Annotated in this window: 172 protein-coding genes and 3 pseudogenes (2 of these 175 cut by a window edge); 103 read left to right on the forward strand and 72 right to left on the reverse strand. The window is 71.5% G+C overall.

Annotated features, from left to right (window positions below; all coding sequences use genetic code 11):
- Both aceB and DMA15_RS31100 read right to left on the reverse strand, forming a co-directional pair.
- Positions 1-1,222, reverse strand: the 5' portion of a protein-coding gene (aceB, locus tag DMA15_RS31095; protein ID WP_125516023.1) for a malate synthase A. It extends 398 nt beyond the left edge of the window; only the first 1,222 of its 1,620 coding nucleotides appear in the window; its start codon is at positions 1,220-1,222; its stop codon lies beyond the left edge, outside the window.
- Positions 1,223-1,471: 249 nt separating this feature from the next.
- The gene (locus DMA15_RS31100; protein ID WP_240660042.1) at positions 1,472-2,095 is read right to left on the reverse strand and encodes a nucleotidyltransferase family protein; all 624 of its coding nucleotides are present in this window, start codon (positions 2,093-2,095) and stop codon (positions 1,472-1,474) included.
- Positions 2,096-2,315: 220 nt separating this feature from the next.
- On the opposite strand from DMA15_RS31100, the gene DMA15_RS31105 reads away from it, so the two are divergent.
- Positions 2,316-2,630: a DUF5955 family protein gene (locus DMA15_RS31105; RefSeq protein ID WP_125516024.1), complete on the forward strand. Its 315-nt coding sequence runs from the start codon at positions 2,316-2,318 to the stop codon at positions 2,628-2,630.
- Between the two features lie 36 nt (positions 2,631-2,666).
- Here the strand turns inward: DMA15_RS31105 and DMA15_RS31110 are convergent, their stop codons facing one another.
- Positions 2,667-4,136, reverse strand: coding sequence for a PLP-dependent aminotransferase family protein (locus DMA15_RS31110; RefSeq protein ID WP_125516025.1), 1,470 nt, complete (start codon positions 4,134-4,136; stop codon positions 2,667-2,669).
- 139 nt (positions 4,137-4,275) lie between these two features.
- Here DMA15_RS31110 and DMA15_RS31115 point away from each other — a divergent pair, with 139 nt between their 5' ends.
- The gene (locus DMA15_RS31115) at positions 4,276-4,806 is read left to right on the forward strand and encodes a universal stress protein (RefSeq protein ID WP_240660043.1); all 531 of its coding nucleotides are present in this window, start codon (positions 4,276-4,278) and stop codon (positions 4,804-4,806) included.
- Between the two features lie 70 nt (positions 4,807-4,876).
- Here DMA15_RS31115 and DMA15_RS31120 read toward each other — a convergent pair whose 3' ends face one another.
- The 4 genes and pseudogenes from DMA15_RS31120 to DMA15_RS31135 all read right to left on the reverse strand — a co-directional run bounded on the left by DMA15_RS31120 (position 4,877) and on the right by DMA15_RS31135 (position 8,019).
- Positions 4,877-5,224 carry a LuxR C-terminal-related transcriptional regulator gene (locus DMA15_RS31120; RefSeq protein ID WP_125518120.1) on the reverse strand — a complete coding sequence of 116 codons (348 nt, stop codon included), beginning with the start codon at positions 5,222-5,224 and terminating at the stop codon, positions 4,877-4,879.
- 5 nt (positions 5,225-5,229) lie between these two features.
- A pseudogene (locus DMA15_RS31125) lies at positions 5,230-6,310 on the reverse strand (sensor histidine kinase); the annotation flags it as partial.
- Between the two features lie 261 nt (positions 6,311-6,571).
- On the reverse strand, positions 6,572-7,444 hold the full coding sequence (locus tag DMA15_RS31130; RefSeq protein WP_125516027.1) for an RNA polymerase sigma-70 factor: 873 nt from the start codon (positions 7,442-7,444) through the stop codon (positions 6,572-6,574).
- Positions 7,441-8,019 carry a carboxymuconolactone decarboxylase family protein gene (locus tag DMA15_RS31135; protein WP_125516028.1) on the reverse strand — a complete coding sequence of 193 codons (579 nt, stop codon included), beginning with the start codon at positions 8,017-8,019 and terminating at the stop codon, positions 7,441-7,443. The genes DMA15_RS31130 and DMA15_RS31135 overlap by 4 nt, the downstream gene beginning before the upstream one ends.
- Positions 8,020-8,694: 675 nt before the next feature.
- On the opposite strand from DMA15_RS31135, the gene DMA15_RS31140 reads away from it, so the two are divergent.
- Positions 8,695-9,483, forward strand: a complete 789-nt coding sequence (locus tag DMA15_RS31140) for an IS5 family transposase (protein WP_240660305.1) — start codon at positions 8,695-8,697, stop codon at positions 9,481-9,483.
- Here the strand turns inward: DMA15_RS31140 and DMA15_RS31145 are convergent.
- The 4 genes and pseudogenes from DMA15_RS31145 to DMA15_RS31160 form a co-directional block, all read right to left on the reverse strand.
- On the reverse strand, positions 9,478-9,795 hold the full coding sequence (locus DMA15_RS31145) for a hypothetical protein (protein ID WP_240660044.1): 318 nt from the start codon (positions 9,793-9,795) through the stop codon (positions 9,478-9,480). The two genes, DMA15_RS31140 and DMA15_RS31145, sit on opposite strands and share 6 nt — an antisense overlap.
- Positions 9,796-10,316: 521 nt before the next feature.
- Positions 10,317-10,751 (reverse strand): hypothetical protein, encoded by a 435-nt coding sequence (locus tag DMA15_RS31150; protein ID WP_125516029.1) that lies wholly within the window; start codon positions 10,749-10,751, stop codon positions 10,317-10,319.
- A gap of 587 nt (positions 10,752-11,338) precedes the next feature.
- The gene (locus tag DMA15_RS31155) at positions 11,339-11,713 is read right to left on the reverse strand and encodes an endonuclease domain-containing protein (RefSeq protein ID WP_346428935.1); all 375 of its coding nucleotides are present in this window, start codon (positions 11,711-11,713) and stop codon (positions 11,339-11,341) included.
- Between the two features lie 89 nt (positions 11,714-11,802).
- Positions 11,803-12,003: pseudogene (locus DMA15_RS31160) on the reverse strand (IS21 family transposase); the annotation flags it as partial.
- Between the two features lie 376 nt (positions 12,004-12,379).
- Between DMA15_RS31160 and DMA15_RS31165 the strand changes: the two are divergent.
- The gene (locus DMA15_RS31165) at positions 12,380-13,465 is read left to right on the forward strand and encodes an ABC transporter permease (protein WP_125516030.1); all 1,086 of its coding nucleotides are present in this window, start codon (positions 12,380-12,382) and stop codon (positions 13,463-13,465) included.
- Positions 13,462-14,196, forward strand: a complete 735-nt coding sequence (locus tag DMA15_RS31170) for an ABC transporter ATP-binding protein (RefSeq protein ID WP_125516031.1) — start codon at positions 13,462-13,464, stop codon at positions 14,194-14,196. The genes DMA15_RS31165 and DMA15_RS31170 overlap by 4 nt, the downstream gene beginning before the upstream one ends.
- Before the next feature lie 346 nt (positions 14,197-14,542).
- Here DMA15_RS31170 and DMA15_RS31175 read toward each other — a convergent pair whose 3' ends face one another.
- Positions 14,543-16,717 (reverse strand): MMPL family transporter, encoded by a 2,175-nt coding sequence (locus DMA15_RS31175; RefSeq protein WP_125516032.1) that lies wholly within the window; start codon positions 16,715-16,717, stop codon positions 14,543-14,545.
- A 335-nt stretch (positions 16,718-17,052) separates the two neighbouring features.
- Between DMA15_RS31175 and DMA15_RS31180 the strand changes: the two genes are divergently transcribed.
- Positions 17,053-18,354 carry a sensor histidine kinase gene (locus tag DMA15_RS31180; protein ID WP_125516033.1) on the forward strand — a complete coding sequence of 434 codons (1,302 nt, stop codon included), beginning with the start codon at positions 17,053-17,055 and terminating at the stop codon, positions 18,352-18,354.
- The gene (locus DMA15_RS31185; protein WP_125516034.1) at positions 18,351-19,094 is read left to right on the forward strand and encodes a response regulator transcription factor; all 744 of its coding nucleotides are present in this window, start codon (positions 18,351-18,353) and stop codon (positions 19,092-19,094) included. The genes DMA15_RS31180 and DMA15_RS31185 overlap by 4 nt, the downstream gene beginning before the upstream one ends.
- A 94-nt stretch (positions 19,095-19,188) precedes the next feature.
- Here DMA15_RS31185 and DMA15_RS31190 read toward each other — a convergent pair whose 3' ends face one another.
- A complete protein-coding gene (locus DMA15_RS31190; protein ID WP_125516035.1) occupies positions 19,189-20,004 on the reverse strand; it encodes an IclR family transcriptional regulator in 816 nt (271 codons plus the stop codon).
- 348 nt (positions 20,005-20,352) lie between these two features.
- Here DMA15_RS31190 and allB point away from each other — a divergent pair, with 348 nt between their 5' ends.
- The gene (allB, locus tag DMA15_RS31195) at positions 20,353-21,726 is read left to right on the forward strand and encodes an allantoinase AllB (protein ID WP_240660045.1); all 1,374 of its coding nucleotides are present in this window, start codon (positions 20,353-20,355) and stop codon (positions 21,724-21,726) included.
- A 4-nt stretch (positions 21,727-21,730) separates the two neighbouring features.
- Positions 21,731-22,846: an allantoicase gene (alc, locus tag DMA15_RS31200; RefSeq protein ID WP_125516036.1), complete on the forward strand. Its 1,116-nt coding sequence runs from the start codon at positions 21,731-21,733 to the stop codon at positions 22,844-22,846.
- A 74-nt stretch (positions 22,847-22,920) separates the two neighbouring features.
- Here alc and DMA15_RS31205 read toward each other — a convergent pair whose 3' ends face one another.
- Positions 22,921-23,661, reverse strand: a complete 741-nt coding sequence (locus DMA15_RS31205) for an SDR family oxidoreductase (protein WP_125516037.1) — start codon at positions 23,659-23,661, stop codon at positions 22,921-22,923.
- Positions 23,662-23,895: 234 nt separating this feature from the next.
- Here DMA15_RS31205 and DMA15_RS31210 point away from each other — a divergent pair, with 234 nt between their 5' ends.
- Positions 23,896-24,504 (forward strand): dihydrofolate reductase family protein, encoded by a 609-nt coding sequence (locus tag DMA15_RS31210; protein ID WP_125516038.1) that lies wholly within the window; start codon positions 23,896-23,898, stop codon positions 24,502-24,504.
- Positions 24,505-24,547: 43 nt separating this feature from the next.
- Here the strand turns inward: DMA15_RS31210 and DMA15_RS31215 are convergent, their stop codons facing one another.
- Positions 24,548-24,754 (reverse strand): hypothetical protein, encoded by a 207-nt coding sequence (locus DMA15_RS31215; RefSeq protein ID WP_125516039.1) that lies wholly within the window; start codon positions 24,752-24,754, stop codon positions 24,548-24,550.
- Positions 24,755-24,912: 158 nt separating this feature from the next.
- On the opposite strand from DMA15_RS31215, the gene DMA15_RS31220 reads away from it, so the two are divergent.
- The 3 genes from DMA15_RS31220 to DMA15_RS31230 all read left to right on the forward strand — a co-directional run bounded on the left by DMA15_RS31220 (position 24,913) and on the right by DMA15_RS31230 (position 27,484).
- Complete coding sequence (locus tag DMA15_RS31220) at positions 24,913-26,253, forward strand: histidine kinase (protein ID WP_125516040.1); 1,341 nt, start codon at positions 24,913-24,915, stop codon at positions 26,251-26,253.
- Positions 26,250-26,921 (forward strand): response regulator transcription factor, encoded by a 672-nt coding sequence (locus DMA15_RS31225; protein ID WP_125516041.1) that lies wholly within the window; start codon positions 26,250-26,252, stop codon positions 26,919-26,921. The genes DMA15_RS31220 and DMA15_RS31225 overlap by 4 nt, the downstream gene beginning before the upstream one ends.
- A 107-nt stretch (positions 26,922-27,028) precedes the next feature.
- Entirely contained in the window at positions 27,029-27,484 is a 456-nt protein-coding gene (locus DMA15_RS31230; RefSeq protein ID WP_125516042.1) for a PaaI family thioesterase, read from the forward strand.
- 33 nt (positions 27,485-27,517) lie between these two features.
- Here the strand turns inward: DMA15_RS31230 and DMA15_RS31235 are convergent, their stop codons facing one another.
- The gene (locus DMA15_RS31235) at positions 27,518-28,522 is read right to left on the reverse strand and encodes a Gfo/Idh/MocA family oxidoreductase (protein ID WP_125516043.1); all 1,005 of its coding nucleotides are present in this window, start codon (positions 28,520-28,522) and stop codon (positions 27,518-27,520) included.
- A 222-nt stretch (positions 28,523-28,744) separates the two neighbouring features.
- Between DMA15_RS31235 and DMA15_RS31240 the strand changes: the two genes are divergently transcribed.
- The 7 genes from DMA15_RS31240 (at position 28,745) to DMA15_RS31270 (ending at position 35,512) form a co-directional block, all read left to right on the forward strand.
- Complete coding sequence (locus DMA15_RS31240) at positions 28,745-29,482, forward strand: GntR family transcriptional regulator (RefSeq protein ID WP_125518123.1); 738 nt, start codon at positions 28,745-28,747, stop codon at positions 29,480-29,482.
- Positions 29,483-29,598: 116 nt separating this feature from the next.
- Positions 29,599-30,585, forward strand: coding sequence for a sugar ABC transporter substrate-binding protein (locus DMA15_RS31245; protein WP_125516044.1), 987 nt, complete (start codon positions 29,599-29,601; stop codon positions 30,583-30,585).
- Between the two features lie 125 nt (positions 30,586-30,710).
- Positions 30,711-31,694, forward strand: a complete 984-nt coding sequence (locus tag DMA15_RS31250) for a sugar ABC transporter substrate-binding protein (protein ID WP_125518124.1) — start codon at positions 30,711-30,713, stop codon at positions 31,692-31,694.
- Positions 31,691-32,746: an ABC transporter permease gene (locus DMA15_RS31255; protein ID WP_125516045.1), complete on the forward strand. Its 1,056-nt coding sequence runs from the start codon at positions 31,691-31,693 to the stop codon at positions 32,744-32,746. The genes DMA15_RS31250 and DMA15_RS31255 overlap by 4 nt, the downstream gene beginning before the upstream one ends.
- The gene (locus DMA15_RS31260) at positions 32,743-33,552 is read left to right on the forward strand and encodes an ATP-binding cassette domain-containing protein (protein WP_125516046.1); all 810 of its coding nucleotides are present in this window, start codon (positions 32,743-32,745) and stop codon (positions 33,550-33,552) included. The genes DMA15_RS31255 and DMA15_RS31260 overlap by 4 nt, the downstream gene beginning before the upstream one ends.
- Positions 33,553-33,754: 202 nt before the next feature.
- The gene (locus DMA15_RS31265; RefSeq protein ID WP_125516047.1) at positions 33,755-34,912 is read left to right on the forward strand and encodes an ROK family glucokinase; all 1,158 of its coding nucleotides are present in this window, start codon (positions 33,755-33,757) and stop codon (positions 34,910-34,912) included.
- Complete coding sequence (locus tag DMA15_RS31270) at positions 34,913-35,512, forward strand: sugar kinase (protein WP_206302878.1); 600 nt, start codon at positions 34,913-34,915, stop codon at positions 35,510-35,512. It abuts the gene before it with no gap.
- Positions 35,513-35,535: 23 nt separating this feature from the next.
- Here DMA15_RS31270 and DMA15_RS31275 read toward each other — a convergent pair whose 3' ends face one another.
- Positions 35,536-36,513, reverse strand: a complete 978-nt coding sequence (locus DMA15_RS31275; RefSeq protein ID WP_125516048.1) for an ornithine cyclodeaminase family protein — start codon at positions 36,511-36,513, stop codon at positions 35,536-35,538.
- A 378-nt stretch (positions 36,514-36,891) separates the two neighbouring features.
- On the opposite strand from DMA15_RS31275, the gene DMA15_RS31280 reads away from it, so the two are divergent.
- The 18 genes from DMA15_RS31280 (at position 36,892) to DMA15_RS31365 (ending at position 52,317) form a co-directional block, all read left to right on the forward strand.
- Positions 36,892-37,662 (forward strand): ABC transporter ATP-binding protein, encoded by a 771-nt coding sequence (locus DMA15_RS31280; RefSeq protein WP_125516049.1) that lies wholly within the window; start codon positions 36,892-36,894, stop codon positions 37,660-37,662.
- Positions 37,662-40,205, forward strand: coding sequence for an FtsX-like permease family protein (locus DMA15_RS31285; protein ID WP_125516050.1), 2,544 nt, complete (start codon positions 37,662-37,664; stop codon positions 40,203-40,205). The genes DMA15_RS31280 and DMA15_RS31285 overlap by 1 nt, the downstream gene beginning before the upstream one ends.
- A gap of 250 nt (positions 40,206-40,455) precedes the next feature.
- A complete protein-coding gene (locus DMA15_RS31290; RefSeq protein ID WP_125516051.1) occupies positions 40,456-40,713 on the forward strand; it encodes a LysR family transcriptional regulator in 258 nt (85 codons plus the stop codon).
- Between the two features lie 247 nt (positions 40,714-40,960).
- A complete protein-coding gene (locus DMA15_RS31295) occupies positions 40,961-41,524 on the forward strand; it encodes a hypothetical protein (RefSeq protein WP_125516052.1) in 564 nt (187 codons plus the stop codon).
- A 313-nt stretch (positions 41,525-41,837) separates the two neighbouring features.
- Complete coding sequence (locus DMA15_RS31300; RefSeq protein WP_125516053.1) at positions 41,838-42,056, forward strand: MbtH family protein; 219 nt, start codon at positions 41,838-41,840, stop codon at positions 42,054-42,056.
- A gap of 56 nt (positions 42,057-42,112) precedes the next feature.
- Positions 42,113-42,364, forward strand: coding sequence for an acyl carrier protein (locus DMA15_RS31305; protein WP_125516054.1), 252 nt, complete (start codon positions 42,113-42,115; stop codon positions 42,362-42,364).
- Positions 42,365-42,418: 54 nt separating this feature from the next.
- On the forward strand, positions 42,419-43,675 hold the full coding sequence (locus DMA15_RS31310) for a beta-ketoacyl-[acyl-carrier-protein] synthase family protein (protein ID WP_125516055.1): 1,257 nt from the start codon (positions 42,419-42,421) through the stop codon (positions 43,673-43,675).
- A complete protein-coding gene (locus tag DMA15_RS31315) occupies positions 43,672-44,802 on the forward strand; it encodes a beta-ketoacyl synthase N-terminal-like domain-containing protein (RefSeq protein ID WP_125516056.1) in 1,131 nt (376 codons plus the stop codon). The genes DMA15_RS31310 and DMA15_RS31315 overlap by 4 nt, the downstream gene beginning before the upstream one ends.
- Positions 44,799-45,689 carry a beta-ketoacyl synthase N-terminal-like domain-containing protein gene (locus tag DMA15_RS31320; protein WP_125516057.1) on the forward strand — a complete coding sequence of 297 codons (891 nt, stop codon included), beginning with the start codon at positions 44,799-44,801 and terminating at the stop codon, positions 45,687-45,689. Before DMA15_RS31315 ends, DMA15_RS31320 begins: the two co-directional genes overlap by 4 nt.
- Complete coding sequence (locus tag DMA15_RS31325) at positions 45,686-46,441, forward strand: alpha/beta hydrolase (RefSeq protein WP_125516058.1); 756 nt, start codon at positions 45,686-45,688, stop codon at positions 46,439-46,441. The genes DMA15_RS31320 and DMA15_RS31325 overlap by 4 nt, the downstream gene beginning before the upstream one ends.
- 54 nt (positions 46,442-46,495) lie before the next feature.
- A complete protein-coding gene (locus tag DMA15_RS31330; protein WP_125516059.1) occupies positions 46,496-47,503 on the forward strand; it encodes a hypothetical protein in 1,008 nt (335 codons plus the stop codon).
- A complete protein-coding gene (locus tag DMA15_RS31335; RefSeq protein WP_125516060.1) occupies positions 47,500-48,606 on the forward strand; it encodes a beta-ketoacyl synthase N-terminal-like domain-containing protein in 1,107 nt (368 codons plus the stop codon). The genes DMA15_RS31330 and DMA15_RS31335 overlap by 4 nt, the downstream gene beginning before the upstream one ends.
- Positions 48,603-49,007, forward strand: a complete 405-nt coding sequence (locus tag DMA15_RS31340; protein WP_125516061.1) for a beta-hydroxyacyl-ACP dehydratase — start codon at positions 48,603-48,605, stop codon at positions 49,005-49,007. Before DMA15_RS31335 ends, DMA15_RS31340 begins: the two co-directional genes overlap by 4 nt.
- Positions 49,004-49,525, forward strand: a complete 522-nt coding sequence (locus DMA15_RS31345) for a beta-hydroxyacyl-ACP dehydratase (RefSeq protein ID WP_125516062.1) — start codon at positions 49,004-49,006, stop codon at positions 49,523-49,525. Before DMA15_RS31340 ends, DMA15_RS31345 begins: the two co-directional genes overlap by 4 nt.
- A complete protein-coding gene (fabG, locus tag DMA15_RS31350; protein ID WP_125516063.1) occupies positions 49,522-50,265 on the forward strand; it encodes a 3-oxoacyl-ACP reductase FabG in 744 nt (247 codons plus the stop codon). Before DMA15_RS31345 ends, fabG begins: the two co-directional genes overlap by 4 nt.
- Complete coding sequence (locus DMA15_RS31355) at positions 50,262-50,963, forward strand: DsbA family protein (protein ID WP_125516064.1); 702 nt, start codon at positions 50,262-50,264, stop codon at positions 50,961-50,963. The genes fabG and DMA15_RS31355 overlap by 4 nt, the downstream gene beginning before the upstream one ends.
- A gap of 57 nt (positions 50,964-51,020) precedes the next feature.
- Positions 51,021-51,515, forward strand: a complete 495-nt coding sequence (locus DMA15_RS31360) for a YbaK/EbsC family protein (protein WP_125516065.1) — start codon at positions 51,021-51,023, stop codon at positions 51,513-51,515.
- A gap of 19 nt (positions 51,516-51,534) precedes the next feature.
- Positions 51,535-52,317, forward strand: a complete 783-nt coding sequence (locus tag DMA15_RS31365) for an alpha/beta fold hydrolase (RefSeq protein ID WP_125516066.1) — start codon at positions 51,535-51,537, stop codon at positions 52,315-52,317.
- Between the two features lie 7 nt (positions 52,318-52,324).
- Here the strand turns inward: DMA15_RS31365 and DMA15_RS31370 are convergent, their stop codons facing one another.
- Positions 52,325-54,412, reverse strand: coding sequence for an AarF/UbiB family protein (locus DMA15_RS31370; RefSeq protein WP_125516067.1), 2,088 nt, complete (start codon positions 54,410-54,412; stop codon positions 52,325-52,327).
- 229 nt (positions 54,413-54,641) lie between these two features.
- Here DMA15_RS31370 and DMA15_RS31375 point away from each other — a divergent pair, with 229 nt between their 5' ends.
- Complete coding sequence (locus DMA15_RS31375; protein ID WP_125516068.1) at positions 54,642-54,881, forward strand: DUF6269 family protein; 240 nt, start codon at positions 54,642-54,644, stop codon at positions 54,879-54,881.
- 73 nt (positions 54,882-54,954) lie between these two features.
- Here DMA15_RS31375 and DMA15_RS31380 read toward each other — a convergent pair whose 3' ends face one another.
- The 3 genes from DMA15_RS31380 to DMA15_RS31390 all read right to left on the reverse strand — a co-directional run bounded on the left by DMA15_RS31380 (position 54,955) and on the right by DMA15_RS31390 (position 58,620).
- Entirely contained in the window at positions 54,955-56,751 is a 1,797-nt protein-coding gene (locus tag DMA15_RS31380; protein ID WP_125516069.1) for an AfsR/SARP family transcriptional regulator, read from the reverse strand.
- Between the two features lie 74 nt (positions 56,752-56,825).
- The gene (locus DMA15_RS31385; RefSeq protein WP_125516070.1) at positions 56,826-57,062 is read right to left on the reverse strand and encodes an acyl-CoA carboxylase epsilon subunit; all 237 of its coding nucleotides are present in this window, start codon (positions 57,060-57,062) and stop codon (positions 56,826-56,828) included.
- A gap of 10 nt (positions 57,063-57,072) precedes the next feature.
- A complete protein-coding gene (locus DMA15_RS31390) occupies positions 57,073-58,620 on the reverse strand; it encodes an acyl-CoA carboxylase subunit beta (protein ID WP_125516071.1) in 1,548 nt (515 codons plus the stop codon).
- Positions 58,621-58,838: 218 nt separating this feature from the next.
- Between DMA15_RS31390 and DMA15_RS31395 the strand changes: the two genes are divergently transcribed.
- Positions 58,839-59,510, forward strand: coding sequence for a hypothetical protein (locus DMA15_RS31395; protein WP_125516072.1), 672 nt, complete (start codon positions 58,839-58,841; stop codon positions 59,508-59,510).
- Between the two features lie 17 nt (positions 59,511-59,527).
- Here DMA15_RS31395 and DMA15_RS31400 read toward each other — a convergent pair whose 3' ends face one another.
- The 4 genes from DMA15_RS31400 to DMA15_RS31415 form a co-directional block, all read right to left on the reverse strand.
- Entirely contained in the window at positions 59,528-60,289 is a 762-nt protein-coding gene (locus DMA15_RS31400) for a helix-turn-helix domain-containing protein (protein WP_125516073.1), read from the reverse strand.
- Complete coding sequence (locus DMA15_RS31405; protein WP_125516074.1) at positions 60,286-61,230, reverse strand: ACP S-malonyltransferase; 945 nt, start codon at positions 61,228-61,230, stop codon at positions 60,286-60,288. Before DMA15_RS31405 ends, DMA15_RS31400 begins: the two co-directional genes overlap by 4 nt.
- 189 nt (positions 61,231-61,419) lie before the next feature.
- Positions 61,420-62,211: a TrmB family transcriptional regulator sugar-binding domain-containing protein gene (locus DMA15_RS31410; RefSeq protein ID WP_125516075.1), complete on the reverse strand. Its 792-nt coding sequence runs from the start codon at positions 62,209-62,211 to the stop codon at positions 61,420-61,422.
- A gap of 57 nt (positions 62,212-62,268) precedes the next feature.
- Positions 62,269-62,865 (reverse strand): LuxR C-terminal-related transcriptional regulator, encoded by a 597-nt coding sequence (locus tag DMA15_RS31415; protein WP_240660046.1) that lies wholly within the window; start codon positions 62,863-62,865, stop codon positions 62,269-62,271.
- Between the two features lie 843 nt (positions 62,866-63,708).
- On the opposite strand from DMA15_RS31415, the gene DMA15_RS31420 reads away from it, so the two are divergent.
- The 4 genes from DMA15_RS31420 to DMA15_RS31435 all read left to right on the forward strand — a co-directional run bounded on the left by DMA15_RS31420 (position 63,709) and on the right by DMA15_RS31435 (position 68,760).
- Positions 63,709-66,564 carry a non-ribosomal peptide synthetase gene (locus DMA15_RS31420; protein ID WP_125516077.1) on the forward strand — a complete coding sequence of 952 codons (2,856 nt, stop codon included), beginning with the start codon at positions 63,709-63,711 and terminating at the stop codon, positions 66,562-66,564.
- Positions 66,551-67,489: an NAD(P)-dependent oxidoreductase gene (locus DMA15_RS31425; RefSeq protein ID WP_125516078.1), complete on the forward strand. Its 939-nt coding sequence runs from the start codon at positions 66,551-66,553 to the stop codon at positions 67,487-67,489. The genes DMA15_RS31420 and DMA15_RS31425 overlap by 14 nt, the downstream gene beginning before the upstream one ends.
- A gap of 10 nt (positions 67,490-67,499) precedes the next feature.
- Positions 67,500-67,907 (forward strand): nuclear transport factor 2 family protein, encoded by a 408-nt coding sequence (locus DMA15_RS31430; RefSeq protein ID WP_125516079.1) that lies wholly within the window; start codon positions 67,500-67,502, stop codon positions 67,905-67,907.
- Between the two features lie 181 nt (positions 67,908-68,088).
- Entirely contained in the window at positions 68,089-68,760 is a 672-nt protein-coding gene (locus tag DMA15_RS31435) for an NAD(P)H-dependent oxidoreductase (RefSeq protein WP_125516080.1), read from the forward strand.
- Between the two features lie 37 nt (positions 68,761-68,797).
- Here DMA15_RS31435 and DMA15_RS31440 read toward each other — a convergent pair whose 3' ends face one another.
- From DMA15_RS31440 to DMA15_RS31465, 6 genes are all read right to left on the reverse strand, one after another.
- Positions 68,798-69,826, reverse strand: coding sequence for a polyprenyl synthetase family protein (locus DMA15_RS31440; protein WP_125516081.1), 1,029 nt, complete (start codon positions 69,824-69,826; stop codon positions 68,798-68,800).
- 205 nt (positions 69,827-70,031) lie between these two features.
- Positions 70,032-70,628, reverse strand: a complete 597-nt coding sequence (locus DMA15_RS31445) for a hypothetical protein (RefSeq protein ID WP_206302879.1) — start codon at positions 70,626-70,628, stop codon at positions 70,032-70,034.
- Between the two features lie 80 nt (positions 70,629-70,708).
- Positions 70,709-84,940: a non-ribosomal peptide synthetase gene (locus DMA15_RS31450; protein ID WP_164551865.1), complete on the reverse strand. Its 14,232-nt coding sequence runs from the start codon at positions 84,938-84,940 to the stop codon at positions 70,709-70,711.
- 167 nt (positions 84,941-85,107) lie between these two features.
- Complete coding sequence (locus DMA15_RS31455; RefSeq protein ID WP_125516083.1) at positions 85,108-86,370, reverse strand: cytochrome P450; 1,263 nt, start codon at positions 86,368-86,370, stop codon at positions 85,108-85,110.
- Entirely contained in the window at positions 86,367-98,108 is an 11,742-nt protein-coding gene (locus tag DMA15_RS31460; protein WP_125516084.1) for a non-ribosomal peptide synthetase, read from the reverse strand. The genes DMA15_RS31455 and DMA15_RS31460 overlap by 4 nt, the downstream gene beginning before the upstream one ends.
- A gap of 210 nt (positions 98,109-98,318) precedes the next feature.
- Entirely contained in the window at positions 98,319-109,325 is an 11,007-nt protein-coding gene (locus DMA15_RS31465) for a non-ribosomal peptide synthetase (protein ID WP_125516085.1), read from the reverse strand.
- Between the two features lie 219 nt (positions 109,326-109,544).
- Between DMA15_RS31465 and DMA15_RS31470 the strand changes: the two genes are divergently transcribed.
- Positions 109,545-110,774 (forward strand): cytochrome P450, encoded by a 1,230-nt coding sequence (locus DMA15_RS31470; protein ID WP_125516086.1) that lies wholly within the window; start codon positions 109,545-109,547, stop codon positions 110,772-110,774.
- A gap of 81 nt (positions 110,775-110,855) precedes the next feature.
- Here DMA15_RS31470 and DMA15_RS31475 read toward each other — a convergent pair whose 3' ends face one another.
- The 7 genes from DMA15_RS31475 to hppD form a co-directional block, all read right to left on the reverse strand.
- Positions 110,856-111,497: a hypothetical protein gene (locus DMA15_RS31475; protein ID WP_240660048.1), complete on the reverse strand. Its 642-nt coding sequence runs from the start codon at positions 111,495-111,497 to the stop codon at positions 110,856-110,858.
- A complete protein-coding gene (locus DMA15_RS31480) occupies positions 111,494-112,297 on the reverse strand; it encodes an ABC transporter permease (RefSeq protein WP_125516087.1) in 804 nt (267 codons plus the stop codon). The genes DMA15_RS31475 and DMA15_RS31480 overlap by 4 nt, the downstream gene beginning before the upstream one ends.
- Positions 112,294-113,307 (reverse strand): ATP-binding cassette domain-containing protein, encoded by a 1,014-nt coding sequence (locus DMA15_RS31485; protein WP_125516088.1) that lies wholly within the window; start codon positions 113,305-113,307, stop codon positions 112,294-112,296. The genes DMA15_RS31480 and DMA15_RS31485 overlap by 4 nt, the downstream gene beginning before the upstream one ends.
- Positions 113,308-113,457: 150 nt before the next feature.
- Entirely contained in the window at positions 113,458-114,696 is a 1,239-nt protein-coding gene (locus DMA15_RS31490; RefSeq protein WP_125516089.1) for a cytochrome P450, read from the reverse strand.
- 146 nt (positions 114,697-114,842) lie between these two features.
- On the reverse strand, positions 114,843-115,985 hold the full coding sequence (locus DMA15_RS31495) for a prephenate dehydrogenase (RefSeq protein ID WP_125516090.1): 1,143 nt from the start codon (positions 115,983-115,985) through the stop codon (positions 114,843-114,845).
- Positions 115,982-118,483, reverse strand: coding sequence for an aminotransferase class I/II-fold pyridoxal phosphate-dependent enzyme (locus tag DMA15_RS31500; RefSeq protein ID WP_125516091.1), 2,502 nt, complete (start codon positions 118,481-118,483; stop codon positions 115,982-115,984). Before DMA15_RS31500 ends, DMA15_RS31495 begins: the two co-directional genes overlap by 4 nt.
- Positions 118,480-119,523, reverse strand: coding sequence for a 4-hydroxyphenylpyruvate dioxygenase (hppD, locus tag DMA15_RS31505; RefSeq protein ID WP_125516092.1), 1,044 nt, complete (start codon positions 119,521-119,523; stop codon positions 118,480-118,482). The genes DMA15_RS31500 and hppD overlap by 4 nt, the downstream gene beginning before the upstream one ends.
- 277 nt (positions 119,524-119,800) lie before the next feature.
- Here hppD and pcaC point away from each other — a divergent pair, with 277 nt between their 5' ends.
- The 3 genes from pcaC (at position 119,801) to DMA15_RS31520 (ending at position 122,596) form a co-directional block, all read left to right on the forward strand.
- On the forward strand, positions 119,801-121,090 hold the full coding sequence (pcaC, locus tag DMA15_RS31510; RefSeq protein ID WP_125516093.1) for a 4-carboxymuconolactone decarboxylase: 1,290 nt from the start codon (positions 119,801-119,803) through the stop codon (positions 121,088-121,090).
- A 63-nt stretch (positions 121,091-121,153) separates the two neighbouring features.
- On the forward strand, positions 121,154-121,786 hold the full coding sequence (locus DMA15_RS31515) for an MBL fold metallo-hydrolase (RefSeq protein ID WP_125518127.1): 633 nt from the start codon (positions 121,154-121,156) through the stop codon (positions 121,784-121,786).
- Between the two features lie 30 nt (positions 121,787-121,816).
- A complete protein-coding gene (locus DMA15_RS31520) occupies positions 121,817-122,596 on the forward strand; it encodes an exodeoxyribonuclease III (RefSeq protein ID WP_125516094.1) in 780 nt (259 codons plus the stop codon).
- A gap of 20 nt (positions 122,597-122,616) precedes the next feature.
- Here the strand turns inward: DMA15_RS31520 and DMA15_RS31525 are convergent, their stop codons facing one another.
- Positions 122,617-124,419: an SGNH/GDSL hydrolase family protein gene (locus tag DMA15_RS31525; protein ID WP_125516095.1), complete on the reverse strand. Its 1,803-nt coding sequence runs from the start codon at positions 124,417-124,419 to the stop codon at positions 122,617-122,619.
- Between the two features lie 298 nt (positions 124,420-124,717).
- Here DMA15_RS31525 and DMA15_RS31530 point away from each other — a divergent pair, with 298 nt between their 5' ends.
- From DMA15_RS31530 to DMA15_RS31550, 5 genes are all read left to right on the forward strand, one after another.
- Complete coding sequence (locus tag DMA15_RS31530; RefSeq protein WP_125516096.1) at positions 124,718-125,161, forward strand: DUF6278 family protein; 444 nt, start codon at positions 124,718-124,720, stop codon at positions 125,159-125,161.
- A 114-nt stretch (positions 125,162-125,275) separates the two neighbouring features.
- Positions 125,276-126,019 carry an amino acid ABC transporter ATP-binding protein gene (locus DMA15_RS31535; protein ID WP_125516097.1) on the forward strand — a complete coding sequence of 248 codons (744 nt, stop codon included), beginning with the start codon at positions 125,276-125,278 and terminating at the stop codon, positions 126,017-126,019.
- Positions 126,020-126,050: 31 nt separating this feature from the next.
- Entirely contained in the window at positions 126,051-126,956 is a 906-nt protein-coding gene (locus tag DMA15_RS31540; protein ID WP_125516098.1) for a glutamate ABC transporter substrate-binding protein, read from the forward strand.
- Between the two features lie 9 nt (positions 126,957-126,965).
- Positions 126,966-127,610, forward strand: coding sequence for an amino acid ABC transporter permease (locus DMA15_RS31545; RefSeq protein ID WP_125516099.1), 645 nt, complete (start codon positions 126,966-126,968; stop codon positions 127,608-127,610).
- The gene (locus tag DMA15_RS31550; RefSeq protein WP_125516100.1) at positions 127,607-128,476 is read left to right on the forward strand and encodes an amino acid ABC transporter permease; all 870 of its coding nucleotides are present in this window, start codon (positions 127,607-127,609) and stop codon (positions 128,474-128,476) included. Before DMA15_RS31545 ends, DMA15_RS31550 begins: the two co-directional genes overlap by 4 nt.
- Positions 128,477-128,513: 37 nt before the next feature.
- Here DMA15_RS31550 and DMA15_RS31555 read toward each other — a convergent pair whose 3' ends face one another.
- The 3 genes from DMA15_RS31555 to DMA15_RS31565 form a co-directional block, all read right to left on the reverse strand.
- A complete protein-coding gene (locus DMA15_RS31555) occupies positions 128,514-130,115 on the reverse strand; it encodes an alpha/beta fold hydrolase (protein ID WP_125516101.1) in 1,602 nt (533 codons plus the stop codon).
- A gap of 116 nt (positions 130,116-130,231) precedes the next feature.
- Complete coding sequence (locus DMA15_RS31560) at positions 130,232-131,425, reverse strand: Ig-like domain-containing protein (protein ID WP_125516102.1); 1,194 nt, start codon at positions 131,423-131,425, stop codon at positions 130,232-130,234.
- 158 nt (positions 131,426-131,583) lie between these two features.
- Positions 131,584-132,339 (reverse strand): hypothetical protein, encoded by a 756-nt coding sequence (locus DMA15_RS31565; protein WP_206302880.1) that lies wholly within the window; start codon positions 132,337-132,339, stop codon positions 131,584-131,586.
- Positions 132,340-132,513: 174 nt separating this feature from the next.
- Between DMA15_RS31565 and ggt the strand changes: the two genes are divergently transcribed.
- Positions 132,514-134,328 carry a gamma-glutamyltransferase gene (gene ggt, locus DMA15_RS31570; protein WP_125516103.1) on the forward strand — a complete coding sequence of 605 codons (1,815 nt, stop codon included), beginning with the start codon at positions 132,514-132,516 and terminating at the stop codon, positions 134,326-134,328.
- 50 nt (positions 134,329-134,378) lie between these two features.
- Here ggt and DMA15_RS31575 read toward each other — a convergent pair whose 3' ends face one another.
- Complete coding sequence (locus tag DMA15_RS31575) at positions 134,379-136,259, reverse strand: hypothetical protein (protein WP_125516104.1); 1,881 nt, start codon at positions 136,257-136,259, stop codon at positions 134,379-134,381.
- A gap of 46 nt (positions 136,260-136,305) precedes the next feature.
- Positions 136,306-137,073 (reverse strand): type I methionyl aminopeptidase, encoded by a 768-nt coding sequence (gene map / locus DMA15_RS31580; RefSeq protein ID WP_125518129.1) that lies wholly within the window; start codon positions 137,071-137,073, stop codon positions 136,306-136,308.
- Between the two features lie 46 nt (positions 137,074-137,119).
- Between map and DMA15_RS31585 the strand changes: the two genes are divergently transcribed.
- The 5 genes from DMA15_RS31585 (at position 137,120) to hydA (ending at position 143,732) form a co-directional block, all read left to right on the forward strand.
- The gene (locus DMA15_RS31585) at positions 137,120-137,374 is read left to right on the forward strand and encodes a helix-turn-helix transcriptional regulator (protein ID WP_030778350.1); all 255 of its coding nucleotides are present in this window, start codon (positions 137,120-137,122) and stop codon (positions 137,372-137,374) included.
- 1,130 nt (positions 137,375-138,504) lie between these two features.
- Complete coding sequence (locus DMA15_RS31590) at positions 138,505-139,929, forward strand: hypothetical protein (protein WP_125516105.1); 1,425 nt, start codon at positions 138,505-138,507, stop codon at positions 139,927-139,929.
- A 194-nt stretch (positions 139,930-140,123) separates the two neighbouring features.
- The gene (locus DMA15_RS31595; protein ID WP_125516106.1) at positions 140,124-140,966 is read left to right on the forward strand and encodes a nitrilase-related carbon-nitrogen hydrolase; all 843 of its coding nucleotides are present in this window, start codon (positions 140,124-140,126) and stop codon (positions 140,964-140,966) included.
- A complete protein-coding gene (locus DMA15_RS31600) occupies positions 140,963-142,246 on the forward strand; it encodes an aspartate aminotransferase family protein (protein ID WP_125516107.1) in 1,284 nt (427 codons plus the stop codon). The genes DMA15_RS31595 and DMA15_RS31600 overlap by 4 nt, the downstream gene beginning before the upstream one ends.
- Positions 142,247-142,328: 82 nt before the next feature.
- Entirely contained in the window at positions 142,329-143,732 is a 1,404-nt protein-coding gene (gene hydA, locus DMA15_RS31605; protein ID WP_125516108.1) for a dihydropyrimidinase, read from the forward strand.
- A gap of 22 nt (positions 143,733-143,754) precedes the next feature.
- Here the strand turns inward: hydA and DMA15_RS31610 are convergent, their stop codons facing one another.
- Entirely contained in the window at positions 143,755-144,297 is a 543-nt protein-coding gene (locus DMA15_RS31610) for a choice-of-anchor K domain-containing protein (RefSeq protein ID WP_125516109.1), read from the reverse strand.
- 192 nt (positions 144,298-144,489) lie between these two features.
- Positions 144,490-145,035, reverse strand: a complete 546-nt coding sequence (locus tag DMA15_RS31615; RefSeq protein ID WP_125518130.1) for a GNAT family protein — start codon at positions 145,033-145,035, stop codon at positions 144,490-144,492.
- Between the two features lie 48 nt (positions 145,036-145,083).
- Between DMA15_RS31615 and DMA15_RS31620 the strand changes: the two genes are divergently transcribed.
- Together DMA15_RS31620 and DMA15_RS31625 are read left to right on the forward strand one after the other, a co-directional pair.
- Positions 145,084-145,701, forward strand: coding sequence for a TetR/AcrR family transcriptional regulator (locus DMA15_RS31620; protein ID WP_125516110.1), 618 nt, complete (start codon positions 145,084-145,086; stop codon positions 145,699-145,701).
- Positions 145,702-145,804: 103 nt separating this feature from the next.
- A complete protein-coding gene (locus tag DMA15_RS31625; protein ID WP_125516111.1) occupies positions 145,805-146,803 on the forward strand; it encodes a TIGR03842 family LLM class F420-dependent oxidoreductase in 999 nt (332 codons plus the stop codon).
- A gap of 31 nt (positions 146,804-146,834) precedes the next feature.
- Here the strand turns inward: DMA15_RS31625 and DMA15_RS31630 are convergent, their stop codons facing one another.
- The 5 genes from DMA15_RS31630 to DMA15_RS31650 are packed head-to-tail and all read right to left on the reverse strand — an operon-like array spanning position 146,835 to position 150,715.
- Entirely contained in the window at positions 146,835-147,629 is a 795-nt protein-coding gene (locus DMA15_RS31630) for an alpha/beta fold hydrolase (RefSeq protein WP_240660049.1), read from the reverse strand.
- Positions 147,630-147,673: 44 nt separating this feature from the next.
- Positions 147,674-148,537, reverse strand: coding sequence for a helix-turn-helix transcriptional regulator (locus DMA15_RS31635; protein ID WP_125516113.1), 864 nt, complete (start codon positions 148,535-148,537; stop codon positions 147,674-147,676).
- A gap of 10 nt (positions 148,538-148,547) precedes the next feature.
- Positions 148,548-149,129, reverse strand: a complete 582-nt coding sequence (locus tag DMA15_RS31640; protein ID WP_125516114.1) for a DUF2867 domain-containing protein — start codon at positions 149,127-149,129, stop codon at positions 148,548-148,550.
- Positions 149,126-149,782, reverse strand: coding sequence for a TetR/AcrR family transcriptional regulator (locus tag DMA15_RS31645; RefSeq protein ID WP_125516115.1), 657 nt, complete (start codon positions 149,780-149,782; stop codon positions 149,126-149,128). Before DMA15_RS31645 ends, DMA15_RS31640 begins: the two co-directional genes overlap by 4 nt.
- A 39-nt stretch (positions 149,783-149,821) precedes the next feature.
- On the reverse strand, positions 149,822-150,715 hold the full coding sequence (locus tag DMA15_RS31650) for a class I SAM-dependent methyltransferase (protein WP_240660050.1): 894 nt from the start codon (positions 150,713-150,715) through the stop codon (positions 149,822-149,824).
- 322 nt (positions 150,716-151,037) lie between these two features.
- Here DMA15_RS31650 and DMA15_RS31655 point away from each other — a divergent pair, with 322 nt between their 5' ends.
- The 3 genes from DMA15_RS31655 (at position 151,038) to DMA15_RS31665 (ending at position 153,650) form a co-directional block, all read left to right on the forward strand.
- Positions 151,038-152,195: a sensor histidine kinase gene (locus DMA15_RS31655; protein WP_240660307.1), complete on the forward strand. Its 1,158-nt coding sequence runs from the start codon at positions 151,038-151,040 to the stop codon at positions 152,193-152,195.
- On the forward strand, positions 152,192-152,860 hold the full coding sequence (locus DMA15_RS31660) for a response regulator transcription factor (protein WP_125516116.1): 669 nt from the start codon (positions 152,192-152,194) through the stop codon (positions 152,858-152,860). The genes DMA15_RS31655 and DMA15_RS31660 overlap by 4 nt, the downstream gene beginning before the upstream one ends.
- Positions 152,861-152,924: 64 nt before the next feature.
- The gene (locus tag DMA15_RS31665; protein ID WP_240660051.1) at positions 152,925-153,650 is read left to right on the forward strand and encodes a DUF4232 domain-containing protein; all 726 of its coding nucleotides are present in this window, start codon (positions 152,925-152,927) and stop codon (positions 153,648-153,650) included.
- A 61-nt stretch (positions 153,651-153,711) separates the two neighbouring features.
- On the opposite strand, the gene DMA15_RS31670 is transcribed toward DMA15_RS31665, so the two are convergent.
- Entirely contained in the window at positions 153,712-154,776 is a 1,065-nt protein-coding gene (locus tag DMA15_RS31670) for a biotin/lipoate A/B protein ligase family protein (RefSeq protein WP_125516117.1), read from the reverse strand.
- Between the two features lie 173 nt (positions 154,777-154,949).
- Between DMA15_RS31670 and DMA15_RS31675 the strand changes: the two genes are divergently transcribed.
- The 8 genes from DMA15_RS31675 to DMA15_RS31710 all read left to right on the forward strand — a co-directional run bounded on the left by DMA15_RS31675 (position 154,950) and on the right by DMA15_RS31710 (position 164,859).
- Positions 154,950-156,488: an SDR family oxidoreductase gene (locus DMA15_RS31675; protein ID WP_125516118.1), complete on the forward strand. Its 1,539-nt coding sequence runs from the start codon at positions 154,950-154,952 to the stop codon at positions 156,486-156,488.
- Between the two features lie 4 nt (positions 156,489-156,492).
- The gene (locus DMA15_RS31680) at positions 156,493-157,866 is read left to right on the forward strand and encodes a deoxyribodipyrimidine photo-lyase (RefSeq protein WP_125516119.1); all 1,374 of its coding nucleotides are present in this window, start codon (positions 156,493-156,495) and stop codon (positions 157,864-157,866) included.
- A 42-nt stretch (positions 157,867-157,908) separates the two neighbouring features.
- Positions 157,909-159,756, forward strand: a complete 1,848-nt coding sequence (locus DMA15_RS31685) for a gamma-glutamyltransferase (protein ID WP_125516120.1) — start codon at positions 157,909-157,911, stop codon at positions 159,754-159,756.
- A gap of 96 nt (positions 159,757-159,852) precedes the next feature.
- Positions 159,853-160,680, forward strand: coding sequence for an inositol monophosphatase family protein (locus DMA15_RS31690; protein ID WP_125516121.1), 828 nt, complete (start codon positions 159,853-159,855; stop codon positions 160,678-160,680).
- 62 nt (positions 160,681-160,742) lie between these two features.
- Positions 160,743-162,152 (forward strand): NAD(P)/FAD-dependent oxidoreductase, encoded by a 1,410-nt coding sequence (locus DMA15_RS31695; RefSeq protein ID WP_164551866.1) that lies wholly within the window; start codon positions 160,743-160,745, stop codon positions 162,150-162,152.
- A 10-nt stretch (positions 162,153-162,162) separates the two neighbouring features.
- Positions 162,163-162,693, forward strand: coding sequence for an O-acetyl-ADP-ribose deacetylase (locus DMA15_RS31700; RefSeq protein WP_125516123.1), 531 nt, complete (start codon positions 162,163-162,165; stop codon positions 162,691-162,693).
- Positions 162,694-162,773: 80 nt separating this feature from the next.
- Positions 162,774-164,318: an AlkA N-terminal domain-containing protein gene (locus DMA15_RS31705; protein WP_125516124.1), complete on the forward strand. Its 1,545-nt coding sequence runs from the start codon at positions 162,774-162,776 to the stop codon at positions 164,316-164,318.
- Positions 164,319-164,355: 37 nt separating this feature from the next.
- Positions 164,356-164,859, forward strand: coding sequence for a methylated-DNA--[protein]-cysteine S-methyltransferase (locus DMA15_RS31710; RefSeq protein ID WP_125516125.1), 504 nt, complete (start codon positions 164,356-164,358; stop codon positions 164,857-164,859).
- A 19-nt stretch (positions 164,860-164,878) separates the two neighbouring features.
- Here DMA15_RS31710 and DMA15_RS31715 read toward each other — a convergent pair whose 3' ends face one another.
- Positions 164,879-165,379, reverse strand: coding sequence for an NUDIX hydrolase (locus tag DMA15_RS31715; protein WP_125516126.1), 501 nt, complete (start codon positions 165,377-165,379; stop codon positions 164,879-164,881).
- A gap of 246 nt (positions 165,380-165,625) precedes the next feature.
- Here DMA15_RS31715 and DMA15_RS31720 point away from each other — a divergent pair, with 246 nt between their 5' ends.
- Positions 165,626-166,747, forward strand: coding sequence for a glycerate kinase (locus DMA15_RS31720; protein WP_125518134.1), 1,122 nt, complete (start codon positions 165,626-165,628; stop codon positions 166,745-166,747).
- Positions 166,748-166,876: 129 nt separating this feature from the next.
- On the opposite strand, the gene DMA15_RS31725 is transcribed toward DMA15_RS31720, so the two are convergent.
- Positions 166,877-168,076 carry a helix-turn-helix domain-containing protein gene (locus tag DMA15_RS31725; protein WP_125518135.1) on the reverse strand — a complete coding sequence of 400 codons (1,200 nt, stop codon included), beginning with the start codon at positions 168,074-168,076 and terminating at the stop codon, positions 166,877-166,879.
- A gap of 375 nt (positions 168,077-168,451) precedes the next feature.
- On the opposite strand from DMA15_RS31725, the gene DMA15_RS31730 reads away from it, so the two are divergent.
- From DMA15_RS31730 to DMA15_RS31750, 5 genes are read left to right on the forward strand one after another with little or no spacing between them, the layout of a single operon-like run.
- Positions 168,452-169,234, forward strand: a complete 783-nt coding sequence (locus tag DMA15_RS31730; RefSeq protein WP_125518136.1) for an ABC transporter ATP-binding protein — start codon at positions 168,452-168,454, stop codon at positions 169,232-169,234.
- Positions 169,231-170,055: an ABC transporter ATP-binding protein gene (locus tag DMA15_RS31735; protein ID WP_240660052.1), complete on the forward strand. Its 825-nt coding sequence runs from the start codon at positions 169,231-169,233 to the stop codon at positions 170,053-170,055. Before DMA15_RS31730 ends, DMA15_RS31735 begins: the two co-directional genes overlap by 4 nt.
- Positions 170,052-170,942, forward strand: coding sequence for a branched-chain amino acid ABC transporter permease (locus tag DMA15_RS31740; RefSeq protein ID WP_125516128.1), 891 nt, complete (start codon positions 170,052-170,054; stop codon positions 170,940-170,942). Before DMA15_RS31735 ends, DMA15_RS31740 begins: the two co-directional genes overlap by 4 nt.
- Positions 170,935-172,050, forward strand: a complete 1,116-nt coding sequence (locus DMA15_RS31745) for a branched-chain amino acid ABC transporter permease (RefSeq protein ID WP_206302881.1) — start codon at positions 170,935-170,937, stop codon at positions 172,048-172,050. Before DMA15_RS31740 ends, DMA15_RS31745 begins: the two co-directional genes overlap by 8 nt.
- Positions 172,047-173,321 (forward strand): ABC transporter substrate-binding protein, encoded by a 1,275-nt coding sequence (locus DMA15_RS31750; protein ID WP_125516129.1) that lies wholly within the window; start codon positions 172,047-172,049, stop codon positions 173,319-173,321. Before DMA15_RS31745 ends, DMA15_RS31750 begins: the two co-directional genes overlap by 4 nt.
- Before the next feature lie 83 nt (positions 173,322-173,404).
- Here DMA15_RS31750 and pssA read toward each other — a convergent pair whose 3' ends face one another.
- The 9 genes from pssA to DMA15_RS31795 form a co-directional block, all read right to left on the reverse strand.
- Positions 173,405-174,268 carry a CDP-diacylglycerol--serine O-phosphatidyltransferase gene (gene pssA / locus DMA15_RS31755; protein WP_125516130.1) on the reverse strand — a complete coding sequence of 288 codons (864 nt, stop codon included), beginning with the start codon at positions 174,266-174,268 and terminating at the stop codon, positions 173,405-173,407.
- Positions 174,255-174,911, reverse strand: coding sequence for a phosphatidylserine decarboxylase (locus tag DMA15_RS31760; RefSeq protein ID WP_078593758.1), 657 nt, complete (start codon positions 174,909-174,911; stop codon positions 174,255-174,257). Before DMA15_RS31760 ends, pssA begins: the two co-directional genes overlap by 14 nt.
- Positions 174,912-175,082: 171 nt before the next feature.
- Positions 175,083-176,288, reverse strand: coding sequence for an acyl-CoA dehydrogenase family protein (locus DMA15_RS31765; protein WP_125516131.1), 1,206 nt, complete (start codon positions 176,286-176,288; stop codon positions 175,083-175,085).
- Between the two features lie 2 nt (positions 176,289-176,290).
- On the reverse strand, positions 176,291-176,824 hold the full coding sequence (locus DMA15_RS31770) for a MaoC family dehydratase (RefSeq protein WP_125516132.1): 534 nt from the start codon (positions 176,822-176,824) through the stop codon (positions 176,291-176,293).
- A gap of 6 nt (positions 176,825-176,830) precedes the next feature.
- Positions 176,831-177,790, reverse strand: a complete 960-nt coding sequence (locus DMA15_RS31775) for a CoA ester lyase (RefSeq protein WP_125516133.1) — start codon at positions 177,788-177,790, stop codon at positions 176,831-176,833.
- The gene (locus DMA15_RS31780; protein ID WP_125516134.1) at positions 177,787-179,814 is read right to left on the reverse strand and encodes a protein meaA; all 2,028 of its coding nucleotides are present in this window, start codon (positions 179,812-179,814) and stop codon (positions 177,787-177,789) included. The genes DMA15_RS31775 and DMA15_RS31780 overlap by 4 nt, the downstream gene beginning before the upstream one ends.
- A 22-nt stretch (positions 179,815-179,836) precedes the next feature.
- Positions 179,837-181,174 carry a crotonyl-CoA carboxylase/reductase gene (gene ccrA / locus DMA15_RS31785; RefSeq protein WP_125516135.1) on the reverse strand — a complete coding sequence of 446 codons (1,338 nt, stop codon included), beginning with the start codon at positions 181,172-181,174 and terminating at the stop codon, positions 179,837-179,839.
- 392 nt (positions 181,175-181,566) lie between these two features.
- On the reverse strand, positions 181,567-182,379 hold the full coding sequence (locus DMA15_RS31790; RefSeq protein ID WP_240660053.1) for a TetR family transcriptional regulator: 813 nt from the start codon (positions 182,377-182,379) through the stop codon (positions 181,567-181,569).
- A gap of 112 nt (positions 182,380-182,491) precedes the next feature.
- Positions 182,492-184,273: a 3-hydroxyacyl-CoA dehydrogenase gene (locus tag DMA15_RS31795; RefSeq protein ID WP_125516137.1), complete on the reverse strand. Its 1,782-nt coding sequence runs from the start codon at positions 184,271-184,273 to the stop codon at positions 182,492-182,494.
- Between the two features lie 338 nt (positions 184,274-184,611).
- On the opposite strand from DMA15_RS31795, the gene DMA15_RS31800 reads away from it, so the two are divergent.
- Positions 184,612-185,181: an adenylosuccinate lyase gene (locus DMA15_RS31800; protein WP_125516138.1), complete on the forward strand. Its 570-nt coding sequence runs from the start codon at positions 184,612-184,614 to the stop codon at positions 185,179-185,181.
- Positions 185,182-185,244: 63 nt separating this feature from the next.
- Here DMA15_RS31800 and DMA15_RS31805 read toward each other — a convergent pair whose 3' ends face one another.
- The 3 genes from DMA15_RS31805 to DMA15_RS31815 all read right to left on the reverse strand — a co-directional run bounded on the left by DMA15_RS31805 (position 185,245) and on the right by DMA15_RS31815 (position 188,478).
- The gene (locus tag DMA15_RS31805) at positions 185,245-185,643 is read right to left on the reverse strand and encodes a RidA family protein (RefSeq protein WP_125516139.1); all 399 of its coding nucleotides are present in this window, start codon (positions 185,641-185,643) and stop codon (positions 185,245-185,247) included.
- Positions 185,640-187,268 carry an alpha/beta hydrolase gene (locus tag DMA15_RS31810; RefSeq protein ID WP_125516140.1) on the reverse strand — a complete coding sequence of 543 codons (1,629 nt, stop codon included), beginning with the start codon at positions 187,266-187,268 and terminating at the stop codon, positions 185,640-185,642. Before DMA15_RS31810 ends, DMA15_RS31805 begins: the two co-directional genes overlap by 4 nt.
- A 175-nt stretch (positions 187,269-187,443) precedes the next feature.
- On the reverse strand, positions 187,444-188,478 hold the full coding sequence (locus tag DMA15_RS31815; RefSeq protein ID WP_125516141.1) for an Rv2578c family radical SAM protein: 1,035 nt from the start codon (positions 188,476-188,478) through the stop codon (positions 187,444-187,446).
- Positions 188,479-188,742: 264 nt separating this feature from the next.
- Between DMA15_RS31815 and DMA15_RS31820 the strand changes: the two genes are divergently transcribed.
- The 16 genes from DMA15_RS31820 (at position 188,743) to DMA15_RS31900 (ending at position 210,619) form a co-directional block, all read left to right on the forward strand.
- Complete coding sequence (locus DMA15_RS31820; protein ID WP_240660054.1) at positions 188,743-189,321, forward strand: GNAT family N-acetyltransferase; 579 nt, start codon at positions 188,743-188,745, stop codon at positions 189,319-189,321.
- 157 nt (positions 189,322-189,478) lie between these two features.
- Positions 189,479-190,726, forward strand: coding sequence for an SLC13 family permease (locus DMA15_RS31825; RefSeq protein ID WP_125516143.1), 1,248 nt, complete (start codon positions 189,479-189,481; stop codon positions 190,724-190,726).
- Positions 190,727-190,823: 97 nt separating this feature from the next.
- On the forward strand, positions 190,824-191,267 hold the full coding sequence (locus tag DMA15_RS31830) for an SRPBCC family protein (protein ID WP_125516144.1): 444 nt from the start codon (positions 190,824-190,826) through the stop codon (positions 191,265-191,267).
- A 201-nt stretch (positions 191,268-191,468) separates the two neighbouring features.
- On the forward strand, positions 191,469-193,892 hold the full coding sequence (locus tag DMA15_RS31835; RefSeq protein ID WP_240660055.1) for an MFS transporter: 2,424 nt from the start codon (positions 191,469-191,471) through the stop codon (positions 193,890-193,892).
- 141 nt (positions 193,893-194,033) lie between these two features.
- Positions 194,034-196,523, forward strand: a complete 2,490-nt coding sequence (locus DMA15_RS31840; protein WP_125516145.1) for a SpoIIE family protein phosphatase — start codon at positions 194,034-194,036, stop codon at positions 196,521-196,523.
- A gap of 155 nt (positions 196,524-196,678) precedes the next feature.
- Positions 196,679-197,404, forward strand: a complete 726-nt coding sequence (locus tag DMA15_RS31845; protein ID WP_125516146.1) for a class I SAM-dependent methyltransferase — start codon at positions 196,679-196,681, stop codon at positions 197,402-197,404.
- 488 nt (positions 197,405-197,892) lie between these two features.
- Complete coding sequence (gene helR, locus DMA15_RS31850) at positions 197,893-200,055, forward strand: RNA polymerase recycling motor ATPase HelR (RefSeq protein WP_125516147.1); 2,163 nt, start codon at positions 197,893-197,895, stop codon at positions 200,053-200,055.
- Between the two features lie 128 nt (positions 200,056-200,183).
- Entirely contained in the window at positions 200,184-200,861 is a 678-nt protein-coding gene (locus DMA15_RS31855; RefSeq protein WP_125516148.1) for a GntR family transcriptional regulator, read from the forward strand.
- Complete coding sequence (locus DMA15_RS31860) at positions 200,858-201,760, forward strand: dihydrodipicolinate synthase family protein (protein WP_125516149.1); 903 nt, start codon at positions 200,858-200,860, stop codon at positions 201,758-201,760. The genes DMA15_RS31855 and DMA15_RS31860 overlap by 4 nt, the downstream gene beginning before the upstream one ends.
- A gap of 188 nt (positions 201,761-201,948) precedes the next feature.
- Positions 201,949-203,673 carry an L-arabinonate dehydratase gene (gene araD, locus DMA15_RS31870; RefSeq protein ID WP_125516150.1) on the forward strand — a complete coding sequence of 575 codons (1,725 nt, stop codon included), beginning with the start codon at positions 201,949-201,951 and terminating at the stop codon, positions 203,671-203,673.
- 129 nt (positions 203,674-203,802) lie between these two features.
- The gene (locus DMA15_RS31875; protein WP_125516151.1) at positions 203,803-204,774 is read left to right on the forward strand and encodes a sugar ABC transporter permease; all 972 of its coding nucleotides are present in this window, start codon (positions 203,803-203,805) and stop codon (positions 204,772-204,774) included.
- Positions 204,771-205,595, forward strand: a complete 825-nt coding sequence (locus DMA15_RS31880) for a carbohydrate ABC transporter permease (RefSeq protein WP_125516152.1) — start codon at positions 204,771-204,773, stop codon at positions 205,593-205,595. Before DMA15_RS31875 ends, DMA15_RS31880 begins: the two co-directional genes overlap by 4 nt.
- On the forward strand, positions 205,592-206,800 hold the full coding sequence (locus tag DMA15_RS31885; protein WP_125516153.1) for a Gfo/Idh/MocA family oxidoreductase: 1,209 nt from the start codon (positions 205,592-205,594) through the stop codon (positions 206,798-206,800). The genes DMA15_RS31880 and DMA15_RS31885 overlap by 4 nt, the downstream gene beginning before the upstream one ends.
- Positions 206,797-207,648 (forward strand): PmoA family protein, encoded by an 852-nt coding sequence (locus tag DMA15_RS31890; RefSeq protein WP_125516154.1) that lies wholly within the window; start codon positions 206,797-206,799, stop codon positions 207,646-207,648. The genes DMA15_RS31885 and DMA15_RS31890 overlap by 4 nt, the downstream gene beginning before the upstream one ends.
- Positions 207,645-209,276, forward strand: a complete 1,632-nt coding sequence (locus tag DMA15_RS31895; protein WP_125516155.1) for a glycoside hydrolase 43 family protein — start codon at positions 207,645-207,647, stop codon at positions 209,274-209,276. The genes DMA15_RS31890 and DMA15_RS31895 overlap by 4 nt, the downstream gene beginning before the upstream one ends.
- On the forward strand, positions 209,273-210,619 hold the full coding sequence (locus DMA15_RS31900; protein ID WP_125516156.1) for a sugar ABC transporter substrate-binding protein: 1,347 nt from the start codon (positions 209,273-209,275) through the stop codon (positions 210,617-210,619). The genes DMA15_RS31895 and DMA15_RS31900 overlap by 4 nt, the downstream gene beginning before the upstream one ends.
- A gap of 114 nt (positions 210,620-210,733) precedes the next feature.
- On the opposite strand, the gene DMA15_RS31905 is transcribed toward DMA15_RS31900, so the two are convergent.
- Complete coding sequence (locus DMA15_RS31905) at positions 210,734-213,058, reverse strand: exo-alpha-sialidase (protein WP_276314380.1); 2,325 nt, start codon at positions 213,056-213,058, stop codon at positions 210,734-210,736.
- 54 nt (positions 213,059-213,112) lie between these two features.
- Positions 213,113-214,996, reverse strand: a pseudogene (locus DMA15_RS31910) (glycoside hydrolase family 48 protein); the annotation flags it as partial.
- 353 nt (positions 214,997-215,349) lie between these two features.
- Between DMA15_RS31910 and DMA15_RS31915 the strand changes: the two are divergent.
- The 3 genes from DMA15_RS31915 to DMA15_RS31925 all read left to right on the forward strand — a co-directional run bounded on the left by DMA15_RS31915 (position 215,350) and on the right by DMA15_RS31925 (position 219,068).
- On the forward strand, positions 215,350-216,534 hold the full coding sequence (locus DMA15_RS31915) for a cellulase family glycosylhydrolase (RefSeq protein ID WP_125516158.1): 1,185 nt from the start codon (positions 215,350-215,352) through the stop codon (positions 216,532-216,534).
- Positions 216,531-217,916 (forward strand): glycoside hydrolase family 6 protein, encoded by a 1,386-nt coding sequence (locus DMA15_RS31920; protein WP_125516159.1) that lies wholly within the window; start codon positions 216,531-216,533, stop codon positions 217,914-217,916. The genes DMA15_RS31915 and DMA15_RS31920 overlap by 4 nt, the downstream gene beginning before the upstream one ends.
- A 144-nt stretch (positions 217,917-218,060) precedes the next feature.
- Positions 218,061-219,068 (forward strand): LacI family DNA-binding transcriptional regulator, encoded by a 1,008-nt coding sequence (locus DMA15_RS31925; RefSeq protein WP_125516160.1) that lies wholly within the window; start codon positions 218,061-218,063, stop codon positions 219,066-219,068.
- A gap of 104 nt (positions 219,069-219,172) precedes the next feature.
- Here DMA15_RS31925 and DMA15_RS31930 read toward each other — a convergent pair whose 3' ends face one another.
- Positions 219,173-219,568: a RidA family protein gene (locus DMA15_RS31930; protein WP_125516161.1), complete on the reverse strand. Its 396-nt coding sequence runs from the start codon at positions 219,566-219,568 to the stop codon at positions 219,173-219,175.
- Between the two features lie 94 nt (positions 219,569-219,662).
- Here DMA15_RS31930 and DMA15_RS31935 point away from each other — a divergent pair, with 94 nt between their 5' ends.
- Positions 219,663-220,637, forward strand: a complete 975-nt coding sequence (locus DMA15_RS31935; protein WP_125516162.1) for a WYL domain-containing protein — start codon at positions 219,663-219,665, stop codon at positions 220,635-220,637.
- A gap of 38 nt (positions 220,638-220,675) precedes the next feature.
- Here the strand turns inward: DMA15_RS31935 and DMA15_RS31940 are convergent, their stop codons facing one another.
- From DMA15_RS31940 to DMA15_RS31950, 3 genes are read right to left on the reverse strand one after another with little or no spacing between them, the layout of a single operon-like run.
- Complete coding sequence (locus DMA15_RS31940; RefSeq protein ID WP_125516163.1) at positions 220,676-221,602, reverse strand: carbohydrate ABC transporter permease; 927 nt, start codon at positions 221,600-221,602, stop codon at positions 220,676-220,678.
- Between the two features lie 19 nt (positions 221,603-221,621).
- Positions 221,622-222,545, reverse strand: coding sequence for an ABC transporter permease subunit (locus DMA15_RS31945; protein ID WP_125516164.1), 924 nt, complete (start codon positions 222,543-222,545; stop codon positions 221,622-221,624).
- A gap of 1 nt (position 222,546) precedes the next feature.
- Positions 222,547-224,265: an extracellular solute-binding protein gene (locus DMA15_RS31950; RefSeq protein ID WP_125516165.1), complete on the reverse strand. Its 1,719-nt coding sequence runs from the start codon at positions 224,263-224,265 to the stop codon at positions 222,547-222,549.
- A gap of 290 nt (positions 224,266-224,555) precedes the next feature.
- Between DMA15_RS31950 and DMA15_RS31955 the strand changes: the two genes are divergently transcribed.
- The 4 genes in view from DMA15_RS31955 to DMA15_RS31970 are tightly spaced (at most 1 nt apart) and all read left to right on the forward strand, a layout consistent with a single transcriptional unit that may run on beyond the window.
- Positions 224,556-227,474 carry a glycoside hydrolase family 3 C-terminal domain-containing protein gene (locus DMA15_RS31955; RefSeq protein WP_125516166.1) on the forward strand — a complete coding sequence of 973 codons (2,919 nt, stop codon included), beginning with the start codon at positions 224,556-224,558 and terminating at the stop codon, positions 227,472-227,474.
- Positions 227,471-229,783 carry an alpha-xylosidase gene (gene yicI / locus DMA15_RS31960; protein ID WP_125516167.1) on the forward strand — a complete coding sequence of 771 codons (2,313 nt, stop codon included), beginning with the start codon at positions 227,471-227,473 and terminating at the stop codon, positions 229,781-229,783. The genes DMA15_RS31955 and yicI overlap by 4 nt, the downstream gene beginning before the upstream one ends.
- 1 nt (position 229,784) lies before the next feature.
- Positions 229,785-230,354 (forward strand): SigE family RNA polymerase sigma factor, encoded by a 570-nt coding sequence (locus tag DMA15_RS31965; RefSeq protein WP_240660056.1) that lies wholly within the window; start codon positions 229,785-229,787, stop codon positions 230,352-230,354.
- A protein-coding gene (locus DMA15_RS31970; RefSeq protein WP_125516169.1) for a hypothetical protein crosses the window boundary here: on the forward strand, positions 230,351-230,686 show its start. It continues 519 nt past the right edge of the window; 336 of the gene's 855 nt are visible here — the first part of the coding sequence; the start codon lies at positions 230,351-230,353; the stop codon falls past the right edge of the window. The genes DMA15_RS31965 and DMA15_RS31970 overlap by 4 nt, the downstream gene beginning before the upstream one ends.

Genomic DNA, 230,686 nt, shown 5'->3' on the forward strand with positions numbered 1-230,686 from the left:
CCGCCGCCGAGACGTGCACGTCCTCGCGCAGGCGGTCCTTCTGGTTCGGCTTGTCGCCGAGCACCGCGTCGAAGGACTTCATGGCGATCGGGACCAGGTCCGGGTGCGCCACCCACGAGCCGTCGAAGCCGTCGCCCGCCTCGCGGTCCTTGTCGTTCTTGACCTTCTCGAACGCGACCTTGTTGACCTCCGCGTCCTTGCGGGACGGGATGAACGCCGCCATGCCGCCGATCGCGTGCGCGCCGCGCTTGTGGCAGGTGCGGACGAGGAGTTCGGTGTACGCCCGCATGAAGGGCGCGGTCATGGTCACCGCGTTGCGGTCCGGCAGGACGAACTTCTCGCCGCCGTCACGGAAGTTCTTGACGATGGAGAAGAGGTAGTCCCAGCGGCCCGCGTTCAGGCCCGAGGCGTGGTCGCGCAGCTCGTAGAGGATCTCCTCCATCTGGTACGCGGCGGTGATCGTCTCGATCAGGACGGTCGCGCGGACCGTGCCCTGCGGGATGCCGACGTAGTCCTGCGCGAAGACGAAGATGTCGTTCCACAGGCGCGCCTCCAGATACGACTCCGTCTTCGGGAGGTAGAAGTACGGGCCCTTGCCCAGCTCGATGAGGCGCTTGGCGTTGTGGAAGAAGTACAGGCCGAAGTCGACGAGCGCGCCGGGGACCGGGCGGCCCTCGACCTGGAGGTGGCGCTCGTCCAGGTGCCAGCCGCGCGGGCGCATGACGACCGTGGCCAGCTCGGCGGCGTCCTTGAGGGCGTACGACTTGCCGGTGCGCTCGTCGGTGAAGTCGATGCGGCGCTCATAGGCGTCGGTGAGGTTGAGCTGGCCGAGGACCACGTTCTCCCAGGTGGGCGCGGAGGCGTCCTCGAAGTCGGCGAGCCAGACCCGGGCGCCCGAGTTCAGGGCGTTGATGGTCATCTTGCGGTCGGTCGGGCCCGTGATCTCCACGCGCCGGTCGTTCAGCGCGGCCGGGGCCTCGGCGACCTTCCAGGAGTCGTCCGCGCGGACCGCGGCGGTCTCCGGCAGGAAGTCGAGCGTGGAGGTGGCGGCGATCTCGGCACGGCGCTCGGCGCGCCGGGCGAGTAGCTCGTCACGCCGGGGCGTGAACAGCCGGTGCAGCTCGGCCACAAAGGCGAGGGCCGCGTCGGTGAGCACCTCTTCCTGCCGGGGCAGGGGCTCTGCGTCGACGATGGCCAGCGGCGACGGCGCTAGTGCGGACATGAGCTGTCACTTCCTTCAGAGAGCTGCGCGGACGGTGCCGGGCGAGCCGCCGGGCAGACGCGGTGACACTGAGTGCCACGGGAGCCGAGGTACGGCTGCGGGGCCCCGTCCGAGGTAACGGGCCTTCTGGTCAGTGGATACTAGTTTCCTCATAGTGGAAGTTCAATCGTTTGTTGATGTCGAGATTCTTTTCGTCGACAGAACGTGTCGCTGAGTGCCACGCCGGTCACTCCAGGTGGATCACGCGTTTCACTCCAGGTGGATCAAGTCCTCGGCGGTGTCGATGTCGTACGCGTCGGCCACCTCGCCGCACTCGATCAGCGTGAGCGCTTCGGCGTGCGCCCGCAGATAATCGCGTGCCCCCCGGTCGCCGGTGGCAGTCGTCCCGATCCCCGCCCAGTGGTCGGAACCGAACAGGACCGGGTGGCCGCGCTCCCCCTCGTACGCGGCCGCCGCGAGCGTCGACGGCGACCGGTAGGCGGCTCGCACGCGCGCCGTCGCCGCCGCGCCGATGCCCGGCTGGTCCACGAGCGAGACCAGCGCGGCGCTCGCGCCCGTGCCGCGGAGCGAGGCGAGGCCGACCCTGAGCGAGGAGCCCATGCCCTGCTCCCAGTCCGGGTTGTCGACGAGCACGCAGCCGCGGAGCGAGGCACGCGCGCGCACGGCGTCGGAGGAGGCGCCGAGCACCACGTGCACCTGTGCGCACCCGGCCTCGCGCAGCACCCGCACCGCGTGCTCCACCAGGGGGCGGCCCCGGTGCTCCAGGAGCGCCTTCGGCCGGCCGCCGAGGCGCCGCCCGCCGCCCGCCGCGAGGAGCAGCCCGGCGACCTCGTTCCCCTCGCCGGGGCGCGCGTACATCGGTTCTGTCGTCATGACTCCTGGATACACCCGATCGGGCCGCCGTGTTCCGGCCGCGATCAAGGCCGGAAAGTGGCGCGTGCCGCGTCGGGAGCGGTTTACTGATCAGCGGCCCCCGGTGTCTGACCAGCACCACGCGGGGCCGTGAGACACACGAGAAGTCACGGCGGACGCACGGGAGATCGCGGCGGACGCACAGGAACGGGCGCACGAAGGCGTGCGCAGGGGGAGAACCGTGTTGCGGAGTGTGGAGCAGAGGCGAGTGACGGGCGGCGACGAGGATCCGCGGGTGGCGCGACTGCGCACCGCCGTGGCCCGGCTGCGCCGTGAACTGGCCGCGCATCCGGTCGAGTTCGCGGACCGTGGCATCGCCGAGGAAGAACTCGCCGCCCTCGCGGCGATGGCGTCCGGCGGCACCCCCGAGATCCCCCGGCTGCGCCGCTCCCTGCTGCTCGTCGCGGGCGCGATCGGCTCGGTCAGCGCGCTGGCGCCGGGGCTCGCGGGGGTGCGGGGCGCGGTGGAGACGTTCGGCGAGCCCGGGAGGCGCTGAGGGCCCTCGGGCGGGCCGGGGCCCCGGGAGGCGGTTTTACGCCACCCAGGGGCGGCGGCCCGTGTCGTCGCCCGTGAGGCGCAGGTCGCCCGCCGCGGCCGCCGCGAGGCGGACCGCCGCCTGCTCCGACAGTTCCGGAGGCAGCGTGAAGGGCACGCGGAGCCGGTGCTCATGCGTCCCCGGGTCCGCGCCGAAGCGGGCCCCGCCCTCGATCCGTACGCCGTGCGCGAGCGCCGCGCGGGCCAGCGAGGAGGCGACGGGCCGCCCCAGGTCCACCCAGAGCGAGAGGCCGCCCGGCGGCAACCGCCAGCGCCACTCCGGCAGATGGCGGGCCAGCGACGCCGCGAGGGCGTCCCGCTGCTCCCGCAGCCTCGGCAGCCGCTCGCGCAGCACCTCGTTCATGCCCCGCAGCAGATGGAGCGCCACCAGCTGCTCGATGACCGGCGTCGCCATGTCGACCGGCACCCGTGCCATCGCCAGCTCGGTGATCAGCCTCGACCCCGCCCGCACCCAGCCGATGCGCAGCCCGCCCCAGTGCGACTTGCTCAATGACCCCACGGTGACGACCTGTTCGCCCGCCCCGTGCGGCGCGAGCGAGGCGAACGGCGCGGGCGGCGGCCCGTCGAGCGCGATGTCCGCGATCGTCTCGTCGATCAGTAGCCAGGTGCCGGTGGCGCGCGCCGTCTCCAGGATGCGCACGCGCTGCTCGCGCGGCATCAGGCAGCCGGTCGGATTCTGGAAATCCGGTACGAGATACGCGATGCGGGGCGCCGCCTGCCGCAGCGACGACTCCACGAGCCCGCTGTCCCAGCCGTCGTCCGTGACCGGCACGGGCACCGCGCGCAGGCCCGCGCCGCGGATCGCGTCCAGGGCGTTGGGGTACGAGGGGTTCTCCACCAGGACCCGGTCACCCGGCCTGCCGAGGAGCGCCAGGGTCAGGGACAGCGCGTGCTGGGCGCCGGTGGTGACCAGGATCTGGTCGGGGAGCGTGGGCAGTCCGCGCCGCGTGAAGCGGTCGGCGACCGCGGCCCTCAACTCCGGTATGCCGTAAGGGTGGTAGCCGGGCGTCGGCGCGTGCTCGACGAGCAGCTCGGACGCCCCGGCGAGCGCTGCGGCCAGCTCGGCCTCCGGGGCGCCGGGCGCCGCCACCGCCAGGTCGAGCACATCGTCGCCCGCCGGGAACGCGGCCACGCTGGACGGCCGCCGGCCCTCCGGCAGCTCCGTCCAGGTGCCCGCGCCGCGGCGGCTGCGCGCGTATCCGCCCTCGCGCAGCACGTCGTACGCCGCCGTGACGGTGGCCCGGCTCACCGAGAGGGCGGCGGCCAGTTCGCGCTCGGCGGGCAGGCGGGTGTGCAGCGGGATGCGGCCGTCGAGCAGGAGGGTGCGGACGGCGTGGGCGAGTGCGCGGTAGCCGGGGCGCTCGCCCGCGGTGCCGGTCAGCAGAGCGGCCAGCTGACGGCTGCCCAGCCTTCTGTCCACGGTGTGGACGGCCCATGCCTCTGCCATGCCAACTCCCTGTGATTGGCCCTGCTCTCCGGGCCAATCAGCGTACAGACTCCGTTTCAGCGGGCTTCAGTCAGCCTGTTTTGGCCTGGAAGGGCCATGGAGGCCACGGAAGGCCATGGAGGGCCTGGGAGGGATACCGATGGCAGGGACGGAGAGCGGAAGAGGACCCGTCGGCGGACGCGGACGGGTGATCGTCGGGGTGAGCGGCTCGCTCGCGAGCCTCGCGGCGCTGCGGGTCGCGGCGGAGGAGGCGCGGCGCGGCCACCGGGTGCTGGTCGCGGTGATCGCCTGGGAGCCGCCGGAGGGCGAGAAGCTGTACCTGCGCCACCCCGACCGGGAGTGGGCCGGGCACTGGCAGGCGGAGGCGCGGGCCCGCCTCGACCGCGCCTTCGACGAGGTCTTCGGCGGCGCGCCGCCCGGCGTCGACTCCGAACGCCGCGTGATCCGGGCCCGCCCCGCCAGTGCCCTCAGCGGACTCGCCACCCGCCCCGACGACCTCCTGGTCCTCGGCACCCGCCCCGGCCGCCGCCGCCCACCCCGAACCCACCGCCAAGCCCGCTCCCGCACGACGTGCCCCATCCTCACGGTCCCGTCGCCCTCGATACCGAAGGGCCTGCGGAGGGCGCTGCGGAGGATGCGGGTGGAGGACTTCGGGCTGGTGGGGGAGTGAGGGGGCGGTTCACCACGGTCGCGGCGTCCGTAGCGCAGGGCGGCTTGTGGGGTCAGGGGGGTGTTGCGGATCAGGGGGCGTTTCGGATCAGGCCCCGGGACGTCGACGCGGCGACCGCCGCCGTACGGGAGTCCACGCCGAGTTTGGCGTAGATGTGGACCAGGTGTGATTTCACCGTGGCCTGGCTCAGGAAGAGTTCCCTGCTGATCCGCTGATTCGACAGGCCGTCCCTCACCAGGCGCAGCACCACATCGACCCCCGACGGCCCCACCACCGCGGCCCGTTCCACCGCCGCCTCCGCGGTCGCCGCCTCCGCGACGATCTCGAAGTCCGGCTCCGCGTCGAGCACCGCGCGCAGACCCGCCCGTACGACGGGATGGTCGTCGGCGAGCAGCAGCCGGACCGTCGCTCCGGCCACCCGCCTCACGCGGCCGCCCCCTTCGCCAGCGCGGACGGCGCCGACGCGGGCAGCGGCAGCGAGATCGCCACCGCCGTGCCCTGCCCCGGGCCCGACTCGACCGTGAACGTGCCGCCGAGCGCCCGCGCCCGCGCCCGCATCGCGGGAAGCCCGAAGCCCCCGTCACCCGAGCCCGCCCCACCCCGCGCCACCCCGGCCGCCGGGTCGAAGCCACGGCCGTCGTCCACCACGTCCAGCGTGACCGACGCATCCATGAACGTCAGCGTGATCTCCGCACGGGCCGCCTCCGCGTGCCGCACCGTGTTCGCGAGCGCCGACTGCGCGACACGCAACAACGCCACCTCGTACGGGGTCGGGAGCCGGGCCGGCGTACCACTCAGGGAGAACCGCACACGCGGGCCCGCGCTCGACGCGCTCAGCCGCTCCAGAGCCCCGGCGAGCGAACCGTGCTCCAGGCCGGGCGGCGAGAGCGCCCGCACGAAACGCCGCGCCTCGGCGAGGTTGTCCTGCGCGGCCGCCCGCGCCCGCTCGATGTGCGGGGCGGCCGGGGCCCCCTCCGGCAGCGCGCGCTGCGCGGCCCGCAGCAGCAACTGGATCGACGACAGGCCCTGCGCCAGCGTGTCGTGGATCTCCCGCGCGAGCCGCTCGCGCTCGGCCAGCGTCCCCGCGGTCCGCTCGGCGGCGGCGAGTTCCGCCCGCGCCGCCATCAGCTCGTCGATCAGCTCGCGGCGGTGCTCGCTCTCGCGGTACAGCGCCTCGTACCCGAGGACCGTGGCCACCGCCACGGCCGCGCCCAGCAGCGGCCCGATGAAGCTGCCCGGCGTGACCTGCGCACTGTGCACTGTGCACCAGGAAGCTTCCGATGGCGGCCCCCGCCGTGGCGAGAACCGTGGGCAGCGCCCAGCGGAACGGCAGCAGGCGCAGTTGCAGGAAGTACAGCGGGAACGCGGCCCACAGGCCGTCCGGCGAGAGGACCAGCAGCACCAGCCAGGCCCCGCCCAGCGCCACGAGCCACCACGCCGCCGCGTGCCGGGACCGCGCCACGGCCGGGCTGAGCGTGCCCGCCGCGTACACGGCGGCGGTCAGTGCCTGTTTCCGAACCCCGGAGCGTGGGTCGGTCCGTCAGGACTCGTGCGTCCGGTCTGGCCTGGCCCGGCGGGGTCTCACGCATCTCGAGTGGTAGGGCCTTTCGAGGGTCAGGGAACATCTATGTCGGATCGTGGGCCCATCCCGCGTCCGTCCTGCATCCTCGGTCCTGGCGGCCGTCGGGTTCCGGCCCGGTTTGTGGTGGTGAGTGTTCCGGGCGGTTTCGCCCGGAACACTCACCACGCCGGAGCGGGAGTTGGCTTACCTGGCGAGTTCAACCGGTTTGTCCAGTCTCGTCAGCTTCCGCGGGTTTCTCACCAAGTAGACCCGGGTGATCTGCCCGTTCTCCACCACGAGACTCACCGCTGTGGCCAGTTCGCCGTCGATCTCGATCCGGCCCGCAGGTGCCCCGTTGAGCCACACGGCCGTCGTCGCGAGCGGGGTCGCTTCCGCCCGGTTCGTGCGCGCGAGCACCCGCGCCACGAGCTCGACCCCGTGGATCGGAGCCAGGGCAGCGGCCGCAAGCCCGCCACCATCGGCGATCAGGACCACGTCCGGCGCCATGACCTCCACAAGCTCCTGCAACTGCCCGGTACGCAACGCGAGCAGGAACCGCTCCACCACGGCCTGCTGCTCCGACCGGCTCACCCGCACCCGCGGCTGCCGGGCCGCCACATGCTCGCGCGCTCGCCGCGCGATCTGCCGCACCGCGGCCGCGGACTTCCCGATGGCCTCGGCGATCTCGCCGTACGGCAGCTCGAAGACCTCGCGGAGCACGAACACCGCCCGCTCGGTGGGCCCGAGCGTTTCCAGGACGGTCAGCATCGCGATCGAGACGCTCTCCGCGAGCTCTACGTCCTCGGCGACATCTGGGGTGGTCAGCAGCGGGTCCGGCAGCCATTCGCCGACATAGTCCTCGCGGCTGCGCGCCAACGTCCGCAGCCGGTTGAGCGCCTGCCGCGTGACGGTCCTGACGAGGTACGCCCGCGCGTCGCGCACCCGCGACGGGTCGACCTGGGCCCACCGCAGCCAGGACTCCTGCAGCACGTCCTCCGCGTCGGCCGCGGAACCGAGCATCTCGTAGGCGACCGTGAACAGCAGGCTGCGATGGGCGACGAACGGGTCCTCGGTCATGATGCCGACGCTACGCCGGACGTCTGAGGACGCCCGGCCAGCGGGATCTCGCAGGCATCGGAGTAGCCCTGCGAGGTGATCCCATGCGCCGTGTTGCACCTGGCCGCCAGGTTGGCGAAGCCGATGAACACGGTGAGTTCGACCAGCGCCGCCGGGCCGAGCCGGCCGAGCAGACTCGCCGAGAGCTCATCGGTGACGGTCGTCGGCGTGTTCGTCATGGCCTCGGCGTACTCCATTACCTCCCGCTCCAACGGGGTGAACACCTCCGACTCCCGCCAGCGCGGCACCTGGCTCGCCTTGGCCAGGTCCAGGTTCTGGTTCAGCGCCGCGAAGTAGTTGATGTCGAGGCACCAGCTGCAGCCGACCTGTGCCGCGACGGCCATGTGCGCGAACGTCTTGAGGCTCGCGTCGGCCGCGTCCCAGGTGGCCACCTTGGCTGCGAACTCCTGGTTGTCCTCGGCGAGCTTGGGGTTGTTCCACAGCACCTCGTTGGGTTCGGGCACGGAACCGAGCTGCTTGATCAGGTTTTCGCGGAGCCCGGCGGGGAGCTCGGCCTTCGGGATGCGTGGCGCCATGGTGTTCTCCTTGGACGTTTGCCTGTTTGGCATGAAGACACCGCCGTGCCCACGAATGTGACAACCGCCATCGCCACTGCGCGTGGATCGCCGGCGCGCACAGACCGACCCTCGGCCGCGCTCAGACAGCAGTGACCGGAAGGTCATTCCTCCGTGCCGGCGCGTCCGGGTCAGTGGCCGCCTCGCCCCTGGACGCGGTCAAACCCGACGGCGGAGCCAGACCGATCACCTGAGACAACACCCGCCATCCCGACCCCCGGGACCGGATCACCTGAGATTCCCGGCCCCCCGGCGTCTCAAATGAACTGGTCGCCGCAGGTCACAGCACTGTCCACGGACCAGACCAACTGAGACGGGACACCGACGGCTTTTGACCTGCCGATTCGGGGTTCAGAAACAGGCACTCAAAGAGCGTTTTATCCCGTCCAGGGTGTTTGGCGGTCTTCTGGGTAGCAGGCCGGGCTGGGACTGCCGAGGTCAGGGTCGCTATCCGTGACGTGAGGGGCGGCTGACGCCATTACCGGGCACGTTTCCGCCCTTTCGCTCCTGTCTGATCCCAAGACGCCCCCACTCACTCCCGTTTGCGCCCTGTGGCGGGATGTCGCTCGGCGGAACTCTCGAAACATGTCTCGACAGCGCCCGTATCCGAGTGACCTGTCCAATGCCTGATGGGAACTGCTCGAGCCCATTGTGTCGGCCTGGCGGGCCGACCGGCGAGGGAAGGGCCTGGATATCGGGCGGCCGCCCGAGCACGACCTGCGCCGGATCATGGACGCGGTGTTGTATGTGGACCGGACCGGGATCCCCTGGCGCTACGTTCCCCACGACTTCGCTCCGTGGGAAACCGTCTATGGATACTTCGCCGCCTGGCAGAAGGACGGCGTGTTCGACCAGCTCAACGGCCTGCTCCGCCGACTTGTCCGGGAGGCTGCAGGCCGGGACGCCGAACCGAGCGCATGCGTCCTGGACGCCCAGAGCATCAAGACGTCCGCCAACGTCCCGGCCACTGGCCAGGGCATCGACGCGGGTAAGAAGATCGCGGGCCGCAAGCGCCATATCGGCGTCGACACCCTCGGCCTCCTTATCGCGGTCTGGGTCACCGCGGCCAGCGTCTCCGACAACGCCGGCGGTATCCATCTGCTCTCGCACATCGCCAAGGCCCACCCCAGAATCACCAAGGCATGGGCCGACAGCGGTTATCGAACCAAGGCCATCGACCACGGCGCCACCCTCGGCATCGACGTCGAGGTCACCCGCCGCGACCCGGGCCAGAAGGGCTTCAAGGTCATCCCGCGGCGCTGGGTCGTCGAGCGGACGTTCGGCTGGCTTATGAATCACCGCCGCCTCGCCCGCGACTACGAAACCCACCCGCACCGCTCCGAAGCCATGATCCGCCTCGCGATGATCGACCTGATGAGCCGCAGGCTCACACGAGAGTCGACTCCGAACTGGAAGGACTCATAGCCGCCGGGCCACACTGACCCGCGCGTCCTCGCCCCTCATAGCCTGCGGCCAGCGGTCATCAATGACACCCGCCGCTTCCCGGCAAGCGCGACAGGCATTCCCCAGCTGCGGCAGCCATCCGTAATCAGACGGCGACATGCCGACTTGCTGGACTCCGCACAGCGTCCTGTCGAAGATGCCGAAGGCGTGGGAAACGTCGAGGGGAAGGCCGTCCGCGACCGCCCTTTCCCAGCGCATCTCCACGGGCAAATACGGCTGGAAGCCGATGGCCAGGCCCTCATCGGGCAGGTTCGGGGCGGTGCGGGGGCTCACGTCATCGGCTCCATACGGGTCGCTCGGGCAACAGGTGCCACCCCATCTACGCCCGCCCACAGCCGCCTCGGGCCCCCGGCCGCCGAGGACGCCGTGGGGCGGGAGGATGCGGCGCACAACCAGGCTGCGCCTCCCGCCCAACGGACTGGGCGGCCCCGGGCAGTGCCGCCACGCCGGGCACCGGCCGCCTCCCGGCCGATTCCGCCTGCGGGGAGGGCGGGGGCAAGTCGCGGAGCCAGAAGGTGGGACCGCGGCCACCTGCAGGCCCCGGCACTGCTGTTCCCGCTCTGCGGACCGGCACCCCAAGTTGCCGTTGCAGTCCGCGGGAGCCGGGCGGCCGAGCCGATCACCGGCCGCGACCAGATGCGCAGCTTCGGCCCTGCCAGGCCACTTCCGCGCCACATTCCTCGAAAGGCTCCTCGATGATCCGTGCTACGCGCCGCGCCGGTGTGCGGTCCGCCGCCAGTGACACCCCGTGGACCGCGTGCGGTGGTCGGGGCGAGTACCGCTCGCCCCGCCGGTTACGCGCAGTTATGGCCCTCCGGGATGGCGAAGCAGCGGGGCTGCCAGCTGGTCCAATAGCCGTTGGAGTGGCGCACACGGGCCCAGTCGTTGCCGTCCGAGCCGGTGGCGATGATGTAGAGGAGCGAAGTGCTGTTCTCCTGCTCAGGGGTCGCGTAGATGCGGCTCTGGACCCACCCGCCCATGGACATCCAGCCGTTCCAGGATCCGTCGGACCTGGTCCAGTTCGTCCACACCGCGTGATCGGCACCGACGACGAACTCCTCCTTCGTCCCGTTGGCGAATCTCATGGTCGAGACGCCGTACTCACAGATGTATGTCTGCCCCTTGGTCGAGCAGTAGGTCGCCGCCTGTGCCGGCGACGCCGCGACCCCCACCCCCGCGAAAGCGGCCAAAGCCGCGACTGTCGCGAGGGCACTCTTGAATCCGCGCATGTCCATATTCCTTTGCCGAGTGGCGTGGTCATGTCGGGGAGCAGGAAGAACCAACCCCCCTGCCACCCGACGTGGATATCCTCGCCCTCTCCTCTAACGTCCCACTGGCGTTTCGCTTACGTCCTCGAGATGGAGGGCGGCCTGCCGCAAGCCAGCAAACCGCTTGTGCGATACAGAGCCGGCTACACCCTCGCCGTACTGGACCGCATCCTCAGCGAGGACCCATCACAGCCGGGACTCCTGAAGGCCCAAGCCGACAAGGTCACAGACCCCACGGGCCGCATTCCGACGCCGCGAGGGCCCGTGACGGTCGAGTCTCTTCGATCCCCCCGGCCATCAAAGGCTTCCCATCACTGATGACGAAATCGTCGACAGAGCTGTGGCAGCTCAGACATTGGCGGGCAGCCCAGTCACCCTGATCACCTACGACACCGGACAGGCCATGCGAGGACGCGCAGCCGGCCTCAAGGTGTGCAAGCTCAGGCTCGAACTCGGGGAAGAGCCTCCCTCGAACCAGAAGTAGCCAACGCCTGTGGCACGCCGACAGCGTCCTCGTGAGCGGTCACTTTCTCCCCAGTCGGAATCGGTCAGCGATTCCTCCGAAGAGGGCTTCGGCAGCGTCGACGTGGGCGGCGTTGCGCTGGCCCCGCTCTGCCGGGTCGAGCCCAAAACCGTCCCAGGGCCGAGCCGTACTGCTCATCCAGGCCCAGCATCACCGCAGGGGGCCGCTCCCGATAAGCGACGAACGATGGCACATTCCGCACCCCCTCAGACGTGTTGCAACTGGTGCACAGCAGGCCCCGCACGAGACCAGTCCGGTGACAGTGGTCGACCAGTAGCCGCTCAGGGTGCGCGCTGCACATCGCGCAGGCGCCAGCTTGCCAACGCCGGACCGCCTGCGTGGCAGAAAGGTGCACTGGCACCTCTTTGCCGGGGACCCTCCATGTGTGGCAAGACGGCACTCCCTGGCGATCGAAGGTCTCGGCTTCCGAGAAGGTCAGCCGGCCCCGCGTTACGCCTCCCAGCCACTCGCGCTCGACTGCTTCTCGACGGCCAGCAGCGTCTCGCCGCTTGCGTCGGCAACGGTGGAATGCAGCATGACCTGCGACTTCGTGGCCCTGATCTCCACCAGTTGACGCGGTCGGACCTTGCGGGCCGGGACCGAGTAGAGGTTCCCGCCGAAGGCGACCAGGCAGTCCTTGCCGACCGGCCGCAGATGACGTTCGGCCACCAGATACGGAGTGGGGGGCAACGCGACATTGGGCGACTTACCAAACACCCCAGACGGGATAAAACGCTCTTTCAGCAGCGCCGCCGCGACGACCCCGTCGGGGTGCGCCACCGCGCCGCCGCCCGCCAGCGCCTTCACCGCGGCGAGCGCCAGCAGGCCCACGAGGAGGGCGTGCAGACAGAGGCGGAGGGGGAGGGTGGTGGGAGTGCGGGGCATGGTGTCGGGTCCTGGCGCGATGGGATGGGGTGGTGCGGGGTGGCGGAGACCCTTCCACCGTACGGGCCCCCTTCCTCACCCCCGTCAACCAAAAGGTTGAACCCCGGCCCCCTACTTCGATTCGGGTGAACCGTGCTGTGGCGCGATGCCCGCCCCGCACGTGTGGCCGCAGGGTGGGGGCATGTTCGTCGCGTGGAGAGACCTGCGGTTCGCCAAGGGGCGGTTCGCCCTGATGGGAGCCGTCGTCGTGCTGATCACCCTGCTCGTGGGTCTGCTGTCCGGGCTGACCGCCGGGCTGGCCAGGGAGAACACCTCGGCCATCACGGGGCTGCCCGCCGACCACCTGGCGTTCGCCGCGCCACCCGACGGCCAGTCCGTCTCCTTCACCAACTCCCTGGTGGAACAGCGCGCCTGGGACGAGTGGGCCGCGCGCCCCGGCGTGCGGTCCGCGCATCCGATCGGCATCAGCACCCTCAACGCCACCGCGGGCGACCGCTCGGCCGCGGTCTCCGCCTTCGGCGTCGAGCCCGGCTCCGGGATCGCCCCCGACGGGGTCGCGGCAGGGCGGGCGGTCCTCTCCGAGAAGGCCGCCGAGGATCTCGGCGCCCGCGTCGGTGACCGGGTCCGGCTCGGCGGCGGTGCCGTCGAGGAGCGGGTCGCGCGGGTCGCGTCCGACGCCTCGTACAGCCATACGCCCGTCGTGTGGGTCTCCCTCGCCGACTGGCAGCGGCTCGGGCACCGGGGCACGTCCGTGGACCAGCAGGCGACGGTGATCGCGCTTCGGACCAGCGGCGGGGTCGACCTGGCGGCCGGGGACCGGGCCGCGGGCACCGAGACGAAGTCGCTCGACGGCGCGCTCTCCGCGATCGGCTCGTACAAGGCCGAGAACGGGTCCCTTCAGTTGATGCGGGGGTTCCTGTTCGTGATCTCGGCGCTGGTCATAGGGGCGTTCTTCACCGTGTGGACGATTCAGCGGGGCGCCGACATCGCCGTACTGAAGGCGTTGGGGGCCTCCACGCCGTATCTGCTGCGGGACGCGCTGGGGCAGGCCGTGGTGATGCTCGTCGCCGGTACGGCGGTGGGGACCGGGATCGCGGCGGCGGTGGGCGGGGCCATCAGCGGCGGCGACGTCCCGTTCGTCCTGGAACCCGGCACCGTGCTGTGGCCTGCGGGCGTGATGATCGGGCTCGGGGTGGCCGGGGCGGGGCTGGCCGTGCGGCGGATCACTGCGGTTGATCCGCTGGTGGCGCTGGGGAGCGCGCGATGAAATCGACGAAACAGTCGTTGCTGCTTGAGGGTGTGACGCTGACGTACCCAGATGGCGCGGGGCGGCTCACCGCGCTGGACGGCGTGGGGATCGAGGTGCCCGCAGGCACCCTGACCGCGGTCGTGGGGCCCTCCGGATCCGGCAAGTCCAGCCTGCTCGCCGTCGCGGCGACGCTGGTCACGCCCGATAGGGGGCGGGTCGTGGTGGACGGCGTGGAGACGGGGACGCTGAGCCGCTCCGAGAAGGCGGAGCTGCGGCGCCGACGCCTGGGCATCGTCTTCCAGCAGCCGAATCTGCTGGCTTCGTTGACGGCGGTGGAGCAGTTGGAGCTGATGGCCCACGTGGATGGCCGGCGCCACCGCGTCGCACAAGTGCGGGAGCGAGCAAGGGAGTTGCTGGACGCGGTGGGGCTCTCCGGGGAGGCGGGCCGGCGCCCGCACCAGTTGTCCGGCGGCCAGCGCCAGCGGGTGGGGATCGCCCGGGCACTGATGAACGACCCCGCGGTGCTGCTGGTCGACGAGCCGACCAGCGCGTTGGACCATGAACGGGGAGCGGCGGTGCTGGCGCTCCTGGCAGACCTCACGAGGAAGACGGACACGGCAACGGTGCTGGTCACACACGACAGGGCGGGCCTCGCGGTGGCGGATCGGGTGGTGGGGATGGCGGACGGAAGACTGGGCCCGGACCCGGACCCGGACCCGGACCCGGAGCCGGGGCCGGGGCCGGCGTAGGCGCGGTCGCCCAGGGCGGGGTCTGGGGGGCGTCTGGCGGGGGCGCCGGTTGCCTTGGACGGGAGCTGGGGGGACCTGGCAGGGCTCGGCGGCACCCGGCGGGGCTCGGCGGGCCTAGGCGGGGCCCTGCGGAACCCGGCGGGCCAGGCGGGACGCTCCGGGCTAGGCAGGACCCTGCGGGACCTGGCGGCACCCAACGGGCCGGGCCGGACCCCCATGCCCCTACCTCACCCCCCCCACGCGGGGTGAACGGGTGGGTGGGTGGGAGGCATCCGCCGCGAAGCGGCGGGAAAGAAGCACCCGCGACGGCGAGAAAGAGCCGCACCCCCCGCCTCCAAAGGCCCCCTCAGCCCCGCCCCCGACGCCCCCCATACCCCCCGCGCCCCCGCGCATGAAGCGGCCACCACAAGCCCCGCCCAAAGACCGCGGCAACCGCGGGAACCAGCACCAGCGAGAGAACCATCGCCGAGAGCATGATGCCCAGCGCCATCGCGAACGCCATCTGCTCGCTCCCCGGACTCGTCGCCAGCGTCGCGAAGGACCCGGCCAGCACAAGACCGGCCGTGGCGATGGCCGGCGCCGTGTGCCGGACCGCGCGGGCGACGGCCGCGCGCGCCGGGCCGGGGCGCCGCATCTCCTCCCGGATCCGGTCGGCGATCAGGATGTTGTAGTCCGTGCCCAGCGCCACCACGAAGAGGAACAGCACCAGAGGGAGAGTGAAGTTGACGCCCGGTTCGCCGAGCGCGTGCTGGAAGAGCAGCGTGGCCGCACCGAGCGTCGCGGCGAAGCAGAGGCCGACGGAGAGCATGAGGACGACCGGCGCGAGCAGGCTGCGCAGGAGCAGCAGCAGGATCAGCGCGATCAACGCGGCCGCGACCGGGAACACGATCCTCAGATCGTGGTCGACGGCGGTGGAGATGTCGGCGAAGATCGCCGCGGTCCCGCCCACGTACGCCGTCGTCCCGGCGGGCGCGAGCCGGCCGGCCACGTCCCGCACCGGCCCCGAGGCCAGGTCGCGGGCCCGCTGGCTCTGCGGATCGGAGGTCAGGTAGACGTCGATCCGGGCGGCACGGCGGTCCTCGCTCAGGACCGTCCGCGCCACCTTGCCCACGCCCTTGACCTGGGCGAGCCCTCGGGAGAGACCGCTCAGCCGGTCGGCGATGAGGGGGGAGCCGTTCTTGGCGGTGACGAAGACGCTCGTCGGATCCGACACCCCGGCGGGCAGCGCCCGGGAGATCTCCGCGGCGGTGACCGCGGCGGAAGTGCGGTCACCGGTGTCGCTCCGGCCGTAGTCCATACGTATGCCCGCCATCCCCGCGGTCAGCGCGGCGAGCAGGGCGACGGCGGCCGTCAGCATCGTCAGCGGTCGCCGCGTGACCAGCGCGCCGAGGCGGGCGGCGCGGCCCCCGTCCGGCTTGTGGAGCAGGGTGCGGGAGGGCCAGAACATCTTGCGTCCGGCGGCCGCGAGCAGCGCGGGCAGCAAAGTGAGGCTGCCGACCAGCATCACCAGGACCGCGGCGGCGATCGCCGGGCCCAGCGAGCGGAACTGCCCGAAGGTCGCGAGGCCCAGCGTGGCGAAGGCGGCCACGATGGTCAGCGCCGCCGAGGTGATCGCGGTCCCCACCCGGGCGGACACCTGCGCGGCCGCCTCGCGGGCGGACTGTTCGGGCCGGTCGCGCAGGTGCTCGCGGAAGCGGAACAGCAGGAACAGCAGGTAGTCGATGCCGATGCCGAGCAGGACGACGTTGATCAGGTCCGGCGTACTCGCGTCGAGCTTGTGGCCGGTGAGCAGCGCGGCGCCCACGACGGCCCCCGCCGCCACGCCGCCGATGACGGCGACCGCGAGCAGCGGCAGCACGGCCGCCAGCACGCTGCGGAACACCAGCACGTTGAGCAGGATGATGAACCCCATGACGAGGGCGCTGCCGACCTTCGACGCGGTCTCGTGGGAGTCGGTGGTGTCGACGGTCTCGGCGAGGCTCCCGGTGAAGCCCGTGCGCAGGCCGGCTTCCGAGAACTGTGTCCTGGCGGCGTCCCGGAAGGCCCGGTACACGCCCTGGACCCCCTTGTCCGAGGGGTTTCCGACCAGTTGGACGGAGAGCAGTTGGAAACTCCGGTCCGGTGCCGTCATCGCGGGGGCGACCCGGGGCGTCTGGGAGCGGTCCGGGACCATGAAGTCGGGGAGGTCGTCCTCCCTCGGCATCACCACCCGGCGCTGGCCCAGCTCCTTCGCCTCGGTCCCGACCCGCTTCCGGTCGGCGGCGGTGAGCGCCTCCCCGTCGGACCGGCCGACCAGCACCGTCACCGTGGTGGCGTCGGGCTTCTCGCCGAACTGCTCCTGGGCGATGTGCAGCGCGGCGGCCGAGTCGTACTCACGGGGCAGGAAGTCCCCGGTCCGGTGCTGGGTGACGCGGGCGGTCAGCGTCGGGGCGAGGGCGCTCAGCGCGACGGCCAGCATCACCCAGACGACGATGACCTTCCACGGGTGTCTGGTGGAGTAACCGGTCAGGGCGCGGATCACGATGTCCTCCGGCGGACGGAACGGGCAGCTGACGGAACAGGCTGCGGAGGGATCAGGCGGCGGATGGAACGGGGCTGCCGACGTCTGCCGGGAAGTGGCTCCCGGCCGGTCTCAAGACCATCACCGGGAGGGGGTGCCGGGCGTCGTGGCAGCGGATGATCCGGACCGGGGCCCTGGGTCCTGCCCCGACCCGCGACCAGGACCCTGGTCCTGGTCGAGGGCCTGCCCCCGCCGACAACCAGGACCCGCGAACCGTCGCCGCCACGCCCGCTGTGCAACCCTGGCCCCCGGGCCGCGAGCCCGGACACAGGGGGAAGGACTCGGGGGGAGCAGAGATGTCCAGGAGCCGACAGAGCGAGGCCGACGACGCCGGGGAGCCGCCGCACGGCACCCGAGACGAGCCGCCGCACTCCACCCACGCCGAGCCGCCGCACGGCACCCGCGCCGAGCCGCCATGGCCCCGTAACGACCGCAACGACGCCCTCGTGGCCGGCGGAGCCTGCGCGCTGAACCTGCTCAGTTACGTGTTCTCCGACGACCCCGACGGACAACAGGACGTGAGCGCCGCCGGGTTCCTCCTCGTCGCGCTGGCGGCGCTGCCGCTGCTCGCCCGGCGCAGCCACCCGGTGGCGGCGCTCACGGCCGTACTGGCGCTCGACGCGACGGCCGCCCTGACCATCCCGCTGCCCAGCCACTTCGGCGCCGTGCTGGTGGTCGCGCTGTACTCGGTCGCCAGGGCCTGCCCGGGCCGGGTGACGGCGGTCGCGGCCACCGCGACGGTGGCGCTGACGGTGCTGAGCCAGGGCGACGGCCGCGTACCCTCCTTGCGGGACGCCGTCGCCTCGCCCCTCACGGCCCTCATCGTCGTCGGCACCGCCCTGGCGATCAACCGCTGGCAGCAGGAGGTGGCGGCCAACCGCGAGCTTGTCGCCGAGCGGGCGGTGGCGGACGAACGCCGCCGTATCGCAAGGGAGTTGCACGACATCGTGGCCCACCACATCACCACCATGCAGCTGATGGCCGGTGGCGCCCGCGCCAACCTCGCCCGGCCGGAGATCGCCCGGGACGCCCTGGTCACCCTGGAGTCCTCCGGGCGGCTCGCCCTGCGCGAGATGCGCCAACTCCTCGACGTACTGCGGGCCGACGACGAACCGGAGGCCGCGCCTTCGCTGCCCCAGCCCGGCGCCGACGACCTCGACCGCCTGGTGGCCGAGTCCCGCCTCGCCGGACTGCCGACCGAGTTCACCGTCAGCGGGCCCCCGCGCGCGCTGCCGCCGACCGTCGGCCTCACGGTGTTCAGGATCGCCCAGGAAGCCCTCACCAACGCCCGCAAGTACGCGGGGTCCGCCCGTGCCTCCGTACAGCTGACGTACCACCAGGAGCGGGTCACCATCGAGGTGCGGGACGACGGCGGGGGCGCACCCCCGCAGGAGGGGGCGTCGGCGGTGAGCCCGGGCGGTTACGGCCTCATCGGCATGCGCGAGCGCGTCTCCCTGCACGGCGGCACGCTCACGGTCGGCCCGCGGGCCGAGGGCGGGTTCGCCGTGGTGGCCGAGCTGCCGCTGCCCGTGGATGACGCCGACGGGGCCGACGAGACGGCCGAAGCGGCCACCCAGAACGAGGGGACGCCCCGATGACCGAGATCGAGACCGAGCCCGAGACCGAGACCTTTGAGACCGGGCGGTCGGCTCCGCCCAGGATCAAGGTGCTGATCGTTGACGACCAGCCCCTGGTCCGCCGCGGCCTGTCGCTGATCCTCACCCCCGACCCGTCCATCGAGGTGGTGGGCGAGGCCGGGGACGGCGCTCAGGCCGTCGCCCTCGCCCGCCGGCTCCACCCCGACGTCGTGGTGATGGACATCCGCATGCCCGTCCTCGACGGCGTCGGCGCGACCGCGGAACTCGCCGCCGAGGCGCCCGGCTGCCGGGTCCTGGCCCTCAGCACCTTCGACCTCGACGAGTACGTGGTGGGGGCCCTGCGCGCCGGGGCGTACGGCTTCCTGCCCAAGGACAGCTCCCCGGAGGATCTGGGCGCGGCGATCCGCACGGTCCACGCAGGGGAGGCCGTCGTCGCGCCGCGGCTGCTCACGCGGCTGATCTCCACGTACGTACGCACCCCGGGCGGGGCGCGGACTTCCCCCGCGGCCGCCGGGGACCTGACGCCCCGCGAGGTAGAGGTGTGGCGCCTCATGGCCGTCGGCCACGACAACGCGGAGATCGCCCGTGACCTGGCGCTCAGCGTCTCCACCGTCAAGAACCACATCACCAGCATCTTCGACAAACTGGCCGTCCGTGACCGGGCCCAAGCGGTCATCGCGGCCTACGAATCAGGCCTGGTCACACCCCGCGCCCCACACCCGGAGAACCGCACGGACTGAACGCCCCCGACTGCCTTCCAGTGCCGGGCAAACGGCCGAGTGCGCCCGTCCGCCCGTCAGCGCCGGGCAAACGGGTGGGTGGGTGGGAAAGGGCTCAGGAGCCCGCCCCCGCGTTGGTGAGCGCCGAGGACAGCTCCACCGCCACCTGCTGCAGCACCGGCACGATCTTCTCCGTGGCCGACTCGGTCACCCGTCCCGCGGGGCCGGAGATCGAGATCGCCGCCGCGGTGGGCGAGTTCGGCACGGACACGGCGAGGCACCGGACGCCGATCTCCTGCTCGTTGTCGTCGACGGCGTACCCCGCCCGGCGGACCTCGTCGAGCGCGTCGAGGAACCCCTCGGGCGTGGTGATGGTCTTCTCCGTGGCCGCCGGCATCCCGGTGCGGGCGAGCAGCGCCCGGACCTCCTCCGGCGGCGTGTGCGCGAGGAGTGCCTTGCCGACGCCCGTGGAGTGCGGCAGGACCCGCCGGCCGACCTCGGTGAACATCCGCATGGAGTGCTTGGAGGGCACCTGCGCGACGTACACGATCTCGTCGCCGTCGAGCAGCGCCATGTTGGCCGTCTCGCCGGTCTCCTCGACGAGGCGGGCGAGGTAGGGCCGGGCCCACGTGCCGAGCAGCCGCGAGGCCGACTCGCCGAGGCGGATCAGGCGCGGGCCGAGGGAGTAGCGGCGGTTGGCCTGCTGGCGTACGTAGCCGCAGGCGACCAGCGTGCGCATCAGGCGGTGGATCGTGGGGAGGGGGAGGCCACTGCTGGCGGACAGCTCGCTGAGACCGACCTCGCCCCCGGCGTCCGCCATCCGTTCGAGCAGATCGAAGGCGCGCTCTAGCGACTGGACGCCGCCGCTCGCGGCGGGGGGCTTCGGGGCGGCGACTTCAGCAGGGGCGTCGTTGGCGCTTGACGTCGGCACGGCGCGTTCCTTTCGGTGCTGGCGGGCAAGGATGCAGCCTACCGGGCGGTTCTTCCCGGGGGCTCTCGCGCGAGGTGGCGTCGTCGCCGGTCAAGGGGGCTTTGCCCGGTTCTTCGCAGGGTTGTCCGTGGACCCTTGGCGCTGTCGTTGTGCGTAACTACGTTCTGGTCAGCGGAATTCTAATTCCACTCTGTGGAAACGTCCAGTGCGAGCCCAGGGGCGGGAGTCCAGCCGAAGCCCACCCTTGACGCCACGAGGTCGAGCGTGAAAACTCTTTCAACAGAACGTTGAATTCCGTTAAGCGGAAACAAAAGGTCTGTGAAGCGGAACAGAAGAGAGGGGACACGGGTGTCCGAGAAGGACGTGGACGTGGACACGAGCGTTGCCGCGGATGTGGAGCTGGTGCTGCGCTCCACCCGCGTCGTCACCCCGGAGGGGACGCGCGCCGCCTCGGTCGCCGTCTTCGGCGGGAAGATCGTGACCGTCGGCGCGTACGACGCCCCGGTCCCGGACGGCGCCCGCGTCGAGGACTTCGGCGACGACGTCCTGCTGCCCGGCCTCGTCGACACGCACGTCCACGTCAACGACCCCGGACGCACGGAGTGGGAGGGCTTCTGGACCGCCACCCGCGCCGCGGCGGCCGGCGGCATCACGACCCTCGTCGACATGCCCCTCAACTCCCTGCCGCCGACCACGACGGTCGACAACCTGCGGACCAAGCAGGACGTCGCCCGCAGCAAGGCGCACATCGACGTCGGCTTCTGGGGCGGCGCCCTCCCCGACAACGTCGCGGACCTCAAGCCCCTGCACGACGCGGGCGTCTACGGCTTCAAGTGCTTCCTCTCGCCCTCCGGCGTCGAGGAGTTCCCCGAGCTGGACCAGGACCAGCTCGCCACCTCGATGGCCGAGATCACCGGCTTCGGCGGGCTCCTCATCGTCCATGCCGAGGACCCGCACGAGCTGGACGCCGCCCCCCACAAGAGCGGCCCCAAGTACGCGGACTACCTCCAGACCCGGCCCCGTATCTCCGAGGACACCGCGATCGAAGGCCTCATCGCCGTCGCCAAGCGGATCGGCGCCCGGATCCACGTACTGCACCTGTCCTCGTCGGACGCGCTCCCGCTGATCGCCGCCGCCAAGCGCGAGGGCGTCAAGCTGACCGTGGAGACCTGCCCGCACTATCTGACGCTGACCGCCGAGGAAGTCCCCGACGGCGCCAGCGAGTTCAAGTGCTGCCCGCCCATCCGCGAGGCAGGCAACCAGGACCTGCTCTGGGAGGCGCTGGCCGACGGCACCATCGACTGCGTCGTCACCGACCACTCCCCGTCCACCGCCGACCTGAAGACCGACGACTTCGCGACCGCGTGGGGCGGCATCTCCGGGCTCCAGCTGAGCCTGCCCGCGGTCTGGACCGAGGCGCGCAGGCGCGGCCACACCCTCGACGACGTGGTGCGCTGGATGTCCACGCGCACCGCACAGCTGGTCGGACTCGACCAGAAGGGCGCCATCGAGGCCGGCCGCGACGCCGACTTCGCGGTCCTCGCGCCCGACGAGACCTTCACCGTGGACCCCGCCGAGCTGCAGCACCGGAACCGGGTCACGGCGTACGCGGGCAAGACCCTCAGCGGCGTCGTGAAGTCCACCTGGCTGCGCGGCGAACGCATCCTGCACGGCGGCGAGTTCACCGAACCCGCGGGCCGACTTCTGGAAAGGAACAACTGAAACAGTGACGGCGATACCCTCTTACACCGGCGACGCGAGCCCCTACGGCGGCGGCGAGCCCTACGCCGACTACCGCACGGCCGACTTCCCCTTCACCCAGTACGCCAACCTCGCCGACCGGCAGCTCGGCGCCGGTGTGATCGCCGCCAACGACGAGTTCTTCGCCATGCGCGAGAACCTGCTCCTCGCGCACCCGGCCGTCTTCGACCCCGAGCACTTCGGGCACAAGGGCAAGGTCATGGACGGCTGGGAGACCCGCCGCAGGCGCGGGGTCTCCGCCGAGCACCCCTGGCCCACCGAGGACGACCACGACTGGGCGCTCGTACGCCTCGGCGCCCCCGGTGTCATCCGCGGCATCGTCATCGACACCGCGCACTTCCGCGGCAACTACCCCCAGGCCGTCTCCGTCGAGGGCACCAGCGTCGAGGGTTCGCCGACCCCCGATGAGCTGTGCGGCGACGACGTGAAGTGGACGACGCTCGTCCCGCGTACGCCCGTCGGCGGACACGCGGCCAACGGCTTCGCCGTCGACGTCGAGCAGCGCTTCACGCACCTGCGCGTCAACCAGCACCCGGACGGCGGCATCGCCCGCCTGCGCGTCTACGGCGAGGTCGCCGCCGACCCCAAGTGGCTCGCCGCGCTCGGCACGTTCGACGTCGTCGCCCTGGAGAACGGCGGCCAGGTCGAGGACGCCTCCGACCGCTTCTACTCCCCGGCCACCAACACCATCCAGCCTGGCCGCTCCCGCAAGATGGACGACGGCTGGGAGACCCGCCGCCGCCGCGACACCGGCAACGACTGGATCCGCTACCGGCTCGTCCAGCAGTCCGAGATCCGCGCCGTCGAGATCGACACGGCCTACCTCAAGGGCAACTCGGCGGGCTGGGCCGCCCTTTCGGTACGTGACGGCGAGTCGGGGGAGTGGGTAGAGGCGCTGCCCCGCACCCGGCTCCAGCCCGACACCAACCACCGCTTCGTCCTTGACGCCCCGGTCGTCGGCACGCACGTACGCGTCGACATCTTCCCGGACGGCGGCATCTCCCGCCTGCGCCTGTTCGGTTCGCTGACCGAGGACGGCGCGGCCAAGCTGGCCGCCCGCCACCAGGAGCTGGGCGGCTGATCCGCCCTCGCAGACGTGGGGCGCACCGGGTGGACAGCCCCGGTGCGCCCCACACCCATTCCCTTAAGCTTCCCTCACGCCGCGTGCCCGCCGTCGACCGACAGCTCGGTGCCGGTGAGGTACGCGGCGTCGTCCCCGGCGAGATACCCGACCAGGGACGCCACCTCGTCGGCGGAACCGAAGCGGCCGAGTGCCGTCAACGCGCGCTGCCCGTCCGCGTAGGGGCCGCCCGCCGGGTTCATGTCGGTGTCGATCGGCCCCGGCTGGACCAGGTTCGCCGTGATCCGGCGCCCGCCCAACTCCCGCGCCAGCGCCTTGTTGAGGCCGATCAGCGCGGCCTTGCTGGTCGCGTAGAGCGTGCCGCCGGGCCCCGGGACCCGCTGGGCCATGCAGCTGCCGATGGTGATGATCCGGCCGCCGTCGCGCAGCCGCCCGGCCGCCGCCTGCGAGGCCAGGAAGACCCCTCGGACGTTGACGGCGAGGACGCGGTCGATGTCGGCGAGCGTCAGATCGCCGACGGGGCCGAGTACGCCGATGCCCGCGTTGTTCACCAGGATGTCCAGGTGGCCGAGGTCGTCGGCCGCGCGGTCCACGGCGCCCGCCGCGTCCCCCGGATCGGCCGCGTCCGCCCGGACGGCGAAGCCGCGCCGCCCCATGGCCTCGATCTTCGCGACGACCTCGTGCGCCGCGGCCTCGCCGTGGACGTATGTGATCGCCACGTCGGCGCCCTCCTGGGCGAGGCGCAGCGCGATCGCCGCGCCCATACCGCGGCTGCCGCCGGTGACCAGGGCTGTCCTGCCGTTGAGAGAAGACATGTCCGTACCTCTTCCGCGTGGTGAAGCGCTGTGCGTTCGGTAAGTGCTTGCGGATTCAATGAAAGGCGTTCACGCGGCTGGAGGCTGGCGGTAAACGGACGCGACGGTGGGGCTTCTCGGGGGAAGGCCGGGGAACCCTCGGGGAGGCCGGGGTGTCCGCGGCGGCGATGACTTCCGCCGGGTGGCACGGTCTGAGTAGATGACGGAACGGCGGTCCGAGGAGAGGCGTTCGCCATGAAGATCACACTTACCCAGTTCCTCACCCTCGACGGGGTCTTCCAGGCCCCGGGCGGCCCGGACGAGGACCGCAGCGGAGGATTCGAACACGGCGGCTGGTCGGTGCCCTACGGCGACGCGGACTTCGGCGCGTTCATCGACGAGGTCTTCGAACAGGCCGACGCGTTCCTGCTCGGGCGCGGCACATACGAGATCTTCGCCGGGTACTGGCCCGCGGTGACCGAGCCCGACAACCCGGTGGCCACCAAGCTCAACGCCCTGCCGAAGTACGTCGCGAGCACCACCCTGACCAGCGCCGACTGGCGCAACACGCAGATCATCGGCCGCGACGACCTGATCAAGGACATCACCGAGCTGAAGGAGCGGACCGGGCGCGAACTGCAGATGCACGGCAGCGGCAACCTCGCGCGGACCCTGCTGGCGCACGACCTGATCGACGCCCTGCACCTGCTGACGTTCCCCGTCGCCCTCGGCACCGGCAAACGGCTCTTCGCGGAGGGCGGCCCGCCCACGGCCTTCCGGCTCGCGCAGTCGCGTACGACGTCCACGGGCGTCGTCATCAGTACGTACGAGCGTGCGGGGCGGCCGGAGTACGGCAGCTACTAGCCCCTTCTTCGCCGGCGAGGCCGGCCCTCCTTCACTGGCGGGGTCAGCCCTCCTTCTGGCTCTCCGCGGCGGCGAACAGCGCGATCGCCAGCACGATCATCGCGATGCTCGCGTACAGCTCATAGCTCTCCAGAATCCCGAAGCGCCGCAGCAGGCCCCAGCCGTACCGCTCGTCGGTGAGGTCGTGGACCACGCCGCCGGCGCCCTGGACCAGCGAGAGGAAACCGAACAATTCCAGTAGCCGTTTCATGACGGAGATCCTCGCCGCGCGGCTTCTCCGCGCACATCCGCCGCGGGGCGAGGATGCGTTCCGCGTGCGGTCCGAAAGTCTGCGACCCGCGCGACTTTGGTCGACGATCGCGTACGGAGACCACTGCGGGCCTCGGTCCGTGCGTAGATTTGTCGACCATGAGCGGTACCGAACCCACAGGGCGTCCCGAGCCTCCCGAGCCCCACGCACTGCCCGGGCTCCTGGCCAGGAGCCCCTGGGCGCTGCCCTCCGCGATCGCCCAGGAGTTCGACCCGGGCAGGTCCGAGCGGTCGGGGCGGTGGGGACTGTCGGGACGGGCGGGACGGCGGGGACGGGCGGGGCGCGGGCCGCGACGCAGGCCGCGGCGGACCGTACGCGACTGGATCGCCGACTTCGGCTGCTTCCTCGCGGCCGTCCTCATCGGGGTGATCGGCGCCGACTCGATCGACGCCAACCCGCACATCTCCCAGGGCCTCGCCGAGTTCGACCAGGTCCTCGGAGCGCTCGCCTGCGCCGCGGTCTGGCTGCGCAGACGCTGGCCGGTGGGCCTCGCCCTCGCGATGGTGCCGGTCGGCATGGCCTCCGACACGGCGGGTGGCGCGGCGGCCGTCGCCCTCTTCACCGTCGCCGTGCACCGGCCCTTCCGGTACGTCGCGTGGATCGGCGGCGCCTCGATCGCGGTCGTCCCCTTCGCGTACTGGCTGCGGCCCGACGCCGACCTGTCGTACGGGGTGTCCGTCGCCTTCGCCGCGCTGTTCACCATGGCGGTCGTCGGCTGGGGCATGTTCGTGCGCTCCCGCCGCGAGCTGCTGCTCAGCCTGCGCGAGCGGGCGATCCGCGCCGAGAACGAGGCCGCCCTCCGCGCCGAACAGGCCCAGCGACTCGCCCGCGAGGCCATCGCCCGCGAGATGCACGACGTCCTCGCGCACCGCCTCACCCTGCTCAGCGTCCACGCGGGCGCCCTGGAGTTCCGTCCCGACGCGCCCCGCGCCGAGATCGTCCGCGCGGCGGGCGTCATCCGGGAGAGTGCCCACGAGGCGTTGCAGGACCTGCGCCAGGTGATCGGCGTCCTGCGCGACGGCGACACGGACGCCCCCGGCCGCCCCCAGCCCACGCTCGCCGCCCTGGACGCCCTGGTCGCCGAGTCCCGCGAGGCGGGCATGGAGGTCGTCCTCGACAGCCGCGTCCCGGACCCCGCGACCGTGCCCGCCGCCCTCGGCCGCACCGCCTACCGCATCGCGCAAGAAGCCCTGACCAACGCCCGCAAGCACGCCCCCGGCGCCGAGGTCACCGTCACCGTCACGGGGGCGCCGGGCGACGGCCTGACCCTCGCCGTACGCAACCCCGCCCCGCCCGGCGACGTGCCGAAGGTGCCCGGCTCCGGGCAGGGCCTGATCGGACTCACCGAACGGGCCCAGCTCGCGGGCGGCCGCCTCGCCCACGGGCCGCGCCCCGACGGCGGGTTCCACCTGGAGGCCTGGCTACCGTGGGCGTCATGAAACCGATCAGGCTGCTGCTCGTCGACGACGACCCGCTGGTGCGCGCCGGGCTCTCCTTCATGCTCGGCGGCGCGGACGACATCGAGATCGTCGGAGAGGCGGCCGACGGCACCGAGGTCGCCCCGCTGATCGGTGAAGTGCGCTCCGACGTCGTACTGATGGACATCCGCATGCCCACCATGGACGGCCTCGCCGCCACGGAAGCGCTGCGCAAGCGCCCCGGCGCGCCCGAGGTCATCGTCCTGACCACCTTCCACGCCGACGAACAGGTCCTGCGCGCCCTGCGGGCGGGCGCCGCCGGGTTCGTCCTGAAGGACACGGCGCCCGCGGAGATCGTCGCGGCGGTCCGCGCGGTCGCCGCGGGCGATCCCGTCCTCTCCCCGGCGGTGGCCCGCCAACTGATCACGCGGGTGACTGGCGCCGACCCCCAACTGGACCGCAGGCGCCGTGCGCTGGCCCGGCTCGACACGCTCGGCGAGCGCGAACGGGAGGTGGCCGTCGCGGTGGGCCGGGGCGGCTCGAACGCGGACATCGCGGCGCAGCTCTTCCTGAGCGTGGCCACGGTGAAGGCGCATGTCTCCCGCATCCTGACGAAGCTGGACCTCAACAACCGTGTGCAGATCGCGCTGTTGGCGCATGACGCGGGGCTGCTCGACCAGGACGTCTGAGGGGAGCCGCTGACCATTGGCTCCGCCCATCACCGGCTCCGCCGAGTCCGTCCTCAATCGCCGGACGGGCTCTTCGTCCCTTGCCGCGCGGTGATAGTAGTGGGGGTATGACCGTGCCTGAGCCTGTACCCGACCCCGTACCCGACCCCATCGACCTCGTCATGGCCCAGAAGGTGCTGGACGGACAGCCGTTCAGCAGGCTCGTACGGGCGCGCATCACGCGGTTCGGGGAGGGCGCGGCCACGCTGGAGATCGAGGCCCGCGAGGAACTCCAGCAGCAGAACGGCTTCCTGCACGGCGGCGTCCTCGCCTACGCCGCCGACAACAGCATCACCTTCGCCGCGGGCACCACGCTCGGACCCGCCGTGCTGACGTCCGGCTTCTCCATCCAGTACGTCCGTCCGGCGACCGGCGCCAAGCTCGTCGCCCACGCAGTGGTGGCGCACACCGGGCGGCGCCAGGCGGTGGTCCGCTGCGAGTTGTTCAGCGTCGCCGAGGGCGCAGACGAAGGCTCCGGGGTGCTGTGCGCCATCGCGCAGGGGACCGTGCTCTCCACGGGCTGACGCTCCGTCGGCCCGGCCCGGCGGGGGAGGGGCTCAACCCGCGGTGATCTCGTCCATCCGCACCAACCGCCGCTCCCGCCGCGACAGTTCACACGCCTCCGCGATCCGCAGCGCCTGCAGCGCCTCGCGGCCGTCGCAGGGGTTCGCCCTGTCCCCGCGTACGACCTCGACGAAGGCCGCGAGCTCCGCCTCGTACGCGGGGGCGAAGCGCTCGAGGAACCCGGGCCAGGGCTTGACCGGCGCGGCGGGGCCCGCCGGTTCCGCGGAGGTCAGGGGCGTACGGTCGTCAAGGCCGACCGCCAACTGGTCGAGTTCCCCGGCCAGTTCCATGCGTACGTCGTAGCCCGCGCCGTTGCAGCGGGTCGCGGTCGCCGTGGCGAGCGTGCCGTCGTCGAGGGTGAGGAGCACCGCCGCCGTGTCGACGTCGCCTGCCTCGCGGAACATCGCGGGGCCCGTGTCGGACCCGGTCGCGTACACCTCGGTGACCTCGCGCCCCGTCACCCAGCGCAGTATGTCGAAGTCGTGCACCAGGCAGTCGCGGTAGAGCCCGCCGGACAGTGGCAGATACGCGGCCGGGGGCGGCGCCGGATCCGAGGTGATCGCCCGCACGGTGTGCAGCCGCCCGAGCCGGCCCGACCGCACCGCCTCGCGCGCCGCCGCGTACCCCGCGTCGAAGCGCCGCTGGAAGCCCAGTTGCAGCACCGTGCCCGCGGCCTCCACCTCGGCGAGCGCCGCCAGCGTGCCCGGCAGGTCGAGCGCGATGGGCTTCTCGCAGAAGACCGGAAGGCCCGCGCGGGCCGCCGTGGCGATCAGCTCGGCGTGCGCCGAGGTCGCCGCCGTGATCACCACGGCGTCCACGCCGATGGTGAAGACGTCGTCCACCGAGGGCGCGGGCACCGCCCCGGTCCGCGCCGCGAGGCCGGCCGCCCGCACGGGATCCGCGTCGGCGACGACGAGCGAGGTCACCTCGGGGTGACGGCTCAGGGCCGCGGAGTGAAATGTGCCGATACGGCCCGTTCCGATCAGTCCGATGCGCATGGCCCCAGCCTCGCCATGCCCACCCCACCCTGTCAATCCTTTGTCCGGACAATTGAACTGCCGGACAATCCGGCTGACCGGACGGCCTGGCTGACCGGACAACCCGACTGTCCTGACATCCGGACTTCAGAACTTCCCGTCATCATCCACCGGGACTACGCTCGGCCCGTGTCCAAACCAGTCGCCAAACCAGCTCAGGACAAGCGGGTCAACGACCCCACCCTGACCCTCAGGCTCGGCGTCGACCGCAGCAGCCCGGTCCCGCTCTACTTCCAGCTGGCCCAGCAGCTGGAAGCGGCGATCGAGCGCGGCGCCCTGACCCCGGGCAGCCTCCTCGGCAATGAGATCGAGCTGGCCGGACGGCTCGGCCTCTCCCGGCCCACCGTCCGCCAGGCCATCCAGTCCCTCGTCGACAAGGGCCTGCTCGTCCGGCGCAGGGGCGTCGGCACCCAGGTCGTGCACAGCCAGGTCAAGCGCCCCCTGGAGCTGAGCAGCCTCTACGACGACCTGGAGGCGGCGGGCCAGCGCCCCGAGACCCGCGTCCTGCGCAACACCCTGGAGCCCGCCTCCGCCGAGGTGGCGGCCGCGCTCGGCGTCGGCGAGGGCGACGAGGTGCACCGCGTGGAGCGGCTGCGGCTGGCCCACGGCGAGCCCATGGCGTATCTGACCAACCACCTCCCGAAGGGCCTCCTCGACCTCGACACCGAGCGCCTGGAGGCCACCGGCCTCTACCGCCTGATGCGGGCCGCGAGCCTGACCCTGCACAGCGCCCGCCAGTCCGTCGGCGCCCGCGCCGCCACCGCCGAGGAGGCCGAGCGCCTCGCGGAGCCGCCGGGTGCCCCACTGCTCACCATGCGGCGCACGACGTACGACGACACGGGGCGCGCCGTCGAGTTCGGCGCGCACGTCTACCGGGCCTCGCGGTACTCCTTCGAGTTCCAGCTCCTCGTACGGCCATAGGCGCCGGCTGACCAGCGCTCGTAAGAATGTTCTGACAAACCCATTGACGCTGCCACGCGCCCGCCGCTAGAACTCCCCCCAGCCGCACTCGGGCGGCCGGGAGAAGAGGTGGTCCCATGCGTACAGCACGCACGGCCGCGGCCCTCGTCGCGGTGATCGCGCTCGCGGGGTGCAGCGGTTCCGGCGGCAAGGACGGCGAGGACACGTCGGGGGACGGCTCGGGCGGCAAGGGAGTGAACACACCCCGCCTCAAGATCGCCATGGTCACGCACTCGGGCGAGGGCGACACCTTCTGGGACATCGTGCAGAGCGGCGCCAAGCAGGCCGCCCGCAAGGACAACGTCGAGTTCCTCTACGCCAACGACAAAGAGGGCAAGGGACAGGCCGAGCTCGTCCAGTCGTTCGTCGACAAGAAGGTCGACGGGATCGTCGTGACGCTGGCCAAGCCCGAGGCGATGAAGTCCGTCCTCGCCAAGGCGGAGGCAGCGGGGATACCGGTCGTCACGATCAACTCCGGGGCCGAGCACTCCGCGGAGTTCGGCGCGCTCGGCCACATCGGCCAGGACGAGTCGGTGGCGGGCGAGGCGGTGGGCGACGAGCTGAACGAGCGCGGCAGGAAGAAGGCGCTCTGCGTCATCCACGAACAGGGCAACGTCTCCCTCGAACAACGCTGCGCCGGTGTGCGGAAGACCTTCGACGGCCCGGTCGAGAACCTGAACGTCGAGGGCACCAACGCGCCCGGCGCCCAGTCCTCCATCAGCGCGAAGCTCCAGGCCACCAAGGGCATCGACGCCGTCGTGACGCTCGGCGCGCCCATCGCGGCCGTCTCCGTCAAGGCGAAGGAGGACGCGGGCAGCGAGGCGGAGGTCGACACCTTCGACCTGAACGCCGAGGTCGTCAAGCGCCTCAAGGCGGGGGAGGTGGGCTTCGCCGTCGACCAGCAGCCCTACCTCCAGGGCTACCTCGCCGTCGACGAGCTGTGGCTGTACAAGACCAACGCCAACGTCCTGGGCGGCGGCAAACCCGTCCTGACCGGCCCCGCGATCGTCACCGAGAAGGACGTGCCGAAGCTGGAGAAGTACACCGCCCGCGGTACCCGATGACCGCACGCGTGAACCGCGTGGTCGATACTTGGGCGGCCGGGGCCGGAGATCCGGACCGGCCGCACCGAGGAGCAGAACAAGAAGGGCACGGCGTCGTGGCAAGGGTTCAGACAGGGGTACGCGCGGTGGGCGCCGTACTGGTTGCGGTGCTCGGCGCGTCTTTGGTGGGGTGCAGCAGCACGGGCGGCAAGCGCGCCGAGGACGCCCGCAAGGCGGCGGCCGCCGGGGGCAGGGCGGCGGTGGACACACCGCGCTGGACCTTCGGCATGGTGACCCACTCGGGCGACGGCGACACGTTCTGGGACATCGTCCAGAGCGGTGCCAAGCAGGCCGCGGTCAAGGACAACATCAAGTTCCTCTACGCCCATGACGACGAGGCCCAGCAGCAGGCCCAGCTCGTGGACTCCTACATCGACAAGAAGGTCGACGGGATCATCGTCACGCTGGCCAAGCCCGACGCGATGAAGGGCGCGCTGGCCCGCGCCGAGAAGGCGGGCATCCCGGTCATCACGGTGAACTCCGGCTCCGCGGAGTCCAAGAAGTTCGGCGCGCTCACCCACGTGGGCCAGGACGAGACGATCGCGGGCGAGGCCGTCGGCGAGGAGCTGAACAAGCGCGGCAAGAAGAAGGCGCTGTGCATCCTGCACGAGCAGGGCAACGTCGGCCACGAGCAGCGCTGCGAGGGCGCCAAGAAGACCTTCGACGGCAGGATGCAGAACCTGTACGTGACCGGCACCAACATGCCCGACGTGCAGTCCTCCATCGAGGCCCGCCTCCAGACCGACAAGTCGGTCGACGCGGTCGTCACGCTCGGCGCGCCCTTCGCGGACGCCGCCGTGCAGGCCAAGGAGGGCGCGGGCAGCAAGGCCGAGATCGACACGTTCGACCTGAACGAGAAGGTCGCCGCCGGCCTGAAGTCCGGCTCCCTCGGCTTCGCCGTCGACCAGCAGCCCTACCTCCAGGGCTACCAGGCCGTCGACCTGCTCTGGCTGTACAAGTACAACGCCGACGTGCTCGGCGGCGGCAAGCCCGTCCTGACCGGGCCGCAGATCGTCACCAAGGACCAGGCCGCCGAGCTCGAGGAATACGCGAAGCGAGGGACCCGATGACCGCCACAGCCCCGGCGCCGGCTCCGGACACCAAGGCCGACGAGCGCCTACTGAAGACGTCGCCGCTGAAGAAGCTCCTTGGCCGCCCGGAGCTGGGCTCCGTCGTCGGCGCCGTCGCCGTCTTCGTCTTCTTCGCGATCGTCGCGGACAGCTTCCTCCAGGCCACCAGCCTCGCCACGGTCCTGTACGCGGCCTCCACGATCGGCATCATGGCGGTGCCGGTGGCGCTGCTGATGATCGGCGGCGAGTTCGACCTGTCGGCGGGCGTCATGGTGACGACGTCCGCGCTGATCTCCTCGATGTTCAGCTACCAGATGACGGCGAACGTCTGGGTCGGCGTCCTCGTCTCGCTGATCGCCACCCTCGCGGTCGGCGTCTTCAACGGCGTCATGCTGACCCGCACCGACCCGCCGAGCTTCATCATCACGCTCGGTACGTTCCTGATGCTGACCGGCATGAACCTCGGCTTCACCAAGCTGATCAGCGGCACGGTCTCCACCAAGTCGATCGCCGACATGGAGGGCTTCTCCTCCGCCAAGGAGGTCTTCGCCTCGTCGGTCACCATCGGCGGCGTCGACTTCAAGATCACCATCGTGTGGTGGCTCGCCCTGATCGCGGTCGCCACCTGGATCCTGCTGCGTACGCGCGTAGGCAACTGGATCTTCGCGGTGGGCGGCGGCGAGGAGGCGGCCCGCGCGGTCGGCGTCCCCGTCGCCGCGACCAAGATCGGCCTCTATATGGGTGTCGCCTTCGGCGCCTGGATCTCCGGCCAGCACCTTCTCTTCTCGTACGACGTCGTCCAGTCCGGCGAAGGCGTCGGCAACGAACTGATCTACATCATCGCGGCCGTCATCGGCGGCTGCCTGATCACGGGCGGCTACGGCTCGGCGGTCGGCGCGGCCGTCGGCGCGCTGATCTTCGGCATGGTCAGCAAGGGCATCGTGTTCGCCGAGTGGAACCCCGACTGGTTCAAGTTCTTCCTCGGCGTGATGCTGCTCCTGGCCACCCTGCTCAACCACTGGGTCCGCAAGCGCGCGGAGGCGACGAAATGACGGAAGCGACCGACGCGACGCCCGTGACGGAGCGCACGCCGCTCGTCGAGCTGGACGGCGTCAGTAAGTACTACGGCAACATCCGCGCCCTCGAAGGGGTCTCCCTGGAGGTGCACGCGGGGGAGATCTCCTGCGTGCTCGGCGACAACGGCGCCGGCAAGTCGACCCTCATCAAGATCATCGCGGGGCTGCACCAGCATGACGCGGGCGGCTTCCGCGTCGAGGGCGAGGACGCGAAGCTGGGCTCGCCGCGCGAGGCCCTTGACCGGGGCATCGCCACCGTCTACCAGGACCTCGCCGTGGTCCCGCTGATGCCGGTCTGGCGGAACTTCTTCCTCGGCTCCGAGCCGACGAAGGGCGTCGGCCCCTTCAAGCGCATGGACGTCGACTTCATGCGCGAGACGACGCGGGCGGAGCTGCTGCGCATGGGCATCGACCTGCGCGACGTGGACCAGCCGATCGGCACGCTCTCGGGCGGCGAGCGCCAGTGCGTGGCGATCGCCCGCGCGGTCTACTTCGGCGCGAAGGTCCTGGTCCTCGACGAGCCGACCGCGGCGCTCGGCGTCAAGCAGTCGGGCGTCGTCCTCAAGTACGTGGCGGCCGCGCGGGACGCGGGCCTCGGCGTGGTCCTGATCACCCACAACCCGCACCACGCGTACCTGGTCGGCAACCGCTTCGTCCTCTTGAAGCGCGGCACGATGTCGGGCTCCTACACCCGCGACGAGATCTCCCTCGACGATCTCACCCGCGAAATGGCGGGCGGCAGCGAACTGGACGACCTCCGCCACGAACTGGAGCGCCGCTAGCAAGCGCCCCGTAAGGGGCGCGGGGAACTGCGCGACCAGCCACGGCCATGCCGCAGACGCGTCTGCGTGGTCGCCCCGCATGGCGACTGCGGCTTTTCATGGGCTGAGCGCGCAGTTCCCCGCGCCCTGCGGGGCGCAAAGCCCGGGGCACCCGGGGTGCCCGTTGTGCGCGCCCCCGCGAGCGTGAGGCAGAATCGCCGCAATGAGCACCTACCGCGACCTCGCACACCGCGGCTCCGCCCGAGCCACCGTCCTGCGAACCGTGGGCACGAGGGAGCGCCGGTCCCATCTGACGGCGCCCCGCGTCCCCACGGTCGGCATCGACATCGGCGGCACGAAGGTGATGGCGGGCGTCGTCGACGCCGACGGCAACATCCTGGAGACGCTCCGCACGGAGACCCCGGACAAGTCCAAGAGCCCCCGCGTCGTCGAGGACACCATCGTCGAGCTGGTCCTGGACCTCTCGGACCGCCACGACGTGCACGCGGTCGGCATCGGCGCGGCCGGCTGGGTCGACGCGGACCGCAACCGCGTCCTGTTCGCCCCGCACCTGTCCTGGCGCAACGAACCCCTCCGCGACCGCATCTCCGGGCGCCTCGCCGTCCCCGTCATGGTCGACAACGACGCGAACACCGCCGCCTGGGCGGAGTGGCGCTTCGGCGCGGGCCGCGGTGAGGACCACCTCGTCATGATCACGCTCGGCACCGGCATCGGCGGCGCGATCCTGGAGGACGGCCAGGTCAAGCGCGGCAAGTTCGGCGTCGCCGGCGAGTTCGGCCATATGCAGGTCGTCCCCGGCGGCCACCGCTGCCCGTGCGGCAACCGAGGCTGCTGGGAGCAGTACAGCTCGGGCAACGCGCTGGTCCGCGAGGCCCGCGAACTGGCCGCCGCCGACTCCCCGGTCGCGTACAACATCATCGAGCGCGTCAAGGGCAACGTCCCCGACATCACCGGCCCCCTCATCACCGAGCTGGCCCGCGAGGGCGACGCGATGTGCGTGGAGCTGCTCCAGGACATCGGCCAGTGGCTCGGCGTGGGCATCGCGAACCTCGCCGCCGCCCTCGACCCGTCCTGCTTCGTCATCGGCGGCGGTGTCAGCGCGGCCGACGACCTCCTGATCGGCCCCGCCCGCGACGCGTTCCGCCGCCACCTCACCGGCCGCGGCTACCGCCCCGAGGCCCGCATCGCCCGCGCCCAGCTCGGCCCCGAGGCGGGCATGGTGGGCGCCGCCGACCTGGCCCGCCTGGTCGCCCGCCGCTTCCGCCGCGCCAACCGCCGCCGCGTCGAGCGCTACGAGCGGTACGAGCGCTACGCCGAGGCCCGCCGCACCGACGACCGCACTTCGCAGGGAACCTTGTAGATGACCGTGCCCCGCCAGCCCTCGTCCCCGGATCTGCCCGGCGCCCCCGAGCCGGGCCGCGACGGAGGCAGGACCGAGGACCGCCGCCACATGATCCGCCGCCGCTGGCTGACGGCGACGATCATCGTCCTCCTCATCGGCATCCCCGCCGGCTACCTGGTGATCTCCGCGAACCAGAGCCGCAACAGCGGCCGCGACAAGGAGGACAAGTACTCCGCGACCGGCCTCACCGAGGGCTGGCCCTCCAAGGTGCAGCGCCGCCTGTACGACGTGCCGATCCCCCCGTACTCCGCGGAGGTCGCCTACTACGAGACGAACAACTGGCGCACCAGCCGCCTCTACGTCCAGTTCCTCACGAGCAACGAGGGCCTGGCCAAGTTCCTCAAGCAGATCGGCACGACCGAGAGCAAGCTGAAGCCGAAGGACCTCACGATCAGCAAGCGCGACCGGAACGTCGTCGGCTGGGAGTTCACGGGCCCGGGCCCCTGGTCGGGCCTCACCCGCGAACAGAAGGACCCGGCACCGACACAGGACGTGGTCGTGGACCGCGCGAATCCGGAGCATCCGATGGTGTACGTGGTGTCGACGACGACGCCCTGACGGCATGTGGGACAGCGGCCGGGTCAGGACCGCCGGCTCTTGGCCCACCCCTCGTACACAGCGGCCGCCACCCCCAGATCCTCCCAGGCCATCCCCGCGGACTTGAACAGCCGCGGGCGCCCTTCCTCAGGGGTGACCTCACCCCTGACCAGGGCGGCCAGCGTGTGCAGGCGGGTCATGTCGAAGGCGCCTTCGCCCGCCGCGAGCAGCAGGTCGCCGCACTCCCGCGCCGCCACGTCGTGGGACTCCGCGACCACCGTGGCGCGGCCCACGAGGGCGGCGTCGACCTCGCGGGCGTCCGGCTCGTGGGAGCCGACCGCGGCGACCGTCGTGTGCGCGGGGAGCAGCGCGCTGTCGAAGAGCGGGGTGCGGGCCGTGGTGCAGCAGCAGACCACGTCCGCGTGGGCCACGTCGTCGGGCGTCGCCGCGGCCGCCGAGAGGCCCGCGGCGCGGCAGCGGTCGGCGAAGGCCGCGACCCGGTCCGCGTTCCGGGCGACCACGTCGACATGCTCCAGGGCGGGCCGCACCGTGCGCACCGCCTCCACGTGCCCCCACGCCTGCGGCCCCGTACCGAAGACGAGCAGGCGCCGGGTGTCGGCCACGGCCAGGCGCCGGATGGCCAAGCCGGTCACCGCGGGAGTGCGCAGCGACGTCAGCGCGATGCCGTCGAGCATCGCCAGGGGAGCGTGGGTCACGCCGTCCAGAAGGACGTAGAGCCCCTGGATGCGGGGGAGACCACGGTCCGGATTGGCGGGCGTCACCGTGGCGAGCTTGACGCCCGCGTACGAAGCGGTGGCCGACGGCATCATGAGCAGCTGCCCACCGGGTATGCCCACGACACCGCGCGCGGGCTCCGCCTCCGGGTCCAGACCCGAGGTGAGCACCGCCTCCAGCGCGTCGATGGCGGCGGACATGGGGACGAGGCGGGTGATCGCGGCGGCGTCGAGGTGGGGTGGGGCGGGGGACGGAGTCCGACTGCTCTGGTCGCTCTGGTCGTGCATGGGGTGGCGGTTCCTTGGTGTGAGCGTGCTGGCGGTGGTGGAGGTCTGTGGGGTGTTTTCTGTCCAGCGCCGCTTCCCGCAACCCTCTGCCACCCGCGGATCATCGCCACGCTGTCGGACATGACGGCGCAATGACTTTGGCCTGTTGCTGCCGAGGCGATCTGGAGCGGCGCGGTCCCCGCCCTCCCGCTGGGGCGCGGGCCTAATTCAAGAGTTCGATCTGCGCTCGGCTCGAGGGCGCCCGGGGAGGAGTATCTGTGCAGTTCGGGAGATGAGGCCGCTCCGGTCCACTCCGCGGCGACGTTGGATCCGCACGGCACGGCGCACAGTGCGCCGGTCATGGACCGACCAAAACAACCCGTGTGGGGAGTGTGAATCATGACTGCGACCGTTCCGGTGGCCACCGAGCGTCGCGTCCTTGCCCGAGCTCTGGGCGTGACAAAGATGTACGGCAAAGGTGAGGCGCAAGTCGCGGCACTGCGTGGAGTGAACGTCGACTTCGCGGCGGGCGAGTTCACGGCCATCATGGGGCCGTCGGGCTCCGGGAAATCAACGCTCATGCACACATTGGCCGGCCTTGACACCGTGACGGACGGTGAGGTGTTCATCGGTGACACCCGGGTGAGCGACATGTCCGACAAAGAGCTGACCGTGCTCCGCCGGACCCGGATCGGCTTCATCTTCCAGCAGTTCAACCTTCTTCCGACGCTTACCGCGGAGGAGAACATCCTGCTGCCGCTGTCGATCGCGGGGCGCAAGCCGTCGAAGGACTGGTTCGACCGGGTGATCGACACCGTGGGCCTGGCGCAGCGACTGGACCACCGACCCGACCAGCTCTCCGGCGGTCAGCAGCAGCGCGTGGCCTGCGCCCGTGCGTTGGTCTCCCAGCCGGAAATCATCTTCGCCGACGAGCCGACCGGCAATCTGGACTCCGTCTCCGGCACCGAAGTGCTCGAGTTCCTGAAGAACTCGGTCCGTACCCTCGGCCAGACAATTGTCATGGTCACGCATGACCCGCGCGCGGCGTCCTACGCGGACCGTGTCATCTTCCTGGCCGACGGCCGCATCGTGGGCGACTTGAACGAGCCGACCGCGGACGCCGTCATCGACACGATGCGCTCGCTCGACGACCGGGCGCGGGTGGCCTGATGCTGAAGTTCACCCTCAAGAGCTTGCTGTCGCGCAAGCTCCGGCTGGTCCTGTCCGGCCTCGCGGTCCTGCTCGCGGTGATGTTCGTGTCCGGTTCGATGGTCATCAAGGACACCCTGAACCGTTCCATCGACGCCCAGTTCGCCGGCGCCCACGACGACATCGACCTGCATGTGGCGCTCAAGCCGAGAGTGAAGTCCGCGGCTTCCGACGACGTGTCGGTGGTGCCGCCGCTGGACCGCGCGACCGTCGATCGCGTGGCCAGGGTCTCCGGTGTCGCCGGGGCCAGTGGCCTGGTACGCGCCGAAGGCGCCCGCGTCATCGGCAAGGACGGCAAGGTCGTGCCGGGCACCGGCGGCCCCCGGTACGGCGAGAGCTGGCGCGAGCGGAGCGAACTGACCACCCTGCGCTCGGGCCATGAACCGCGTACGGACGCGGAGGTGGCCATCAACGCGGGCCTCGCCGAGAAGGCCGGGCTCAAGGTCGGTGACCGGGTCGGCGTGCTGACGAACGAACCCAAGCGGACGTTCGTCGTCGTCGGCGTCTTCGGGTTCTCCGACGACCGCGACTCCATCGGCGGCGAGCAGACGGTGGCCTTCACCGAACCTGTCGCCCAACGGCTGATGCTCGGTCGGACCGGCGGTTACTCCGGGGTACGGGCGACCCTCGCGCCCGGCGCCTCGGTCGCTGACGTCCAGTCCTCGCTCGCCAGAGAACTCGGCCCGCGCTACGACGTGCTGACGGGCAAGCAGCTGGCCGAGAAGGAGTCCGACGAGTCACGCGGCATCCTGGACATGATGGGCACGCTGCTCCTCGGTTTCGCCGGTGTCTCGGTCTTCGTCGGAATCTTCCTGATCGTCAACACCTTTTCGATCATCATCGCCCAGCGGATGCGCGAACTCGCTCTGCTGCGGGCCCTGGGCGCCAGCCGCAAGCAGATGATCGGCTCCGTGCTCGTGGAGTCGTTCGTCGTGGGCCTGGTCTCCTCGGCCCTGGGCCTGGCCGCCGGGATCGGAGTCGGGGCGGTCGGCGCCGACATGCTGGCCTCGTCGACCGACGGACTCCAGGTGGCCGCGCTAGGGGTGCCCGCCGGCGCCGTGGTCGTCTCCTTCGCGGTGGGCATCCTGGTGACGATGCTGGCCGCGCTCTTCCCGGCCGTACGCGCTTCAAAGGTCGCCCCCATCGCGGTGATCCGCGCCGGCGCGACGCAGCAGGGCAGGCATCGCAAGCAGACGTGGGCCGGAGCGGTCCTGCTCGGCCTCGGCGTGCTGCTCCTCGGTCTCGGGCTCTTCGGGGCCGACGGCGCCTCCATGGTCATCGTCGGCGTCCTGCTGGCCTTCATCGGCGTCTCGCTGCTCACCCCGCTGATCAGCAAGCCCTCGGTGGAGGTGCTGGGCGCACTGTTCGCCCGCGGGGCGCCCGGCGCCCTCGGCCGCCGCAACTCCGCCCGCAACCCCCGCCGTACCGCTATCACCGCCTCGGCGATGATGATCGGGGTGGCGCTGGTCACGGCGATCAGCACAGTGGCCGCTTCTGCCGAGGACAGTGTCACCCAGGACATCAACCGTGACCTGAAGGCCGACCTGGTGGCCTTGGGTGACGCCGGTTCGGCCGCCTCGGCCACCATCGACCCGGCCGCGCTCGCCAGGGTCGCGGAGGTCCCGGGTGTCCGGAGCGTCGCCGCCGCGACGCTTGACACCGCCAAGTCGGGCAAGGGGAGCCAGCCGGTGGCCGCCTGGCAGGACTGGACGAAAGCCCGTGAGGTGCTCGGCCTCAGGACGGCTGACGGGACCATCGAGACCCTGGCCCCCCGAACCGTGCTCATGAACGAGAGCACCGCCAAGAGCCGTGATGCCGAGGTCGGCGACCGGATCACCCTCCAGTTCCAGCGCGGTGAGGCCCGCACCTACCGCGTCGCCGGTGTCTTCGCCGACTCCACGCTGTCGAACGGCGTGGTCGTGCCCTGGACCGACGCCGAGGCCGGCTTCCGGTCCAAGCAGCCTTCGCAGGCGTACTTCCAACTGGCGGACGGAGCGGACGAGTCCAAGGCCCGAGCGCGGATCGATGCCCTGCTCAAGGACAGCCCCGAGGTCACGGTGAAGACCCGTGGCGAGGTGATCGAGATGTTCAGCGGCGCCTTCGCCACGATGCTCGCGGTCGTCCAGGGGCTCCTCGGCGTGGCGATGCTCATCGCGGTCCTCGGCATCGTTAACACCCTGGCGCTGTCGATCCTCGAGCGGACGAGGGAGATGGGCATGCTCCGGGCGATCGGCCTGAGCCGGGGTCAGACCGTACGAATGATCATGACCGAGTCGGTGGTGATCTCACTCTTCGGCGCGCTGCTCGGACTCGTGGTCGGCAGTGTGCTCGGCCTCGCGGTGGCCCGCGCCATGGAGGACCAGGGGATCAGCCGGCTCGCACTCCCCTGGGGGCAGCTGCTGGCCTACCTGATCGGTGCGGTGGTCGTCGGTGTCATCGCCTCACTCGCACCCGCCCGGCGCGGCGCCCGCCTCAACGTTCTCGCGGCCATCAGCCATGGCTGACCGAGGTCCCCTCGTTTGAGCCGACCCCCGGGCTTCACGCGCGGACGGTCGAAGGCGCCTTTGGGAGCCCCCGAAGGCGCCTTCTGCATGAACCGGGTACCCATCGGCCGCCAGGAGGCAGCTTCCTGCACCTTCCATTGTCCTCATACCGTAAGTGGGCTGGTATGTAGAGGAATTCAAGGTACTTCCGGCAGCACGGAGCGGGAACTGCCTTGGACTCGCTTGTGTTCACCAAGAGACAGGGGGAGTGATGCACGAGCGTGAGTTCCGGGCTTTTGTTTCTGTGGCCGAGACCGGACGTATGGATCAGGCCGCGAAGGTGCTCGGCTATTCGCAGCCCGCCATCAGCTACCAGATCAAGTGCCTGGAGCAGATGCTGGGCACAAAACTCTTCACCCGCGATTCCACCGGGGCGAGACTCACCAGGGAAGGGCGCATGATACTGCCGTCCGCCCGGGCGGTGCTCGTCCTGATCGACAGCATGAAAGGCGTCTGCGCACCGGTGTGACCCGACTGGCTCCGGGCCCGGCCCATCCGGCCCGGAGCCGGGTCATCTCCCGCTGGCTCCAGCCGCGCGGCAGTCATCTGCAGCTTCATGCCACCCCTTTCGGAGAGCGTCACCCCACGGGCTGTCTTCCGCCTGTGCCATCTAACCCGGGCGGCGGAGGTGATCAATACCTGCGCAGGAGTCCTGGTGGGCGCACCGCCACGAACAATGGTGAGGATCTCCCCCCGCTGCCGCAGAAGGAAACATCATGACTGCCACTGATGCCCCCACCCCCGCCGTCCTGTCGCAACCCGTCCCACGCTGGGCCGAGTTGGCGGCCAGAGCCGTTCCTTGGTGCGTCCTGCCCTCGGGGCTCTGGCGGGTGGCCGTCATCATCGGCGTGCTCTTCGGCTGGCTGGAGGGCGAGACGAGCATCGCCGAAGAGGTGTACATGCTTGCCCTGACCGTGGTCTCCGAATTACTCGCGCTGCTCACCCTCGGTCTCGTCCGGCCCTGGGGCGAGATCCTGCCGCGCCGGCTTCCGCTGGTGGGTGGCCGGCGAATCCCGGTGGCCGCCGCGGTCGTTCCCGCAGCGCTGGGAGCGCTCGCCGTCACAGCGGTCTGCGTCTACTTCCTGCTGAACACGTTCATCTTCCACTTCCACCCGGAGCCGTTGGTCGGTACCGACGACAAGGACCCGTCGGGCACGATGAGCACCGGATGGGTGCTGGCCGTCTCCTATGGACCGCTGCTCGCCTGGGGCCCGCTGCTGGGCGCGGTCACCTACTCCTACTACCGCCGCCGGACGTGCGCTTCACGCCCCGCGTCCTGACGGCCGGCCCCCGCGGCCAAGAAATCTTCGATGCCCTAGAGGTGGCCCTCGGTGACCGTGAATGCCTGGAGAGTGATCACGGCCCCGGTCGGCCGGCCCGGCGTCCGCCATCCGCCGGGCCCTCTCGCCGCCCGGCCACCGAGGAGGCCGCGGACCGCGAAGAAGAAGACTCGTGCAATGCGTTATTCAATTCTCCTCATTGCGAACTCTCGAACGCGCGGCTGAACCGGTCACCAGAAAGTCTTGTTGTCCTCATTCCCAGATGCTTAAGGTTGAGCTGAATTCGGTGAGAGTTCCGGAAGGGGACAGCTCAATGGCCAATCCATTCGAGGATGACAACGCCGAGTACTACGTGCTCGTGAACGACGAGGGACAGTATTCGATCTGGCCCGTTTTCGCCGAGATTCCGGCGGGCTGGGAGTCCGTGCACGGCGCGGCTCCGCGCCAGGAGTGCCTCGACCATGTGAACGAGCACTGGACCGACATGCGCCCGCGCAGCCTCGCCGAGGCGATGGCCGCCCAGTCGTCCTGAACGGACCGGAATTTCCGCGAGACCGCATTAACTGACCGACGAGGAGAAAATCAACCATGTCCAACGTTGCCAGCGATCGCCGCTCGGCCATCAAGGAAATAGTCTGTGACATTCTCGAGCTCGAAGAGGACGAGGTGACGGAAACGAGCCTCTTCATCGAGGAGCACGGCGCCGACTCGCTGCGGGCCATCGAAATCCTGGCTGCGCTGGAGAAGGAGTTCGGCATCACCATCGACCAGTCCGAGCTGGCCCAGATGATCAACCTCGAGGCGGTCTACAAGGTGGTTGCCGAGGCCCCCGCCCGCTGACCCTGCCCAGCAGCTCTGCCGATGCAAGGTCTGAAGGTCTGAAGGGGAAACAGTATGTCCTCAGCAAGCCCCGGCGCCGGAACCGGGAAACGCCGGGTGGTTCTCACCGGCTTCGGAGTCATCTCCAGTATTGGCATCGGGGCCGAGGAATTCACCGGCAGCCTGCGGGCCGGCCGTAGCGGTGTCAGCCCTATATCGGTGTTCGACGTCGAAGGCTTCGCGCATGTCAACGGCTGCGAGGTCACGGGGTTCGAACCCGAGGAGTGGATCTCCCGCACCCCCGTGCGGGAGCTGGGTCGTGCCAGCCGCTTCGCCGTCGCGGCGGCGCGGATGGCAGTACAGGACGCTGGTCTGGACCCCGTGGAACTCGCCGGCCGACGGGGACTGATCTCCGTCGGCACCACGGACGGCGAGTCCTACGAACTGGACCAGCTGGTGGCCGCCGAACTCGCCGACGGACCTCGGAACATGGACCCCGAGGTCGTCAGGCGAGTCTCGGCGGCCCGGCTCTCCACCGCCATCGCGCAGGAGCTGGAGCTCACCGACATCGAGGCTCCCACCATCGCGACCGCCTGTTCCGCGGGCAACTACGCCATCGGTTACGGCTTCGACGCGGTGAGCTCGGGGGAGGTGGAGTTCGCCCTGTGCGGCGGCGCCGACGCGATGTGCCGCAAGACCTTCACCGGGTTCTACCGCCTCGGCACCATCGCCCCCGAGCACTGCCAGCCCTTCGATGTCGACCGCAAGGGCATTCTCACCGGCGAAGGAGCCGGTGTTCTGGTCCTGGAGACCCTGGACTCCGCGCTGGCCCGCGGTGCCACGATCTACGCCGAAGTGCTCGGCTACGGCCTCAACTGCGACGCGTACCACCAGGTCGCGCCCAACGGCGACAGCGTCGCGGAGTGCATCGCCATCGCTCTGGAGAACGCCGGGGTCAAGCCCGAGGAGGTCGACCTGATCTCGGCCCACGGCACCGGCACCAAAGCCAATGACATCACCGAGGCCGGAGCGATCCGCAAGGTGTACGGCGCCGCGACCCCCCGCACGATCTCCTTGAAGTCGATGCTCGGCCACACCATGGGCGCCGCGAGCGCACTCGGCGCGATCGCCTGCGGCCTCGCCATCACCCACGGCTTCATCCCGCCCACCATCAACCACCACAGGACCGACCCGGAGTGCGAGATCGACTGCGTGCCCAACCACGCCGTCGACGCCGACCTGCGAGTCGTCCAGAACAACGGACTCGCCTTCGGCGGCAACAACGCCATCGTGGTCCTGGGCAAGTACGAGGCGGACGGGGACCCGCGATGACGTACCCCATCCTCGGAACCGGCGCGGTCGCCAGCATCGGAGCCGACCCGGACGAGATCTTCGACAGCCTCTGTGCCGGCCGCAGCGGACTCGCGCCGCTGCGCGCCTTCGACCGCTCCCGCTTCAACGCCCAGCAGCTCTTCGAGATCGACGACCGACAGACCGACGGCGTCGACGAGCCGGGCCGGGCCGGTCGCCTCCTCGTCGAGGCGGTGAGGCAGGCCGTGCTGGACGCGGGGCTCTCCGAGGACCTGGCCGAAATCCCGGTGCTCGTCGGCACCGGTCTGCGCGAACTGCGTTCCCTGGAGCTGTGGTGGCGTGACGGCATCCCGTTCGACGCCGACGGCCTCCACTTCGAGGACGTGCTCAAGCGCCGGTTCGGTGCTGTGGACACCCATACGTTCGCGGGCGCCTGCTCGGCCTCCCTGTACGCCCTCGCGCTGGTCTGGGACATGCTGGAACTCGGCGAGGCGGAGACGGTCGTCGTGGCCGGCTGCGACGTGGTGACGGAGAGCATGTTCGGCCAGGCCGACCGGGTCCAGTTCGATCCGCCCTCCTCGGTGCGTCCCTTCGACAAGGACCGCCAGGGCACGATCCTCGGGGAGGGAGCGGCCGCCATCGTCCTGAGCCGCTCCGTGCCCCCCGACCGCCCGGTCCGCGGCTGGCTGCGCTCGGTGGCCGTCAACTGCGATGCCCACCACCAGACCGCCCCCGACGCGGCCGGCGTCGAGAGCGCCATCCTCCTGGCCCAGGAGCAGGCCGGCGTCACTCCCGCCGAGATCGACCTGGTGATGCTGCACGGCACCGGCACACCGCTCAACGACCGTACGGAAGCCGCCGTGACCGCCCGCGTCTTCGACGGCCACGGACCGGCCCTCACCGGCATCAAGTCGCTGACCGGCCACACCTCGGGCTCGGCCGGCCTGCTCAGCCTGATCATGGCGCTGCGCTGCCTGGACCAGGGGGTGGTGCCGCCTGTAGCGGGCCTGGTCGACCCTCTGCCCGAAGGCGCGGGACTGCGGCTGGTGGCCGGCGAAAGCCTCCTCGCGCCGCTGGGACTGGCGCAGGTCAACAGCTTCGGTTTCGGCGGCGTCAACGCCGTGGCCATCGTGGGAGGTGCCGCATGACGCTCGCCGTCACCGGAATCGCGGTGGCCCTGCCCGGCGCGGCCGACGCCCGCGCCCTGCTCCAGCCGGTCCGCCCCGGCGCCGACCCGGTCGACCCGGCCGCCCTGATCGGCAAGAAGGGACTGCGCTTCAAGGACCGGGCCACCCAGCTGGGACTGGCCCTCGCCCAGGCCGCGCTCACCGACGCCGGGATCTGGCGAGACGGCGAACCGACCGTCCCCGGAGACCGGCTGGGCACCGTGGTCAGCTCCAACCTGGGCAACGCGGACACCGTCTGCAGGGCCGTGGAGACGATAGCCAAGGAGTCCACCGGCGCCCTCAGCCCGATGGACACCCCCAACGCCTCCAGCAACATCATCGCGTCGCAGACCGCGATCCGCTACGGCCTGCGCGGCCCCAACCTGACGGTGTGCAACGGCCGTACGTCCGGGCTGGACGCGCTTCGCTGGGCGGCCCTGATGCTCCGTACCGGCCGCGCCGACCACATGCTGGTCACCGGTGTGGAGCCGGACAACGAAGTGACCCGTCGGCTCGTCGACGGCCCGGTGGCCGACGGCGGTGCCGCCCTCGTCCTCAGCCGTCACGCCACCACTCGGGCGAAGGCTCTGCTCGGCCCGGTGATCCGCACCGCCCGGCACGTCGACACCGCCGAGGAGCTGACGCGGCGGGCGCCCGGCGGAGACCTCTGGCTCAGCGCCGACGACCAGCCCGTGCCCGGCTCCGCGCGACGCATCGCGCTCACCGGCTGGGGTGAACTCTCCGGTGCGCTCGGTGTGGTGCAGTGCGCCGGCGCGGTCGGCTGGTTCGCGCAGGGACGAAGCGGCCCCGTGTATGCCCTGGCCGGCTCGGCCGGAGCGGTGCTGTTCGCCCCGGAGCGCGCCGTATGAAGAACGTCGTACTGCTGCACGGGCTGGCGAACAACGAGGCGATCTGGGGGTCGCTCGCCGGGCACTGGCGGGCGGGAGTGGAGATCCACGCGCCCCGACTGCCGTGGCACGGCGGCGGCATTGCCGACTGGCGTCACGAGACCGACTCCGCGGCCCGGCTCCAGGACGTGCTCGACGCGGTTCCCGGCGGCCCGGACGTGGTGGTCGCCCATTCGTTCAGTTCTGTGGTGCTCCTCGAACTGCTCAGCCGCCGGGCAGCCGTCGCGGACCCACTGGACGTACCGGCCGTCGTCTTCGTCAACCCCTTCTACCGGAGTGACGCGGACAGCTTCCACTGGAACATGATCGCCCCCACCCTGGACGATTTTCCGCGCACCATGGCCGAGTCCATCAGGCTGCGGACGCCCGGCCACCCCATCGACGCGGAGCGCCTCGCGGACATGGCGCGACGGATGACGGAGTGGATCGGCCCCTACGGCTGGCTCCGGTTCTTCGACGCCTACCTGCGCACCCCGCTGCTGCGGGTGGACCTGGTCGAGACCCCGGCCCTGGTGATCGGCGGCGCGGCCGACCGGTCCGCGCCCGCGGAGCAAGCCCGCCACCTGGCCGCCCGGCTGCCCGCCGGCCGTTCGTTGACCGTGCCCGACTGCGGCCACTTCCCGATGCTCGAACAGCCTGCCTGGTTCACCGGCATCGTGCACACGTTCCTCGAGCAGATCCCGGACCGCTCCCGGCCTCTCGCAGGCGCCTGATCCCGGCACGTGGTTCCGCCCGTTCCGATACGTCCCGACACGAAGGAGTCCGTAATGGGCCCGACGCCCCATCCTGCTGTCACGGCTCTGCTGGAGGCGCCGACGACAGGGAGGCTGCGCCCTCTGTTCGAAGGCAACAACATCAGCTTCGCCATCGGCTTCAAGCACATCAACTACGTTGCCGAGGCAGCGGTCCTGAACCACTTCAGGGAGGCGGGGCTGCCGGTCGGCGCTCTCTACCGCCGGTACGGGCTCGGGTTCGACGTGGTCGACATCCATTCCCGGCTGGGCGCTCTGCTCGCCGTCGACGACGAGGTCGAGGCGGTGGTCACCCCGGCCGTCAAGGACGACTCGGACCGGCTCCGCTTCAAGGTCGAACTGTTCGTCGAGCGCGACGGCCGGCGCGTCAAGTGCGCGGGTTCCACGATCCTCGTGGCACTGCGCGTCGACGACCACATCAAGGCCGACGAGCCGTACCCCGCCGGTCTCGAGCGCTTCACCACCCCTCGCCTGGGCACCGGGGAGCGCCTGGAGATCGCCGCCACCCCGCGACCGTACGGCGAGTTCACGGCGGGACGTGGCACCACCGCCGATCCGGTGCTGAGCGAACTCATCGGTGAGACCAACGCGTTCGGCTGGCGCTGGCGGATGGGCTACTTCTACTGCCACTTCAACGAGCGCGTCCAGATGTCCGGCTTCCTGCGGGTGATGGAAGAGGTGGAGGACCTCTTCCTCGCCGACCGGGGGCTGGCCATCAAGGAAGTCCTCGACACCCGGGGCTGGATCCCCGTCGTCACCCAGTCCCGCATCGAACTGCTCGACGAAACCATCATGGAGGAGGAGCTCTACACGGTCTATACCGTCGAGAGCGTCTTCAAGTCGCTCCTCTACAGCACCCGTATGGACTGCTATGTGCTGCGCGACGGGCAGTTGGTGAAGACCGCCACCGGCACCATCACCCACGGCTACCTCCACGAGGTGGCCCCGAACCAGTGGGAGATGGCCGAGTTCGACGAATCCACCGTCACCGCCCTCACCACGCCTCGCAAGGTGGCCGCATGAGCACCCCGCTGAAGCACCGCCCGGTGATCACCGGCTGGTCGGCCGTGTCCCCGCACGGCATCGGCGCCGAGGCCCTGACCGAGGGCCTGCGCGCCGGGCGGTCCACGGACGCGCCGGTGGACACCGCGCGGTGGAAGGTACCCGCCACCCGGGCCCACCTGGTCCCCGGCTTCCAGACGCGCGAGGTGCTCGGCAAGAAGGGCACCCGTTCCATGGACCGGGTCACCGGCCTCGCCGTCGCGGCCGTCGGCTCCTTGCTCGACCAGCCGGGATCCGTACGGGAAGCGGAGACCGGCCAACGGGCGGCACTGGTGCTCGCGACCACCACGGGCAGCGCCGCCAGCATGATGGACTTCACCCGCAGCTCCCTGGAGGGCGCCCGGCCCTACGATGTCGACCCGGCCGTGATGCCCAACGCGGTGATGAACTGCGCGGCCGGGCAGTGTGCCATCTGGTACGGCATCAAGGGCCCCAACACCACGCTCGCCGGGGGGCGCGCGGCCGGTCTCCTCTCCCTCAACTACGCGATCCGGTTGCTGTCCTCGGGCCGCGCGGACACCGTGCTGTGCGCCGCGGCCGAGGAGTACTCGGCCGCCCGTCACTGGCTGGAGTGGCACAGCCGGGGCGCCGAGGCGCCGGACGTCGCGCTCGGCGAGGGGGCCGCGGTGCTGCTGGTCCAGCCGGCCACCGCGGTCACGCCCGAACGGCCCGCGCTCGCCGAAGTCCTCGCGGTACGGACCCGGGTGGCCACCGGCGAGCAGTGCCGCCCGGCGTTGGAGGCCTGCGTGCGCTCCGCGCTGGAGGCCGCCGGGGTGACCGCCGACGAGGTGTGGGCCGCGAGCCCGTCGGACGCGCCGGGCCACCTCGGCCGCCTGGAGCGCGAGATCCTCGGCCAGGTCTGTGGGAGCGGGGCGTTGGACCGGGTGCCGGCCGTCGGACGGCTCGGTGATGTCTCCGCCGCCTCCGGCTCGTTCCAGATCGCCATGGCGCTCGCGACCGCCGCCGACGATCCCGCGGCCGCCGGACGCGTCGTCCTGGTGACCTCCGCCGACCGCGACGGCTCCCTCGCCTGCGCGGTCCTGAAGCTCTCGGAGGCCCGATGACCACCGCGCCCAGCGCCCACGTGAGTCCCGTCGCCGCCGACGTGCGGGTGGAGACCCGGACCGAGGAAGGGCTGGCGGCCACCGCCCGTGCCGACGTGCTGGAGGCAGAGCCGGTGTTCACCGGCCACTACCCCGACTTCCCCATCTTCCCCGGGGTCTGCGTGCTGGAGTGCGTTCAGCGCGCGGCCACCAACGGGAGTGCCGCTCCGGACCCCACCGAACTCGCCGCCGTGGAGTCGGCGCGGTTCGCCGGAGCCGTCTACCCCGGAGACACCCTCAGCCTCAGCCTCAAATGGCGCCGTACCGACGGCGGTCTGCGCTGCGACGCCACCGCCGCCACCGAACGGGGCAGGGCGGCCACCGTACGGCTGCGCTTCGAGTACGCGGGAGGCGCACGATGACCACACCCGCACCGACCCTCCCACGGGTCGTCGATCTGCTCCCGCACCGCTATCCGATGCTGCTGGTGGACCGGGTGACCGAACTCGTCCCGGGCGAGCGGATCCGCGCCATCAAGGCGGTCACCCTCAACGAGCCCTGGTACGCGGGAATCTCACCGGACACTGTGCTCGACTACCCGCCCTCGCTGCTCATCGAGTCCTGGGGGCAGTCCGCCGGACTCCTCGCCTCGGCGGCCGCCGAGGCCCCGGCCGGGCAGGTCATGTTGTTCGGGTCGGTGGCCGACGCCGAGTTCCACCTGCCCGTACGACCGGGCGATGTGATCGAACACCGGGTTCGCGTCTCGCGAGCCCTCACCGACTCGGTGATCTTCGAGGGGAGCAGTCACCGCGGTGACGAGACGGTGATGACCGTGGCGCGCATGGTGATGGCCTTCCGCCCGGCGGAGCTGCTCCGCCCCCATGAGCCCGCCCCTACGACCCCCTCGCCCGCACCCACCGGAAGAGAGACCGTCCAATGACCGACAACCGACCCGTGGCCCTGATCAGCGGAGGCTCCCGGGGCATAGGCCGGGCCACGGTGCTGAAACTCGCGGCAGACGGCTACGACATCAGCTTCTGCTTCCGCTCGCAGCGGGAGGCGGCGGAGGTCCTCGCCAAGGAGGCCGAAGTACTCGGAGCCCGGGTGCTGCACCGCGGGGTGGACGTGACCGACGCGGCCGCGGTACGCGGCTGGGTGGCCGAGACCGAGAAGGACCTCGGCCCCATCGAGACCGCCGTCACCTCGGCCGGTATCACCCGTGACAAGGCACTGGTGATGATGTCCGACGACGAGTGGTCGTCGGTCCTCTCCACCAACCTCGACGGTGTCTTCCACGTCTGCCGGGCGGTCACCTTCGCCATGATGAAGCGCCGTCGCGGCAACATCGTCAACATCTCGTCGGTGGCCGGCGTCTATGGCAACGCCACCCAGACGAACTACGCCGCCTCCAAGGCCGGGATCAACGGATTCTCCCGGTCCCTCGCCAAGGAGGTCGGCCGCTACGGCATTCGCGTCAACTCGGTGGCACCCGGCTTCGTCGACACCGACATGGTGGCCGCCGTGTCGGAGCGCGTCCGCGGCGAAGCACTCGCCGACGTCGCGCTCGGCCGGATGGGCACCGCCGACGAGGTGGCCGAACTCGTCGCCTTCCTCGCCTCCGAGCGCGCCGGCTACATCACCGGATCCGTGGTCCAGATCGACGGGGGGATCGCCCTGTGAGCAGCACCCACCGCAGGAAGAAGCACCCGAGGTGGTACTTCTCGCTGCGCAGCCCCTACTCGTGGTTCGCCTACCGCGACCTCAGCGAGAAGTACCCGGACGTCCTCGACCGGATCGAGTGGATTCCGTACTGGGAGCCGGACGAGGACCTCACCCGGCTGCTCGCCGAGGCAGGCGTCACCCTGCCGGTGATGCCCATGCACCGTTCCAAGAACTTCTACATCCTGCGTGACGCGCGTCGCTGGGCGCACGCCCGCGGCTGGCAGGTGACCTGGCCGGTCGACCGTGCGCCGCACTGGGAGGTCTCCCACCTCGCCTACCTCGCGGCCGATGAGCAGGGAATGGGACGGCAGTTCGTCGACCTCGCCTACCGGGCGCGCTGGAATCAGGGTCTGGACCTCGCGGAACGCACGACCATCGCAGGCATCGCCGACCAGCTCGGCCTCGATCCGGCGATCGCCGACTCGGTCGACGACCCCGGGTTGCGGAAAAAGGGGGTGGACTGCCTGATCGCCGCCTACCACGACGATGCCTTCGGAGTCCCGTTCTTCATGCACGGCCGTGAGGCGTACTGGGGTGCCGAGCGGGTCGGGGCCTTCGTGGCCGCCGTCCGCGGCGAGGTGTGGGACGGAACCAGCGACGCCCCGTTCCACGCCCCTCCCTTCACGGCCGCCCCGGAAGACCGCCACACGGCGTGACAGGAGAGCGATGACCAGCGCAGGAACCGTCCGAGGCCACAGACGGGAGCGCCTCGGATGAGCGCCCACGACTGGCTGATGGACCAACTGGAGCGGAGCCAGGCACGTTTCCGGCTCATCCACCACGCCGCGGAGGGACGCACGGGACCCGCGAGCGTCCTCCGTCGGCACGCCATCGCCCAGGCGGCCAAGTGCCTGGTGATACGTGTCGCGACGGGGCGGCGCTCCCGGCGGTACGTCCTCGCGGTCGTGCCCGGTGACCGCAGAGTGGATCTCGACGGGCTCAGGGCCATATACGCGGGCGTGGAGGCCTCGTTCGCGGCACGCGACGTGGCCGAGCGGCTGGCGGGCAGCGTCAGCGGCTCCGTGATGCCCTTCGCCCGCCACCCCGAGCTGGACCTGGTGGTCGACCCGGACCTGCTCCTCCACGACGAGATCTTCTTCAACGCGGCCCGGCTCGACAGATCGGTGGCCCTCGCCACCGACGACTATGTGGCACTGGCCCGGCCGCGGGTGGAGCCCATCACCCAACAACCCCTGCCCAGCGGATGACAGCCCGGAGGACAACAGGATGAACGTCGGAACCCACCACACCGCACCGCCGGCAGCCGTCGACAGCGACCGGTGGTTCCGTCGGTACCGGCCAACGGCAGTCCCTCGCCGCAGGCTGCTCGTCCTGCCGCACGCCGGAGGCTCGGCGAGCTTCTTCCACGCCTGGGGTACCTCGTTCGGCCATGGCACGGAGGTGCTCGTCGCGCGCTACCCCGGGCGGCACGACCGGCTGACCGACCCGTGTATCGACACCATGGAAGAACTCGCCGACCAGGTCACCGCGGCACTCCTTCCCCTCCTCGACGTCCCGGTGACGCTCTTCGGACACAGCATGGGCGCGTCACTCGCTTATGAGGTGACGCTGCGGCTGCAGCGTGAGCACGGTGTGTGTCCCGCGGCACTCCATGTGTCCAGCCGCAAGCCCCCGCACACGCTGACTCCGCACGACGTGCACAAGAAGGGTGACGAGGCACTGATCGATGAGGTCCTTCGACTCGGTGGTACCGACGAGGCCCTGCTGGCCGATCCGGACCTCCGGGACATCGTCCTGCCGGCCATCCGGGCCGACTTCACGATCGTCGGCACCTACGGCCCGCGCGAGGCGGACCCGGTCCACTGCCCTGTGTACGCGTACATCGGGGACCAGGACCCGTCCCTCTCGGCGGCGGACATGTCCGGCTGGGGCGAGATCACGGCGGAAGGATTCCACCTCGACGTGCTGCCCGGGGGCCACTTCTACCTGGTCGACCAGCACGAGAATCTGGTCAGGAAGATCGCGCACCGCTCGCCGGCCGAGGGCTGACAGCGGCTCAGGAGGTGCCGCGCATCGCCGTGTAAAGGGCCCTGAGCATGAGGATCGCACTCACCGCCAGAACGTGGTAGCCGATCAGCGGGTACAGCTCCAGCTGCTGTGACACCCTGGGGCCCCTGCCCGTGCCGAACACCATCAGCATCACGCCCATCAGGCCGGTGCAGGTGGCCAGCAGGGTGACCGTCACCTGATGGATCAGACCGGAGACGAACCGTCGCTCCCGTTCGTCCGCGAGCACCCTGACGCGTACGCCCAGCCTGCCCTCCTCGAGCGAGGCGCTGATCCGCTCGGCCCGCCGAGGCAGCCTGCGCAGCATCGGCAGGATCGCCAGCACTTCTCCGGCCGCCGCGTGCAGCACGGACGAGACGGCCGGAGCGAACCCCTCGGCGGCCGCGCCCCCGCCCCCGCCGCGCCGCCCCGTCAGCCGGGACGTCAGCCGGTCCGCGCGCAGACCGAGGGCGTATCCCCGTGCCTCCTCGACGAGGTTGAACCCCGGAGCGAGCCGGGTGAGGGTGCCCTCGATGGTGGCCAACGCCCGGAACACCGCGGCGACCTCGGGGGGCACCGCGAGGCCGAACTGGGCGAACATCCGGAACAGCGCGGTGAACATCTCCGTGTCCGCCTGGGCGGTCACCCCCAGGTGCCGCGCCATGAAGCGCCCTAGCTCCCTCTCCAGCAGCAGGGGATCAGGCATCAGCTCCTCGTGCGTGGTGGCCCGGGTGCCGAGGAGGCTGATCAGCGCGTCGTGCAGTCCGGCCGGGTCCCCACGGTCCACTGACAGCAACAGTTCCTGGATGGCCATCTGCACCGACGGGTCGATGCGGCCGACCGACCCGAAGTCGATCAGCCCGATCCGCCCGTCCTTCAGCAGCAGCATGTTGCCCGGGTGGGGATCGGCGTGGAAGACGCCGACCTCGAGGATCTGGTGGAGCATGGAGCCGAAGGCGGTGCGGGCCACCTCCTCCCGGTCCAGGCCGTCCCGGTCGGCGACCTTGGCGGCCCGGTCGAGGGTCACGCCTTCCAGCCACTCCTGCACCAGGACCCGTGACGAGGTGCACTCGTAGTAGACCTGCGGAATCCGGACGGGTGCGTCGGGCTCCAGCCCGCCCGTCGCCTTCGCCACCGCGCTCGAATTGCGTGCCTCGATGTGGAAGTCGAGTTCCTCCCGCACGGATTCCACGAATCCGTCGCCCAGCTCACGCAGGCCGAGAGCCTGGGCGGAGCGGATGCCGCTCTGCACGCTGCGGCTGACGGCGAGCACGATGCCCAGGTCCCGCTCGACCGCTTCACGCATGCCGGGGCGTTGGACCTTCACGGCGACCGTGGGGCCACCCCGCAGCCGGGCCCGGTGCACCTGGGCGATGGAGGCGGCGGCCAGCGGTACGTGTTCGATCCACTCGAAGACCTGGGGAACCGGTTTGCCCAGTTCCTTGTGGAGTACCGCCTCCACCTCGGGCCAGGGCGCGGGCGGCACACTGCTCTGCAGCCGGCTCAGCTCGTCGATGAAGTGCGGCGGCAGGAGGTCACGCCGGGTGGAGAGCACCTGACCGAGCTTGATGAGTACGCCCCCGCACTCCTCGAGGGCCAGCCGGGCCGAGCGCGCGCACTGCTCTCCGTACGGCCCCGGCTGCATCGCACGGTGCCAGCCGCCCCGTCCGCGCAACATCCGGCCCAGCCCGTGCCGCACGAAGATCCGGCTGATCTGGGAGTAGCGGCGCGCCCGGCGCACCCGGTCGCCGAGGCCTCGCATCGCCTGCAGCGGCCTCGCCCAGCTGCCATAGGGGATGAAGACCTCGAGGAGCACCAGCGCGATCATCGCCACGAACAGAGCGAGGGGAATCTGCATGGTGGAGAGGGCGCCGAGGTCCTTGTCGCTGTTGTGCGTCACCTGTCCGTACGCGGCGATGGCCGCCACTCCGGCCAGTCCGGCACAGAGGGTGCGCAGCGGGCCGACCCTGATGCCCAGCAGTCGGCGGGAGGCCACGGAGACGCCGAAGGCGACGGGACCGAGCAGGATCGCGGCCGTCAGGGCGATCAACAGAGCGAGGGGTATGTCATCGATGACGCCGGTGGCCAGTAATGCCATGAAATCGCTCCCTCGGTAGGTCGCTGGTCACCCTAGGCGGAAAAGCACGGGGGCCAGCGGGGGGTGGCAGCTTCATGCAGCCGAGCCCCGGGCCACCTGTACAGAACCTGTATGCGGTCACCCGGATCCTGCAGGGGGAGACGGGGAATCGAGCAAGGATTCCGCCAGGGCGGCACCCCACTCTGTTGCGGCAGGACCTCAAGGTCCGGTCTGCGACAGAGGAGGCATCGTGAGCGAGGACCAGGAACATCCCACCAGCGTTCAACATCCCCTGGAACTGCTGGAAGAGATCGAGAGCCGGGGGGAGCGGGGGACGGAGGCACTGCTTGTCGACAGCCCGACTCCGTGGGCCAGACTGCTCGCCGAGTACGCCGACGCGTTGAACGAACTCGTCGCCCAGGGGTACAGGTTCGAGAACGCACCCGAAGTGCAGGGCTTCGACGAAGGCCACGCCGGCGGCTGCGGCTGACCTCCGAGAGGTACGCGTACGTCGGGGCCGACCGCGATCGCGCGGCCGGCCCCGACGCGAGGAGCGGTGGGCGTCAGACGACGGTGAGGGCCTCCCGGCTCTGCTGCCGGGCGAAGAGCCGGACCAGGGGCGGGAACCGATAGCGCGGTCGGCGACCTGCGGCGCTTCCCATGTCCAGCAGCGCGACGTCGACCAACTGCTCGAGGAAGTCCTCCGCGTCGTCGGCGCCGATGCCGAGGACCGCCGCCGCGTCGGCGGCGGTCAACTGCGCGGGACCGGCCGCGGCCAGCGTGATGAAGGCGCCTGCGAGGGGCGGGGGCAGCTCGCCCAGCAGACGGCGCAGTCCCGCCCCGACATCGAGGCTGCCGAGCCGCAGTTCGCCCAGGCGGCGTTCCTGGGACTCCAGACGGTCGGCGAGCCGGGTGGCGGAGCCTTGCGGGCGGGAAGCGAGCCGGGCCGCCGCGATGCGTAGTGCGAGCGGAAGACGGTCGCAGAACTCGGCGATGCGCACGATGGCATCGGCGTCCTCCCCGATGTGGCCGGAGCCCGCGACCGCGGCGAGCAGCCGCACGGCCTCACCCGGATCCAGCGGGCCCAGACGCACGAGGCGGGTGCCTTCGAGTGAGGCCAGCGTGGAGCGGACACCCGTGACGATGGTGCGGCTCGCCCCGCTGCCCGGGAGGAGCGGACGGACCTGGGCGTCGTCGGTCGCGTTGTCGAGGAGGACCAGCACTCGCCGCCCGTTCAGCAGTGTCCGGTAGAGCTGTACGCGTTCGTCGAGGGCCGCGGGCAGCCGGTCGCAGGGGGTACCGAGGGCACGCAGGAACCAGCCGAGGACCTCCTCGGGCTCACGCGCGCCGGCCTCGGTGCGCAGGTCGGCGTAGAGCTGGCCCTGCGGAAAGCCGTCGCGGCAACGCTCGGCGATGTGCAGGGCCAGCGCCGACTTGCCGGTCCCTGGGGCGCCGGTGACCACGACGTTCTGGTGAGCGCTCAGCGCACGGAGCAGCTCAGCCACCTCTGTGGAACGGCCGACGAAGTCGTACGGGGCGGCGGGGAGCAGCGCCGGAGCGAGGCCCGGCCGGCCGCTGTCCGCGTCCGATGGCGCCCAGACCGCCCTGGTATCCGGCCCGGGTGCCGGGACAAGAGTGCCCTCGAGGATTTCCTGGTGGAGCGTGCGCAGCGCCGGGCCGGGGTCGATGCCCAGTTCCTCGGCGAGAACGCGGCGTCCCTCCTCGTAGACGGCGAGCGCGTCGCTCTGACGACCGCAGCCGTACAGCGAGGTCATCAGCAGGCCCCGCAGCCGCTCCCGGCCCGGGTGCAGGGCCACCTCACGGGTCAGGCCCGAGACCGCTTCGGCGTGCCGGCCCAGGGCCAGCGTGGCTTCGGCGTGCTGCTCCAGGGCCAGGAGGCGGGCCTCCTCCAGCCGATGGCCCTCGGTCGCCGCGAGCTGCTCGGTGACCCCTGTGAGGGCCGGGCCGTTCCAGAGCGCGAGGGCCGACGCCAGCCGGCGCTCGGCCCGGGCGTACCTTCCCGCCCGAAGGTCCGCGTCGCCCGCCCGGGTCAGTTCCCGGAAGGTCTCCCAGTCCAGGGTGGCGGCGCCGATGTCCAGCCGGTAACCGGGACCGCTGCGCTCCAAACGGATCCCCGGACCGACGCGGGTGCGCAGCCTCGAAGTGTAGGTGTAGAGCTGGCTCGTGCTGGTGGCCGGAGGGTCCCAGCCCCATACCAGCGTGGTGAGCCGCTCGTCCGTCATGATCTGACCGCGCGCCAGCAGCAGGGCGGCCAGCACGGTGCGCTGCTTGGTCCCGTCGAGTACGACCGCACGGCCTTCCAACTCGGCCGAGACCGAGCCCAGGATTTTGAAGTCCATGGTGCCCTCCTCACTGAGCTGGTCTTCTGCGCTGCTTGGACGGGGTGGTCGGGTGTCTGCGACGAAGGTGGCAGTTAGCTGCCACCCGCGCGGCCGGCGGCCATCCAGGAGAGCGGAGGGAAGACCTGGGGACGGCCCCAGCCGGCTTGGCGCGGTGCCACGGCCGGGCTGTCCCCGGCTTCGGAGCCCGCGGCGACCGCGAGGGCGGTGAGCAACGCGGTGACGGCGGCGAGTTCCTCCGCGGACGGGGAGCCGCTGATGACCTGCAACAGGGCGGGGCCGAGTGGCCCGTCGAACGCCGACGTGGTCATGCCGTCTCCTCTACAACGGGGGGTTGCCGTGCTTGCGGGAAGGCAGCGAGGCGTGCTTGGCACGGAGCATGGACAGGGCGCGGACCAGCGCGGAGCGGGTGTCCGCGGGGTCGATCACATCGTCGACGAGGCCGCGTTCCGCCGCGTAGTACGGGTGCATCAGCTCGGACCTGTACTCCTTGACCAGCTGCTCGCGGGTGGCCTCCGGGTCCTCGGCCGCCTGGATCTGCCGCCGGAAGACCACGTTGGCCGCGCCCTCGGCGCCCATCACGGCGATCTCGTTGGTCGGCCAGGCCAGCGACAGATCCGTGCCGATGGAACGGGAGTCCATCACGATGTACGCGCCGCCGTACGCCTTGCGCAGTATCACCTGCACCCTGGGGACCGTCGCGTTGCAGTACGCGTACAGGAGTTTGGCGCCGTGCCGGATGATCCCGCCGTGCTCCTGCTCGACCCCGGGGAGAAAGCCGGGCACGTCGACCAGGGTGACCAGCGGGATGTTGAAGGCGTCGCACATCTGGACGAAGCGTGCGGCCTTCTCCGAGGAGTGAATGTCGAGCACTCCCGCGAAGGACAGCGGCTGGTTGGCGACGACGCCGACCACCTGTCCGTCGAGCCGGGCGAGGACCGTGATGACACTGGTGGCCCAGCGTTCGTGGACCTCCATGTACTCGCCGTCGTCGACGAGTTCGGCGATCACCTCATGCATGTCGTACGGGCGGCTGCCGTCCGGCGGCACCAGTTCCAGCAGCCGCTCACACCGCCGGTCGGCCGGATCCCGCGGCCGGGTGGCGGGTGGCATCTCACGGTTGTTGGCCGGCAGCAAGGAGAGCAGGTAGCGGACCTCGGCGAGGCAGGTCTCCTCGTCGTCGTAGGCGAAGTGCGCGACACCGGAGGTCTCCGCGTGCACGTCGGCCCCGCCGAGCCCGTTGTGGGTGATCTCCTCCCCGGTGACCGCCCGCACCACGTCGGGGCCGGTGATGAACATCTGGGAGGTGTCCCGCACCATGAACACGAAGTCGGTCAGCGCCGGGCTGTAGGCCGCGCCGCCCGCGCACGGACCCAGCATCACGCTGATCTGCGGGATCACGCCGGACGCCCTGGTGTTGCGCTGGAAGATGCCGCCGTACCCGGCGAGAGCCGAGACGCCCTCCTGGATACGGGCGCCGGCGCCGTCGTTGAGGGAGACCAGTGGGGCGCCGGCGGCGATCGCGAGGTCCATCACCTTGTGGATCTTCGTGGCGTGGGCCTCGCCCAGTGCGCCGCCGAAGATGCGGAAGTCATGGGCGAAGGCGAAGACCGTTCGGCCCTCGACCGTGCCCCAGCCGGTCACCACACCGTCGGTGTGCGGCCTGTTGGCCTCCAGGCCGAACCCGCCGGCGCGGTGTCTGCGCAGTTGTTCGATCTCGGTGAAGGAGCCTTCGTCGAAGAGAAGCGCGAGGCGTTCGCGTGCGGTCAGTTTCCCCTTGTCGTGCTGGGCCTGGGTGGCCCGGGGGACTCCTTGGAGCACCTCGTCGCGGATCAGCGCCAGCTCGCTCACCCGGTCGTGCATCGTCATGGACAACTCCTCATCCGGTCCGGCTGGTACGGGCGATCGCGCTCTTTTTGCCGGAACGGCGGCAGCCCAGGAAGCCTGGCAGCATGCTCCGTCCCCTCCCAGTGACGTGACATGAAGGTGCCAACGTCTTCCTGCTCGACTCTCCCGCAAAGAAAAGGCCATTACGCTCGCAGATCGAAGAATCTGCATATAGAGAAATGGAATTGAAGATGCGATACATGCGACGCGCTTCCGTCACACTCGCCGCCGTCGGTCTCGCCTTCGCCCTCGGCGGCACGGCGAGTGGCGCCTCGGGGACGGGCCAGGACGCCGCGCAGTCGTGTGGCGCCCTCAAGCTTTCCGGCTCGCTTCCGGTGCCCCCGGCCGGAATGTCGGTACAGCAGACGGTCACTGTCGGTGAGGACTGCGAGCCGGAACTCGGCCCCGTGCGCTACGCGCGAGCCTCCACCGCGGCCAAGGCCCCGGCGCGAGGGATCACGGCGGCCGCCACGACGGGCCGTCAGATCCGCAGCTGGAACGAGATGTTCGACTGCTGCAACATCCGCATGACCGGCCTGTACTCGAAGGCCGACTGGAGCACCGCGGACGGCCGGATCAGCAAAGCCACCACCAGCGCGACCCAGGAGTGGAACCGCGAGCCGTGGAACGCCGGCTGGTCGCTGAAGTCCGCGGACCAGAAGCAGGACTGCGCCGCCGACTGTGCCGTCGTCAACCAGGAGGCGCACGCGAGCTTCACGTACAAGGGCATCTTCGACCTCACCGGCGACTGGTACGCGAACACTCACCACTCGTATGTGAAGCTCACCGGCGACGCGGCCCCCACCTGTACCTTCGACGTCGAACTCAAGCACACCTTCGTCGGCTGGAACTGGCAGCGCGGCTGCGAGTGAGCCCACGGACGCGTTGACTAACGGGCCCGAGAGCGCGAAACCCTGCCGGCTCTGACCAGTTCGTCCCCGAGTTCACCGGCCGCGTCGATCACCGCGCCGAGCAGCAGCCGGCTAGGTACGGCGGGCATCCGAGGTGGTGGTCCGGTGAGAGAGAGCGCGGCCACCACCCGTTCCCCCATGGCACGAACCGGCACCGCGAGCGAGACGGCGTCGGGCACCAGCGCGTCCGGGCCGTGCGCCCAGCCACGTCGTCGTACGAGGGAGAGCTGGGCGGCGGTGAAACGGGCGTTGCGGAGCTGCTCGTACAGTTCCTCGGGCTCCGCCCAGGCCAGCAGGGTCTGAGCGGAGGGGCCCGCCGTGACCGAGCGCGCTGTGCCGACCGGCAGATCGTCCCCGGCCTCGGTCTCCGCGGCGGAGGTTCCGACACAGATCTGCACGGCACCGCGGCGCCGGAAGAGCCGAGCGTCGAGACCGGTCAGTGCCCGCAGGTCCGCGAGGACGGTCGACGCGGCATCGACCAGCCGGTCCTGCTGCACCTCGGCGGCCATGTACCCCAGCCTCGCGCCGAGGACGAACCGGCCCCGGTAGTCCCGGTCGAGCAGGCCGAGGCTGTGCAGCCCCTGTGCGATCCGGTGCACGGTCGGGCGCGCGTACCCGCTGCCGACCACCAGCTCGGTGAGGGACGCCGGGCCCTTCTCCACCAGGTCGAGAATGGCCGAGGCCTTGTCGAGCACCCCGATCCCGCTGAGCCTCGCCGGCTGCCGTGTCGCGACGTTCATCGTTGACCCACCGCAAGGGTGAGGAGAGTGGCGGGAGCGTCCACCGAGATGACCTCGACGTCGCTGTCGATGCGCCGGATCATCCCGGCCAGGGCCCGTCCGGGCCCGAGTTCGACGAGCCGACGGCAGCCGAGCGACCCGGTGAGAGTCCGTACGCTCTGCTCCCACAGCACCGGGGAGGTGAGCTGCCGGACGCAGTGCGCCGGCCAGTCGCCGTCGCCTGTGTACGGCGTCGCGTCGACGTTGGACACGACCGGCTGTCGCGTGGGGGCGAAGGACATCTTCCGCAGTGCGTCGCGCAGTGCTTCGGCAGCGGGGGCCATGTAGGGGCTGTGGAAGGCTCCGCCGACCCGCAGGCGGATCAGCTTGCCCCCGATCGACGGGGCTCGCTCAGCGAGTTCCCCGATCGTCTCGGGCGACCCGGAGACCACGGTCTGGCCAGGGGCGTTGACATTGGCGACCCATACCTCGCCACCGCCCTCACGCATCTCGCGCACCAGTTCCTCGACTGCCGCCAGGGGCGCCGCAACCACCGCGCCCATCGTGCCCTCGCGGGCCAGCGCCGCCTCCCGCATGGCGCGACCGCGGGCGGCTACCAGAGCGGCTCCCTGACCGACGGTGAGGGCCCCGGCCGCGACGAGTGCCGTGTACTCGCCGAGGCTGTGTCCCGCACAGGCGACGACGGGCCCGGTGAACGCGTCGCCGCGCACCGCTTCGGCATGGGCGATCAACGAAAGCGTGAACACCGCGAGTTGGGCCAAGTCGGTGCGCCGGAGGTGCTCACCGGGAGTGTGCAGGAGTAGTTCCGAGAGGTCTTCCCCCGTGACGGCGGAGACCTCCGCGGTGAGCTCCCAGGAGGGGGCGTCCCGCCAGGGCTCGCCCATTCCCTGCTTCTGCGTCCCTTGCCCCGGGAACACCAGACCGACCGGTACCTGATTCATGAACCCGCCTTCCGCGCAACGCTCATCGGGTGGCAGGGGGAGCCGGTCACCTGAATCGGTGACCGGCTCCGCCTGCGCCGACGGCATAGCGGGGGTACCAGCCGCCGGGGAAGGGAGCCGTCGTCCGGACGGTCCCCCTTCCTGGCGCCTCATACAACTGCGGGCGGCGGGCGGGCGGCAACGGACCTTTCAGGAAAATGCCAGTGAACCGCCGTACTCCGTGCCCGGGCCCGCCGCCGGTGGCAGCAATCCCAACTCGGCGGCCCGAACTCCCGCCTGGAAACGCGAGTTCGCCCCCAGTACGGTCATGATCTCCGCCACATGGCGCCGGTAGGTGCGGACGGAGATCGTCAGTTCACGGGCGGCCACCTCGTCCGTGACACCGGTCTGGAGCGCCCCGAGTATCTGCCGGGCGAGCGTCGCCCGGTAGCGGTCCCCGAAGACCATGCGCTCGCCCGCGGGCACGGCACGGACCCACATGTTCTCGAAGAGGGTCTGCAGCGTGTTGAGCAGCTCCGGGACCCGGATCAGCGACGCCCGGCGGCCGACCGCGGATTCGGCCACGACCAGCGCGGCGCTGCCGTCCACGATCAGCGCCTGTAACGGGGGGACCCGGGCGATCCGGATGGCCACCGGGTGTTCCCGGCCCAGTTGTTCGCGGACGTAGTCCTCGTCGAGCAGGGCGTGACTGGACAGCAGTCGCACACTCACACCGTCTTGTGCGTCATAGATCAGTTCCCGTTCGCTGCGATCGGACCGTTCCTCGGAAGCGAGTCGGCGTGCGTGCACGATGTCGATGCTCTGCGTGGCACTCGCGATGAGCTGCTGCGCCTGGTCGAGAACGGCTTCGTAGCCGCTGTCGAGGCCGGTGATCAGGCTTTCCTGGAGACTGCGGTCTCGATGAAGGGCGACTGTTGACTCGATCAGCGCCCGTACCTGGAGCAGGGCGTCCTCCAACTCGTCGCCACCCCGGCTGGACATGTCGTTTTCACCACCTTGACTTCTCACCTTGCGTCTCTGTCGGGTGCATCGCGGGTGCTACTCCGACAGCAGCCCGAACTCCATGGCGCGTACTCCGGCCTGGAAACGGGAGTTCGCGTTGAGTTCACGCATGATCTCGGCGACGTAGCGCCGGTAGGTCCGCAAGGACACGTTGAGCTCGCGCGCCGCCGTCTCGTCGGTGTTGCCCGCACGGAGTCGGTCCAGGATGTTCATGGCCAGTTCGGTGCGGAGCCGGGGGCTCAGCTGGAGGTGATCGACGAGCTTGCGGCCGCGGGACCAGGCACCGGCGAAAAGAAGTTCCAGGGCCCGCACGGAGGCGGTGTCGTTCACGAGGGCGGCCTGGCCGCTTCGCGTCCCTCCCGCGGGCACCAGTGCCGTCACGCCGTCGACCACGAGCGTCTCGCGCAGTTCGCTCTCCGACACCCGTATCTCGAGGCGGCTGTCGGCCAGTTGGGCCAGCCACGACAGTGAGGATCCCCTCGTCGCCGTGGTGCACAGGACACGCACGGCTGCCCGCTCGGGCATCCTGGCCAGCGACCGCACCACGGCGTCGGCGAATTCGCCTGTTTCGGCCAGCGCGACGCACACCGTGTGCTGCGTCCGGGCGATGAGTGATTCGAGTGCGTCGCTCATGGGGACGACGCCCGTGCGGGTCACCGGTGTCGGTGATCCCGAGCGCTGTCTGTGCAGCAGCACCGTGGATTCGATCAAGGCACTGGCCTGCAAGAGTGCCCGTTCCAGCCCGACGGACGGATCGACTGTTGTCGACTCCTCCGCCTGACTCCGGGCCTGTTTTTCAGCTACGGCGTCCGACATGAAGCTCCCCCTTGGTTCACCGGACACCCACTCCGTGCGGTTCCCGCCGGCCGTGGGCGTCCAGGTGCGCCACTAAAAATCTGGCTACTACAACTGTTGAGCAGTGAATAAAATGTCACGGCCGCGTGGATCCAGCCAGTCCCAATGATCGGTGTCAGTCTACTGGTTGGTCACTCGTTAACTCGATAGATCAGAAGCACGAAACAGTGACCCTGTGTGCTGGCGGGAAAGGCCCTGTGGGCCGTGTCAGCAAACTGCACTGAAACCCGCGGAAGCGGCGCTTCGCATTCCTTTTCCGGTATGTTACTGCAGCGTAATATGCACTGAGTGTCATGCTTCTGTCCGCTAGCGGCCAACCGTCTCGCAATGCCGACAGATTCTGCCTAAGTTCCCGCCCTGACCGCACTCTGTGCACACATCCCCGACCACTCCTGCACCGTCCGGTCATCAGGTCCGCACGGGAACCTGGCCCAATAACCAGAAATGTCGAATTTGGGCAGCAATTGCTCCCGGGTTGGTGCGCGCAATTGTCTTCCTCAGTTCTTCGGGGATTTCCCGGCGTTAATTCCGCGCGCACTTCTTCGTCGTGGCACGTCCAGTTCTTACATCCTCGACGCGCTGGGCCGCCTGCCCAATGCGCACCTGGTACTGGAGACACACATGAGAACCACACCTCAGAAGAACATCGCAGACTTTCTCCTGCACAGCGCGCGGCAGAACCCCGCCTCGGGCATCCGGTACTGCCTGGGACCCGCGGGCGATGATTTCCAGGACCAGAGCTACCCGGAACTTCTCGACGACGCACTCCGGGTGCTCGGCGGGCTGAGAGCCCGGGGCCTGCGGCCTCGGGACAAGGTCGTCCTGATCCTGGAGCGGCCGCGGCAGTTCCTCACCGCCTTCTGGGCCGCGGTGCTCGGCGGCTTCGTCCCCTGCCCCGTGGTGCCGATGCGGGGTGACCCTGAGCGGTGGGCCAACCAGTTGGCCCACGTCGACACCCTGCTCGACCGGCCGCTGGTCATCACCAGCGAGTCGTTGGGCGCCGAACTGCCGCCGGTGAGCGGACTCACGGTCGGGCTGCTCGAGCGGCTGTTCGCCGAGGAACCGGCCGAGCCTCACGCGGCGGCGCCCGAGGACACCGCGCTGCTCGTGCTGACCTCGGGCTCGACCGGGGATGCCAAGGCGGTCGTGCTCAGCCATGCCAACCTGCTGGCCGCCATGGCGGGGAAGAACGGGTACCACCGGCTCACCGCCGTGGACACCACCCTGAACTGGGTCTCCTTCGACCACGTGGCCGCCCTCCTCGAATGCCACCTCCTGCCGCTGTTCTCCGGCAGCCGTCAGCTGCACGTGGAGCCCGCTGTCGTCCTCGGGGACCCGCTTCAGTTCCTGCGGCTCAGCTCCCGGCACGGCGTGACCATGACCTTTACCCCCAACTTCCTCCTCGGTCGGCTCAATGAGGCGGCCGAGCGGTCCGGCCCCGGTGGCGAACGGCTCGACCTGTCCCGGCTGCGGCACATCATCAGTGGTGGCGAAGCCGTGGTCCGAGCCACCGGGGAGGCCTTCCTCGCCCACTTCGCACCGTATGGACTGGCCGCCGACGCGCTGTGGCCCGCCTTCGGCATGACCGAGACCTGTGCCGGCAGTGTCTACTCCCACAAGGCCTTTCCCGAGGTTGACCGCGGCAGCGAATTCGCCTCCCTCGGCACCCCGGTGCAGGGACTGCGCATGCGGATCGCCGACCTCGACGGCCATGCGCTGCCGGCGGGAGAGGTGGGCGAACTCCAGCTCGCCGGCCCCATGGTCACCCGGGGGTACTACAACAACCCCGGAGCCACCGCGGACGCGTTCACCGCCGACGGCTGGTTCCGCAGCGGGGACCTGGGCCGGATCGACGCCGGGCGGCTCTCGTTGGTCGGTCGCAGCAAGGACAGCATCATCGTCAACGGCGTCAACTACTTCAGCCACGAGATCGAGACCTCCCTCGAACAACTGCCCGGTGTGACCGGTTCCTACGTGGCAGCCTTCCCGACCCGCGAGGCGGGCGTCGACACCGAGCAACTGGCGATCGCCTTCCATCCGGATGTCCCGGAGGGCGACGGCGCGGCGCTGCACCGGGTGCTCGCGGCGGTGCGCGACAGCGTCGTCATGCACTGGGGGTTCAGGCCCGCTCACCTCCTTCCGCTGCCGAAGGAGGCCTTCCCCAAGACCAGCCTCGGCAAGATCCAGCGCACACTGATGCGCAAACGCCTGGAGGCGGGCGCGTACGACGTGTCCCGGCGTGCGGTCGCCGGACTCACCGCGCGGATGCTGGGCCCCCACGTCGCGCCCGAGGGCGCCACCGAGCAGGCCCTGTGCGAGATCTACGCGGAGATCCTCGACGCCGCCCCCGGCTCGGTCAGCGCGGGCGCCAACTTCTTCGACCTGGGCGGCACCTCGCTCGACATCCTGCGGCTGCGCAGCCTGGTGTCCCAGCGCCTCGGTGCCGCCGACCTCAAGGTCATCACCCTGCTCAGGGCCCCCACGGTCCGGACGCTGGCCGCACGGCTCACCGAACTTACGTCGCCCGGCACGGTCCCGGTCCCGTACGACCCGATCGTGCCGATGCAGACCAGCGGCACCAAGACGCCCCTGTTCTGCGTCCACCCCGGGGTCGGTGAGGTCCTGGTCTTCGTCAACCTGGCCAAGTACTTCGCGGGGGACCGGCCGTTCCATGCCCTGCGCGCCCGCGGTTTCAACGAGGGCGAGAAACCCTTCGCCACCTTCGAGCAGATGGTCGACTGCTATGTGGATGCCGTACGCGCACGGCAACCGCACGGCCCATACGCGCTCGCCGGCTACTCCTACGGCGGGGCGGTGGCCTTCGAGATGGCCAAGGTGCTGCGCGCCGAGGGCGAGCGCGTCGACTTCGTCGGCAGTTTCAACCTGCCGCCGCACATCAAGTACCGCATGGATGAACTCGACTTCGCCGAGACCGCCGTCAACCTGGCCTTCTTCCTCGCCCTGATAGACCGGGAGCAGGCCCTGGAACTGCCCGCCCTGCTCCGCGGTCTGCCCGAGCCGGAACAGGTCGAACGCCTCTTGCGCCTCGCCCCGCGTGACCGGCTCGCCGAACTGGACCTCGACGCCGAGAAGTTCGAGGTCTGGGCCGAACTCGCCAACAGCCTCACCGACCTGGGCCGCTCCTACCAACCGAGCGGGACAGTGCCGTCCATGAGCGTCTTCTGCGCGATACCCCTGCGCGGCACCAAAGAGGAGTGGCTCGACAACGAGCTGCGCCGCTGGGACGAGTTCACCACCGGCCCCAACCGCTACATCGAGGTCCCCGGCGAGCACTACACGCTGATGGGTCCGCGGCACGTGGCGTCGTTCCAGGCGATCCTGCGCCGGGAGCTCGACCGGGCCCTCGCCGACGCCGACCGCATCGCCATGGCACGGGCACAGGGCACGCCCGCGGGGCCCGCCACCGACATCATCACCGACTCGTCGCAGGGACGGAGCGAGCATGCTGGAAGGTAAGAAGATCCTGGTCACCGGTGGTACCGGGCAGGTCGCCCGACCAGTGGCGGAAGCACTCGCCGAACACAACGAGGTCTGGTGCCTGGGCAGGTTCGGCACGCCGGGCATCGAACAGGAACTCAACGACAGATCCATCATCACGCGGCACTGGGACATGGAGGACCACTCGCCGGACACCCTCAAGGGCCTGCCGGGGGACTTCACCCACGTCATCCACTCCGCGGTGCGCAGAGGCGAGGACGCGGACTTCAACGCGAGCGCCGAGGTGAACGCCGTGGCGGCCGGCCGTCTGATGTCGCACTGCCGCAGCGCCGACGCGTTTCTGTACGTGTCCACCGGCGCTCTGTACGCCCGCCAGACCCTCGACCACGCGTACACCGAGGACGACCCGGTCGACGGAGTCGCCGACTGGCTGCCCGCCTACCCGGTCGGAAAGATCGCGACTGAGGGCGCGGTACGCGCCTTCAGCCAGGTCCTCGGCCTCCCCACGACGATCGCGCGGCTCAACATCGCCTATGGGCCCGGAGGTTACGGCGGCGTGCCGATGCTCTATTTCAAGCGGATGCTCGCCGGGGAGCCGATCCCCGTGCCGATGAGCGGACAGAACTGGTTCTCACCGCTGCACACGGATGACCTCGTGGCCCAGGTCCCTCACCTGTGGCAGGCCGCGTCGGCCCCGGCGACGCTGGTCAACTGGGGTGGCGACGAACCGGTCGGCGTCACCGACTGCATCCGTCACCTGTCCGAACTCAGTGGTGTGGAGGCCACCTTGGTGCCCAGCGAGGTCACCCGGGAAACGTACCGGTTCGACCCGGCGCGACGCCGTGCACTGACCGGCCCCTGTGCGGTCCCCTGGCAGGAGGGCATCCGCCGCACCCTGGAGGCCCACTTCCCCCAGTACGTCCGCCCGCTCGTCCGCCACTGAGGAGACCTTCATGCCTGCGTCCGACTCACCCAACGTCGAACTGATCCGAGCCGCCTACAGCGCCTTCCACCGCCGTGACCCGGAGGGCCTCCTGGACGTCCTGGCCCCGGACGTGCGGTGGGTCCACCCCGAGGGCATGTCCGACCTGGGGCTCGGCGGGACCCGGCACGGCCACGACGGCGTCCGGGGTTTCCTCGCCCACGTGCCCACGGTTCTGAACGGCATGCGCATCGAACCGGAGGAGTTCGTGGAGGACGGAGACCGCGTCGTGGTCTTCGGCGTGCGCCATGTGACGTCGACGCGCGGTCACACCGAGCGGTTGAAGTTCGTGCACTCCTGGACGCTGAGCGAGGGGAAGGCCACCGTCATGGAGGACATCTTCGACACCGTCCTCTTCCAGCGCCTCATCAAGAGCTGACCGGCGGACAGAGCGCTCCGAGCACCGTGAGGGGCCCCGCGTCGGACCGGCGCGGGGCCCCTCACGGTGCCCCGGGTGTCCGCGGTCGCGACACGCCTGACAACCCATGGGGCGTAAAGGGGAGTTGACCGATTAAATGACACAACCGCACGCCCTCGTTCCATCGAAGAGAGGCCGCCCGATGCCCACTCTGCTCCACCTCGACTGCAGCGCCCGCCCGGAGTCCGTCTCCCGGCAGATTTCGGCGGAGTTCGCTGCGGCCTGGCGTGCGGCCCACCCCGACGGTACGTACATCTACCGCGACCTGACGGCCCCGCCCACCCCGCATGTCGACGCGGCCCAGATCGAGGTCGTCACCCGGATCGAGACGGCCGGCACAGTGGACCTGGACGAGGCACGTCAGGCGGCACGAACGGCCGCGGAGCGCAGGAGCTGGCAGCTCAGCTGGGAACTCATAGACGAAGTCCTGAGCTGTGATGTGCTGTTGATCGGGCTCCCGATGTACAACTTCTCCGTCCCCTCCACCTTCAAGGCGTGGTTCGACCGGATCGCCATTCCGCCGCTGCTGGTGGAGGCGGAGTCCGGCAAGGGGCCGCTGTCCGGCCGGCGGACGGTGGTGGCGACGGCGTGCGGCGGGGTGTACGGGCCGGGTTCGCCGCGCCACGGGGACGACTTCATGGAGCCCTACCTGCGGGTCGCGTTGCGGATGGTGGGGCTCGCCGACGATCTGCTGTTCCTGCACGCCGAGATGACGAAGTCCGGCTACGTCCCATGGCTGACGTCGTACCGGAGGAACGCCATCGCCTCGCTCAAGCAAGCCGTGGAGCGCGCCCGCGAAGTGGCGCGCCGCTGACCGGCGGTGCTCGGTCCCGCGTTCCGCGCGGCCGGTGCTACGCCGTCCGGGTGGCCACGAAGTCACACAGGGCGTCGAGAGCCTTTCGCGGCGGGCCGGGCGGAAGCGAGGCCAGCGCCGCGCGTGCCCCGGCGAGCCGGCCGTCCATGAGAGCACGGGCCCGGCTCATGGCCTCGGAGCGCTGGAGCAGAGCGAGCGCCCTCACATGCCGGTCTCCTCGTACCCCCGCGGGATCCGACAGCAGGGCACGCAGCTCGTCGTCCTCGGGCTCCACGCCTTCGAGCACCAGCAGGACCGGCAGGCCGGCCACTCCCACCGCGAGGTCCTTTCCCTGTTCCTTGCCGAGGTCGGCGGAGGGCGAGACGATGTCGAGCACGTCGTCGGAAATCTGGAAGGCCACCCCCAGCTGTTCGCCGTACTCCGCCAGCGCGTCGCTCACCTGGGCGGGTGCGCCCGCCTGGACCGCGCCGAGCCGCAGGGAGAGCGAGATCAACGACGCCGACTTGTCGGATATCACGCCGAAGTAGTGGGACAGGCGGTCCTCGGGCAGAGCCGGGCCGACGAGTTCCCGCAGCTGGCCCTGGACGAGACGCTGTGAGGCCTCGGCCTGGAGCGGTACCGACTCGGTGGAGAGTCCCGCCGACAGTTGGGCGGCCTTGGCGAGCAGCCAGTTGCCGGACCTGACGGCGACCCTGTTGCCCCAGCGCGCGTTGACGCTGGTCACCCCGTGCCGGATGAGGGCCTCGTCCATGACGTCGTCGTGGTGGAGGGAGGCCGTGTGGATGAGTTCGGAGAACACGGCGGCCTCGAGGACGCCCGCGGCCTGTGGGTCGCCGAACTCGGCCCCCAGGAGGGTGAGCAGGGGGCGCATGCGTTTCCCGCCGGCCGCGATCAGGTGGCCGACGACTGCGGCCAGGCGCGGATCGTCCGCTTCGCGCGCGCACTCCAGGAGCCGGATCTCCACCTGTTCGAGTCTCCGGAGCATACGACGCTCCAAAGCCTTCTCCCGCACGGTGAGCCGGGTGACGATCGACCGGCCCCGCCCTTCCGCAGCCAGCGCTGACATGGCCTTCCCCCCGTCTCACGGCCTACGGCCGTCCCTCTTGCCCATCGGAGCGTAAAAGCGCTGCGCCGCCACACGACAGGAGCCGCGAGAAGGCTGTCCGCAACCGGCCACCGGTCACGGAGACCGGTAGGCACACCCGGGAGTTCGGGCAGCGACTGGCAGCAACCTGCAGGACACCGCGGTTGTCATCAGGCACCGGAACCACTTACGGCCTGCGAGTGCGGTTCCCTTCCGGCGCGGGCCGGGGGAGGCGCGCGCGGCGCCCGCCGACGACCCCGCGGCGCACGGCGTACGCGTAGGTGAGGGCGGCAAGCATCGGCCCCCAAGCCACCAGCGGTAAATAGGAGGCGGCGTACACGGCCGCCCGCCAGTCAAGGGTTCCGACGTCGTGCAGGAGCGTCGCGCGCCAGCCGTCCTCGGCGAGGGACCGGATGACGACGGACGGCCAGAGGTACGAGAGCGCCAGTGCGCCGAGTGCCGCCGGGACGATCGCCGCCATCGGCCGCACGGGTCTGCCCCGCAGGAACGGCACCCAGCGCGGCCACACCTCACCCCACGTGGCCACCAGGCCGACCGCGAGGAAGCCGAGTGTCTCGGCGACGAGCGACAGCGCCACGACGTAGAACTCGGCGGGCAGCCAGCCGGGCAGGTCCCCGTCCCCGGAGTCCACGTTCTTGGTGAGCGGTAGCCCGAGCGTCACCTCCGCGATCCGCCAGATGCCCGAGGGCAGGACAGTGAACGGCGTCAGTACGGCCACCCTCCGGGCCCAGGCGGGCACCCCCCGCGCGGTCGTCCCGTGCATTCTGCGGAAGAGGCCGCGCGGTGAGCGCCCGCCGACGGCGCCCGGACGGGGCGCCATCGGCGCGGACGGACGCCTCCCTGCTACCACTCTCCCTCGAGCATCTCGATCTCGGCCTGTTCCAGCTCGGCCAAGGCGAGATCGGAGGGGGTGTGGCCGCCCGCCTCCGGACGGTCCACATGGGTGATCAGCGCGTCCAGAGCGCGCAGCCACGCGTCGCTGATCTCCTTCGCGTCCGCCTCGGACAGCAGCCCTTGGGACGGGTACGACCACGTCACGAGGAGTTCCGGGCCGCTGGGCCGGTCGAGGGTGACGGCGTTGAGCTCCAGGGCGTGCGTGGAGCCGGGGTCGTCCTGAGTGCCGGCGTCGAGTCCGGCCGCCTCCGGGGCGATGTCCCAGTCGGTGCTCTCCCGCGCCGTGCCGGGCGCGGCGATCCGGCCCAGGTAGTTGAAGCCGATGCGCGGCGTCGCCAGCTGGGCCAGCGCGGCGCCCGTCTCCTCGTCGAGATGGCGGAGCAGCCCGTATCCGATGCCGCTGCCGGGTACCGCACGCAGCTGTTCCTTGACCCGTTTCACCACCCGGCCGAGGTCCTGGCCACCCGCCCACAGTTCGGCCCAGTTCGTCGGACCGGGGTCGAGCCGCACCGGATGCAGACTGGTGAACCAGCCGACGGTGCCGCTGAGATCCGCGCCGCCGACGGTCTCGTCGCGCCCGTGCCCCTCGACGGCGACCAGCACCGAGGTGCCCGTGCCCCCGGTCCTGCGGGAGCGGTCGACGAGGGCGATGGCGAGGGCGCTGAGCAGCACGTCCTGGGTGCCGCAGTGGAAGGCATCGGGCACCCGGCCGAGCAGCGCCTCGGTGCGGTCGGCGGGCAACGACACGGTGACCGTCCCGCCCGTCCCGCCCGTCCCGCCGGGTCCGGCGGGATCGCCCTCCGGGGCGCGGGAACCACCGGCGAGCGCCAGGTCCGGGGCGCTCAGCAGCTCCGTCCAGAAGGCGAGTTCGGCCCGCCGCTCCGGCTTGCGCACTTCGGCGGCCAGCAGCTCGCTCCAGCGGCGCATGGAGGTTCCGCCGAAGACCGGTTCCGGGTCGCGCCCCTTCTCGGCGGCCGCCCACACCTCGGCGAGGTCCCGCAGCAGGATCCGCCACGACACGGCGTCGATCACCAGGTGGTGGACGACGAGCAGCAGCCGTCCGGGCCGTTCGGGCCCGGCGTCGAACCACACCGCGCGGACCACCTCGCCGTCCCGCGGGGCGAGCCGGCCACGGGCCTCGTCGAGGTGCCGCTCGATCAGCGTGCCGAGGGAGGAGCCCAGGGTCGCGGAGACGTCGACCCGCAGGACACGGTCCGCCGACGCGACGGCCCCTGCGGGCGCCGCGCTCAGCCGCCAGTTGCCCGAGTCGTCCTCGACGAGGCGGGTGCGCAGCGCGGCGTGCCGGTCGTGCAGGGTCTGCAGCACGGCGTGCAGGTTCGGCAGGCGCAGTCCGACAGGGGTCCGCACCAGCATGTGCTGGCTGAAACGGTCGACGTCGCCGCCGTGCTCACGCAGCCAGTGCATGACCGGGGTGGGCGCGAACTCGCCGTCGGCGATGTCCGGGCGCCGCTCGGCGCTGTCGTCGAGAACGTCGGCGACCTGTGCGATCCCGGCGACCGTCTTGTGTTCGAAGACGTCGCTGACCGCGAAGACCAGCCCCGCGGCGCGGGCCCGGGCGACCAGCTGGGTGGAGACGATGCTGTCGCCGCCCAGCTCGAAGAAGCTGTCGTCGATGCCGACCGACGGGAGGCGCAACACCTCGGCGAAGACCGCGCACAGCTCCTTCTCCAGCGGAGTGCGGGGCGCCCGCGAGTCGGCGGCGGCCCGGAACTCCGGAGCGGGCAGCGCCTTGCGGTCGAGCTTTCCGTTCGGGGTGAGCGGCAGCTCGTCCAGGGTGACGAACGCGGAGGGGACCATGTACTCGGGCAGCGAGTCGGCCAGGTGGGCCGCGAGTTCCGGGCCGTCCGGGGCGGCGGTGTCCGCCAGGGGGACGACGTAGGCCACGAGGCGGGTGCCGGCGCCCTCGGTGGTGCGGGCGACCACCACGGCGCGGCCGATCGCGGGGTGCCGGGTCAGGGCGCTCTCGATCTCGCCCAGCTCGATGCGGAAGCCGCGCACCTTGACCTGGTGGTCGGAGCGGCCGGAGAAGTGGATCTGTCCGTCCGCGGTCTGGCGTACGACATCACCGGTGCGGTACATGCGTGCGCCGGGCACACCGAACGGGCAGGCGACGAACCGTTCCGAGGTGAGGCCGGGCCGGTCGTGGTAGCCGCGGACGACGCCCGCACCGGCGATGTACAGCTCACCGGGCACCCCGGGCGGCACCGGAGCGAGCCGCTCGTCGAGGACGTACACCTGGGTGTTGCGGATGGGCCCGCCGATGGAGGGTGCGCCCTCGGCGTGCGTCAGGTCGGCGGCGGTGGACCAGATGGTGGTCTCCGTGGGCCCGTAAAGGTTCGTCACCCGCCCGGCGAGCGGGCGCAGTCGGTCCGCGAGGCTCTGCGGCAGCGCCTCGCCACCGGCCAGCACCCGCAGGCCGCGCAGCCCGTCCGGGTCCGCGGTGACCAAGGCCTGCCAGAGCGAGGGTGTCGCCTGGACGATGTCCGCCCCGGTCTGTCGGGCCAGCCGCAGCAGGGCGGCGGGGTCACGCACGGTGTCGCGATCCGCGATCACCACGGCGGCTCCGGACAGCAGGGGAAGGTAGAGCTCCAGTCCCGCGATGTCGAACGACACGGTGGTGACGGCCAGCAGGCGGTCTGCGGGAGTGAGCCCGAACCTGTGGCCCATGTCGTCCAGGAAATTGGTCAGCGCGCCGTGCGGGACGACCACGCCCTTGGGCCGGCCCGTGGAGCCCGAGGTGTAGATGACGTACGCCGGGTTGTCCGGCGCGCACGCCGCGACGGGCGCGGACGTGGGCGCCGCCGAGAGTGCCGCCTGCGTCGCGTCGGCGTCCAGGACCAGCAGGGGCACGTCGGTGCCCGCGAGCAGCCCCTCGGTCTCTGAGGTGACCAGACCCAGCGCGGGACGCGCGTCGTCAAGGGTGTATTCGATCCGGTCGAGCGGGTGCTCCGGGTCCAGCGGCAGGTAGGCCGCGCCGGTCTTCAGCACGGCGAGGAGTGCCACGAGTAGGTCGGCGGAGCGCCGCAGGGCCACCGCGACCAGCTGTTCGGGGCCCGCGCCACGGGCGGTGAGCAGCGCGGCGAGCCGGTTGGCACGCTCGTCGAGCTGGGCGTAGGTCAGCTCGGTACCGGCCGACACCACGGCGGTGGCGTGCGGGGTACGGGCCGCCTGCAGAGCGAACAGCTCGTGGATCCGCTCCTCGGAGACGGGCAGGGCGGTGGCGTTCCAGTCGCCCAGAAGACGTTCGCGTTCCTGCTCCGACAGTACGTCGACGGCACCGACGCGCAGCCGCGGGTCGGCCACGACGGCTTCGAGCACCCGCACGAACCGCCGGGTGAGGGCGGCGACGGTGGCCTCGTCGAACAGGTCGGTGCTGTACTCGACGACGCCGAACAGGGCGCCCGGCTCCCCTTGGCCCTCCGGCTGGTCACCGAAGGCGAAGTTGAGGTCGAACTTGGCGGCGCCGAGGTCGACGAGGTCGGTTCGGGCGGTGAGAGGGCCGAACGTGCCCCCCGGAGCCGGGGTGTTCTGGACGGTCAGCATGACCTGGAACAGGGGGTGTCTGGCCCGGGAGCGCTCCGGCTCGACCGCCTCGACGAGCCGTTCGAAGGGCACGTCCTGGTGGGCGTACGCGTCCAGGGTGGTGCGCCGGACGCGGGCGAGCAGTTCGGCGAAGGTGGGGTCGCCGGACGTGTCGGTGCGCAGCACCAGCGTGTTGAGGAACAGACCGACAAGGTCTTCCAGGGCCTCGTCACCACGCCCCGCGACGGGCGTGCCGAGTGGGATGTCCTCGCCGGCGCCCAGCTTGGTGAGCAGTACGGCGAGCGCGGCCCGCAGGACCATGAAGAGGCTGACGTCGTGGGAGCGGGCCAGCTCTGTCAGGCCCCGGCTCAGCTCAGGGCCGATCGGGCACTCCAGGGTCCGGCCCCGGTAGCTGCTGACGGCGGGGCGGGGCCGGTCCGTGGGCAGGGCCAGCTCGTCGGGGAGGCCCGCGAGTGTGCTTCGCCAGTAGGACAGCTGACGTGAGATCAGGCTTTCCGGGTCCGACAGGTCGCCGAGGTGGTCGTGTTGCCACAGGGCGTAGTCGGCGTACTGGAAAGGCAGCGGTGCCCAGTCCGGCGCGCGGTCGGCGCCGCGCGCGGTGTAGGCGGTGGCGAGATCCTTCAGCAGCGGAGCCTCGGACCAGCCGTCGGTGGCGATGTGGTGCATCACCAGGGCCAGTACGTGCTCGGTGGCGCTGAGCCGGAACAGTGTGGCCCGCAGCGGGATCTGGACGGTGAGGTCGAAGCCTCGGGTGGCGGTCGCCGCCAGCAGCCCGGGCAACGCGTCCTCGTCGGTGTCCACCACGGTCAGTGGCACGGTGGTCTCCTGGCCCAGGACGTGCTGGCGAGGGGTTCCGTCGGTCTCGGGGAAGACCGTGCGCAGGCTCTCGTGCCGGAGGACGAGGTCGGTGAGCGCCTCCTCCAGCGCCGAGTGGTCGAGGTTCCCCGCGAGGCGGAGCACGGTCGGCACGTTGTAGGTGGCGCTCGTCCCCTCCAGCTGGTTGAGGAACCACAGTCTGCGCTGGGCGTGCGAGAGCGGCAGGGTCTCGGGGCGCTCCCGCGCGCGCAGCGGCTGCCGGGCGGCCCCCGCCGAGTCGAGGCTGCCCGCGAGGGCGGCCACGGTCGGTGCCTCGAAGAGAGTCCGGACCGTGAGTTCCGACTCCAGGACCGTGCGGACGCGGTTGACGAGCCGGGCCGCCAGGAGCGAATGGCCGCCCAGGTCGAAGAAGTTGTCGTGGATACCGACCTCGGGGCTGTCGAGCACTTCAGCGAAGAGGGCGGCGAGCAGCTCTTCCCGCGGGGTACGGGGCTTCTGGGCGTCCCGGGTCGCGGAGTGCTCGGGAGCGGGCAGCGCCCTGTGGTCCAGCTTTCCGTTGTGCGTCAGCGGCAGGGTGTCGAGAGCGACGATCGCGGACGGGATCAGATAGGAGGGAAGGGTTCGGGTGAGTGCGTCCCGCAGTGCCGAGGTGTCCAGGGCCGCCCCGCTCTCGGCGGTCACATAGCCGACGAGCCGCTGCGCACCCGGGGTGTCCTCGCGCACCACGGCCGCCGCCACGGCGACACCGGGCAGGGCCGCCAGGGCCGCCCCGACCTCGCCGGGCTCGACGCGGAACCCGCGCAGTTGCACCTGGTCGTCGACGCGGCCCAGGTAGAGCACGTTGCCGTCCGCCTGCCGGCGGACCAGGTCGCCGCTGCGGTACATGCGGGTGCCGGGCGCCCCGAACGGGTCGGCGACGAACCGGTCGGCGGTCAGGCCAGGGCGCTTCCAGTACCCGCGGGCCAGGCCCTCTCCCGCGATGTACAGCTCACCCGCCGCTCCCGGCGGCACGGGGCGCAGCGCGTCGTCGAGCACGTAACCGCGGATGCCGCGCAACGGACGGCCGATGACCGGGTGCCCGGTGGCGCTCACAGGCGCGCAGAGGGCGTCGACGGTGGCCTCGGTGGGGCCGTAGTAGTTGTGACCGACGGTGTGGGGGGCCGCCGCGCGCAGCCTGGTCCACAGCTCCTGGCCGATGGCCTCGCCGCCGACCATGACGACGGCGGGAGCGGTGGCCTGGTCGTCCAGGAGGCCCGCGTCGACGAGCTGCGCGCAGTAGGACGGCGTGATGTCGAGGAATCCGATGCCGTGTTCGGCGATGTAGGGCACGAGGGCCTGGGCGTCGCGCCGCACGTCGTCGTCGATGAGGTGCAGCTCATGTCCGGCCAGCAGCCACATCACCGAGTCGAAGGCGGTGTCGAACGAGAGGGACGCGGTGAGTCCGGCCCTGATCCGGTGCCCCGCGGCCCGGGCCGACGGCTCGATCAGGTCGCGCCGGTGGGCGGTGAACAGGTTCATCAGCGAGCGGTGTGCGACGGCGACGCCCTTGGGGACTCCGGTGGAGCCGGAGGTGTGGATCACGTACGCGAGGTTCTCCGGGTGTACCGCGCCGCTCAACTCGGTGTCGGTGACCGGGTGCGAGGGCAGCGCGGCCACGGAGGCGCGGACGTCCTCGTCGTCCAGCAGCAAGGTGTCCGTGCCGACCAGCGCGGAGGCGAAGGAGCCGGCCACTTCCCGCGTGGTGAGCACGACGACCGGGGTGGTGTCCTCGATGACGAAGCGCACCCGGTCCTCGGGGAGCGTGATGTCGATGGGGACGTAGGCACCGCCGCCGGCGGCCACCGCGAGGGGGGCGATGACCATGTCGAACGAGCGCGGCAGCAGCAGCGCCACGAACGTGTCGGGTCCGACCCCGTGGCCGACGAGCCGGCGCGCCGTGCGGTTCACCCGGTCCAGCAGCTCGGCGTAGGTGAGCTGTTCCGTCGCGGTGCTGACGGCGACGGCGTCCGGCGTGGCGGCGGCGGCCTCGACGAGCAGGCCGTAGGTGGTCGACGGGCGGTCCGGGACCGGCTCCGCGCCTTGCCAGCCCTCCAGCAGCACCTCGCGCTCGCCGGGTGCGAGCAGGTCGATGTCGGAAAGACGTACGGCGGGGTTGGCGGCAACCTGGTCGAGAACGCGTACGAACCGCTCGACCAGTCCCTCGGCGGTGGCCCTGCCGTAGAGCTGGGTGTTGTACACGAGGCTGCCCGCCATACCCGCTGCCGCGCCCGCGGCGTCGACGACCTCGCCGACCGAGAAGTCCAGGTCGAACTTGGCCGACTTGACGTTCGCCGGGTGCAGACGGGTGTCCAGACCGGGGAAGCGCAGCGTCAGCTGCGGGATGTTCTCGAAGGTCAGCATGGTCTGGAACAACGGGTGCCGAGAGAGCGACCGGTCGGGGCTGAGCCGCTCCACCAGCAGGTCGAACGGCACCTCCTGGTGGGCGTATGCCGCCAGGTCCGCCTCGCGGACCCGTTCCACCAGCTGCCGGAAGGTGGGGTCGCCGGACACGTCGTTGCGCAGCACCAGCGTGTTGACGAAGAAGCCGACGCTGTCGGTGAGCGCCTCGTCGTTGCGGCCCGCGACAGCCGTGCCGAGCGGGATGTCGGTGTCGCCGCAGAGCCGGGACATCAGGGTGGCGAGCGCCGCCTGGACGACCATGAACAGACTGGCGCCGCTTGTGCGGGCGATGTCGTTCAGCGCCCGCTGCTGCTCGACGCCGAGCGCCAGCGGAACCACGTCGCCCTCGGAGCCGAGCACGGCGGGGCGCGGCCGGTCGGTGGGCAGGGCGAGTTGCTCGGGGAGGCCGTCGAGAGCCTCCTTCCAGTAGTCGATCTGCTCGCTGAGGCGGCTGTCGGGGTCGTTCTCGCTGCCGAGGTTGTCCGCTTGCCACAGCGTGTAGTCGCCGTACTGGACGGAGAGTGGCTCCCAGCCGGGTGCGCTGCCGGTGCGCCGCGCGCTGTAGGCGGCGGCGAGATCGGCCACGAGCGGAGTCAGGGACCAGCCGTCGGCGACGATGTGGTGGATGACGATGAGGAAGACCTGCTCGACCGGGCTCAGCACCAGCAGGTCGGCCCGGATCGGCAGGTCGCTCGCGAGGTCGAAGCCGCGCCGGGCGGTTTCGGTGAGCGCGTTGTCCAGGTCGGCCTCGGCGACCTCGGTCACCGCGATCGCCGGCCGGGCCTCGGCCGCGGGCACGACGCGCTGGTGGGGCACGCCGCCCTGGTCGGGGAAGACCGTGCGCAGACTCTCGTGGCGGGCGATGACGTCGTAGAACGCCTCGTACAGCGCGTCGCGGTCGAGCTGCCCGGTGAAGCGCAGGGACACACCGAGGTTGTACGTGGGGCTCGGGCCCTCCATCTGGTTGAGGAACCACAGGCCACGCTGCGGGAGCGCCAGCGGGATCGACTCGGGGCGGGCCACGGCCTCCAGCGGGACGCGGCTGCCGGCGGCCCGGTCGACGAGGGTCGCCAGCTGGGCCACGGTCGGCGCGTCGAACAGGTCGCGTACGGCGATGTCCACGCCGAGGACGGCCTGGATACGCAGCACGAGCCGGGTGGCCAGCAGGGAGTGCCCGCCCAGTTCGAAGAAGTTGTCGTCGATGCTCAAGGACGCCGACGACGGTTCGAGGATCTCGGCGAACAGGCCGCACAGCACCTGCTCCTGCGGGGTGCGGGGCTGTCGTCCGCCCCCGTCGCCCGCGAGGTCGGGAAGGGGCAGCGCCTTGCGGTCGAGCTTGCCGTTGGGGGTCAGCGGCAGGGCGTCGAGGGCCATGATGGCGGCGGGCACCATGTAGTCGGGCAGTGTGGCGGCGAGTTGCTCGCGCAGGGCGGCGAGGTCGGGCTGGTGGCCCGCCGCGGGCACCACGTAGGCGACGAGCCGCTTGTCCCCGGGCCGGTCCTCGCGGAGGACGACCGCGGTGGAGCCGATGCCGGGGTGGCGGGCCACCGCGGCTTCGACCTCGCCGAGTTCGATGCGGAAACCGCGGAGTTTGACCTGGTCGTCGGCGCGGCCCCCGAAGACGAGGGCGCCCTCGGCGTTCCATCGGGCAAGGTCTCCGACCCGGTACATGCGGCTGCCCGGGGGGCCGAACGGATCGGCCACGAACCGCTCGGCGGTCTGACCGGGCGCGCGCCAGTAGCCGCGCGCCAGTCCCTCTCCCGCCAGATACAACTCGCCCACGACACCCGGGGGCACGGGGCGCAGCGCCGCGTCGAGGACGTGGGCACGCATGTTGTCGAGGGGACGGCCGATCGGTACGACGTCGGGCACGTCGTCCGGGGCCGTCACGCGGAAGTTGGTGGCGAACGAGGTGGTCTCGGTGGGCCCGTAGGTGTCCCGGAAGACGATGCCGGGGTGACGGGCGAGCAGGTCGCGCACGGCGCTACCGGGCACGACGTCACCGCCTGCCAGGAGTTCGCGCACACCCTCCAGACAGTCGAGGTCGTTCTCGGCGACGACTCGGAACAGACCCGCGGTCAGGTGGAGCCCGGTGATGTCGTGCTCGGCGACGAGGCGGCGCAAGGTGGCGACGTCCATGTCGTGGGGTGGAGCGACGACGACGGTCCCGCCGTTGAGCAGCGGCACCCACAGCTCGTAGTTGGCCGCGTCGAAGGCATGGGGTGCGTGCAGCAGCACGCGGCGGTGCGCGTCGGCCGCGAAGCACCCGTCGAGGGCGAACGCGAGCAGGTCGCGGTGGGTGACGGCGACACCCTTGGGATGGCCGGTCGAGCCGGACGTGAACATCACGTACGCGAGCTGCTCGGGGTGGCCGGGGACGGCGGTGGGCGTGTGGAGGTCGGAATCCGCTACGTCCTCGACGTGGATCACCGTCGCGGTGTGGTCGAAGTCGAGGACCGGCTGGGTGTCGTCGACAAGCAGGACCGACGCCTCGGTCTGGGCGAGGATCAGTTCCCAGCGGGTCTGCGGGGCGCGTGCGTCCAGTGGCACGTAAGTGCCGCCCGCCTTGAGCACGCCGAGCAGCGAGACGATGAGATCGACGGAGCGCCGCTGGAGGACGGCGACCCGTGACTCCCGCCCCATGCTGGCGGCGAGCAGTCGGTGGGCGAGCCGGCCGGCCCGCTCGTCGAGTTCCCGGTAGGTGACGGTGACGCCGTCGTCGGTGACGAGAGCGGCCGCGTCGGGGGTGGCCGCGGCCTGGGCGGCGAAGCGCTCCTGGACGGTAGCCGCGAGAGCGGGTACGTGGCGGACGGTGCCGGTGCCCTGAGCGGCGAGCAGTGCGGTCTCCTCGGGCCGCAGCAGCTCGATGTCCGCGATGCTCGCGTCGGGTCGCTGGGTGACGGCTCGTACCACCCGCACCAGGCGGTCGGCCATGGTACGCACGGTGGCGGCGTCGAACAGATCGGTGGCGTAGAGGATCTGGCCGCGGATCCCGGCGGGTTCGCCGTCGGCTCCGTACCGCTCACTGAAGTCGAACTGCAGGTCGAACTTGGCGATGGTGAGGTCGCCGGGCGAGACCGTCGCCGTCAGGCCGGGCAGCTCAGGGGCGCGATCGAGGTCGTCCTGCATGCTGAGCAGGATCTGGAAGAGCGGGTGGCGGGCGAGCGAGCGGTCCGGGTTGAGGATCTCCACCAGCCTCTCGAACGGCACATCCTGGTGCGCGTAGGCGGCGAGGTCGGCCTGCCGCACACGCTCGACGAGTTCCGTGAAGGCCGGGCGGCCCGAGGTGTCGGTTCGCAGCACGAGCGTGTTCACGAAGAACCCGACCAGGTCGTCGAGGGCCTCGTCGGTGCGGCCCGCGACCGGGCTGCCGATGGGGATGTCGTCGCCCGCCCCGAGCCGGGAGAGGAGGGTGGCGAGGGCGGCCTGGAGCACCATGAAGACGCTGGCGCCGGTGGAGCGGGCCACCGCGGTGACCGCGCGGTGCAGCTCGGGGCCCAGCTCGCAGTCGACCACCGCGCCCCGGTGGCCGGCGACGGCGGGCCGCACCCGGTCCGTGGGGAGCTCCAGCTCGTCGGGGAGCCCGCCGAGCGCGTCCTTCCAGTGGGCGAGCTGGCGGGCGAGAGGGCTGGTGGCATCGGCCTCGTCACCGAGGAGTTCACGCTGCCACAGGGCGTAGTCCGCGTACTGCACCGGCAGCGGTGCCCAGTCGGGGGCGACGCCGTCGTGGCGGGCGGCGTAGGCGGTCGAGAGGTCCTGGACCAGCTGTGGCAGTGACCAGCCGTCGCTCGCGATGTGGTGCACCACGACGGACAGCGCGTGCTCGCCGCCACCGAGGTGGAACAGGTCGGCCCGCAGCGGCAGTTCGGTGCCGAGCGCGAAGGTGTGATGCGCGGCGTCGGACAGCGCGCCGGCCAACTCCTCGGCCGTGGTGTCGAAGACGCCGAGTGCGTCGGGCAGCTCGTCGGCACCGAGGACGCGCTGTCGCGGTACGCCGCCCTGTTGGGGGAAGACGGTGCGCAGACTCTCGTGGCGCAGCAGGACGTCGCGCAGCGCGGCGCGCAGGGCGGGGACATCGAGGTCGCCGGTGAGGCGCAGCACGAACGGGATGTTGTACGTGGGGCTCGGGCCGTCGAGCCGGTCGAGGAACCACAGGCGCTGCTGTGCGAAGGAGAGCGGGACGGGGTCGGGCCGCTCCGCCGGGACCAGGGCGGTCCTGGCGGTGAGGGCGGAGTCGACGCGCTCCGCGAGCCCGGCCACGGTCGGGCTCTCGAACACGTCGCGCACGGCGAGTTCGACGCCCAGGACCGCCCGGGCCCGGCTCACCAGCCGGGTGGCGGCGAGAGAGTGGCCGCCCAGGGCGAAGAAGTTGTCGTCGACACCGGCGGCGGGCAGACCGAGCACCTCGCCGAAGAGCGCGGCCAGAACCTGTTCGTTGGGGGTGCGGGCCTCGCGCCCGCCGGGGGCCGGGGCCGCCTCAGGTGCGGGGAGGGCGCGTTCGTCGAGTTTTCCGGACGGAGTGAGGGGCAGGGTGTCCAGCGGGACGAACACGGCGGGAAGCATGTGGTCGGGCAGCGAAGCGGCGAGTGCCTCGCGCAGCAGCGCCGCGTCCGGTACGTCCGTGGCGTCCCGCGGGACGAAGTAGGCGACCAGCCTGCGCTCGCCTTGCCGGTGGTCCTGGGCGACCACGGCGCAGTTGGCGACACCCGGGCAAGCGGAGAGCGCGGCCGCGATCTCGCCGGTCTCGATGCGGAAGCCGCGGATCTTGACCTGGTCGTCGGCGCGGGTGAGGTACTCCAGGACCCCACCCTCGTGCAAGCGGGCGAGGTCGCCCGTCCGGTACATACGGGTGCCGTCGCCCGCGAACGGGTCGGCGACGAAGCGCTCGGCACTCAGGGCGGGCCGCTTGAGGTAGCCCTGGGCGACACCGCCGCCCGCCACGTACAGCTCACCCGCGACACCGGGCGGCACCGGGCGCAGCGCGGTGTCGAGGAGGTGGACGCGCAGGTCGGGTATGCCCTGGCCGATGAGGCTGCCGGCGCCTGCCGCGGCGATGTCCCGGTCGAGCGGCAGATGGCTGACGTGCACCGTGGTCTCGGTGATGCCGTACATGTTGACCAGCACGGGACTGTCGTCGGAGTGCCGGTCGTACCAGTCCGTGAGGCGTCCGAGGTCGAGGGCCTCGCCGCCGAAGACGACGTACCGCAGGGCGAGCCGGCGGCCGGTCGAGCGGTCCTCGCGGTCGGCCTGGGACAGCTGGTAGAAGGCTGAGGGAGTCTGGTTGAGGACCGTGACCCCCTCGTCGGCGAGCAGCCGCAGGAAGCTCTCGGGCGAGCGGGACACGTCGTACGGAACGACGACGAGGCGGCCGCCGTACAGAAGGGGCCCCCACAGTTCCCAGACGGAGAAGTCGAAGGCGGTGGAGTGGAAGAGCGTCCACACGTCGTCCGCGCCGAAGTGGAACCAGTGGTCGGTGGCCGAGAAGAGCCGGACGACGTTCTGGTGGGAGACCACGACGCCCTTGGGGCGGCCGGTCGAGCCCGAGGTGTAGATGACGTACGCGGGTGTGGCGGGCAGCAGCGGGGAGAGCCGGTCCGCGTCGGTGAGATCCGTGCACGCCCATGCGCCGACGCGCTCGGCGGTCCCGGGGTCGTCGAGGACGACGCGGGGCGTCCGGTCGGGGAGCACGGACTGGGACTGCCGGTCGGTGACGGCGAGCACGAGGTCGACGTCGGAGATGGTGTACGCGATGCGGTCGGCGGGGTACGTCGGGTCGATCGGCACATAGGCGGCGCCGGTCTTGACCACCGCGAGGAGCGCCACCACCAGGTCGGTCGAGCGCGGGAGCACGAGGCCGACGAAGCGGCCCGGTCCGGCACCACCGTCGATGAGGTGGCGGGCCAGCGCGTTGGCGCGGGCGTTGAGTTCGGCGTACGACAGGTGGTCGGCGCCGAGGGTGAGGGCGCGGGCGTCGGGGGCGGTGCGCACGCGCTCCTCGAACAGCGCGGGCAGGGTGGCCTGTTCGGCGGCGGGGGCGACGCCGTTCCACTCCATGAGGAGCTGCCGGCGCTCGTCCTCGGTGGTGATGTCCAGGCGCCCGATGGGACGGCCGGGGTCGGCACGGCCGAAGGCCCGCAGCAGCGCGGAGAGCCTGGCGCAGTGCCGGTCGAGGTCGTCGGCGGAGTACAGATCGGGGTTGGCGTTGAACTCCAGACGCAGTCCGTCGGCGGCACGGTTGTCGACGACGAGGGTCAGGTCGTCGTCGTGGCCGATGGCGAGGTTGTGCACCGTGGCCTTGGCTCCGCCGAAGTCGAGGGCGGCATCGAACATGATGAGGTTGACCCGGGGCCCGACCAGGCGTCTGCCGTCGACGAGTCCACCCGTGTCGCGGACCAGGTCCTCATAGCGGTACCGCTGGTGACGCAGGGCGCCGTGCATCTGCTTCGAGGTGTGTTTGAGCAGCTCGGTGAGGGTGGTGTCGGGGCGCACGGCCAGCCGCAGTGGCACGACGTTCGCGACCATGCCCGGCACCTGGTCCGCGGGGCCGCCGGGGCGGGCGGCGACCGGGAGGGCGAGGACGACATCGGTGCGGCCGGTGATCCGGTGGAGGTAGAGGGCCTGGGCGGCGATGATGACGATCGGCCAGGCCGCGCCGGACTCGCGGGCGAGGTCGCGGATCGCCTCGGTCTCCTCGGCGCCGAGCGCGGCCACCGAGCGCAACAGCGGGGCGCTCGGGTAGCGCGTGGGCTGATCGGCGAGACCGGAGACCTCCGGGCGGTCGGCCAGCTCCCGGGCCCAGAAGTCGCGGTCGCGCTCGAAGGTCTCGGATCCTTGGTAGGCGGCGTCGGAGGCGATGAGGTCGGCGAGCGAAGGGGCCGGGGCCCCGGGGACCGGCGTGCCCGCGGCCATCGCGGTGTAGACCTCGGCGACGCGAAGGGCGACCAGGCCGGTACTGCGGCCGTCCAGCGCGATGTGGTGGTGGCGGCGGTACCAGACGTGCCGGTCCGGGGCGACGGTGAAGAGGGCGAACGTGAAGAGGGGGCCCTGGGTGAGGTCGACCGGACGCTCCAGGTCGGCCTCGGTCCACCGGCGTACGGCCGCCTCGGGGTCGGGCTCACGGGAGACGTCGAGTGCGTGGAACGTCCATTCGGGGTCGGGGAGGACAAGCTGGTAGGGCCCTTCCTCGTCCTGGCCGAACCGCAGCCGCAGGGACTCGGTCTCGGCGACCACGTGCCGCAGGGCGGACTCGAACAGCGCCGCGTCGACCGGCCCTTCGATGTCCACCCGCTCCGCCAGGCCGAAGAGCGGGTTGGCGGGATCGCCCTGGACCGCGTACCAGATTCCCTGCTGTCCGGCGGTCAAGCGAAAACGAACACCCTGTGGGTCAGACATTCACTATCTCCACAATCGATCAATCAACCGAACGGAAATGCGGCCAGTTCGCAGCCTCCCCGATGTGTTTCGGGGCCGACAACAACAGTGCAAAGAATTGAGTCTTCCCATCGAGGAAATGGGATTCCGGTTTCGGGTCAGCCCGCGGCGAGGCCCTGCTCGTCGGGGACGTATCGCATCGGCAGGTACGACATGCCCTGCATGAGGTTGGAGTGGATGCGGCGCGGCTCCCCGGTGACCTCGAAACCCTTGCTGAAGGTGCGCAGGGCGTCGAGCATCTCCCTCACCTCGACCCGGGCCAGGTAGGCGCCGATGCAGAAGTGCGGGCCGTAACCGAAGGTGATGTGCTTGTTGGGGGTACGGGCCAGGTCGAGGGTGTAAGGGTCGGGGAAGACCGTCTCGTCGCGGTTGGCCGACATCTGCCAGAGGGTGACGATGTCCCCCTCCTTGATGTGCTGACCGTGCAGCTCGAAATCGGTCGTGGCATGGCGCCCGAAGTTCATGGCGGGCGTCGCCCAGCGCAGGATCTCCTCGGTGGCGGTCTCCAGATCCACCTCGCCGTCGCGCAGGCGCTGCCACTCGCCGGGCTCGCGGCTCAGCGAGTACAGCGTCTCGATCATGGACAGGCGACTGGTCTCGTCACCGCCCAGGATCAGGCTGTAGCAGTTGAAGACGATGTCCTGGTCGGTCAGCGGCACCCCGTCGATGTCGCTCTGGGTGAGCGTGGAGATCACGTCGTCCTGCGGGTTCTCGCGCCGCTCGGCCACCAGGTCGCTGAAGTAGAGCAGAATCTCGTTGCGGGCCAGGAACGCCTCCTCGGGCGCCTGGTCCGCCTCGTCCGAGCTGAGGCAGGACTTGGTGAGGTTCAGCAGGTAGGGATGGTCGGTGACCGGCACCCCGAGCAGACCGCCGACGGTGGTCATCGGAATCACCGAGGCCACTTCGGCCGCGAAGTCGCCCTCGCCCCGGTGGATCGCCTCGGCGAGCAGCCGGCGCGTGTTCTCCCGCACGATGCCCGCGACCTTGGCGAGGGCGCGCGGCGAGAACGCCTTGAGCATCACGTTGCGCAGGTCCTTGTGGCGGCGGCCGTCCGTCACCGCGAGCATCTTGCCCGCGGCCGAGTCGCCGCCCGCCAGCAGCGTCACCAGGACATTGCCCTTCTCGGACGTCAGCCGCTTGTTGTCGCGGAAGAGTGCCTGTACGTCGGTGTACCGGCTGACCACCCAGAAGCCGCGCCGCTCCGACGTCGGAGGGTGCCAGAACACGGGATGGTCCGCACGGAGTCGGCGCCAGTAGGCGGCCATGTCGTTTTCCAGGAACGTCTTCGGGTTCACCAGGTCCAGCGCGGCCGGATCGGCCGGAATCTCTCGCTGGATTTCCGCGGTCTGCACGCTCGTCATTTGATTTCCCGGAGTTTCTCGTTGAGGATCCGGCCGATCTCGGCGGCCGATTCGGGCTGCAACATGTGCGGGTGGGCGCATCCGATCACCCGGTGTTCGATGCGTCCCCCGACGAAGGGGCGCCACAGCTCGGCACGCGCGGTGAGTTCCGAGGCCGGCACGGACCGCTCCTCCTCGGCCACCAGCACGAGCAGATCCCCGCTGTGGCGGGCGGGCTCGTAGGCCTCGAACAGACGCCGGTTGTTGGCGAACACCGCCGCCAGCGCCGCGATGTTGCCGGCGTCGAGGGTGGCGAGGACGGACTGCCGGGCACGCAACATGGCGGCCACCTCACCGTGGTCCAGCGGCCCGTCGCCCAGCTCGTCCACGTCGTAGCCGACGTGGTCGAGCATCATCCGCAGGGCGTCCTGCTCGTCCGGAGTCCGGTCGGGCTGCGGCAGGGTGCGGTCGAGGGGGTACTCGTCGAGGTTGACGAGCAGTGCCACCTCATCGCCCTGGGACTGCAGCAACGCCGCCATCGCGTGGATGACCTGTCCGCCGAACGACCAGCCGAGCAGCACGTAGGGGCCGGTCGGCTGAACCGTGCGGATCTGGCCGACGTAATCGGCCGCCATCTCCTCCAGGGTCGAGGGGACGGTGCCGGTGCCGTTGATGCCCCGGGCCTGCAGTCCGTAGACCGGGTGTTCGGGGTCCACGTGGCGCAGCAGGGAGGAGTAGTTCCAGCTCAGGCCGCCCGCGGCGTGTACGCAGAACACGGGGGCCCGGGTGCCCTGGGTGCGCAGGGGCAGCAGCACCTCCAAGGAGTCCTCGTCCTCCTCACCGCCGAGCCGCTCGGCCAGCTCGGCGACGGTCGGGGCGCTCAACACGGTGCGGATGGTCAGCTTCGCGCCGAACACGGAGCGGATACGGCCCGCCAGGCTCATCGACATGATGCTGTCGCCACCGAGGTCGAAGAAGCTGTCGTGGACGCCTACCACGTCCAGCCCCAGCACCTCGCGGAAGAGGCCGCAGAGGATCTCTTCCCGGGGGTTGCGTGGGCCCGTCCAGTCCTGGGGGTTGTGGTCCGGAACGGGCAGTGCCCTGCGCTCCACCTTGCCGTTGGCGTTGAGCGGGATCTCTGGGAGCGTCACGAACGCCGACGGGACCATGTAGCCCGGCACGGCGGCGGCGAGACGCTCGCGTACGACGGCCATGTCGAGTGTGCCGCCCGCCGCGGGCACCACGTAGGCGATGAGGCGCCGACCGGCCCCGATGTCGTCCCTGAGGACGACCACGGCCTGGCCGACGGCCGGGTCGGCGGTCAGCCGCGCCTCGATCTCGCCGAGTTCGACCCGGTACCCCCGTATCTTGACCTGCTCGTCGACGCGGCCCAGGTAGTCCAGGCCGCCGTCGGCGCGTCGGCGGGCCAGATCACCCGTGCGGTAGAGCCGGGTGCCCGGCGCGCCGAACGGGTTGGCGACGAACCGGGACGAGGTGAGTCCCGGCCTGCCGAGGTAGCCGCGGGCCAGCTGGTCACCGCCGATGTACAGCTCGCCCGTGCTGCCGGCCGGGGCGGGCCGCAGCCGCGTGTCCAGCACGTACAGCTGGGTGTTGGGTGTGGGCCGGCCGATCGGGACGGCACCCGAGGGGGTCGGGTCACCCGGCTCCAGCCGGTGGACGGCACAGCCGACGGTCGCTTCGGTCGGGCCGTACTCGTTGACGACGGCCACGCCCGGGTGGCCGGTGCGCCACTCGGCGAGTGTCTCACCGAGCAACTGCTCCCCGCCGACGACCAGTTCACGGGCCGGCGAGATCTCCGGGTCTGAGCCTGCCAACAACGGAAGATGGGACGGGGTCGCCTTGAGGAACGGCGGCTGGAGGCGCTGCTGCGCGGGTTGCTCCAACTCGGCGACGTGCACGCAGCCGCCACTGACCAGCGGGCCGAACAGCGAGGTCACCGCCATGTCGAAGGAGACCGGCGAGTGCAGCAGGGCCCGCTCACGCAGTGACGGATAGGCGTGTATGGCGTGGTCGAGGTACTGGGCCAGCGAGCGGTGCTCGATCACCACGCCCTTCGGCCTGCCGGTGGAGCCCGAGGTGTAGATGACGTACGCCGGGCTCTGGGCATGCGGGCCGCGGTCGTCACGCATCACGCGTCCGATGCCTTCCGCGTCGGTGTCCCGCTGGTCGAGCAGGAGCACCGGGGCGGACGTCGACGGCAGCTCGGGCGCGATCTCCGAGCGGGTCAGCACGAGCACCGGGGCGGCATCGGCGAGTACGTACTCCAGCCGGTCGCCGGGGTCGGTCGGGTCGACGGGCAGGTAGCCGCCGCCGGCCTTGAGGACCGCGAGCGCGGCGGTCACCAGGTCGGCCGAGCGCGGCAGCGCCAGCGCCACCAGCCGCTCGGGACCCACTCCGGCGGCGGCCAGCTCGTCGGCGAGCCGGTCAGCTGCGGTGTTCAGTGCCGCGTAGCTGACCTCCTCACCGTTTCCGAGCCGCAGCGCCGGGGCGTCGGGTGTACGGGCGGCCTGGGTCTCGAAGAGTTCGGGGACCAAGGCCTTCGGGGCGGGCGCCGCCGTGTCGTTGAAACCGTTGAGCAGCGCCTCGCGCTCCTCGGCCGTGAGCAGATCGAGACGGTCGAGCCGCTGTCCGGGAGCGTCGATCAGGGAGTGGATCGCCCGCTCCACGCGCCGCCCGATGGCTTCGATGGCGCTTTGGCCGAAGAGGTCGGTGCGGTAGCTGAAGCGCAGCCGCAGGGTCGCGCCGGGCATGGCGACCAGACTGATCGGGTAGTGGTTGGCGTCCGTGCCGTAACCGCCGACGATGCGTGGCCCCTCCTCCCCTTGGGGCGCCCCGGCGTTCTCCACCGGGAAGTTCTCGGTGACGACGATGGTGTCGAACAGCTGGTCCGAGTCGACCAGTCGCAGGATGTCCTGGAGCCCGAGGTAGTGGTGGTCCATCACCGCGGTCTGCCGGCGCTGCACCTGCTCGAGCAGGCCGGCCCAGGTGTCGCCGGGCAGGAGCTGGACGCGGGCCGGAACGGTGTTGATGAACAGACCGACCATGGTCTCCACGCCGGGGATGTCGGCGGGCCGCCCGGAGACCGTCGCGCCGAACACGACGTCGTCGCGGCCGGTGAGCCCGCCGAGTACGACGCCCCACACCGCCTGGATGGCGGTGTTGAGTGTGACCCCGTGGTGGCGGACCAGCCTGGTCAGCTCCTCGACGGTCTCCTCCGGCAGCTCGACGAGCAGATCACCGGGGACATCGCCGCTCGCACCACCGCCGTCCGCCGCGACGAGCGTCGCGCCGTCCACTTCGGCCAGGACACCGCGCCAGGCCTCGCGTGCCGCCTGCTTGTCCTGTTGCCCCAGCCACTCCAGGTAGTCCCGGTACGGGGTCGGTTTCGTCAGTACGGACTCGTCCCCGCCCGCCTCGTAGAGCGTGAACAGCTCGCGCACCAGGAGCGGACCCGACCAGCCGTCCAGCAGCAGGTGGTGGTTGGTCATCAGGAACCGGACCAGACCCTCACCCATGCGCACCAGTGTGAAGCGCAGCAGCGGGGGTCGCTCCGGGTCGAAGCGGCGCACCCGGTCCTCGTCCATCAGCGCGTCCAGCCGCGCCGCCCGCTCCGCTTCCGGCAGATGGGTCAGGTCCAGCTCGGTCCAGGGCAGTTCGAGGTCGCCGACGACGATCTGCACGGGGCGGCCGAGGCCTTGCTGAAGGAAGCCGGCCCGCAGGTTGGGGTGGCGTCGCAGCAGGGTGGCCGCGGCGGCGCGCAGCCGGTCGGTGTCCAGCTCGCCCGCGATGTCGATGCCGAGCTGCACCGTGTAGATGTCCGGCTGGTCCTCGTCGAGTTGGGCGTGGAAGAGCAGACCCTCCTGCATGGGGGTGAGCGGCAGGACGTCCTCCAGCCGGGACGTCGCGGCGGACTCCACCGCGTCGATCTCCCGCTGGGTGAGCGGAACCAGTGTCAGGTCCGAGGGGCTGTAACCGCCGGACTCGGGGCGCTCGACGTGCGCCACGAGCGCGGTGAGCGCGGTGAGCCAGTGCTCGCCGAGTTCCCGGATCTCCTCCTCGCCGAAGAGTTCGCCCGCCCAGGACACGTCCGCGACCAGCCGCGGCCCGTCCGGCAGGTCCTGCGTCATGGCGTTGACGTCGATGGCGTGCGCCAGGGGGCGGTCCGGATCGCCGCCGCCGTCGAGATCGAAGCCCTCCGGGGCCGGCCCCCAGTCGGCCGGCCCGCCCTGGTCGGCGTCGTCGACTCCCGCGAACCTCCCCAGATAGTTGAAGCTGATCTGCGGATCGGGGAATCCGGCGAGCGCCGTCGCGGTCTGCGAGTTGAGGTGGCGCAGCAGCCCGTATCCGAGGCCCTTGTCGGGCAGGGCGCGCAGCTGTTCCTTGATCCGCTTGAGTACGTCGCCGACGGCGCCTCCGCCGGAGCGGAACTCGTCCCAGTCGTACCTGCCCGGGTCCAGTCGCACCGGGAAGAGACTGGTGAACCAGCCGACGGTACGGGACAGGTCGATGCCGTCGTGAAGCTCCTCGCGGCCGTGGCCCTCCAGATTGACCAGTACCGGCCCGTCACCGCGGTCCCGCCCGGCGCGCCACTGGCCGACGGCGACCGCGAACGCCGTCAGCAGCACGTCGTTCATCCGGGCGTGGAAGGCCGCGGGCACCGTGGTGAGCAGGGCCGCCGTCTGCTCGGCGGGCAGTTCGAGGACGATCCGTCCGGCCGTCGAAGTGACGTCGCGGCCGCGATCCAGGGGCCGGTCGGCGAGTGCGGGGCCGGGGTCGGCGAGGGCTCCCAGCCAGTAGGGGAGCTCCTCGACCCGCTCGGGTCGCTGGGCGGCCTCGGTGAGCAGCTGTGCCCACTCGCGGAACGAGGTGCCGACGGCGTCCAGCCGGGCCACCGCGCCGTCGGCCTGCTCGGCCCACGCCTGCCGGAGGTCCGGCAGCAGGATGCGCCAGGAGACACCGTCGACGGCCAGGTGATGGATGCTGAGCAGCAGCCGTCCCGAGGTCTCGGGACCCTTGTCGAACCAGACGGCCTGAACCATCGTCCCGGCCTCCGGGTCGAGCCGGTCCCAGGCGCCGCGAGTCTCCTGCGCCATCCGTTCCAGGGCCTCTTCGGCGTCAAGACCGGCCAGGTCGACGCGGTGCAGGCAGTCGGCGGCGCGGACCGCTCCGGGCTCGGGAATCCCAAGGCTCCACACCACTCCGCCGATGCGGGTCAGCTTCATGCGCAGCGCGTCGTGGTGGTCGAGTACGGCCTGCAGCGCGGCCTCCATACGGTCCGCGCCCAGCTCGGCCGGAACCACGATCATGTTGGTCTGGCTGAACCGGTCGACCCGCCCGCCCCGTTCACGCATCCAGTGGATGATCGGCGTCAGCGGCAGTGCGCCGACACCCGCCGACACGGGCGCGGGTTCGGGCGCGGCGGGGGCCTGGGGGGAGGTTCCGCCCGCCGCGCCCTGGTCGGCGGTGGTCTCGGCGAGGCCCGCCACCGTCTTGTGTTCGAACACGTCGCGCGGGGTCAGCCTGATGCCCGCGTTGCGGGCCTTGCGGACCAGCTGGATCGACATGATGCTGTCGCCGCCGGTGTCGAAGAAGCTGTCGTGGACGCCGATGGTCTCCAGGCCGAGGATCTCGGCGAACAGCGAGCACAGCAGCTCTTCGCGGGCGTTGCGCGGCCCCTCCGTCTCGGCGGCCGTCGCGTAGCCCGGCTCCGGCAGTGCCCTGCGGTCGGTCTTCCCGTTCGGTGTGAGTGGCAGCGCGTCCAGCACCACCACCGCCGCGGGCACCATGTACTCCGGCAGTTCGGCGGCGAGCAGCGCCCGCAGGTCGGTGCCCTGGAGCGGGGCGGCACCGGCCCTGGTCACCACATAGGCGACGAGCCGCTGGTCGCCGGGGCGGTCCTCGCGGATCAGCACCTCGGCCTGGGCGACCGCCGGCCGGCGCAGCAGCACCGAGCGGATCTCACCCAGCTCGATGCGGAAGCCGTGCAGCTTGACCTGCTCGTCGGCGCGACCGAGGAACTGGAGCGCACCCTCGCGGGTCCACTTGGCGATGTCACCGGTGCGGTACATGCGCGAACCGGGAGGGCCGAACGGATCGGCGACGAAGCGCTCGGCGCTCAGGCCGGGGCGGCCCAGGTAGCCGCGGGCCAGGCCCTCACCGCTGATGTAGAGGTCACCGGGAGAGCCCGGCGGAACGTCGTGCAGCGCCGCGTCCAGGACGTACACCCGGGAGTTGGGCACGGGGCGGCCCATGGGCGGTTCGACGGCACCCGCGAGCGGGCCGCTGATGGTGGCGCACACCGTGGTCTCGGTCGGCCCGTAGGCGTTCACCATGCGACGGCCTGCGGACCAGCGGCCCGCGATCTCCGGCGGCGTCGCCTCACCCGCGACGAGCAGGGTCAGCCCTGCGGGCACCTCGTCCTCGGCGAGCACACCGAGCGCGGCGGGCGGAATGGTCGCCTGGGTGACGCCCTGTTCGACGAGGAGCGCCGCGAGCGGGGCGCCCGGATCCAGCCGGGCGGGCGGCGCCAGCACCAGCGTCGAGCCGGAGAGCAGCGCCTTGCACAACTCGGCGAAGGCGGCGTCGAAGCTCGGGGACGCGAACTGCAGGACGCGGCTGCCGGGGCCGAGGCCGAGCGCCTCCACGTAGGCGACGAGCAGGGAGCCGAACCCGGAGTGCGGGACGACGACGCCCTTGGGCCTGCCGGTGGAGCCGGAGGTGTAGATGACATACGCCGGGTTGCGCGGGTCGAGCGCGACGGCCGGGGCCGTGGCGGGCGACGCGTGCACGCGGGCGGCAGTGGCCTCGTCGTCGAGGACGAGGACGGTGGCAGAGCCGGTGTCCGGCAGGGTGGCGGCGATTTCACGGGTGGTCACGAGCACCCCGGGGGCGGCGTCGCCGAGCATGTACGCGATGCGCTCGGCCGGGTAGGCGGGGTCGACCGGCAGATAGGCCGCGCCCGCCTTGTGCGTGGCGAGGACCGCTGCGGGCCAGTCGGCGGAGCGGGGCAGGGCCAGGGCGACGAATCCCTCGGGACGTGCGCCGGCCTCGCGCAGGACGTGGGCGATGCGGTTGGCCCTGCGGTCGAGTTCGCCGTAGGTCAGCTCGGTGCCCTCGCAGACGACGGCGAGGTCGTCGGGCGCCTCTGCGACGCGCCGGGCGAACAGTTCCGGGAAGGTGCCGCGCGGGACGGCGCGGGCGGTGTCGTTGGCCGCCGAGATCAGCGCGCGCTCGCCGTCGGTGAGCAGCGAGACGTCCCCGACCCGCAGGTCCGGATCGGCCGCGACGCGTTCCAGCAGGTGCAGCAGGCGGCCGAAGAGTGCCTCGACGGTGTCGCGGTCGAACAGGTCGAGCCGGAAGTCGATCAGCGCACGCAGGCCGTCGGGGCTGCCGTCGTCGGCGGCCAGCTCGTTGATGGTGAAGGCCAGGTCGAACTGGGTGGCGTTGACGGGCACCGGGTATGCCTGGGCGTCGATGCCCGGGATGCCGACGGAGGCGCCGGTCGAGGCCTCGGCGTTCTGTACGTTGAGCCAGACCTGGAACAGCGGGTGCCAGGACAGCGAGCGCTCCGGGTTGAGCAGCTCCACCAGCCGCTCGAAGGGAACCTCCTGGTTGGCGTACGCGGCGAGGTTGAATTCGCGTACGCGATCGAGGAGTTCACGGAAGGTCGGGTCGCCCGACGTGTCGGTGCGAAGCACCAGCGTGTTGGCGAAGAACCCGACCATCGACTCCAGGGCCTGGTCGTTCCGTCCGGCGATGGGCGAGCCGAGCGGGATGTCGTCGCCCGCGCCCAGCGCGGACAGCAGGGACGCCAGACCGGCCTGGAGCACCATGAACAGGCTCGTCCCGGTCCTGCGGGCGACACCGGTCAGCGCCCGGTGGAGCCGTGCGTCCACGTCCACCACGACGGTGTCGGCGGTGTAGTCGGCCTCCGGCGGCCGGGGCCGGTCGGTGGGCAGCGCGAGAACGTCGGGGGTGCCGCGCAGGCGCTGCTGCCAGAAGTCGAGCTGCTTGGCGACCAGGCTCCCGGGATCACCCTCCTCGCCGAGTACCCGGTAGTTCCACAGCGTGTAGTCGGCGTACTGCACCGGCAGCGGCTCCCAGTCCGGGGCCCGGCCCGCGGATCTGGCCCGGTAGGCCGCGCTGAGGTCGGTGGCCAACGGACCGGCCGACCAGCCGTCGCCCGCGATGTGGTGCAGCAGGATGAGCAGGAGGCTGTGGTCGGGGGCCATCCGCAGCAGCGAGACACGCAGCGGGGTCTCGGTCGACAGGTCGAAGTCACGTGCGGCGTGCTCGGCGATCACCTTGTCGAGGTCCTGTTCGAGGACATCGATGACGGTCAGCTCGGCGGCTCCCTCCTCGGGGGAGAGGACGTACTGCCGGGCCACCCCGTCGGTCTCGGGGAAGACGGTGCGCAGCACCTCGTGCTGGACCGACACGTCCCGTACGGCGGCGCGCAGGGCGTCCTCGTCGAGGGCGCCGCGCAGCAGGAGGCCCAGGCTGATGTTGTGCGCGGCGGCACCGTGCTCGAAGCGGTTGAGGAACCAGAGCCTGCGCTGCGCGTACGACAGCGGGACGTGCTCCGGGCGTTCGACGGGCAGCACGGGCGGCCGGGCGTCGTCGGCGCCGCGCAGCCTGGCCGCCAGCTCGGCGACGGTGGGTGCCTCCCACAGCAGGCGCAGCGGCAGTTCCACGGAGAAGGCGACGCGGATCCGGCTGACCAGCCGGGTGGCGTGCAGGGAGTGTCCGCCCAGGGCGAAGAAGTCGTCGTGGACACCGACGGACGGTATGTCGAGGATCTCCGCGTACAGGCCGCAGAGGATCTCCTCCTGCGGGGTGCGGGGACCGGCGCCGGCGGCGGTGGCCAGCGCGCCGAAGTCCGGGGCGGGCAGTGCCTTGCGGTCGGTCTTCCCGTTGGGGGTCAGCGGCAGCTCGTCCAGGGTGACGAAGGCGGCGGGCACCATGTACTCGGGCAGCCGGGAGCCGACGCCCTCGCGCAGTTCGGGCACCGACACCTGCGCGCCGGGAGCGGCCACGGTGTAGGCGACCAGACGCTTCTCGCCCGCGCCGTCCGCACGCGCCACCACCGCGGCCTGGGCGACCCCGGCGAGTTCGCACAGGACGGTCTCGATCTCGCCCAGCTCGATGCGGAAGCCGCGCACCTTCACCTGGTCGTCGGTGCGGCCGGCGAACTCCAGCTCGCCGTCCGGGGTCCAGCGCGCCAAGTCGCCGGTGCGGTACATCCGGGAGCCGGGCGCGCCGAACGGGCAGGCGACGAAACGTTCGGAGGTCAGGCCGGGGCGGCCGAAGTAGCCGCGTGCCAGGCCCTCGCCCGCGATGTACAGGTCGCCGGGGACACCGGGGGGCACCGTCGAGAGCCCGCCGTCCAGCACGTACACCTGGGTGTTGGCGATGGGCCTGCCGATGACCGGGGCGCCGTCCACCGCGTCGATCCGGGCGGCGGTGGACCAGATGGTCGTCTCGGTGGGGCCGTAGACATTGGTCACCTGGGCTGCCAGCTCGGTGAGACGGTCCGCCAGACCCGTCGGCAGTGCCTCACCGCCGACGAGGACCCGCAACCCGTCGAGGGCCTCGGGGTGCTGGGCGACGAGAGCCTGCCACAGGGTGGGGGTGGCCTGCATGAGCGTGGTGCCGGTGTCCTTCAGCAACCCGGCCAGCCGCGGAATGTCGATGACCTCGTCACGGGTGGCCAGCACGACGCCCGCGCCGGAGAGGAGAGGCACGTACAGTTCCAGGCCCGCGATGTCGAACGCGATGGTGGTGACGGCGGCCAGCCGGTCGCCCGGGCGCACCTCGAACCGCTCCCGCATGTCCTCGACGAAGTTGGCGAGGTTGTCGCGGGTGACGACCACGCCCTTGGGCCTGCCGGTCGAGCCGGAGGTGTAGATGGTGTACGCGGGATGGCTGCCCGCCACGGCCACCGGTGCCATGGGCTCGGCGGGCAGCGCGGCCAGACTGGCGCGCACCTGGGGGTCGTCGAGCAGCACGCGTGCGACGCCCTCGGCGGTCGGCACCGAGGTGATGGAGGAGTCGGTGACGACGACGGCGGGGGAGGCGTCGGCGACGATGTACTGGACGCGCTCGGCCGGATACTCCGGGTCGAGCGGGATGTACGCGCCGCCCGTCCTGCCGATGGCGAGCAGCGTCGCCACCAGGTCGGCGCCGCGCGGCAGGGCGACCGCGACACGCACCTCGGGGCCGACACCCAGCCCCGCGAGCAGGCGTGCGAGGCGGTTGACGCGGTCGTCCAGCTCCCGGTAGGTGAGTTCGGTGCCCGCCGTGACGAGCGCGGTGGCATCCGGGTGGGCGGCGACGGCCGCGGCGAACTGCTCGGGCACCGAGGCGACGGGGATCTCGGCGGCGGTGTCGTTCCATCCCGTGAGGACGGTCCGCAGCCGCGAGGGCGAGAGCACCTCCGTGCGGCTGACCGGGAGCGAGGGGTCGGCCTCGATCTGCTCCAGGAAACGGCAGAGGGTGTCGAGCAGTTCCTGGGCGCGCCCGCGGTCGTAGAGGTCGGGGCGGTAGCCGACGCGCAGGCGGAGGGTGGGGCCGGGAGTGGGGAACAGGGTGATCGGGTAGTGCGTGGCGTCCTGACCGGTGACGTCGGTGATGCGCGGGCCCTCGGTCTCCTCGACCATCTCCGCCGAGTCCAGCGGGTAGTTCTCGAACACGACCAGGGTGTCGAACAGCTCACCGCCGACCCTCGTCGGCTCCTGCACGGCGGAGAGCGGGAGGTGGTGGTGGTCCAAGAGCGCGGCCTGCTGCTGCTGGACGGCCGTCATCAACTCCGACCAGGAGGCGCCGTGGTCGATTTGAACGCGCACCGGAAGGGTGTTGATGAACAGGCCGACCATCGACTCGACGCCGGGAATTTCCGCGGGGCGTCCCGACACGGTCGCGCCGAAAACCACGTCGGTGCGGCCGGTCAGCCTGCCGAGCAGCACGCCCCAGGCACTCTGCACCACCGTGTTGAGCGTGACGCCACTGCGGCGGGCCAGCTCTCCCAGGCGGCGGGTGAGGTCCTCGGACACCTCACCGACCAGATCCTCCGGCGGTACCACCGTGTTCGGGTCGGCGTCGGGCACCAGCAGCGTCGGTGAGTCCACGCCGTCGAGCGCCGAGCGCCACGCCTCCCTGGCGGCGTCCTTGTCCTGCTTCTTCAGCCAGGCGAGGTAGTCGCGGTAGGGGGTGACGGGCGGGAGGGAGGCGTCCTCGCCGCCGGCGCGGTAGTGCTGGAACAGCTCCTGCATGACCAGGGGCGCCGACCAGCCGTCGAGCAGGATGTGGTGCCCGGTGAGCATCAGCCAGAAGGCGTCGGGAGCGACCCGGATCGCGGTCAGGCGCAGCAGCGGCGGGTCGGTCATGTCGAAGCGCCGTGCCCGGTCCCGTGCGGCGAACTCCTTCACCATGGTGAGCTGCTCGTCGGCCGGGCTCTCGCTGAAGTCCAGCTCCTCCAGGGGGAGTTCGACGCCCCGGAGGATGACCTGCACCGGCTCGCCGTTCTTGCGCCTGCGGAAGCCGGCGCGCAGGCCGGCGTGCCGGCGCAGCAGCGCGGCCGCGGCGGTTCGCAGTGCCGCGAAGTCGACGGGGCCCTCGATACGGACCGCCAGCTGCACCGTGTAGACGTCCAGCGCGTCCTCGGAGAATTGCGCGTGGAAGAGCAGCCCCTCCTGGAGCGGTGACAACGGCAGAAGGTCCTCGATGCGTGACTGCTTCACTGCACATGCTCCCTGGGCTTCTTCGAGGTGCAATTGGCGTTGGGGGTCTGGTCGGCCGGGGCAGAAAGGAATGGGGGGTGGCGATTTCGACGGTAGCTTTTCCGCGACCGGATAAAGGAGGCAGATAAACAACTCGGAATCAGGTGGCGGAATCCGCTGTCGTCAGGGCCGAGCCCGGCCCGTGACACGGGCCGGACCACGGCTATGACGTCACCCGTCCAGCTCGCTCGCGAGGTCGTCCAGCTCTTCCTGACTGACGTCCAGCAGATCCATGTCGGACGGTGTGTAGCGCGTGCCCCGCGGCGCCTCGGCATGCGTGGCGAAAGCCTCCAGCACCCTGACCCAGGTGTCGGAGAGGTCACGGACCGCCGTCTCGTCGAGGAGCGCGGCCGGCCACTGCCACAGGACGGAGAGAACGGGGCCGTCCGGGCCGTCCTGGGCGGACGAGGTGAGTTCCAGGGCGTGGGCGGCCGGCATGTCCGGGTCCTCCCCGCCCACCGCCCCGGCTTCGGGCGCGAGTGCCCAGTCCGCCGCGTCGGGCGCCGCCGACGTCTCGAAGCGGCCGAGGTAGTTGAAGCCGATCTGCGGCTCGGGCAGTGCACTGAGCGAAGGCGCCGTGTCCGGGTTGAGGTACCGCAGCAGCCCGTAGCCGATGCCGTTGTCGGGCACAGTGCGCAACTGCTCCTTGATCCGGGTGAGTACGTCTCCCACGGCGGGTCCGCCCTTCCAGACCTCGCTCCAGATGATCCGGCCCGGGTCCAGACGGACCGGGTAGAGGCTGGTGAACCAGCCGACCGTGCGGGACAGTTCGGCGTGCTCCACTATCTCCTCGCGCCCGTGCCCCTCCAGAGCGACGAGCAGACCCTGTCCCGCCCCGCCGTGGCGCCGCCTGCGCCAGTCCGCGACGGCGAGGGCCAGTCCGGCGAGCAGCACGTCGTTGGCCGACCCGTTGAACAGCGCGGGGAGCCTATTGAGCAGGGCCGAGGTGGTGTCGGCGGGCAGTTGGGCGGTGAGCGTACGCAAGGTGCGGCTCAGGTCCCTCTCCGGGTCGAGCACCAGCTCGGCCAGCGGATCCGGGGCGTCGGCCATCCGGCGTTGCCACAGGGGCAGCTCGGCGACCCGCTCGGGCCGTGCGGCCTCCTCCTCCAGTGCCTGCGCCCAGCGGCGCAGCGAGCTGCCGACCGGTTCGAGCTCAGGAGTGCGTCCGGCGTGCACCGCCGCCCAGGCCGCCGCGAGATCGGGCAGCAGGATCCGCCAGGAGACGCCGTCGACGACCAGGTGGTGCGCCGCGAAGAGCAGCCTGCCTCGCTCCCCGGGCCCGGCGTCGAACCAGACGAACTGCAGCATCGTGCCGTCGTCGGGGGCGAGCCGGCCGAGCGCCGCGGCCCCCTCTTCGGCATACCGCGCGCGGCGGGCGCCGTCGTCGAGCCCGGCCACGTCGACCCGGTGGATCAACTTCTCGGCCTGGACGGCACCCCGCTCGGGCACCACCAGGGTCCAGGTGCTTTCGGCGCGCTCCAGCCGGGCACGCAGCGCGTCGTGGTGATCCAGCAGGCTCTGTACGGTGCGGGTCAGCCGCTCCTCGTCGAGTGCCGCGGGCGCCTGAAGGAACATCGATTGGTTGAACCGGTCGATCGGCCCGTTCCGCTCGCGCAGCCAGCGCATGATCGGGGTGGCGGGCACCTCCCCGATGCCGGCGTCCGGGTCCTCGGTCCGGGTCTCGGGAAGCGGGGTCGCGACGGCTGCGAGGGCGGCGGCCGTCTGGTGGCGGAACACGTCTTTGGGGGTGAGCACGAGGCCGGCCGCGCGGGCCCTCGCCACGAGCTGGATGGAGATGATGCTGTCCCCGCCCAGGTGGAAGAAGCTGTCGTCGACGCCGACCTCGGCCAGCCCGAGCACTTGGGCGATGATCCCGCAGAGCAGCTTCTCCGGCTCGGTGACGGGTTCGCGCACCGAGATGTTCGCACCGAAGTCAGGTGCGGGCAGGGCCCGTTCGTCGAGCTTGCCGTTGACGGTCTTCGGCAGGGCGGTCAGTTCCACGAAGGCCGCGGGGACCATGTAGTCGGGGAGTGAGCGCGCCGCGTGCGCCCGCAGTTCCGCGAAGTCCGCCCCGCTGTCGCACGGGACCACATAGGCGACCAGCTGCTTGCGGCCCGGCGTGTCCTCGCGGACTCGGACGACGGCCTGGGCGACCTCGTCCCGGCCGAGCAGGCACGCCTCGATCTCGCCGAGTTCGATGCGGAAGCCGCGGATCTTGACCTGTGCGTCGGCGCGGCCGACGTAGTGCAGCTCGCCTTCGTCGCCCCAGTGGACCAGGTCGCCGGTGCGGTAGAGCCGGGACCCCGCGGGGCCGAAGGGATCGGCGACGAACCGCTCGGCGGTCAGCCCCGGCCGGTTCAGATAGCCGCGCGCCAAGCCGGGGCCGCCGACGTACAGTTCGCCGGCGACACCGGGCGGCACCGGGCGCAGCGCCGAGTCGAGTACGTACAACCTGCTGTTGGCGACGGGACGGCCGATGGGCGGTACGTCCGCGTCGACGAGCGGGGAACTCATGGTCGCGGCAACGGTGATCTCGGTCGGCCCGTAGGCGTTGACCATGCGCCGTCCCGGGGCGAACCGGCCCACCAGTTCCGGTGCGCACGCCTCACCGCCCACCGCCAGGGTCATGTCCTTGGGGAGAGCGTCGTCGGGAAGGGCCGAGAGCACCACCGGCGGGATCAGCGCGTGGGTGATCCGCTGCCGTGCCAGCAGCCCGACGAGGCCGTCCCCGGGCGCCAGCTGCTCGGCGGGAGCCGTGATCAGGGTGGCACCGGAGAGCAGACCGGCACACAGCTCCCAGAACGCGGCGTCGAAGCTCGGCGAGGCGAACTGCAGCACGCGGTGCCCGGGGCCCACTCCGAACCGGTCCACCTGGGTCTCCAGCAGGCTGGACACGCCGCGGTGGGTGACCACGACGCCCTTGGGGCGGCCGGTCGACCCCGAGGTGTAGATGACGTACGCGGGGCTGTCCAGGGAGGACGGACCCGGCAGGTCACCTGAGTCGAGGAACGGGCAGCCCGACGCGCCGTCGGCGTCGAGGCCCTCGGTGTCCAGGAGCACCCGGTCGACATCGGCCGGCGGCAGCCGGTCCGCCACCTCACTGCTGGTGAGCAGCAGGGCGGGGGAGCTGTCCCGCAGCATGTGGGCGATACGGTCCGCCGGGTAGTCCGGGTCGACGGGCAGATAGGCGCCGCCCGCCCGCATCACCGCCAGCAAGGACACGATCAGCTCGGGCGAGCGCGGCATCGACACGGCCACGATCGACTCGGTTCCCACGCCGCGCGACGTCAGCAGCCGGGCCACCCGGCGGACCCGCGCGTCGAGTTCGGCGTACGACAGTTCCAGGTCGCCGAAGCGCAGCGCGGGCGCGTCCGGAGTGCCGCTCACCCAGCGGTCGAACAGCTCGGGAACGGTGGCGAGCGGTACCTCGCGCGGTGTCTCGTTCCACTCGCCGAGCAGGCGTGTCCGTTCACCGGGCAGCAGCATGTCCAGCCGGTCGACCGGCCGGCCGGGGTCGGCGGCGGCCGAGCCGAGTACCTGGACCAGCCTGCGGACCAGCAGCTCGACGGTCTCCCGTTCGAACAGGTCGGAGCTGTACGAGACCAGGCCGTCGATACCGGCGGGCGAGCCGTCGGCTCCGTTGTTCTCGGAGAGGCTGAAGGACAGGTCGAACTTGGCGACGTCGAACCCGATCTCCTGGGGGCGCGCCGTCACCCCGCCCAGGTCCAGCACGGCCCGGGCGTTGTTCTCCAAGGAGAGCATCACCTGGAACAGCGGGGTCCTGGCCAGGGACCGCTCGGGATTGACGAGTTCGACCAGCCGCTCGAACGGCAGGTCCTGGTTGGCGTACGCGGCCAGGTCGGTCTCGCGGACCCGGTCCAGCAGCTGGGTGAAAGTGGGCGAGCCCGAGAGGTCGGTGCGCAGAACAAGGGTGTTGACGAAGAACCCGACCAGCTCGTCGAGCGCGTCGTCGGTACGGCCCGCGACGGCGGTGCCGATCGGGATGTCCTGACCCGCCCCGAGTCCGCCGAGGAGCGTGGCCAGCCCCGCCTGTACGACCATGAACAGGCTCGCGCGGCGCTCGCCCGCGAGGTCGAGCAGCAGACGGTGGACCTCGGCGTCGACGGTGAACGGCACGGTTCCGCCGCGGTAGCTCGGGGTGGCCGGACGCCGGTGGTCGGCCGGCAGCACCAACTCGTCCGGAGCACCTTCGAGCGTGGTGCGCCAGAAGGCGGCCTGCCGGGCTATGACGCTCTCGGGGTCGTCCTCGCTGCCGAGCACGGAGTGCTGCCACAGCGTGTAGTCCGCGTACTGCACCGGCAGCGGGTCGAGCCGGGGTGCGCGGCCCGCCGCCCTGGCCTCGTAGGCGGCGGACAGGTCCCGGCCGAGCGGGGCCATGGACCAGCCGTCCCCGGCGATGTGGTGCACCACCAGAAGCAGGACGTGGTCGGTCCTGCTCAGGGCGAACAGCCAGGCGCGCAGCGGGATTTCGGTACGTACGTCGAACCGGTGCGCGGCCGCCTCGCTCACGGCGGCCACGAGTCCCTCCTCATCGGTATCGACGACGGTGAGTTCGGGAACCACGTCGAGGACGACCTGGCGGGGGCGGCCGTCGGCCTCGGGGAAGACGGTGCGCAGGCTCTCGTGCCGACGGGCTACGTCGGCCACCGCCTCGGCCAGCGCCGTGCGGTCCAGATGTCCGGTCAGCCGCACCGGGACCGGCAGGTTGTAGGTGGAGTTCGGCCCCTCGAAACGGTTGAGGAACCAGAGCCGGCGCTGCGCGAAGGAGAGCGGTACCTCCTCGGGCCGCTCGTGGACGGTCACCGCCGTGCGAGCCTCACCCGCGTCCGTCGCCCGGACGGCGAGACCCGCGGGGGTCGGGGACTCGAACAGGTCCCGCACGGCCAGCTCCACCTTCAGGACCGTGCGGATACGGCTGATCAGCCGGGTGGCGAGCAGGGAGTGGCCACCGAGTTCGAAGAAGCTGTCGTCGACACCGACCTCGGGCAGGCCGAGCACCTCGGCGAACAGCCCGCACAGGGTCCTCTCCCGTGGCGTCGCGGGGTCTCGCCGCCCGGCCTCGGCCGGTACCGGGGCGGGCAGCGCCCTGCGGTCGAGCTTGCCGTTGGGGGTCAACGGCAGCGCGTCCAGGGTGACGAACGCCGAGGGCACCATGTACTCGGGGAGCACGGCGGCCACGTGGGCGCGCAGTTCCGCGGCGCCGGGTGCCGTCCGGTCCGCGGCGGGGACCACGTAGCCGACGAGCTGCTGCACGCCGGGCCGGTCCTCGCGGGCCAGGACCGCCACCGACGCGAGGGACTCGTGCGCCGCGAGGACCGACTCGATCTCGCCGAGTTCGATGCGGAAGCCGCGCACCTTGACCTGGTGGTCGGCGCGCCCGACGAACTCGAGTTGGCCGTCCTTGTTCCAGCGCACCAGGTCGCCGGTGCGGTAGAGACGGGAACCGGCGGGGCCGAACGGGTCGGCGACGAACCGCTCGGCGGTGAGGGCGGGCCGGTTCAGATAACCGCGGGCGAGGCCGGTCCCGGCGAGGTACAGCTCGCCGACGACACCGGTGGGTACGGGGCCGAGGGTACCGTCCAGGACGTACACCCGGTCGTTGTGGACCGGGCGGCCGATCGGCGCCGCGGCCGGCCAGTCGCCGGGAGCGGCGGGCAGCGTCGTGCCGGTGATCACATGGCTCTCGGTGGGGCCGTAGTGGTTGTGCAGTCGCAGCCCCGGCCGGGCGGCGCAGAACTCGTGCAGTCGCGGTGTCAGCACCAGCGCCTCGCCCGCTTGGGCGACCGTGCGCAGCTCGGTGAGGGCGACGCCGTTCTCCAGCGCGGCCTCCACCATGGCGTCGATGACGAGGTTGGGGGCGTACAGCTCGTTGACGCGCTGTTCGTCGAGCCACCGGGCGAAGGCTGCCGCGTCCTTGCGGGTGTCGTCGTCCGGTATGACCAGGGTCTTCCCGGTGAGCAGGGCGGAGAGGATCTCCTGGGCGGACACGTCGAAGCTGATCGCGGTGAACTGGGCGACGCGGGTCCCGGCCGCGCCGCCGACCTCGGCGTGGTGCCAGGCGACCAGGTTCGCCATCGCGGCCGCGGACATCACCACGCCCTTGGGCCGGCCGGTGGAACCGGAGGTGTAGATGACATAGGCCGGGCTCTGTGCCTGAAGGGGGCGGACCCGGTCGGTGTCGCCGGGGGTGGTGTCCGGCTGAGCGGCGAGCGCTCGCGCGGTCTCCGCGGCACCGAGGTCGAGGAGGTGCCCGCCGTGCCCGTCCGGCAGGACGCCGGCGGTGGTCAGCACCACCGAGGGCGCCGCGTCGGCGAGCATGTAGGAGATGCGGTCCGCCGGGTACTGGGGGTCGACGGGCAGGTAGGCCGCTCCTGCCTTGAGCACGGCGACGACCGCGACCAGCAGCTCGGCCGAGCGCGGCAGGGCGATGCCGACGGTGTCCTCGGGACCTATGCCACGGCCGATGAGCAGCCGGGACAGCCGGTTGGACCGCGCGTCGAGCTCCGCGTAGGTCAGCCGCTCGGTGCCGTCCACCACGGCCAAGGTGTCCGGCAGGGTCCGCACCTGGCGCTGGAAGAGTTCGGGCAGGCGCGTCTCGTCGAGCTCGCGGGCGGTGTCGTTGTACGTGGTGACCAGGCGATGACGTTCGATCGGGTCCAGGCTCTCGAGCGAGCCGATGGTGCGCTTGGGGTCCTCGGCCGCCGCTGCCAGCACCCGCGTCAGGCCTTCCGCGAGCCGCTCCGCGGTCTCCCGGTCGAACAGGTCGGAGCTGTACTCGATCCAGCCGGTCATGCCGTCGGGCCGGTCGTCGGCGCCGCGCCGCGCCGCGAGACCGACGAACAGGTCGAACTTGGCCGTGCCGCCGAAGTGGTCGTACGGCTCCACCCGCAGTCCGGGCAGGCGGAGTTCGGCCCGCTGGTTGTTCTGCACGGTGAACATCACCTGGAACAGCGGGTGCCGGGCCAGCGAGCGATCGGGGTTGAGCTCCTCGACGAGCCGTTCGAAGGGCACGTCCTGGTGGGCGTAGGCCGCCAGGTCCGTCTCCCGCACCCGGTCGACGAGTTCCCTGAAGGTCGGGTTGCCCGAGGTGTCGGTGCGCAGGACCAGGGTGTTGAGGAAGAACCCGATCAGGTCGTCGACGGCGTCGTCACCCCGTCCGGCGATCGGCGTGCCGATCGGGATGTCCTGCCCGGCCCCGGAGCGGGTCAGCAGTACCGCGAGCCCCGCCTGGAGCACCATGAACAGGCTGGCCTGCGAGGTGCGGGCGAGAGCGAGCAGCCGCTGGTGCAGTTCCTCGGACAGTTGGAAGTCGACGGTGCCGCCGAGGTGACTGGCCAGCGCCGGGCGCGCGCGGTCGACGGGCAGGTTCAGCTCGTCGGGCAGGCCGTCGAGGGCCGACCTCCAGTAGGCGAGCTGTCGGGAGACGGTGCTGTCGGGGGCCGATTCGTCGCCGAGCACGCGCTCTTGCCAGAGGGTGTAGTCGGCGTACTGCACCGGCAGCGGGCTCCACTCCGGTTCGGCTCCCTCCAGGGCCGCCGCGTAAGCCATCGAGAGGTCATGGCCGAAGACCCCGAGCGACCAGGCGTCGCCGACGATGTGGTGCATGACCACGAGCAGTACGTGTGTGCGGGGCCCGGTGCGGAACGCGCGCACGCGCAGCGGGATCTCCTCGGCGAGCGAGAACGCTGCCCCGGCCTCCTCGGAGAGCGCTTCGGTGAGTCGGTCGGGGTCGCCGCCGAGGTCCACGACGGCCAGGTCGAGGGAGACCTCTGACGGGTCGAGCACGTGCTGTCGGGGGGCGCCGTCGGTCTCGGGGAAGACGGTGCGCAGGCTCTCGTGCCGGCCCACCACGCGGTGGAAGGCGTCGCGCAGCGCGGCCATGTCGAGCTCGCCCGTGACGCGCACGGTGAGCGGGACGTTGTAGATGGACTTCGCGCCGTCGAAGCGGTCCAGGAACCAGAGCCTGCGCTGGGCGAAGGAGAGCGGGATGTGCTCGGGACGGGGTCCCGCCTCCAGCGGGGGCCGGTCGGAGACGACCTCGTGCAGGCGGCGGGCGATGGCCGCGGGGGTCGGCGTCTCGAACACGGCACGCAGCGACAGTTCGACGCCGAACACCGCGCGGGTACGGGTGACCAGCCGGGTGGCGAGCAGGGAGTGGCCGCCGAGATCGAAGAAGTTGTCGTCGACGCCCACCGCGCCGACCCCCAGGAGTTCGGTGAACAGCGCGCAGAGGATCTCCTCCTGCGGGGTGCGCGGCGCGCGCCCCGCCAGCTCCGCGGCGATCTCCGGATCGGGCAGCGCCCTTCGGTCCAGCTTGCCGTTGGGGGTGAGAGGGAAGTCGTCGAGCGCGACGAAGGCGGACGGCACCATGTACTCGGGCAGCGTGGCGCCCGTGTGCTCGCGCAGTACCGCGGCCTTGGGCACCTGCGCGCCCTCGGCGGGCACGAGGTAGGCGACGAGCCGCTTGTCGCCCGGAGTGGGCTCACGCAGCACGACGAGCGCGCGGTCGATCTCCTCGTGAGAGGCGAGTACGGACTCGATCTCACCCAGTTCGACACGGAAGCCGCGGATCTTCACCTGGTCGTCGACGCGCCCCGCGAACTCCAGGACGGAGCCGGTGTCCCCGGCCTTCCACCGCACCAGGTCTCCGGTGCGGTACATCCGTTCACCGTCGCCGGTGAACGGGTCGGCCACGAAGCGCTCGGAGGTCAGCCCCGGTCGGTTCAGGTAGCCGCGGGCGACGGACGGGCCGGAGACGTACAGTTCGCCGGTGACGCCCGGCAGCACGGGGCGCAGCGTGTCGTCGAGGACGCGCAGTCGCGCGGTGCCGATGGCGGTGCCGATGGGAGGATTCACGGCGCCCGAGAGCGGTGCGCTCATCGAGGCGCAGACCGTGGTCTCGGTCGGCCCGTAGGCGTTGATCAGTCGGCGGCCCGCCGACCACGCCTCGACCAGCTCGGGCGAGGACGCCTCGCCGGCGACGACGAGCAGGCGTACCGACGGGAGGTCACCCGGTGAGAGCACGGCCAGCGCCGCGGGAGGAATGGTGGCGTGGGTGACCTGGTGCTCGGCGACAAGATCGACGAGCGCTCTGCCGGGGCGCAGCCGCTCGGCCGGGGCGAGGACGAGCGTGGCACCGGTCAGCAGCCCCATGTACGTCTCCCAGACCGCGGCGTCGAAGCTGGGCGAGGCGAACTGCAGGACCGTACTCCCGGGACCGACGTCGAACCGGGCGACATGCGTGGCGACCAGGCCCGCGAGACCGGTGTGCGTGACCACGACGCCCTTGGGGCGCCCGGTGGAACCCGAGGTGTAGATGACGTAGGCGGCGTTGGTGGGGGAGAGCGCCCCGGACCGCTCGTCCGCCGTGATCTCGGCGTCGGCCTGGGCGTGCGTCATGCGGACGGTGTCCGGGTCGTCGAGCAGCACGAGCGGCGCGGCGCACGCGTCGGGCACCACGGCTGCCGACGCGGTGGTGGCCAGGACGAGGGCGGGGGCGGAGTCGGTGAGCAGGTAGGCGATCCGTTCGGCCGGGTAGGAGGTGTCGACCGGCAGGTAAGCGGCGCCGGCCTTGAGCACCGCCAGCATGGCGACGACCAGTTCGGGCGAGCGGGGCAGAGCGAGCGCGACCAGTCGCTCGGGCCCGGCGCCGCGCTCCCTCAGGACGCGGGCCAGCTGGTTGGAGCGGCGGTCCAGTTCGGCGTACGAGAGGGTGGTGCCCTCGCAGACGAGCGCCGGGGACTGCGGAGAGCGGCGCACCTGGTCGGCGAAGAGCGCGGGGATGACGTCTCCGGCGGGGAGCGGCTCAACCGGCATGCCCAGGCCGAGGAATTCGGTCTCCTCCGCGTCCGTCAGCAGGGGGAGGCGGCCCACCAGGCGCTGCGGGTCGTCGGCGAAGACCTCGAAGAGACGGCGGAAGCGTTCGCCGAGCGCCTCGATGTCGGTGCGACGGAAGACGTCCTGCCGGTAACCGAAGTTGAGCCGCAGCGCCTCGCCGGGGAGTGCGGCGATGCTCAGGGGGTAGTGGTTGGCGTCCGTGCCCTTGGCGCCGGCGAGGGTGAGGTCACCCGGCAGCTCCTTGAGATCCTCGCCGCCCAGCGGATAGTTCTCCGTCACCGTCAGGGTGTCGAACAGGGTGGAGAACCCCGCGGCGCGCTGGATGTCAGGAAGGCTCAGGTGGTGGTGCGGCATCATCTGGGTCACCTGGCGCTGCACGTCGGCCAGGGTGTCCAGCAGGCTCCGCTCGGGGCGCACCCGGACCCGTACCGGCACGGTGTTGATGAACAGGCCGACCATGGATTCCATGCCGGGCAGCTCGGCCGGCCTTCCGGAGACGGTCGAGCCGAACACCACGTCGCCGCGGCCCGACAGCTGGGAGAGCAGCAGCGCCCAGCAGCCCTGGAACACCGAGTTGAGCGTCAGATCGTTGCGGCGCGCCGTCTCCTGGACCCGGGCCGTCAGCTCGCGCGGGAAGGTGAAGGTGAGTTCGGCGGGAGCCACCGCGGCCCCGGTGTCGCCGGGCGCGACCAGGGTGGGCTCCTCGATGTCGCCGAGTACGGCCTGCCACGCCTCGGTCGCGGCGGGCCGTGACTGGCCGGCCAGCCAGCCGAGGTAGTCGCGGTAGGGAGTGAGCTTCGGAAGCCCGGAGGTGTCACCCCGGCGCTCGTAGATCTCGAAGAGCTCGTGGAGCAGCTGGGCGGTGGACCAGCCGTCGAGCAGAATGTGGTGGGAGTTGAACATCAGCCGGTTGCTGCGCTCGCCCCTCTTGACCAGCGTGAATCGCAGCAGCGGTCCGGCAGCCAGGTCGAACTTGTGGGCGGCGTCCGCGGCCGCGAGCCGCTCCAGCTCCTCGCTCTGCTCTTCCTCGGCGAGTCCGCTGAGGTCGAACTCGCGCCAGGGAACCTCGACTTCGCGCGGGATGACCTGGACGGGCTTGCTCAGCTTCTCGTAGCGGAAGCTGGCTCGCAGGTTGGCGTGCCGGACCAGCAGCGCGGCCACCGAATCCCGCATGGCCCCTGCGTCCAGTTCGCCCTCCAGGTCGATGACGATCTGGGCGACATAGACATCGAGGTTCTGCTCCTCGTACAGGGCGTGGAACAGCATTCCTTCCTGCAGCGGTGACAGTGGAAGGACATCTTCGATGGCTGCTCGCGTCATTGAGAAACTCTCCACATCGTTTTCCGGAACCGAACTCGTCCTGGCCGACGCGAATTGTCCTGCTCCGGCGGCCGCCAGCCTTGGACGGCGAGTCTTGTCCCCGGGCCGAATTCCATCAACGGCGCTGCAAAAAATTCGTTCTGCGCATCGTGCGGCGGTGGTCGCGTGACAGCATCAACTCGTTGACGAGATATCGAAATTCCCGAAGGGGGAGCGCGGGTGAAGGGCACCGGCACGCTGTCCAAGTACTGGATGTTCAGCGACGACTACACGCAGAATCCCTATCCAATGCTCGCTCGGCTGCGACAGGAGCAGCCGGTGGCCAAGGTGGAGACACCGGACGGAGTGCGGGCCTGGGTGGTGACCCGCTATGACGACGTGCGCACGGCCCTCGCCGATCCCCGGCTCAGCCGTGACATCGGCAAGCTGTACGGAGCGCTGGGCAGACAACTCGGCCGGGAGCTGCCGACCACGGACGAGATCAGCAACCACCTGGCCAACTCGGATCCGCCCCGGCACACGCCGCTGCGCAAGGCGCTCAGCTTCGCCTTCACCCCCAAGCGGGTGAAGGCACTGCGCGAGGGCTGGCACAAGGTGGTCGACGACCTGCTCGACGACATGGTGCGCACGGGCGGCCAGGACCTGAACACCGGTCTGTCCGAGCCCTTGCCGATCATCACCATCGCCCAGCTGATGGGGGTCCCCGACAGCGACTGGCCGCAGTTCCTGGTGTGGACGGACACGCTGCGACGGGTCGACGCCAGTGACCCGACCGGCATCAAGGCCCGGCACACCAAGGAGCTCTCGGACTACATCCGGGACCTCATAGCCCGTAAGCAGCGCCGGCCCGAGGACGATCTGATCTCCGCCCTGGTCCATGCCGAGGGGGACAAGCGGCTGGACGCCAAGGAGGCACTGTCCACCGCCTTCGCGGTGATGACGGGGGGCAACGACACCACGACAAGCCTCCTGAACGGTGCTTTCACGGCACTCCTGACACACCCCGCCGAAGCAGCGAAGATCAAGGCCGATCACAGTCTGCTGCCCGCGGCCGTCGAGGAGTTGCTGCGCTACACCGCCCCCGTGATCAACTCCCTGCAGCGGGTCACCTTGGAGCCGGTCGAGCTGAGCGGGGTGCGGATCCCGCAGGACGAGATCGTCATCATCTCCATCGCGTCCGCCAACCATGACCCGGACGCCTTCCCCGACCGTCCGGACGAGCTGGACGTCACCCGTAAACGGCCCGCACACCTCAGCTTCGGGCACGGCATCCACTACTGCCTCGGCAACCACATGGCCAAGGCGCTGACCGAGATCGCCGTCCAGCGGGTCTTCGAGCGCTTTCCCCGGATCCGGCTGGGGGTGGACCCGTCCGAACTGCGCTACCAGCCCGGCCTGATCGTCCGCCCGCTGGTTTCGCTACCGGTGGTCTTCGGGCCGACCGCGTAACCCCGGAAGCGGGAAACACAGAAGGGGCCTGGGGGCCGCCACGGCGGCCCCCAGGCCCCTTCTCGGTGTGCCGACGGGCTGTCACTTCCCGGTGCGGCGACGGTAGTACGAGGCGGTGACGGCCCCCAGCAAGGGGCCCCAGGCCAGCAGAGGCGCGTAACAGACGGTGACCACCCTGTTCTGCAGCGGGGTGCCGAGCGGTGGCCGAATGCTCCACTGGTACACGGCGTACCCGCACACGGCGGTGACCGCGGCGGATCCGGCCCCCGCCACCACGACCGGCACCATGACGGGGATCCGCCGGCCGCCGAGCCCCGGCACCCAGCGCGGCACCACCTCGCCCCACGGCCGCACCAGGCCCAGGGTCGCGAGGGCTAGTCCCTCAGTGGCGAGGGAGAGCCCGAGAATGTACGCCCGTTCTCCCGCGCCGGCGTTGATCCGGGGGACGACCTTGGGGACTCCGGCGATCAGAGCGACGCGCCACAGCCCCGAGGGCAGGGTGGACCCGGCGGCCAGATGCGCCGCGGTCCTCGCCCAACGGGGCACGTCCGACGGGGGAGCGGCCTGCGACGGCCCGGCGTCAGGTGCCTCCGTGGCCTGCGCGGGCGCCGGGGGCCCGGCAGGCCGCGGCCCCGCCGTGGACCGCGGGAACATCGGCCGGGGCCGCGCGAAGAGCCCGCGCAGGACGGTGCGGCCGGTGCCGGGGACCGAGGGGCGGCTCACTGGGCGGTCGCACGCCGGTAGGCGCGGTTCGCCAGCGGGACCACCACGGCAAGGAGCACGCCGATCAGGACCAGGGCGCACGGCACCGGGTACCGCAGCGGGAACGCCGGATCGTCGCCCAGGCCCGTGGGGTTGCCCCACAGTTCCCGCATGGCCGTGACCACCGTCGTCACCGGGTTCCACTCGGCCACGGTGCGCAGCCAGCCCGGAAGGTTGCCGAGCGGGTAGAACGTCGCCGAAAGGAAGGCCAGCGGCATGGTGATGACCATGGCCACCGAGTTCACGGCCTGCGGGTCACGCAGCGCCAGTCCGATGAGGACACCGAGCCAGGCCATGGCGTAACCGAGCAGCATCAACAGCAGGAAGCCCGCGACCACATCGAAGGGGTTCGCGTGCAGCCGCCAACCGATGAGGAAGCCGACCGGAATCATGGCCACACAGGAAATGGCGTTGAGAACGAGGTCGGACACGGTGCGGCCGACCAGTACCGAAAGCTGAACCATCGGCAGCGAGCGGAACCGCTCCACCAGCCCGTTGTTCAGGTCCTCGGCCACGCCCACACCGGTGTTGATGACGCTGGAGAGCATCATCTGGGCGAAGATGCCCGCCATGATGTACTCGTGGTAGTTCCCCTGGGGCACCTGCATCGAGCTGCCGAACAGGTAACCGAAGAGCACCACGAACATGATCGGCATCAGCGTGACCGCGATGATCTTCTGCGGTGTCCGCTTCAAGTGCGTCATGTGCCGCCCGACGAGGGCGGCCGAATCGCTCAGCAGGTGGGAGTAGGTACTGCTCATCGCGGCGCCACCTCCAGCTCGCTCTCGCCGCGTTCCGCCTCGGCCGGGGGCCGGGATCCGACGGGTGCCGTGCGGCTCTTGTGGCCGGTCAGTTCGAGGAACACCTCGTCCAGCGAGGGGCGTCGTACGACGAAGTCGACGACCTCCACCGAGTTGAGCTGCAACTCCGCCGCCGCCTTGGAGACCCCGGCGAACCCGGTCTCCAGTGCCGCGGACACCCGCAGCCCGGTGTCGTCGATCACCGGCGGGGTGGAGCCGGCGGAGGAGAGCGGAGCCAGCGCGGCGCGCGCCATCTCCGGGGTGCGAACGGTGATCTCCAGCCGTTCACCGCCCACCATGCTCTTCAACTCGTCGGGTGTGCCTTCGGCGGCCACCGTCCCCTGGTCGATCACCGCGATGCGGTCGGCGAGCTGGTCCGCCTCCTCCAGGTACTGAGTGGTGAGCAGGATCGTCACACCGTCGGCGACCTGCTCGCGCACCATGTCCCACAGCGCCGTCCTGCTGACCAGGTCGAGCCCGGTCGTCGGTTCGTCCAGGAAGACCACCGGGGGGCTGGCGATCAGACTGGCTCCGAGGTCGAGCCTGCGGCGCATGCCGCCCGAGTAGGTCCGCACCGGCCGGTCGGCGGCGTCCGTGAGGTCGAACCGCTCCAGCAGTTCCTCCGCACGGGTGCGTGCCCGCTTACGGCCCAGGTGCATCAGCGTCCCCAGGAGCACCAGGTTCTCCCGGCCGGTCAACTCGCCGTCCAGTGCCGCGTACTGTCCCGTCAGGCCGATCCGCCGACGTACCTCGTGCGCCTGGGTCACCACGTCGTAGCCCACGACCTGGGCCGAGCCGGCGTCGGGCTGGAGCAGCGTCGCCAGCATGCGCACCATGGTCGTCTTGCCCGCACCGTTGGGCCCGAGGACTCCGTAGACCGTGCCGGCCTCGACGGACAGGCCGACGCCCTTGAGTACCTCAGTGTCGCCATAACGCTTCCGCAGACCTTCTGCGGATATTGCGATATTCATCAGACTCCTCAAAATGCGTCGGCGAGATCCGGGGCAACCGTGCGATCAGAGTTGAAATTACTTGGGTCGGAATACGGGAACCAGTGGACTTCAAATTCTTCCAACCAACCGCTCGGCCGACCGATCAGCCGATCGAGCGGCGAGTCGGGGTCAAGAACCGGAGCCGAGCCGCACGGGCAATGTGTCGAGGCCGCGCGTCGCGTTCATCTGGTACCGCAGCTCATCTGGCTTGACCGCCAGTTCGATGCGCTCGAAACGGTCCAGCAGCGCGCCCACGGCGAGTTCGGTCTGCAGCCGCGCCAGAGGGGCCCCCATGCAGTGGTGCAGGCCGTGACCGAACGCCAGGTGCCCGCCGGGCGCGCGGCGGATGTCGAAGTGCTCGGAGTCCTCGAAGCGCCGCGCGTCGCGGTTGGCGGAACCGAAGGAGACCAGGACGAACTCATCGGCCGGGATGCGCACGCCACCGATCTCGACCGGCTCCGCGGTGATGCTGAGCGTGGAGAGGTGCAGCGAGTTGTCGTACCGGCAGAACTCCTCCACCGCGGCCGGGAGCAGCGACCGGTCGGCGCGCAGCGCGGCGAGCTGGTCGGGGTGGCGCAGCAGGGCCAGGACGCCATTGCCGATGAGGTGTGCGGTCGTCTCGTAACCCGCGACCAGAAGCTGGAAGACCATCGAGACCAGCTCGCTCTCGCTGAGCCGGTCGTCGTCGTCGCGTGCCTGGATCAGACCGGTGATCAGATCGTCCGCAGGGGTGGCACGCCGGTCGGCTATCAGTCCGACCAGGTACTCGGCCATCTGGTCGGCCACTTGCTGGAGTTCCTCGGGCCGGCCCGCCATCGTCAGCGTGTTCGACCACGCGCCGAAAGCAGCCTGGTCGGCCTCGGGGACACCGATCATCTCGGAGATGACGGTGATGGGCAGGGGGTAGCCGAGGACCTGCAGCAGGTCGACCTCTTCCTGCCCCGCGACGCTGTCGAGGAGCCGGGCCACGGTCCGTTCGATCCGTGGGCGCAGGCCCTGGATCTGCCGAGCGGTGAACGCCTTGGCGACCAGCTTGCGCAGTCGGGTGTGGTCCGGGGGGTCCATGTTGAGCATGTGATCCACCAGCATGCGCTCGCCGAGCGACTTCTCCGGCTGCTCGACGGGCTCGACGCCCATGCGCCGGGCGACCACCCGGGCGGCCAGCTCCGCGTCCTTGACCACACCCGGCTCGGTCAGCGCGGTGCGCGCCTCCTCGTATCGGACGACCAACCACATCGGCATGCCGTTGAGCACGACGTGCGCGACCGGGGTGCGCTCGCGGAGCCGGGCATACGCGGGGTACGGGTCGAGGAAGAAGTCCTCACCCAGTACCTCGGGCTCCGGCACCTGCAGGGTGTCCTCGGGCATCTCGCGGGTTCCTTTTCGTCGGTCCGCCCTGCGCGGCGCGGAGGTGAATGTGCGACGGCTTCCGTGTTCGGCTGCTGTGTGGCCGCGCGGCGGTGAGCCCTCCGCACCGTTGATATCAGCGCTCTCGGCACGCTCCGGAGCCTGCATCAAGGACTTCGATGTACTCCCTGCGCGTCAGCCACCGGGGCCTGGACCAGCGGCAGGTCCTCCTGCCAGGCCCAGCCGTTCTCGTCGAGCAACCGCCGTACGCTCGGCACCGACGCGGCGTCGACGAGCAGTTCCACGAGACCGCGAGGCCGGTCGAGCGAGTGCTCGATGCGTACGTCCTCGATGTTGATCCCCGCGCCGCTGACCGAGGAGAACAGCTGGGCGAGCGCGCCGGTCTTGTCGGGGACGGCGACCGGGACGGCGACGAACTCCGTGGGTACGGAGCTGCGCTTGTCCGGGACCCTGGCGTGGCCCCGGTTGCCCCGCCACAACAGTTCCTCCAGGTCCGCGGTCGCCTTCTCGCGCGTGGCCTCCTCGTCGCTGCGCTGCGCCCGGAGTGCCCGGATCATCCGGTCCAGGTCGACCGCGTACGCCTCCAGGACGTCGGCGACCGCGTCCGCGTTCGCCGTCAGGATGTCGCTCCACAGCGTGGGCTCACCTCCGGCGATGCGGGTGACGTCCCGCAGGCCCTGGCCCGACACTCGGATGTACTCGCCCTTCGCCTCCGCCAGCCTCGCCGCCATCATCGAGGAGACCAGGTGCGGGGCGTGCGAGGTCAGAGCCACGGCCTCGTCGTGGGCGTCGGTGTCCATGAGGATGGGCACCGCGCCACAGAGCGAGACCAGTTCCAGGCCCTGGTTGAGTGCCGCGCGATCGGTGCGCGGCGAGGGCGTCAGGACCCACGGCCTGCCCTCGAAGAGGTCGGCGCGCGCGGCGAGCGGTCCGGAGCGCTCGGCACCGGCCATCGGGTGTCCGCCGACGTAGGTGGCCGGGTCGCCACCGGCTGCGCGGATCTCCTCGTGCGGCCGCGCCTTGACGCTGGCCGCGTCCGTGTAGGCCCGGGCCAGGCCCTTCTGCTGGCAGTCGGCGAGCACGGCGCCGACGTGGGCGGGTGGCACGGCGAGCACGGCGAGGTCGACCCGGGCGGGCGGTGTCTCCAGGGAGCCGGCACCGAGCGCCTCCGCGGTCCTGACCGCCGTCGTGTCCCGGTCGTCCAGATAGACGGTGGCCCCGCTCCGGCTGAGCGCCAGCGCTATCGACGTACCGATCAGCCCTGTCCCGACGATCAGCACGGTCCTCATGACGCGTCACGTCCCGTCGGCTGCCGGGCGTCCGTGGAGCGCTTGGTCCGGGCAAGCAGGAAGGCGGCCAGGCGGCCGATGCCCTTCTCGATCTCCTCGTGGCTCAGCGAGCTGAAGGAGAGCCGGATCGTGCGCTCGCCCCCCGCGGCCGGATAGAAGTACGACATCGGCGTCCAGATCACGCCGAATTCCCGGGCCGAGTGCAGCAGTGCGGTGTCGTCCGCGTCGAACGGGACACGCACCGTGAGGAAGAAGCCGCCGCTGGGCCGGTTCCAGCTGACGCCGCGTTCGCGCAGCCCCGCGGCGGTGAACTGCCGGTCGAGTTGATCGAGCACGCAGCGCAGGGTGTCGCCGTAGTGCTTGGCGGAGACCTCGTTGTGCGCGGCGAGGCTGCCGCCCGAGGCCAGCAGCGCCCCCGCGACCACCGCCTGGCTGAGCGCCGGGGTGTTCACCGTGACCATGCTCTTGAGTTTGGCGAGCTCGTCGGCGAGCAGACCGCTGCCCTTGTCGTCCACGACCGCCTGGTCGGCGACGACGAATCCGACCCGGGCACCGGGGAAGACCGTCTTGGAGTACGAGCCCAGATGCACCACCCGGCGTTCGCGGTCGAGCGACTTCAGCGTGGGCTGCCGGCAGCCCGGACTGATGAGGCGGTAGGGACTGTCCTCCAGGATGAGCAGGTCGTGTCGCGCCGCGAGTTCGAGGAGTTCCTCACGGGCCTGCCGGGACATCGTGCTGCCGGAGGGATTGGAGTGGTCGGGCACCAGATAGAAGACCCGAGGACGCCGCCCCGCCCTCTTCTCGGCGGTGATGACGGCTTCGAGCGCGGCGCAGTCGACACCGCCCTCGCCCTCCTCGACCGCGCGGAGCGTGAGCCCGAGCAGTCTCGCGGCGCCGGTGATGCCGACGTAGCAGGGGCTCGAGACGAGCAGGACGTCCTGAGGGTCACGGAACAGTGCCCTGAGGACGAGCAGCATGCCTTCCTGCGCGCCCACGGTCACCACGATCGACGCCGGATCCGTTTCGATCGCCTCGTCGGTGTGGAGCGATTCCGCGATGAGTTCACGGATGATCCCGGCCGTCGGACCGTACTGGTGGAGAGCGGTCCTGATGTCGTCGGCCGTTGAGCCGCCCGCCGTCAGGTGGTCGACGAAGCGCCGGATGTGCCCGAAGACCTCCTCCGTGTCGAAGAACCCCTCGTACGGTCTGCCCGGGGCGAAGGAGACGGCGTCGGGGAAGCGGCCCGTGATCTCGTTGAGGAAGTTCATCGTGTCGAGCACGGGATCGGACAGGCTGCCGTGCAGGACTTCCCTGCGCAGAGTCGTGGCCCCGGAGGAGCGAGGGCCGGACGCGGGCTGGGGAGCGAGCGTGCGCGTCACGGGAGCGGGCACAGGCGCCGCGGTGACGGGCGAGGCCGGGCCGGTCAGCAACGAGACGTCGGCGGCGTCCACCGTGGCGGTCCCGGTCAGTGCCATGGCCTCGGCCAGCTCCTCGGTGACCAGGTTCAGCACCTGGGCCACGCCCTCCTGGCCGGCCACGGCGAGCCCGTGCAGGACCGGCCGTCCCAGGAGCACCGCGTCCGCCCCGAGCGCGAGAGCCGTCAGGACGTCGGTGCCGCGGCGGACCCCGCCGTCCAGAAGGACGGCGCAGCGACCGGCGGCCGCCGCGGTCACTTCAGCGAGTACGTCCAACGTGGCCTGTGCGCCGTCCAGTTGCCGTCCGCCGTGGTTGGAGACGATGATGCCGTCGGCACCCGCCTCGACCGCGAGCACGGCGTCCTCCGCCGTCATGACGCCCTTGACGAGCACGGGCAGCCCGCCCACCGAGCGCAGCCAGTCGACGACCGACCAGTCGAGTGCGGGGTCCATCGCGGTACGGCTGTGGTCCGAGGGGGACGTGTAGTCGCCGCCGTCCGCCGGGAGGTTGGCGGGGACGACGCCGGGCGGCAGCCGGAAGCCGTTGCGCAGGTCGCGGGGTCTGCGGCCCAGGCGCGGGGTGTCGGCGGTGAGGACCAGGGCCTCGAAGCCCGCCCGCTTCGCACGTTCGATCAGACGGCGGGTGGTCCCGCGGTCACGGAAGCAGTAGACCTGCAGCCACAGCGGGGACTCGGCGGCACGGGCGATGTCCTCGAAGGTCTGCCCCGCGAAGGTGGACACGACGAAGGGGAGCCCCGCGGAGCCCGCGGCACGAGCGGTGGCGATCTCTCCCTCGGCATGCACCAGTGTGTGGTAGGCCATGGGCGCCACCGCCAACGGCGCGGCCCACCGCCGCCCGAGGACGGTGGTGGCCAAGCGGCTCTCCGCGGCGCCGGTCAGGACGCGGGTGCGCAGCCGGGCACGCGTGAACGCCTGCCGGTTGGCGGTGAGAGTGCGTTCCTCACCGGCCCCGCCCTCGATGAAGTCCCAGACCTCGGGCCGGACGCGGGCCCGGGCGCGAGTCTCGAACTCGCCAAGCGACAAGGGTGGCCGTGTGCTCGGCTCGGCTGGACGTTCCGTCACGAGCCGGCCTCCCGGGCACGCTCCACGGCCTCGTACAGCGCCCTGATGTTGGAGCTGCCGAAGCCCTGCGCCCCATGCCGCTGGATGAGTTCGAAGAAGAGGGTGCGCCGCTCGAACGGGGACCGGGTGAAGAGCTGGAGGAGGTACCCCCACTCGTCTCGGTCCGCGAGCACGTTCGTCTTGCGGAGATCGGCGATCCCCTCGTCGAGGTCGTCGAGCCGCTCCGCGAGGGCGTCGTAGTAGGTGCCGGGTGTCTGCAGGAACTCGACGCCGCGGGTCTCGAGTTCCACGACGGCGGGGATGATCGCGTCGACGAGGAACGCCAGGTGCTGGACGCCGCCCCCGCCGTTCCGCTTCAGGAACGCGTCGATCTGGCCCGGCTTCTTGGTGGCGTCGGGCTCGATGATGGTGAAGGTGATGCCGGCGGAGGGGCTGCGGACGACGATGGAGTCCATGGCCTGCTCGCCCACGGAGACGTATTCGCTGTAGTACTGCTCGAAGCCGAATCCCTCGATGTAGAACTTGACGACGTCGTGCAGTCGGCCGGCTTCCAGGCAGATCGCGATGTGGTCGAGGAGGCGCAGCTCGGGGGCGTGGCCCGAGGCGGGCGCCGGGCTCGGCGCGGGTGTCCAGGACCGGTCGGCGGGAAGCCCGCGCTCCGCGTCGGCGGCACGCTGGACGAGGGAGTGGCGGACGTCCCCGAATCCGGACACGACGGGAACCGGGGCGTCGGCCGGGGCGAGGGAGGCGGCTCCGGCCGCGATCGCCCTCTCCCGCGTCGCGACGGCGTCCGCGCAGGAGAAGGCGATGTCGGATATCCCGTCTCCGTGCTCGGCGAGGAACGGGGCCGCGTGCGGACCCGCGGAGACGACGACCTGGAGCTGGTTCTGGACGAGAAGTACCGAGTCCAGGCCCTCCCTGCCACCCGTGGCCTTTTCATGGAACCCGAACATCGAAACGAAATAGTCTGTGGTCTTTCGCAGATCGCTCGTGTAGATCTCTATGTACTCGACGTCGTGCGCGGTCACGTTGTTCCCCATCCGACGATTGGGCCCGAGTTGTTCCACTCGCTGAATTTCAGCAAATCAGACGGTGACGGCGGCTGGGAAACCGGATTAGAGAAATTGCATACGGGCCCTTTTCCGGGAAACTCTGCGAGACCGTTCGGCCCGGCGGGCGGGGAGGAGGTGCCGGGGACCCACGGGCATGTGAGGCCGATCGCAAAAGATCTTCGCGGGATCGACACAACGTGGGCCGCTTGCGCGGGGTTCCGCCCCGAGCGCATGAGGAAATGTGAGGTGTGGGAGCGTGAGCCGGGTGAGTGAGAGTACATCCAGCACCCTGCAGTACCGCTTCGACGGCCCCGAAGACGCCCCGGTCCTCATCCTCGGAGCCTCCCTCGGAACCACCTGGCACATGTGGGACCGCCAGATACCCGACCTGACCCGGCACTGGCGGGTGTTCCGCTTCGACATGCCCGGGCACGGCGGGGCGCCCGCGCACCCCTGTGGGTCGGTCGGTGAGCTGGCCGACCGGCTGCTCGCCACGCTCGACGGGCTGGGCGTGCAGCGCTTCGGGTACGCGGGCTGTGCCTTCGGCGGTGCCATCGGTGCCGAACTCGCGCTCCGGCACCCCCAGCGCGTCGCCTCGCTCGCGCTGATCGCCGCCTCGCCGCGGTTCGGCACCGCGGACGAGTTCCGCCAGCGCGGGGTCATCGTGCGCAGCAACGGCCTCGACCCCATCGCCCGCTCCGCGCCCGACCGCTGGTTCACGCCCGGCTTCGCCGCCGCGCAGCCCGCGATCACCGACTGGGCCGTCCAGATGGTGCGTACCACCGACCCCGGCTGCTACATCGCGGCCTGCGAGGCCCTCGCCGCCTTCGACGTACGCGCCGAGCTGGGCCGGATCGGCATCCCCACGCTCGTCCTCGTCGGCTCCGAGGACCAGGTCACCGGGCAGGGCGAGGCCCGCACCCTCGTCGCCGGGATCCCCGACTCCCGCCTCGCCGTCGTGCCGGGCGCCTCGCACCTCGCCCCCGTCGAGCAGCCCGCCGCCGTCACCGACCTTCTCGTACGCCACTTCTCCACGGCCTGGCAGGAGACCCAGGCGGCGATCACGCCCCCGCCGGTCAAGCCCGTCCTGTCCCCGAAGCCCGTGGCCCCGACGGCCCCCATGGCCGAGATCGCCGCCGCCGAGCAGCCCGAGGCCGTCGTCGGCACCGGCAGGCCCGACCCGTACGAGGCGGGCATCAAGGTCCGCCGCGAAGTGCTCGGCGACGCGCACGTGGACCGGGTGCTGGCCTCGGCCGACGACTTCTCCGGCGACTTCCAGGAGCTGATCACCCGCTACGCCTGGGGCGAGGTCTGGAACCGCCCGGGCCTTGACCGCCGCTCCCGCAGCTGCGTCACCCTCACCGCCCTCGTCGCCGGCGGCCACCTGGACGAGCTGGCCTTCCACACCCGCGCCGCGCTGCGCAACGGCCTCACCCCGGCCGAGATCAAGGAGGTGCTTCTCCAGGCCGCCGTCTACTGCGGCGTGCCCGCGGCGAACTCCGCCTTCAGGGTCGCGCAGACCGTCATTCGCGAGGAGACCACGCCGCCGGAGTAGCAGGATGGGGGGATGACTGATACGACGACTCCGGCAGGAAGCTCTCCCTCGCGCGCGAAGCGCATGACCTTCACGAAGAAGTCCCACGCGTGCGTGCGTCTCGAAAAGGAGGGGCGCACGCTGGTCATCGATCCGGGCGGCTTCAGCGAGGACGACGCGGCCCTCGGCGCCGACGCGATCCTCGTCACCCACGAGCACCCCGACCACTTCGACGAGGGACGGCTGCGCGCGGCCCTGGAGGCCCGCCCCGGCGCGGAGATCTGGACGCTCAGGTCGGTCGCGGAGAAGATCTCGGCCGCCTTCCCCGGGCGTGTGCACACCGTCGGGCACGGCGACACCTTCACGGCCGCCGGGTTCGACGTCCAGGTGCACGGCGAGCTGCACGCCGTGATCCACCCGGACATCCCGCGCATCACCAACGTCGGATACCTGGTCGACGGCTCGGTCTTCCACCCCGGCGACGCCCTGACCGTCCCCGACCAGCCGGTCCAGACGCTGATGCTCCCCGTCATGGCGCCCTGGAGCAAGATCTCCGAGGTGATCGACTACGTACGCGAGGTCAAGCCGCAGCGTGCCTACGACGTCCACGACGCCCTGCTCACCGACCTCGCCCGGCCCATCTACGACAACCAGATCGGGGCCCTCGGCGGCGCCGAGCACCTGCGTCTGACGCCGGGAGAGACGGCCGAACTCTGACTGTCAGTGGCGCCGGGTAGGTTGTGAGGCATGCGCATTGCGACCTGGAACGTGAACTCGATCACCGCTCGGCTGCCAAGGCTCCTCGCCTGGCTGGAGAACACCGGCACGGACGTGCTGTGCATCCAGGAGACCAAGACGACGGCCGAGGCGTTCCCCGCCGACGAGCTCCGCGAGCTGGGCTATGAATCGGCGGTGAACGCCACCGGCCGGTGGAACGGCGTGGCGCTGGTCTCCAAGGCCGGCCTCGAGGACGTCGTCAAGGGCCTCCCGGGCGGTCCGGGGTACGACGGCGTGGACGAGCCCCGGGCGATCTCCGCGACCTGCGGCGCCGTCCGCGTCTGGTCGGTCTACGTGCCGAACGGCCGCGAGGTCGACCACACCCACTACGCCTACAAGCTCCAGTGGTTCGAGGCCCTGAAGGCGGCGATCTCCGAGGACGCGGCGGGCCCCCGCCCCTTCGCGGTCCTCGGCGACTTCAACGTCGCGCCGACCGACGAGGACGTCTGGGACCCCTCGCTCTTCGTCGGCGCCACGCACGTCACCCCGGCCGAGCGCGCCGCCCTCGCGGCCCTGCGCGAGACGGGCCTCACCGACATCGTGCCCCGCCCCTTGAAGTACGCCCACCCGTTCACGTACTGGGACTACCGCGAGCTGGGTTTCCCGAAGAACAAGGGCATGCGCATCGACCTGGTGTACGGAAACGCACCCTTCGCGAAGGCCGTCTCGGACTCCTACGTGGACCGTGAGGAGCGCAAGGGCAAGGGCGCCTCCGACCACGCCCCGGTCGTGGTGGACCTGGACGTCTGAGCCCCGGACACCCCGGACTCTCAGGGCGCCAGCTTCCGCAGGTCCACCGAGTCCGCCAGCGCCGCGAGCCCCGCGTCCCCCGGATGCAGATGGTCCCCGCTGTCATAGGCGGCCCGCATCCGCGCGGGATGCGCGGGATCCCGCAGCACCGCGTCGAAGTCGAGCACGGCGTCGAAGTCCCCGCCCCCGCGGACGTACGCGTTCACCGCCTCCCGCTCGGCGTTCGCCGCCGCCGTGCAGAGCGCCTCGCCCTCGCAGGGGGCGATCGTCGCCGCCACGACGCGCAGCCCGCGGGCCCGGGCGCGGTCCGCGATCTCCCGCAGCCCCGCGATCACCTGCTCCGCCGACGCTCCCCAGCGCACGTCGTTGATCCCCTCGAAGACCACGACCGTGCTCGCGGACGTCTGGGCGAGGACATCGCGGTCCAGGCGGTGCAGGGCGCTCACCCCGCCCGTGTCCGTCGAGACGCCGTCGCCCGGGTAGCGGTCGGTCACCACGCGGTTGGCCGAGATGCCCTGGTTGAGGACGCCGTAGCGCGGGACGGCGGACTGGTTCAGAAGGCGGGTCGCAAGGATGTTCGGCCAGCGGCGGTTGGCGTCCTGCGTGGACTTCACCCCGTCGGTGATCGAGTCGCCGAGCAGCACCACGGAGCCGGGCCCGCCGCCCACGTCGACCCCGGTGAGCAGCGGCCACGTCGTGATCGTCGAGGTGTACGCGGCGGGGGAGCCGTCCGCCGTGTGGTCCCCGGGGCCGCTGACGTAAGAGCGCTGGATCGCCTGGCTGTGCACGGGCGCCGCCGCCACCGGACCCGGCAGATGGAAGCTCACCAGCAGATTCGCGTCGGCGGGTACGTCGAAGTCGAGCGGGTCGCTGAACGCCTGGGCGCCCGCCGGGATCTCGGTGCCCGCGCCGCCCCGGAAGGTCAGCCGCCGCGGCTCGCCCCTCGCCTCCGCCCCGGCCTCCTGCACCGCCACGCTCGCGCCGCCGATCCGCACCGGGGCCGCCGCGAAGGTGTTGTCGAGCCGGACGCGCACCCGGGGCCCGCCCGCGCTGGTGTGCACGACGAGCCGCACGGTCCGGTCGCTCCAGGGCCCGACCGCGGTGTACCCGGCCGTCGGCGCCGACCAACTGCCCGTCCACCCCTTGGCCGGGGACCGCACTGACAGGGCGAACACATGCAGGTCCGGGGCGCCCGGGTCCCTCGGCAGCTCCACCGAGGCCACCTCACGCCCCCGGACGAGCGGCACGGTCACCACGTACAGCCGTGCCTTCTCGGCGCGTTGGCCGCCGGGCGTGTTGATGTGCGGCAGGGCGACGGACTTCGTGGCGAGCGGGCCCGAACGCCAGTCCGGTGCGGTGAGCCGGTAGCCGCCGCGTGAGCCGTCCCGGTAGCGCACCGTCCCCGTGCCGCTCGCCTCGCCGCCCGTCCCCGCGACCAGGAACGCGAGGGCGTCCCCGCGGCCGCGCACCCGCACCGGCTGGCCGTTCGCCCGTACGTTGTCCCGCTCGCCCGGCTCTGTGCGCGGCCAGGTCAGCCGGGCCCCGTCAACGCCCAGGGAGCGGCCGGGGGTCCAGCCCGCGGCCGTCAGATCCCGCGCCGAGAGCGAGGCGCCCCGCCCGTCGAAGTCCGCGGCGCCGGGGCGGGCGTCGTCGCTGATCGCCCTGTTGTCGAAGAGCCGCTTCAGCGGAAGCGGCCGGTCCCCTCGCGGGGTCGCGGACGTGGGCGCGGACGTGGACGCAGGCGCGGCCTCGGCGGAGGCCAGCGGGGCCAGGCCCGCCAAGAGGGCGAGCGCGACGGCCGCCCCCCGGATACGTCGGCGCACGACAGACCCCTCCCGCGTGATGACAGATGCGCCATGAAGCTAAGGAGGCGTCAGAGGCCCGTCAATGAGTCGCGCGTGAACACGGCGCGAACTCACCGGGACGAACCGCGTCGCCGCCCGCGCGAGCGCCGGGCCCCCGCCGCGGGTGGTGACGCGCGCGTCCGGCCCCGGGCGGGATGTGCGCCCGAAGGGGTGATTCGGCAGATTCCGTGATCAACTGATGCAAGATACGTTGGGACATCACGGAATCAGCGCCCGGCCGCGCGTCCGGCGGCGCCACGCGACGGAGAGGCCGATCATGAACATCCCGTTCCTCCACAAGTGGCGTAAGCGGCACTCCGTGACGGACCCGGCCCGCGGGCTCGCGGCCGCCTTCGAGGAGGACCCGGACGGCGTCGCCGAACTGCTGTCCGAGTGCGAGCTGCTGCGCTCCCAGGCGGCCGCGGCCGGGCTCGAACTGGACGACTCCCCGGCGTCCTTGACCGCCCTCGACCAGCTGCTGCCACGCTGGCGCGACGACCCGGAGCTGCTGCCGTGGCTCGGCAACGACGCGGGGCTCTACCTGGGCACGGTCGTGGTGCGGACCGTGCCGGGCGCCGCCTGGCACGTGTACCCCGGCGGCGGTCCCGTCGTACGGCTGAAGTCCGGCCGGGACATCCCGGTCGTCGAGGCGGGGCTCGACTGGGCGGTGCAAGGGGCGCCCGAGCTGTCGCAGATCTACGCCGAGGCCTCCGAGACATAGCCGGAATTGCCGCAAATACGGTTAATGCCCGTGCTTGCGTGTCGTCCGTTAAGTCCCGTTTCCACGTGGATAGTTTGCGCGGACGTACACAGCTGAGAGTGGGCAGGTCTTGCCATGGCCGTCGATCCGTTGATCGAGCTGCGTGATGTGAACAAGTACTACGGAGAGCTGCATGTCCTCCAGGACATCAACCTCACCGTCGGCAAGGGGGAGGTGGTCGTGGTCATCGGCCCTTCGGGGTCGGGCAAATCAACGCTCTGCCGGACGATCAACCGGCTCGAGACCATCCAGTCCGGAGAGATCAGGCTCGACGGGCAGCCCCTGCCCGACGAGGGGAAGGCCCTCGCCAGGCTCCGCGCCGAAGTCGGCATGGTCTTCCAGTCCTTCAACCTCTTCGCGCACAAGACCGTTCTCCAGAACGTCTCGCTCGCGCAGACCAAGGTCCGGGGCCGCAGGAAGGACGAGGCCGACCAGCGCTCCCGGGAGCTCCTGGAGCGCGTGGGACTCGCCACGCAGGCAGAGAAGTACCCGGCGCAGCTCTCCGGAGGCCAGCAGCAGCGCGTGGCCATCGCCCGCGCGCTGGCGATGGACCCCAAGGCGCTCCTGTTCGACGAGCCGACCTCCGCCCTCGACCCCGAGATGATCAACGAGGTCCTGGAGGTCATGCAGCAGCTCGCCCGTGACGGCATGACGATGGTCGTCGTCACCCATGAGATGGGCTTCGCCCGCTCCGCCGCCAACCGCGTGGTCTTCATGTCCGACGGCCGCGTCGTGGAGGACCGCACCCCGGAGGACTTCTTCACCCACCCGGAGAGCGAGCGCGCCAGGGACTTCCTCTCCAAGATCCTCAAGCACTGACGGGGGCGACGCGCTCGTGAAGAGAGACACCATGCGTACGACCCGGCTCGTGGCGGCGCTCGTCCTGTCCGCGCTCGTCTCCACCGCCTGCGGCAAGGAGGGCAGCCCGCCGACGAAGGGCCCCGCGGCCGAGAAGCTCCCCGAATACCGGGTGGCCACCGGCTTCCAGCTGCCCCAGTCGTCGACCTGGCGGAAGGCCAAGAGCCGCGGCCGCTTCATCGTGGGCGCCAAGGAGGACCAGCCCTACCTCGGCGAGAAGGACCCCGCGACGGGCACCTACTCCGGCTTCGACATCGAGATCGCCAAGATGATCTCGGCCTCACTCGGTCTTGACCCCAAGAAGACCGAGTTCAAGACCATCGCGTCGGCCAACCGCGAAACCGCCCTGCAGAACGGGCAGATCGACTACTACGTCGGCACCTACACCATCAACGACAACCGCAAGAAGCTCGTCGGCTTCGGCGGCCCGTACTACCTGGCGGGCCAGGGCCTGCTCGTACGCCACGACGAGGAGGACATCAAGGGCCCGCGGGACCTGGCCGGCAAGCGCGTCTGCTCGGCGGCGGGATCCACCCCCTACCAGCGCATCCAGCAGGAGTACCCCAAGGCCACCCTCGTCGCCTACGACACGTACTCCGTCTGCGTCGACAACCTGCTCACCTACCAGGTCGACGCCGTCACCACCGACGACGCGATCCTGATCGGCTACGCGGCCAAGGTGCCCGACGAACTCAAGGTGGTCGGCAAGCCGTTCTCCGAGGAGCCGTACGGGATCGGGGTCCCCCGGCGCGACAACGCGCTGCGCCTCGCCATCGACGACGCCCTCGCCGCCGGTGAGAAGAACGGCGACTGGAAGAAGGCCTACGACGCCACGCTCGGCCTCTCCGGCGTGCCGGCGCCGAAGCCACCCGCCATCGACCGCTACCCGGCGAACTGAGGAGGCGTCATGAACGTACTGACAGACAACTTCTCCACGTTCGGCGACGGCTTCCTCGGCACCGTCGAACTCACCGTCTACGCCTCGCTCCTCGCGCTCGTGCTCGGCTTCCTCATGGCCTCCTTCCGCGTCGCGCCCGTCGGCTCCTTCCGGGCCTTCGGCACGGTGTGGGTGGCGGTCCTGCGCAACACCCCGCTCACGCTGCTCTTCTTCGCCGTCCTGCTCGGCCTGCCGCGCTTCGGACTCGTCCTGCCCTTCAAGGTGTTCGCGGTCCTCGCGCTCGGCTGCTACACCTCCGCCTTCATCTGCGAGGCGCTCAGGTCGGGCATCAACACCGTGCCCAAGGGACAGGGCGAGGCGGCCAGAAGCCTCGGCATGAGCTTCGGGCAGACCCTGTCGATGGTGGTCCTGCCGCAGGCCTTCCGGTCCGTCATCGCCCCGGTCGGCTCCAACCTCATCGCGCTCGCCAAGAACTCCGCGATCGCCGGAGCCTTCAGCGTCACCGAACTGCTCGGCACGTACAAGACGCTCAACGAGCTGGGCTACAACATCATCTGGACCTTCGTCTGGATCGCCCTCGGCTACCTCATCATCACCCTCGCCATCAGCGCGGTCTTCAACATCCTCGAAAAGCGCTGGGGAGTCGCCCGATGAAAGCCCTCTCCCACGATTCCACCGCCCTCTACGACATCCCGGGACCCAGAACCGTCCGGCGGCACAAGCTCTACGGGGTGCTCTCCACCCTGGTGGTGCTCGCCCTCGTCGGCTGGATCCTGTATCTGCTCTTCGACACCGACCAGTTCACCGCAACCAAGTGGACGCCCTTCGAGTACAAGGGCATCCAGGAACTGCTCCTGCGGGGCCTCGGCAACACGCTCAAGGCCTTCGCGATCTCCGCGGTACTCGCACTCGCGCTCGGCGGCCTGCTCGCCATGGGGCGGCTCTCGGACCACCGGCCGGTGCGCTGGGTGGCCACGCTCCTCGTGGAGTTCTTCCGCGCGATGCCCGTCCTGGTGATGATCTTCTTCGTCTTCGTGGCGCTGAAGGTGCAGCCGCTGCCCGCGCTGGTCACCGGGCTCACGCTCTACAACGGCTCGGTGCTCGCCGAGGTCTTCCGCTCCGGCGTCAACTCCATGGAACGCGGCCAGAAGGAGGCCGCCTACGCGCTCGGCATGCGCAAGACCCAGGTCATGAGCTACGTCCTCGTGCCCCAGGCCCTGCGCGCCATGCTGCCCGCCATCATCAGCCAGTTGGTGGTGGCCCTCAAGGACACCTCACTGGGTTTTCTGATCACCTACGAGGAGTTCCTCCACGCCGGGAAGCTGATCGCGTCGAATCTCGACTACGATTTGCCGTTCATCCCCGTGGTCATGGTGATCTCACCGATCTACATCGGGATGTGCATGTTGCTGTCGTGGTTCGCCCAGTGGGTGTCCAGGCGTCAGCGGCGCAATCCCAAGACGGAGGCCGCGGAAGTCGCGCCGGCCGAACCAGGGACGCTGCTGCCGGGTGTGCAGTAGCTCGTAGGGCCACGCCCGCCCCGGCAGCAGCCGGAGATCACTGCTCGCGCAGGGGAACGGACACGTACGACGGGTCCGCCTCCGGTGAGGAGAAGGTCAGCTGCGCGCCGGACGGGTTGTGCTCGATGTAGAGCGGGTCGACCGTGTCGACGACCAGGGCGAGCTTGTGTCCTGCCGGTACGTCGTAGGCCGTGGAGAAGAGCTCCAGGTCCACGCCGAAGGGCTTGCCGGGCGTCTTGCCGTGGAAGGTGTACGGCGCATTGCTGACCAGCTTGCCGAGGCCGAGCGGGCCCACGTCGTAGAGGTACGCGACGAGGGTGCCGCTCTCCTTGGTGCTGGTGAGCGTGGTGTGCAGCTTCGTCGTGCCGCGCACCCGCTGGGGCGTCGCGTACTTCTCCGACTGCCAGACGCCCGTGTAGCGGCGCGGGAGCAGCGGCACCGACGCCGTCGGCGGGATCTTCAGGAACTGGTCGAGCGCGTTGGACAGGATGGCGATGCCGCCGTTGGCGCCCGAGTCGACGTTCGTACGGATCGTGGTGGTCCCCGCCATCGCGATCTTCTTGCGCGTCGGGCCGACCGACTTCCAGTCCGGGTAGCCCTCGTAGCCGCCCGTGGAGCGGGACTTGAGCTGGACCGGCTGCTCCTTGTCGATGCCGTTGTCCTCGCCCTTGAGGTAGCGGTCGAACCAGCGCCGGGTCGAGGTCCAGGTGTCGTTCGGCAGCCCGAGCAGGCCGGTGGCCTCCGCCGTCGCGTGGTCGCCGGGGCGGAACTCCAGGCGCTTGGGGCCGGTCAGCCGCTCGTAGAACTCGGCGTACTGGTTGGGCGGGAAGAGGGTGTCGCCCCAGGCGTTGCCGAGCATGATGGCCGCGCCGTTGTCGTTGATCCGGTCGAGGTGGGTCACGGGGGAGCGCTTGGCGCCCCACGCGATCATCTCGGCCTCTTTGTCCAGGTTGGACCCGAGGAAGTCCTTGAGCGTCTGCTGGAGTTCGGGGCCGGGGCGGCCGGTGAGAGCGCCCGCGCCGCCGAGCAGGGCGGCGGCCTGGACGTGCTGGGTGCGCCCGCTGTAGATCGAGTCGATCAGGTCGGCCCAGCCGCTCAGCGCGGCGACCGCCTTGATCCGCTTGTCGTGCCCGGCGGCGAGCAGGCTGATGCCCGCGCCGTACGAGACGCCCGCCATGCCGACCTTCGACGGGTCGGCCGGGGTGTGCGCCAGCGTCCAGTCGATGACCTTGGAGGCGTCGGCGATGTCCTTGGGCCCCGCGGTCTCTATCTCGCCGCCGGACTGCCAGAAGCCGCGCGAGTTGTAACTGACCACCACATAGCCGGAGTCGGCGAGCTTCTGGGCCTGCGCGACGTACTCGATCTGGGGCATGGCCCAGCTGGTGGGCAGCACGATCGAGGGGTATCGGGCCCCGGCCTTCGCGTCCTTCGGGGTGAAGACGTTGGCCTTGAGGACGGTGCCGCCGTCGCCGGGGATGTCGACGAAGCGTACGTCCGCGGCGCTCGCCGCCCGCGGTGCGGCGGCCGGGGCCGCCTGCGCCGTCGGGGCGAGACCGAGGGCGGCGCCTGCGACGAGGGACGCGGAGACGGTGCCCACGGCGGTCGTGCGCAGGGCCCGGTGCGGGTGCGGAGCTCTCACGGATCACTTCCTCACTCGTTGAAAGTGCAAAGTGACCCGACGGTAACCGCGTTGCCTTACTGGGGGTAACCCATCGGTAAGTTACGCCCCGGTAACGATCGTAGAGGGGTGCGTGGTTACTTCAGCGCGCTCTTGGTCTGCCAGTCCGACCAGTCGAGGTTCCACTCGCCGTAGCCGTTGCCCGGCTCCGGGGTGCCCTTCGAGCCGCTGCCGGTGACCTCGAAGGGGTCGCCGATCTGGACCTGGCCGTAGAGCCAGCCCGCGTCGCCGGTGCTCATGCCGACGCAGCCCGAGCTGTGGTTGGTGTTGCCGAAGTACGAGGCGTTCCAGGGGGCCGCGTGCGCGTACATGCCCGACCAGGTCAGCCGCATCGAGTAGTCGACCATCTTGTCGTAGCTGTTGCTGCCGGTGAGGCCGACCGTCTCGGAGCGCATGTTGATCGTGCCCTCCTTCGACATCAGGACGGACGTGCCGCCCCAGGAGGCCTTCTCGCCGCCGGGGGTGCCGGCGGACATCGGGAGTGACCTGACCGTCTTGCCGTCGCGCACCAGCGTCGCCGTCTTGCTGTCCAGGTTCACCTTGACCACCTGGCTCTTGCCGACGGTGAAGCCGGTCGCGTAGTCGCGGACGAACCAGTCGTCGCCGCCGGAGTCGATGCCGTTGAGCCGGGCGTCCAGCTTCACCTTGGTGCCGGACTTCCAGTACTCCTTGGGCCGCCAGTCGACGCGGTCCTTGCCGTCGTGGTTCTTGATCCAGCCCCAGGCGCCCGTGGTGCCGTTAGAGGTCGTCACCTTGAGCTGCTTCTCCACCTCGGCCTTGTTCCTCACCGGGTGGTCGAAGGTGATCGAGAGGGGCTGCGCGATGCCGACGGTGGTGCCCTTGCCCGGGGCCAGCGTCACCTTGTTGACCTGGGCGGGCGCGGCCGTCTTGAAGGAGGCCTTCGCGCTGCCGCCCTGGTCGCTGACCGCGTCGACCTTGTACGCGGTGCCGGGGGCCGCCACGCGCTGCGACGTCCAGGTGGTGCCGTTCGCCGAGACCTTGCCGGGCAGCTTCGTGCCCTTGTCGTCGGCGACGGTGACCTGCTTCAGCCTGCCGCCGGCCAGCTTCACCGTGACCGGGCCGCCCGCCTTCGCCTGCTGCCCCTTGAGGTTCACCGCGATCTTCGGCTTCTCGGCGGCCTTGTCGGCGCCGGAGGAGTCGCCGCCGCCCGAGCAGGCGCTCAGGGCGGCGGCAAGGACTGCGACTCCCGCGGTCGCCGCGTGGCGGGTGCGAAGGGGGCGTCGGCGGCTCGAAGAGCTCTGCGGGGACAAGGAAACGTACCTCCGTGCGAATGTGGACTGCACGGAGAGAGGGCGTACGAGGCCGTCGGGTTGCCTGATGTCCCGAAAATGACCGCTAGGTCACAGAAGGGCCCCGGCGAAGGAGGCCCAGTGTGAGGTGACGGTCACTTCGTGCTGTGCGGTGACGGTCACTTCGCGCGATGAGAGGCGCGGGCCGAGGGCGTGGGGAGCGGCGTCTGGGCGGCGCGCGTCACATCCCCGACCAGCTCGACGACGTCCGGCCCGTACGCCTGCGAATTGACGACCTTCAGGAGCAGCACGAAGGAGTTGCCGCCGTGCTTGCGCGCGAGCTTCTCGTGGTGGCGGGCGAGATAGCGGGTGGCGGCCTGGCTGGTGACCGCGCGCTGGCCGCAGAAGAGGAAGACGGGCCTGGCGTCCTGGCCCTGGTCGGCGGTGAGCCGCGCGAGGATCACGTACTCCGTGAGGCCCGCCTCCATGCGGTAGCGCTCGGCGCCGATCTGGAACGCGCCCCGGTCGGGGACCGGCTCGGGCTCGGTGTTCACCCGCACGCCCGGCAGCAGCGAGTGCATGTGCGCCGCCAGGCGGCGGTGCGCCACCGGGTTGCCCACGCAGAACTCGGTGCGCTCGCCGAAGCTCTGCTGGGCCGCGTCGTGCGCGACGACCTGGGTGTGCGCCCCGCAGTCCTTGATGACCGCGGCGAGTTCGAGGAGGGCGGACACGTCGTGGCGTACGACCATCAGCTCGCCGCCGCCCGCGTCGCGGTTGACGACGAGCAGCGACTCGGAGTTGTCGGGCAGCCCGAAGAAGGCCTGCTTGCGGCGGAGCCTGCGCTTCCACAGGTAGCCGCGCGCGAGCCACCCGAGGACGACGGCTATGCCGACCGCGCACAGGCCGAGGACGAGATTGCGCACGTCTTCAGTCATGGGGGCGCATGCTAGGGCCTGCCCGGCGGATCATGCCACGGGTCGCGGGGCCCGAACGCGTCCTGATCCGCCGGGCAGGCCCTGGCCCCCTTTCAGAGCAGTGTCCGAGGCGGTCCTTACGCAGACGCGGCCGCGAAGTTACGCTGCGCGGACGGTTGTTGACTGGAGGTACGAATGCGTCGCGGTGTCGTACGTAATCTGACGCTCTTGGCGGTCGGAGGGGTCCTGGTGTCGGTCGGGGCCGCCGCGCCCCCTTCGCCCACGCACTCGGCGGAACGGACCCCACCCGGCCCCGAGAAGGTGCCGGTCGCCGTCGGGTACGGCGGGGCGGTGGCCAGCGTCGACCCGGACGCCTCGGCCGCCGGCATCGAGGTCCTGCGCAAGGGCGGCAACGCCGTGGACGCGGCCGTCGCCACCGCCGCCGCGCTCGGCGTCACCGAGCCGTACTCCGCGGGCGTCGGCGGCGGCGGGTACTTCGTCCACTACGACGCCAAGACGCGCAAGGTCAGCACCATCGACGGCCGCGAGACCGCCCCGCGCACCGCCGACTCCGGGCTCTTCCTGGAGAACGGCAAGCCGATCCCCTTCGCGGACGCCGTCACCAGCGGCCTCGGCGTCGGCACCCCGGGCACGCCCGCCACCTGGCAGTCGGCGCTCGACGCGTGGGGGACCAAACGGCTCGGCACGCTCCTGAAGCCCGCCGAGCGCCTGGCGCGCGACGGCTTCACGGTCGACGCGACCTTCCGTTCCCAGACCGAGTCGAACGAGAAGCGGTTCAGGGACTTCCCGGCCTCGGCGAAGCTGTTCCTGCCGGGCGGGAAGCTCCCGGTCGTCGGCTCCACGTTCAAGAACCCCGATCTGGCCCGCACCTACGAGGAGTTGGGCCGCAAGGGCGTCGACGCGCTGTACCACGGAAAGCTCGCCAAGGACTTCGTGCGCACCGTGAACAAGCCGCCCGTCGACCCGGCGTCAGGCCGAAAGGTCCGGCCCGGCGACCTCTCCCTCAAGGACCTCGCGTCCTACGGCGTGAAGCGGCAGAAGCCCACGAGGACCACCTACCGCGGGCTCGACGTCTACTCCATGGCGCCCTCGTCGTCCGGCGGCACCACCGTCGGCGAGGCGCTCAACATCCTGGAGCGCACCGACCTGTCGAAGGCCTCCAAGAAGAAGTACCTGCACCGCTTCATCGAGGCCAGCCGCATCGCCTTCGCTGACCGGGGCCGCTGGGTGGGCGACCCCGCCTTCGAGGACGTACCGGCGAAGGAACTCCTCTCGCAGCGGTTCGCGGACAGCAGGGAGTGCCTGATCAAGGACGACGCGGTGCTCAAGAGCCCGCTCGCGCCCGGTGACCCGCGCCGCCCGACGGCGTGCGGGACGGCGGACAAGGCGGCCCCCACGACGTACGAGGGTGAGAACACCACGCACCTCACGGCCGCCGACAAGTGGGGCAACGTCGTCGCCTACACCCTCACCATCGAGTCGACGGGCGGCAGCGGCATCACCGTGCCCGGCCGCGGCTTCCTGCTGAACAACGAACTGACGGACTTCTCCTTCGCGCCCGCCAACCCCGCGGTGCACGACCCGAACCTGCCGGGCCCGGGCAAGCGCCCGCGCTCCTCGATCTCGCCGACGATCGTGCTCAAGCACGGCAAGCCGGTGGTGGCGCTCGGTTCGCCGGGCGGCGCGACCATCATCACGACCGTGCTGCAGACCCTGACGGGCTTCGTCGACCGGGACCTGCCTCTGGTCGACGCGATCGCCGCGCCCCGCGCCAGCCAGCGCAACGCGGCGCAGACCGAGCTGGAACCGGGCCTGTGGGACAGCGGGCTGCGCACCTCCCTGGAGTCGATCGGGCACTCGTTCAAGCGGAACCCGGAGATCGGCGCGGCGACGGGTGTGCAGCGGCTGCCGGGCGGCAAGTGGCTCGCGGCCGCGGAGAAGGAGCGACGGGGCGGCGGCTCGGCGATGGTGGTGCGTCCCACCGACTGAGCCGTCGCGCTCAGGGGGCCTCGCCCGCCGGTGAGGCCCCCTGCCGCGTGTCACCGCGAGGCGGGTGAGGCCGCGCAGTTCCGCTCCAGCTCGTTGGCCGCCCAGCGGATCGAGGACTCCGGGTCGTCGTGCAGGTACCGCAGGACGGGCAGCGCCTCGCGGACCGCGGCGAGCTGGGCGGCACCGCGTCCGCCCCGGGCCTCGCGAACGTCGGCGAGGTCCGCGATGAGCAGCAGCAGTGTGCTCCGCGAGCGGTTGTCCGGGTCCGTCATCAGCTCGACGAGGAACGGGATCGCGGGGACCGCGGCGGTCGAGGAGGCCTCCTTGGAGACGAGGAGGCGGTAGAGGTCGTGGACCGCGTCCATGGCGGTCTTCCTGTCGTCCGAGGCGACCTTGCCGATCAGGTCGGGGATCATGCGGCCGGGCCCGCGGGAGGTCCACAGCGACCCCCAGTCGACGCTGTCCAGGCGCAGTCGCAGATCGCGGTGCGGCCAGAGCTTCGCCGGGTCGAGACGGAGTACGGAGGTGCCGTCGGCGTCGGTGACGCGCAGCGTGCCGTCCGCGCCGAGGCCGAGGGCGGTGACGCCGGTGCCGAGGCGCAGTCCGGCCACCGCGTCGGACGTGAGGTCCCAGATCCGGACCAGGCCGTCGGCCCAGGCGGCGGCGAGCGCGGGGCCCGTCTCCCACCGGGCGGCGGCCAGCGCACGCACCGGTGTGCGGCGGCGGGCGAAGGGGGCGCGCAGGGGCTTGCGGCGGGTGCTCCAGTAACGGATCACGCCGTTCTCGTCGCCACTCAGTACGAGGCGCCTGCCGCTGTCCAGCTTCAGGCAGGCGAGCGCGGAGACCGGGGCGCGGTGCAGGGCGAGACCGATCGTCTCGGGGTCCTCGTCGTCGGTCTCCAGGACGTGGACGTAACCGTCCGTGTCGCCCGCCGCGAGGGTCGTCCCGTCCTGGTCCGCGGCGACCGAGCTGACAGTGGCGGGCGGCTGGACGAGCGCGGCGGCGGCGCCGGGCACCTCCGGCGGCGCGACCGGGCCGCGGGAGAGCACGGTCCAGCGGCCACGGGCGTCGGCGTCGCCCTCGCTCAACGAGACCGGCCCCAGCTCCTCCAGGGGCGCCGGCACCTCGCTGGGCGGACCGATCGCCTTGTCGCCGGACCAGTCGACGCCGAGGGTCTCGGCGACGTCGATCAGGGCGCGGCGGGTCCGGGCGTTGATGACGATGCGGAAGTCGGCGCCGGGCCCGCGCCCATGCCGTATGACCGCGTCGGGAGCGCCGTACGACAGCGCGTCGGTGCCCCTCTCCTGCCAGGGCAGCAGCCCCAGTTCGCGGTACGAGGCCGTAAGGCGCCGCACGATCTCCGGGTCGGCGTCGACGGTGGCGCGGCGCACCCGCAGCGTCCAGCCGTAGTGCGCCGGCAACCGCTCGAAGGCCAGCTGCGTCAGGAACTCCGACAGCGACCGGCTCTGCACGACCCACCGGCCGCCGACGCTCACGACGACGCGAGGGTCGGGCAGTCCGGCCTCGGCGGCGAGATAGCCCCACTCGTGGCTGTAGTGGTACTCGGACATGAAGACACAGACACGGCGATCCCCGCCCTCGGCCCCCAGAAGCCCGCCCCCCGGGCCGACTTCGAGTTCGGAGATCTTCGGCGGCCACTGGGTGTGGACCCAGTACAGGCGCGGATTGAAGGCGAAGGAGTTGAGCGGGGAGTCCCACCACTCGTTGAGGGCCTGGGGGACGGGAAGCGTCCAGTCGATCCCGTGTGCCGCGTTCTCGCCGCCCCACCGGGAGTGCCCGGGCTCGCCGCCCGGGTCCTCGTACCCCCACTCGCGCTGGACGGCGTCCAGCAACTCCCAGCGGGGCCGCCCCTGCTGATGGAGCCTCAGCCGCTCCGCGAACTGCCCGTAATCGATGATCTCTGGTGTCACTGACGCATCGTACGGATGATCCATGCGGGTCGGTGTCCCCGAGGTGTCACAGTGCCGTGAGGATCCTGGGACCGTCCTCCGTGATCGCGACGGTGTGCTCGGCGTGGGCGGCGCGGCTCCCGTCGTTCGTACGCAGCGTCCAGCCGTCCGGTGCCTGGTGGTAGCCGTCGCCGCCGCCCGCGATCACCATCGGCTCGATGGCCAGGACCATGCCGGGGCGCAGCGGCATGCCGCGGCCGGGGCGGCCTTCGTTCGGCACGCCCGGGTCCTCGTGCATGCGGCGCCCGATCCCATGACCGCCGAACCCCTCGGGGATGCCGTACCCCGCCTGCCGGCAGACGGTGCCGATGGCGTGGGCGATGTCGCCGATGCGGTTGCCGGGGACCGCCGCCGCGATGCCCGCCTCCAGGGCGCGCTCCGCCGTCTCGATCAGGCGTACGTCCTCGGGGCGCGGGGTGCCCACGGTGAAGCTGACCGCCGAGTCGCCGACCCAGCCGCCCAGCTCGGCGCCGAAGTCGATGGAGACCAGGTCGCCGTCGCGCAGCCGGTACGCGTGCGGGACGCCGTGCACGATCGCGTCGTTGACCGAGGTGCACAGGACGGCGGGGAAGGGGACCGGGGCGAAGTGCGGGCGGTAGCCGAGGAAGGGCGAGGAGGCGCCCGCCTCGCGGAGCACGGCGTGCGCGGCCGCGTCCAGGTCGAGCAGCGAGACGCCGACGGCGGCGGCCTCGCGGGCCGCGGTCAGTGCCTGCGCCACGACGCGGCCCGCCTCGCGCATCGCGTCGATCGATTGTTCCGTCTTGAGTTCCACCATGCCAATTACTATACCGGTATTTAAATGGGCGTCGTACGATGGCTGCATGGTTCGCACTCCCTTGACCCCAGAAGAGCGTGAGCGTGGTGAGCGGCTCGGGCAGCTGCTGCGGGATGCGCGGGGGCCGCGGAGCATGGTCTCGGTGGCGGCCGAGGCGGGGCTCTCCGCGGAGACGCTCCGCAAGATCGAGACGGGGCGGGCGCCGACGCCCGCGTTGTTCACTGTGGCGGCGTTGGCTTCCGTGCTGGGGCTTTCGCTGGATGAGATCGTGCTGCGCTGCGAGTTGGCGGCGGCGGCCTGAGCGGTTCTCCTGGTGCGGGGTGGCCTCTGTGCCGCCCGCTTCGTGGCGGGGGGTGCGTGTTCCTGTGCTTGCCGCTCCGTGGCGGATGCGGTTTCGCCCGATTCGCGGCGGGGGCGTGTTCCTGTCCTGCTTGGCCCGCTTCGTGGCGGGGGACGCGTGTTCCTGTCCCGCCGCTGCGCGGCGGATGCTGCCCCACCCACCCGCCCGTTACCCCGCGCTGCGGGGTGGGGGTAGGGGCGGGATGCCCTGCGGCGCGGTGGGGGCGGGGGCGTCGCGTGGCTGGCGCGGGTCGGGGAACCGGGTGGGTGGGTGGGGAACTTCCCGCGGTACGCGGGGGCGGTCGCGGAGGGGGCCCTGCGCGGTCAGGGTAGGGGTGCGGGCACGTATGGGCGCGTTATGCGGACGCAGGTGGGTGGGTGGGGAACTCCCCGTGCTACGCGGGGGCGGTTGTGGAGGGGGTCCTGCGCAGTCAGGGCAGGGGCGCGCTATGCGCATGCAGGTGGGCGGTGGGGGAGGCTCTGCGTAGTCAGGGTAGGGGTGCGGGCGCGGGTGGGTGCGTTATGTGGACGTAGGTGGGCGGTGGGGGGCTCTCCGTGCCACGCGGGCGGGGGTGAGGTTCCGCGTCGTGCGGATGTTGGTGGGGGCCTCGCGCAGTCAGCATGGCTTAGAGGGACGGGTGGGTGGGTGGGGAACTCCCCGGGCCAGGGGGGTGAGCGGGTTGTGATGGTCCGCGGTCGCCGAACCGTCCGGAGGGGACGTGGGGGTATGTGCGAGCGCAGCACAGTGGCCCCCAGTAACCGAGCCGATAACCAACAGGCGCCCGCACCGAGATGGCGAGCACGCACATACCCCCGCGGCCCCGCCCCACGAACGGAGAAGGCGCAGACCGAGCCACAGGCGCCCCCGCCAGCCAAGGCGCAGACCGAGCCCAGGGCGCCCCGCCAGCCAAGGCGCAGACCCAGCCCAAGGCGCCCCCGCCAGCCAAGGCGGGCCTCGCCCAAGGCGCCCCGCCAGCTCAAGGCGCCCCCGCCAGCCAACGCTGCGACCAGAAAACCCCGTGTAGTCGTCCCGTAACACGTCTGGTGTTATCTTCCGGACCGGAACAGTCTCCACGGGGCGGTGCTGGTCGGATGGCAGTGGGACAACTCCCGGATCAGGTAGGGGAGTTCGCGAGGTACTTGCGGGACCTGGTGGGACGGCTCGACCAGTCCACCGGCTGGTGCGGCGTGTTCTGGCAACGCGACCCCGACGGCATGCGTGCCTGCCTGGACGGCGCGGAGGTCCCGCCCTGGGACGTGGTGCAGGCCCTGCTCCACGACCTCGCGGCCGACCGCGGCATCCCGGAGGCCGAGCGCGAGACGGACCGGGCCCGCACCCTGCACCGCGCCTCGCTCACCGCGTACGACAGCCGGCCCGGTGCCCGCCGGCTCCTGAGCGACCGCCTCGACATGATGGTCGGGGAGCAGCGGATCGCGACCGAGCGGCAGGCGGAACTGAGGCGGCAGCTGGCCGAGGCGGTCACCCCCGACGAGGCCGACCGCATCAACCTCGATCTGGCCTGGGTCCGGGACGACCACGAGCGGGCGACCGCCCGGTGCGCGGAGCTACAAGAACGGATGGACCGCCTGGACGCGGCGCAACGCCCCGTGTGGGTGGACCACGTCCCTCACCCCCGCGTCCCGGAACAGATCCCGGACCCCGAGCACGGCGCTCCGAAGCACGCCTCGGACCCCGCGCCCCACACCCCCGAACAACCCGCAGCCCCAGCCGCGGGCTCCGCCCCCGCTCCCGCCCCCAAGAAGCCCGCCCGCTCCCGCCGCCGCCCCCGAGGAGCCCGCGGCGCCCGTTTCGCCGGCCTGCCGGATGCGGAGTCCGAGGCGCCCGCCGTCATCACCCCCGACGCGGAACCCCCGAGGCCCACCCCGCGCGGCGCCCGCTACCACCCCGAACAGACCACCACGCCCCCCGACCCCCACCTTTCCGACCCCCAGACCCCGACCGATGAGACCCCCCACACCCCCCAAACCCCCCACCTCCCCCCAACCCTCCAAACCGTCCAAACCCTCCTCCACCTCCGAGGAGAGGCCCGCACAGGCGAGGCACACGCCGTGCTCGTGGAGGCCGCCGGCTGGCCCGCCGCCGATCTGCCGCCGCTCGCCGCGGAACTGCACCGCGCCGGCCTCGGCGCGGACTGGGCGACCCTCCTGTGGGAGGCCGCCTCGCTGCCGCCCGGCCAACTCGTCGCCCTCGCGGACGCCCTCGCCGGCGCGGGCCGCGCCGACGACTGCCGGAAGCTGCTGCGGCAGGGCGTCGCACGCCCCGCCCCCGAGATCGCCGAGGCGCTCCTCGCGCTGATCGACGCGGGCCGCGAGCGCGAGGCCCGCGCGCTCCTCGACTCGTATCTGCGCGTCCGCACCCCCGAGGACGCGGCCCGCTGCGCGCACACCGACCCCCACCGCCTCATCCCGCTCCTCCTGGAGACGGCCAGGGCGGTCTCCGAGGAACACCACTGGGACCTCGTGCACGCCCTGCGCGTGGCGGGGTTCAACACCTGACCCCGCGTCCGCCCCAGCCCGCCTCGCCCGCTCGGGTGCGAAACATGATCGACTCGCCGGTCGACGACGATGGTCTTGCTCGGCCGGACGGACCGGGCTTACGTTCTTCTCTCTACGCAGCGAATCTACGGGTGTAGAGGCTCTCTGACGTCCCCTCGGGGGCAGTCCTTCCCAGGGCAGTGAAGGAGCAGCTCATGGTCAACGTCGTACGTGCCGCACTGGTCCAGGCGACCTGGACCGGCGACACCGAATCCATGATCGCCAAGCATGAGGAGCACGCCCGCGAGGCGGCCCGGCAGGGCGCGAAGGTCATCGGATTCCAAGAGGTCTTCAACGCTCCCTACTTCTGCCAGGTCCAGGAGCCGGAGCACTACCGCTGGGCCGAGCCCGTGCCGGACGGCCCCACCGTGACGCGCATGAGGGAACTCGCCCGCGAGACCGGCATGGTGATCGTCGTCCCGGTCTTCGAGGTCGAGCAGTCCGGGTTCTACTACAACACCGCGGCCGTGATCGACGCCGACGGCACCTACCTGGGCAAGTACCGCAAGCACCACATCCCCCAGGTCAAGGGCTTCTGGGAGAAGTACTACTTCAAGCCGGGAAATCTGGGCTGGCCGGTCTTCGAAACGGCCGTCGGCAAGGTCGGCGTCTACATCTGCTACGACCGCCACTTCCCCGAGGGCTGGCGCCAACTGGGCCTGAACGGCGCCGAGATCGTCTACAACCCCTCCGCCACCCACCGCGGCCTCTCCTCGCACCTCTGGCAGCTGGAACAGCCCGCGGCGGCCGTCGCCAACGAGTACTTCGTCGCCGCCATCAACCGCGTGGGCCAGGAGGAGTACGGCGACAACGACTTCTACGGAACGTCGTACTTCGTCGACCCGCGCGGCCAGTTCGTCGGGGAGCCCGCGAGCGACAAGGACGAGGAACTCCTCGTCAGGGACCTCGACTTCGGGCTCATCGAGGAAGTACGCCAACAGTGGGCGTTCTACCGTGACCGACGCCCCGACGCCTACGAAGGGCTGGTACAGCCGTGACCGAACTGTTCGACCGCCACAAGGCCGTGCTGCCCGAGTGGCTCGCGCTCTACTACCAGCGCCCCCTCGAACTCACCCACGGAGAGGGCCGGCACGTCTGGGGCGCCGACGGGAAGAGGTACCTGGACTTCTTCGGCGGCATCCTCACCACCATGACCGCCCACGCCCTGCCCGAGGTCACCAAGGCGGTGAGCGAACAGGCCGGACGGCTCATCCACTCCTCCACGCTCTATCTGAACCGCCCGATGGTCGAACTCGCCGAGCGCGTCGCGGCGTTGTCCGGCATCCCCGACGCCCGCGTCTTCTTCACCACCTCCGGCACCGAGGCCAACGACGCCGCGCTGCTGCTCGCCACCGCCCACCGCCGCTCGAACCAGATCCTGGCGATGCGCAACGGCTACCACGGCCGCTCCTTCACCTCCATCGGCATCACCGGCAACCAGTCGTGGTCGCCGACCAGCCTCTCGCCGCTCCAGACGCTGTACGTGCACGGGGGCGTCCGCGGCCGGGGCCCGTACGCCGAGCTGAGCGACGCCGAGTTCATCGCGGCCTGCGTCGCCGATCTGCGGGACATGCTCGGCCAGGGCCGCGGGGGAGTGGCGGCGCTCATCGCCGAGCCGATCCAGGGCGTCGGCGGCTTCACCTCGCCGCCCGACGGGCTGTACGCGGCCTTCCGCGAAGTCCTCGACGAGCACGGCATCCTGTGGATCTCCGACGAGGTGCAGACGGGCTGGGGCCGCACGGGTGAGCACTTCTGGGGCTGGCAGGCGCACGACCGGAGTGGCCCGCCGGACATGCTGACCTTCGCCAAGGGCATCGGCAACGGCATGTCGATCGGTGGCGTGGTGGCCCGCGCCGAGGTGATGAACTCCCTTGACGCCAACTCCATTTCGACCTTCGGCGGCTCCCCGGTCACCATGGCGGCGGGCCTCGCCAACCTCTCGCACCTCCTGGAGCACGACCTCCAGGGCAATGCCCGGCGCGTCGGGGGCCTGCTCATCGAGCGGCTGCGGGCGATCTGTGCCCAGCTGCCCGTCGTACGCGAGGTGCGCGGGCGCGGTCTGATGATCGGCATCGAACTGGTAGAGCCCGGCACGGACGAGCCGAACCAGCGTGCGGCCGCGGCGGTCCTCGAAGCGGCCCGTGAGGGTGGCCTGCTCATCGGGAAGGGAGGCGGCCACCACACCAGCGTCCTGCGCGTGGCCCCGCCGCTCTCGCTGACCGTAGCGGAGGCGGAAGAGGGCGCGGCCATCCTCGAACAGGCCTTGCGCAGCGCCTAGTCGGCCCCACGGGCCCCGGGGGCGCCCGGCTCACCGGCGTACCCCTGTCACGTACCCCTGCGCAGCAAAGGGAGCGCACCACATGAGCACCCGCACCCTGATCCGCGGCGGACTCGTCGTCACCGCCGCCGAGGAGACCCACGCCGACGTGCTGATCGAGGACGGCCGCATCGCCGCCCTCGCCGCGAGCGGCACCGCCGCGGCGGGCGCGTGGACCGCCGAGCGTGTCGTCGACGCCACCGACAAGTACGTGATCCCGGGCGGCGTCGACGCCCATACGCACATGGAGTTCCCGTTCGGCGGCACCTTCTCGTCGGACACCTTCGAGACGGGGACCCGGGCGGCGGCCTGGGGCGGCACCACCACCATCGTCGACTTCGCGGTGCAGTCCAAGGGCAAGGCGCTGCGGGCCGGTCTCGACGCGTGGCACGCGAAGGCCGACGGGAACTGCGCGATCGACTACGCCTTCCACATGATCGTGTCGGATGTGAACGAGGCGACGCTCAAACAGATGGACGGGCTCATCGAGGAAGGCGTCAGCTCGTTCAAACTGTTCATGGCCTACCCCGGGGTTTTCTACTCGGACGACGGGCAGATCCTCCGCGCGATGCAGCGGGCCGGTGAGAACGGCGGCCTGATCATGATGCACGCGGAGAACGGCATCGCGATCGACGTGCTCGTCGAGCAGGCGCTCGCCCGCGGCCAGACGGACCCGCGCTACCACGGCGAGGTCAGAAAGGCCCTCCTTGAGGCCGAGGCGACCCACCGCGCCATCAGGCTCGCGCAGGTGGCGGGAGCGCCGCTGTACGTGGTGCACGTGTCGGCGCGTGAGGCGGTGGCCGAGCTGATGCGGGCCAGGGACGAGGGGCTGCCGGTCTTCGGTGAGACCTGCCCGCAGTACCTCTTCCTGTCGACGGACAACCTCGCCGAGCCGGACTTCGAGGGGGCGAAGTACGTGTGCAGTACGCCGCTGCGCCCTCAGGAGCACCAGGCGGCACTCTGGCGCGGCCTGCGCACCAACGACCTCCAGGTGGTGTCGACGGACCACTGCCCGTTCTGCTTCTCGGGCCAGAAAGAGCTGGGCCGCGGCGACTTCTCCAAGATCCCCAACGGCATGCCCGGTGTGGAGCACCGCATGGACCTCCTGCACCAGGCCGTGGTCGACGGCCACATCTCGCGGCGCCGCTGGATCGAGATCGCCTGCGCGACCCCGGCCCGGATGTTCGGCCTGTACCCGAAGAAGGGCACCATCGCGCCGGGCGCGGACGCCGACGTCGTGATCTACGACCCGCACGCCGAGCAGACGCTCTCGGCGGCCACGCACCACATGAACGTCGACTACTCGGCGTACGAGGGAAAGCGCCTGACCGGCCGGGTGGAGACCGTCCTGTCGCGAGGCGAACCGGTCATCACGGCAAGGGAGTTCACCGGCCGCGCCGGGCACGGCGCGTACACCGCGCGCGGCACCTGCCAGTACCTGGACTGACGGGAGCCGCGCGCGCCGGTGCCTACCTGGGGCCCTGGTAGCGGGTGAGCTGGACGTGGAGGTCGGCGGCGTTGGAGCCGCCCTCGGGGCTGCGGAAGCGGCGCGTGGGCTGCTCCTGGTCGTGCCAGTAGAAGCCGGTGATCAGCAGGTCGCATTCGGTCCCGTCGACCTTGACGGCCTTCTCCACCTTCACGTCCGGCAGGTCGACGACATCGTCCTGTGCCGCGATCGGGCCCCGGTTGGGCGACTCGTAGTGCGCGAAACGGATGGTGAAGTCCCGCTGCGTCCTGTCCTCGATGGTGAGGGTCACCTTGAGGTCCACCCAGAACCGCTCGAACGGTATGACGATCGGGTAGTTGTGGTGGGTGAAGGTGCCGAGCACGAAGGGCGGGCCGTCGATCTGCGCCTGGACGGCGTTCCCCTCGAACTCGTACGAGCTGGTCGCGCTGCCCGCCGCGGGCTTGCCCCAGCTGATCCTGCTCTTCCCCAGGCCGCTGAAGTGTGTCGCGTAGGCCGGGTCGTCGCCGACGGTCACCCAGCTGCCGTCCGTGTGGATCTTGGCCATGACAGGAGCGCTCCCTCTTCTCGGCACCGCCTTCACGTTCCAGTTCCAGCGTGGGAGCCGGCACCGGGGAGCTGAACGTGAATACGAGACAAATATGACGGCGGCCAGAACCTGAGCCGCCACCCCCACGCGACCTGACCCGCACCAAAAAGGCGACCGCCCCCCCACGCGACCTGACCCGCCGGACAGGCCCTAGGCCGCTCGCCACTCCGTGGCGAGGACCGCCCAGTTCTGCTTGTCGTGGCGGGTGCCCTCATAGGGCCAGGCCTCGCGCTGCACCCCTTCGAGTGTCATGCCGAGCCGCTCGGCCACCGCGGAGCTGCGGGCGTTGTCGGCCCGGCAGCGCCACTCCGCGCGGTGCAGGCCCCGGGTGGTGAACGCCCAGTCCAGGAGCGCGCGGCAGGCCGCGGTGACCAGGCCGTGGCCCTCGGCCGCGGGCTCCAGCCAGCAGCCGACCTCGCACGAGCCCGCCGCCGCGTCGAAGGCGACGAACATGACGCCGCCGACCAGCGTGCCGTCCAGCCAGATGCCGTAGAGGCGGGCCCCGTCCGCGGCCTGGCGCTCGGCGTACCGGCACAGGGTGCCCCGGGCGCCGTCGATGTCGTCGGTGACGAACCCGCTGCCCACCCACGGCCGGATGTGCTCGCGCGCCCGGTCGAGGTGGGCGGCGAACTCCTCGGCGTGCCAGAGCTCCAGAGGGCACAGGTGGGCGTTGCCCCGCAGCGGGAGGGAGAACATCAGGACCCCATTCACACAACAAGCGTTACGGTTATGTACGGTGGCAGCATGCCACGTACCAAGGGCGATCACGAGGCCCGCCGCCGTGATGTGTCCGAGGCGGTCTGGCGGGTCCTGGCCGCGCACGGCTTCGGCGGTCTGACGATGCGGGCCGTCGCCGCCGAACTGGGCGCCACCACCGGCCTGCTCACCCACTACTTCCGCACCAAGCGCGACCTGGTCGCCCACGCCCTCGACCTGCTGGAGCGGCGCACCGAGGCCCGCCCCAGGCGCGCCGCGGGACCCGGCGTGTCCGCCGTGCGGGCCGCCCTCCTCGACATCCTGCCGCTGACGCCGGAGGCCACCGGCAGCAACCGCATCTGGGTCTCCTCCTGGGACACCGCGCTCGCCGACCCCGGGCTGAGCGCCGACCACGCCCGCAAGTACGCGCGCAGCCGCGACAGGCTGCGCGACCTGATCGTGGAGGCCCAGCGGCTCGGCGAACTGCGCCCCGGGGATCCGGACCGCATCGCCGCCGGCGCCCAGGCGTTCGTGCTCGGCCTCGTGGTGCAGGCGCTGCTCGACGCCCCCGCGTTCCCGCCGCGCCGCCAGATCGAACTCCTCGACGACCATCTGGCCGCACTCGCCCCCACGCGCGGCGGACCGGGCGAGCCGCACGACGGCTGACACGGCGAGGTCCTCTTGCCAAGGGCCGGGGGGAAGTCCACGATTGTCCCTTCTCGGATCACCTTCGAGGCAACGGCAGCCACGTGCACCAGGAGGCCCCGCTGTGGATTTCGGACTTGTGCTGCAGACCGACCCGCCGGCCTCCGCGGTCGTCGGACTCATGCGGCGCGCGGAGCGCAACGGCTTCCGCTACGGCTGGACGTTCGACTCCGCGGTCCTGTGGCAGGAGCCGTTCGTCATCTACAGCCGCATCCTCGAACACACCACGCGGCTGACGGTGGGCCCCATGGTCACCAACCCGGGCACCAGGACCTGGGAGGTCACCGCCTCCACCTTCGCCACGCTCAACGACATGTACGGCAACCGCACCGTCTGCGGCATCGGACGCGGCGACTCCGCGATGCGCGTCGCGGGCCGCAGCCCCAACACGCTGGCCCGGCTCGGCGAGGCGATCGACGTCATCCGCGACCTCGCCGAGGGGCGCGAGGCGGACGTCGGCGGTCAGCGGCTGCGGCTGCCCTGGGTGCGGGAGGGGAGGCTGCCGGTGTGGATGGCGGCGTACGGCCCGAAGGCGCTCGCCCTCGCCGGGCGGAAGGCGGACGGGTTCATCCTCCAGCTCGCCGACCCCTACCTGACCGAGTACATGGTCAAGACCGTGCGGGACGCGGCGTCCGCGGCGGGACGCGACCCCGCCGACGTGAGGATCTGCGTCGCCGCGCCCGCGTACGTCGGCGACGATCTCGCGCACGCCCGTGAGCAGTGCCGGTGGTTCGGCGGGATGGTCGGCAACCACGTCGCCGATCTGGTCGCCCGGTACGGCGAGGACTCCTCGGTGGTGCCGCAGGCCCTCACCGCGTACATCAAGGCGCGAGAGGGCTACGACTACAGCCACCACGGGCGGGCCGGGAACCCGGACACCGCCTTCGTGCCCGACGAGATCGTCGACCGGTTCTGCCTCCTCGGGCCCGTCGAGGCGCACGTCGAACGGCTGCGGGAACTCAGGGGGTTGGGCGTCGACCAGTTCGCCTTGTACGCGATGCACGATGCCCGGGAGGAAGTGATCGACGCGTACGGGGCGACGATCATCCCGCGTCTCGCCTGAGGCCCCGCCACCTCGCCTGAGGCCCCGCCACTCACCTGAGGGCCGACGTGAACGCGAGGAGCAGCTCCGCGGTCCGCAGGGGGGATTCCAGCATCGGGGTGTGGCCGACGCCGGGCAGGATTTCCAGCCGCAGCCCGGGGACGGCCCGGTAGCGGTCGGCGGATGAGGGCTGCCATCGGCGGTCCTGCGCCCCGAAGATCACCAGCAGCGGAACTGCCAACTCCGCCAGTCGGGACGGGAGTTCGCGCTGGGTCAGGTAGGCGAGCGATTCCCGTGAGGTCGCGGTGACCGTGCGGTGGGTCATGCCGCGCACCTCCGTGACGATTCGCTGGGGGATCTCCGTCTCGCGGCCGACGGCGGTGTCCAGACCCCGCCGGATCACGGCGTCGTTCCGTACGCGCCACACCCACCGGCCGAGCACGGGTGCCGTGGCGAGGCGGCCGGGCCACGGCTGCGGGAGCTGCGCGTCGGGGCTGGGCCCGGTGTTGAGGAGCGCCAACGCGCCCACCAGATCGGGCCGTTGCTCGGCCAGGGCCGTGCCCACCAGGCCGCCCGTCGAGTGCCCGGCCACGGCGGCCCGGGCCACGCCCAGGCCGTCCAGGGCCGCGGCGACCCGGCGGGCCTGGGCGGGGATGTCGTATCCGCCCCGAGGCGGCGGGGCCGACCTGCCGTGCCCGGGGAGGTCGACGCGCAGGACGCGGTGGGCGCGCGCCAGCGCCGGGGTCACCGGGTCCCACCAGGCCGTCGAGCCGGCGAGGCCGTGGATCAGGACCAGGGCGGGCGCGTCCGGCGGGCCGCTCGCCGTGACGTGCACCTCAGTGCTCATTGTGTCGTGGTTCCGCATGCCCTCACCCTCGCGGGGCCCGGCGCTCACGTCTTGGACGAAAGTTCCCCCGCCGTGGCGCCCAGCGCACCGGCCGCCGCGCCCGGCGAACCCGCCGCCGTGCCCAGCGCCCCCGGGGTGCACCCGGCGAAGTCCCTTACGTCGCGGTGCAGATGGGACTGGTCGGCGTACCCGCAGGCCGCCGCGGTCTCCGAGGTGTCCCGGCCCGCCGACAGGCCGCGCGCCGCCCGGTCGAAACGTACGAGCATCGCGGCACGCTTGGGAGTCATCCCGATCTGGGCGCCGAACCGGGACCACAGCCGCTTGCGGCTCCAGCCGCACGACTGCGCGAGGTCGTTGACCCGCACTTGGCCCCGCCGCACGACGATGTGCCGCCACGCGGCCGCCACCTCGGGATCCACCGGGGGGCCCGAACCGACACGCTCGGCGAGGAAGGCGCTCACCAGGGCGAAGCGCCCCTCCCAGGTCGGCGTGGCGGCCAACCGCTCGCGCAGCCACCGCTCGTGACGCCCCCACAGGTCGGCGAGGTCGATCACGCGGCCCTCGCGGTCGGCGGGGGAGAGGCCCAGTGACGCGTACGCCGCGACGGGCGAGAGGCGGATCTCGACGCAGTCGACGCGCTGTCCTCGGATGCGGGTCGGTCCGGGAGCCATGCCGGCGGCGAGACCGCCCAACGCCTTGGTCCCGTCGGCCTGTTCGACGGCGAGAGAGTCGCCGCCGAACTCGAGGACGACCGTCACGGTCGGCTGGGGAAGCACCCACGAGTCGAACCCGCGCGCGTCCCGGTCGCGGAACCCGGCCACGTCCACGCCGTCGAACGGCGTACCGCCGCGCGGGCGGGCGACCTCCCACCCGGGCAGCGGGTCGAGGGCGAACGGATCCGGTCCCATGCGGTTCAGGCTACCGGGCGTGCGAGCGCCACGTTTCGCCGATCTCCCGCATCAGCGGCGGGTACACGAGCAGGTGCCGGAACGGGGAGATCGCGGCCATGTAGGCCGTCCCGAAGAGCCCGTTGGGCTTCACCAGCACGGCCATCTGCCCGCGGTAGCCGCCCTTGCCGTCGGGGACCCAGCTCAGGTGCATCACCCCGTGCACGGTCCGGTTGCTCATTTCCGAGGCCCACTCGTCGTCGGTCAGATAGACCGAGCTGAAGGGCAGCTTCTTGAACTCCGGTCCCGTCGGACCCTCGCGCAGGTCCGCGGGGAGCCGGTCGCGCAGCGTCGCCACCCGCGCTCCGACACCGGAGTCCGGGTTGTCCCAGCCGAAGATCTTCCCGAGCTGCCAGCGGATCGCGAAGAGGGTGCGGGCGATCCAGGAGGGGCTCTCCGCCGTGTCGCCCCCGACGGTGTCCTGGATGAGCAGCGGGAAGTCGTCGGGCCCGCCGGGCGTCGGCAGCGCCCACACGTCGTACAGGCGGAAGTCCCGGGTGATCTCGTGGATCCGCCAGGGCCGTGACGTGTGCGCGGTGTTGGGGAGCCTCATGAGGGTGCCTCCGTCTTGTCGGTCGTGCGCTCAGTGGGTGAGTGCATGGAGGGGTCGACCCCGAGGACACCCGCGACGGCGCGGACCGTGAGCAGCTCGTCGTGGGGCTCCTGTCCGGCCAGGGCGATCACCGTGCCGTCGAGTGCGCCGACGAAGGCCAGCGCGAGCGTGCGGACCGGTGGGCCGGGCGGGAGCGTGCCCGCCTTCCGCGCGGCGGCGATGAGACCTTCGCAGCGCACGACGAGACTCTCGTACGTCTGCTCGATCTCATGGCCGACGGGGTGGTCCTGGCCGCTGAACTCCAGGCGGAGCGCGGTCGCCACCCGGGCGCCGCTGCGCCGGCAGTAGACGGCGTGGCCGCGCGCCAGGGTGAGCAGGGCCGCCACGGGCTCCTGCTCCCGCTCGATGAGCGGCTCGACCGCCTCCAGCCAGGTCTCGCCGATCCACCGGATCACGGCAAGGGTGAGGTCCTGCTTGTCCTTGAACTGGTGGTAGAGCGCGCCGCGGGTGTAGCCCGCCTCGCGCGCCACCTGTTCCAGTACCAGGTTTCCGTAGCCGTAGCGGGACAGGCCCCGCGCCGCCGATTCCAGGAGCGCGCCGCGCGTACGGGCGCGCCGGTCCGCTTGGGTGACTCGTTCAGCACCTACATGCATGTATGTATGTTACCTGACGGCCCACGGCCACGCCCACGATCAGCGCGTCGAGTCCGGCCGCACCGCCGTCACCAGCCAGACCGAGGCCCGCATCCGGACCCCGGTGTCGGTCGCGTAGGGGCGGAAGACGTCCTCCATGGCGGCCCGCTTGTCCGCCGCGACGGTGCGGCCCGGCGGGCGGGACAGCATGAAGTCGACCGCGTCGGCGGGGGTTTCGCCCCAGTACGTCTTGATGGGCAGCGGTGCCACCATCACCTCGTCGAAGGCGACCAGCGCCGCGCGGATGCGGTCCGGGTCGGAGAGGGAGGCCATCGCGGCGTGGGCGTCGGCCTGGTCGGCGGCGTGGTCCACAGCGCCACCGCCCCCGCTGCCGCCGCCGTCTCCGCCGCGGCCACCCTCGCCGTCGCCCTCCGCGATCAGCTTCGCGAGGAGCCCGAACGCCTGCGTCTCCTCGCCGCCGGAGCCGACGGGCTGCGGGCAGGCGAAGGCGAGGCGCCCGCCGGGGTGCAGCGCGCGGGCGATGTTGCCGAAGGCGGCGGCGTGATCGGCGAAGAACATCACCCCGCCCCTGCTGATCGCCACGTCGTATCCGCCCGCGGGAAAGGCGTGCGTCTGGGCATCGGCCCTCTCGTACGTGACGTTCTTGACGCCCTCGGCCGCGGTGCGGGCACGGGCCCGTTCGAGCAGCGGCGCCGAGATGTCCACGCCGACCGCGTGACCGCGGCCCGCAAGCCGTGCCGCCGCCCGGGTGAGGCCGCCCGCGCCGCAGCCGATGTCCAGGACGCGGTCGCCGTCGGCGATGGCGGCGGCCTCGAAGAGCCGGTCGTTCAGGTCGCTGCTCATCGCGTCGTAGCGGTCCTGCTGCTCGGCCCAGTGGCGGCCGATGGGGCCGTTCCAGATCTCTTCCTGCCGGGCGTTGGGGCGTGCGTTCACTGTGGGGCTCCTTCGGATCACGGGTGCTTGCGGTGCCGATGCTCGCTGCACCGGGCAGGTGCGGTCGTCGTACGGGGGAAGGGAGTTGGGGCTACGTCGCCGGGGGCGGCCCGTGACGGAAGTACTGCCGGGGGAGTAGCGAGGGGGCGGGCCTGCGGAGGGACGCCGTTGTCGGTGGCGGCGGCTAGGGTGCACAGGCATGTGGGGGACAGGTGTGGCGCGCCGGGGTGCCGGGGCGGGGTGGATGTGCACGCGCGAGGCGCGCCGGTGGTGGGGTGACGCGGCGCTCGGGGTGGCCGTCACCACGCTCGTCGTGCTCGCGATGGCGCACGAGGGAGGAGTGGGCCCGCTCGACTACGGCCTGATGGTGGTCGGAACGCTCACGCTCGCGGCGCACCGGGTCGCGCCCCGCGTGGTGCTCGCCGTCACCACCGTCTGCCTGACCGGCCTCGTCCTGCACGCCGAGCCCAGTACGACGGCGGCGTTCCCGGTGCTCGGCGCGGTGCACGGCGCCGCGCACAAGGGGCACCGGCTGCTCGCGGGCGCGGCCAGTGCCGTGTTCCTCGTCGGCTTCTTCGCCGCGGCGCCGGGCGCGGACGACATAGTCGAGCGGACGCTGCTGCTCACCGGCTGGTTCGTGTGCGCCGTCGCCACCGGCGTCGCGGGCAAGACCTGGCAGGCGTATCTGCGCCAGAGCGAGGAGCGCGCCCTGGAGGCCGAGCGGACCCGGGAGGAGGCGGCGCTGCGCAGGGCGGGCGAGGAGCGGCTGCGGATCGCCCGCGAGCTGCACGACTCGCTCACGCACAGCATCTCGATCGTCAAACTGCAGGCGGGCGTGGCGATCCATCTGGCGCGCAAGCGCGGCGAGGAGATACCGCCCGCGCTGCTCGCCATCCAGGAGGCGAGCGGCGAGGCCATGCGCGAACTGCGCGCCACGCTGGACGTGTTGCGCACCGACGAGCCCACCGGCAGCCCCGCGCTGCTCGTGGAGCGGGCCCGTGCCGCGGGGCTCGCCGTCGAGCTGACGGTGACCGGGCGCGAGCGCCCCCTGTCGCCCGCGCTCGACCGTGCCGCGTACCGCATCGTGCAGGAGGCCTTGACGAACGCCGCGCGCCACGCGGGCGGCCCCGCCCTGGTGAGCGTCCGACTCGGCTACGGCGAGCGGGAGTTGGTCCTGCGAATCGAGGACGACGGCGTCGCCGCCCCCGGGCGCCCGACGGTGGAGGGCACGGGCCTGACGGGCATGCGGGAGCGCGTCGGCGCGCTGGGCGGCAGGCTGTGGGCGGGGCCGCGGGACGGCGGCGGGTTCGCGGTGCGGGTGGAACTGCCGATCGAGGGCGGGGCGGCCGGAGTCGACGGCGGTGGTGCGGCCGACGACGGTGGCGCGGTCGGCGACGGTGATGCTGCCGATGACGGTGGCGGCCGTGCGGTCGTCGCCGGGCGCGCCGGTCCCGGCGCGCGGGAGAGGGAGCGGGCGTGATCCGTGTCGTGCTCGTGGACGATCAGGCGCTGATGCGGGCCGGGTTCCGCGCGCTGCTCGACGCCGAGGAGGGCGTCGAGGTCGTGGGGGAGGCCGCCGACGGCCGGGCGGGTGTCGCCGTCGTCCGTGAGCAGGTGCCCGACGTCGCCCTCATCGACGTACAGATGCCCGTGATGAGCGGGATCGAGGCGACCCGCAGGATCGTTGCCGAACCCCGCCTGGCGGCGGTGCGCGTCGTGATCCTCACCAACTACGGCCACGACGAGTACGTCTTCGACGCGCTGCGCGCCGGGGCCAGCGGGTTCCTGCTCAAGGACACCGAGCCCGCCGACCTGCTCCAGGGCATCGACGTCGTCGCGCGCGGCGAGGCGCTCCTCTCGCCCTCGGTGACGCGCAGGCTGATCGGCGAGTTCGTCGCCAGGCCGCCGGACCGGGCCACCGCGCCCGGCCTGGAGGGGCTCACCCGCCGCGAGCGCGAGGTGACCGCGCTGGTCGCGCGCGGGCTGACGAACGAGGAGATCGCCGCGCACATGGTCATCAGCCCGCTCACGGCGAAGACGCATGTGAGCCGCGCGATGATCAAACTCGCTGCGCGCGACCGGGCCCAACTGGTCGTCTTCGCCTACGAGTCGGGGCTGGTGACGGCGCGGACCGCGGAGCCGTAGGGACGCGGTGGCGGGTCGGGTATCGACCGGAATCGGGCGTGCCGGGCCATGGCATGATCCCCGAGTGACCGTCATACCGAGGCAGAGACAGCTCCCGCTCAGGTCCGCCGCAGCCCTTTCGGTGGCCGTCCTGCTCATGTCCGGATGCGGGCTCTCCGCGGAGCTGGACCGCGAGGCGAACCCGGAGCGCGAGCCGACCTCCGGGGCGGCGGGCCCCGAACCGACGTCCGATGCGGCGGGGCCAGAGCCGACCTCCGATGCGGCTGGGCCCGGGTCGAGCGGCCCGCCCCGGCCCTCCGACCTCGCGCTCGGCCCCGCCACGCCGCGGGCCCCGAGCGCGCCGCCCTGCCCGAAGTCAGGCGTGAGCATGTCCCCGGGCATGGTGACGGCCGCGATGGGACTGCGGGCGATGTCGGTGACGCTCACCAACTGCGGCGAGGGCGTGCGCGAGGTCAACGGCTACCCCGACATCCGCGTCCGCGGCCTCGACCGGCGGCTCTTGCGCGTGACGGTGCTCAAGGGGACCGAGCCGGTCACCACGATGGACGACCCGGGCCCGCGCCGCGTCAGGCTGAAGCCGGGGGAGTCCGCGTACACCTCACTGGTGTGGCGGTACTCGGCCGTGGACGCCTCCACCAAGGCGGGCAGCGGCGTCTACGTGGAGATCGGCCCGGCCAGGGGCGCGGCCCGCCAGACCATCGAACCGGAGGGCGGCCTCGACATCGGCGAGACCGGCATGCTCGGCACGACCGCCTGGCAGCGCAGCCCCGACGAGGCTCCGCGGCCCTGACCCCGCCCGGCCAGGGCGCCCGCCTGGTCGCGGCCCCCGCCTGGTCAGGACCCCCGCCCGGTCAGGGCACCCGCGCCGTCCATTCGGCGGTGCCGAACTTGGTGCGTACGAGATCCTGGGCCTGGGCCAGCTCGGCGTCGGTGACCTCGCCCCGGGTGAGGCCGTAGCGGGAGCGGAAGGAGTCGATCATGCGGTCGATGACGGTCTCGCGCGGCAGACCGGTCTGGCGGCGCAACGGGTCCACCCGCTTCTTGGCGCTCCTGGTGCCCTTGTCGGACAGCTTCTCCTTGCCGATGCGGAGCACTTCGAGCATCTTGTCGGCGTCGATGTCGTAGGACATCGTCACGTGGTGCAGCACCGCGCCCGGCCCGCCACCGGGCCCCACCATCCGCTTCTGCGCCGCGCCCGCGATCTTCCCCGCGTCCGTCGCGATGTCGTTGAGCGGCTGGTACCACGCCTTGATGCCCATGTCGGCGAGGGCGCCGAGGACCCAGTCGTCGAGATAGGCGTAGCTGTCCTGGAAGGAGAGGCCCTGCACGAGCGCGTCGGGCACCGAGAGGGAGTACGTGATGGTGTTGCCCGGCTCCACGAACATCGCGCCGCCCCCGGAGATGCGGCGCACGACCTCGATCCCGTGCCGGGCCGCGCCCTCCGGATCGACCTCGTTCGCCAGCGACTGGAAGCTGCCGATGATCACCGAGGGGGCGCCCCACTCCCACACCCGCAGCGTCGGCGGGCGGCGGCCCGCGGCGACCTCCTGGGTCAGCACCTCGTCCAGGGCCATGTGCAGGGCGGGCGGCTGCGGGCCTTCGTGCACGAGCTGCCAGTCGTAGTCGGTCCAGTCCGTCGCGTGCGCGAGGGCGCGGCGCACGGCGATCCCGATGCCCTCCGACGTCAGGCCGTACATCACGGTGCCCTCGGGGAGAGCCGCGTCGATGCGGGCGGCGAGGCCCGCGGCGTCCGTGTCGGCGGGGGAGCCGTCCAGGGCGCCGTTGATCGCGTCGAGCGCCTCGTCCGGTTCGAGGAAGAAGTCGCCGGCCACCCGGGTGCGCCGCAGCTCGCCGCCCTCGACGTCCAGATCCACCACGACGAGCTTGCCGCCGGGGACCTTGTACTCACCGTGCACCGTGCTTCCTCCAAGCCCGCGAGCCGCGTCACCCCCGGCTCACTCTTCCGAATCGTCCCCCAACGCTAGCCGAGTGCCGGAATGCCCGGTCCGGTGGAGGATGGGGCAGGAGGAAGCGGACAGCGGAGTGAGAGCAAGCAGGGGCAGGCGAGAGCGAGTATGTGGAGGAAGCGATGAGCGTTCCCGCGGCGCCCGGAGCCGAGCCGGGCCCGAACGTCCTGGTCACCGGGGCGACGGGCTACATCGGAGGCCGGCTCGTCCCCGAACTCCTCGACGCCGGGTACCGCGTACGCTGCCTGGCCCGCACGCCCGAGAAGCTGCGCGACCACCCCTGGACCCCCCGCACCGAGGTGGTCCGAGGCGACGTGACCGACGCCGCCTCGCTGGCCGAGGCGATGCGCGGCATCGACGTGGCGTACTACCTGGTGCATGCGCTCGCCACCGGCGCCCGCTTCGAGGACACCGACCGGGAGGCCGCCGAGACCTTCGCGGAGCAGGCCCGCGCGGCCGGGGTCCGCCGCGTCGTCTACCTCGGCGGCCTCACCCCCGCGGACGTACCGCCCGGGGAACTCTCGCCGCACCTGCGCTCGAGAGCGGAGGTCGGCGAGATCTTCCTGCGCGCCGAAGTCCCCGCCACCGTGCTGCGCGCGGCCGTCGTCATCGGCTCCGGCTCCGCCTCCTTCGAGATGCTCCGGTACCTCACCGAACGCCTGCCCGTCATGGTCACGCCCAGCTGGGTCGGCACCCGCATCCAGCCCATCGCCGTCCGTGACGTCCTGCGCTACCTCGTCGGCAGCGCCGGCATGCCGCCCGACGTGAACCGCGCCTTCGACATCGGCGGCCCCGACGTCGTCACCTACGAACAGATGATGCGGCGGTACGCGACGGTCGCCTCGCTGCCGCACCGGCTCATCGTGCGCGTGCCGATGCTGAGCCCCGGCCTCTCCAGCCTCTGGATCGGCCTCGTCACCCCCGTGCCGCGCGCCCTGGCCCGGCCCCTCGCGGAGTCGCTGCGGCACGAGGTGGTCTGCGACGAGCACGACATCGCGCGGTACGTGCCCGACCCGCCCGGCACCCCGATCTCCCTCGACGAGGCGCTGGGGCTCGCGCTGCGGCGCGTGAAGGAGGCGCAGGTCGTCACCCGCTGGTCGTCGGCGTCGCTGCCCGGCGCGCCGAGCGACCCGCTGCCCACCGACCCGGACTGGGCGGGCGGCAGCCTCTACACCGACCGGCGGGAGATCACCGTCGACGCCTCGCCGCACGAGCTGTGGCGCATCATCGAGGGCGTCGGCGGGGAGAACGGCTGGTACTCCTTCCCGCTGGCCTGGGCCGTACGCGGCTGGCTGGACCGCGCGGTCGGCGGCGTGGGGCTGCGCCGCGGCCGCCGGGACGCGGCACGCCTGCGGGTGGGCGACTCGCTCGACTTCTGGCGGGTCGAGGAGATCGACCCGGGCCGGCTGCTGCGGCTGCGCGCGGAGATGCGCCTGCCCGGCCTCGCCTGGCTGGAGATGCGGGCCGACCAGGACGCCGAGGGCCGCACCCGCTACCGTCAGCGGGCCCTCTTCCACCCGCACGGGCTGCTCGGCCACGCCTACTGGTGGAGCGTCTCGCCCTTCCACGCCGTGGTGTTCGGCGGCATGGCCCGCAACATCGCCAAGGCGGCGTCCAGGGAAGCCGCCCGCACCGCCCCCGTACCGGCCCCGCAGGAGTAGCGCCTTGAACACCTCGGTCGTCCTGTTCACCTCCGACCTGCGCGTGCACGACCACCCGCCGCTGCGCGCCGCGCTCGCCCGCGCGGACGCCGTCGTGCCGCTCTTCGTGCGGGACCCGGCCATCGAGGCCACCGGTTTCGCGGGGCCCAACCGCGAGGCGTTCCTCGCCGACTGCCTCGCCGACCTCGACCGGCGGTTGCGCGAGCGAGGCGGCCGACTGGTGGTCCGTGCCGGTGACCCCGTCGACGAGGTACGGGCCGTCATGCGGGAGGCGGACGCGGACGAAGCCCATATGGCGGCGGGCGTCAGCCGGTACGCGCAGACCCGCGAGCGGCGGCTCCACGAGGCACTGGAGGCGGACGGCCGCCGACTGCACGTCCACGACGCCGTGATCACCGCGCTCCCGCCCGGCGCCGTGACCCCCACCAACTCCGACCACTTCGCCGTCTTCACCCCCTACCTCCGCCGCTGGTCCGCGCAGGGCGTACGGGCCGTCCTCGGCGCCCCGCGCGCCGTGCCCGTCCCCGACCACGTCCGCTCCCGGCCCCTCCCCGCCCGCGACGACCTCACCGGCATCTCGCCGGGGCTCGCACGCGGCGGCGAGAGCGAGGGCCGGCGACAGTGGAAGGCCTGGCTGCGCGACGGCATCGACCGGTACGGGGAGCGCCACGACGACCTCGCGGGCGACGCGACCTCCAAGCTCTCGCCCCATCTGCACTTCGGCACGCTGTCCTGCGCCGAACTCGTCCACCGCGCCCGCGACCGGGCGACCCCGGGCGCCGAGGACTTCGTCAGACAGCTGTGCTGGCGCGACTTCCACCACCAGGTGCTCGCCGCCAGGCCGCGCACGGCGGCGGTCGACTACCGCACGCGCGGCGACCGCTGGCGCTCGCCCGAGACGGCGGCGCGGGACATCCGGGCTTGGCAGGAAGGGCGTACGGGATACCCGATCATCGACGCCGCCATGCGGCAGCTGCTGCACGAGGGCTGGATGCACAACCGCGGCAGGCTGCTGACCGCGAGTTTCCTCACCAAGACGCTCTACGTCGACTGGCGGGTGGGCGCGCGCCACTTCCAACGCCTGCTGGTCGACGGGGACATCGCCAACAACCAGCTCAACTGGCAGTGGATGGCGGGCACCGGCACGGACAGCCGCCCCAACCGGGTGCTCAACCCCGTCCTCCAGGCCAAGCGCTACGACCCGGACGGCGCCTACGTACGCCGCTGGGTGCCCGAACTCGCCGGAGTGCCCGGCCACGCCGTCCACGAGCCGTGGAAGCTGCCGGGCGCGGAACGGGAGCGCTGCGACTACCCCGAGCGGATCCTCGAACTGGCCGACGGACTGGTCCGTTTCAAGCGGGCGAGGGGCATCGACTGACCCCCTGCCACCGGCCGGGGGCGCGCGGTTAGCCTGCGGATCATGTTCACGACGCGTCCCACACTCCAGGGCACCTTCGGCATGGTGTCGTCCACCCACTGGCTCGCCTCCCAGTCCGCGATGGCCGTACTGGAGGACGGGGGCAACGCCTTCGACGCCGCGGTCGCCGCGGGGTTCGTCCTGCACGTGGTCGAACCCCACCTCAACGGCCCCGCCGGAGAGGTCCCGATCATCCTGGCGCCCGCGGGCGGCGACGTGCGCGTCCTCTGCGGCCAGGGACCCGCGCCCGCCGGTGCCACCGTGGCCCATTACCGCTCCCTGGGGCTTGAGCTGGTGCCCGGCACCGGGCCGCTCGCCGCCGCCGTGCCCGGCGCCTTCGACGCGTGGATGCTGCTGCTGCGCGACCACGGCACGAAGTCCCTCGCCGACGTCCTCAAGTACGCCATCGGGTACGCGGAGGACGGCCATCCGCCCGTCGAGCGCGTCGTCGAGACCGTCGAGACGGTGCGGCGGCTCTTCCAGGAGGAGTGGCCCTCGTCCGCGGAGGTCTATCTCCGCGGCGGCCCCGACGGCGGCGAACCGCCCCGCACCGGCGAGATGTTGCGCAATCCCGCGCTCGCCGCGACGTGGCGGCGGCTGCTTGCGGAGGCCGGAGCGAAGGCTGCCGGGGGATCGCGGACCGCCGTGATCGACGCCGCGCGCGAGGTGTGGCGCGGCGGCTTCATCGCCGAGGCGCTCGTGCGGCAGGCCGGGCGGCCCACCATGGACACGAGCGGCGAGCGGCACGCCGGGACGCTCTCGGCGGAGGATCTGCGGGGGTGGTCCGCGTCCTACGAGGACCCGGTCACGTACGACTGGAACGGCTGGACCCTGTGCAAGGCCGGCCCCTGGAGCCAGGGCCCCGCCTTCCTCCAGCAGCTCGCCCTGCTGCCCCAGGACGCCGCGGAGCTTCCGGAGTACGGCTCCGCGAAGTACGTCCACCTCCTCGTCGAGGGCTGCAAGCTCGCCATGGCGGACCGCGAGGCCTGGTACGGGGACGCCGGGGACGGGGGCGCGGGGGCCGTGCCGCTCGGCGAGCTGCTTTCGGACGAGTACAACGCGACGCGGCGGACGCTGATCGGGGACGAGGCCTCGTACGAGCTGCGTCCCGGCGCGCCCGGCGGACGGCAGCCGCGGCTCTCCGCGCACGCGCGCGCGGTCGCCTCGGGCGAGGCGGGGGACTTCGAGGCGGCCGCTGCCGCTGCAGCCGGGGGCGGCGAGCCGACCGTGGCCGGGGACGGGGGGACGCGCGGGGACACCTGCCACCTCGACATCGTCGACCGCTGGGGGAACATGCTCTCCGCCACGCCCAGCGGGGGATGGCTCCAGTCCAACCCCGTCGTGCCGGAACTGGGCTTCCCCTTGGGTACGCGGCTCCAGATGGCGTGGCTGGAGGAGGGGCTGCCGAACTCGCTCACGCCGGGGAGACGGCCGCGGACCACGCTGACGCCGTCGCTGGCGCTGAAGGACGGGGTGCCGGTCATGGCGTTCGGTACGCCCGGGGGAGACCAGCAGGATCAGTGGCAGGTGCACTTCTTCCTGGGGGTGGCGCTGCGGGCCTCCGTGCGGGGCGGCCTCGACCTGCAGGGCGCGATCGACGCGCCCAGCTGGCACACGGACGGCTTCCCCAGCTCCTTCCACCCGCGGGGAATGCGGGCCGGGAGCGTGACGGTGGAGTCACGGACGGCTCCGGAGGTGGTGGCCGGGCTGCGGCGGCGCGGGCACGACGTGCTCGTGGGGGGCGCGTGGTCGGAGGGGCGGCTGTGCGCGGTGGCGCGGGACCCGCGGAGCGGGGTGCTGTCGGCGGCGGCCAATCCCCGGGGGATGCAGGGGTACGCGGTCGGCCGCTGACTCCCCCCACATACCGGAACCTGGTGTTCACATACTCACAAGGTTCCGTTCGCCCGAGACGTACGGGATGTCAGCGGGGCGTGCTCTCATGGACACATGATCGAAGAGTTTTTGACGCAGGGCGTACGTGACGTGGAGGAGGCCCTCCGGAAGGCCGCGGCGGCCGAGGTGACCCCCCGGTTCCGGCAGCTCGCCGAGGGCGACGTGGTGGAGAAGAGCGGCCCGCACGACATGGTGACCGTGGCCGACCGCCGCGCCGAGGAGCGGCTGACCGAGGACCTGGCCGCCCTGCTGCCGGGTTCCGTCGTCGTGGGCGAGGAGGCGGTGCACGCCGACCCGTCGACGTACGAGGCGGTACGCGGCGAGGCCCCCGTGTGGATCGTCGACCCCGTGGACGGGACGCGCCAGTTCGTGCAGGGCGACCCCGGCTTCTGCATGCTCGTCGCCCTCGCGGTGGGCGGAGAGGTGCTGGCCTCCTGGACGTACGCCCCGGCGCTCGACCAGCTCGCCGTCGCCGTCCGCGGCAAGGGCGCCTGGCTGGACGGGCAGCGCCTGGTCGCGGGCGCGCCCGACCCGGGCCAGGAGCTCGAAGTGGCCACCTCTCACCCCGACTTCACCACCGAGGAGCAGAAGCGGGCGCTGCTCGGACTGCGCGTGGACGGCGTGCGCCCCCGGCCGTGCGGTTCGGCGGGCCTCGAGTACCTCGCCGTGGCGAAGGGGGAGTTGGACGCCGTCGCCTTCTCGTGGGAGCTGGCCTGGGACCACGCGGCGGGTCTGCTGCTCGTCGCCGAGGCCGGGGGAGACTCCCGGACGCTGACAGGCGAGCCGTTCCGCATCGGCGGGGGGAACGCGCTGCCGTTCACCGCGGCGCGCGACGCGGCCACGGCACGGCGCGTGGTGGACCTCCTCGCGAGCGGCGCCTGAGCGGCCGCCTATCCTGGGCGGCAGTGGCCGTCGGCTGACAAAGGAGTCCGAAGGTGCCGTCGATGCTTGATGCCGTCATCGTGGGAGCGGGGCCGAACGGCCTGACCGCCGCCGTCGAGCTGGCCCGCCGCGGCTTCTCCGTGGCCGTCTTCGAGGCCAACGGCACGGTGGGGGGCGGGGCGCGCACCGAAGAGCTGACGCTCCCCGGCTTCCGGCACGACCCCTGTTCCGCCGCCCACCCACTGGGCATCAACTCCCCGGCGTTCCGCGCCATGCCCCTGGAGCGGTACGGCCTTGAGTGGCTGCACGCCCCGCTGCCCATGGCGCACCCCTTCCCGGACGGCAGCGCCGCCGTGCTGTCCCGCTCCGTGGCCGAGACGGCCGCCTCCTTCGGGCCGCGCGACGCGGGGACGTACCGGAGGCTGGTGAAGCCGTTCCTGCCCAAGTGGGACGCGCTGGTGCGGGACTTCATGTCCCTGCCGATGAGTTCGCTGCCGCGCGATCCCGTCACCCTCGCCCGCTTCGGGCTCGCCGGGCTGCCCTCGTCGACCTGGCTGATGCGGCGCTTTTGCGACGACCGGGCCCGCGCGCTGTTCGCCGGGCTCGTCGCGCATGTCATCGCGCCGCTCGACGGCATCGTCACCGGCGGCGTCGGCCTGGTCTTCGCGCTCGCCGGGCACGCCCGCGGCTGGCCGGTCGCGCGCGGCGGCTCGCAGTCGATCTCCGACGCGCTCACCGCGTATCTGCTGGACCTCGGCGGCTCCGTCCACACGGACTACGAGGTCAAGCGGCTCGACGACCTGCCGCCCGCCCGCGCCTACGTCTTCGACACCTCGCCGACCGCGCTGGCCAGGATCGCCGGGCTCGGCGACGCCTATGAGCACTACCGGTACGGGGCCAGCGCCTTCAAGATCGATTACGCGCTCGACGGCCCCGTCCCCTGGACCGCCCAGGAGGCGCGGTCCGCCGGGACCGTGCACGTCGGCGCGAGCAGCGGGGAGATCGGCGCCGCGCTGCGCGCCGCGTCCCGCGAGGGCCGCGCCCCCGACGCGCCGTTCCTGATCACCGTGCAGCCCAGCATCGCCGACCCCTCCCGCGCCCCCGAGGGCAAGCACGTCTTCTGGGCGTACGGACACGTCCCGAACGGCTGGCAGGGCGACCTGACCGACGCGATGGAACGCCAGCTCGAGCGGTTCGCGCCCGGCTTCCGCGACCGCGTCCTCGCGCGCGCCACGGCCGGACCGCCCCAACTCGCCGCGGGCAACGCCAATTACGTGGGCGGCGACATCGCCTGCGGCGCCGCGAGCGGACTGCAACTGCTGCTGCGGCCCAAGCTCTCCCTCTTCCCCTACGGGACGAAGCACCCGGCCGTCTTCCTCTGCTCGTCCGCCACACCCCCGGGGCCCGGCGTCCACGGCATGTCCGGGCACAACGCCGCCAAGGCCGTGTGGAAGCGGCTGAGGGCCGTCTGAGGAGAAGCACGTGACCGTATCCCTCACCCTCGCCCAGGGCGACATCACGGCGCAGCACGCCGACGCCCTCGTCAACGCCGCCAACTCCTCGCTCCTCGGCGGAGGCGGCGTGGACGGCGCCATCCACCGGCGCGGCGGCCCCGAGATCCTCGCCGAGTGCCGGCGCCTGCGCGCCTCGCGGTACGGCAAGGGGCTGCCCACCGGCCAGGCCGTCGCCACCACCGCGGGCCGCCTCGACGCCGCCCATGTGATCCACACCGTCGGCCCCGTCTGGTCCGCCACCGAGGACCGCTCCACGCTGCTCGCCTCCTGCCACCGCGAGGCGCTGCGGGTCGCCGCCGAGCTGGGCGCGCGCACCCTCGCCTTCCCCGCGATCTCCACCGGCGTCTACCGCTGGCCCCTCGACGACGCCGCCCGCATCGCCGTGCGCACCGTGCGGGAGGCCGCCGACCCCGCGCTCTTCGACGAGGTGCGGTTCGTGCTCTTCGACCAAGCCGCCTACGACGCGTACGCCGAGGCGCTGGCCGCCGCGGACGGCTAGCGCCGCGCGGTCCTGGCAGCACGAGGTTGATGTCGGATTCTCGCCAGTCATACCCGGGGAAGTCCGCGATGCTTGAGCCCATGCACACCGACACCGAGCACTGTGTACGCGCCGTTCGGTCCAAGGACGCCCGCTTCGACGGCTGGTTCTTCACGGCCGTCGTCACCACCGGCATCTACTGCCGGCCCAGCTGCCCGGTCGTGCCGCCCAAGGCGGAGAACATGACCTTCTACCCGAGCGCCGCCGCCTGCCAGCAGGCCGGCTTCCGGGCCTGCAAGCGGTGCCGCCCCGACAGCAGCCCCGGCTCGCCCGAGTGGAACCAGCGGGCCGATCTCGTCGCCCGCGCCATGCGCCTGATCGGCGACGGAGTCGTCGACCGCGAGGGCGTCCCCGGCCTCGCCGCCCGGCTCGGCTACAGCGCCCGCCAGGTGGAGCGCCAGCTCCTCGCCGAACTGGGCGCGGGCCCCCTCGCGCTGGCCCGTGCCCAGCGCGCCCAGACCGCGCGGCTGCTCATCGAGACGACCGGGATGCCGATGGCCGAGATCGCCTTCGCCGCAGGCTTCTCCTCGATCCGCGCCTTCAACGACACCGTCCGCGAGGTCTTCGCGCTCGCCCCCGGGGAACTGCGCGCCCGAGCACCGAAACGGACCACCGGAGCCCCGGCCTCCGCCACCCCCGGCGTCCTCTCCCTGAGGCTGCCGTTCCGCGCCCCCCTCAACCCCGACAACCTCTTCGGGCACCTCATCGCGACCGGCGTACCGGGCGTCGAGGAGTGGCGCGACGGGGCCTACCGCCGGACCCTGAACCTCCCCTACGGGCACGGGGTCGCCGCCCTCACCCCGCACCCCGACCACATCGGCTGCCGCCTGAGCCTCACCGACCCGCGCGATCTGACCATCGCCATCAGCCGCTGCCGCCGCATGCTCGACCTCGACGCCGATCCGGCCGCCGTCGACGGCCAGTTGCGGAGCGACCCGCTGCTCGCGCCGCTCGTCGACAAGGCCCCGGGGCGGCGGGTGCCGCGCACGGTCGACGAGGCCGAGTTCGCCGTGCGCGCCGTCCTCGGCCAGCAGGTCTCCACGGCCGCCGCCCGCACCCACGCCGCCCGCCTGGTCACCGCGCACGGCGAGCGCGTCGAGGACGCCGAGGGCGGCCTCACCCACCTCTTCCCCACCCCCGAGGCGCTCGCCGCGCTCGACCCGGAGTCACTGGCCCTGCCCCGCAGCCGCCGCACCACGCTGACCACGCTCGTACGCCACCTCGCCGACGGCAGCCTCCGGCTCGGCGCGGAGAGCGGCTGGGACGAGGCCCGCGCCCGGCTCACCGAGCTGCCCGGCTTCGGGCCCTGGACGGTCGAGGTCATCGCGATGCGGGCGCTCGGCGACCCCGACGCCTTCCTCCCCTCCGACCTCGGCGTCCGGCGCGCCGCGAAGGAGCTGGGCCTGCCGCACACCCCGGCCGCGCTCACCGCGCGCGCCGCCGCCTGGCGCCCCTGGCGGGCGTACGCGGTGCAGTACCTGTGGGCCACCGACGCCCACCCCATCAACGTCATCCCCGCGTCAGGGGCGGAGACCAGAGTCATCCCCGCGTCAGGGACGAGAACCACCGGAGTCACCCCCGCGTAAGGGACGCACACGGAGAGCCAGGGACGGAAACGGAAGCATGGAACGCCTGCACACCCTCATCGACAGCCCCTACGGGCCGCTCACGCTCGTCGCCACCGACGGCGTCCTCAGCGGCCTCTACATGACCGAACAGCGCCACCGGCCCGCCGAGGAGACCTTCGGCGACCGCGATCCGGCGCCCTTCGGCGAGGCGATCAGCCAGCTGGAGGCCTATTTCGCGGGGGAGTTGAAGGACTTCGACCTGCCACTGCGCCTCGACGGCACACCGTTCCAGCGCACGGTCTGGGACGAACTCCGGAGGATCCCCTACGGCGAGACCCGTACGTACGGCGAACTCGCCGAGATCCTCGGCAAGCCCGGCGCCTCCCGCGCGGTCGGCCTCGCCAACGGCAAGAACCCGATCGGCGTCATCGTCCCCTGCCACCGCGTCGTCGGCGCCAACGGCAGCCTGACCGGGTACGGCGGCGGCCTCGCCCGCAAGCAGCAACTACTGGCCTTCGAGAACGGGGGCGCGGGCGGCGGCGAGGACGCGCTCTTCTGAGGCGCCCCGCCGCGCGGGATCAGCCGACCCGGTGCCCGTTCTCCAGCTCGGCCGGCCCGTCGCCGCGCTCCAGCACGTCGAGCGCGGCGCCCACCCGCCGGCCGAGCGCGCCGGGCAGCAGCTCGGCCAGCTCCTCGCGGGCCACCAGGCGCCAGGACAGCAGCTCCTCCTCCTGCAGCGTGATCGACTTCAGCTGCTCCGCGTCCAGCACCCCGCCGTCGTACAGATAGGCCACCAGCGGCGGCCGCGTCCGCTCGGTCCCCGGCGGCACCCAGTCCACCGCGAGCAGCGGCCCGAGCGTGACATCGAGCCCGATCTCCTCGGCCGTCTCCCTGCGCGCCCCCTGGCGGGGTGTCTCACCGTCGTCCGACTCGACGGTCCCGCCGGGCAGCGCCCAGCCCTCGCGGTAGTTCGGCTCGACGAGAAGGACGCGGCCCCCGCCGTCCCGGAAGAGGGCGGCGGCGCCGACGATGACGCGCGGCAGGCCTGCTATGTAGGTGGCGAAGTCTTGGGTGGTCATCGGGGAAGGGTAACGGTGACGGACTCCGGTGGCGGATCCCGGCGGGCCGGGGCTGATCGATCATTTCCATATCGTTGCGAGGTCGGCCATGGGCAGGGAGGCCCTTGGGCGGTTATGGTCGCAGCGGCGCGACTGCCTTGACTCGAGCAAGGCCGAAAGCAAGGGGAATGCAAGGTGGCGGACGCTGCAGGGACGGCGGGACGCGAGCAGCAGGCGCGGCGCGAGCAGGCGCGGCGGGAGCGGCACGTGCTCATCGCCGCGGACAAGTTCAAGGGTTCGCTCACGGCCGTGCAGGTCGCCGAGCGGGTGACGGCCGGGCTCCACCGCGCCGCCCCCGATGTGACCGTGGAGGCGCTGCCGGTCGCCGACGGCGGTGACGGCACGGTCGCCGCGGCCGTCGCGGGCGGCTTCGAGCGCCGGGAGGTCACCGTCACGGGACCGCTCGGCGACGAGGTGACGGCCGCGTACGCGCTGAAGGACGGCACGGCCGTGGTGGAGATGGCCGAGGCCTCGGGCCTCCAGCTGCTCCCCGAGGGCGTCTTCGCGCCGCTGACCTCCACGACGTACGGCTCCGGAGAGCTGATCCGCGCCGCGCTCGACGCGGGGGCCCGCACCCTCGTCTTCGGCGTCGGCGGCAGCGCCACGACCGACGGCGGCGCGGGCATGCTCGCCGCGCTCGGCGCGCGCTTCCTGGACGCGGACGGCGAGCCCGTCGCGCCGGGCGGCGGCCCGCTCAAGCAGCTGGCCACAGCCGACCTGTCGGGTCTCGACCCGCGTCTCAAGGACGTCGAGATCGTGCTCGCCAGCGATGTCGACAATCCGCTGACCGGGCCGAAGGGCGCGCCCGCCGTGTACGGGCCGCAGAAGGGGGCCTCTCCGGAGGACGTCGACGAGCTGGACGCGGCGCTCGCCCACTTCGCCGCGGTCCTGGAGAAGTCCATCGGCCCCAAGGCCGCCGAGTACGCGCAGTCGCCGGGCGCGGGCGCCGCGGGGGGCATCGGGTACGGCGCGCTCGTCGGGCTCGGGGCGAGTTTCCGGCCCGGCATCGAGGTCATGCTCGACGTGCTGGGGTTCGCTCCCGCGCTGGAGCGGGCCACCCTTGTGATCACCGGCGAGGGCTCGCTCGACGAGCAGACGCTGCACGGCAAGGCGCCCGCGGGGGTGGCCTCGGCGGCGCGTGCGGCGGGCGTCGAGGTCGTCGCCGTTTGCGGCCGCCTCGCGCTGCCTCCCGAGGCCCTTGGCAGGGCCGGGATTCGGCGGGCGTATGCGCTGACCGACATCGAGCCGGATGTGGCGCGGTGCATCGCCGAGGCGGGGCCGATTCTGGAGGCGCTGGCGGAGAATCTCGGGCGGGACTATCTGGCGTAGGGCCTTTGGGCGGGGGGCCGTCCAGTTTGCCTGGCTGGGGTTTTTCCCGGGTGCGAGGCCGTTGTGGTTGCTCGCGCAGTTCCCCGCGCCCCTTACGGGGCTTCCCCGGCGCCCCTTACGGGGCGGCCCCTACCCCGGTGACAGCCTGTGCGCCTCCACCGCCAGTGCCACCTCCACCAGGTCCCTCGGTCTCGCCAGGGACCGCGAGGTCAGTTGTTCCAGGCGGCGCAGGCGGTTGAAGACCGTGTTGCGGTGGCAGTACAGGCGGCCCGCCGCCCGGCCCGCCGAGCCCTCGCAGGCCAGCCACGCCTCCAGGGTCTCCAGGAGTACCGCCCGGTCCGCCGGTTCGAGCGTGAGGACCTCGCCGAGCACGTCCGTGACCAGGCGGCCCGCCAGCTCCGGCTGGCTCACCACCAGCGCGGTCGGCATCCGCTGGTCGAGGCGTACGATGCCGGTCGCGTCCGGCGGGCAGGTGCGCAGCGCCAGCTCCGCGAGCCGCCGGGCGTGGCCCAGCTCCGCGAGGCCTCCCACCACGGGGCTGATGCCGCCGGGGCCGGGGCACCGGCCGTCGAGCAGCCGGGCCAGGCCGTCGAGCCCCTCGTCCGCGCCGAGCGCGACCACGCCGACCTCGCAGTCCGTCCGCATCCGCCAGACGAAACGGAACCCCGGACGCTGGATCTGCCGGTGGAACGCCTCCCGCCCGTCCCGCCGCTCCACGCGCAGCACCACCACCGCGTACGGGCCGTGCTCGGGCAGGTCGAGACCGGCCGCCGCGCGCGCCGCGAGGCCCGGCGCGGTCTGCCCCTCCAGGAGCGCGTCGAGCAGCGCCTGCAACTGCTCGTCGGTGCGCCGCCGCAGCTCCAGCTCCGTCGCCCGGTACGCGTCGGACGCCACCGCGGCCTGCGCGTCGACCGCCGACCACACCATCGTCGCCGAGCGCATCAGGACCGCCAGCTTCTCGGGGTCCTTGCCCGCCACGCCCTCCAGGAGCGAGTCCCAGACCAGATAGCCCGCGTTGCGGTACGAGTGCACCACCAGGTCGAGCGGCAGGCCCTGCTGGGCCCGGCGCCTGCCCGCCTCCTCCGCGTACTCCAGATCGCGGCGCGGCGAGGCCCGCGGCGCCGAGATCGCCTCGATGCCGATCCGCATGGCCTCCTCGGCCTCGTGCCAGTGCACGTCGTACGGCAGGACGTGCCCGAACACCGGTGAGTGCTCGGCGAGTTGCCGCAGATGCTCGTCGACGAGCTCGGGCAGCCGGGGCAGCAGGGCCGTGCACGCCTCCTTGAGGAGCCTCCAGTCGTGCCCGGTCCGCGGCCTGCGGCCGTTCAAGGGCCCGGTCATGGATCCTCCCCATCGCCGCGCTCCAGGACGTCGTTGGTGCGGAGGATGCCATGGGGTGACCCGCTCCCGCAGGCCCCTGACACGCGGTGTTGTGCGCATGCACAACGTCGGGGCGCCGCCGCTGGTCTCCGGCAGCGTTTCCTCCGCTGCCCGTGGACGGGCCGCTCCCGCGGTGCTGGGGTGAGCGCCACGCGACGGCGGCCGAGCCGTGCGGGACTGGGGGTCGGGTACGTGGGTGGTTCCAATGTGGAGGGCTTCGGCGCGGGTGGCCGGAAGGGCGACGGCGCGGGCGCGGCCGGTTCGCGAGGCCTCAAGGCCGGAGGCGCGGCCGCGGCACGCGGCGCCGGACTCGTCGTACGCGAGGTGTCCGTCGGCTACGGCCCCGTACGCGCCCTGCGCCGCGTCTCGCTCGACGTGCCGGACGGCACCGTCGTCGCCGTGCTCGGCGGCAACGGCGCGGGCAAGTCGACGCTGCTGCGCGCCATTTCGCGCACGCTCTCCTTCCAGGGCGGCGCACTGACCTCGGGCGGCATCCACTTCGACGGCACCCGCGTCGACGGCCTCGCGCCGGACCGCGTGGTGGCCGCCGGAATCTCCCAGGTCCCGGAGGGAAGGCGGGTGTTCGCCCGGATGACCGTCACCGACAACCTGCGCGCCGGGGCGCTCGGCTCCTCCGGGTCGCGCGCGGCCAAGGCGGACGCCCTGCGCCGCGTCCACGAACTCTTCCCGGTCCTCGCCGAGCGCGGCACCCAGCGCGCCGGACTGCTCTCCGGCGGTGAACAGCAGATGCTCGCGGTCGGCAGGGCGCTCATGGCCTCGCCGCGCCTGCTCCTCCTCGACGAACCCTCCCTCGGCCTCGCCCCGCTGATGGCCGCCCGCATCGCCGACACCATCGGGGAGATCAACGCCCAGGGCACCTCGGTCCTGCTCGTCGAACAGAACGCCGCGCTCGCGCTGCGGCTCGCCTCACGGGCGTACGTCCTCGACGTCGGCGAGGTCGCCCTGTCCGGCCCGGCGGACGAGCTGGCCGCCTCCGACGAGGTGCGCCGCCGCTACCTCGGCGTGGTCGACGAGGACGCCGCGGCCGACGCCACCCGGGGCATCGGCGCACTGCCGACGCTGCCGCGCTGGGAGGCCGGACGGTGACCGAAGAACCCGTACCGTCTCTGGAAGTCAGCGAGTTGACCGTCCGTTTCGCCGGGCTCACCGCGCTGGACGCCGTCAGCTTCACCGTCCGCCCCGGCACCGTGCACGCCCTCATCGGGCCCAACGGCGCGGGCAAGTCCACCTGCTTCAACGTCCTGTCCGGCGTCTACCGCGCCACCAGCGGCAGCGTCCGCTTCGGTGAGCACGAACTCACCGGCATGCGCCCGCACCAGATCGCCGGACTCGGCGTCGCCCGGATCTTCCAGAACCTCGCCCTGCCGCCCCGCGCCACGGTCGTCGACAGCCTGCTGCTCGGCCGCCACCGCCTGACCCGCACCGGCTTCATCGCCGCGGGCCTGCGCCTTCCCTCGGCGGCCCGCGAGGAGCGGCTGCACCGCGAACGCGTCCGCGAGATCGCCGCGTTCGTCGGCCTGGAACGCCAACTCGACCTGCCCGCAGGCTCCTTGCCCTACGGCCAGCAGAAACTCGCCGAACTGGCCCGGGCCCTGTGCATGGAGCCGCGCCTGCTGCTCCTCGACGAGCCCGTCGCCGGCATGACCGCCGACGAGCGGCGCCGCACGGCCGCGGTCATCGCGGGCGTCCGCGACAGCCTCGGCATCTCGATCGTCCTGGTGGAACACGACATGGGGGTGGTGATGCGGCTCGCGGACGCGGTGACCGTACTCGACTTCGGACGCCGCATCGCCGACGGCGCACCCGGCGACGTACAGAACGACCCGGCGGTCATCCGCGCCTACCTGGGCGAGAGCAACGACCGCGACGACGCCGACCGACCCGGCGAGGAGGACACCCGCTCATGACCACCTTCACCGAACTCCTCCTCAACGGCCTCTCCATGGGCTCCGTCTACGCCCTCATCGCCCTCGGCTTCGTCGTCATCTTCCGCGCCACCGAAGTGGTGAACTTCGCGCACGCCTCCCTGCTCCTGGCGGGCGGCTACATCACCGCGTCCCTCCACGACGACCTCGGCTTCTGGCCGGCGCTGCTCGTCGGCATCGCGGGCGCCGCGGTCGTCGGGGCGGCCGTCGAGTTCCTGGTCATGCGCCGCTACCGGGGCACCGACCACAGCGTCCTCGCCATCGTCACCATCGGCGTCGACATCCTGCTGACCACCGAGCTGACCCGCCGCCTCGGCACCGACGTGCTGCCGCTCGGCGACCCCTGGGGCGACGACGTGCTGACCGTCGGCCCGATCTCCCTCGCGCACACCCGCATCGCCGCGTTCGCCGCCGCGGCCCTGCTCATCACCGTCTTCCTGCTCGCCTTCCGCTACACCTCCTGGGGCGTGGCGATGCGCGCCGCCGCCGAGAGCCCCGAGACCGCGGCGCTGATGGGCGTCCGGCTCGGGCGCGTCTCGCTCGGCGCGTGGGCGGTGGCGGGCGCCCTGGCCGCCGTGGCCGCGCTCTTCCTCACCGTCTTCCCGACGCCGGGCCTGGAGCGCGCCACGTCGCTCGCCGCCCTGAAGGCCTTCCCCGCCGCGATCCTCGGCGGCCTCGACTCCACCACCGGAGCCCTCGTCGGCGGTCTTGTCGTCGGCGTCACCGAATCCCTCGCCACCGGCTACCAGAGCGAGCTGACCTTCCTCGGCCGCGGCCTCGGCGACCTCGCGCCCTACCTCGTCATGACCGTGATCCTGCTGATCCGGCCCGCCGGGCTCTTCGGCACGAAGGAGCTCGCCCGTGTCTGACATCCGCCGCACCTGCGTACGGGCGGCCGCGGCCGTAGTGCTGCTCGCCCTGCCCTTCTACCTGGACCGCTTCTGGCTCCAGGCGGGCCTGTTCGCGATGGCCGCCGCGATCGGCGCGATCGGCATCAACCTCCTCACCGGCGCGACCGGCCAGCTCTCCATGGGCCACGCCTTCTTCCTCGCGATCGGCGCGTACGGCTACTGCGTACTCGCCGGGGACGGCGGCGACGGTCTGACCGGGCTCGGGCTGCCGACCTGGCTCGCCGCCGCCCTCGCCGTGGCGCTCGCCGGGCTCGCGGGCGGGCTCTTCAGCCCCATCGCGGGCCGGCTGCGCGGCGCCTACCTCGGCATCGCGACCCTGGCGCTGATCTTCATCGGGCAGCACGTGCTGTTCAACGCGCACGACCTGACGGGCGGCTCGAACGGGCGTGACGTACCGCCGCTGAACCTCTTCGGCCTCACCTTCGACGAAAGCGAGACCGTCGTCGCCGCCGTACCGTTCGGCTCCGCCGAGAAGCTCTGGTACGCCGGTCTGGTGCTGCTCCTGGCCTGCGGACTCTTCGCCCGCGGCGTGCTGCGCGGACGGCCGGGGCGCGCCATGAACGCCATCCGTGACCACCGCGTGGCCGCCGGTGTCATCGGCGTGCCGGTGGCCCGCTACCGCGCCGGGGTCTTCGTCCTCTCGTCGATGTACGCGGGCCTCGCCGGGGTGCTGCTCGCCCTCGTCTTCCAGCGGACCGTGCCCGACTACTTCGGCATGACGCTCTCCCTGGAGTACCTCGCGATGATCGTCATCGGCGGCCTCGGCTCGGTCTCCGGAGCGGTCGCGGGCGCGGCCCTCGTCTCCCTGCTGCCGCAGCTGCTGACCCGGTACAGCGACGCGCTGCCCCTCGTCTCGGCGCCGGGCACCGGCGGGATCTCGCCGGGTGAGGCGTCCCGGTATCTGTACGGCGCCGCCGTCGTCGCGGTGGTGCTCTTCCTGCCCGGCGGCCTGGTGCGGCTCACCGCCCGCCGCCGCGGCCCCACCCCGGACACTCCGGACGATCCGGCAACTTCAGTCACTCCGCGCACACCACGCACACCAGGCACACCAGGGGAGACAGCATGAACGCACTGACCCGGGCCACGGCGGCCACCACCGCGCTCGCCGCCCTCCTCGCGCTCTCGGCGTGCAGCTCGAAGGCGAAGGACGGCGACGACGACGGCAGGACGGCGGGCGGGGTGAAGACCGGCGAGGGCATCTCGGGCAAGACGATCAATCTCGGCGTGCTCACCGACATGACCGGCGTCTACGCCACCCTCGGCAAGAGCGTCACCCAGGCCCAGCAGCTCTACGTCGACAAGACCAACAAGGACGGCGGCATCTGCGGCCACAAGCTGAAGCTCACCGTCCGCGACCACGGCTACGACCCGCAGAAGGCGGTCGCCGCCTACACCGAGCTGGAACCGAAGGTCCTCGGCTTCGCCCAGTTCATCGGCTCGCCGTTCGTCGCCGCCGTCAAGCAGCGCATCGACGCCGACAAGGCCCTCGTCCTGCCGCAGGCCTGGTCGGCGAACCTCCTGGGCAGCCCGTATGTGCGGGTCATCGGATCCACGTACGACCTGGAGACGATCAACGCGATCGACTTCCTGATGAAGGAGAAGGGCCTGAAGAAGGGCGACAAGCTCGGTCACGTCTACTTCGAGGGCGACTACGGCGAGAGCGCCCTGAAGGGCTCCGAGTACATGGCCGAGGAGGCGGGCCTGACCGTCGTCGAGCAGAAGATCAAGCCGACGGACAATGACATGACCGCGCAGGTCTCCGCCCTGAAGAAGGCGGGCGTCAAGGCCGTCGTGATCAGCGCGGGCCCGCGCCAGGCGGCCTCCCTGGTCGGCGTCGCCGCGGCCGGCCGCTTCGACGTGCCCGTCATCGGCAACAACTCGGCGTTCGCCCCGCAGCTCCTCGCCACCCAGTCGGGCCCCGCCCTGCAGAAGAACTACTACGTCGCCTCGCCCACGCTGCCCATCGGCGCGGAGACCGCGGCGGCGGAGAAGCTCGTCGCCGACTACAAGAAGGCCCACCCGAAGGACTCCCTCGACAACGGCGTCGTGGCGGGCTGGACGGCCGCCTCCGTCTTCGGCGAGGCCCTGAAGAAGGCCTGCGAGGACAAGGACCTCACGCGCGACGGCGTCGACAAGGCGCTGCTGACCCTCGACGGCTTCGACTCGGGCTTCGGCGTCACCCAGGACTTCACCGACCCCAAGGCCCCCTCGTCCAAGGAGAGCGTGATCCTCCAGCCGGACAAGAAGGCGACGGGCGGCATGAAGGTGGTCCGCGAGCCGCAAGCGGCGAAGGCGGCGCAGGGATACAGCGCCGATCAGAGCCCGTCCGGCGATTGAGGACGAGCCCGAAGGGCGACAAGAGGGCAAGCAAAGGGGGCCCGGACCATCAGGTCCGGGCCCCCAGGGCGACGTACGGAAAACTACGGCAACTGCGCCGCACGGGCCTCGCGCCGGTTGTCGCGGAAGTTGTTCACCCTCCGAGCCGTGGCGAAGAGGGGAATCACCGCCCCGAGGACGAGCTGGAGCGCACAGCCGGTCTGGAGGAGCAGCTGACCGCCCGGCGCCTCGAAGGCCCAGGCCGCGAGGAGCCCCATGGCCGCGACGATCCAGGCGAGCATGGCCACCGCGAGGGGGCCCCGCGGCTTGGGGTACTCGACGCGGCTGACCATGAGCCAGGCCGTGCCGATGATCGCGAGGAGGGTCGCCACGAAGGGCAGTTCCAGGAGCACGATCGAGACGACCGTCAGCGCCCCGAAGGGCGAGGGCATGCCCTGGAAGGTGCCGTCCTTCACGGTCACGCAGGAGAACCGCGCAAGCCGCAGCACCACCGCCAGGAGCACCACGATCGCGCCCACCGCCGCCACCCGCTGGTGCGCGTCGTCCGCGACCATGCCGTAGACGAGGACGAAGTACGCGGGGGCCAGACCGAAGCTGATCAGGTCCGAGAGGTTGTCCAGCTCGGCGCCCATCGGCGAGGACCGCAGCTTGCGTGCCACGAGCCCGTCGAAGAGGTCGAAGACGGCCGCGCAGAGCATCAGGATCACGGCGGTCGCGGCGGAGTGCCGCGCCATGCCGCTCTCGTTGCTGCCCTGGAGGTGCGGGATGAGGATGCCCGTGGTGGTGAAGTACACCGCCATGAAGCCGCACGTGGCGTTGCCGAGCGTGAGCGTGTCCGCTATCGACAGGCGCAGTGACAGCGGCATCTCGTCGGCGTCGTGGGACGCGTCCTCCTGCGCCGCCTCCGACGCCCAGCCGGCCTGTGTCTCAGGATCAACCACGGTCAATGCGAGTCACCCCTGCCACGGTCTTCTGACCGACCTCGACGTCCACCTCGACACCCTCGGGGAGGTAGATGTCGACGCGGGAGCCGAAACGGATCAGGCCGATCCGCTCGCCCTGCTCCACCTTCGTGCCCTGCGGCACGTACGGCACGATGCGCCGTGCGACCGCGCCCGCGATCTGGATCATCTCGATGTCGCCGAGCTCGGTGTCGAAGTGCCAGACAACGCGTTCGTTGTTCTCGCTCTCCTTGTTGAACGCCGGGACGAACCCGCCGGGGATGTGCTCCACGGACGTCACCGTGCCCGCGAGGGGCGCGCGGTTGACGTGGACGTTCAGGGGGCTCATGAAGATGGCGACGCGGGTACGCCCGTCCTTCCACGGCATGATGCTCTGCACCACGCCGTCGGCGGGGGAGATGACCCGGCCCTGAGCGATCTCGCGCTCGGGGTCGCGGAAGAACCACAGCATTCCCGCCGCCAGCGCGGTGGCGGGAACGGCGACGGCGGCGGCACCCTTCGAACGGCGCGCGCGGGCGAGGCTGAGTGCCGCGGTGGCGACGGTCGGCAGGAGCCACGGCGATGCTCCGCGAGCAAGGCGTCCCTGAAGAATGCCGTCGCGTGGTGCAGAGGTTTGGCTGTGGGGCATGGATGACCTTCGTAGCGGATGATGCCGCGCGGTGATACGGGGGACGGCGGCTTTCTCCGGATGGTATCGGTTGCGAGCCACAACTGGGCAAGCGAGGAAGCCGAGTCGACGGCCGAAGAGTGTTGACAGGGTGTGATCTTCTTCGCGAAGAAAACACCCCAAACCGGGCATCTAGCCCTGGAATCGATACTCTTCGAGCAGTCGACGACCAATGATCATTTTCTGGATCTCGGCGGTACCTTCACCGATCAGCAGCATCGGCGCTTCCCTGTAGAGGCGCTCGATCTCGTACTCCTTCGAGAAGCCGTAACCGCCGTGAATCCTGAACGCGTCCTCGACGACTTCCTTGCAGTACTCGGAGGCGAGGTACTTCGCCATCCCCGCTTCGAGGTCGTTTCGCTCCCCGGAGTCCTTTTTGCGTGCTGCGTTGACCATCATCGCATGAGCGGCCTCGACCTTGGTAGCCATCTCGGCCAGCTTGAACTGAATCGCCTGGTGCTGGGCGATCGGCTTGCCGAAAGTGTGGCGTTGCTGGGCATATGAGACGCCCAGCTCAAACGCACGCTGAGCGACGCCGCAGCCACGGGCCGCGACATTCACGCGGCCGACCTCTACACCGTCCATCATTTGGTAAAACCCTCGGCCGGTGACCCCGCCGAGCACGCGATTGGCCGGAATTCGCAGGTCGTCCATGATGAGCTCGGTCGTGTCGACGCCCTTGTAGCCCATCTTGTCGATCTTGCCCGGGATGGTCAGACCGGGGCGGACCTCGCCGAAGCCCGGCTCCTTCTCCACGAGGAACGTCGTCATCGACTTGTGCGGGGCGGTGCCCTCAGGGTGTCCTTCGTCACTACGGCACAGAACGGCCACCAAAGTGGACGTACCGCCGTTCGTGAGCCACATCTTCTGGCCGTTCAGGACGTACTCGTCGCCGTCCTTCACACCCTTGGACGTGATCGCCGACACATCGGAGCCGAGGGCCGGCTCCGACATGGAGAACGCGCCGCGCACCTCGCCGGCCGCCATCCGCGGCAGGAAGGTCTCCCGCTGCTCCTGCGTGCCGTGCTGCTTGAGCATGTAGGCGACGATGAAGTGGGTGTTGATGATGCCGGACACCGACATCCAGCCACGCGCTATCTCCTCGACACACAGCGCGTACGTGAGCAGCGACTCGCCCAGGCCGCCGTACTCCTCCGGGATCATCAGGCCGAAGAGGCCCAACTCCTTGAGGCCGTCGACGATTTTCTGCGGGTACTCGTCACGGTGCTCCAGCTCGGTCGCGACAGGGATGATCTCCTTGTCGACGAAGTCACGGACCGTGGAAAGGATCTCCTGCTGGACGTCGGTGAGACCTGCGGTCTGCGCGAGTCGGCTCATGGCTACTTCTCCGTGCTCTCGGCGCTCTTGGAAGGGGTGTTCAGCTCCGGGCGGCCGGGCTGCTCGCCGCCGCGCTCCTTGATGTAGGTCTCGGTGGGCACCATCACCTTGCGGCGGAAGACGCAGACCAGGGTGCCGTCCTGCTTGTACCCCTTGGTCTCCACGTAGACGATCCCACGGTCGCTCTTGGACTTCGAGGGAGTCTTGTCCAGGACGGTCGTCTCGCCGTAGATCGTGTCGCCGTGGAAGGTCGGCGCCACGTGCTTGAGCGACTCGACCTCCAGGTTGGCGATGGCCTTTCCGGAGACGTCCGGGACGGACATGCCGAGGAGCAGCGAGTAGATGTAGTTGCCCACGACGACGTTCTTGCCGAAGTCGGTCGTCTTCTCCGCATAGTTGCTGTCCATGTGGAGGGGGTGGTGGTTCATGGTGAGCAGGCAGAAGAGGTGGTCGTCGTACTCGGTGACCGTCTTCCCGGGCCAGTGCTTGTACACGGCGCCGACTTCGAACTCTTCGTAGGTGCGGCCGAACTGCATGGTGTCTTACGCCTCCGGGGCCTCGAACTTGGACGTGCGGGTCATCCCGGCCGCACGGCCCTTCCCGGAGATGACCAGCGCCATCTTCCGGCTCGCCTCGTCGATCATCTCGTCGCCGAGCATCGCCGAGCCCTTCTTGCCGCCCGCCTCGGACGTGTAGTACTCGTACGCGTCCAGGATCAGCTCGGCGTGGTCGAAGTCCTCCTGCGAGGGCGAGAAGACCTCGTTGGCGGCCTCCACCTGGCCGGGGTGCAGGACCCACTTGCCGTCGAAGCCGAGGGCGGCGGCGCGGTTCGCGACCTCGCGGTAGCCGTCGACGTTCTTGATCTGGAGGTAGGGGCCGTCGATCGCCTGGAGGTCGTTGGCGCGGGCGGCCATGAGGATCTTCATCAGGATGAAGTGGTAGGCGTCCGCGGGGTAGCCGGGCGGCTGCTCGCCGACGACCAGGGACTTCATGTTGATGGAGGCCATGAAGTCGGCCGGGCCGAAGATGATCGTCTCGACGCGGGGCGAGGCCTCGGCGATCGCGTTGACGTTGTTGAGGCCGCGCGCGTTCTCGATCTGCGCCTCGATGCCGATCTTGCCGACCTCGAAGCCCATCGTCTTCTCGATCTGGGTGAGCAGCAGGTCGAGGGCGACGACCTGGTCGGCCGTCTGCACCTTCGGCAGCATGATGCAGTCGAGGTTCTGGCCCGCGCCCTCGACGACCGTGACGACATCGCGGTACGTCCACTCGGTCGTCCAGTCGTTGACGCGCACCACGCGCGTCTTGCCCGTCCAGTCGCCCTCGTTCAGGAACTTGACGATGGTGTGCCGCGCCTCCGGCTTGGCGAGGGGCGCGCAGGCGTCCTCCAGGTCGAGGAAGACCTGGTCGGCGGGGAGGCCCTGGGCCTTCTCCAGGAAGCGCGGGTTCGAGCCCGGTACGGCCAGACAGGAGCGCCGGGGGCGGAGACGGTTCACGGTCATGCGGGGACCTCCAGAGGGTCGAGCTTGTTCGCTTTCCGGATCTCGTCGACGATACGGCCGATGATCTCCGTGATGCCGAAGTCCTTGGGGGTGAAGACGGCGGCGACACCCGCCGCCAGCAGGTCCTCGGCGTCGCTGTTGGGGATGATGCCTCCCGCGATGACGGGAATGTCGCGGGCGCCCGCCTCGCGCAGGCGCACCAGGACGTCCGGCACGAGTTCGGCGTGCGACCCGGAGAGGATCGACAGGCCCACCGCGTGCACGTCCTCGGCGAGCGCCGCGTCGACGATCTGCTCGGGCGTGAGCCTGATCCCCTGGTAGACCACCTCGAAGCCGGCGTCACGCGCGCGCACCGCGATCTGCTCGGCCCCGTTGGAGTGCCCGTCGAGACCCGGCTTGCCGACCAGGAAGCGGAGCTTGCCGGTGCCGAGGTCGGCGGCCGTCTTGGCGACCTTCTCGCGGACCAGGGCGAGCGGTGTGCCCTCCTCCGCGGTGACGGCCACGGGAGCGCTGGAGACGCCCGTGGGCGCCCGGAACTCCCCGAAGACCTCCCGCAGGGCGCCGGCCCACTCGCCGGTCGTCACACCGGCGCGTGCGCACTCCAGGGTGGCCTCCATGAGGTTGCCCGTGCCCGCGGCCACCTCCTTGAGCCGCTCCAGGGCCTTGCACGGGCGGGGGTGGTTGAACGGCGGCTGGTAGCGGTTGTCGCGCCAGTCCTTGAGGGCGTTCACCACGCGCGCCTCGACCGCCGGGTCGACCGTCATGATCGCCCCGTCCAGGTCCGCGGTGAGCGGGCTCGGCTCGGTGGACTCGTAGGAGTTCACACCGACGATCTTCTCCTGGCCGGACTCGATGCGCGCCCGGCGCTCGGCGTGCGAGGAGACGAGCTGCGACTTCAGATAGCCCGACTCGACGGCGGCCATCGCGCCGCCCATCCGCTCGATGCGGTCCATCTCCGCGAGGGACTCCTCGACGAGGGAGGCGACCTTGGCCTCGACGACGTGCGAGCCCTCGAAGATGTCCTCGTACTCCAGAAGGTCGCTCTCGTGTGCGAGGACCTGCTGGATGCGCAGGGACCACTGCTGGTCCCAGGGGCGCGGCAGCCCCAGCGCCTCGTTCCAGGCGGGCAGCTGCACGGCACGCGCGCGTGCGTCCTTGGAGAGGGTGACGGCCAGCATCTCCAGGACGATCCGCTGGACGTTGTTCTCGGGCTGCGCCTCCGTGAGACCCAGGGAGTTGACCTGCACGCCGTAGCGGAAGCGGCGCTGCTTCGGGTTCTCGATGCCGTACCGCTCGCGCGTGACCTGATCCCAGATCCGCCCGAACGCCCGCATCTTGCACATCTCCTCGATGAAGCGGACACCCGCGTTCACAAAGAAGGAGATGCGGGCCACGACGTCCCCGAACTTCTCCTCGGGGACCTGCCCTGAGTCGCGTACGGCATCGAGAACCGCGATGGCGGTGGACATCGCGTACGCGATCTCCTGGACCGGCGTGGCCCCCGCCTCCTGGAGGTGGTAGCTGCAGATGTTGATGGGGTTCCACTTGGGGATGTGGGCCACCGTGTACGTGATCATGTCGGTGGTCAGCCGCAGCGAGGGAACCGGCGGGAAGACGTGCGTCCCGCGCGAGAGGTACTCCTTGACGATGTCGTTCTGCGTCGTCCCCTGGAGCTGGGTGATGTCCGCCCCCTGCTCCTCCGCGACCACCTGATAGAGCGCCAGGAGCCACATGGCGGTGGCGTTGATCGTCATCGAGGTGTTCATCTGCTCCAGGGGGATGTCCTGGAACAGGCGCCGCATGTCGCCGAGGTGGGAGACCGGCACGCCGACCCGGCCGACCTCGCCGCGGGCGAGGATGTGGTCGGGGTCGTAACCGGTCTGGGTGGGCAGGTCGAAGGCGACCGAGAGGCCCGTCTGACCCTTGGCGAGGTTGCGCCGGTACAGCTCGTTGGACGCCTCCGCCGTGGAATGACCGGCGTACGTCCGCATGAGCCACGGCCGGTCCTTCTGGCGCTCTGTCATGTCCCGCTGCTCCTTAGGGCGTTCAGACGTTCCGGAAGCGGTTGATGGCGTCGATGTGCTGGGCCCGCTTCTCCGGGTCGCGGACGCCGAGGCCCTCCTGGGGGGCGAGCGCGAGGACGCCGACCTTGCCCTGGTGGAGGTTGCGGTGGACGTCGTAGGCGGCCTGGCCGGTGTCCTCCAGGGAGTACACCTTCGAGAGCGTCGGGTGGATCTTGCCCTTGGCGATCAGGCGGTTGGCCTCCCACGCCTCGCGGTAGTTGGCGAAGTGGGAGCCGATGATGCGCTTGAGGGACATCCACAGGTAGCGGTTGTCGTACTCGTGCATGTAGCCGGAGGTCGAGGCGCAGGTGGTGATGGTGCCGCCCTTGCGGGTGACGTACACCGAGGCGCCGAAGGTCTCGCGGCCCGGGTGCTCGAAGACGATGTCGATGTCCTCGCCGCCGGTCAGCTCGCGGATGCGCTTGCCGAAGCGCTTCCACTCCTTGGGGTCCTGGGTGTGCTCGTCCTTCCAGAACTTGTAGCCCTCGGCGTTGCGGTCGATGATCGCGTCGGCGCCCATGGCGCGGCAGATCTCCGCCTTCTGGGGGCTGCTCACCACGCAGATGGGGTTGGCGCCGCCCGCGAGCGCGAACTGCGTGGCGTAACTGCCGAGTCCGCCGCTCGCGCCCCAGATCAGGACGTTGTCGCCCTGCTTCATGCCGGCGCCGTTGCGGGAGACCAGCTGGCGGTAGGCGGTGGAGTTCACCAGGCCGGGCGAGGCGGCCTCCTCCCAGCTCAGGTGGTCCGGCTTCGGCATCAGCTGGTTGGACTTGACGAGCGCGATCTCGGCGAGGCCGCCGAAGTTGGTCTCGAAGCCCCAGATGCGCTGCTCGGGGTCGAGCATCGTGTCGTTGTGGCCGTCCGAGGACTCCAGTTCGACGCTCAGACAGTGCGCGACGACCTCGTCACCGGGCTTCCAGGAGTTCACGCCGGGGCCGGTGCGCAGCACCACGCCCGCGAGGTCCGAGCCGATGATGTGGTACGGCAGGTCGTGGCGCTTGCTCAGCTCGCTGAGCCGGCCGTAGCGCTCCAGGAAGCTGAAGGTGGAGACGGGCTCGAAGATCGAGGTCCACACGGAGTTGTAGTTCACCGAGGAGGCCATGACGGCCACCAGGGCCTCGCCGGGCCCGAGTTCGGGGACCGGCACGTCGTCCAGGTGGATCGACTTGCGCGGGTCCTTGTCGCGGGTCTCGAGGCCCGCGAACATCTCCGTCTCGTCCTTGTGCACGGTGATCGCGCGGTACGAGTCGGGCAGGGGGAGAGCGGCGAAGTCGGCGGACTCGGTGTCCGGGGACTGAATCGCGTCCAGGATTTCCTTCACGGTGTTGCCTCCGGCGAAGAAGCGCCTTGCGGGGGCGCTGCTTGAGGGTTGCGGCGGGGTGCTTGTGGTGCGGTGGAGGTGTGCCGTCGGTTCGGCGAAGGGTGGTGCTCGGCGACGCCTTGGTGGGGCGCGGGAGGTGCCTGTGACGCAGGCGTCCGGGCGCACAAGCCGGGGCTTGAGGGGACAGCCGGCGTACGGAGGATCTCTGTACGCCGGCCGCCCGGACAACATCAACGTATGGCACCGCGTGCCAGTCGGCAAGACACTGGGTGCCAGTATTTTTTGACCGATGATCGATCAGTGCAGGTCAGAGGGGGTGACGGCATGACTGAGGGGTCGCTACCGATCAGTAGCGACCCCTCAAAAGCCAAGGACGAAATGGGTGAAACGGGTTAAGAAGCCCGCTCCCTGAGCGCCTTCTCGATGGTCCGCATGACCTCGTCGAGCGGCGCGTCCGTACGTGCCACCGTGACCAGGACCTCACCCTGCGCGGACACCGTCGCCGGGGCCGCCGCGGGCACCGAGTCGCGCCCCGCGCCGATGCCCGTCCCGAACGTGCGCCGCACGATCGCGAAGGCGTGGTCCAGATGCCGCTCCACGTCGCCCTGGCCGCCGGCCCGCAGCCAGCGGCGCAGGACGTGGTTGTGGGCCGTGACCACCGCGGACGCGGCGACCTCGGCGAGCAGCGGGTCGTCGTTGCCGTCGTGGTGCGCGTGCTCGTCGAAGTGGCCGAGGAGATAGCGGGTGAAGAGCCGTTCGTAACGGGCCACCGAGGCGATCTCGCGCTCGCGGAGCGTGGGCACCTCGCGGGTGAGGCGGTAGCGCTCCACGGAGACCGCGGGCGAGGCCGCGTACATCTTCATGACTTCCTTGATGCCGCGGCACACCGTGTCCAGCGGGTGCTCGTGCGGGGGAGCGGCGTTGAGCACCGCCTCCGCGCGGATCAGGGTGTCGTCGTGGTCGGGGAAGATCGCCTCTTCCTTGGAGCGGAAGTGCCGGAAGAAGGTCCGGCGGGCCACCCCGGCGGCGGCGGCGATCTCGTCCACCGTCGTCGCCTCGTACCCCTTGGTCGCGAACAGCTCCATGGCCGCGGCCGCCAGCTCCCTGCGCATCTTGAGCCGTTGGGCGGCGGCCCGGCTGCCCGCGGCGCTTTCCGGAGCGTCGGGCGTAGCGGGCGTACGTGAGGACTTGGCGGCCTTGGACATGCCACGAACGTACTGCATATGCGCGGCGCGGTGCTCCCGAGGGACGGGGCCGCCCGGGGGCCCGAGCAGCCCGCCCCAGTCCGCCCGCGCCCCCCGGTGCTCCTCGGCCGGCTCAGCGCCGGGCATATTCGCGGAAGCCACGGCCCGTCTTGCGGCCGAGGCAGCCCGCGGCCACCAGGTGTTCGAGCAGCGGCGCCGGGGCCAGGCCCGGGTCGCGGAACTCGCGGTGCAGGACCTTCTCGATCGCCAGCGAGACGTCCAGGCCCACGACGTCGAGCAGCTCGAAGGGGCCCATGGGGTAGCCGCCGCCGAGCTTCATCGCGGCGTCGATGTCGTCGAGCGTGGCGTAGTGCTCCTGGACCATCTTGATCGCGTTGTTGAGGTAGGGGAACAGCAGCGCGTTCACGATGAAGCCAGCGCGGTCGCCGCAGTCCACCGGGTGCTTGCGGATGGTCGCGCAGACCTCGCGGACCGTGGCGTGCACGTCGTCCGCGGTCAGCACGGTGCGGACCACCTCGACGAGCTTCATCGCCGGGGCCGGGTTGAAGAAGTGCATGCCGATCACGTCGCGCGGGCGCGTGGTGGCGCGGGCACAGGCCACCACCGGCAGCGACGAGGTGGTGGTCGCCAGGATCGCGCCCGGCTTGCAGACCTTGTCGAGCGCCTGGAACAGCTGCTGCTTGATCTCCAGGTCCTCGGCGATCGCCTCAAGCGCCAGGTCGACGTCGGCGAAGGCCTCGTAGGAACCGGCCGGAGTGATCCGGTCCAGGGTCTTCGCCGCGGCCTCGGCCGTCATCCTGCCCTTGTCGACGGAGCGCGAGAGGGACTTGCCGATACGGGCCTTCGCGGTCTGGGCCTTCTCGTCGGTGCGCGCGGCGAGCACCACGTCGTAACCGGCCTTGGCGAAGACCTCCGCGATGCCGGACGCCATCGTCCCCGAGCCCGCGACACCGACGGAGCGGACGGTACGCCCCTGGACGCGCCGCTCGCCCTCCAGCGGGGTCAGCGCGTCGGGCACCACGTCCGCGCTGCCCGGCTCGGCGTACGTGTAGAAGCCGCGCCCCGCCTTGCGGCCGGTCAGGCCCGCCTCGCTGAGCTGCTTGAGGATGGGCGCGGGCGCGTGCAGCCGGTCGCGCGACTCGGCGTACATGGCGTCGAGGACCGTGCGCGCGGTGTCCACACCGATCAGGTCGAGCAGCGCGAGCGGGCCCATCGGCAGTCCGCAGCCCAGCTTCATCGCGGCGTCGATGTCCTCGCGGGAGGCGTACTTCGCCTCGTACATCGCGGCGGCCTGGTTGAGGTAGCCGAAGAGCAGCCCGTCGGCGACGAAGCCGGGCCGGTCGCCGACCGCGATGGGCTCCTTGCCCAGAGCGTGCGCGAGGTCGGTGACCGCGGCGACCGCGGCGGGGGAGGTCAGCACGGACGAGACGACCTCGACGAGCTTCATCGCGGGCGCCGGGTTGAAGAAGTGCAGGCCCAACACCCGCTCCGGGCACGCCGACTCGGCGGCCAGCCGGGTCACGGACAGCGCGTTGGTGCCGGTCGCGATGATCGTCTCGGGGCGCACCACGCCGTCCAGCTCGCGGATGATCTGCTGCTTGATCTCGTACGACTCCGGGGCGACCTCGATCACCAGGTCGGCGTCGGCGGCGGCCCGCGGATCGGTGAAGGTGCGGAAGCGGGCGAGGATGTCGCGCCGCTCCTCCTCGGTGAGGCGCTCGCGGCGCACGGCACGGGCGGTCGAGGTCTCCAGGGCCGTGACCGCCTGGGTGGCCGCCGCCTGGCTGATGTCGATGCCGATGACCTCACGGCCCGCGCGGGCCAGGACCTCGGCGATTCCGGTGCCCATGGTGCCCAGACCGATGACGGCGACCGTGTTCAAGGGAGTGTCCATGCGTGGACTCCAGAAGAGAGTGACGACTGAGGGGCGCACGCGGACACAGGAGCTGTCGCGGGGCGTGCGGAAAGGGGGTGTCGTGGCCGGGCGGCGCGAAGGTCCACGCCCGGTGAGAGGCCGACCGGCTCTGTCCCGGAGCCATGCCGTACTGGAGATACCGAACCGACTAACACCCACGACGGCTGCGTCACCAGGCCGTCGCGAGGAGGTGCTCACGGGGAGTGTGCCCCGCTCACATGAGATTAACCGCCGAGTAACGAGCGCGCCAGCCCGCGGAGATCCCCGATCTCTGTGATCTACATCGCGACCGCCGCGCAACGCTTAGGCTCGCGGCCATGGATGAGGAGTTGCGGACGGTGATGAGTCGTTTACGCCGTGAGGCGGGGGCCTCGCCCGAGTACGAGAGGCTGGTCGCGACCGGCGACCTCGACGAACTGGCCGAGGTGCTCGTCTCTCCCGGGCAGCCCCTGTGGGCGCGGGAGTTGGTGGCGGTCCGGCTCGGCGTGGCCGGGGACCGCAGGGCCTTCGAGTCGCTCGTCCTCCTCCTCAACCACCGGGACCCCCCGCGGTGCGCCGCCGCCGCCCACGCCCTGGCCCGGCTCGGCGACCCCCGCACGGCACGCGCCGCGGCGGCCCTCGCGACCAACGAACTCCGCGTCGCCTACGCCCTCCACCCCGTGCGCCTGCTGACGGAGCTGCGCGCCCCGGAGTCGGCGCCCGCGCTGATCACCACGCTGCGCCGCAGACTCGCGCCGCACGACCCCTACGGCAAGATCGCGCTCGCCTGCGTGGAAGGGCTCGGCGCACTGGGCGACGGGCGGGCCCGCCCGGTCCTGACCGAGGCGTGCGGCCACCCCAGGCTCGCCGCGGCGGCCGCGGCGGCGCTGGCGCGGCTGCCGGAGTGAGACCGCTGCCGAAGTGAGGCCGCGGCGACCGGACGCGGGCGCCTGTGCCGGGTGAGGCCGCGGCTACTCGGCCACCACGGCGAACGCCTCGATCTCCATCAGGTACTCGGGGGCGACCAGCGAGCCGACCTGCACCGCGGAGGCCGCGGGCAGCCGCTCGGGGTCCAGGAAGGCGTTTCGCGCGGCGCGGACCGCCGGCATGTGCGCCATGTCCGTCACGAAGTACGTCAGCTTCACCACGTCGTCGAAGGTGGCGCCCGCCGCGGCGAGGCAGCGCCGCAGGTTCTCGAAGATCTGGTGGGCCTGGGCCGTCGCGTCGCCCTCGCCGACCAGCTCGCCCTTCTCGTCCAGGGCCAACTGGCCGGATATGGCTATGAAGCGGCCCGAGCCCATGACGACGTGGGTGTAGGCGGAGGCGGGTGCGACGCCCTCGGGGGCGCTGATGTGGGTCAGTCGGCTCATGTCCTCATGGTGGACCACGGCACTGACAACGCCCCTCGCCCGGGTCCGGCGGCGCCGGCTCTGGCGCGCGACGGCTTCGGGTCCGCGGGCGCCTCGCACACCGCGTCGGCCTCACCGCCGCTCCCCGGGGCCTCGCCGGCGATCCCCGGGGTCTCCACGTCGGCCCCCGGAACCTCGCCGGTCGTCAGGTAGGCCGTCAAGTGCCGGTCCAGGCAGGCGTTTCCGCCGAGCGTGACGCCGTGGTTGCCGCCGCCCTCCTCGACGACCAGGCGGGATCCGCGCAGCTTGCGGTGCAGGGCGACGGCGCCTTCGTACGGAGTGGCCGGATCGTCGGTCGCCTGGAAGAGCAGCACGGGCGGCAGCGCGGAGTTGGAGACGTCCGGGGGGCTCAGGTGGTGCGTCGGCCAGAACGCGCACGGCGCGTTGTACCAGGCGTTGTTCCAGGTGGTGAAGGGCGCCTTCGCGTGCACGCGCGCGTTGTCCTCGCGCCACGTCCGCCAGTCGCGCGGCCACAGCGCGTCCCTGCACTGCACGGCCGTGTAGACGCTGTAGCCGTTCTCGTCCGCCGCCGTGCCGCTCGCGCCGAAACGCTCGTATGCCGTGAGGAGAGGGCCGGTGTCCTTGTTGTTCACGTACGCCGCGAAGGCCTCGGCCAGGCGGGGCCAGAGGCCGTTGTAGTAGCCGCCCGGCAAGAAGGTGTCCTCCAGCTCGGCGGCGCCCACCTTCTTGCCCGCCGGGTTCTCGGCCAGCGCGTCCCGCATCGCGTACCACCTGGCCTCGACCTTGTCGGGGTCCTTGCCGAGGCCGTACGCCGTGTCGTGCCGGGCGATCCAGGCCATGAGCGCCTTGTGGCGGGCGTCGAAGGCCTGGTTCTGGCGCAGGTTGGCCTCGTACCAGACGCCGTTCGGGTCGACGAGGGAGTCGAGCGCCATGCGGCGCACGCGGTGCGGATAGAGCTTTCCGTAGACCGCGCCCAGATAGGTGCCGTACGAGTAGCCGAAGAAGTTGAGCCGCTCCGCGCCGAGGGCCGCGCGGATGGCGTCCATGTCCTTGACCGTGCTCACCGTGTCGATGAACGGCAGCACGTCCCCGTGCCGGGAGGCGCACCCCTGCGCGAAGGCGCGCGCCCGGTCGAGGTTGGCCCGCTCCACCTCGGGCGTCTTGGGGACCGTGTCCGGCCGTACCGGCTTGAAGTGCCCGGGGCGGCAGTTGAGCGCGGGCTCGCTCCTGCCGACGCCGCGCGGGTCGAAGCCGATCACGTCGTACTGCGCGGCGACTTCCTCGGGCAGCGCCTTGGCGACGGATCCGGCCATGCCGAGGCCGCTGCCGCCCGGACCGCCGGGGTTCACCAGCAGCTGCCCCTGGAACGTCCGCGCGGTGTGCGGGACGCGCGACAGGGCGAGGGTGATCTGCCGGCCGCCCGGATCGTCGTGGTCCAGGGGGACCTCCAGCGAGGCGCACTGGAGCGCGGGGAGGGCCTTCGTGGCGCACGCCTTCCACGCGAGGGGGGCGTGGGTGGCGCGTGCCGTGGGCGGGGCGGAGGAGACGCCCGCGGCGGGCGGCACGGCGGCGGCGAGCCCGGTCAGCGCGGCGAGCGAGCAGAGGGCGACGGCGCGTTTGTTCATCAGGCTTCCCAGGGCGGAGGGTCCGGGGCCGTGCACGCCACGACCTCTGGCGCATCGTCCCGGAAAGCCCGCCGTGGAGCGGGCGTTCCGCCGAGGAACAACCTGAAAGGAGCAGGCCGGTTCCTGGATCCGGGGCACCTGGACGCGGAGTGGGCCCTACCGCGGCGGGCGAGCCTTACAACAGCGTGAGCTGTGTGGGACCGGTCGTCGGCTCCGGCTCCTCGGGTACGCGGATCCGGCGGGACGCGCCCGCGCGCGTGGGGCCGATACCGAACTCCTCGGCCAGCTCGTGCACATGCCGGGTGATGCGCCGCTGGTACCACTTCGGGGCGTAGGCCCCCTCCGCGTACAGCCGCTCGTACCGCCGCACCAGATGCGGATGGTGCTGCCCCACCCACGCCATGAACCACTCGCGCGCACCCGGCCGCAGATGGAGCACCAGGGGCGTCACGGAGGTCGCGCCGGACGCGGCGATGGCCCGCACCGTGGCGCGCAGCTGGTCGGGGTGGTCGCCGAGGAAGGGGATGACGGGCGCCATCAGGACCCCGCAGCCGATGCCGTGGTCGGTGAGGGTGCGTACGACGTCCAGGCGCCGCTCCGGAGCGGGCGTGCCGGGCTCGACGGTGCGCCACAGCTCCTGGTCGGTGAAGCCGACGGAGACGGAGATGCCGACGTCGGTCACCGCGGCCGCCTGCCGCAGCAGATCGAGGTCGCGCAGGATCAGCGTGCCCTTCGTCAGGATCGAGAAGGGGTTGCCGCGGTCGCGCAGGGCCTCGATGATCCCCGGCATCAGGCGGTAGCGGCCCTCCGCGCGCTGGTAGCAGTCGACGTTCGTGCCCATGGCGATGTGGTCGCCGTGCCAGCGGGGCGAGGCGAGCTGGCGGCGCAGCAGTTCGGCGGCGTTGACCTTCACGACGATCTGGCTGTCGAACCCGATGCCGGTGTCCAGGTCCAGATAGCTGTGGGTCTTGCGCGCGAAACAGTAGACGCACGCGTGCGTGCAGCCCCGGTACGGGTTGACCGTCCATTCGAACGGCATGCGGGACGCGCCCGGCACGCGGTTCACGATCGAGCGGGCCCGGACCTCGTGGAAGGTGATCCCCGCGAATTCGGGGGTGTCGAAGGTCCGTGTCGTCACCGCGTCCGCGCCGAACAGCGCGGCGTCCGCGGTGACCTGACGCGGCCCGTCGGAGAGGTTCTCCCAGCGCATGAGGCCTCCTCGGTAGCACTGACCACAGAATAGAACACATGTTCCCTTGATCGTGCGAGTCGAGTCCTGGTGGGCCGTCGTTTGATAGCGTCCCGTCAAGCGCGCTCTGTGTGCGCTCCGCGTGCCCGCCGTGACCAGGGAGGTTGATGAATATGGCCCGCCAGGTGCTTCATCCGCATGCCCTTGTCCGGGTCGCGCGAGCCTGAAGAAGCAGGGCTCACCGCGAGCGGCCCGGTCGTCTGCCGAAACGACCTGGAGTGTCGCGTGTTCCCCTTCTCCCTTGCCACCGAACTGACCACCGAGCGTCTTCTGCTGAGGCCCTGGACGCGGGGCGAGGTCGCCGACGTCCTCGCCGACCGCCGGTCGCCGCGCTGGGCGCGGGACTTCCCCGCCGAGGGCGACCGCGTCATCGCGGGCGTCATCGCCGAGCAGATCGCCGGAGCCCCCGAGGGCTCCGGAAGCCCCGACCGCCCTGGAAGCCCCGACGGCTCCGGAGACCCCGCCGACCCCGGCGCGCACGGCCACCGGCTGATCGTCGAACGCGAGAGCGGTCTCGTGGTCGGTTCCCTGAGCCTGCTCTGGCCGCCGAGCGAGGGCTCGGTCGAGATCGGCTACGGCGTCGTCGCCTCGCGCCGCGGCCGCGGCTATGCCTCGGAGGCCGCCCGGGCCCTGGTGGCCCACGCCCTGACCTCGCCGGACGTCACCACCGTGTACGCCGAGGTCGAACTCGCCAACCCCGCCTCCCTCCGCGTCCTGGAGAAGGCGGGCCTGCACCGCTGGAGCGACGACGGGGCAACGGCCCGCTTCCGGGCCACGGCCGCCCCGAAGCCGCCCCGCCCCTAGCCGCACCGCCGGGCCCGCCCCCGCCCGCGGGGCGGGCCCCGTACCTCGGGGGGCGCCGCCAGGCACCCCGCAAGGGCCCGGACCGGCATCATCCGCTCACGGCCCTGCCCGGCCCCCGCTCGCCCGGCACACCGCACGCCCATGCATGATCGGAAGCATGCTCGTCGAGTCCCTGTCCGTCGGTGCCCTGGTCGTCGTTCTGGTCTGCGCCGTCGTACGTCCCTTCGGGCGGACCGAGGCCGTTTTCGCCGTACCGGCCGCCGGTCTCGTGGTCGCGGCCGGTGCGATCCCCCTCGCCGACGTGCGTGACGAGGCGGCCCGGCTCGGCCCCGTCATCGGGTTCCTCGCGGCCGTCCTCGTACTCGCCAAACTCTGCGCCGACGAAGGGCTCTTCCACGCCTGCGGCACCTGGATGGCGCGCCGGGCCGCCGGGCGGCCGCGCAGACTGCTCGCCGCGGTCTTCGGGCTCGCCTCGGTGATCACCGCGGCCCTGAGCCTCGACGCCACCGTGGTGCTGCTCACCCCCGTCGTCTTCGCCACCGCCGCCCGCATGGGCGCCCGCCCCAAACCGCACGTCTACGCCGCCGCCCACCTCTCCAACACCGCCTCGCTCCTGCTGCCCGTCTCCAACCTCACCAACCTGCTCGCCTTCGCCGCGACCGGCCTGAGCTTCACGCGCTTCGCCCTCCTGATGACGCTGCCGTGGCTGACCGCGATCGCGGTCGAGTACGCCGTCTTCCGCCGGTTCTTCGCCGCCGACCTCGACGCCCCCACCGATGGCGGCAGCGCCGACGAGCCGCCCCGGATGCCCCGCTTCGCCCTGATCACCGTCGCCCTCACGCTCGCCGGATTCGCGGTGGCCTCCACCATCGGCGCCGACCCGGCCTGGGCGGCCGCGGCCGGGGCGGCCGTACTCGCCGTACGCGCCCTCCTGCGGCGGCGGACGACTCTGGTCACGCTCCTGCGCGCCACCTCGCTGCCGTTCCTCGCCTTCGTCCTCGCGCTCGGCGTCGTCGTCCGGGCCGTCGTCGACAACGGCCTCGGCGACGCCCTGGGCCGGGTGCTGCCGGACGGCGCGGCCCTGCCCGCGCTGCTCGGCACCGCGGCCGTCGCCGCCCTCCTCGCCAACCTCATCAACAACCTGCCCGCCGTCCTCGCCCTGGTCCCGCTGGCCGCGCCGTCCGGCCCCGGCGCGGTCCTCGCCGTACTGATCGGCGTGAACATCGGACCCAACCTCACCTACGCCGGATCCCTCGCCACCCTGCTCTGGCGCCGCATCGCCCACCACCACGAACACCGCGTGCGCTTGCGGGAGTTCACCCTCCTCGGCCTGCTCACCACCCCCGCCGCCCTCGCCCTTTCGACCCTCGCGCTCTGGGTCTCGCTGCGGCTGCTGCCGGGCTGAGCGGGCCCGCGCCGGGGGACCCGATTTGGGAGGCCGGTGCGCCGGGTGGTTGGCTCTCCCTGAACTCCCCGAGAAACCAAGTGCTGGAGGAAGTGCAATGGCGCAGGTCGAGGCCACCACGGAGCGGATCATCGCGGCACAGCCGGACGACGTCTTCGACGCACTGGCCGACTACAACGGCACGCGCGGAAAGCTCCTTTCGGAGCACTTCAGCGAGTACGAGGTGCGCGAGGGCGGCGACGGCGAGGGCACGCTCGTCCACTGGAAGCTCCAGGCCACCAGCAAGCGGATCCGCGACTGCCTCCTGGAGGTCAGCGAGCCCACCGACGGCGAGCTGGTCGAGAAGGACCGCAACTCCTCCATGGTCACCACCTGGACCGTCACCCCGGCCGGCGAGGGCAAGTCCCGCGTGGTCGTCACCAGCGTGTGGAACGGCGCGAGCGGCATCGGCGGCTTCTTCGAGCGGACCTTCGCGCCCAAGGGCCTCGCACGGATCTACGACGCCGTCCTCGCCAACCTCGCCGCGGAGGTCGAGAAGTAGCACCTCCCCCCGGGGCCCCCGGGGCTGTTCTCACGCTCACCGTTTCGAGTGGTCTTCCGTTCGGTTCCTTCGTACGCCGTAGGGCTCCGACCGGCACTTACGCCCATGAAGCCCTGGAAAAGGGCGACTCGTCGCGCTTGCTCCCCGTTGTCGCGTAATGCGAGAAAGCTGGCGGCGCAGGCGCGACGAGGGGAGCAGTACGTGGGTGGGACGACGCTGGCGAAGACCGCCGGGCGGGGCGACGAGACGGCCGCGGCGGCCAGTGGCGGGCACGGGGCCGGGCAGCCCCCGCCCCCCGCTCCCGACGCGACCAGGGAGGGGCTCGGCCCCGGCCGCGTACGCATGGTCTTCGTGGGGCTCATGCTCGCCCTGCTGCTCGCCGCCCTGGAGCAGATGATCGTCGCCACCGCGCTCCCCAAGATCGTCGGAGAGCTGCACGGCCTGGACAGGATGTCCTGGGCGATCACCGCGTACCTGCTCACCTCCACCATCGGACTGCCCGTCTACGGCAAGCTCGGTGACCTCTTCGGGCGCAAGGGCGTCTTCCAGTTCGCGATCGTCGTCTTCATCATCGGCTCCGCCCTCGCCGGGTGGTCGCGGACCATGGACCAGCTCATCGCCTTCCGCGCCCTCCAGGGCGTCGGTGCGGGCGGCCTCATGATCGGCGTACAGGCGATCATCGCGGACATCGTGCCGCCCCGGCGGCGCGGCCGCTACATGGGCCTGATCAGCGCCGCGTTCGGCCTCGCCTCGGTCGCCGGGCCGCTGCTCGGCGGGTTCTTCACCGACCACGCCTCCTGGCGCTGGTGCTTCTACTTCAACGTGCCCTTCGGCCTGGTCACGCTGGTCGTCGTCACCCTCGCGCTCAAGCTGCCCAAGCCCACCGCCAAGGCCCGGCTCGACGTGCTCGGCGCGCTGCTGCTCGCCGCCGCCTCCACCTGCCTGGTGCTGCTGACCAGTTGGGGCGGGACCGAGTACGCGTGGCACGACCGCGTCATCCTCGGACTGGGCGCCGGTGCCGTCGTGGCGAGCGTGCTCTTCCTCGTCGTCGAGAAGTCCGCCGCGGAACCGATCATCCCGCCGCGGCTCTTCCGCGACCCGGTCTTCGTCGTCACCTCCGTGGTGGGCATGGTCATCGGAGTCGCCCTCTTCGGAGCGGCCAGCTATCTGCCGACCTTCCTCCAGATGGCCGACGGCGCGAGCGCCACCGAGTCCGGCCTCCTGATGGTGCCGATGATGGGCGGCGTCGTCGGCGCCTCGATCATCTCCGGGCACCTCATCAGCCACACCGGGCGCTACAAGATCTACCCCGTGCTCGGCGGCGCCCTCTCCGTCGTCGGCATGTGGCTGCTCTCCCGCCTCGAAGCCGACACCCCGCGGCTGGAGTACAGCATCGGGATGGCCGTGCTCGGCTCCGGCATCGGCCTGGTCATGCCGGTCCTGATCCTCGCCGTGCAGAACACGGTCCGCCCCGCCGACCTCGGCGCCGCCACCAGCGCGCACAACTACTTCCGGCAGATCGGCGGCAGCGTCGGAGCCGCGGTCTTCGGCACCCTCTTCGCGGGCCGGCTCGCCGACGCCCTCACCGACCGGCTCCCCGTGGGATCGGACCAGGACCTGCCGGACCCCGAGTCCCTGACCCCGCAGCTCGTCCACGCGCTGCCCGCGCCACTGCGCGAGGGCTACGTCCAGGCCTACGCGGACGCGATGCCGCGGATCTTCCTCTACTTGGTGCCGGTGCTCGTCCTCGGCACGCTGCTCGCCTTCTTCCTCAAGGAGACCCCCCTGTTGTCCAGTGCCGCTTCCCACAACGCACCCGCCGCCGAGCCCGCGGCCGTCCCGCGTGCCCGTACGACGACGTACGCGGCCGGGGTCCCGGTCTGCGGCACCGTGCAGCACCCCGACGGCACGGTGGTGCCCCGCGCCGCCCTCACCCTCATCGACGTGGCCGGGCAGCAGGTCGGACGTGGTGCGAGCGGCGAAGACGGGCGGTACGCCCTGTCGACACCGGGGTCGGGGTCCTTCGTGCTGATCGCGGCGGCGGGCGGGCACCAGCCGCAGGCGGTCACCGTCACCGTCGGCGAGCGGCCCGTCGAGCTGGACGTGGTGCTCGGCGGCGCGGGCCGCCTCGCGGGGACCGTGGTGACCGCCGACGGAACGCCCGTCGGCAACGCCGCGGTCACCCTCACCGACGTCCGCGGCGAGGTCGTCGCCAGTACCCGCAGCGGCCGCGAGGGCGGCTACGTCATGACGGATCTTGTGGCGGGCGAGTACACCCTCGCGGCGAGCGCCCCCGCCTACCGCCCCGCCGCGCTGCCCGTCACCGTGCAGGCCTCGCGCGAGACCCGCCAGGACGTGGAGCTGGCGGGCGGCGCGGTGCTGCGCGGCACCGTGCGGGCGGGCGGAGGACGGGCCGTCGAGGACGCGCGCGTGACGCTGCTCGACGCCGCGGGCAACGTCGTCGACACCCTGACCACCGGAGCCGACGGCACCTTCCGCTTCGTCGACCTGTCGTCCGGCGAGTACACCGTCATCGCGGCCGGCTACCCGCCGGTCGCCACCGTCCTCCAGGTCGCGGGCGGCGGCCGCACCGAGCGGGACCTCCAGCTCGGCCACGAGGACTGACGCACCGGCCGCGAGGGGGGCGTGCGCCGGGCGTTCTCGGCCGGGGCAATTCCCGCATTGCCCCGCACGGCAACCCGCGCCAGCCGTACGGTGGTTGGTGGCGGCTCAGATCTTGGGCCGCCGCGGGAAGGAGCATGGGCCATGGAACGAGGCACTCCGGACGGGCCGGTGGCGAAGAGTGCCGTGGCCGGACGCATTCCCCTGGCCGTGGTCGTCGTCGACGGCGCGGGTCTCGTCTCGCACTGGAGCGTCGGGGCGCGCCGCCTCTTCGGGTACACCAAGGAGGAGGCCGTCGGCCGCCCCGCGGGCGATCTGCTCCCCGTCCACGGCGCGCTCCCCGAGGACCGCGAGCCCCACGGGGCCTACGACGACGGCCTCGGACCCGACCTGGAGACCTCCCTCGACGGACGCATCTCCTACCCCGCCGCGGGCCGGGCGCGGCTGACCGAGCCGGAGCCCGGAGGCACCAGGGCCGACGTGCTCTGGTGGGCGTATCCGCTGGTCGGACCCGGCCCGGAGCGGCTGCTCGTGCTCGCCGCCGACGCCGCCCGGCTGGCCGCGCACGAGCAGGCCGGCGAGGCCGAGGACTCGGGTGACCCCGGGTGCGAGCGCGGCGAGCAGGTCGAGCGCATCGCACCCGGCTTCGCCCTCCACACGGACTTCCCCGGCGCGGACGAGCTGGCGGGCCGGCTCCCCGAGATCCTGCCGAGCATGAGCGTGGAGGAGAGCTCCCGGATCGTCGCCCAGATCCTCGAACTGGGCTATCCGGTCCTGGAGTTCAGCCAGCACGACCGGGTGCCCGTCACCCCGGACTGGGGCGTGGCCCGCCGCGCCGAGCGCAAGGCCCGCAAGGAGCGCGCCGAGCGGGCCGCCGCCCGCGGAGTCCCACCGTCCGTATACGCCGCCGGTGAGGACGACGAGGGCGAGGACATCGAGTACGCGGCGGTGCGCGAGCGCCTCGAATTCCTCAACGAGGTCAGCGGACGCATCGGCTCCTCGCTCGACCTGTCGCACACCATCGTGGAGGTCAGCAGGGCGGTCGTACCGCGCTTCACGGACGTCGCGGGCACCTATCTGCGCGAGCAGGTCGTCGCGGGGGAGGGGTTCCCCGAGGGGCCGCCGGACGAGACCACGCTGTGGCACCGGGTCGCCGTGGAGCACACCGACGAGCCCGGCCGCTGGGACGACGTCGTGCCGGTCGGCGAATCGATGCCCTTCCCCGCGCACACGCCGTTCTTCCAGTGCATGACCTCGGGTGACCCCGTCCTCGTGCCCCGCATCACCGAGGAGATGGGCAACGCCATCGCCTCCCAGTTCGAGAAGCGGGACATCCGCCCGCTGATCAACCACCGCTCCATGCTCGTCGTACCGCTGAAGGCCCGCAATGTGGTCCTCGGCTTCATGATCCTGCTGCGCCACCAGGAGCGGCCCGTCTTCAACGACATGGACCGCGTCACCGGCGCCGAACTGGCCGCCCGCGCGGGGCTCGTGCTCGACAACGCCCGCATGTACACCTACCAGGAGAGCGTCGCCGACACCCTCCAGGACAGCATGCTGCCGCACATCGAGCCCCGCATGTCCGGCTGCGACATCGCCACCCGCTATCTGCCGGGCACGCTCCTCGGCCGGGTCGGCGGCGACTGGTTCGACTCCGTCAAGCTGCCCGGCTCCCGCACCGCGCTGGTCGTCGGCGACGTGATGGGCCATGGCCTCAACTCGGCGGCGATGATGGGCCAGTTGCGTACGGCGGTGCAGACCATGGCCGCCCTCGACCTGCCGCCCGAGCAGCTGCTCCGCAACCTCGACGATCTCGCGCAGCGCCTCGGCGAGCACTACCTGGCGACGTGTCTGTACGCCGTCTACGACCCGATCGCGGGCGAGCTGCACCTGGCCAACGCGGGCCACATCCCGCCCGTCCTGGTCCGCGCCGAGGACGGCCGCAGCGAACTCCTCGATCTGCCCACCGGGGCGCCCATCGGCGTCGGCGGCGTCCCCTTCGAGTCGGTGCGCGTCCGTGTGGCGCCCGGCGACCGGCTGCTGATGTGCACCGACGGCCTCGTCGAGGTCCGCGGCGAGGACATCGGTGTCGGCCTCGCCACGCTCACCGAGTCCGCGGCGCACCCCGCCGCTTCCATGGACGAGGCCTGCGACACGATCATCCGGGCGCTCGCCGCGACCTTCGCCGACACGGGCAGCGGCGGCCGCAAGGACGACGTGGCGCTCCTGATGGCCCGGCTGAACGGCATCGCGGCCGAGAACGTGGCGCACTGGCGGCTCGCCGTCGACCCGAGCGAGGTGGGCAGGGCCCGCGAACTGGTCCGCGAGCAGCTGCGGGCCTGGTCCCTGGAGGCCCTCGGCGACAGCGCGGAGCTGCTCGTCAGCGAGCTGGTCACCAATGTCGTACGCCATTCCCGCAGCACCCGCGTCGATCTGCGCCTGGTCCACGCCGGGGCGCTGCTCTGCGAGGTCGAGGACGACGACCACACGCTGCCGACACTGCTCAGCGCGGGCCCCGACGACGAGTTCGGGCGCGGCCTGCGGGTCGTCAGCACGCTTGCCAAGGAGTGGGGCACGAGCCGAACGAACTCCGGCAAGACCGTATGGTTCGAACTGGCCCTGCCGCGAAGGTAGTTCACCGGCCCTGGGGTGTGCGGTGCGCGGGCTCGGGGGAACGCGCCGGATGAGCCGTGAAGGATCGTGCCGGTGACTTGTCCGTGCGCGCCGGGCGCGGTAGACCGATCTTGCCGTCGGCTTCGGCGGCTCTCGTCGCACCTGGGGAGCTGGGCATGAGCGTCACGAGTCGGTACAGGGAGGCCTGGGAGGCGTTCTGGCGGGAGGCGCCCGAGGGGCAGGGGGCCGTGTTCTGGGACGCCGAGCCCGCCCTCACCGCGGGACCTCATCTCGCCCTGTTCGAGCCGCACTTGGCCGCGGCCGACCTGCCCTTCGTCGACCTGGGCTGCGGCAACGGCACGCAGACGCGCTTCTTCGCCGACCGCTTCCCGCACGTCGTCGGCGTCGATCTGTCCGCCGCGGCCCTCGTGCACGCCCGGCTCGCCGACCCCGCCGACCAGGCGGACTTCCGGCAGCTCGACGCCGCGGAGAAGGCTGAGGCGCGGCAACTGCACGCGGAGCTGGGCGATGTGAACGTCTATATGCGCGGCGTGCTCCACCAGTGCGAGCCCGACGACCGCCAGCCGCTGGTCGACGGCGTCGCCACGCTGATCGGGGAGCGTGGCAGGGCCTTCCTCGTCGAGCTGGCGGAGGCGGCGAGGCCCGTCCTGATGGCCCTCGCGCAGGACCCGGCGGGCCCGCCGCCGAAGCTCGCCCCGGTCTTCGCCCACGGCATCGCGCCCGCGGAGGTGGTCGACGAGTCGGTGCCGCGCTATCTCGCCTCGGCGGGCCTCACCATCCTGGCAAGCGGTGAACTGCCGCTCCTGACCACGGAGTTCACTCCGGACGGCACCCGGATCGAACTGCCGTCGAGGTGGCTGGTGGTGGGCCGGACGAGCTGACGCAGGTCCCCTGGGAGGGAGGTTTTCCTCTCTCCCAGGGGGCCGCCACGGCGGCGATGTGGTGGTGAACCTGATGGCGGGCGTCGCCAACGATGACCTGCGAAACCCGAGGCCCTGGACGGCCTCGTCGCGCATCTGAAATAGCGCGTGGAAGCAACACTTCACGGGGGGAGGGCGCCGGTCGCGATGGCGTCGGCTTCTCGGCGATGAGGGCAGGACAGAAACACCACCCCTTGCCACTCTCAAGATATAGCGCACCAGGGGCCTTGCCGCAAGGCCCCCGTTATGGGGCAAGATTCGCGGACCGAAGCCAGGACCTGCGGAAATCGGAGATTCGCTCAGTGCATTCGCTTTTGTCGGTTGATGGGTCGTGCGACGGCGTCGAGCCGGAGGCGGGACCCGCGCCGCTGCCGGGCCCGCCCGGCGACCACGCGCAGGTGTGCGCGCCCACGGAGCCCGCGGAAATTGACGCAGATCGGAGCGGTGCCATGCATTCCCCGAACCCCCTGACCCTCAGCGCGTTCGACCTTCCCGACGCCCTTTCCGCCAAGGCCGAACCGGCGCTGATCGCCGGTGACGAGCGGCACTTCGCGGCCATCGCGGAGTGCCTCGCGCAGTCGATCGCCGAACTGTCCGACCGCCTCGCCGCCGAGCGCAGAGCACCCGGCGGCGTCGGCCGCGAGGCCATGGACCGGGACGCGGAGATCCACCGCCTGACCGGGCGGCTGCGCACCCTGCGCCGCTTCGGCCTCGACCTGTGTCTGGGGCGCATCGTCCCCGCGGACGGCACCGAGCCCGTATACGTCGGACGCCTCGGCCTCACCGACAGCACCGGCCGCCGACTGCTGATCGACTGGCGTTCCCCCGCGGCCGAGCCGTTCTTCGCGGCGACCCACGCCCAGCCCATGGGCCTGGCGAGCCGCCGCAGGTACCGGTGGACCGATGGCCGCATCAGCGACTACTGGGACGAGGTGTACACCGCCGACGGCCTCGAAGGGCACGCCGCGCTCGACGACCAGTCCGCGTTCGTCGCCAGCCTGGGCGGCACCCGCTCGGACCGGATGCGCGATGTCCTCGCCACCATCCAGGCCGACCAGGACGCCATCATCCGGGCGGGATCGCGCGGCGCCCTCGTCGTCGACGGCGGTCCGGGCACGGGCAAGACCGTCGTCGCCCTGCACCGCGCCGCCCACCTCCTCTACTCCGACCCCCGCCTCGGCCACCGCCGCGGCGGCGTGCTCTTCGTCGGCCCGAGCCGGCCCTACCTGGCCTACGTGGCCGACGTCCTGCCCAGCCTCGGCGAGGAAGGCGTACAGACCTGCGTCCTGCGCGACCTCGTCACCGAGGGGGCGGGGGCGGCGACGGAGGTCGACCCCGAGGTGGCCCGGCTCAAGGCGTCCGCGCGGATGGTGGGGGCGATCGAGCCCGCCGTCGGCATCTACGAGGAGCCGCCCACCAAGGGGATGACGGTCTCCAGCCACTGGTCCGACATCTGGCTGAGCGCGGAGGACTGGGCGGCGGCGTTCGACGCGGTGGAGCCGGGCACTCCGCACAATGAGGCGCGCGAGCAGATCCGGGAGGAGCTGCTCACGATCCTGATGGAGAAGGACGACAGCGACGCCCCGCCCCATCTGCTGCGGAGGTCGCTGCTCCAGGACCGGGAGCTGATCGGCACCCTCAACCGCGCCTGGCCGATGCTGGAGGCGAGCGACCTCGTCGGAGACCTGTGGACGGTGCCGGCCTATCTGCGCAAGTGCGCCCCCTGGCTGAGCGCGGACGACGTACGCAGGTTGCAGCGCGCGGACGCCCAGGCCTGGACGGTGTCCGACCTGCCCCTCCTGGACGCGGCACGGCAGCGGCTCGGCGACCCGGAGGCCGCCGTGCGCAAGCGCCGGCACGAGGCCTCCGTCGCTGCCGAGCGGGCGCGCAGGGCCGACGTCATGGACAGCCTGCTGCAGAACGTCGAACTCGACGAGAGCGAAGGCGCGCTGGGTATGCTGCACGGGCGGGACCTCCAGGACAGCCTGATCGACGAGAGCGCGCTGCCCACCGCCGAACCGGACCTGCTCGCGGGCCCGTTCGCGCACGTCATCGTGGACGAGGCGCAGGAACTGACCGACGCCGAGTGGCAGATGCTGCTGCTGCGCTGCCCCTCCCGCAGCTTCACCATCGTCGGCGACCGCGCGCAGGCCCGGCACGGGTTCACGGAGCCGTGGGCCGAGCGCCTTGAGCGGATCGGGCTGGACCAGATCGACATGACGTCCCTGAGCGTCAACTACCGCACGCCGGAAGAGGTCATGGCAGAGGCCGAGCCGGTCATCCGGGCCGCGATCCCGGACGCCAACGTACCGACCTCCGTCCGCAGCAGCGGCGTTCCCGTCACGCACGGGTCCGCCGCGGACCTGGGCACCATCCTCGACGACTGGCTCGCCGAGCACCCCGAGGGGATCGCCTGCGTCATCGGCGACCCCACGTTCCGCTCGACGCCCCGCGTCCGGTCGCTGACTCCGGAGCTGTCGAAGGGCCTCGAATTCGACCTGGTCGTCCTCGTCGACCCGGAGGCGTTCGGTGAGGGGGTCGAGGGGGCGGTCGACCGTTACGTGGCGATGACGCGGGCGACGCAGCGACTGGTGGTCCTCACCAGTCCCTGACCCTCGCATGGCCCGTCGTGCTTCTTTTGTCAGAAGCATTGACGAAGTCGGGGCACCCTCCTAGCTTCTAACGCGTCGTACTTCGTACGTCATATATGAGACGCGATACGCGAGATCTGAGGGTGCCCATGACGTCCGTCCCGACCCCGACCCCGGCCGCGGCGCCGCCCCCCGTCCCCATCCCCTCGCGCACCCAGTTCGTACTCGACTCGGTCAAACACCGCATTCTCACGGGCGAGTTGAGGCCGGGGCAGCCCCTCATCGAGACGGAACTGGCCCGCGAGTACGGGGTGTCGAAGACGCCCGTGCGTGAAGCTCTGAAGACGCTCGCGGGGACCGGGCTCGTCGAGATGAGCCAGTACAAGGGCGGCACCGTACGCACCGTCGACGCGGCCATGGCGCGGGAGGTGTACGACGTACGGCTGCTCCTGGAGCCCGAGGCGCTGCGCCGCACCGTGCTGCGCGGGGCTCCGCTCGACGCGGCGCGCGACGCGCTCGTGCGGGCGGACGCAGCCGAGGACGCGGCCGAACGTTCCCTGGCCAACCGGGAGTTCCACCGCGCCCTGTACGCCGACTGCGGCAATCCGCTGCTCGGGCGGCTGCTCGACGGGGTGCGGGACCAGGCCGCGCTGGTCTCCGCCGTGGCCTGGGCCGCCGATCCGTCGTGGGCCCGCGAGGCGACGGAGCACGAGCAGATCCTGCGGCTCGCCCTCGCCGGGGACCAGGAGGGCGCGGCGAGAGCCCTGCACGATCACATCGAGTCGTTCCTGCGCCGGGCCTTCCCCGGAGAGGAGGGGGCCCGGTGACGTACGAGACGCAGCGCGCCGCGCTGGCCGACGTGGTGGCGATCCCGGTGACCCCTTTCGCCGAGGACGGCTCCCTCGACCGTGCCGCGCACCGGGGGATCCTGCGGAGGCTGCTCGACGGCGGCGTGCGCACCCTGACGCCGAACGGCAACACCGGGGAGTTCTACGCGCTCTCGCCCCAAGAGCGGTGTGCGGTACTGGAGTTGACCGCTGCGGAGGCGGCCGGGCGCGCCTCGGTGCTGGCCGGTGTGGGGCACGACGTACCGACCGCCGTCGCCGCCGCCCGGCACGCCGGGGAGCACGGGGCGAGCATGGTGATGGTCCATCAGCCCGTCCACCCCTATGTCTCCGACGCGGGCTGGATCGCCTACCACCGGGCGATCGCCGAGGCCGTCCCGGAGCTGGGGGTCGTCCCCTATCTGCGGGACGCGGGCCTGCCCGGGGCGCGCCTCGCCGAGCTGGCCGACGCCTGCCCCAACGTCATCGGCGTGAAGTACGCGGTGCCGGACGCGGTGCGCTTCGCCGGGTTCGCGCGGGACGCGGGGCTCGACCGCTTCGTGTGGATCGCCGGGCTCGCCGAGTCGTACGCGCCCTCGTACTTCTCGGCGGGCGCCACGGGCTTCACCTCGGGCCTCGTGAACGTCGCCCCGAGCCTTTCGCTGCGCATGATCGAAGCGCTTCGATCCGGGGACCATCCACAGGCCATGAAGGTGTGGGAGCAGATCCGACGCTTCGAGGAACTGCGCGCGGCCGACGGCTCCGCGCACAACGTCACGGTTGTCAAGGAGGCCTTGGCCGCGCTCGGCCTGTGCCGCCGCGACGTGCGCGCGCCGAGCAGCCTCCTGCCGGACGCCGAGCGGGCCGAGGTGGCGGCGATCGTCGCGGGGTGGTCCCTGTGAGCGGCATACCGGAAGGAGGGGTGGTCTACGTGAGTGGCGGGCCGGGAAGCGGGGTGGCCTCTGCGGGTGGCGGGCCCGGGGGAGGGGCGGCCCCTGCGGGTGGCAGAACCGGGGGAGGGGTGGCCCCTGCGCGTGGCGGGCCGGAAGGCGAGGCGGTCCCCGTGAGCGGCCGCCGGCCGGGAGAAGGTGTGCGGCGGGAGTTACGCAGCAGTCAGTGGTTCGGGGACGGCGTCTCCTCGGGGCTGCGCTCCTTCAGTCACCGCGCCCGCACCCGCCAGCTCGGCTACCTCCCCGAGGAGCACCTGGGCAAGCCCGTCATCGCCGTCCTCAACACCTGGTCCGACATCAACCCCTGCCACTCCCATCTGCGCGATCGCGCGCAGGCCGTCAAGCGGGGCGTGTGGCAGGCGGGCGGCTTCCCCCTGGAGTTCCCGGTCTCGACGCTCAGCGAGACCTTCCAGAAGCCCACCCCGATGCTCTACCGCAACCTCCTCGCCATGGAGACCGAGGAACTGCTCCGCTCCTACCCGGTCGACGGCGCCGTCCTCCTCGGCGGCTGCGACAAGACGACGCCCGCGCTGCTGATGGGCGCCGCGAGCGTCGACCTGCCCACCGTCTTCGTACCGGCGGGGCCCATGCTGCCCGGGCGCTGGCGGGGCGAGACCCTCGGCTCCGGCACCGACATGTGGAAGTACTGGGACGACCACCGCGCCGGGCTCATCGGCGACTGCGAGCTGACCGAACTGGAGAGCGGCCTCGCGCGTTCCCCGGGCCACTGCATGACCATGGGCACCGCCTCGACGCTCACCGCCGCCGCGGAAGCCCTCGGCGTGACCGTGCCCGGCGCCTCGTCCGTCCCCGCCGTCGACTCGGGGCACGAGAGGATGGCGGCCGCGTCCGGACTGCGGGTCGTCGAACTCGTACGTGAGGACCGGCGGTTGTCCCGGATACTCACCGCCGACGCCTTCGAGGACGCCGTCACCACGGTCCTCGGTCTCGGCGGCTCCACCAACGCCGTCATCCACCTCATCGCGATGGCCGGGCGCGCCGGCGTCAGGCTCACGCTCGACGACTTCGACCGCGTCGCCCGCACGGTGCCCGTGCTCGCCAACGTCAGGCCGGGCGGCGCGCGCTACCTCATGGAGGACTTCCACTTCGCGGGCGGGCTCCCCGGCTTCCTGTCGCGGATCACCGACCTGCTGCACCTGGAGAGGCCCACGGTCAGCCACGACACCCTGCGCGAACAGCTCGCGGGAGCACGGGTGCACGACGCCGACGTGATCCGCCCGCGCGACAATCCGGTCGCCGAGGAAGGCGGCGTCGCCGTCCTACGCGGCAACCTCTGCCCGGACGGCGCCGTCATCAAGCACATCGCCGCCGAACCGCGGCTGCTCCAGCACACCGGCCCCGCCGTCGTGTTCGACGACTACCGCACGATGCGGCGCACCCTGAACGACCCCGCCCTCGGCATCACGCCCGACCACGTACTGGTCCTGCGGGGCGCCGGCCCCAAGGGCGGCCCCGGCATGCCCGAGTACGGGATGCTCCCCATCCCCGACCACCTCCTGAAGCGGGGCGTGCGCGACATGGTGCGGATCTCCGACGCGCGGATGAGCGGTACGTCGTACGGCACCTGCGTACTGCACATCGCGCCCGAGTCATACGTCGGCGGGCCGCTCGCGCTGGTGCGCACCGGGGATCTCATCACCCTCGACGTCAGGGCGCGCACTCTGCGCCTGGAGGTGTCCGACGAGGAGCTGGCCCGCCGCCGCGCCGCGTGGACGCCGCCCCCCGCCCGCTACGAGCGGGGGTACGGCGCGCTCTACAGCGAGCAGATCACCCAGGCCGACACGGGGTGCGACTTCACGTTCCTCGCGAGGCCGGGCACGGTGCCCGACCCGTACGCGGGCTGACCTCTCGTCCGTGCCCGACCCGTACGGGGGCTGACCTCTCGCCCGCACCCGCCCTCGTATGACCGAGATTTCGAACACTGTGCGCGAAGCGCTTCACTCCCACCGCACCTCCACGATCGGAGAAGTGTCATGGCCCAGGCCGCAGCCGTGGCGAAGCCACCGCCGAGCACCGCGCAGCCGCCGCCCCACAAGGCGAGGCGGCCCAAGCAGCGGCGGCGGGCCGGGGCGACCCCGCGCCGCCTCCCGTATCTGCTGATCGCCCCCGCCGCCCTGCTGATGCTCGGGTTCATCGCCTATCCGGTGGTCAGCGTCTTCTACTACAGCCTGCGGCACTACAACCCCACCAAGCCGTGGCGCGACGGCTTCGCGGGCCTCGACAACTTCGTCACCGCCTTCACCGACGACCCCGAGTTCTGGAGCACCCTCGGCTTCAGCCTCCAGTGGGTGGCCGTCGAGGTCGTACTGCAACTGCTGCTCGGCCTCGCGCTCGCGCTGCTCGTCAACCAGACCTTCGTCGGCCGCGCGGCGGCCCGCGCCCTCGTCTTCTCACCGTGGGCCGTCTCCGGCGTCCTCACCTCCACCATCTGGCTGCTGATCCTCAACTCCCAGACGGGCATCACGCGGTACCTCGCCGACGTCGGCATCGGCTCGTACGGGACGTCCTGGCTCTCCGACACCGGCACGGTCTTCCCCGCCGTCGTCGTCGCCGAACTCTGGCGCGGCGTCCCCTTCTTCGCGATCCTCATCCTCGCCGACCTCCAGTCCGTGTCGAAGGACCTCTACGAGGCGGCCGAGGTCGACGGCGCGAGCCGCTTGCGGCAGTTCCTCCACATCACGCTGCCCCACCTGAAGGACGCGATCATCCTCTCCACGCTGCTGCGCGCGGTATGGGAGTTCAACAACGTCGACCTGCTCTACACCCTCACCGGCGGCGGCCCCGCGGGCGAGACGACGACGCTGCCGCTGCGCATCGCCTCGATCGCCGTGGACTCGCACGACTTCGGCTACGCGTCCGCGCTGACCGCCATCGCCTTCGTGATCCTTCTCTTCTGCTCGCTGCTGTATCTGCGGCTCAGCAAGTTCGGGGGCCAGGACAAATGACCGCCACCACCCTCGCCCGTACGCCCCGCTGGCAGATCTACACCCCCCTCGGGCTGTATCTCGCGTTCACTCTCATCCCCTTCTACTGGATCCTGCTCTTCGCCCTGCGCCCCACCGGATCCACCTCGCTCGTGCCGTGGCCCGTCACCTTCGCGCACTTCGACAAGGTGTGGACCGAGCGCAGCTTCGCGACGTTCTTCCAGAACAGCCTGCTCGTCGGCGTCGTCTCCATGGTGATGACCACGCTCGTCGCCCTCGCGGGCGGCTACGCGCTGGCCCGCTTCGACTTCCGGATCAAGCGCGCCTTCATGCTGGCGCTGCTGTGCTCGCAGTTCATCCCGGGCGCGCTGATGCTCGTACCGCTCTTCGAGATCTTCGCCGAGCTGCGGATGATCAACTCTCTGGCCAGCGTCATCCTCGCCGAGACCGTCTTCCAGCTGCCCCTTTCGATGATCCTCATCAGCGGTTTCATCAAGAACGTGCCCTACGTCCTGGAGGAGGCCGCCTGGGTCGACGGCTGCGGACGCTTCCGCGCCTTCTGTGCCGTCGTCCTGCCGATGCTGCGGCCCGGCCTGATCGCGGTCGGCTCCTTCGCCTTCGTGCACAGCTGGAACCACTTCCTGTTCGCCCTGATGTTCCTCAGCGACCAGGGCAAGCAGACGATCCCGGTGGGCCTCGCCACGCTGATGGGCGCGGACAGCGTCGACCTCGGCGCGCTCGCCGCCGGGGGTGTCGTGGCGGCCGTGCCCGTCGTCATCGTCTTCGCGTTCATCCAGAAGTGGCTGGTCACCGGGTTCAGCGCCGGGGCGGTGAAGGGATGAGCGCCGCGACCGGAGGCCTGCGACCGCCGCTGCCCCTCGTCCTTGCGGGGGCCCGTGGCCACGGGCGGTGGCACCTGGAGAACATCCGCCGCCTCCAACTCGCCGGTCTCGTCCGCCTGGTGGGCGTCTGCGAGCTGACGCCGCTGGTGGGGGAGGAACTCGTCGGCTTCGGCGCGGTCGAGCAGTCGGACGACTTCGCCGGGCTCCTCGACGCGACCGGCGCCGCCGTAGCCGTGGTCTGCACGCCCATCCCGACCCACACCGAACTGGCGCTCGCCGCCGCGCGGCGCGGTGTCCACCTGCTCCTCGAGAAGCCGCCCGCCCCCTCGTACGCGCAGTTCCGGCGGCTGGCCGAGGGGGCCGCCGCGGCCGGGACCGCGGTGCAGATCGGCTTCCAGTCGCTCGGTTCGCACGCGATCCCCGCCATCCGCCGGCTCGTCGCCGACGGGACGATCGGCGAGGTGACCGGGGTGGGCGGGGCCGGTGTCTGGGTCCGGGACGAGGCCTACTTCCGGCGGGCGCCCTGGGCCGGGCGGCGCCGCCTCGACGGCGCGGACGTGGTGGACGGGGTCCTGACCAACCCCCTCGCGCACGCCGTCGCCACCGCCCTCGCCCTGGCGGGCACCGCCGCCGCCGAGGACATCACGGCCGTGGAGACGGAACTCTTCCGCGCCCACGCCATCGAGTCCGACGACACATCGTGCGTACGCGTCTCCACGGCGGGCGGTGTCCGGGTCACCGTCGCCGCGACGCTCTGCGCGCACACCCCGCAGGAGCCGTACGTCGTCGTGCACGGCAGCGAGGGGCGCATCACCCTCTGGTACAAGCAGGACCGCGTGCAGGTGCGGCGCGGCGCCGCGGAGGCCGCCGGTTCACCGGCCCTGTACGGCAGGACCGACCTCCTGGAGAACCTGGTCGCCCACCTGAGGGGCCGCGCCGAACTCCTCGTGCCGCCCGCCGCGACGGGCGCGTTCATGCGGGTCGTCGAGGCGGTGCGGTGCGCGCCCGACCCGGTCGCGCTGCCCGCTGAGGCGTGGCGCGAGGCGCCGGGCGAGAGCGGCGCCCGCCGGGTCGTGCAGGGCGTCGACGGACTGGTCGCGGTCGCCGCCGACACGCTCTGCCTCTACTCCGAACTGGGCGCGTCCTGGGCGCGCCCGCCCCGCCACGAGCACGGCGGCCTTCACCACGAGGTGAGTACGTCATGAACCGCCCTCCTTCCGGATCCCTCGTCCTGCGCTGCGCGGGCCGCCCGGTCGCCCGCTATGTCGTGCGGCCCGACCTGGCCCCGGGCATGTCGCCCCGTCCCTATCTGCACCCCGTCACCACGCTCGCCGGTACGCCCGTGACCGAGCTGAGCCCCGACGACCACCCGCATCACCTCGGGGCCGGAGTGGCCGTGCCCGATGTGGCGGGACACAACTTCTGGGGCGGGCGGACCTACGTACGCGACCGGGGACCGACGGCGCTGGACAACCACGGAACCCAGCACCACCAGGGCTTCAAGCTGCGGGACCCGGACGGCTTCGTCCAGGAGATCGCCTGGAGCGCGGATGGTGACGTCCTGCTGCACGAGCGGCGCACGGTCGCCGCCGTCGAACTCACCGCCACAGCCTGGGCGTTGGACCTCACCTTCTCGCTCACCAACGGGACCGGCACCGAGCTGACGATCGGCAGCCCGGCCACCAACGGCCGCCCCGGCGCCACGTACGGCGGCTTCTTCTGGCGCGCCCCCAAGGCGGCGGCGCCGCCACGGGTCCGCACGCCGGACGCCGAGGGGGAGCTGGCCGCGCACGCCACCCGCGCGGAGTGGCTGGCGCTGGCCGGGGACGGCTGGACGCTGGTGTTCGCCGGGGCCACGGCACGGACGCGCCGCGACCCGTGGTTCGTGCGCGCCGCCGAGTACCCGGGTGTCGGGTCCTCGCTGGCGTCCGGGGCCCGACTGCCGCTCGCCCCGCGTGACACGCTCGTACGCCGGATCGTGACCGTCGTGGCCGACGGCGCCCTCGACCGTGCCGAGGCGACGGCGCTGGTCCGCAAGGCGGTGACGGCATGAGCGCGCCGGAGCCGTGTGCGGGCGACCTCCGCGGCGGAGGCCTGAGGGCGGCCGCCCCCGGTCCCTCCGACACCACCGGTGACCTCGGCGACGGTACCTACCGCAACCCCGTCCTCGCCGCCGACTGGTCCGACCCGGACGTGGTGCGGGTCGGCGACGACTTCTACCTCACCGCCTCCAGTTTCGGGCGGGTTCCGGGCCTGCCTCTGCTGCACTCCCGCGACCTCGTCAACTGGACGCTCATCGGGCACGCCCTCGACCGTCTCGAACCCGCCGAGGCCTTCGCCTCCCCCCGGCACGATTGCGGGGTGTGGGCGCCCTCTCTGCGGCACCACGACGCGCGGTACTGGATCTTCTGGGGCGACCCCGACCATGGCGTGTACCAGGTCAACGCCCGTCACATTCGCGGACCTTGGACTCGACCGCACCTCCTCAAGGCCGGGAAGGGGCTCATCGACCCCTGCCCGCTGTGGGACGAGGAGACGGGCCTCGCGTATCTCGTCCACGCCTGGGCCAAGTCGCGTTCCGGTGTGAAGAACCTGATCACCGGATACCGCATGAGCCCGGACGGGCGTGAACTCCTCGACGAAGGCAGCGTGTTGATCGACGGTGACCGCGTTCCCGGCTGGTTCACCATCGAGGGGCCGAAGATCTACCGGCACGACGGCTGGTTCTGGATCCTCGCCCCGGCGGGAGGCGTGGCGACCGGCTGGCAGGGCGCCTTCCGGTCCCGCGCCTTCCACGGACCCTACGAGGAGCGCGTCGTCCTCCAGCAGGGCGGCACCGGCGTCAACGGACCGCACCAGGGCGGCTGGGTGCGCACCGCCACCGGTGAGGACTGGTTCCTGCACTTCCAGCAGCGCGGCGCGTACGGCCGTGTCGTGCACCTCCAGCCCATGCGGTGGGACGCCGACGGCTGGCCCGTGCTCGGGAACGCCGGCACCCCCGTCGACGTACACCGCAAACCGGACCTGCCGCCCCAGCCCCCGTCCGCCCCGGCCACCGGCGACGACTTCCCCGGCGGGCGGCACGGGCCCCAGTGGCAGTGGACCGCCAACCCCCGCACCGGCTGGGCCACTTCACACTCCGCGGACGGGCTGCGCCTGACCTGCGTCCGCACCGCCCGCGCCGACGACGTACGCGCCCTGCCGCACACCCTCACCCAGCGCCTGCCCCTGAGACCCTGCTCCGTCGAGGTGGAGCTGCGTCTGGACGCCGAAGTGCCGGGCACCCGCGCCGGGTTGGCGGTGCTCGGGGACGCGTACTCCTGGGTCGGCCTTGAGCGGGACCAGGGCGGGGCGGCCCGCCTCGTGCACCGGTTCGCCGAAGCGGGCACGGAGGCCGAGCGGGACGCCGCGCCGCCGCGCCCGGCTCCGAACGGCAGTGCCCTGCTGCGCGTCGAGGTCACCGAGGGTGCCCGCTGCCGCTTCCACGCCGACACGGGCGAGGGTTACCGGCCCACCGGGGCCCCGGAGTTCACCGCCACGCCCTGGCGCTGGGTCGGCGCCCTGCTCGCCCTCTTCGCCGCGGCGCCCGCGGGCGAGGAGCCCACGGGCACGGCCCTGTTCACCCACTTCCGGATCACCCACCGCACGCCGCCCACACCCCGAGAAGAGAGCCGACGATGACCACGACCCCGTACACGTGCACCCGGCGCCGCCTCACCGCCACCCTCGCCCTGGCCACCGCCCTCGCGCTGACCGCCACCGCCTGCGGTGACGACGGCGGCGGCGCGGCGGGGGAGAAGGGCGGCGAGGGCAGCGGCAGAGGAGAGATCGTCTTCTGGGACAACAACACCGCCGTCCGCCAGGACATCTGGAAGGAGATCATCGAGGACTTCGAGGAGGAGAACCCCGACATCGACGTCAAGTACGTCGGGGTGCCCGCCGAGAGCGTCCAGTCCAAGTACGACACCGCCATCCAGGGCGGCGGGCTGCCCGACGTCGGCGGCGTCGGCGCCGCGATGCTCGCCGGGATCGCCGCGCAGGACGCTCTGGAACCACTGGACAAGCGCGTCGAGAAGAGTGCGCTGGGCGACGAGTTGAACCCGGCGATGGTGGACAGCGTCCGCGCGGCGGGCGGCGGCGTCGACCTCTACACCGTCCCGACGTCCGCCAGCAACGGCGTCCTGTACTACCGCACCGACCTCTTCGAGTCCGCGGGCCTTGAGGCACCCACCACCTGGAAGAAGTTCTACGAGGCCGCCGACAAACTCACCGACAAGAGCAACAACCGCTTCGGCTACACCATCCGCGGGGGCGAGGGTTCCATCGCGCAGGCCCTCGACGCGATGTACGGGCAGTCGGGCATCGGCGATTTCTGGGACGGTGACGAGACGACCGTCAACGACCCCAAGAACGTGGCCGCGCTGAAGAAGTACGCGGCCCTCTACAAGAAGGCGACGCCCTCCGCCGACCTCAACAACGACTTCACCAAGATGGTCGCCCAGTGGGACAGCGGCCAGATCGGCATGCTCAGCCACAACCTCGGCTCCTACCAGGACCATGTGAAGGCGCTCGGCGAGGACAAGTTCCGCGGCCTGCCCAACCCGACGACCGAGGCGGGCGTACGCGTCCAGGTGTCCAACCCCGTCGACGGGCTCGGCCTGTTCAAGTCGAGCAAGCACAAGAAGGCCGCCTGGAAGTTCATCGAGTTCGCCGCCTCGCACGAGTCCAACAGCAAGTGGAACGAGTCGGCGGGCGCCATACCCGCCAACACCAAGGCCGCCAAGGACCCCTGGGTGAAGGAGGCCGAGCCGACGAAGCTCGCCGCCGAGGCCCTCGACGACGGCTCCCTGAAGATCGTGCAGCTCCCCTACTACCTGCCCGACTGGAACACCATCAGCAAGGCCGAGAACGAGCCCGACTTCCAGAAGGTCCTGCTCGGCAAAATGTCCGCGAAGGACTTCCTCGACTCGCTCGCCGAGCAGCTCAACGAGGCGCAGGCCGAGTGGAAGCAGCAGAGCCGGTGACCACCGCGGGCGGTGCGCGCCGCCTCGACGACATGGGCCCGGAGACGTGGATCACCTGGCCACCGGCGCCGGAGGAAGGAGCATTCCGGCGCTGAACCCGCCCCGCCCGTGACGCTACCGGCCCGCGGTGTCGCCGTAGACGATGCCGCGGCCGTTCGTCGCCACGTACACCCGGCCGTAGATCCTCGGGTCACCGGTGATGGCGGCCCCCGTCCAACCCCACTGGTGGCGCGAGTCGTTGACGCGTACCCAGGTCGCGCCCGCGTCCGTGGAGCGGAAAATGCCGCGCACGCCGCCGATCCGCGCGCTGGTGTAGAGGGCCTGGTACGAGGCGCCGGGTGCGGCCTTGCCGAAGCCGATCGTGTCGGCCTCCTGGACGCCGCCGACCTTGGTGAAGCTCGTACCGCCGTCGGTGGAGCGCCACAGGCCGTACGTCCCGCCCGCCTTGCCGCCCGCGAGCCAGAGGTCGCCCTTCCTGCCGGGCACGGCCTGGAACTTCACCGGACCCTCGGCGGGCAGACCGGCCGACGCCTTCGCGGTGAAGGAGAGGCCGCCGTCCGAACTGACGTAGAAGGTCCCGGACGTGAAACCGTAGAACACCTTCGGGTCGACCCGGTCCGCCTCGACCACCGCGCCCCGCGGGATACCCTTCGCGGCCGTCCACGAGGACCCGGGCCCGGTGGCGGTGTGCACGCCCGCGCCCTCCGGGCTCCACACGAAGCGGCTCCCGTCGGCCGCCGCGGCGACCGTGCCGCCGCCCGTGACACCCGAGGGCTCCTGCCCGCCCGTCCAGTGGGCGCCATTGTCCGTCGAGAAGGCGACGCGGGGTGCCGCGTCGGCGTTGCCTGCCCGTATCACCGTGCTCGGCCTGGCCGCGGCGTAGTCGAGGCTCGTCGTGGAGGTGAAGTTCGGGGAGGTGTACATCAGGGGCGGCACCTTCGTGAGGTCCGTGTGCCGGAAGCCGCCGATGTCACCGAGCGCGCTCAGCAGCGGCGCCCCGGACGGGGGAGCGGCGAGGTCGTTGACGGCGGTCTCCTCCAGGCCCTTCACCATGGGCCTGAGGGTGAACTTGCCCCCCGGTTCGTCCCACCTGGTGAGGTTCTCCGTGCCGTAGACCGTCGCGCCCGTGCCGTACATCATCCGGTCCGAGTCGAACGGGTCGATCTCCAGGGCCTCCGTCATCCACCCGAGCTTCGGGGACTGCTCGGGCGGCGCCGGGCTCGCGCCCCAGGAGAGCCAGGGGACGGACGAGATGTCCATGGTGTAGCGGTTCTCGCGCGCCGGATACGACGCATACCGCCACGCCGGCGACCAGTTGGCGCCGCTGTCCCTCGTCCGGAAGATCTGCGTGTCGGGGTACCAGGAGCTGTAGCCGGTGACCATGACGGTGCCGGGGCGCTGCCGGTCGACGGTCAGGCCGCTGAAGCCGTAGTGGGTGTCGGCCTCGGCGACCGGGCTGATGTTCCTCCACTCGCCGGTCCTCGTCGCGTACCGCCAGACCTGCCCCTTGCCGCCGTCGTAGGGCCCGGCCCGGTCGCTGTACGCGAGATAGAGGTAGCCGTTCTCCGCGTCGAGTACGCCCTTGTGCGCGAGCAGACCGGTCGGCTGGCCCGCGACACGCGACCAGCTGCCGCCGCCGTCCGTCGACCTGTATACAGAGTTGGCCTTGTCGGCCACGCCCACATAGAGCGTCCGCGTCCTGGTGCCGCCCGAGCCCGTCGACTCGTCGAACGTGACCCAGACGATGCCCTGGTTGTCGGAGTTGTAGCCGCTCGTGTCGCTCGGATCCTGCTGGAAGTTGCCGGGGTTGGGGAAATTCGTCACCTGCCTCCAGGTGGCGCCCGCGTCCGTGGAGCGCCACAGGCCCTTGCCGCTCGGCGCACCCAGATAGAGCACATCGTTGTCGTGCGGGTCGACGGCCAGCCGCTCGCCCATCCCGCGCCCCGGCATGTTGCCGCCGAGCTTGAACGGCAGGTCGGCCTTGCGCCAGGTCTCGCCCCGGTCGGCGGAGCGCAGCACGGCGCCGTTGCCCGGGTCCCAGTCGTTCGTGTACGTGCCGACAGCCGCGTACACCCGGTCGGGGTCGACCGCGTCGGACGCGAGGCTCACCACTCCGGTGTGCCCCCAGTCGTCCCAGCCGACCGAGTCGAGCAGCGGCTTCCAGGACGCGGTCGACTCCTGCCAGCGGTAGGCGCCGCCGATGTCGGTGCGGGCGTAGGCGAGGTCGCGCTCGGAGCGGTTGAAGACGATGCCGGGGACGAAGCCGCCCCCGTCGATGCGGACGTTCTTCCAGCTGTACGCCTCGTTCGCCTCGGCCGCTGCGGCGGTGAGGGCGTGGTCGTCGGCGGTCGCCGAGGGACCGCCGACGAGCACTCCGCCGAGCAGGCCGAGGAGAGCGGGGAGCACGCGCGCTCTGTGCGCGCGGGGCACGGCAGGCATGGGGGGTCCCTTCGCACGTCAGGTGGTTCGCACGTCAAGTGGGGGGAGCGGCACTCAGCCTTCGAGGAGTTCCGCGTACGCGCCGAGCGCCAGCGCCACGTCCACCTGCGCCCAGAACCGGTGGTACGTAAAGGTGGGCGCGTCACCGCCCGCCAGATACGCCTGGACCTTCGGCCAGTCGGGGTCCTTCTTGTAGAAGGAGCGGAGGGAGAGGAAGGTCGACGCGGAGTTCACCGCGTCGCCGTTGGGCATGGTGCCGTTCCAGCCGCCCGGCACGTACACCGCGTCGCCGAAGCGGCGGTAGTCGGCCCGCTTCTCCGCGACCGCTACGCCCCGCGCGTCCTGGTGGTGCCGCCACACTCCGTCGAGCAGCGCCTTGGCGGTCGCCCTGGCCCTGGCGTGGCCCGACTTGGCGGCGTAGTAGACGAGCGTGCGCGCGTAGGCGCCCGCGACGCCCACGTCGTTCGTGCGGTCCACGACCGCGACGTGCAGCCCCGCGTTGGTCCCCGGCCGGGACGGGTTCCAGGTGTCCGGCTTCCCCGACCAGCTGAGCGTCGAGGGGAAGAGGTACGTGCCGTCGGCGTCGACGGTCGTGTGCGCCAGCGCCCACGCCACCCACTTGTCGAGGACGGCCTTGGCGTCCGCCGCGCCCGTCTGGTGGTAGTACGCGGCGACCCGCTCCATCGACCAGGCCTGGAAGCCGAACCACTGGTTGGACGGCGGGTCGTGGTAGACGGGCTTCTCGTCGTAGTACATGCCGTGGAACGTGGGCGTACCGGCGGGCGGCGTTCCGTAGCGGCCCTGCCAGCTGTTGGTCGCGCCGCCCGCGATGGCGCCCTCGGCGGACTGGAGCCAGCGGTAGAACTCCAGCTGCCGCCTGAGGCTCTGCGCCCAGTCCGCCCTGCCCGTCGCCGACCTGGGGGCGAGGGCCGCGTACGAGGAGAGGGCGTGCGCGGCGAGCGGGTTCTGGTAGCCGCCGTGGCTGTGGCTGCATCCGATGCGCCAGGCCCAGCCCGCCGAGGTGTCCAGGGCGCCGCCCCACGCGTAGTACCAGGACAGGAGGTAGTGGGCGCTGTTCTTTCCGCTGCCCGGCGCGCAGCCGGACGGCGAGACGCAGTCGCCGACCTTCTTGAAGTACTTGTCGAACATCGCGTACCGCAGGTAGTCGCCCATCTTCGCGGCCTTCGCGACGGTCGCCGCGACCTGCCCCTGCCTGCCCTGCGCGGTGGCCCACTTGTGCGCCCAGTACGCGGCCTGCACGGCGCGCGCGTCGGCGTCGGGGGCGTTGGTGTACTTCCACTGCCTGGCGTACGAGGCGTCCCCGGTGAACAGGTCGAGGTAGCCGTTGCGGCCGCCGTGGGCGAAGTCGTCGCGGCACGGGTGCGGGACCGTCTCCCAGACCGACTCCTGCGGGCCGCGCTGGAAGGTGTTGATGTACGTCGGCGCGGTGCCCGGGCCGCCGAGGCCGTAGGTGTTGTCGACGTCCTGGAGCCAGTGCATGCCGTAGATGTCGTCGGTGCCGTACGCGCTCCTCAGCTCGGCCGCGAGCGGGTCGGCCCCGGCGGCGACGGAGGGGTCCAAGCGGGCCGGGTACTGCGCGGGCGTGTCGTGCTCGGGCGCGTACGTAGCCGGTTTCGCCGCATTGTAGAAACTGTTCGTCGGCTGCTCCGCACGCGTGGGGATCATGAATTTCTCCATGGTTTCCCACGCCGTGTTGAACCGGCTCCAGTCACCCGTGACCTTGCCGTACATGGCCTGGAGCCATATCAGATAGCTGTACGCCTCCGAAGTCGCCTCATGGCCGTGATCGGGGGCCTCGACAATCAGCGTCTCGACGGAGTGGTACGGAATGCCCTCTGGCGAGAAATATCCGTTCTCGGGATGGGTGATCTTCGCGTAGAGGTCGAGGAAACGCTGCTCGTAGGGGGTGGCGGCGGACCGTGCGTGGGCGGTCTGACCTGCGAGGCCGAGACCGGCCGTGACGGGGAGCGCGGCCGCGGCGGCGCCGATGGCCAGCACCCTGCGGCGGCTGAGTTCCGGTCTTGATTCTCCGTGGTCGGGGAAAGAACGCATGCCGGTGTCCCTCTTCCGATGGGGGGTGGGAGCGCTCCCAAAGTCCTTGCGCCACCCGGTGTTGTCAAGGGTGTTCGCGCGAATTGCGTTGTCGAATCCATTCGACTGCCGAACGCGTCGGGATTTCCCGGAAACCCGGCAACCTTTTCTCTCCGCGGCGGTGACTGCACATCAGAGGTCTGTGTTTACCGAGGTTACCGACCGACAAGGAGTCGCCCATGCGGCACCCCCGACGGCCGTTGCGCACGCTCGCCGTGCTGGCCGCCGTCCTGTTCGTCGCCGGTGGTCCCACGGCACCGGCGTCCGCGCTCCCGGCAGCGCACCCGCCCACGCCCCCGGCCGCGTCCGCCCTCCCCACCGCGGCCGCGCCACCGCCCGTCCTGCGCGCCGAGGGCAACCGCCTCGTCGACGCGGACGGCTCCGCCCACCGCCTCCTCGGAGTCAACCGCTCCGGGGGCGAGTTCGCCTGTGTCCAGGGCTGGGGCATCTTCGACGGTCCCGTCGACGACGCCTCCGTCAAGGCCATCGCGGAGTGGAACGCCAACACCGTACGCATCCCCCTCAACGAGGAGTGCTGGCTCGGCTCCGCCCACATCGACCCCCGATACCGGGGCGCGAACTACCGCTCCGCCATCGACGGCCTGGTCCAGCGCGTCCAGGCCCACGGCATGACCCCCATCCTCGAACTGCACTGGTCGCACGGCCGGTACACCGGCAACTCCGCCGGCTGCCACGACGTCCACGCGAGCTGCCAGAAGCCGATGCCGAACGCCACGCACACCCCGGCGTTCTGGACCTCGGTGGCGACCGCGTACAAGAACGACCCCGAGGTCGTCTTCGACCTCTTCAACGAGCCCTATCCGGACCGCGCGACCCCCACCACCGCCCAGGCGTGGACCTGCTGGCGCGACGGCGGCACCTGCCCCGGCATCGGCTACGAGGTCGCCGGGATGCAGGACCTCCTCGACGCCGTACGCGGGACGGGCGCCCGCAACCTCGTCCTCGCCGCAGGCATCGCGTACGCCAACGACCTCAGCGGCTGGCTCGCCCACGCGCCCCACGACCCGGCCGGCAATCTCGCCGCTGCCTGGCACGTCTACAACTTCAACTCCTGCTCCGACGAGGCGTGCTGGAACCGCACCCTCGCCCCCGTCGCCGCCCGCGTCCCGCTCGTCGCGGGCGAGATCGGCGAGAACACCTGCGCGCACGGCTTCATCGACCGCGTCATGAAGTGGTTCGACGAGCGTGCGCTCTCCTATCTCGGCTGGACCTGGAACGCCTGGGACTGCTCCTCGGGCCCGGCCCTGATCCGCTCCTACGACGGCACACCCACCCCGTTCGGCACCGGGCTGCGCGACCATCTGCGCGCCCTCGACACCCGAGAGGCACCGGACCCCACATGAGTCGCACACGGATACACACCCACCAGAGATCACGCACCCTCCTGCTCGCCCTCGCCACCCTGCTCGCCGTCAGCGGCGGCACCGCGGCGGCGCTCACCGGCGAGAGCGCGGCAACCGTCACCGGCAAGAGCGCGGCCGCCGCCCGCGTCGACAACCCTTACGCGGGCGCCAAGGTCTATGTGAACCCCGAGTGGTCGAGGAAGGCCGCCGCCGAGCCGGGCGGCACGGCGGTCTCGGGCCGGCCCACCGGCGTCTGGCTCGACCGGATCGCCGCGATCGCGGGCGGCAACGGCAAGATGGGCCTGCGCCAGCACCTCGACGCGGCGCTCCAACAGCGGGCGGACGTCGTCCAGTTGGTCATCTACAACCTGCCGGGCCGGGACTGCGCGGCCCTCGCCTCCAACGGCGAACTCGGCCCCACCGAGATCGACCGCTACAAGCGGGACTACATCGACCCGATCGCGAGGATCCTCGCCGAGGCGAAGTACGCGAACCTCCGCATCGTCACGACCGTCGAGATCGACTCGCTGCCCAACCTCGTCACCAACACCGGGGGCCGCCCCACCGCGACGCCCGCGTGCGACGTGATGAAGGCCAACGGCAACTACGTGAAGGGCGTCGGCTACGCCCTCAAGCAGCTCGGCGCCGTCCCGAACGTCTACAACTACGTGGACGCGGGCCACCACGGCTGGCTCGGCTGGGACGACAACTTCGCCGCCTCCGCGCAGGTATTCCGCCAGGCCGCCACCGCCGAGGGCAGCACGGTCGACAACGTCCACGGCTTCATCACCAACACCGCCAACTACAGCGCCCTGAAGGAGGAGAACTTCCGCATCGGCGACACGGTCGGGGGCCGCTCGGTCCGCGAGTCCAAGTGGGTCGACTGGAACCGCTACACCGACGAACTCTCCTTCGCCCAGGCCTTCCGCGCCCAGCTGGTGGCCACCGGCTTCCGCTCCGACATCGGCATGCTCATCGACACCTCCCGCAACGGCTGGGGCGGCACCGCGCGTCCCGCCGGGCCGGGTCCGACGACGGACGTCGACTCCTACGTCAACGGAGGGCGCTACGACCGCCGCATCCACGTCGGCAACTGGTGCAACCAGTCCGGCGCGGGCCTCGGCGAACGCCCCAAGGCCGCACCCGAGCCCGGCATCGACGCCTACGTCTGGATGAAGCCCCCGGGCGAGTCCGACGGCTCCAGCAAGGAGATCCCGAACGACGAGGGGAAGGGCTTCGACCGGATGTGCGACCCCACCTACGAGGGGAACGCCCGCAACAACTACAACAGGTCCGGAGCCCTGCCGGACGCGCCGGTCTCGGGCCACTGGTTCTCGGCCCAGTTCCAGCAGCTCCTGAAGAACGCGCACCCGGCGCTATAGCCGCCATCCGCCTGCCCGAACGTTGAGTCGAAGCGCTTCGACTCAACGTCTGGACAGGCCGGGGGAGCCCCCATAGGGTCGATCGCACCGGCCCGACGGGCCGGTGCGATCGACCCGACCCGTCGCCCAACCCAGGAGAGCCGCATGGTCACCCTCGCCGAGGTCGCCAGGCACGCAGGAGTCTCGGCCAGCACGGTGAGTTACGTCCTCAGCGGCAAGCGGTCGATCTCGACCGGCACCCGGGAACGCGTCGAACGCAGCATCCAGCAGCTCGGCTACCACCCGAACGCGGGCGCCCGCGCCCTGGCGAGCAGCAAGTCCAACGTCATCGCCCTGATGATGCCGCTGCGCACCGACATGTACGTGCCCGTGATGATGGAGATAGCCATCGCCGTCGCCACCACCGCCCGCGCCCACGGCTACGACGTACTGCTCCTCACCGGCGACGAGGGCCCGGCGGCCGTGCGCCGCGTCACCGGCAGCGGGCTCGCCGACGCCATGATCCTCATGGACGTCGAACTGGACGACGAGCGGCTGCCGCTGCTGCGCGACAGCGAGCGCCCCGCCGTCCTCATCGGCCTGCCCGCCGACACGACGGAACTGACCTGCGTGGACCTCGACTTCGTGGCGACGGGCGCCCTGTGCGTGGAGCACCTGGCGGAGCTAGGCCACCGCGACATCGCCTTCATCGGCGAGGCCCCCGCCGTCTACGAACGGCACACCGGCTTCGCCGAGCGCACCCTGGAGGGGCTGCGCGGCAAGGCGGGCGAGCTGGGGGTGCGGCTGCTGCACCGGCCGTGCGACGCGGGGTACGGGCCGACGTCCGCCACGCTCGCCAGGGTCCTCGACGAGCGGCCGGGCACCACGGCCTTCATCGTCCAGAACGAGTCGGCCGTCGAGCCGCTGCTCGGAGTGTTGCGCCAGCGGGGCCGCGCGGTCCCCGAGGACGTGTCGGTCCTCGCGATCTGCCCCGACCAGGTGGCGCTCCAGGCGTCCGTGCGGCTCACGTCGGTCTCCATCCCCGCCGAGGAGATGGGCCGCAGGGCGGTGGAGCGGATCGTCGCCAAGCTGGCGGGCCGCGGCGAGGACGAGGTCTCGCTGATCACCCCGGAGCTGACGGTGAGGGCCAGTTCGGGGAACGCGCCCGGCTGAAGCGCGCCGGGAGCCTCATGGTCAGGCGGGGGAGGCCGCCCGCGCCGTGCTGTACGCGTGTACCGTTCGCATCCGGTCACCCACCCCCTCCGGCATCGCCTTCGTCACGCGACGGCGGTCCCTTCGAGTTCGACCAGCTGGCCCGGGATCGCCAGCCGCGTCACCCCGAGCATCGTGGTGGTCGGCGCCACCCCGGCCGCGCCCAGCCGCGCCGCCAGCACGCCGTAGTGCCGGAAGAGCAGATCGACGTCGGTCGTGTAGACGTTGAGCCGGACGAGGTCCGCGAGAGACATGCCGGCCTCGCCGAGCACGGCCTCCACGTTGTCGACGCTCAGCGCCAACTGCGCCGCCATGTCACCGTCGTGCTCGGGCTTCCCCTCGGCGCTCATCGCGGTCTGCCCGGAGATGTACAGGGTGCGGGTGTGCCCGGAGACGACCTCGCCCTGGTTGAACCCCATCTCCGTCGACCATGTCACCGGGTTGACCGCTGTGCGTTCCATCGCCACGTCAGCTCCATTCAGTTGAGACGTCGTGGGGACGAGCCTCGCAACAAATCACGACACCCTTGGTCATGTATCTCGGTAAAGTTCTCGGATGCGCGCCGACCGGCTGGTCTCACTGGTGCTGCTCCTGCGTCAGCGCGGCCGACTGACCGCGGACACGCTCGCCCGCGAGCTCGAGGTGTCCACCCGCACCGTGCTGCGCGACATCGAGGCGCTGTCCACGGCCGGCGTCCCCGTCTACGCCGAACGCGGCCGGCACGGCGGTTTCGCGCTCGCGCCCGGTTTCCGCACCGAGCTGACCGGGCTCAACCACGACGAGGCCCTTGCCTTGCTGACCGCCGGATCGGTCCGCGGCGAGCAGGCGTTCGGCCTCGGCTCGGCGCTCGCCTCGGCGATGCGGAAGGTGGTCGACGCGCTGCCCGAAACCCACCGGACCACCGCGAGCGACGCGGCCCAGCGGTTCCTCGTCGAACCGGAGACCGACCTGCTCTCACGCAGGCTGGTCACCGATGAGGTGCCCGCCACGACGATGAGCGAGGTGCGGCGCGCGGTGCTCGCCGGACACAAGCTGCGCATCCACTACGCGGCTGCGCACCAGGCACCGCGGTGGCGCACGGTGGACCCCATCGGCCTGGTCACCGCACGCGACCGGAGCTACCTGCTGGCCACGAGATCCGGCGAGGACCGCACCTACCGGCTCTCACGGGTGCTCGCCGCCGAGGAACTCCCCGAAACGGCACAGCGGCCGAACCAGGTCGACCTGGACCGGATCTGGCGGGAACGCTCCGCGCGGTTCCTCTCCGGCGGCGACCACATCTCCGTACGCGTACGGGTGAACCCGGCGCGGCGGGAGGAGCTGCTGGACACCGTGCTGGCCGTCCGAGCCGAGGAACCCGACGCCGACGGGTGGCTGCGGCTCGAGGTGACCTTCCAGGACGCACGGCACGCCGAATGGGCGCTGTGGCAGCTCGGCATGGACGCGGAGGCCCTGGCCCCGCGGTCGCTGCGGATCTGCCTGCGCGACCGCGCCGCCACGCTCGCCGCCCGCTACGAGGACGCGCCCTGACCGGCGGCGGCCCCTCGCACGGCGCCGTACCGTCGGCGTCAGCCCTTCACCGCGCCCGTGAGCATCCCCTGCTTGAAATGCCGCTGCACGAACGGCGAGAGGACCGCGACCGGGAGCAGCGCCAGGACCATGACGGCCATCTGGATGGCCAGCGGCGACAGATGGCCGGTGTTGATCGCCTGGCTGAGGCCCGTCGGCCGCTGCTGCTTGATGACCAGCTGCTGCATGACGTTCTGCAGCGGCATCATGTCCGGGTCGCTGAGGTAGATCGAGGCGTTGAACCACGCGCTCCAGTACCCCACCGCGTAGAAGAGCGTGATCACCGCGAGCACCGCCCGGGACAGCGGCATCACGATCCGCAGCAGGATGCGCAGGTCCCCGGCCCCGTCGATGCGGGCGCTCTCGATCAGCTCCTGTGCCGTGCCCATGAAGAACGCCCGCAGGACGAGGATGTTGAAGACGTTCAGGGCGCTCGGCAGGATCAGCGAGAGGTAGGTGTCGGTGAGGCCGAGGCCCTGCACCACCAGGTACGTGGGGATCAGCCCGGCGCCGAAGAACATCGTGGCGACGATCAGCAGCAGGATCGGGCGGTGCAGCACGGACCCCGGGCGCGAGAGGCCGTACGCGCACAGGACGGACACCACCATGCTGAAGAGCGTGCCGACGAGCGTGACGCCCACGCTGACCAGCGCCGCCCGCGAGACCTGGCCGCCGCTGAGCAGCTCCTGGTAGTGGACGAGGGTCACGCCACGGGGGATCACCACCAGGCCGCCCGTCTCGGTGATCGTCCGCACCGAGGAGAGGCTGGTGACGACCACCACCCACACCGGGAAGAGGACGGCGAGGCAGACCAGGACCAGCGCCACGCCCTTGGTGGCCAGCCCGGCCCGGGTCGGCGGCTCCTCCCACACCGGGCGCAGGCCGGTGCGGCTGCCCGGCCTGACGCCGAAGCTGAGCACGTTCATCGCTCGCACCCCTCGTGCCTCATCGCTTGTAGACCCCCTGCTCGCCCATCAGGTGGGCGGCCTTGTTGGCGCCGAACACCATCAGCAGGCCGAAGACGCCCTTGACGATGCCGATGGCGGTGCCGTAACCGAAGTTGCCGTTGTCCAGGCCGGTGTTCCACACGTACGTGTCGAGCACCTCCGAGGCCGTGGGCCCCACCGCGGTGCGCTGGAGCAGGATCTGTTCGAAGCCGACCGTGAGCGCGTTGCCGACCTGGAGGACGAGCAGCAGCGCCACGACCGGGCGCAGCGCGGGCAGTTGGATGTGCCACATGCGCCGCCAGCGGTTCGCGCCGTCCATCGCCGCGGCCTCGTACAGATCGGGGCTGACCGCGGCGAGGGCGGCGAGGAAGACGATGACGCCCCAGCCCGCGTCCTTCCACACCAGCTCGAAGGTGACGAGGAACTTGAAGAGCCCCGGGTCGGTCATCAGGTCGAAGCCCTCGTGGCCGCGGTCCCGCAGCACCTGCGCGACCAGGCCCGCCCCGCCGAACATCTGCTGGAAGACCGTGATGACCAGGACCCAGGAGAAGAAGTGCGGGAGATAGAGGATCGCCTGGGCCACGGCCCGTACGCGCGGGCGCGCGAAGCTGTGGACGAACAGGGCGAGCACCACCGGCACCGGGAAGAACAGCGTCAGCTGGATCAGGAAGATGGCGAGGGTGTTGCGGACCGCCTGCCAGAACAGCCGGTCGTCCACCATGTGCCGGAAGTGCTCGAAGCCGACCCACGGGCTCCGCGCCATCGCCTGGAACGCGTTGTCCGCGATGTAGGGGTCGTACTCCTGGAAGGCGACCGCGTTGCCGATCAGCGGTACGTAGTGGAAGACGAGCAGGAGCAGCAGCGCGGGCAGCACCATCAGGAGGAGGGCGCGGTCGCGGCGCAGCCGGTGACGCAACCGCATCTCAGGACGCCGAGTCGCCGGTCTCGTCCAGCAGCTTCCTGTACCAGTCGCGCAGCTTGTCCCCGCCGCCCGACTTCCAGTCCGAGGCCGCCCGTCGCACGTCGGAGACCTTCTTGCGGCCGCGCACGACGTCCTTCTCCAGGTCCTCGAACTCGGCGTTCAGCTCGGTGTACCGCGTCGGCTCGATGATCATCATGCCGTGGAAGAGGGGCTTTCGCGTGTGCGCGCCCTGGCGCTGCTGCCAGCCGACCATGCCCCGGGTGACGTCCGGCAGATCGGCGTAGGCGACGAAGGGGGCGGGCGACGCCAGGTACTCGTACGTCGAGAAGACCTCGTTGTTGCCCTTGCCGTTCTTGGTCAGGACGCCGTCCTTCAGGGTGTGGTGGACGCCCTCGACGCCGTACATCCGCAGCCGCTGCTCCTTCGAACCGTAGGGCGCGGCCGAGAAGTTGGCGAGGGCGAGGATGTCGCGGACGGTTCTCTCGTCCGCCTTCTCGCTGATGAACGTCCACATGTCGGCGGGCGGGCGCGCGTACAGGGTGGGCGCCCCGCCGTCGGGCGCGAAGTAGTCGAAGGCCTCCATGCGGAACTTCTCGTCGTCCACGCGCTGCACGGCGGCCTTGCCGTACCAGTCGGAGAGGTCGTGGCAGTACATCCAGACCTTGCCCGAGGCGCACAGGTCGCCGATGCTGCCGGTCTCCGCCTTCGCGTCGGGGTGGACGAAGCCCGCCGAGTAGAGCTTCCGCGACCACTCGAGGGCTTCGAGGTACTCGTCGGTCTCGTAGCGGTTGACCAGATGGCCGTCGACGAGCTTCCAGTAGTACGGCTTCTCCGGCAGCACCCCGAAGACGCCCCACGCGGCCCAGGTCATGTCGCCGCACGCCCACACCCTGCTCCTCGGGGCGTTGAGCTGCTTGCACAGGTCGTAGAACTCCTGGGCGCTGGTGGGCGCTTCGAGCCCCTCCTTCTCGAAGAGGTCGGCGCGGTAGAAGGGCGCGATGTTCGGGGTGGTGGGGGCGGGCATCGGCAGACCGCGCAGCTTGCCGCCGAAGACGGAGCGCTGCCAGGCGCCCGTCGGGATCGCCGCGAGGTTCGGGTACTTCTCGACCTTGTCGCCGCTGAGGTAGGGGCCGAGGTCGGCGAATTTGTTGGCGATGGCGCTCGGTATCTTGCCGGTCAGCTCCCAGCCGGGTACGACGACGGCGTCCGGGACGCTGCTGGAGGCGAGGACCGCGCCCAGCTTCTGGCCGTACGTGTCGCCCTGCTGGTTCTGCCACTTGACGCGGACGCCCGCGGCCTCGTCCATCGCGGTCCAGTAGGGGTTGCCCTGCTCGGGCACGTTCCCCCAGATCGGCGCCATGACGGTGAACCGGCCGCCCCGGCCGAGCCTGCGGGGAACCGCCGTCTTCAGCTCGGCCGCGGGCAGGGCCTCGGTGAAACCCGCGGCCGAGCCGTTCTTGGCCGGGATGTCCGGGCGTACGAGGTCGGAGGCGACGTACGCCGGGAGGAGGTCCTTGAGCTTCTTCCCCGTCGTGGTGCCCTCGTTCTTCGACCCGCCGCCTCCGCAGGCCGTGAGCAGCGGGCCCGCTCCGGCCACGGAGAGCACCGCGAACCCGGCGGAGGCGAGGAAGGCTCTGCGGTTCGGACCGGAGCCGGGGGAGTGCGGGCCGGAGCCGGCGGAGTGCGGAACGGAGCCGGTGGAGGGGGAGTTCGGCGTCATTGCGGCAACCCTTCGTGGCGCGCGCCCGGACACACGGCGGTGACCGCCGGTCGGCTTTCGAAGCGCTTCGATGTTGCTGCGAGATTAAGTGAACGCCCGAGCCGTAACAAGGGTCGTTCCTGAATTCGGCGCGGAGCCGCAGGAGTTGCCGAACGAGCAGTGAAAGAGCGGAGTTGAAGGGGGATGTGCGCCGCTCGCCTTGACATGAACACCGAGTAACGATGAGCATCGAAGCGCTTCGAGAAAAGAGCTGCTGTTTGCGCTCCACTGTCCGCCGAGGGGACCCGCACGTGACCGAGAGCCCGCCGCCGTTCCGCGATCCGGGGCTTGCGCCGGACGAGCGCGTGGACGACCTGCTGTCCCGGCTGACCGCCGACGAACGCGTCGCCCTCCTGCACCAGTTCGCGCCCGCCGTCGACCGGCTCGGCGTCGCCGCCTTCCGCACCGGCCAGGAAGCCCTGCACGGCGTCGCCTGGATGGGGCCCGCCACGGTCTTCCCACAGGCCGTAGGGCTCGGCGCGACCTGGAACGACGACCTGCTGCGCAGGATCGGCGAGGCCATCGGCGCCGAGGCGCGCGCCCTGCGCTCCCGCGACGACCGCGTCGGCCTCAACATCTGGGCGCCGACCGTGAACCTCCTGCGCCACCCGCTGTGGGGGAGGAACGAGGAGGGTTACGCGGAGGACCCGCACCTGACCTCGGCCCTCGCCGCCGCGTTCACCCGCGGCCTGCGCGGCGACCACCCGACGCACTGGCGCACCGCGCCCGTACTCAAACACTGGCTCGCCCACAACAACGAGACGGACCGGGACACCACCAACTCCTCCGTGCGGCCGCGCGTCCTGCACGAGTACGACCTGCGCGCCTTCCGCGGCGCCGTCGAAACCGGTGCGGTCGCGGGGGTAATGCCCGCGTACAACCTCGTCAACGGCCGCCCCAACCACGTATCGCCCTTCCTGCGCGAGCAGTTGAGGAGCTGGACGGACGAGGAACTGCTCGTCTGCTCCGACGCGGGCGCGCCCAGCAACCTCGTCGAATCCCAGCGCTACTTCGACACCCACGAGGAGGCCGTCGCCGCGGCGCTCGTCGCGGGCGTGGACAACTTCACCGACCACGGCACCGACCCGCACATCATCGCCGGCCGCGTCCAACGAGCCCTGTCCATGGGCCTGTTGACCGACGCCGACATCGACGCGGCGGTACGCCGTCACCTCACCGTCCGCGTCCGGCTCGGCGAGTTCGACCCGGACGGCGGGCCGTACGCGGCCACGAGCCCGCGCGACTTCGACACGGCCGAACACCAGGCGCTGGCCCGCGAGGCCGCCGAACAGGCCGTCGTCCTGCTGAAGAACGACGGCCTGCTGCCTCTCGCACCCCCCGAGGACGGCGCACCCCCCGAGGACGGCGCCCGCCTCGCGGTCGTCGGACTCCTCGCGGACGAGTGCAAGACCGACTGGTACAGCGGCACCCTGATCCGCCGGAGCACCGTCCTCGACGGGCTGCGCGCCCGCTTCGGCGCCGAGCGGGTGACCTTCGCCGAAGGCGTGGACCGCGTACGCCTGAAGTGCGCGGGCGGCTGGCTGCGGGTACCGGTCTCCTCCGCCGCCGCCCACGCGAAGGTGGCCGCGGGCGCCCTCGACCCGGCGCTCCTGCCGGGCCGCACGGATCTGCCGCCGCTGACCGTCTGCCCCGACGGGGCCGGGGCCACCGAGTTCGCCCTCGTCGACTGGGGCGAGGGCGCCTGGACGCTGCGGGCCCCCGACGGGCGCTACCTCTCCGTCGCCGCCGACGGCTTCGTGCGCGCGGCGGCGGACCAGCCGGGGGGCTGGGTGGTCCAGGAGACGTTCGCACCGGTCGGGGAGGGGGATGGGGGCGGCGATGGGTGCCTCCTTCGGCACACGGGGACGGGTGGGTATGTCTCTGTCGCCGCCGACGGCGTGAAGGTTGCCGCCGACGGGGAGGCTTTCGCGGCCGACCGTGCGGCGCGGTTCACGATCGAGTGGGCGGAGCGCGGCGAGGACGCCGTCGCCCGTGCCGCCGCCCGTGCCGACACCGTGATCGTCGTCGCCGGGAACGACCCCCACATCAACGGCCGCGAGACCCAGGACCGCACGACCCTCGCCCTGCCGCCCCACCAGGAGCGGCTCTGGCGCGCCGCCCGGGCCGTCAACCCCCGCACCGTCCTCGCCCTGGTCAGCTCCTATCCGTACGCGGTCGCCGACGCCCACGCCGAGCTGCCCGCGCTTTTGTGGACCGCGCACGGCGGGCAGGCCGCGGGCACCGCGCTGGCCCGCGTCATCGCCGGTGACGTCTCCCCGGCCGGACGGCTGCCGCAGACCTGGTACGCCGCCGACGCCGACCTGCCGGGCCTCCTGGACTACGACATCATCGGCTCCCGGCAGACCTATCTGTACTTCGACGGCACCCCGCTCTACCCGTTCGGGCACGGCCTCGGGTACTCCTCCTTCGCCTACGAGGACCTGACCGCCGAACGCGACGGCGACACCCTGCGCGTCGCCCTCACCCTCACCAACACCGGGACGGTCGCCGCGGACGAGGTGGCGCAGCTCTACACCCGCGCGCCCCGCGGCCCCGTCGCCCTGCCGCACCGGACGCTGGCCGCACATCGCCGCGTCCACCTCGCACCCGGCGCCCGGCGCCGCCTCGAATTCCGGGTGCCGATCGCCGGCCTCGGCTTCTGGGACGTACGCCAGGGCCGCTGGACCGTGCCCTCCGGCACGCACGAGCTGCTGGCCGGGGCGTCGAGCCGGGACATCCGGCTCCTCACGCCCGTCGAGATCCCCGGCGAGGCCCTCGCCGCCAGGCCGGTACGGAGGGTCGGCCTGACGGCGAGCCACTACGACACGCAGCGGGGCACCGAGATCGTCGACCGGACCAGGACCGAGGGCGACGCGGTGCGCACCGCGGACGACACGGTCGGCGAACTCCTCTTCGAGGCATGCGACTTCGGCGACGGCGTCGGTGCCGTCACCGTCGAGGCCGCGGGCGAGGGCGCCGTCGACCTCATCGCCGACCGGACCGCCGCCACCGTCACCGTGCCGCCGACCGGTGGGAAGTACCACTACGCCCTGTGCTCCTCGGAGTTCGCCGTGTCCGGCATGCGTGATCTGCGCGTACGGCTGCGCGGACCCGTCCGGCTCGCACGGCTCACCTTCACCGCCACCACACAGCGGGGGGACGCCGCATGAAGTTCACCGACGGGTTCTGGCTGATGCGTGACGGGGTGAGTGCCTCGTACGCCACCGAGGTGCGGGACGTGCGCGAAGGCGAGGGGAGGTTCACCGCGTACGCCGCCGTCCAGCGGGTGCGCGAGCGCGGCGACACCCTCAACTCGCCGCTCCTCACCGTCGAATGCTTCTCGCCCGCCGAGGGCGTCATCGGCGTACGGACCACCCATCACGCGGGAAAGGCCGCGCACGGACCGGAGTTCGCCCTCGACACCGCCGGGAGCACCGGTCACGTCACCCGGGAAGGCACCGTCACCGAACTCGTCAGCGGCCCGCTCACCCTCCGTCTCGACACCGCCGCACCCTGGGGCCCCCAGTTCCTCGACGCCGAAGGCCGGTGCCTGACCGCCGTGGAGCGCAGAGGCACCGCCTTCGCGACCACGGCGGACGGAAGACACCACATGGTCGGGCAACTCGCCCTGGGCGTCGGCGAGGTCATCTACGGGCTGGGCGAGCGCTTCACCCCGTACGTCAAGAACGGGCAGAGCGTCGACATCTGGCAGGCCGACGGCGGCACCAGCAGCGAGCAGGCGTACAAGAACATCCCCTTCCACCTCTCCTCGCGCGGCTACGGCGTCTTCGTCAACCACCCCGGCAAGGTGTCCTACGAGATCGGCTCCGAGGCCGTGGGCCAGGTCCAGTTCAGCGTCGAGGACCAGACGCTGGAGTACTACGTCATCGCCGGGCCCACGCCCAAGGACGTCCTGCGCCGCTACACCGCGCTCACCGGACGCCCCGCACTGCCCCCCGCCTGGTCCTTCGGCCTGTGGCTCACCACCTCCTTCTGCACCCCCTACGACGAGGAGACCGTGACCTCGTTCGTGGACGGCATGGCGGAGCGCGATCTGCCGCTCTCCGTCTTCCACTTCGACTGCTTCTGGATGCGCGAACACCAGTGGACCGACTTCCGCTGGGACCCGGAGGTCTTCCCCGACCCGGAGGGCATGCTGCGCAGGCTGCGCGAGCGCGGACTCAAGGTCAGCGTGTGGATCAACCCGTACATCGCCCAGAAGTCCGCGCTCTTCGAAGAGGCCCGCACGGCGGGCCACCTGGTGCGCCGCCCGAACGGCGACATCTGGCAGTGGGACCTGTGGCAGCCCGGCATGGCGCTCGTCGACTTCACCGACCCCGCCGCCCGCGAGTGGTACGCCGACAAGCTGCGCCTCCTGCTCGACCAGGGCGTGGACTGCTTCAAGACCGACTTCGGCGAGCGCGTCCCCACCGACGTGGTCTGGCACGACGGCTCCGACCCCGAGCGCATGCACAACTACTACACGCACCTCTACAACAGCACCGTCTTCGCCCTCCTGGAGAAGGAGCGCGGCGCGGGCGAAGCGGTCCTCTTCGCGCGCTCCGCCACCGCCGGCGGCCAGCGGTTCCCCGTCCACTGGGGCGGCGACTGCTTCGCCTCGCTGGGCGCCATGGCGGAGTCGCTGCGCGGCGGGCTCTCGCTCTCGCTCAGCGGCTTCGGGTTCTGGAGCCACGACATCGGCGGCTTCGAGGGCACCCCCGACCCGGCGGTCTTCAAGCGCTGGCTCGCCTTCGGCCTGCTCTCCTCGCACAGCCGCCTGCACGGCAACGTCTCCTACCGGGTGCCGTGGGCGTTCGGCGAGGAAGCGGTCGAGGTGGCCGGCAGGTTCACCAGGCTCAAGCACCGGCTCATGCCCTATCTGTACGGGGCCGCCACCGAGGCCCACCGCACGGGCGTGCCCGTGATGCGGCCGATGCTTCTGGAGTTCCCCGACGACCCGGCCTGCCACACCCTCGACCGGCAGTACATGCTCGGCCCCGACCTGCTCGTCGCCCCGGTCTTCACGGAGGGCGGGGAGGTGGAGTTCTACGTCCCCGAGGGCACCTGGACCCATCTGCTCACCGGCGAGCGCGTCCAGGGCCCCGGCTGGCGGCGCGAGACCCACGGCTTCGACAGCCTGCCGCTGTACGTGCGGCCGGGCGCGCTGCTGCCGCTCGGCGCCGACGAGGAGCGCCCGGACGGCGACTGGCTCGACGGCCTGACGCTCCTCGCGACGCCGGGCCCCGCGTACGGCACGTCCGCCGCATACGACACGTACGACACCGAGGTCACCGTCCCCGACCTCGCGGGGCGCCACGCTGCGGTCTTCCGCGCCTCGCGGCACGGCGACGGCATCAAGGTCCTCGCCCTCGGCTCCCGCCGCCCCTTCCGGGTGCGCACGGTGGACGGGCGCGCGTCGGCCGACGGCGTGGGGGAGGTGTTCCTGCCCGATGTCCTCGCGAACAGAACGACCGGCTAGCGTGCCCGCCTCCGAGAACGCGACGGCGCCAGGCCGTGACGCGGCCGCCGAGTTCCACGCCTTCTTCGAGCGGCACTACGCCGAACTCGCCCGGCTGGCGCACCTGTTGACCGGCGAGGCCGATGGCGCGGACGATCTGGCGGCCGACGCGCTGCTCGCGCTCTGGCACCGCTGGGACCGGGTCCGCGCCGCCGACCACCCGGCCGCGTACGCCCGTGGGGTGGTCGCGAACATGGCGCGCAGCCGCATCCGCAGCGCCGTGCGCGAACGCCGCCGCGTCACGCTCTTCTGGTCCGGCCGCGGCGAGGACGTGGCGGACCCGGACGTACCGGCAGTGGTCGACGTACGCGACGCGCTGCGCGCGCTGCCCTTCCGCAAGCGGGCCTGCGTCGTGCTGCGGCACGCCTTCGACCTCTCCGAGAAGGACACCGCGCAGGCGCTGGGCATCTCGGTCGGTACGGTGAAGAGCCAGACGTCGAAGGGAATGGCCGAGCTGCAACGACGCCTCGGTCCGCACACCGCATGGGAACGCGTGCGCGCGGTCACGGTGGACACGGGGGGAAGCACATGAGGGACGACGACAACGACGTACGAAGGAAGCTGCGCGGCGCCGCCGAGGCGCACCGGCCCGACCGGGAGCGCATGCTCGCCCGCGTCGAGCGGGGCATGGCCGGACGCGAGCGGACCGAGCGCCGCGCGCGGCCGCCCCGCGGATCGGGCGCGTCCTGGCTGCGCGTGGTGACCGCGACCGCCGCCGTGGCCGGGGTCTGCGCGGTCGCCGGGTACGGCGTGGCGTCTGCGGTGCGCGGCGAGGACCCGGACGCGCGGTCCGTGGCCACCAGCTCGACGCCGGACGCGCCACCCGCCGCGTCGGAGCACAGCCGCGCCCCGGCCCCGCCGCCG

The sequence above is a fragment of the Streptomyces sp. WAC 01529 genome, from assembly GCF_003945545.1.
Classification (GTDB): Bacteria; Actinomycetota; Actinomycetes; order Streptomycetales; family Streptomycetaceae; genus Streptomyces; species Streptomyces anatolicus.

Bases quoted from the DNA above. Each gene is read 5' to 3' on its own strand.
- DMA15_RS31325 (WP_125516058.1), top strand. From the start codon at position 45,686: ATGAAGAACGTCGTACTGCTGCACGGGCTGGCGAACAACGAGGCGATC.
- DMA15_RS31550 (WP_125516100.1), top strand. From the start codon at position 127,607: ATGAAAGCCCTCTCCCACGATTCCACCGCCCTCTACGACATCCCGGGA.
- DMA15_RS31930 (WP_125516161.1), bottom strand. From the start codon at position 219,568: ATGGAACGCACAGCGGTCAACCCGGTGACATGGTCGACGGAGATGGGG.
- DMA15_RS31915 (WP_125516158.1), top strand. From the start codon at position 215,350: ATGCGGCACCCCCGACGGCCGTTGCGCACGCTCGCCGTGCTGGCCGCC.
- DMA15_RS31895 (WP_125516155.1), top strand. From the start codon at position 207,645: ATGAGCGCGCCGGAGCCGTGTGCGGGCGACCTCCGCGGCGGAGGCCTG.
- DMA15_RS31800 (WP_125516138.1), top strand. From the start codon at position 184,612: ATGGATGAGGAGTTGCGGACGGTGATGAGTCGTTTACGCCGTGAGGCG.
- DMA15_RS31695 (WP_164551866.1), top strand. From the start codon at position 160,743: ATGCTTGATGCCGTCATCGTGGGAGCGGGGCCGAACGGCCTGACCGCC.
- hydA (WP_125516108.1), top strand. From the start codon at position 142,329: ATGAGCACCCGCACCCTGATCCGCGGCGGACTCGTCGTCACCGCCGCC.
- DMA15_RS31135 (WP_125516028.1), bottom strand. From the start codon at position 8,019: ATGGCGCCACGCATCCCGAAGGCCGAGCTCCCCGCCGGGCTCCGCGAA.
- DMA15_RS31740 (WP_125516128.1), top strand. From the start codon at position 170,052: ATGACCACCTTCACCGAACTCCTCCTCAACGGCCTCTCCATGGGCTCC.
- DMA15_RS31880 (WP_125516152.1), top strand. From the start codon at position 204,771: ATGACCGCCACCACCCTCGCCCGTACGCCCCGCTGGCAGATCTACACC.
- DMA15_RS31705 (WP_125516124.1), top strand. From the start codon at position 162,774: ATGCACACCGACACCGAGCACTGTGTACGCGCCGTTCGGTCCAAGGAC.
- DMA15_RS31565 (WP_206302880.1), bottom strand. From the start codon at position 132,339: ATGACTGAAGACGTGCGCAATCTCGTCCTCGGCCTGTGCGCGGTCGGC.
- DMA15_RS31530 (WP_125516096.1), top strand. From the start codon at position 124,718: ATGAACATCCCGTTCCTCCACAAGTGGCGTAAGCGGCACTCCGTGACG.
- DMA15_RS31235 (WP_125516043.1), bottom strand. From the start codon at position 28,522: ATGCGCATCGGACTGATCGGAACGGGCCGTATCGGCACATTTCACTCC.
- DMA15_RS31535 (WP_125516097.1), top strand. From the start codon at position 125,276: ATGGCCGTCGATCCGTTGATCGAGCTGCGTGATGTGAACAAGTACTAC.
- DMA15_RS31365 (WP_125516066.1), top strand. From the start codon at position 51,535: ATGAACGTCGGAACCCACCACACCGCACCGCCGGCAGCCGTCGACAGC.
- DMA15_RS31225 (WP_125516041.1), top strand. From the start codon at position 26,250: ATGAAACCGATCAGGCTGCTGCTCGTCGACGACGACCCGCTGGTGCGC.
- DMA15_RS31480 (WP_125516087.1), bottom strand. From the start codon at position 112,297: ATGAGCAGTACCTACTCCCACCTGCTGAGCGATTCGGCCGCCCTCGTC.
- DMA15_RS31395 (WP_125516072.1), top strand. From the start codon at position 58,839: ATGCGACGCGCTTCCGTCACACTCGCCGCCGTCGGTCTCGCCTTCGCC.
- DMA15_RS31150 (WP_125516029.1), bottom strand. From the start codon at position 10,751: ATGCGCGGATTCAAGAGTGCCCTCGCGACAGTCGCGGCTTTGGCCGCT.
- DMA15_RS31945 (WP_125516164.1), bottom strand. From the start codon at position 222,545: ATGCGGTTGCGTCACCGGCTGCGCCGCGACCGCGCCCTCCTCCTGATG.
- DMA15_RS31230 (WP_125516042.1), top strand. From the start codon at position 27,029: ATGACCGTGCCTGAGCCTGTACCCGACCCCGTACCCGACCCCATCGAC.
- DMA15_RS31380 (WP_125516069.1), bottom strand. From the start codon at position 56,751: ATGGACTTCAAAATCCTGGGCTCGGTCTCGGCCGAGTTGGAAGGCCGT.
- DMA15_RS31465 (WP_125516085.1), bottom strand. From the start codon at position 109,325: ATGACGCGAGCAGCCATCGAAGATGTCCTTCCACTGTCACCGCTGCAG.
- DMA15_RS31455 (WP_125516083.1), bottom strand. From the start codon at position 86,370: ATGACGAGCGTGCAGACCGCGGAAATCCAGCGAGAGATTCCGGCCGAT.
- DMA15_RS31590 (WP_125516105.1), top strand. From the start codon at position 138,505: ATGGCAGTGGGACAACTCCCGGATCAGGTAGGGGAGTTCGCGAGGTAC.
- DMA15_RS31390 (WP_125516071.1), bottom strand. From the start codon at position 58,620: ATGACGATGCACGACCGGGTGAGCGAGCTGGCGCTGATCCGCGACGAG.
- DMA15_RS31260 (WP_125516046.1), top strand. From the start codon at position 32,743: ATGACGGAAGCGACCGACGCGACGCCCGTGACGGAGCGCACGCCGCTC.
- DMA15_RS31750 (WP_125516129.1), top strand. From the start codon at position 172,047: ATGAACGCACTGACCCGGGCCACGGCGGCCACCACCGCGCTCGCCGCC.
- DMA15_RS31780 (WP_125516134.1), bottom strand. From the start codon at position 179,814: ATGACAGAGCGCCAGAAGGACCGGCCGTGGCTCATGCGGACGTACGCC.
- DMA15_RS31935 (WP_125516162.1), top strand. From the start codon at position 219,663: ATGCGCGCCGACCGGCTGGTCTCACTGGTGCTGCTCCTGCGTCAGCGC.
- DMA15_RS31595 (WP_125516106.1), top strand. From the start codon at position 140,124: ATGGTCAACGTCGTACGTGCCGCACTGGTCCAGGCGACCTGGACCGGC.
- DMA15_RS31610 (WP_125516109.1), bottom strand. From the start codon at position 144,297: ATGGCCAAGATCCACACGGACGGCAGCTGGGTGACCGTCGGCGACGAC.
- hppD (WP_125516092.1), bottom strand. From the start codon at position 119,523: ATGGGGAACAACGTGACCGCGCACGACGTCGAGTACATAGAGATCTAC.
- DMA15_RS31330 (WP_125516059.1), top strand. From the start codon at position 46,496: ATGGGCCCGACGCCCCATCCTGCTGTCACGGCTCTGCTGGAGGCGCCG.
- DMA15_RS31255 (WP_125516045.1), top strand. From the start codon at position 31,691: ATGACCGCCACAGCCCCGGCGCCGGCTCCGGACACCAAGGCCGACGAG.
- DMA15_RS31890 (WP_125516154.1), top strand. From the start codon at position 206,797: ATGAACCGCCCTCCTTCCGGATCCCTCGTCCTGCGCTGCGCGGGCCGC.
- DMA15_RS31645 (WP_125516115.1), bottom strand. From the start codon at position 149,782: ATGCATGTAGGTGCTGAACGAGTCACCCAAGCGGACCGGCGCGCCCGT.
- DMA15_RS31520 (WP_125516094.1), top strand. From the start codon at position 121,817: ATGCGCATTGCGACCTGGAACGTGAACTCGATCACCGCTCGGCTGCCA.
- DMA15_RS31335 (WP_125516060.1), top strand. From the start codon at position 47,500: ATGAGCACCCCGCTGAAGCACCGCCCGGTGATCACCGGCTGGTCGGCC.
- DMA15_RS31585 (WP_030778350.1), top strand. From the start codon at position 137,120: ATGGTTCGCACTCCCTTGACCCCAGAAGAGCGTGAGCGTGGTGAGCGG.
- DMA15_RS31245 (WP_125516044.1), top strand. From the start codon at position 29,599: ATGCGTACAGCACGCACGGCCGCGGCCCTCGTCGCGGTGATCGCGCTC.
- DMA15_RS31940 (WP_125516163.1), bottom strand. From the start codon at position 221,602: ATGAACGTGCTCAGCTTCGGCGTCAGGCCGGGCAGCCGCACCGGCCTG.
- DMA15_RS31710 (WP_125516125.1), top strand. From the start codon at position 164,356: ATGGAACGCCTGCACACCCTCATCGACAGCCCCTACGGGCCGCTCACG.
- DMA15_RS31215 (WP_125516039.1), bottom strand. From the start codon at position 24,754: ATGAAACGGCTACTGGAATTGTTCGGTTTCCTCTCGCTGGTCCAGGGC.
- DMA15_RS31415 (WP_240660046.1), bottom strand. From the start codon at position 62,865: ATGAGCGACGCACTCGAATCACTCATCGCCCGGACGCAGCACACGGTG.
- DMA15_RS31360 (WP_125516065.1), top strand. From the start codon at position 51,021: ATGAGCGCCCACGACTGGCTGATGGACCAACTGGAGCGGAGCCAGGCA.
- DMA15_RS31805 (WP_125516139.1), bottom strand. From the start codon at position 185,643: ATGAGCCGACTGACCCACATCAGCGCCCCCGAGGGCGTCGCACCCGCC.
- fabG (WP_125516063.1), top strand. From the start codon at position 49,522: ATGACCGACAACCGACCCGTGGCCCTGATCAGCGGAGGCTCCCGGGGC.
- DMA15_RS31370 (WP_125516067.1), bottom strand. From the start codon at position 54,412: ATGGCATTACTGGCCACCGGCGTCATCGATGACATACCCCTCGCTCTG.
- DMA15_RS31270 (WP_206302878.1), top strand. From the start codon at position 34,913: ATGACCGTGCCCCGCCAGCCCTCGTCCCCGGATCTGCCCGGCGCCCCC.
- DMA15_RS31545 (WP_125516099.1), top strand. From the start codon at position 126,966: ATGAACGTACTGACAGACAACTTCTCCACGTTCGGCGACGGCTTCCTC.
- DMA15_RS31295 (WP_125516052.1), top strand. From the start codon at position 40,961: ATGACTGCCACTGATGCCCCCACCCCCGCCGTCCTGTCGCAACCCGTC.
- DMA15_RS31885 (WP_125516153.1), top strand. From the start codon at position 205,592: ATGAGCGCCGCGACCGGAGGCCTGCGACCGCCGCTGCCCCTCGTCCTT.
- DMA15_RS31400 (WP_125516073.1), bottom strand. From the start codon at position 60,289: ATGAACGTCGCGACACGGCAGCCGGCGAGGCTCAGCGGGATCGGGGTG.
- DMA15_RS31685 (WP_125516120.1), top strand. From the start codon at position 157,909: ATGTTCACGACGCGTCCCACACTCCAGGGCACCTTCGGCATGGTGTCG.
- DMA15_RS31385 (WP_125516070.1), bottom strand. From the start codon at position 57,062: ATGACCACGTCGGCGTTCGACGGGCCACTCGGCCCCGCCCTGTTGCAG.
- DMA15_RS31340 (WP_125516061.1), top strand. From the start codon at position 48,603: ATGACCACCGCGCCCAGCGCCCACGTGAGTCCCGTCGCCGCCGACGTG.
- DMA15_RS31130 (WP_125516027.1), bottom strand. From the start codon at position 7,444: ATGACCGAGGACCCGTTCGTCGCCCATCGCAGCCTGCTGTTCACGGTC.
- DMA15_RS31615 (WP_125518130.1), bottom strand. From the start codon at position 145,035: ATGTTCTCCCTCCCGCTGCGGGGCAACGCCCACCTGTGCCCTCTGGAG.
- DMA15_RS31925 (WP_125516160.1), top strand. From the start codon at position 218,061: ATGGTCACCCTCGCCGAGGTCGCCAGGCACGCAGGAGTCTCGGCCAGC.
- DMA15_RS31795 (WP_125516137.1), bottom strand. From the start codon at position 184,273: ATGGACACTCCCTTGAACACGGTCGCCGTCATCGGTCTGGGCACCATG.
- DMA15_RS31180 (WP_125516033.1), top strand. From the start codon at position 17,053: ATGTCCAGGAGCCGACAGAGCGAGGCCGACGACGCCGGGGAGCCGCCG.
- DMA15_RS31900 (WP_125516156.1), top strand. From the start codon at position 209,273: ATGACCACGACCCCGTACACGTGCACCCGGCGCCGCCTCACCGCCACC.
- DMA15_RS31875 (WP_125516151.1), top strand. From the start codon at position 203,803: ATGGCCCAGGCCGCAGCCGTGGCGAAGCCACCGCCGAGCACCGCGCAG.
- DMA15_RS31825 (WP_125516143.1), top strand. From the start codon at position 189,479: ATGCTCGTCGAGTCCCTGTCCGTCGGTGCCCTGGTCGTCGTTCTGGTC.
- DMA15_RS31640 (WP_125516114.1), bottom strand. From the start codon at position 149,129: ATGAGGCTCCCCAACACCGCGCACACGTCACGGCCCTGGCGGATCCAC.
- ggt (WP_125516103.1), top strand. From the start codon at position 132,514: ATGCGTCGCGGTGTCGTACGTAATCTGACGCTCTTGGCGGTCGGAGGG.
- DMA15_RS31280 (WP_125516049.1), top strand. From the start codon at position 36,892: ATGACTGCGACCGTTCCGGTGGCCACCGAGCGTCGCGTCCTTGCCCGA.
- DMA15_RS31770 (WP_125516132.1), bottom strand. From the start codon at position 176,824: ATGCAGTTCGGCCGCACCTACGAAGAGTTCGAAGTCGGCGCCGTGTAC.
- DMA15_RS31445 (WP_206302879.1), bottom strand. From the start codon at position 70,628: ATGCACGGGACGACCGCGCGGGGGGTGCCCGCCTGGGCCCGGAGGGTG.
- DMA15_RS31315 (WP_125516056.1), top strand. From the start codon at position 43,672: ATGACGTACCCCATCCTCGGAACCGGCGCGGTCGCCAGCATCGGAGCC.
- DMA15_RS31485 (WP_125516088.1), bottom strand. From the start codon at position 113,307: ATGAATATCGCAATATCCGCAGAAGGTCTGCGGAAGCGTTATGGCGAC.
- DMA15_RS31845 (WP_125516146.1), top strand. From the start codon at position 196,679: ATGAGCGTCACGAGTCGGTACAGGGAGGCCTGGGAGGCGTTCTGGCGG.
- DMA15_RS31840 (WP_125516145.1), top strand. From the start codon at position 194,034: ATGGAACGAGGCACTCCGGACGGGCCGGTGGCGAAGAGTGCCGTGGCC.
- DMA15_RS31815 (WP_125516141.1), bottom strand. From the start codon at position 188,478: ATGCGCTGGGAGAACCTCTCCGACGGGCCGCGTCAGGTCACCGCGGAC.
- DMA15_RS31210 (WP_125516038.1), top strand. From the start codon at position 23,896: ATGAAGATCACACTTACCCAGTTCCTCACCCTCGACGGGGTCTTCCAG.
- DMA15_RS31790 (WP_240660053.1), bottom strand. From the start codon at position 182,379: ATGTCCAAGGCCGCCAAGTCCTCACGTACGCCCGCTACGCCCGACGCT.
- yicI (WP_125516167.1), top strand. From the start codon at position 227,471: ATGAAGTTCACCGACGGGTTCTGGCTGATGCGTGACGGGGTGAGTGCC.
- DMA15_RS31165 (WP_125516030.1), top strand. From the start codon at position 12,380: ATGTTCGTCGCGTGGAGAGACCTGCGGTTCGCCAAGGGGCGGTTCGCC.
- DMA15_RS31410 (WP_125516075.1), bottom strand. From the start codon at position 62,211: ATGTCCAGCCGGGGTGGCGACGAGTTGGAGGACGCCCTGCTCCAGGTA.
- DMA15_RS31630 (WP_240660049.1), bottom strand. From the start codon at position 147,629: ATGAGCACTGAGGTGCACGTCACGGCGAGCGGCCCGCCGGACGCGCCC.
- DMA15_RS31715 (WP_125516126.1), bottom strand. From the start codon at position 165,379: ATGACCACCCAAGACTTCGCCACCTACATAGCAGGCCTGCCGCGCGTC.
- DMA15_RS31100 (WP_240660042.1), bottom strand. From the start codon at position 2,095: ATGACGACAGAACCGATGTACGCGCGCCCCGGCGAGGGGAACGAGGTC.
- DMA15_RS31690 (WP_125516121.1), top strand. From the start codon at position 159,853: ATGATCGAAGAGTTTTTGACGCAGGGCGTACGTGACGTGGAGGAGGCC.
- DMA15_RS31830 (WP_125516144.1), top strand. From the start codon at position 190,824: ATGGCGCAGGTCGAGGCCACCACGGAGCGGATCATCGCGGCACAGCCG.
- DMA15_RS31275 (WP_125516048.1), bottom strand. From the start codon at position 36,513: ATGCACGACCAGAGCGACCAGAGCAGTCGGACTCCGTCCCCCGCCCCA.
- DMA15_RS31675 (WP_125516118.1), top strand. From the start codon at position 154,950: ATGAGCGTTCCCGCGGCGCCCGGAGCCGAGCCGGGCCCGAACGTCCTG.
- DMA15_RS31205 (WP_125516037.1), bottom strand. From the start codon at position 23,661: ATGTCTTCTCTCAACGGCAGGACAGCCCTGGTCACCGGCGGCAGCCGC.
- DMA15_RS31435 (WP_125516080.1), top strand. From the start codon at position 68,089: ATGCCCACTCTGCTCCACCTCGACTGCAGCGCCCGCCCGGAGTCCGTC.
- DMA15_RS31440 (WP_125516081.1), bottom strand. From the start codon at position 69,826: ATGTCAGCGCTGGCTGCGGAAGGGCGGGGCCGGTCGATCGTCACCCGG.
- DMA15_RS31310 (WP_125516055.1), top strand. From the start codon at position 42,419: ATGTCCTCAGCAAGCCCCGGCGCCGGAACCGGGAAACGCCGGGTGGTT.
- DMA15_RS31345 (WP_125516062.1), top strand. From the start codon at position 49,004: ATGACCACACCCGCACCGACCCTCCCACGGGTCGTCGATCTGCTCCCG.
- DMA15_RS31425 (WP_125516078.1), top strand. From the start codon at position 66,551: ATGCTGGAAGGTAAGAAGATCCTGGTCACCGGTGGTACCGGGCAGGTC.
- DMA15_RS31420 (WP_125516077.1), top strand. From the start codon at position 63,709: ATGAGAACCACACCTCAGAAGAACATCGCAGACTTTCTCCTGCACAGC.
- DMA15_RS31170 (WP_125516031.1), top strand. From the start codon at position 13,462: ATGAAATCGACGAAACAGTCGTTGCTGCTTGAGGGTGTGACGCTGACG.
- DMA15_RS31760 (WP_078593758.1), bottom strand. From the start codon at position 174,911: ATGCCCCACAGCCAAACCTCTGCACCACGCGACGGCATTCTTCAGGGA.
- DMA15_RS31810 (WP_125516140.1), bottom strand. From the start codon at position 187,268: ATGAACAAACGCGCCGTCGCCCTCTGCTCGCTCGCCGCGCTGACCGGG.
- DMA15_RS31490 (WP_125516089.1), bottom strand. From the start codon at position 114,696: ATGCCCGAGGACACCCTGCAGGTGCCGGAGCCCGAGGTACTGGGTGAG.
- DMA15_RS31320 (WP_125516057.1), top strand. From the start codon at position 44,799: ATGACGCTCGCCGTCACCGGAATCGCGGTGGCCCTGCCCGGCGCGGCC.
- DMA15_RS31920 (WP_125516159.1), top strand. From the start codon at position 216,531: ATGAGTCGCACACGGATACACACCCACCAGAGATCACGCACCCTCCTG.
- DMA15_RS31110 (WP_125516025.1), bottom strand. From the start codon at position 4,136: ATGGCAGAGGCATGGGCCGTCCACACCGTGGACAGAAGGCTGGGCAGC.
- DMA15_RS31405 (WP_125516074.1), bottom strand. From the start codon at position 61,230: ATGAATCAGGTACCGGTCGGTCTGGTGTTCCCGGGGCAAGGGACGCAG.
- map (WP_125518129.1), bottom strand. From the start codon at position 137,073: ATGGTGGAACTCAAGACGGAACAATCGATCGACGCGATGCGCGAGGCG.
- DMA15_RS31775 (WP_125516133.1), bottom strand. From the start codon at position 177,790: ATGACCGTGAACCGTCTCCGCCCCCGGCGCTCCTGTCTGGCCGTACCG.
- DMA15_RS31655 (WP_240660307.1), top strand. From the start codon at position 151,038: ATGGCGCACGAGGGAGGAGTGGGCCCGCTCGACTACGGCCTGATGGTG.
- DMA15_RS31950 (WP_125516165.1), bottom strand. From the start codon at position 224,265: ATGACGCCGAACTCCCCCTCCACCGGCTCCGTTCCGCACTCCGCCGGC.
- DMA15_RS31300 (WP_125516053.1), top strand. From the start codon at position 41,838: ATGGCCAATCCATTCGAGGATGACAACGCCGAGTACTACGTGCTCGTG.
- DMA15_RS31540 (WP_125516098.1), top strand. From the start codon at position 126,051: ATGCGTACGACCCGGCTCGTGGCGGCGCTCGTCCTGTCCGCGCTCGTC.
- DMA15_RS31855 (WP_125516148.1), top strand. From the start codon at position 200,184: ATGACGTCCGTCCCGACCCCGACCCCGGCCGCGGCGCCGCCCCCCGTC.
- DMA15_RS31905 (WP_276314380.1), bottom strand. From the start codon at position 213,058: ATGCCTGCCGTGCCCCGCGCGCACAGAGCGCGCGTGCTCCCCGCTCTC.
- DMA15_RS31115 (WP_240660043.1), top strand. From the start codon at position 4,276: ATGGCAGGGACGGAGAGCGGAAGAGGACCCGTCGGCGGACGCGGACGG.
- DMA15_RS31220 (WP_125516040.1), top strand. From the start codon at position 24,913: ATGAGCGGTACCGAACCCACAGGGCGTCCCGAGCCTCCCGAGCCCCAC.
- DMA15_RS31305 (WP_125516054.1), top strand. From the start codon at position 42,113: ATGTCCAACGTTGCCAGCGATCGCCGCTCGGCCATCAAGGAAATAGTC.
- DMA15_RS31635 (WP_125516113.1), bottom strand. From the start codon at position 148,537: ATGGGACCGGATCCGTTCGCCCTCGACCCGCTGCCCGGGTGGGAGGTC.
- DMA15_RS31765 (WP_125516131.1), bottom strand. From the start codon at position 176,288: ATGAGCCGACTCGCGCAGACCGCAGGTCTCACCGACGTCCAGCAGGAG.
- DMA15_RS31620 (WP_125516110.1), top strand. From the start codon at position 145,084: ATGCCACGTACCAAGGGCGATCACGAGGCCCGCCGCCGTGATGTGTCC.
- DMA15_RS31430 (WP_125516079.1), top strand. From the start codon at position 67,500: ATGCCTGCGTCCGACTCACCCAACGTCGAACTGATCCGAGCCGCCTAC.
- DMA15_RS31290 (WP_125516051.1), top strand. From the start codon at position 40,456: ATGCACGAGCGTGAGTTCCGGGCTTTTGTTTCTGTGGCCGAGACCGGA.
- DMA15_RS31285 (WP_125516050.1), top strand. From the start codon at position 37,662: ATGCTGAAGTTCACCCTCAAGAGCTTGCTGTCGCGCAAGCTCCGGCTG.
- helR (WP_125516147.1), top strand. From the start codon at position 197,893: ATGCATTCCCCGAACCCCCTGACCCTCAGCGCGTTCGACCTTCCCGAC.
- DMA15_RS31495 (WP_125516090.1), bottom strand. From the start codon at position 115,985: ATGAGGACCGTGCTGATCGTCGGGACAGGGCTGATCGGTACGTCGATA.
- DMA15_RS31185 (WP_125516034.1), top strand. From the start codon at position 18,351: ATGACCGAGATCGAGACCGAGCCCGAGACCGAGACCTTTGAGACCGGG.
- DMA15_RS31515 (WP_125518127.1), top strand. From the start codon at position 121,154: ATGACCTTCACGAAGAAGTCCCACGCGTGCGTGCGTCTCGAAAAGGAG.
- DMA15_RS31265 (WP_125516047.1), top strand. From the start codon at position 33,755: ATGAGCACCTACCGCGACCTCGCACACCGCGGCTCCGCCCGAGCCACC.